Genomic DNA, 229,943 nt, shown 5'->3' on the forward strand with positions numbered 1-229,943 from the left:
TCCGGCCCCCAGCGCCGAAGTCCTGATGCGTTCGCGCTACAGCGCCTATGTGCTGGGGCTGGTCGATTATCTGGTAGCGACCACCCTGCCCGCGCAACAGGCCGGCCTGGATCGCCAGTCGATAAGCGACTGGAGCGCCCAGAGCACCTGGCTGGGCCTGGAAGTGGAAGGCGCCGAGGTCTTCGGCGGCCAGCCGGAGCACGCCTTCGTCACCTTCACCGCTCGCTGGCACGACGGCAGCGGCGAACACAGCCACCGCGAACGTTCGTCATTCGTGCAGAACGCCGGCCGCTGGTACTTCATCGACCCTACGGTGCCGCTCAAGGCCGGGCGCAACGATGCGTGCCCGTGCGCCAGCGGGCAGAAGTTCAAGAAGTGCTGCGCGAGTTATTTCGGCGCTTGAGGTGCCCCCTGTAGCAGCTGCCGAAAGCTGCGTTCGGCCGTAGCAGCTGCTACAGCGAGGCAGCTGCTACAAAGGGAGAAACACGACCATGATCACTGGACGATTCGCGCTCTATCTGTTCACTTTGCTGCTTCTGTTTTCAGGAGTCGGCGGCTGCGCCTCATGGTTCAGCAACGACTTGCCAGACCCGCAAGTGCATCTGGTCAAGGTCGAGGTGGTCCGGGCCAAGTTGCTGGAGCAGAAATTCCTGCTGCATTTTCGCGTCGACAACCCCAATGACGAAGACCTGACGGTGCGCGCCCTGGAATATCGCATTCATCTGGGGGACGTCCTGCTGACCGAAGGCGAGCACGAACATTGGTTCACCGTCGGCCCCAAGCACAGTGCCTACTTCAAGGTGCCGATCCGAACCAACCTGTGGCCCAGGGTTCGGGATGTGGTGAAACTGCTGAAAAAACCCGAGCAACCGATTCCCTATCGTCTGGAAGGCACACTTGAAACCGGTTTATTCATCGCGCACTACGTGCACCTGGCGCGCAATGGCGTGATAATCGCCGCCGATTTAATTCCGGAGTGACCCCGATGACCCAGCAACCCCACGTCCATGGCCCTGACTGCAACCACGATCATGACCATCACGACCACCATGATCACGACCATGGCCATGTCCACGGCCCAAACTGCGGCCACGCCCACCAGGAACCGGTGCGCAACGCCCTGAAAGACGTCGGTCGCAACGACCCTTGCCCCTGCGGCAACGGCAAGAAATTCAAGAAGTGCCACGGGGCTTGAGGCTTCGGGCGAATAACTTCTTCGCCTGTTGAATCGCCAATCCCTGTAGGAGCGAGGCTTGCCCGCGAAAAGGGCGCCACGATCAATCAGAAAAACCGCGTCATCGTTCTTCGCGGGCAAGCCTCGCTCCTACAAGTTGATCTGCACCCCAAAAGTTGGACACCAATCCTAATTTTGGGGTCAGTTCAAGGTTTCAGTCGTTCATGAGAATGCTCGCGGCGCTAACGACCGTCGCATATTCCCCATGCAGATTCCCCAGCGACATCGCATGCACTTCTTCAGCTGAATGGGCATTGCCGAAAAAGTCCGCCTTGTCGAAGGTAAAGCACGCATCCTCCACAACCCACGCCTCAAACCCCAGATTCCCAGCCGTTCGCGCCGTGGATTCCACCGAGTTGTGCGTCGCCACGCCAACGATGATCAACTGATCGATCCCCGCCTCGCGCAAACTCGCTTCCAGCCCGGTCGAGCAAAACGCATCCGGCACTTGTTCTGTATCAGCCACTCACCGATCGATGGCTGGAAGCGCTCCTGAAACTCCACCCCCGATTGCTGCGGCCAGAACACCGAATCCACAGAGCGGGACAGGTGCTGCACATGAATCACCGGCCGCCCGGTGCGACGCCAATGCCCCAATAACTCCAGGATGCGCTCTTCGGCCTGAGGGTTGTTTCGACGGCCCAACTTGGGATGCAGGATGCCTTTTTGTTGATCGATGATGATCAGCGCCGCGTTTGTCTTAAGTTCCATGCCGACTTTTCCCATGCGAGGCCATTGAATTTGCCGCACTTCAGCATCGCCTCTTGCTACCGGCAAGCCATCAAACGCAAACAGGACGACCTGATGCCGGCGATCACCGAAAAGAAATAACCCAGCCGCCGCTTGCGCGTCCACCTCCTGCTCACTAACGTAGCGCCTTTGTCGCGTCACTACCCCCGCAGGAGCTTTGCCATGGCCTCGCCAGCCCTTACACATTTTCTTCCCCGGTTCGGCGTTGCCGCAGCAGTGGCCGGTGTTTTGAGCCTGACCGGTTGTCAGACATGGAACGCCCAGGACACCCTCCCGCCCACCTCCGGCGTGCAAGCGCTGAAGGGCCTGGCGCAAAACGTTTCGGTTCGCCGCAATGCCATGGGCATGCCGCTGATCGAGAGCAACAGCTTCCACGATGCGCTGTTCACCCTCGGCTACGTGCACGCCAGCGACCGCATCAGCCAAATGGTCACTCTGCGCCTGTTGGCCCAGGGCCGTCTGGCGGAAATGTCCGGCGCGGACCTGCTCGATGCCGACCGCTACATGCGTGCGGTCAACCTGAAGAAAAGCGCGGATGAGCTGTATAAGGCCTCGTCGCCACGCCTCAAGCGTTTCTTCGAAGTCTATGCCCGCGGGGTCAACGCCTACCTGTTCCGCTACCGCGACAAACTGCCTGCGGACCTCGCGGCCACCGGCTACAAGCCTGAATACTGGAAACCGGAAGATTCGGCGCTGATGTTCTGCCTGCTGAACTTCAGCCAGTCGGCGAACCTGCCGGAAGAAATTTCCTCGCTGATGCTGGCCCAGACTGTCAGCACCGACAAACTGGCGTGGCTGACCCCGTCCGCTCCCGACGAAAAACTGCCGGTGGCTGAAGCTGAAAAACTTCAGGGCATCAAACTCACCGGACAAATCCCGGGGCTGAACGAAATCAGCAAAGCCACCGGTCAACTGTCGGATCTGAATCTGCTGGGCGCTACCTCCTCGAACAACTGGGCGATCGCCCCGCAACGCAGCCGCAGCGGTAAGAGCCTGCTGGCCAGCGACAGCCATGGACCGCTGGGCGTCCCGTCGCTGTTCAGTTACGTGCAGATTCGCGCGCCGAAATACCAGGCCTCCGGCGTAACCATTGCCGGGTTACCGATGGTGCTCGCTGGTTTCAACGGCAAAGTGGCGTGGAGCATGACCTCGGTCATGGGCGACAACCAGGACGTGTTCCTGGAAAAAATCAAACGCCAGGGCAATGGCCTTTCCTACGAAGTGGGCGGCAAATGGCAGCCGGCGATCGTGCGCAACGAAACCTATTTCGTCAAAGGCCAGCGGCCGATTCGCGAAGCGGTGTACGAAACCCGCCATGGGCCACTGCTCAACAGCGCTCAGGGCACGGCGCTGGCGAATGGTTTCGGCCTGGCCCTGCAGGCGCCGGACTTCACCGATGACAAAACCCTGGACGCCTTTTTCGACCTGTCCCGGGCGCAGAGTACCGAGAGAGCGTCGGACGCTAGCCGTGAAATCCGCGCCATCGCCCTGAATCTGGTGTTTGCCGATGCCAGCAATATCGGCTGGCAAGTCACCGGTCGCTACCCGAACCGTCGCGAAGGCGAAGGCTTGCTGCCGTCGCCGGGCTGGGAAGGTCGCTACGACTGGGACGGTTACGCCGACCCGATGCTCCATCCGTATGACCAGGACCCGGCGCAGGGCTGGCTCGGCACCGCCAACCAGCGGGTCATTCCCCATGGCTACGGTATGCAGCTGTCCAATTCCTGGGCGGCGCCGGAGCGTGGCGAACGCATGGCCGAACTGGCGGGCGTGGGCAAACACGACACCCGCAGCCTGATCGCCATGCAATACGACCAGACCACCACCTTCGCCGCCAAGCTGAAGAAGATGTTTGAAGCGCCGGGCATGGCCCAGCCACTCAAGCAGGCCATCGAAGCGTTGCCGGTGGCCGATCGCGGCAAGGCTCGCGAGGCGTATACCCGCTTGATGGCCTTCGACGGCAAACTCAGCCCGACCTCCGCCGACGCGGCGATTTACGAGCTGTTCCTGCAGGAAAGTACCAAACAGATTTTCCTCGACGAACTGGGCCCGGAAAGCAGCCCGGCGTGGAAAGCCTTTATCGCCAACGGCAAATTATCCTACGCGGCCCAGGCCGATCACCTGCTTGGGCGTGAGGACAGTCCGTTCTGGGATGACGTGCGCACCGCGCAGAAGGAAGACAAACCGGCGATCCTGGCCCGTAGCCTGGCGGCTGCGATCAGCGCGGGTGACAGCCAGTTGGGCGGCGATCACAAAGCCTGGCAGTGGGGCAAACTGCACCGCTACGAGTGGAAAAACGCCAGCGGCCAGACCGTGCGCGGTCCGCTGGCGGCCGGCGGCGATCACACTACGCTCAACACCGCCTCGTTCGCCTGGGGTCAGGACTTCAACACCACGCAGGCCCCGGCCATGCGCTTTATTGTCGACTTCGGCCAGGCCGAACCGCTGATGGGCCAGAACGCTACCGGCCAATCCGGCAACCCGGCCAGCCCGCACTATCTCGACAGCGTCGATCCATGGCTCAAGGGTCAATACATGAGCCTGCCGATGCAGCCGCAGAACTTTGACAAGGTGTATGGCAAGACGCGGTTGACGCTGACGCCTGGCAAGTAACATCAAAAGATCGCAGCCTGCGGCGGCGCCTACAGGGGATTCGCACCCATCTGTAAGCGCTGCCGCAGGCTGCGATCTTTTGTTATTAATCTCTGTGAAAATAAATAGAACTTCTCGTTTCGGGCAAACCTCCTAGCTAACAGGCCTCTCCATTCTGGTAACAATATGGACCTTGTTATCGCACGTCCTGAAGGTTTGTACTGCCCGCCCGGGGATTTCTATATCGACCCGTGGCGCCCCGTCGAGCGCTCAGTCATCACCCACGCTCATAGCGACCATGCTCGCCGTGGCAACCAACACTATCTGGCGGCGGCACCGGGTGCGGGCATTCTGCGCGCGCAGCTGGGCCAGGACATCAACCTGCAAACGCTGCCCTATGGCGAGCCATTGCTGCACCATGGCGTAAAACTGAGTTTTCACCCCGCAGGCCACATGCTCGGCTCAGCCCAGGTGCGGCTGGAATGCGGCGGTGAGGTTTGGGTCGCCTCCGGTGATTACAAAACAGAGCCCGACGGCACCTCTGCACCGTTCGAACCGGTGCGCTGTCACACCTTCATCACAGAATCGACGTACGGCCTGCCAATTTACCGTTGGCAACCCCAGGCGCAGATCCTTGCCGAGATCAATCAGTGGTGGCAGTCCAACGCCGCAGTCGATAAAACCAGCGTGCTGCTCTGTCATGCTTTCGGCAAGGCTCAGCGGATTCTTCATGGCCTCGATGCCAGCCTGGGCCCCATCCTGGTGCATGGCGCGGTTGAACCGATCAATCAGTTTTATCGTCAGAGCGGCATTCATTTACCGCCAACGATTTATGCCAGCGAAGTAAAAAAGCAGGACCCGATGAGGCGCAAAGCTCTGGTCCTCGCGCCGCCAGCAACGGGTACCAGCAATTGGGTACGGCGCTTCGGCGACTACAGCGATGCCCTCGCCAGCGGTTGGATGCGTTTGCGCGGCACGCAGCGGCGGCATGGCGTGGATCGTGGTTTCGTGTTGTCCGATCACGCCGATTGGCCCGGCCTGCTCTGGGCCATCGAACAGTCCGGGGCCGAGCGGGTGAAGGTCACCCATGGATCGATCGGAGTGCTGGTACGGCATCTGCGCGAACAGGGCCTCGATGCCATGGGGTTGCGCACCGAATACGGCGACGACGAGAACAATGCAACCTTCGAACCCGAGAGCGCCGAGGTGCAGGCATGAAAGCCTTCGCCGAGCTGTATGCCGAACTCGATGCCACCACCTCAAGCGACGCCAAACTGGCGGCGATGCAGCATTACTTCGCCCAGGCCACGCCTGAAGATGCCGCCTGGGCGGTGTATTTGCTGGCCGGCGGGCGGCTTCGGCAATGGGTGCCGGTACGGGTGCTGCGCGACATGGCAATCGCGTGTTCCGGGCTCTCGCCCTGGTTGTTCGAGGAAAGCTACCAGGCGGTGGGTGATCTGGCGGAAACCATTTCGCTGGTGCTGCCCGAAACGCCTCACACGTCTACCGACAGACTGACGGTGTGGATTGAGGACAAACTGTTGCCACTGCGCAGCGCGCCCCCGCGGGTCCTCGCTGAACGCCTGCCCGCGCTGTGGGCGCAACTGGATCGCCAGGGCCTGATGCTGTGCATCAAACTGATCACCGGCAGTTTCCGTGTCGGTGTCTCCAAATCGCTGGTCACCCGCGCCGTGGCAGCAATGGCCGGGCTCGACGGCAAACGCGTGGCCCAGCGACTGGTGGGTTACACCGACCCGTCGCACCGCCCGAATGCCGCCAGTTACCTGAAGCTGATTGCCCCCGAAGCACCCGATGAACACGACCAACGGGGTGGCCAACCCTACCCGTTCTTCCTTGCCCATGCGTTGTCGCAACCGGTTGAGCAGTTCGAAGCGCTGCTCGGCCCGGCCAGCCAATGGCAAGTGGAGTGGAAATGGGACGGCATCCGCGCCCAAGTGGTCAAGCGCGATGGGCGCTTGTGGGTCTGGTCGCGAGGCGAAGAACTGGTGACCGAACGGTTCCCCGAACTGGGCAGCCTGATTCACGACTTGCCCGACGGCACGGTGATCGACGGTGAAATCGTCGCCTGGAAAACCGCGCCCTCGGGCTCTGGGAACGCTTGCGAGCGGCAATCGCCTGCGTCGCTGGCGGTGCAGCCTTTCGCCCTGCTGCAAAAACGCAGCAGCCGTCACACGCTGGACAAGAAAATCCTCGATGAGGTGCCCGTGGTCATTCAGGCCTTTGACCTGCTCGAATGGCAGGGCCAGGATTTGCGCAACCAGACTCAGGCCATGCGCCGCACTCAGTTGGAACACCTCGTCACCACCTGCGCAAACCCGGTGTTACTTGCCTCGCCCATGTTGATCGGCGAAGACTGGTTCGACCTCGCCCGCCAACGGGAAGCCTCCCGCAAACTGAAGGTCGAAGGCATGATGCTCAAGGCCCGCGATGCGCAGTATGGCGTCGGGCGGAACAAAGACACGGGCGTGTGGTGGAAATGGAAAGTCGACCCGTTCAGTGTCGATGCGGTGCTGATCCATGCGCAGCAGGGTCATGGCCGCCAGGCCAGTCTCTACACTGATTACACTTTCGCCGTTTGGGACGGCCCACCCTGTGCCTGCGAGCGGACACTGGTGCCTTTCGCCAAGGCCTACTCCGGGTTGACCAACGAAGAAATCCGCCAGATCGACAGCCTCGTGCGCAAGACCACGGTGGAAAAGTCCGGATCTGTGATCCGTGTGAAACCAAGCCTGGTGTTTGAGCTGGGATTCGAGAGCATTGCCCCGTCGAAACGGCACCCGAGCGGGATTGCAGTGCGGTTTCCCCGGATATTGCGTTGGCGGCAGGACAAGTCGGTGGAAGAAGCTGACAGCCTGGCGACGTTGCGGGATTTACTGGCTTGACCCGACTCTTGTGGCCCTGCCTTTGTAGCAGCTGGCGAAGCCTGCGTTCGGCGGCGCAGCCGTCGTGCATCCAGCTGATGCGGTCCGCCTGACGCACCGCAAGTTCTGATTTTGCGACTGCTGCGCAGCCGAACGCAGCCTCGCAGGCTCGACAGCTGCTACACAAATAGCATCAAGATTTAATGGGTATCAGCTTCCCTGTGCACCATCCAGACGCAAGAATCTGGCAGCGCCCGTTTTCGTGCACAAATCGCGCTTTGCCATTTCCTGTGCCACCTTTTAAAACGCTTGTTCGGGACTCTGGTTCGGAAATTGCTACTTTTAATAGGTCTTACGCTTTTCAGTAACAGTACTTCTGCGCCACAAGCGCTCATATTGGTTCTTAGGGATTGAATAATGAAAAAAGCATTGCTGACCCTTTCTGCACTGGCGTTGTGCATGGCTGCCGGCTCCGCGCTGGCAAAGGAATACAAAGAATTGCGTTTTGGTGTTGACCCTTCCTATGCGCCGTTCGAATCCAAGGCAGCCGACGGCAGCCTGGTGGGCTTCGACATCGACCTGGGCAATGCAATCTGCGCCGAGCTGAAGGTCAAGTGCAAATGGGTCGAAAGCGATTTCGACGGCATGATTCCAGGCCTCAAGGCCAATAAATTCGACGGTGTGATCTCTTCGATGACCGTCACGCCGGCTCGCGAAAAAGTCATCGACTTCTCCAGTGAGCTGTTCTCCGGCCCTACCGCCTACGTGTTCAAGAAGGGCTCCGGCCTCACCACTGACGTCGCCACGCTGAAGGGTAAAACCGTCGGTTACGAGCAAGGCACCATTCAGGAGGCCTATGCCAAAGCCGTGCTGGACAAGGCCGGCGTGAAAACCCAGGCCTACGCCAACCAGGATCAGGTGTATTCCGACCTGACTTCCGGTCGTCTCGACGCCGCGATCCAGGACATGCTGCAAGCCGAACTGGGCTTCCTGAAGTCGCCAAAAGGCGCCGATTACGAAGTCAGCAAGCCTGTCGACAGCGAATTGCTGCCAGCCAAAACTGCTGTCGGTATCTCGAAAGGTAACAAAGACCTCAAGGCACTTCTGGACAAAGGTATCAAAGCGTTACACGACGATGGCACCTACGCCACCATTCAGAAGAAACACTTTGGCGATCTGAATCTGTACAGCGGCAAGTAATGCCCGGCGCCCATCTCGCGATGGGCGCTTTTTTCACCCGATCAGGTTGCTGATTTATGTTTGAAAACCTATTACAAAACCTGGGGCTCTCAGCCTTCAGCCTTCAGGGCTTCGGTCCGTTGCTGTTGGAAGGCACTTGGATGACCATCAAATTATCGGTGTTGTCGCTGTTGGTGGCCGTGTTGCTCGGCCTGCTGGGCGCCAGTGCCAAGCTGTCAAAAGTCAAACTGCTGCGCGTGCCGGCGCAGATCTACACCACGCTGATTCGCGGGGTACCAGACCTGGTGCTGATGCTGCTGATCTTCTACAGCCTGCAAACTTGGCTGACCTCGTTAACCGACCTCATGGAATGGGAATACATCGAGATCAACCCGTTCAGCGCCGGGGTCATCACCCTGGGCTTCATTTATGGCGCGTACTTCACCGAAACGTTCCGCGGGGCAATCCTCGCCGTGCCACGGGGCCAGGTCGAAGCCGCCACCGCCTATGGCCTCAAACGTGGCCAGCGTTTCCGTTTCGTGGTGTTCCCGCAAATGATGCGCTTCGCCCTGCCGGGCATCGGCAACAACTGGATGGTGATGCTCAAGGCCACCGCGCTGGTCTCGATCATCGGCTTGGCCGACCTGGTCAAGGCGGCGCAGGACGCCGGTAAAAGCACCTATCAACTGTTCTATTTCCTGGTGCTGGCCGCATTGATCTACTTGCTGATCACCAGTGCCTCCAACGTCGTCCTGCGCTGGCTCGAACGCCGCTACGCCGCCGGTGCCCGGGAGGCCGTACGATGATCGAACTCTTGCAGGAATACTGGAAACCCTTCCTTTATACCGACGGCTACAACATCACCGGCCTGGCCATGACCATGTGGCTGCTCAGTGCGTCGATCTTCATCGGCTTTCTGGTGTCGATCCCGCTGTCCATCGCTCGGGTTTCCCCCAAGCTCTACCTGCGCTGGCCGGTGCAGTTCTACACCTATCTGTTTCGGGGTACGCCGCTCTATATTCAGCTGCTGATCTGTTACACCGGCATCTACAGCCTGGCGGCCGTGCGCGCGCAGCCCGTCCTCGATGCGTTCTTTCGCGATGCGATGAACTGCACGATCCTGGCCTTTGCCCTGAACACCTGCGCCTACACCACGGAAATCTTCGCCGGGGCGATTCGCAGCATGAACCACGGTGAAGTCGAAGCGGCCAAAGCCTACGGGCTGACGGGCTGGAAGCTGTACACCTACGTGATCATGCCGTCGGCGCTGCGTCGCTCGTTGCCTTACTACAGCAACGAAGTGATCCTGATGCTGCACTCGACCACCGTGGCGTTCACCGCGACCATCCCGGATGTCCTGAAAGTCGCGCGCGACGCCAACTCGGCGACCTTCCTGACCTTCCAGTCGTTCGGCATCGCCGCGCTGATCTACCTGACCGTTACCTTTGCGCTGGTCGGCCTGTTCCGCCTCGCCGAACGCCGATGGCTGGCCTTCCTCGGGCCGACTCACTAGGACAATTCGTACATGCGCCACCAGATTCATGACCTGCTGGCCCCACTGCCGGGGACCGTGCGACAGATCCACAGCTTTCACTTCGGCCCCCAGGCGGCCAAAGGCAAGATCTACATCCAGTCCTCCCTGCATGCCGATGAATTGCCCGGCATGCTGGTGGCCTGGCACCTCAAACAGCGTCTGGCGGAGCTGGAAGCCGCCGGTCGGCTGCGCAGCGAAATCGTGCTGGTGCCCGTGGCCAACCCGGTCGGCCTGGAACAAGTGTTGATGGACGTTCCATTGGGCCGTTACGAGCTGGAAAGCGGGCAGAACTTCAATCGCTGGTTCGTCGACTTGAGTGAAGAAGTCGGCAACGAGATCGAAGGCTTGCTGGGCGACAATCCACAACGCAACCTCGAACTGATCCGCAGCAGCCTGCGCGACGTATTGGCGCGCCATACCGCCAGCACGCAACTGCAATCCCAACGCCTGACCCTGCAACGACTGGCTTGCGATGCGGACATGGTGCTGGACCTGCATTGCGATTTCGAAGCCGTGGCACACCTCTACACCACGCCCGAAGCCTGGCCTCAGGTCGAGCCGCTGGCGCGTTACATCGGTGCCGAAGCCAGCCTGTTGGCCACCGACTCTGGTGGCCAGTCATTCGATGAATGCTTCACCCTGCTCTGGTGGCAGTTGAAAGAACGCTTCGGCGAGCATTTCGATATTCCGCTGGGCAGCTTTTCGGTCACCGTCGAATTGCGCGGTCAGGGCGACGTTAATCACCCGTTGGCCAGCCTCGACTGCCAAGCGCTGATCGATTATCTGATTCACTTCGGCGCGATTGCCGGTGAGCCGGCGCCCTTACCGGAACTGCCCTACCCGGCCACGCCGCTGGCCGGCGTCGAACCGGTCGCGACACCCGTGGGCGGACTGCTGGTGTTTACAGTCCTGCCCGGGGAATACCTGGAGGCCGGGCAACTGATCGCCGAAGTCATCGACCCGATCAATGATCGCGTCACCCCTGTTCATTGCACCGTCGCCGGGCTGATGTACGCCCGTTCGCTGCGGCGCATGGCCACTGCCGGCATGGTAATCGCCCACGTCGCGGGCACCGAAGCCTATCGCAGCGGCTATCTACTTTCGCCTTGAGGATGCATGCCCCATGTACAAACTGACCATCGAAGGCCTGCATAAAAGCTATGGCGATCATCAGGTGCTCAAAGGCGTTTCGCTCAAGGCCAAAACCGGCGACGTTATCAGCCTGATCGGCGCCAGCGGCTCGGGCAAAAGCACCTTTTTGCGCTGCATCAACTTTCTAGAGCAACCCAACGACGGCACCATGAGCATGGACGGCCAGAACATCCGCATGGCCAAGGACCGTCACGGCATCCATGTGGCCGACCCCGATGAGCTGCAACGGATCCGCACCCGCCTGGCCATGGTGTTCCAGCACTTCAACCTGTGGAGCCACATGACGGTGCTGGAAAACATCACCATGGCCCCGCGGCGGGTGCTCGGTTGCACCAAGGCAGAAGCCGAGGACCGCGCCCGACGTTACCTCGACAAGGTTGGCCTGGCGCCGCGTGTGGCGGATCAGTACCCGGCGTTCCTGTCGGGCGGTCAGCAACAACGGGTGGCCATTGCCCGTGCGCTGGCCATGGAACCTGAAGTCATGCTGTTCGACGAACCAACCTCAGCACTCGACCCGGAACTGGTGGGCGAAGTGCTCAAGGTAATTCAGGGCCTGGCCGAGGAAGGCCGGACCATGATCATGGTCACCCATGAAATGAGCTTCGCCCGCAAAGTGTCGAGCCAGGTGCTGTTCCTGCATCAGGGGCTGGTGGAAGAAGAAGGCGCGCCGGAAGACGTGCTGGGCAATCCGAAGAGTGAGCGGTTGAAGCAGTTCTTGAGCGGCAACCTCAAGTAAAACGCCACCTTCCCGTGGGAGCGAGCGATGCTCGCGCCCACAAAAGCGGGTATCAGACCACAGGTGCGGGAGGTGGCTCATCCGGCAGGGTGGGCTCTCCGGGTTCTGTCGGATCTTCATTGGGGGTGTCGGGATCAGGCTGATGGGGGATGCCCCCTGCCATGCTGACTGGCGGATGCGCCAACAAGGACCAGGCCAGCACACCAACCTGATTGGGCTCGAGCCTTGCCAGTTCGGCACTTATTCGCGGATCGATCTTCATGAAGCACTCCTGAGCGATGGCCCGATCCGCCTTGCGCGAATCGGAGCGGTACACCCCATAGAGTGTACGCCCGCCCAGGAATTCCAACGGTTTGTCAGACGGTTGACTCAGGTACGCGGCAAGGTCACGCCACGCTGCCCCTGATACTTGCCGCCACGGTCCTTGTAGGACACTTCACATTCCTCGTCGGACTCGAGGAACAGCATCTGCGCCACGCCTTCGTTGGCGTAGATCTTCGCCGGCAGGTTGGTGGTGTTCGAGAACTCCAGGGTCACATGGCCTTCCCACTCGGGCTCGAGCGGAGTCACGTTGACGATGATGCCGCAGCGGGCGTAGGTGCTCTTGCCCAGACAGATGGTCAATACGTTGCGCGGAATGCGGAAGTATTCGACGGTACTGGCCAGGGCGAAAGAGTTTGGTGGGATGATGCACACGTCGCTGTGGATGTCGACGAAGCTGCCAGCGTCGAAGTTTTTCGGATCGACGATGGCCGAATTGATGTTGGTGAACACCTTGAAATGATTGGTGCAACGCACATCGTAGCCGTAGCTCGACACACCATAGGAGATCACACGACTGTCGTCACTGCCGCGCACCTGACGTTCCACGAAAGGCTCGATCATGCCGTGCTCTTGCGCCATGCGGCGAATCCACTTGTCCGATTTGATGCTCATGGCGGGTGTCCTGAATAGCGAGGCGGAAAAATTCTGTCCGGCATCTTACCGGGCAGGCGCTCCGGGTTCAAAGTCTGGGAGACAATTCTCGCCGTTCCCCCGTGAATTCCGGGGCCTCACCGCCATGTTATTAACCGTCAGTCATTAAAAAAGAGAAACCTTCGCAAGAACCATTGGCACGTTCCGGAAAAAGGGTTAAGGTGGCGCCACTGTGCTGCTTGTGTCACTGAGAATCTCTACACGATATGTTGAATTTCGATCCAACCATCTACAAGAATTTTTCCTGCTCTTTGCACTCAGTCTCGGCCAGGGTTCTTCCTGAGTCGCAGTTATCTTTGTTCAAGGAGTTACACCATGTCTAATCGCCAAACCGGTACCGTTAAGTGGTTCAACGATGAAAAAGGCTTCGGCTTCATCACTCCACAATCCGGTGACGACCTGTTCGTTCACTTCAAAGCTATCCAATCCGACGGCTTCAAAAGCCTGAAAGAAGGCCAACAGGTTTCTTTCATCGCTACCCGCGGTCAGAAAGGCATGCAAGCTGAAGAAGTTCAAGTTATCTAACTTGTACTTGCTTTAGTAAAAGGCCCCGCCCTTAAAAGCGGGGCTTTTTTGTGCCTGTGTGTTTTGTGAGGCAACAAAAAATCGCACCCTTCGGCGGCACCCACAAGTGTGGAGCTGCCGAAGACTGCGATCTTTTGATCTTCCAGCGTGTTACCAGGCCACGCCAAACCCTGCGGTATATCGGGTCTTGCTCAGGTCAGCCTCATCGCTGCCGCTGATAATGTCTCTCTCAGCCTTCAGATTCAGCGATGCCCAATCAGTGACTTTGTAGCGCAGACCGACCTCGGCATCGAGGGCGTAATCCGCGACACCCGACAAAGGCTTACCCACCTCACCCTTGGTGAAGAACTCAACCTTCTTGCCGACCAGATAACGGTTGTAGTCCCACTTCATCGCCAAGGAATAGAAATTTTCCTTGCGGCCATTGGAATACTCATAGTCGGTGTTATTCAAGAGCGACCCTAGGGAGAAGGCGCCCAGTTCGTCATCCCAGAACTGATAACCGGGGCCGGTACCGATGGTGCGCTGCCGGGACAGCTCTTCGACCTTGTCGCGCTTGTAATTCAAACGACCTTGCCAGAACCACTTATCGGTAAGGAATCGGTCCAGAGAATACTCGGCACGCCAGTTATCAGTGGTAACGACGCTATCCTGGAACTCGCGGTTGTACTCACCTTCCGCCGTATGACGCCACCGACCATGACGCGCGCTGGTTTTGAAGCCGACATCATAATCATCGGTATCTTTTTCGGCCCGCCGATAATCCAGGGCCATGTCGACATTACCCTTCCACACCAAATCCTCGACCACCGGCTTGGGCTTGAGCATCTGCTGAATGCTGGCCAACTCCACAGTCTTGGGGCCATCGCCGTTGGCCAGGATGACCTTGCCGTCCTCCGCCGCATGCAGCGACTTGGCCTTCTCGCCAGTGTAAGCATCCTGTTTGACCAACATTTGCTGATCGCTTTCCAGGGTTTTGACCTCTTTCCAGTCAATCGGAACCGCACCGGCATACGGGGTCTGGATCAACAGCTTGCCGCCATCGAAGAGCGTAATCTTGCCGCTCAGCTTGTCACCGTTCTTCAACCAGACCGTATCGGCGAGCAAGGGAGTGGATGCACTGACGACAGCGAGGCACAGTAAGGTTCTGGGCAACATAAGCGAATCAAAAGCTCAACTTTGCGAAAAAAAATCGGCATTATTCTTGGAAATAAGGCCCTGGCAAGGACTGACCCGGCTATTTCTATTGAGTTCATTTCTCAACTGACAATCCAGGATTTACCCTACAGACGGTCAATGCGTATTTTTTTCAGGAACCCGGACGTGACCGACTCAACCGCTGAAACCGAAAGCGCAGCGCAAATCCGACGCACGGCGCTCTACCTGACCCTGGCACAAGTGCCCGAGGGCAAAGTCGTGAGTTACGGTCAGCTCGCCGAACTGGCGGGACTGGGTCGCGCCGCCCGCTGGGTCGGGCGAACATTGAGCCAACTGCCCGGTGACACTAAATTGCCCTGGCATCGCGTGCTGGGTGCCGGCGGTCGGATCAGCCTGCCTGCAGGCAGCCCTTCAGGGGATGAACAGCGGGCCCGATTGCGCATGGAAGGCATCAGTGTTCTGAACAATCGTGTTGATATTCAGCGCCATGGCTGGCGCCCGGTAGAGCACAGCGGTTAGAGTGCGCGCTTTGTTTCCGTAATTCTTGAGGCAGACTCCAGCCCATGCCCCGTAAAACCTGGCGCGCCGCGCTCGCCGCCTATGCCAGCCCCTCGACGCTCGTGCTGTTGCTGCTTGGTTTCGCCGCCGGCCTGCCCTACATGCTGGTGTTTTCGACGCTTTCAGTCTGGCTGCGCGAGGCCGGTGTTGCCCGCGAAACCATCGGCTATGCAAGCCTGATCGGCCTGGCCTACGCCTTTAAATGGGTCTGGTCCCCGCTGCTCGACCAGTGGCGCCTACCCCTGCTCGGCAAGCTGGGCCGACGACGCTCCTGGCTGGTGCTGGCCCAGGCACTGGTGATCCTCGGCCTGATCGGCATGGGTTTCTGCGACCCGCAAAAACACCTGTCCTGGCTGATCGCCATCGCTGTGGTAGTCGCCTTTGCTTCGGCAACGCAAGACATTGCCATCGACGCCTATCGCCTGGAAATCGTCGACGATACCCGCCAGGCTGCACTGGCGGCCAGCTACATGGCCGGTTATCGGGTCGCGGCCCTGCTGGCAACGGCGGGCGCGCTGTTTTTTGCCGAAGGCTTCGGCTCCACCGGTTTCAACTACAAACATGCGGCGTGGACTGGCACCTATCTGCTGTTCGGCATCTTGATGATCCCGGCGCTGCTGACCTCCTTCTTCATGCGCGAACCGCCGGTGCCACTGCGCACTCAGCTTCAGGCCGGACGCTACAGCTTCGTGCACCAGCTGGCGTCGGTGTTCGTGCTGATCGTACTGCTGGTGTCCGTACCGGCCATGTTCACCCAGTTCTACAACACCGACTTCGCCAGCGTGCTATTCAACGGCGTCAGCCTGCTCGACCTGTTGCTCGAAGACCGCGCATTCCTGCGGGCAATCCTCTATACCACGCTCACCGCCCTGTGCTTGTCGGCCATGGGCCGCCGTGGCCTGGCGCCGGTGCTGACGCCGGTCAACGACTTCATTCTGCGTTACCGCTGGCAAGCCCTGCTGCTGCTTGGGCTGATCGCCACCTACCGGATGTCCGATACGGTCATGGGCGTGATGGCCAACGTGTTCTACATCGACCAAGGGTTCACCAAGGATCAGATTGCCAGTGTCAGCAAGATTTTCGGCCTGATCATGACATTGGTCGGCGCCGGCATGGGCGGCCTGCTCATCGTGCGCTTCGGCATTCTGCCCATTCTGTTCATCGGCGGTGCCGCATCGGCGGCCACTAACCTGCTGTTCCTGATGCTCACGGACATGGGCGCCAATCTGCGGATGCTGATCGTCACCATTTCCCTGGACAACTTCAGCTCGGGCCTGGCGACTTCGGCGTTCGTCGCTTACCTGTCGAGCCTGACCAACCTCAAATTCTCCGCGACCCAGTACGCCCTGCTCAGCTCGATCATGCTCTTGTTGCCTCGCCTGATCGGCGGCTATTCAGGGGTCATGGTGGAAAAATTCGGCTACCACAACTTCTTCCTGATCACTGCCCTGCTGGGCGTTCCGACGCTGCTGTTGATCGCCTTGCACTGGTTCCAGGAAAACCGCCGTGCCGGTCCGACCCCGACACCTGAACCGGCTCAGACCCCGGTCACGGAAGAATCGCAGCCTCTTTGATACAGGTCGCAGGGGGCGAGCAGATTCTCGCCCTCCAGCCACACAGCCGGCCGCACGCCTGTACGCCAGCAGATCTCGCCCGTACAATGCCCCATTACTTCTCGTTATCAGCAACCGACAACGGCCAACCATGCGCACCAGTCAATTTTTGCTCGCCACACAGAAAGAAACGCCTTCCGACGCGGTCGTCATCAGCCATCAGCTGATGCTGCGCGCCGGCATGATCCGCAAACTCGCCTCGGGCCTGTACACCTGGCTGCCGATGGGCTTGCGAGTGATGCGCAAGGTCGAAGCCATCGTGCGTGAAGAAATGAACGCCGCCGGTTCTCTCGAAGTGTTGATGCCGAGCACTCAACCGGCTGAGCTGTGGCAGGAATCGGGTCGCTGGGAAGAATACGGCCCTGAATTGCTGCGCTTCAAGGATCGCCACGGTCGCGACTTCTGCGCCGGCCCGACTCACGAAGAGGTCATCACCGACCTGATGCGCAACGAGTTGAGCAGCTACAAACAGCTGCCGATCAACCTGTATCAGATCCAGACCAAGTTCCGTGACGAAATCCGCCCACGCTTCGGTTTGATGCGTGGCCGCGAATTCATCATGAAGGACGCCTACTCGTTCCACGCCGACCAGGCATCGCTGCAGGTCACCTACGACCGCATGCACCAGGCGTACTGCAACGTGTTCACCCGCCTGGGCCTGAAATTCCGTCCGGTTGAAGCCGACAACGGCTCCATCGGTGGCGCCGGTTCCCACGAGTTCCACGTACTGGCCGAGTCCGGCGAAGACGACATCGTCTTCAGCAACGGTTCCGACTACGCCGCGAACATCGAGAAAGCCGAAGCCGTACCGCGGGAAACCTCTCGTCCACTGCCTGCCGAAGAGCTGCGTCTGGTCGACACGCCGAACGCCAAGACCATTGCGCAACTGGTCGAAGGCTTCAACCTGCCGATCGAAAAAACCATCAAGACCCTGGTGGTGCACGCTGAAGAGAAAGGCAAGCTGATTGCCCTGATCATCCGTGGCGACCACGAACTGAACGAAATCAAGGCCGCCAACCAGCCTGGCGTTGCCAGCCCACTGGTCATGGCTTCCGAAGCCGAACTGCGCGACGCCATTGGCGCCGGCGCCGGTTCCCTCGGCCCGCTGAACCTGCCGCTGCCGATCATCATCGACCGTTCCGTCGAACTGATGAGCGACTTCGGCATCGGTGCCAACATCGACGACAAGCACTACTTTGGCGTGAACTGGGAGCGCGATCTGCCGGTTCCGACCGTTGCCGACCTGCGCAACGTTGTCTCCGGCGACCCAAGCCCTGACGGCAAAGGCACGTTGGAAATCAAGCGCGGCATCGAAGTCGGGCACATCTTCCAGCTGGGCAACAAGTACAGCAAAGCGATGAAGTGCGAAGTGCTGGGCGAGAACGGCAAACCGGTCACCCTGGAAATGGGCTGCTACGGCATTGGTGTATCCCGCGTAGTAGCTGCCGCCATCGAACAGAACAACGACGAGAACGGGATCATCTGGAGCGACGCTCTGGCCCCGTTCCAGATTGCTCTGGTACCGCTGCGCTACGAAACCGAACAGGTTCGCGAAGCCACCGACAAGCTCTACGCAGAACTGACTGCCGCCGGCTTCGACGTGCTGCTGGACGACCGCGACAAGAAAACCAGCCCGGGCATCAAGTTCGCGGACATGGAGCTGATCGGCATTCCACACCGGATCGTGGTCAGTGACCGCGGCCTCGCCGACGGCAATCTGGAATACAAGAGCCGTACCGAAGCCGAGGCGCAAGCGCTGCCGGTTGCTGACGTGCTGTCTTTCCTCCAGGCCCGTATCCGCCGCTGACACCAGATAGAGACGTCATGTTCAAGCGAAACACCTTAGGCCTCGGTGGCGCCGCCCTGTGCGGCACCCTGCTGGTCAGCGGCTGTGCCAATCACATGTCACAACGCAGCGAGCACGAGGAGCGGGTCGAGCGTAAGTTGCTCGATCACAGCCTGCAGATCGATGTCGGCGAGCCCAAAGTGCTGGAGCTGCCGCAACGCCGGGTGAAAATCCACGAGCAGAAGACCTTCGAAGTCACCGAGTTCGAAGTCACACGCCACTATGACCGCTACACGCCTTACCAACCCTGGAGGGAGATCTATGAGATCCCGCTGGGGGCGGTGGCCGTAGTGGCCGGCATCGGTGCGAACGTGGTCAACGTGTTCGCCCTCGGTAATCTGCCGGACAGCGTGACGAAGGATTGGCTCAGCTATGGTTTTGCCGGGCTCAACCCGTTCATGAACGTGCAGTCTCACGGTCGCGCGCAGCAGAACCTGGCGGGCATCGACGAAGTCCAGCGTGACAAGCGCACGGAATACTCGAGTCTGCCCTGGAGCGAGCGTCCGGTGCAGGTCAAGGCCGGCAAGGACACGTTCGAGCTGAGCACCGACCGCAACGGTGTGTTGCGCCTGAACCTGCTGGACAGCCCGTTCGCCGAACATGACCTCAATCATCTGGGCAAGCTGCAGATCAGTGTCGAGGACAACAAGGACGATGTGCACACCAACTCGTCACTGGCGATCAGTAACAACTTGCGCGGCAAGCTGCTCGAAGCCCATGGGCTGATTTACGACGATCTCGAAGACGACGAGGTGAGCCAGTGGGTGCACCGGGTCAAGCGCCTGTCGGAACTGGGTCTGGAAGAAGAAGCCAGCGAATTGGAACAGAGCCTGATCGAACTGACCCGCAACGATCCCGAGTTGCAGGCTGAGTTCCTCAAGTCACTGACCAAGGATGCCGGGCGACTGGTGGCGGATCCGGGGCCGAATTAAGGCCTATTAAAAGATCGCAGCCTTCGACGGCTCCTACATTGGATGGAGTACACCCTGTAGGAGCTGCCGAAGGCTGCGATCTTTTGATTTTAAAATCTCACCGTTCAAACAACTCCAACTGTTCGAACCCGCCCCGCAAATCCTCCAGCCTCACCCCAATCCCCAACAACCGCACCGGTTTCCCGCCGCGATTGAAGGCCTGGGTCAACAACAGCTGATAACTCCCCAGATCCCGCCCTGCCCCGGCCTGCTCCAACGTAGTCTGGGTAAAATCGTGGAATTTCACTTTGACGAACGGTTTGCCCGGGCGATAGCTGCTGTCGATCCGCGCCATTCGGCCATTCAGGGACTCCAGCAGCTCCGGCAATTTATCCAGACAACTCACCAGATCCGGCAGGTCCACGTCATAGGTGTTTTCAACGCTGATCGACTGCCGACGACTGTCGTTGTGCACCAACCGCTCATCGATCCCACGGGCCAGGCTCCAGAGTCGCTCGCCGAAGCTGCCGAATTCACGCACCAGCGCCAATTTGTTCCACTCGCGTAATTGCGCGCAATCGATGATGCCGAGCTTGCCCAGTTTGTCAGCGGTCACTTTGCCAACACCATGCAGTTTGCTCACCGGCAAGCCGCTGACAAAGTCGTCCACCTGATCAGGCGTGATCACAAATAGGCCATTGGGCTTCTTCCAGTCGCTGGCGATCTTGGCAAGAAACTTGTTCGGCGCCACACCGGCCGACACGGTGATGTGCAACTGATTGGACACCCGGCGACGAATATCCTGGGCGATTCGCGTGGCGCTGCCACCAAAATGCGCACTCTCCGACACGTCGAGGTAAGCCTCGTCCAGGGAAAGCGGCTCGATCAGGTCGGTATAATCGCGAAAGATCGTATGTATTTCCTTCGACGCTTCTCTATAGGCCTCCATGCGCGGCTTGACGATGGTCAGGTCCGGACACAGTTTCAAGGCATGTCCGGAAGACATGGCCGAGCGCACGCCATACGCCCGAGCTTCATAGTTACAGGTAGCAATCACCCCACGCCGATCCGCCGAGCCGCCCACCGCCAAAGGCTTACCGGCCAGGCGCGGGTCGTCACGCATCTCGATGGCGGCATAGAAGCAATCACAATCGACGTGGATGATTTTTCGCTGCGTCATATAAAAGCGGTGTTCATGGCGAAGAAATGAAGTATCGGCGTGTCGTACCGGCAGTATCTCACTGACACCTGTATATAGCACCAGTAGTCTGAATCTTCTTTTCAAGCGGTAGGAAAAGTACCGGAGGAATTTATTTTCTCAATCGAAAGCCACCTACCGATAGAGCCAAAAGCCTTGCCCTGCCTGCGTTTCAGCCCGATCCACACCCTCTGTTTTCACCTAAGCGATTGAACAGGAACAGATTTTACCGAGATTGAAGGTTGACAGCCCGGCGATCCTCTGTAGAATGCCGACACACAGACGCGGGATGGAGCAGTCTGGTAGCTCGTCGGGCTCATAACCCGAAGGTCGTCGGTTCAAATCCGGCTCCCGCAACCAAACATCGAAAAAGGCCACTCGAAAGAGTGGCCTTTTTTGTGCGTGCCTGTTTTATAAAAAATCAGCGTTTCATGCTTTACCGAGCAGAAACGAGAAATCCTTCTGATTCCGAAACTTAGCGTTCCTCGGCGACCGTTCAGCGCTGATTCTGGTTTATTTGACCCATACTTGGATTAACGGTTGACACTACGGCGTTCGCCTGTAGAATGCCGCCACACAGACGCGGGATGGAGCAGTCTGGTAGCTCGTCGGGCTCATAACCCGAAGGTCGTCGGTTCAAATCCGGCTCCCGCAACCAAACATCAAAAAAGGCTACTCGAAAGAGTGGCCTTTTTTGTATCTGTTGAAAAAGTCCTTTCGCAACAATGATCTGTCACTGTGCAGTGAGCCGTTCAGGGTCGCCAGACTGTGAGTTCAGACCTAGGCTGAACCGCAAGGAAAACCCTCGACGACTGGTGATGCGCCATCGCCGATACCCGGTGAGACGCGTTAATATTTGTGATTATTTTTTTCTACAGGGATTGGTAACTTGGCTGGATACCCCCATCCTGTCGCGCACAATCCAAGAGGTGATTGATGCGCGCCAACTCGTCTGATCCACAAGACACCGCCACAGCGACACAACCGATCAAAGCTGAGCGTCTGCGCTTGCTGGATCGAATCAGCAAATACCGTCAACCCATCGGTCTGGCGGTCACTTTGCTGCTGTTCGCCATCGCGCTGATTGCCTGTCGTCACCTGCTGAGCGAACTCGATCTGTACGCGCTGCACGACTCGATCCTGGAAGTGCCGAGACCGGCCTTGCTGGGAGCGTTAGGCGCGACCGTCGTCGGCTTCATCATTCTGCTGGGTTACGAATGGTCGGCCAGCCGTTATGCCGGCGTGACACTGGCGCCGCGAGTCGTGGCGCTGGGGGGCTTCACCGCCTTCGCCATCGGCAATGCCATCGGTCTGTCGCTGCTGTCGGGGGGCTCGGTTCGCTACCGTCTATATGCACGGCATGGCGTGGGGGCTTCGGAAGTCGCGCACATGACGCTGTTTGCCAGCCTCTCGCTCGGCTGCGCCCTCCCGCCCCTGGCCGCCCTCGCCACCCTCAGCAACCTGCCCGCCGCCTCGCTGGCCCTGGGTTTCTCCGAGACGTTGCTGGGTGCGATTGCAGGGGCCGTGCTGCTGCTCGCCACGGTACTGGCGATCGGTATCTACCGCCGTCGCTTGCCGGAACAGCCTTACCCGGACAACCTGCTGGTCAAGGTCGGCCGCCGCACCTTGCGCCTGCCGGGCCGCCGCCTGACCTTCCTGCAACTGGTCATCACCGCCCTGGACGTGGCCGCCGCCGCGACAGTGCTCTATCTGTTGCTGCCCGAAGCGCCACCCTTCGGTGCGTTCCTGCTGGTCTATCTATTGGCCCTGGCCGCTGGCGTGCTCAGCCATGTACCCGGCGGTGTCGGGGTGTTCGAAGCGATTTTGCTGGCGGCCTTCGCCGACAAGCTCGGTGCCGCGCCACTGGCTGCCGCCCTGCTGCTCTACCGCCTGATCTACGTGATCTTGCCGCTGCTGGTGGCTTGCGTACTGCTGCTGATCAACGAAGGCCAGCGCCTGTTTCAGACACGCCAGACGCTACGCGCCGCCTCAGGCCTGGCCGCGCCGATTCTGGCGGTGCTGGTGTTCCTGTCCGGCGTGGTGTTGCTGTTCTCTGGCGTAACGCCGGAGATCGATACGCGCCTTGAACACATCGGCTTTCTGATCCCGCATCGACTGGTCGACGCCTCGCACTTCGGCGCCAGCCTGGTGGGCGTGCTCTGCCTGCTGCTGGCTCAGGGCTTGCGTCGCCGCCTGTCGGCCGCGTGGATGCTGACCACCATTCTGTTGTTGGTCGGCGCCGTGCTCTCTCTGCTCAAAGGCTTCGATTGGGAAGAAGCCAGCCTGATGACCCTGACAGCAAGTTTGCTGGGGGTTTTCCGGCGTTCGTTTTACCGTCCCAGCCGCCTGACCGAGCTGCCGTTTTCGCCGCTGTATCTGGTGTCGAGTCTTTGCGTACTCGGCGCATCGATCTGGTTGCTGCTGTTCGCCTATCAGGACGTTCCGTACAGCCATCAACTCTGGTGGCAGTTCACCCTCGATGCCGACGCCCCGCGAGGCTTGCGTTCGTTGCTGGGTGCCGCGGTGCTGCTGGTGGTGGTGTCCCTGACGTGGCTGCTGCGTACCGCGCGTCCGATAATCCACCTGCCAACCTCCGATGAACTGGAGCGCGCGGCTAATATCCTCATGGCCTCGTCCCAACCGGATGGCGGCCTGGCCCTGACCGGTGACAAGGCGCTGCTGTTTCACCCCAACGACGAGGCGTTCCTGATGTACGCCCGCCGTGGCCGCAGCCTGGTAGCGCTGTATGACCCGATCGGCCCGACCCAGCAACGGGCGGAAATGATCTGGCAGTTCCGTGACCTGTGCGATATCCACCACGCCCGCCCTGTGTTTTATCAAGTGCGTGCCGAGAACCTGCCGTACTACATGGACATCGGCCTGACTGCGATCAAGCTCGGCGAAGAAGCCCGGGTCGACCTCAAGCGTTTCGATCTCGAAGCCAAAGGCAAAGAGATGAAGGACCTGCGCTACACCTGGAACCGTGGCACCCGTGACGGCCTTTCGCTGGAGATCCATGAGCCGGGGCAAGCGCCGATGGACGAGCTCAAGGTGATTTCCGATGCCTGGCTGACCGGCAAGAATGTGCGCGAGAAAGGCTTCTCGCTTGGGCGTTTCAGCGATGACTACCTCAAGCACTTCCGTGTCGCGGTGATTCGTTTCGAAGGGCGCCCGGTGGCGTTCGCCAACCTGCTCGAGACCTACGGTCATGAACTGGCCAGCCTCGACCTGATGCGCGCACACCCCGACGCCCCTAAGCTGACCATGGAATTCATGATGGTCGGCCTGATTCAACATTATAAAAATCATGGATACGCGCGCTTCAGCCTGGGCATGGTGCCATTGTCGGGGTTGCAACCCCGGCGCGGCGCACCACTGACCCAGCGCTTGGGCTCGATGGTGTTCCGCCGTGGTGAGCAGCTGTATAACTTCCAAGGTTTGCGCCGCTTCAAAGACAAGTTCCAGCCTGACTGGGAACCCCGTTATATGGCCGTGCCCGCCGGACTCGATCCGCTGGTGGCCCTGGCCGACACTGCCGCCCTGATTGCGGGCGGCTTGACTGGATTGGTGAAACGCTGATGATTCAACGCTCCCTGCGGTACGTACTGGCCACACTGGTAGTGCTGGCCCTGATTGTCGGTAGCGGTTACTGGTACCTGAAACGCCCGGCACCCGAACCGACCCTCGAACTGCTGACGCCAGCCGATGGCGCCGCGATGACCCGCGTCATCCCCGGCACCACGCCGCGCGCGCAGGTGCTGGTGGCGGTCAATGAAGAGCAGAAGCTCAGCGATAAACAATTGATGACCCTGAGCCGCAGCGGCTCGGCGCAGATCGTCCAGGTGATCCTGCCCAAGGACTGCATCCAGCAAAGTCGCGCTCTGCAGGCAGGCCTCAGAGAGCTCAAAGGCCCGGCAACCCTGGTCAGCGGCATCGGCCCTGGCGCCGTGCTGGCGTGGCGCTGGCTGGCCGAGCAGAAGGACGACAAGGCCCAGGCCATTTCGGTTGACCTGGCCCTGGAGAAACCTGGCTGCACTCATCTGCTGCCAAAAAGTGCCGCCCACGGTCACTGGCTGGTGGCCTGGAACGACAACCCGGACGACACCAGCGCCGGCTTCGTGCGTGACCAGCCCAACGCCGAAACCAGCATCAGCGACTACGACATCAACCTGCCGCAAGTGCTGAACAACGAACTGCGCAAAACCCTCGTCGGTGGCGATAAAGCCGCTGGCGGCCTGCAGATTCCGGTGGTCGAAGTGCCAGCCGGCCAAGCCAAGGACACCGTGACCCTATTCCTCTCCGGCGACGGCGGCTGGCGCGACCTGGACCGCGACGTGGCCGGCGAGATGGCCAAGATCGGCTACCCGGTGGTCGGCATCGACACCCTGCGCTACTACTGGCAGCACAAGAGCCCGGAACAAAGCGCCCTGGACCTGACCGAACTGATGCAGCACTACCGGCAGAAATGGGGCACCAAGCGCTTCATCCTGACCGGCTACTCATTCGGCGCCGACGTTCTGCCAGCCATCTACAACCGTCTGCCGGAAGCCGAACAGCAGCGGGTCGACGCAATCATCCTGCTGGCCTTCGCCCGCACCGGCAGCTTCGAGATCGAAGTCGAAGGCTGGCTCGGCAACGCCGGCAAAGAAGCCGCCACCGGCCCGGAAATGGCCAAGCTGCCGCCGGCGAAAGTGGTGTGCATCTACGGCGAGGAAGAAGTCGACGAGAGCGGCTGCACCGACAAGACCGCCGTGGGCGAAGCGATGAAACTGCCTGGCGGCCATCACTTCGACGAGAACTACCCGGCGTTGGCACAGCGGTTGGTGGATGCCATCGTGAAGCGTCAAGCGAAGGAGACGGCGGCTCAGGAGTGATCTGAGTCCCCGGACACAAAAAAGCCCCCGACACCTTATGGTTGCGGGGGCTTTTTCATTAGCACGCAATTTAACCGCACCACAGGGGGCTGCGCTGAACTCAGATAAATGGGGACATGTTTAGTCTCGTTTACAGAAGGTGTCACAATATCGGATGACGCCCGCAGACCTTGTAGGCAAACTCCGAAACTCGCTTTTTGGGCACTTTGCCGCCTTGTTGCGTTTTTCTTCGACGGGATACTCTCCGGACGTCGCTGACCATTCAGCGATCGGGCTTGGAAACCCGTCGAGCGAATAGCAACAACGTGCCCAACATGACCGCGGACCTTTACGGCTGCAATCTTGTGTCATGGCGGTTGTGCGTGGGACGTCTTCGGACGTGCCGGTTTCCTAGGCTCCCGGTTTTCCAACCTGCGCACAGCTGCCACCCATTCGCTTGGAAACGAACGTGGCAGCTCCTCAGGCTTAGGAAATAGACATGACTAAAACAGATTCAAGCGCGATTTCAGAACTAAAAACCCTCGGCTTCACCCCTCTCATCTACTGCTCGGATCAGGCGCTATTCAACGTCCGCGCCGGCGTCCCCATCGTTGATGCCTTGTCACAAGCCTCCGACCTGCTGTTCCTCGTCAGATCATTTACCGAGGATGCAGCCTACGCAAAAGACACCGACCGCCACGCCTGGGCCGCGCATTACCTGACGGCGATGAGTAAGGCCGTGATTGATGATGTGGTGAAGGTGCTGACACCGCGACCCGCCCGAACAAAGACCGAATCTGAAGAAGAGTTGCCTGAAAGCAAGTAAAGGCACAGACACAAAAAAGCCCCCGCTACCTTCATGGCAACGGGGGCTTTTTCATGGGGGCTTACATCTCGACCTGGGTACCTAGTTCAATCACCCGGTTCAGCGGCAGATTGAAGAAACGCAGGTTGCCATTGGCGTTTTTCAGCATGAAGGCGAACAACGCCTCGCGCCAGCGGGCCATGCCTTCGAGCTTGGAGGCGATGACTGTCTCGCGGCTGAGGAAGTACGTGGTGCGCATCGGGCTGAAGTCCAAGTTATCGAGATGACACAGCTTCAGTGCTTGCGGCACGTCCGGCTCGTCGGTGAAACCGAAGTGCAGGATGACCCTGAAGAAGCCTTCGCCGTAAGAATCGACCTCGAAACGTCGTTGCGGCGGGACGCGCGGGATGTCTTCGTACACCACTGTCAGCAACACCACTTGCTCGTGCAGCACCTGGTTATGCAGCAGATTGTGCAACAGCGCGTGGGGCACGGCATCCGGGCGAGCGGTAAGGAACACAGCGGTGCCCTGGACCCGATGTGGCGGTTGCACACGGATACTGCTGATAAAGATCGGCAGCGGCAGCCCGCCTTCGTCCAGGCGATCCACCAGCAGTTGCTTGCCGCGTTTCCAGGTAGTCATCAGGACGAACAGTGCGATACCGGCGATCACCGGGAACGCGCCACCCTGAACGATTTTTGGCACGTTGGCGGCGAAGTACAGACCGTCCACCAACAGAAAGCCGAGCAACACCGGGACCGCAAGAACCGGTGGCCACTTCCACAGCAGCAGCATCACCGCCGACACCAGAATCGTGGTCATCAACATGGTCCCGGTCACCGCCACGCCGTAGGCCGAGGCCAGGGCGCCGGAGGACTCGAAGCCCAGTACCAGCAGGATCACGCCGACCATTAGCGCCCAGTTCACCGCGCCGATATAAATCTGCCCTTGTTCGGCACTGGAGGTGTGCTGAATGCGCATGCGCGGAATGTAGCCGAGCTGGATCGCCTGGCGGGTCAGGGAGAATGCACCGGAGATGACCGCTTGCGAGGCAATCACCGTGGCCATGGTCGACAACGCGACCAACGGGATCAGCGCCCAGCTTGGCGCCAGCAGATAGAACGGGTTGCGGGCCGCTTCCGGATCACCGAGCAGCAATGCGCCCTGACCGAAGTAGTTCAGCACCAGTGCGGGCAACACCAGGATGAACCAGGCCCGAGCGATCGGCTTGCGCCCGAAGTGGCCCATGTCCGCGTACAGCGCCTCGGCACCGGTCAACGCCAGCACCACGGCACCAAGAATCGTGATCCCCATGCCTGGATGGTCCATGAAGAAGCGTACGCCCCAGACCGGGTTTATCGCCTGCAACACTTCCGGGTGTTGGTTGATGCCGTATACGCCCAGCGCGCCGAGTACCAGAAACCAGGTGACCATGATCGGCCCGAACAGAATGCCGATCCGGGCCGTACCATGACGCTGGATCAGAAACAGCGCCACCAGCACGATCAACGACAGCGGCACCACCCAATGGTCAATGCCTTCGAAGGCCAGCCCCAGCCCTTCGATCGCCGAAAGAACGGAAATCGCCGGGGTGATCATGCTGTCGCCGTAGAACAGCGCCGTGCCGATCAGCCCGCAGACAACCAGCAGCGTGCGCAATTTTGCATGCCCCCCCGCCGCTCGTCGTGCCAGCGCGGTCAAGGCCATGATCCCGCCTTCGCCCTGGTTGTCGGCACGCAGCACGAACATCATGTATTTGATCGACACGACCCAGATCAGCGACCAGAAGATCAGCGCCAGAATGCCCAGCACGCCGTCATGGTTGACGGGCACGCCATAGCCACCGGAAAACACTTCTTTTAGGGTGTACAACGGGCTCGTGCCGATGTCGCCATAAACCACTCCGACCGCCGCAACCAGCATGCTGATCGGCTTCGCCGCCGAATGTCCGCCGGCTATCGCCTGACTACTTGCCTGCCCCATCCATCACTCCTACTACTCAGATCCGGGCTTCTTCAAAGAAGCACTATGATTTGTGGTGCAGCATGCACTGTTTTACTTGTTGTTACAGACGATTTATTGACTGTAAAAAATCGGTAAAGCGTAAAGGCGCGAAGCATAGCGCAGCACTCGTCGTATTTCCCTGCATAAAGCTGGTCAAGTGCGCCGCCCATCGTTAGAATTGCGCACTTTTTGACCAGAGGGTGCAACATAGCGCCCGTCTGTCGCCTTGCCGTCATCGGCTGGAGGCGTCACAAATACCGAGGTTAGACATGTCCACCACTCCTGCGCCGGCCAATCCAAAGGTTGGCTTCGTATCCCTGGGTTGCCCGAAAGCACTGGTCGACTCCGAGCGCATCCTTACCCAGCTGCGCATGGAAGGCTATGACGTTGTGTCCACTTATCAGGACGCCGACGTCGTGGTGGTCAATACCTGCGGCTTCATCGACTCGGCCAAGGCTGAGTCCCTGGAAGTGATCGGCGAAGCCATCAAGGAAAACGGCAAGGTCATCGTGACCGGCTGCATGGGCGTCGAAGAAGGCAATATCCGTAACGTGCACCCGAGTGTGCTGGCCGTGACCGGTCCGCAGCAGTACGAGCAAGTGGTCAACGCCGTGCACGACGTCGTGCCGCCGCGTCAGGATCACAACCCGCTGATCGACCTGGTGCCGCCGCAAGGGATCAAACTGACCCCGCGCCACTACGCCTACCTGAAGATTTCCGAAGGCTGCAACCACAGCTGCAGCTTCTGCATCATCCCGTCGATGCGCGGCAAACTGGTCAGCCGCCCGGTCGGTGACGTGCTCGACGAGGCCCAGCGCTTGGTCAAGTCCGGCGTCAAAGAGCTGCTGGTGATTTCCCAGGACACCAGCGCCTATGGCGTCGACGTGAAATACCGCACCGGTTTCTGGAACGGCGCGCCGGTGAAAACCCGCATGACCGAACTCTGCGAAGCCCTGAGCACCCTCGGCGTCTGGGTTCGCCTGCACTACGTTTATCCGTACCCGCACGTCGACGAGCTGATCCCGCTGATGGCCGCCGGGAAAATCCTGCCGTACCTGGACATCCCGTTCCAGCACGCCAGCCCGAAAGTCCTCAAAGCCATGAAACGCCCGGCTTTCGAAGACAAGACCCTGGCCCGCATCAAGAACTGGCGCGAAATCTGCCCGGACCTGATCATCCGTTCGACCTTCATCGTCGGCTTCCCCGGCGAAACCGAAGAAGACTTCCAGTACCTGCTGAACTGGCTGACCGAAGCCCAACTGGACCGCGTCGGCTGCTTCCAGTACTCGCCGGTCGAAGGCGCACCGGCCAACGATCTGGACCTGGAAATTGTTCCGGACGACGTCAAGCAAGACCGTTGGGATCGCTTCATGGCGCACCAGCAGGCCATCAGCTCGGCACGCCTGCAAATGCGCATCGGCCGTGAGATCGAAGTGCTGGTGGACGAAGTCGACGAGCAAGGCGCGGTTGGCCGCTGCTTCTTCGATGCCCCGGAAATCGACGGCAACGTGTTCATCGACAACGGCAGCAACCTGAAGCCGGGCGACAAGGTCTGGTGCAAAGTGACTGACGCCGACGAATACGACCTGTGGGCTGAACAGATCTAAACGCAAAAAATACGAAAAGCCCCGCTCTCTTGACGAGATGCGGGGCTTTTTTACGTCTATCGTTTTGTGGGAGAAAAAACTCGCAGCCTTACGGGAACGGCTCTTAACAGAAGGAGCAAGCGGCCATGCGCCAACATTCGGTCATTTACACACCGAAACAGAGCGACTACGAAGAACTCACCCACGTGTGGGAGGCCTCGGTGCGCGCTACCCATGACTTTCTGCCCGACAGCTACATCGAACTGCTGAAGAACCTGGTCCTGACCCGCTACCTCGACGCCGTCATGCTGATCTGCACCAAAGACTCGCGCCAGCGCATCACCGGGTTCGCTGGCGTGGCGGCGGGCAAGATCGAAATGCTGTTCATCGATCCGGAGCACCGTGGCCAAGGCCTGGGCAAGCAATTACTGCGCTACGCCCTGGAACACCTGAACGCCGATGAGCTGGACGTCAACGAGCAGAACCCACAGGCCCTGGGTTTTTACTTCAAGCAGGGCTTCGAGGTGATTGGTCGTTCGGAGCATGACGGTATGGGCCAGCCTTACCCGTTGCTGCACATGCGTTTGCGCCAGGGCCAGCAACTGGCGCGCAATGGCTGACCACCATGGCGCCATGTGGGAACGGGCTTGCTCGCTCCCACATTAAAAACACATGAGGCAAATGGACTCGCGATTAACCCGCGCCCAGCAGGTACAATGCCCACCCCTTTTTTGTTACGGCCCTGTCATGACTGACCCGATTCGTCTCTCCAAACGCCTCATCGAACTCGTCGGCTGCTCCCGTCGGGAGGCTGAGCTGTTCATCGAGGGCGGCTGGGTCACCGTCGATGGTGAAGTCATCGACGAGCCGCAGTTCAAGGTGGACACCCAGAAAGTCGAGCTCGACCCAGAGGCCAAGGCCACTGCGCCGGAGCCGGTGACCATCCTGATGAACGTCCCGGCGGGCATGGACGCGGACAGCGCCATGGCGACCCTCAGCGCCGCGACCCTGAGCGAAGAACACCGCTACGGCAAACGTCCGCTCAAGGGCCACTTCCTGCGCCTGACCGCCAGCGCCGACCTGCAGGCCAACGCCAGCGGTCTGCTGGTGTTCACCCAGGACTGGAAGATTCTGCGCAAACTCACCGCCGATGCCAGCAAGATCGAGCAGGAATATGTGGTCGAGGTCGAAGGCGACATGGTGGCTCACGGCCTCAACCGCCTGAACCACGGCCTGACGTACAAGGGCAAGGAACTGCCGCCGGTCAAGGCCAGCTGGCAGAACGAAAACCGTCTGCGCTTTGCCATGAAAAACCCACAACCGGGTGTGATCGCCCTGTTCTGCCAGGCCGTCGGCCTCAAGGTCGTCGCCATCCGCCGCATCCGCATCGGCGGTGTGTCCATCGGCAAAGTGCCGTTGGGGCAATGGCGCTACCTGTCCGGCAAAGAGAAGTTCTAAGGCTTTTCCCGCCGCCATACATTTCGGCGCCGCAGCTTCATGCGGCGCCCACAGCGAAATATCAGGACTGCACACATGATTCATAACGACGTACTGCGCAGCGTGCGCTACATGCTCGACATCAGCGACAAGAAAGTCATCGAGATCATCAAGCTCGGCGGCATGGACGTCACTCTGGAAGACCTGGTGACGTACCTCGACAAGAAAGAAGAAGACGAGGAAGGTTTCGTACGCTGCCCGGACGAAGTCATGGCGCATTTCCTCGATGGCCTGGTGATCTTCAAGCGTGGCAAGGACGAAAGCCGTCCGCCGCAGCCGATCGAAGTGCCGGTGACCAACAACATCATCCTGAAGAAGTTGCGCGTCGCCTTCGAACTGAAGGAAGACGACATGCACGCCATCCTCAAGGCCGCCGAGTTCCCGGTGTCCAAGCCTGAGCTGAGCGCGCTGTTCCGCAAGTTCGGCCACACTAACTACCGCCCGTGCGGCGATCAATTGCTGCGCAACTTCCTCAAGGGCCTGACCCTGCGCGTGCGCCCGCAGTAAATCGCGCCGCGCGCCCTGTAGGAGCCGGCTTGCTGGCGATGGCGATCTTGAGAACGCCATCGCCAGCAAGCCGGCTCCTACAAGCGCGGTCGCAGACCAATCTGTATAGATGTTCATTCCGCGCAAAAATAGTGGCTCCGCTTCCGGCGGCTGAAGACTAGGGTGTATTGACCCTCAGCTCTCAGGACTCGCCATGCATCCCTACTTCTCTCTGCAAGGCCGCACCGCTCTGGTGACCGGCGGCACCCGCGGTATCGGCAAAATGATCGCCAAGGCTTATGTCGAGGCCGGCGCCATCGTGTACGTGTGCGCCCGGGATGCCGAAGCCTGTCAGCAAACTGCCGATGAGCTGAGTGCCTTCGGGATTTGCCACGCCGTGGCCGCCAACCTGGCTAATGAAGAAGGCGTTCAACAACTGGCCGCGCAATTGAGCGAACAGATCGGTCAGCTGGATATTCTGGTGAACAATGCCGGTACCACCTGGGGTGCGCCGCTGGAGAGTTACCCGGTCAAGGGCTGGGAAAAAGTCATGCAGCTCAACGTCACCTCGGTGTTCAACTGCATCCAGCAATTTCTACCGCTGCTGCGCAAGGCCGGTTCGGCGGCGAATCCGGCACGGATCATCAACATTGGCTCGGTGGCCGGGATTTCTTCCTTCGGCGAACAGGCGTATGCCTACGGCCCGAGCAAAGCCGCCCTGCATCAACTGTCGCGGATTCTGGCGCGAGAGTTGGTGAGCCAGCACATCAACGTCAACGTAATCGCACCGGGACGTTTCCCGAGCAAGATGACTCAGCACATCGGCAACGATGAGCAGGCGCTGGCCGAGGACACGGCGTTGATTCCGATGAAGCGCTGGGGCCGGGAGGAAGAAATGGCGGCGCTGGCGATTAGCCTGGCGAGCACGGCCGGGGCGTATATGACCGGGAATGTCATTCCTTTGGATGGCGGGTTTAGTCTCTAGATCGGCGGCGCGGCTATCGCGGGCAAGCCACGCTCCCACAGGTTTTATGCCGTACACAACATTTGCGTTCACTCGAGAACCTTGTGGGAGCGTGGCTTGCCCGCGATGACGGAGTAATAGGCAGCACCGATCTCGAGGCCGCTCGGGTTATCATGCCGCCCTAATCCCGGCCTCGACCCCAGACCATGACCTACAGCGTTTCCCCCATCGGCTTCGTGCGCTCCTGCTTCAAGGAGAAGTTCGCCATTCCGCGTCAACCGCAACTGGCCCCGGCCGCTCGGGGCGTACTGGAGCTGGTGGCGCCGTTTGATCAGGGTGATGCGGTGCAGGGGCTGGAGCAGGTCAGCCATGTGTGGCTGCTGTTCCTGTTCCATCAAGCGCTGGAAGAAAAGCCACGCCTCAAAGTCCGCCCTCCGCGCCTGGGCGGTAACAAATCCATGGGCGTGTTCGCCACCCGCGCGACGCATCGTCCTAACGGCATCGGCCAGTCGGTGGTCAAACTGGACAAGGTCGAAGCCAATCGACTGTGGATCTCCGGCATCGACTTGCTGGACGGCACGCCAGTTCTCGACATCAAACCCTACGTGCCCTACGCCGACATCATCGACACGGCGTCCAACGACATCGCCAGCGCCCCGCCGCTGCTGATTCCCGTGCAGTGGACGGACTCGGCCCTGCAACAGGCCCACGGCCACGCTCAGCGGCTTGGCGAGCCTCTGGTCGAGTTGATCGAGCAATGCCTGGCACAAGACCCACGCCCGGCGTACCAGATTCCTACGCCTGAGCGCGAATACGGCGCGCAGTTCTGGGATCTGGATGTGCGCTGGCATTATCCTGAGACGGGCGTGATCCGCGTCCTGGAAGTCATTCCCGCAAAAGCCTGAACCCCGGAAACGAAAAAGCCCGCATGACCTTCTCAGGTCATGCGGGCTTTTCTGTGCACTACACCATTGAATGTAGGAGCCGGCTTGCTGGCGATAGCGCTTTGAAGTTTGCCATCGCCAGCAAGCCGGCTCCTACAAGTGACCTTCGGTCACTTCTCGACGAACGCACGCTCGATCAGGTAATCACCCGGCTCGCGCATCCGCGGCGAAACAGTCAGGCCGAAGCTGTTCAACACTTCGCTGGTCTCGTCGAGCATGCTCGGGCTGCCGCACAGCATGGCGCGGTCGTCCTGCGGGTTGATCGGCGGCAGGCCGATGTCGCTGAACAGCTTGCCGCTGCGCATCAGGTCGGTCAGGCGGCCTTCGTTTTCGAACGGCTCGCGGGTCACGGTCGGGTAGTAGATCAACTTGTCACGCAGGGCCTCACCGAAGAACTCGTTCTGCGGCAGGTGCTCGGTGATGAATTCGCGGTAAGCGACTTCGTTGACGTAACGCACGCCGTGGCACAGGATCACCTTTTCGAAACGCTCGTAGGTTTCGGGGTCCTGGATGACGCTCATGAACGGCGCCAGACCGGTACCGGTGCTGAGCAGGTACAAATGCTTGCCAGGCTTCAAGTCATCCAGCACCAGGGTGCCGGTAGGCTTCTTGCTGATGATGATCTCGTCGCCTTCCTTCAGATGCTGCAACTGGGAAGTCAGCGGGCCATCAGGCACTTTGATGCTGAAGAACTCGAGATGCTCTTCCCAGTTCGGGCTGGCAATCGAGTAAGCGCGCATGAGCGGCCGGCCGTTGGGCTGTTGCAGGCCGATCATCACGAACTGACCGTTCTCGAAGCGCAGGCCCGGATCGCGGGTGCACTTGAAGCTGAACAGAGTGTCGTTCCAGTGATGAACACTGAGGACACGCTCGTGGTTCATGTTGCTCATGTACGTGGGACTCCTGGAGATTTTGCCTGCGCCAATGATGTGCACAATTGCATCGCATTCTAATGGCAGCGACAATATCTGTTAAATGGATTATTAAGATAAGGGTTATCGGTTATATCGATATGCGATTTACTCTCCGTCAACTTCAAGTATTCGTCGCCGTCGCCCAGCAGGAAAGCGTATCCCGTGCCGCGGGCCTGCTCAACCTCTCGCAATCGGCGGCGAGCACCTCGATCACCGAGCTGGAGCGCCAGTGCAGCTGTCAGCTGTTCGATCGCGCCGGCAAACGGCTGAGCCTCAACGCCCTCGGCAAACAGCTATTGCCGCAAGCGGTGGCCCTGCTCGATCAGGCCAAGGAAATCGAAGACTTGCTCAACGGCAAGTCCGGTTTCGGCTCCCTGGCGGTCGGCGCGACCCTGACCATCGGCAATTACCTGGCCACCCTGCTGATCGGCAGCTTCATGCAGCGCCATCCGGAAAGCCAGGTGAAGCTGCATGTGCAGAACACCGCCAACATCGTGCAACAGGTGGCTCACTATGAAATTGATCTGGGTCTAATCGAAGGCGACTGCAGCCATCCGGACATCGAAGTGCAGAGCTGGGTCGAAGATGAACTGGTGGTGTTCTGCGCGCCCCAGCATCCGCTGGCTCAACGCGGTATTGCCACTATGGAGGAGCTGAGTCATGAGGCGTGGATTCTCCGAGAACAAGGCTCGGGCACGCGGCTGACCTTTGACCAGGCCATGCGTCACCACCGCAGCGCGCTGAACATTCGCCTGGAACTGGAACACACCGAAGCGATCAAGCGCGCGGTGGAATCGGGTTTGGGGATTGGCTGCATTTCGCGCCTGGCGCTGCGCGATGCGTTCCGCCGTGGCAGCCTGGTGCCGGTAGAAACACCGGATCTGGACCTGGCGCGGCAGTTCTATTTCATCTGGCACAAACAGAAATACCAGACCTCGGCGATGCGCGAGTTCCTCGAACTGTGCCGCGCCTTCACCGCCGGGGTTCAGCGCAGCGACGAGATCGTTCTGCCTGCCATCGCTTAAAGCAGGATCACCGCCCACACCAGTGCGATCATGCTCAATGCCACGAGTTGAGCGGCACTGCCCATGTCCTTGGCGTTCTTGGACAGTGGGTGCCGCTCCAGGGAAATGCGGTCGATGGCCGCTTCGACCGCCGAGTTGAGCAATTCGACGATCAGCGCCAACAGGCAGACGGCAATCAGCAGCGCCTGCTCGACACGGCTGACATTCAGGAAGAACGACAGCGGAATCAGGATGGCATTGAGCAACACCAGTTGCCGGAAGGCCGCCTCGCCAGTGAAGGCCGCGCGCAGGCCGTCAAAGGAATAGCCGGAGGCGTTGAGGATGCGTTTTAGGCCGGTCTGGCCTTTGAAAGGTGACATAGAGTAAGCAACTGACCAAAAAGGAGTGGGAAAGCTAGATTAAGCAAAGTCAAAAAAGCGTGAATACATAACACCTTAGTGGCTCGAAATTGACTCAAGTTGTTGCAAGAGCAGCGCCGCCTGAGTCCGGGTCCGTACATTCAGCTTACGGAAAATCGCGGTGACGTGGGCCTTGATCGTCGCTTCGGAAACGCTCAATTCGTAAGCAATCTGCTTGTTCAACAAACCTTCACAGACCATGGTCAACACCCGGAACTGCTGGGGCGTCAGGCTGGCCAGGCCTTCACTGGCAGCCTTGGCTTCGTCGGAAACGCTGACGGCTTCGAAGGCCTGGGGCGGCCAGAAAACATCACCATCGAGCACCGCGCGTACGGCTTTTTGAATGACACTCAAGTCACTGGACTTGGGAATGAAACCGCTGGCGCCGAATTCACGGGACTTCACCATGATCGACGCTTCTTCCTGCGCCGACACCATCACCACTGGAATCTGCGGGTACTGACCGCGCAACAGCACCAGCCCGGAAAAACCGTAGGCCCCTGGCATGTTCAGGTCCAGCAACACCAGGTCCCAATCGGCCTTTTCGGTCAGACGACTTTCCAGCTCGGCAATGCTCGCCACTTCCACCAGCCGGACATCCGGGCCCAGGCCCAGGGTCAATGCTTGATGCAAGGCACTACGAAAAAGAGGGTGGTCATCGGCAATCAGGATTTCGTATGTGGCCATTTTTCAAATGATCCTGTTTTTCAAACAACTCCAGGTGCAGCCACGCAGATGCACCAACAGGGCACGTTCAACGCCAATCACATGGCTATTCACGTAAAAATACGGCGTATCAAACGATGGCCGCGCCCCAATCGGCGCCAAGCATGCCCAGCGAAACCGGGGTGGTCAAGATACATAACCGGTACAGTTCTTTGCAGTATGGGCGACAATCAGAACATGGCGGGGACGTCGTTATGAACAAACCGCATCAGCTCGGCGTGGGCCGGTGTGGCGAGGTTCATGTCCAGCTGTTTTTTCGCATCCAGATAATGCTGACTGAACACGTCAAAATAAGCGTCCAGCGCTGACGCAGCCTCGGTATCACCGGCCAGATCGAGACACAGTGCAGCCACTTCAGCGGTGCATAAATGTTCGCTACGGGTGGAGCGGCGCAGTCGATAACGTGACAGTTTTTCGGGCAGCAGGCTCAAGATCGGCAAGCGATCAAAATACGGGCTCTTGCGAAAGATCTTACGGGCTTCGGTCCAGGTGGCGTCCAGCAGAATGAACAGCGGGCGCTTGGTGCTATCGACCGCGACACTGTGGGTAACTCGCTCGGGTTCGACGTATTCGCCCGGAAACACCAGGTACGGTTGCCATTGCGGATCGGCCAACAGCGCCAGCAGTTGCTCATCAGTCTCGGTACGCGACCAGATGAATGCATGATTGTCGCGCACCACATCAGCGATCAGCCAACCGGTGTTACTTGGCTTGAATACTTCTTTGTTGGTCATGATCAGGCAAACGCCCGAGCGGGCCTCGACCGACGGGCGCCAGGCACACAGGCAATGACTTTCAATCACGCGGCAATCACGGCATCGCGGCGCTCTCCAGCCACGGGCCTGAATCGGCTTGATGCCCTCCTCCTCTCGCTGATCGCGCAAGCGGGCGACGGCGTTTGCGGCAAAGCGCGGGGTGACAGGGTTCATCGCAGGCAGCACCGTAGTGGATGGAAAATCGACACGAAAAACACTCGCAAGGGCAAAAAGTCGCGGCAGTTTATCAGAGCAGCCGGTGCAAGCCTGTACCGCTCAGACCTCCTCCCCTATAATTCGCCGCCACTGAACGCACAGTCATGTGCCTGGTCGAACCACCAGTCACTGAACCAGGAGAGTTTCATGCTGCGCCTTATCGTTCCCACCGCTGCCATTTTGCTGGCGTCGTCCTTTAGCGCTCAGGCTGCATCCTTGAGTGAGCAGAATCTCAACAGAGAGCTGCGAAACGTCGCCGTACAAAGCAGCGTTGGCACTCCACGGGCGATCAACGAAGACATTCTTGATCAGGGCTACACTGCCGAAGGAAAAGTGCTGATCAACCACTTGAGCGTGCAAAGCAGCCACGCCGAAAAAATGCGCGCCGATCCCAAAGCGGTGTACTTCCAGCTCGGCGCCTCCGTATGCAGAAACCCAGGGTTCCGCAAGCTGATGGCCAAGGGCGCAATCATGCGTTACGACTTCACCGAGGTGAAGACCAACCGTCCGGTCGGCTCCGCCAGCTTCCAGGACTCGGACTGCCCGAAAGAGACTCCCGCGAAGAAGAAATAATTACCTGGCATTGGCGCGCCGCTGTTCATCCTCGGCGCGCAGCTCTGCCAACAGCGCCTGCAAGTAACGCGAACGTCGCTCCCCACCCTCCAGACGTCGACAGCACTCTTCTTCGAGACTCAAATGATGGGTCTCGGCCGATGCTTTCAGCAATCGATACAGTTGCGCATCGATCTCCAGAGTCACTCTGGGCATGGTTTCCCGCCTCCCTGCATGCATTGATCGCCGTTGATCACGCGATAAATCCCTGAATTGCTTGAACGTCGCGTCCTGCCGTTGACGCAAAGTTGTCGTGTCACGCCTGTAACTTAGTAAATCAGAGCGCGAGACATGCGGCTTGCGTTCAGACGAGCGGTGAAAGCACCTTGCAAATCGTCAATAAGCGGTTGCCAGGAAAGACTTTGCGGCGCAATGATCAAGCCAGCGAAAATCGTTGCGAGGGTCTAAATTCAAAGTGTTCATGTTGTTTTTTTAAGGGCAGAAAAGGGGCTGCCCATTACGGTGTCTTATTGTGCGAACGTTTCTTTCATTCAAGGGATAAGCAGAGCCCGTATGGATGGCTCGATTGCAACCGAGTCAAGTAGAGCGCCCAGGCATGGGCTTGGGCAGACAGCGACACAAGGGGTGTCGCGGCGCCGACAATTGTTTTGTCGGGGCCGAGGGTTCTGTGCAGAAGGAGAAGTTGAATGCCTTACCAACCGAATGACCTACTGAGCCGTCATTTTCAAGAAAGCGGCCACGACCTCACCAGCAAGGTCGAAGAACAACTCAACCTGGTTTCACCCAACAGCCCCAACATCCCGATTTACCGCGACATGATCCTGACCGTGCTGCGCATGGCTCAGGAAGATCACAACCGCTGGAATGCCAAGATCACCCTGCAAACCCTGCGTGAACTCGAGCACGCTTTCCGTGTGCTGGAGCAGTTCAAGGGACGGCGTAAAGTTACCGTTTTCGGCTCGGCCCGCACGCCGATAGAACACCCGCTATATGGCCTGGCCCGAGAACTGGGCGCCGCCCTGGCGCGCTCGGACCTGATGGTCATCACCGGTGCCGGTGGCGGCATCATGGCGGCGGCCCATGAAGGTGCCGGCCTGGAACACAGCCTGGGATTCAATATCACCCTGCCCTTCGAGCAACATGCCAACCCCACGGTCAATGGCACCGCCAACTTACTGCCCTTCCACTTTTTCTTTACCCGCAAGCTGTTCTTCGTCAAGGAAGCCGATGCGCTGGTCCTGTGCCCAGGCGGTTTCGGTACGCTGGATGAAGCACTGGAGGTGCTGACCCTGATCCAGACCGGCAAAAGCCCGCTGGTGCCCGTGGTGCTACTGGATGCGCCAGGCGGCACATTCTGGCAAGGCGCGCTGGACTTCATTCACCATCAACTGGAGGAAAATCGCTATATCCTGCCGACCGACATGAAGCTGTTGAGCCTGGTCTACAGCGTCGAAGAGGCCGTGGAGCAGATCAACCAGTTCTACAGCAACTTCCACTCCAGCCGCTGGCTCAAGCATCAGTTCGTGATTCGCATGAACCACACACTCAGCGACCGGGCGCTTGAACACATGCAGGAGGCATTCGCCGACCTGTGCCTGAGCGATCATTTCCATCAGCATGCCTACAGTGGCGAGGAGCACGACGAAGCGCAGTTCAGCCATCTGGCGCGCTTGTCCTTCACCTTCAACGCTCGTGATCATGGCCGTCTGCGGGAATTGGTGGATTACATCAACCTGCCGGAAAACTGGGCCCAGTCCAGACCCCAGGCGCAGCAACGCACACGGGAACCGTCCAAGGTAACGTGATGCAAAAAAACGGCCCGCTATCGAAATAGCGAGCCGTTTCAGTCAATCGTCCATCCCTCGGCCGCTGAACAAGCGGCTGATCATTTCCATGGAATATCCCCGATAACTCAGGAACCTGCCCTGTTTGGCACGTTCTCGGGCGTCTATCGGTAAATGCCCGGAAAACTTGCGCCGCCAGGTGTCTTCCAGTTGCTCCTGCCAATCGATACCACTCTCGCGCAAGGCGAGCTCAATGTCGGTACGTTGCAGGCCACGCTGGCTCAGCTCTTCGCGAATGCGCAAAGGGCCATAACCGGAACGGGCACGGTAGGAAACAAAGCTTTCGAGGTAACGGGATTCGGACAACAAGCCCTCTTCCGTCAAGCGGTCGAGTGCTGTGTCGATCATTTCAGGGGGGGCGCCGCGCTGACGCAGTTTACGCGTCAGCTCGACTCGACCGTGCTCGCGTCGCGCGAGCAGGTCCATTGCAGTTCGCCGCACCGCGACGAGTGTATCGAGTACGGCGGTCATCGGATCGATCAGATATCAGCGTCAGCCAGGTCGTCTTCGGTCTCTCTGACGGCCGAAGCCTTGACGTCCGGTGCCGGGGTCAGCAGCTTGTCGCGCAACTGCTTCTCGAGAGTCGCGGCGATTTCCGGATTGTCTGCCAGGAACTTGGCCGAGTTGGCCTTGCCCTGACCGATCTTGGTGCCGTTGTAGGCATACCAGGCACCGGACTTCTCGACGAAACCGTGCAGAACACCCAGGTCGATCATCTCACCGTTGAGGTAGATGCCCTTGCCGTAAAGAATCTGGAACTCGGCCTGACGGAACGGCGAAGCCACCTTGTTCTTAACGACTTTGACGCGGGTTTCACTACCGACGACTTCATCACCTTCTTTCACCGCGCCAGTACGACGGATGTCCAGACGAACCGAGGCGTAGAACTTCAGCGCGTTACCACCGGTGGTGGTTTCCGGGCTGCCGAACATCACGCCGATTTTCATGCGGATCTGGTTGATGAAGATCACCAGGCAGTTGGCGTTCTTGATGTTACCGGTGATTTTACGCAGCGCCTGGGACATCAGACGGGCTTGCAGGCCCACGTGCATGTCGCCCATTTCGCCTTCGATTTCAGCCTTTGGTACCAGAGCGGCCACGGAGTCGACGATGATCACGTCAACGGCGTTGGAACGCACCAGCATGTCGGTGATTTCCAGGGCCTGCTCGCCGGTGTCCGGCTGGGAAACCAGCAGGTCGTCGACATTGACGCCCAGTTTGCCGGCGTACTCAGGGTCGAGAGCGTGTTCGGCGTCGACGAATGCGCAGGTCGCGCCGGCTTTTTGAGCCTGGGCGATCACCGACAATGTCAGGGTGGTTTTACCGGAGGATTCAGGACCGTAGATTTCAACGATACGGCCTTTTGGCAGGCCGCCAATGCCGAGCGCGATGTCCAGACCCAGAGAGCCAGTGGAAATGGCCGGGATCGCCTGACGGTCCTGATCGCCCATACGCATTACGGCACCCTTGCCGAATTGACGTTCGATCTGACCCAGGGCCGCAGCCAAGGCTTTCTTCTTGTTGTCGTCCATTAAAGTCCTCACGTAATCAATAAGGCCTGACGGCCAACACCTGTATAAGTAGCCAGTATTATTCCACAGCGTTTCAGGATCGCCTACCCCTGATTTGAGATTTCTCCAGCGGTATGCCGCAGCAGCCCCTCTAGCGCGGCCTTCACCGTTTGTCGGCGGACCTCGTCGCGGTTACCGGCAAAGTGCTGGACCTCGCTGAATACCTGCTCACCGACGCCCCAGGCCAACCACACCGTGCCCACGGGCTTGTTCGGCGAGCCGCCATCCGGCCCCGCCACACCGCTGACCGCCACGGCAAAACGCGCCCGGCTTTTTTCCTGGGCGCCTCGGACCATGGCCTCGACCACCTCACGACTGACCGCCCCGACGGTTGAAAACAACTCGGCCGGGACATTCAATTGCTGGGTTTTCTGACGGTTTGAGTAGGTGACATAACCGGCCTCGAACCACGCCGAGCTCCCCGGAATGCGGGTGATCGCCTCGCTGATCCCACCGCCGGTGCAGGACTCGGCGGCAGTGACGTGGGCATTGAGAAGCTGCAAGCGTCTGCCGAGTAGATCGGCCAGATGAGTGATCTCTTTCACGGCTCTCTCCTGATCGAGCGGAATGAGGCCTACCGTACACGAGCGAATCGCACTTGCAAGGTTCAGGATCGATCAAAATGTTAGTGAGCCAGAGCCCTGACATAGGCCTGACAGGCCTGCAAGGCAATCAATCCGCTGTCACCGGCGTCGGTGATGGCGATAATTCGTTGAGCATGCGCCGGGTCAAGTCGGGCTCTCGCGGCGCCATGATCCACGCCGCCGGTGCCGGAGGCAGGCGGCACTGCACAGATTGAGGCAGCGTCATGGGCATCGAGGAGGACTGACAGGCGCACATCAGCAGTGGCAAGACGATCGCGCAGGCGACCTTGATCACGTTCGGCATCGCTAAGCGCTCGATAATGGGTTTGTTCACTGGCCGACAGTCGCTGCTCCAGGTCCAGACGCCTGTTTTGTTCGGCCTGTTGCTCGGTGGCGGCCGCCAGGGTCAGTTGATTAAGGCTCTCGGCGTGCACCCTGGCCTGTTCCGCCAGTTGCCGGCCGTAGCGCCAATCCTGAAACTGCCAGGCCAGCGCCGCCGAACAACCGGCCAGCACCAGCAGACCGATCAATCGCCAGCCGTTCAGACCGAGGACTGGCATAGCACCGCCCTCGCCCGCGCCCACAACAACAGACGATCTTGCAGGCCGTTAAGCCCACTGTTGATGCGACGAGTGATGCTGTTGAACTGGTCGCGGTCCGCCAGTTCATTCAAACCGTTCAGTTCCCAGAACCAGGCCGCAGACAGCGCGGCGTACTGCGGTTGTATCAGGAGATCTGGATTGCCGATAAGGTCGATACCGAGGTCATCACCGCACTCCTGATAGTTTGCTCGGCCGGTGATCTGGATCAGGCCGCGACCGCGATATGTCCACCCATCACTGCTCGCGGCATTACCATTGCCCATGCGCGAGGCATAGGCAATGTTCGCGATCTTCTCCGGCTGACGCGCGCGCGCAGCTGCCAAATCAGCCGGGAACCGGCTTGGCCACGTCGCCATCAGACCCGGCGCATCGTAGTTCAAGTTCTCAACGACGCGGGTGAGTTGTCCGGACTCATGTCCTATCTGCGCGATAAAGGCCGCAATACGCCTAGCCGTGATGATCTGAAACCGCACCATGGCTGTATTCAGGACAGGAACAAAAACGCCGGCAACTGGGCCGGCGTTCGGGAGGATCTGCAGCAACTGCTGCTGGGTGATGGGCATACTTTTCTCCGGGAAAAAATAATCCGGCACTTGGCGGGCATCGGAATTGCGCTCTCGGCTATGGAGAGGTCGGCCACGCAATAGTGGTTGGGTAACCTGGTTGCTGCTCAATCTTTTTCAGCGCTAACTGGTAGGCCGCGTAGGCCTCGAAGGTCGCCGTATCCGCAGCATCGAGCAACCCGGCAATGTAGGCGTTAACCATGCCGGCAGTGACTTGATTGGCCGCCGACATTAGCGCATTGCACTGAGCCTGAGCGACTGCAGCGGCATCAAGCAGCCACTCAGTACCGCTCCAGACGTAGTAAGCACCGGGACAAGGGAGCAACGTATATTCGCTGGGGAGCTCGCCAAGCTCGGACCACTCCTGCGCTGCGCCGGTGGTCACGCTGTACACCGTCCCGCGATGATCGGCGAGTTGAACCGGCGCAGCGTTGACGAGCACCCAAACATTGCCCGGATCAGGCGTCGGCAACAAGTCGGCCAGCTCGACGGCATTGCTCGGCAACTGACAGCCCAAGCCAGGAACTTCGGGAAGAGAAACCGGGCCAACCAAGACACCCAGTGCATCAAACACGTAAATGGACATAAAACACCTCAGATCAATTTAATTCGGCCCGGGTAGGCAATGTTTATCGGGCGAGTCTCAGAACCTCCGGCGTACCCCGAGGCCCCGGCAACCCACTGCGCGTAGTTGTTAGTACCACCCCCCATCATTGTCGTGCCAAATGTACCTGCACCAGGCAGGGAGTGGTTGTGAGATCCGAATTGGCTGGCCTGCGAGCTACCCGCCGCACGATTCAGGTCAATTCCGAGAGACTCATCAGCGGGGCGCTGGAATCGACCCCGGGCATCTGGACAACGGAACGTGGTGGCACCGTCGCCAGAAGTCCATCCACCCTCCATGCCGGCGCGAGCGGCTTCAGTGGTCAGCATTCCTGACTGTTGCGCGTGGTCCCACAACCAGGGGAAGGAGGCCCGCGTCAACAGCGCGCCGTTCATGGCGCCGTAACCACCGGGATTAAACGAGGACGTGGTTTCAAGTACCGACCGACCCAGCGGAGTACCGTCGTAACGACTTATCGGCCACCAGTTGCCCGCGCCATCACTGCGCAAATGCCAGTAATCGCACGCCCCCATCAGGACCAAGAATGAATATCCAGCCGCATTCAGGTGGGTGTGAAATTTGATTTTGTCGGTCCCTGACGCAGTGACAACAAGGGTATTGGTGGTGTTATCCAAGCGACGAACAATGAAGTCAGTCACGCCAAGTGCCGTGTTAGAGGTAGGCAGCGTGATCGTCCGGTTAGACGCCGTCGCGTCAATAATGACCAACCCCCTCTGCGCGGCGGTCAGCGTGGTATCCGCACTGATACTGGTGACATTGCCGGTTATCTGGCCCAGTTGGGCCGCGTGCTGGCTTTGCGTTGCTGGAGCGATTTGCTCAGCCGCGCCAGTGCAGAACAGCAGGATGTATGAGCCTCCGCCGATAGAGGTGTTCCACTGCACCCATGCGTCACCGTTGGCGACCAGCTCGCCACCTCGAAGGGCTGAATGGGCACCCCCAACCATAGCGACGGCCCCCAGGCCGTCGTTGATCGTGCAGGCACCAGTGTTCGCCGTTTTGACCTTGAAGCGCAGGGGCTGGCCTTCGACGCGGGCGGTGATCGCCGGCGTGAAGTTGCAGACGTAGTTATTGGCCGTGCCGGTGTCGATGGCAAAGCTGCTTGCAGCAGATTGGCCAAGGGTACCGATGGCTTTCAGTAACTGCGTCAGGTCAACTTCACTGGGTACCATTCCCGCCGCTGCAATCACATTCAACACCTCGCTCGTGATTGCGTTGCCCCATGTCGACGGAATCAAAGATCCCGGCGTCCCGGTGACCGGGCTCTCATCCACAAACTGTCCATTCACTAGCCCAACGCCGGGCACACTCTTTGGATAATCCACTTTTCTATCCTCTAGTCATAATTGATGTAAACCAGCGTATGCGCTGGTGCGCTGCGGTGTATCAAGCATTCCAAGGCATTGCCCGGGTTCATGCCAAAACGCTCGCCCCAGTAGCTGGCGCCGAAACGCCGCCCAAGCAGCAGGCGGCCGCCGGTGTTTAGGGTCCACATGAACTGCGCCTGCAAGGTACCGAAGTGCGCCGCACCGAAACGCGAGCGCCCCATACGCGGCGCCCTGAGTTCGGTGATGGTGGCGTTCGGGTAGCCTTGGGTGCGGGCAATCTCGACGAAATAGCCGATGGTCTGGCTGCCGACCGCGAGCAGTCGCCGGCGTACGGCGAGACGGCGATCGTCGAACAGAGGGGGTGCGCCCAGGCACGGGTCCGGCAGGTTCATTACCCGTTCCCAATCAGGCACCAGCTCGCTGACACCGGCCGGGTCCATTTCATTGAGCAGGTCGGCGGCGCGGGCGTCGAGGCGGGCCAGTTCCTGGGCGACGCCTGCAAGGACATCTTCGAGTTCCGGCACCCGCTCGGGGTCCCAGGCTGGGCCGCTGGGCAGCAGGCTGCGCAGTTGGGTGTGGTATTGCGCGGCGGTTCTTATGCCTGCCATACGCAACCTCCAAAGGTCAGCAACTGGTTGTTGGCTGCTGCTACATCGGCGATCGGCGACAAGAGTTTGTGGTCGTTTTCGCCGGTGGCGCTGCTGATGGCTTCGGCGATGTGGGTCAGCAGCAACGTGTCGCCGAGGCCCGCCTCGCGGTTATGCAGATCGCGTAGTTGCGCCTCGACAGTGGTGCGCACAGCGGTGGTGTCCGGGGTCAGGCTCAATCGGTAAGTGACAGGCACTTGCACTGGTGCCAGCACGTGCAACTCGGCAGTAACCGGGCGCAGCGGTTCGATGTAAGCCTGAACTTCGGCCAGTTGCGCGGCGGTCGGGACGGGTTCCGGGTCGTTATCGCGCATGATGAACAGCCCGACGGTGCCAGGACCAAGGTAGCTGCCGAGACACCACGCGCGAGTCACGCCGGGGCATTCCAGCGCCCAGGTTTCGTAGTCTTGCGCCGAGCCGCCATGGGGAATGATGCGATAGGAACTAATAACCCGGGAGCGCAGCGACTCCAGGCTTTCTCGCGCCACACCACCGTTGAGCCCCGGCGCCAGTACGGTAAAGCTATTGCCGACGATCCCCGCAATCGGCTGTACCGGAATCAGCGTCATGCCGGCCTCGGCATTGCCCAGGCTGCCGGCCTCGAGCGCGGCGATGGTGGTGCTGTTGAGGCCGTTGCTGGTGATGCCAGCGGCGGTCACTTTATAGGTGCGACCGTCGCTCGATTGCAGCAGGGTGTCGACGTCCAGCACGGCACCGGCGCTGGCGGTAAAGCTGACGCTGCCGCTGGCCGCTTGTGCGGATTTGCGCGGCTGGTTCAAACGCAGTGCGGCGATCCGTTCCAGGGTCGACTCATCCGCCTTGTCCGGAAGGATCTGCTCGGCGATCCAGTCCAGGTAGCCATACAGGCCGTAGGCGGCGCCACCGAGGGTGCGGGCCAGCACTTGCGCATCGGACTGGCGCAGCGAATCGCTGGCCAGGTCGCTTTGGGTGCGCTTGATCAGCACCGGCAGCGAAGGGGTTTCAAACGGCATAGATCACCTGCCAACTGTTATCAGGGTTGATGTCCAGGCGTTCGCCATCGGCCAGGGTCAGGACCGTGCGCAGGTTCAGGCGCTGGGCGTCGAGGCGTTCGCTGATGATGTCGATGGCGCTGCAGTGGCCGTCGTCGATCAGCCATTGCAGGGCTTCGCGGGCGTAGAACTCGGCGTCCATCTGGGTCTGGCGGGTCAGCTTGACCCGGCGCAACAGCCACAGCCGCGAACCGATGCGGTCGTCGGCCACCGTAGGAAAGCTGTCGCCCCACCAGCCGAAACGCTCTTCGTCGTCGAGGGCATCGTCATCGGCGGCACGGCGCCAGGTGAACAGGCTGATCAGCACTGAACGGGTCAGTGCGGCGTGGAGGTTTTGGCTGATCAACATCACTGCCCTCCCGCCGGTACACCGGTCTGGCCGTTGCCCGCTTGCACGCCGCCATGCACGTGTTTGATCTGGCTGATGCCACCGGCAATCTGATCGCCGGTGGAGACGATTTTTCCGGTCTGGTTGATCACCGGGCTGTCGATGTTCACCGCACTGCTGGCGCGGATATTCAGGGTGGCGGTTTCGATGTCGATGATCCGCCCGCGCTTGAAGTGGATCTTGTCGCCTTCGTCGGTGTAGATCGCCACTTCGCCAGGGGCCAGAGACTGGAGGCGATAACGACGGTCGGCGACCACTAGCACGATGGCGTGGGAGCGATCACCGCCCAGAAACGTGGCGACACCTTCGGCGCCGGCCAGCGGATTGCTGGTGAAACCGTAGGGTTCGAAGTGCTCCATGTCGTCGTTCACTTCGCCGGCGGTGAGGCGCATTTGCAGCGATTGAAGCTTGGTGGCCGAGTTGGCGAGCACGACAGTGCCGCGCGCCAGGAGGCGTGTCAGTAGGCTCATGTTGAATTCCTTGGAGGAGCGAGGCCGAAGGCTGCGACCTTTTAAGGGGCTACCTTTTAAGGGGCTATCAGGTTTTCTTCGGGGGCTCGGGATTGGCATCGAAGGTGTGCGGCGGTGCGACTTGCAGGGTGGTGATCGAACCTTGCGCCGACAGCGAGTAGGTCACCTTGGAAATCAGCATGTCGTCATCGAATCCCAGCACCGGATCCTTGACCCGCACCAGCGTGTTATGGCGCCACAGATCGCCGTTCGATTGCCGCCAACCCTGCACTTGGTAGGTGGTGGTTAAAGCCTTGCCGACGCGGGTGGCGCTTTCCCAGTTGGCCCGTTGCAAGGCGAGATCGGGATTGATCTGCATGCCTTCGTTGATCACCGTGACCCGCCGACGCTTGTAGCTCAGGTCGGCAGACACCGATTCAACCTCGCTGACCGCCGCCCCGCTCTTCTTGTCCGTGCCCTTTTGCTGACCGATGACCCGGTATTCGGAAAACACCTGGCTGTAATCCATCGGCGCGTTGGCCGACAGAATATTCTTGCCCAACTCCAGCGCATCGCTGGCTCGGCCACCACTGCCAGGCCGGGCCAACACCAACCGGCCCTGGGCATCATCGGTAGAAAACACCCGGAACAGCGTCAGCAAGCGGTCGATGGATTGAAACACCGTTTCCCCCGGCACGATGGTGTGACTGCTGAGCCGGGCGGTCTCGGGAATTTCACTGACCACAAAGACCTTGTAGGTGATCGCCAGCGCTTCGACGATGCTCAACAGCGATTGCTCATGCCATTGGTTCGGGCGGTTGGTCGCGGCGCAATCCACCAGGTCCTGAGTACAAGAACTGCCTTCGATGTTCAGGCTGATCTGTCGCCCGTCATAACTGATCGGCGCCTTGAACACATACCCGGTCAGCACCAGATCCTGGCCGATGCGCACTTCACAGGCGTCACCGGGCTGGATGCGCTTGTCCACGGTCTGTCCCGGCCATTGCCAGGTGATGTTGAGTTTAAAGGTGCGGAACTGACGCTCCAGATCCGCCGTGATTTCCACGCTTTTCCAGCCACCGTATTCCAGGCCGCCGACTGTCAACGTGACGCGGTTATCCATCTCGTTCATGGTTCACTTCCCGGAGACTTTCACATCGTTCGGCGCGTACCCTGGATGGGTAATCCCGTTGCGCTGAATCACTTCGGTGACCCGCGTTGCGTCGGCAAATTGCTTGTACGCCACGACCAGCGCCGGAAGGCTTTCCTGAAAAGACTTGCTGACCTGTCGTACACCCGACGAAGCCACTGCCTTGAGATGCGCAAGCAGCGCCTGCTTCACATCGTCGATGGCCAGATAGTGCGCGGGACTGGCCTTGTCCAGCATCGGGTTGATCGCCTCGACAAGCGCCTTTTGCAGCGCTTTCAAATCGTCGGTGACCGGCACTTCCTGCCGGGTGACCGGCAGGTTCGCCTGCTGCTCCAGCGATGGTGTCGACGACAGTTTCACCGGTGTCGACGCGACCGGCATCGAGGCGACCCATTGCGCCACTTTGACCAGCAGCGTGTCCTGTACCAGATCGGCCATGGCTTGCGCCGCGGCCGTGGTGTCCTTGCCGGTGGTGAGCTTTGGCGCATCGGCCTTGCGGATGGCTTCGAGCTGTTGGGACACGTCGGCAATCACGCCGCGATAACCCTCCTTCGCGAAGTCCTTGAGCGATTTGATATCGCCGAGCAAGCCCTTGAATTCCGCCGCCACTTCCTTGGGCAGCTCCTTGACCGCTTTGACCAGCTCGGTGATCTGCCGGTACTCCTCGATCAACGGTTTGAGCTGTTCCTTGATCACGTCATACACCCCGGTCAGGCTATTGCGCAGATTGTTGATACCGATCCGCGCAGCCTGGATCCGGATCATGACCTCTTCGAACCGCGCCACCGCCGAACCCAGCAAAGTGTCGGCCTTGGCCAGCAGCACCTTCTGCGTGCTGACCGTGGCCGTCGGAAACGGCAGCGGTTCATCGGGGTAAAACTTCAGCGCAAAGGTCACCAACCCGCCGTCCTGGCGGGTGTGGGTCATGTCGCATTCGCCGACCTTGACTTGTAGCCGTCCCAGCCACGGGTGGACCAGTTCACCACTGCCCTGTTCCAACGCCTTGAGCAGCTTGTCGCGTTGCTCCAGGCAATCGGGGCCGACGATGAACGCCGTCAGATCGTGGATCTTCGCCTGCTGGCCAAGGCCCTCGAAAAACGGCAGGTCCCGCTGCGGATACTCGTGCAACTGGCCCTTTTTACCGACCGGGGTTTTCGCCTGATCGACCCAGAAACCGACACCGCGAAAGGACGCCGGCAACAAACGGTCACGCCAACTCATTGGAGCCTCCCAGGGAAAGTGAGCGGTAGCCGATGCGCGAGTTGAGCGACAGCCCCGGTTGATTGGTTTGCGGTTGATCGGTACGCAGCCCGGCCGGCGCGTTTTCGAAGCGAACCGTCAGGCCGCCTTCGAGTTGCGTGCGATTGTTGGCGGCGCTTTGTTGGATCAAGGCGTTGGAGTTTTGAGTCAGAGAACCGGGCTGCAACAACGACGACTTGAGCGGCAAACTGCCGGGAGTCGCCAGCGCGTTTGAGGGCTGCTCGGAAGCGGCATTGATGAACGCCGCCGCCGGCGCAAACTCCCCCTTGCCTTCAGCATTGGTTTTCTTTTGCACCTCGGTGAAGCTTTCGACCTTGCCGGTAATTTGGGCGATAAAACCACCAAAGCTACCGCCAAGCATCTCCTGGATGGGCGCCAGAATGGCCCGGAGCTTTTCCGCTTTTTCACTGAAAAACTGAACCACGGATGCCCATGTTTCGCTCAGTGCATCCAAGGGCGACCAAGTGAACAGCCCGCTGAGGTAGGAAAAGAACGCCTGCGCTCCAAGCTTGATCGACTCCCAGTAGCCCGAGAACATGGCAGGGACCTGATCCCAAGCGGCGGCAATGGCGTCCAGCGGCACCCAGTCGAACAGGCTGCGCAGTTTCTCCTTCACCGGCACAGTCAGTGCCACGAGCAGATCCCAGATCGCCGCAAACAAACCGACAACGGCCCCCCAGTTGTTCAGGATCATTCCGTAGGGCGTCCAGGCAAACCACGCCTTGAGGAAGTCGAATCCTGCACTCACGACTGCTTTGACTTGATCAAAAATTGCCGAGAAAACGCCGCTGATCGGAGCCCAATAACCGACAACCTTTTGCCAGAGCCCGGCGAAAAACGTCGAAATCGGCTCCCAGTTGGTAATGATCACACCGGCCGCCATGGCAATGCCCATGGCTATCAGCATGATGGGATTGGTCTTGAGCACCATGCTCATCAGATCGAACACTTGCGTCGCGCCGGTCACGGCCGTTTGCATTGCCGAAAATGCGATGGCACCTGCCGCCAACCCTTCGACCAGTTTCGGGTTGTCATCAAGCAGGCTGCCAAATCCTACCAACAACGGTTGAAGACCTGCCGTTATGGTCGCGACAGCAGGCTGCAAGGCCGTGTTGGCCGCGATCGACACCTGCTCCATCGAGCGACTGAACACATTCATGTTTTGCGTAGCGCTCACCGGCGCTTTCGGCAAATCAACGCCTTCGGCTGCTTCATTGACTTCGGTCAATTTGCCCTTGAACGCGTCGGACACCTTGATCGCATCCATGAACGGCGTGATCACGCTACCGCCCTTGAACAAGCCGCTGATGTCCAGTTTGCCGAGGCCTGTCTGCTCCAGATTTTTCTTGAAGCTCTCGACTTTTTCCCGAAGGGCGCCGAGTTTGGGTGACAGTTCATCGATGCCCGTGAGCAGCACCGATGTTTTCCCTTTCGTTTGTGTGTCTGCCATCACTGCACCTGCTGCATCGCATTGATCCGTTGCGCGTGCTCCAGCGATTCGCGGAGCACATCCAGTGGCCTGGCCATCATCTGTTCGGGGTCAACCTTCCAGAACCAGGCCAGGTCATAGGCGACTGCGATCAGGTCGGTGATGGCTCCGACGCCGCACTCATGAAAAAACTCGCGACCGCCCAACTCAGCGTATTGAGGTCAGCCAGATCCAGCTGGTTGACCGACGACGGCGGGATGCCGGCGCACACGGCGATGTATTTGGCCGCGACGTCCATGTCGAGGCTGACCTCTTCGCTCTTGTCGATCTTGTACGGCAGCGCCTTGATCGCTCGCACTTCCTGCACCGTCGGGCGGCGCAGGTTGAGCTCGGTCAAGGGCTCGCCGTGGGCTTCGATCGCAACTTGAAGCTTCACGGCGTTGCTCATTGCCAGGTCCCCTTGATGCCTTCGAATTTCAGTTCGATGGTGGCGTCGTCGCCTTTGGATACCGGCTCTTCCACCAGGTAGGCGCCGGCCAGTACGTAGACTTTGCCGTTGCTGAATTCGCAGGTGACGGTCATGTCGGAGCCTGCGATCAGTTGCTTGAGCGGGAAGTCCGCGGTGTGCAGCGCCGTCACTTTGAACGACGGCGCGATGTCGGTTTCCTTGTAGAAGCCCGGCACGACGGTTTCCCGTTTTACGGCCATCAATGGTGCTTCGCAGCCGCCGTTGATGGTCAATTGAGCGCCGTCCACTTTGACGTAGCAGGTGCCCGCAATCAGTTGACCCATGGTGTTTCTCCCTTCAAATAAAAAGCCCACGCGCGGTGGGCCGAATTCACACAGTCAAAGGCAGCGATCAGGCTGCGTCGTCGTACTGCAGACGGAACTGGTTGAGCAGCGCGAACACGCGCAGGCCGTTGATGTAGTCCGGCGGGAACAGCACATTGACCCGACTCGGGTCCTGGGTGTCGCGCTCGACGATCAGGTGTTCGGCGAACAGCTCGGCGTTTTCCACATGGCCTTCCAGTTCGAGCTTGGCGTACTGGGCGATCAGCTCACCGCGAATGGTGCTCGGGGTAACTATTGGCTGGCCGGCGCCGAAACGGGTGCCGTCGGAGGCCAGTTTGTGGCGACCGTATTTGCTGGTGATCACGCTTTGCAGACGACGCACGATGAACGCCGACTGGTGCATGGTTTCGCTGTCCAGGTAGGAGTTGTCTGCCTGGCCGTAGGCGTTCTTCTGATAGGTGGTGATCGAACGCTGAATGCGCACGTAGCCGCCTTCGTAATACGCGGTGGCGATGCCGTAGTTGAGCAGCGACTGACGCTCGGTCAGGGTGAACCGCTCGCTCGCCGGAGCCGGGTCGAGACCTGGCAGGCTGCCGCTTTGGGTCGGACGGCTGGCGTCGGCCGAGATGAACACCGAGGTGCGCGCAGCCAGTGCGGCCGCCTGCACCCAGAACGGTTGCGGTACACCCGGTTCCAGCGCCTGGATGGTCATGTGCTGGTCGTTACGCGCTTGCCCTGCCGCCACCAGAGTGCCGACGGTGCCGCGCTTGGCGCTATAGACGTGACCGAACAATTGCTTGGCCCAGGACCAACGACCGGTGCTGTCATCCATGACCGCTTGCCAGGTGTTGAGCGTCGACAGATCCGACCACGGCATGCAGATGAACTCGAACGGTTCATCGCCCAGCGCCGCCACGGCAGCCACTTGATCCGGCACACCGGCACCGCCGGTCATGGCGGTGATGGCCGAGGTCAGGCCCGCCGGGGTTTCTTCGCCGTTGCTCTTGCCCAGGCGATTGAATTGCAGGCTGATGTCGTTGCCGCTGTCACCAGTCCATTTGGCACTCAGGGTGACCACGCCTCCGACCGCCGCCGCAGTGACTGGCAGATCAGCGCTGGCATTGATTTTCAGGGCCAGGGCGGTGGCCGCTTGCGCCGCGGTGGCGCCGTTGACGATGGCTGCCTGAACGCGAACTCCGCCGACGTACAGGTTGAGCACGCCGCTTTGGGTCGCCGCACCGGTCAGAGTCAGCACGCCTTTGGCAATGCTGCCTTCGGTGCTGTGCAGCGGCAGGCACCAGATCTCGCCGATCGGGTCGGTCTTGCGCCAGGTTTCGTACATCGAGGCGAGCATCGAGCCCTGGCCGCCAATGCTTTTGGCCAGCGCCACGCTGGACACCAGCACCAGTTTGCCGGCATCGGCTGGCGCGATGTTGTCGTTGACCTGAGCGACAATCAGACGGCGCATGGCCGACGACGCGCTATTGGCGGCCGAGTTGTCCATTTCGGCATAGAACAGCGGAACACGAATGTCCGCGGGGATGTTGCTGAATCCGATCGCCATTATTTGGCTCCCTGTGGTTTCGCCGCTTTCACGGCTTTGGTAGTGATATCGCCATCGGCCAGACGTCGACGCCACCAGGCGTTGTCCGGCACTTCACGGCCCTCGAGGGGCAACAGATCGCCCGCTTCCGGGTCCGGCACGACACGGCCCGGGGCCGGCAGCACGGTGATGCGTTTGCTCATGGGGTTACGTCTCCAGAGAAAGTCAGTTCCAGGCGCCCGTCGGGGCCTGGGCGTTGCAGATTGGGGTCCGCCGGGTCGATCGCATCGACCCGCACGGTGACCCCGGTAAAGGACGACAAGCCGTCCAGTTCACGCTCGTGCCAGCTCTGTGCCGGTTGCCCCGGCAAATTGCGGCCGAGCTGGAATTCGGCGAAAAAGCGCAGGCGATAGAGCACACGGCTGCTGTTGATGGAAACCAGCTCACCGCCGTCGTAAGCGATGGCGTTGTAGTCGTTGCCAGGCTTGAAACCCACCAGTGCGCGCCACAGTTCGGCGCGCAGGTCGTGCAACAGATCCAGCGCTTTTGTAGCGTCCGTGGTGTCGAGCACCAGGGTGACTTCGAAGCGGTCGCGGATCGGTTGCAGCATCAGGTTTTGCGCCACGCTTTTGCTCGCCACATCGGCGATGGGGACGACGTAGGCGCAAGGCGTGGCGAGCGGGTTGTTGGCTTGCAGGGTGGTGAGGTCAATGCCCGCCGCCACACGATTGGCCAGGCTCGGGCATTGCTCACGCAGCTGCGTGAGGATCGGCGTGATCTTCATGAGGGCGCTCCAGAATCGAATGAAATGAGTGAGCAGCGACGCAAATTTTTGTAGCAGCTGCCGAAGGCTGCTACGGGGCGGGGGTGATTTTGGGTGTGGGCTATGCCTTGGCGTCCAGGCAGGTCGCGTCAATCTTGCAGCGATAGCTTTTTTCTCGGTCGCCGGTGGCGGTGACCTTGTCGATCGACCAACGCCCGCGCATGAAATCCGGCCAGGTGGGGTCCAGCAGCACGACCCCTTCAGCGGACAACCCCGGATTGCCAGGGCATTCGATCGTCACCTTGAGTGCTTCGCGCATCATCCGACGGGTCTCGCCTTCGGCGGCGGCCCGGGCATCGTCTGCGCTCTGAAACCGCTGGCGAAGGGTCTTGAACGGCGCGATGCCGCTCTCCTCGACCCGCACTTTACCGGCCGCCGCGTCCCACCAACTGGTCTTGCAGCCCTGGTATTTCGCCCGGGCGGTTTCATCCAGGACGGCGGAGATAAAGGCGTGATCGCCTGGGCGATTGTTGGTCGTCACCGACAGCTTTATGGTCGGCAGAACTTTGCCCGATAACGATTTCGCCTGACCGCGCCGTGCCAGCACATACAGCTCGTTGACCGGTTTGGCGACGGCATCATGCAGGTAGGCCAGTCGCGTCAGAAAACCCATGTCGGTTTCGTTGGACTGGTCGATGTGCGCGATTTTTATCAGCGACAGGTCCGGGGCCACACGAGGGGAAAACCCGTGCCTGGATGTCAACTGGCGGAACAAGGCACCCAAGGTCGTCGGACCATGGCTGACCGATCGGCGCTGTTTGAACCCGGTCTGATCCGTCGCACTGAACGGCGCCGCCGTGGCCACCAGCGTCAGACGCAGGGGAAACAGAGTCGGCGTGCGCCGGGTAATGACGAACTCGCCTTTATCCACCAGCCCCGATTCCAGATAACCGACCCGCAGGCCGATTTTTCCGCCCAGGCTGGGCAACCCTTCAAGCCCATCCAGACTGATCACGAGCGTCAGTTGATCGGATTCAATTCCCGCTGCGTCGATGTGTGTCCAACTGATTAATCGTTCGTTGAGCAGCGCAGCATTCGCGCCGTAAATTTCCACAGCAGGCGTGAAACCCAGTGACATGCTGCCTCCTTAATCCCAGGCCGAAACCGGTGTGGGTGCGACGGGTTTCGAATCCACTTCCGGCAGCACAACCCACAACCCCGCCGGCAATATTGCCCCCCATTCGGCAAGCTCCGGATTAAGACGCCAAAGCGCTTCTTCGGTGGCATCGTCACCACGCTCAAGCTCGCGGTACAGCAACAGATTCACCGAATCACCGGCGATACTTCGAACCCTACGCATTGGCGAACTCCGTCAACTCGATAGTCCAATCGACCACCATCGCGGTGCCGTCATCAAGGATGTTGTTTTGGGTTTCCGACACCTTGTTGATCTGCCACAGACCCCAGTTGCGGCCGATGCCGTCAACCAAGGGCAAAGGGATGCGCAGCGCCTGCAAGGCACGCAGCTCATCGAGCCGATCCATGGCGGTCGCGTACATCGACTTGCCTGTTATCGTCAGCCCTTGCAGGCCTTGGCCGACCTGACTGGATTTGGGTTTGCTGGTGAGGATGTCGATGCTCTTCCAGCCGCCGTCCGAGGTGCGCACCAGGCTGTGGTAAGCGAAGCTTCTGGACAGGCCGAAAATGAAACTGCCGAGTGCCATTTGCTGACGCATCACGTACCTCCATCAGTCAGGGCCGCATCACTTCGCATGGCGAGTGAGTTGGGCATGGTCATGAGTCCGAATTGACCCGTGATCTGTTGCACAACCAGGTTCGCCAATTGACTGGCGCTGGCCTGATCCTGGCCGTTGATGTAGATGTTCGCGTTAACCGTGTTCTGTTGATTACTCGTCTGGGCGTTGGTCAGGTCTTTGCTGACCTGATCTGGAGCGGCGAGCTTGTCGGCGGGTGTAGCGAGTTTCTCACCCAGCCATTCCCCTCCCCAACTGCCCGCCATTCCCCCCAACAAACCACCGATTACGCCACCGACCGCCGTGCCCAGAACAGGCACCACGCTGCCGATCAGGGCGCCGGCAGCAGCGCCAGCATAAGTACCGGCGAGTCCGCCACCGGCCGAGCCCAGCGCCCCGCCGACCGCTTTGGTATCACCCGCCTGCAAGCCTTTGACGGCATCGTAACCAGCACTGAGCAGCATCAGCGGCGCGACCCGCTTGGTGACTGCCGAGCCCATTCTGGCGGCACCCAGCAAGCGACTCCCCGTCGACATACGTGGCAGTTTGGCTGCGCTTTTTGGGATGGGCTTGATCGCGGCTTTTCCAGGAGCTGCGCTTTTTCCGGCCCTTGCGCCTCGGGATTGCTTTTTGCCCTTACGACCGCGCTCCTTGGCATCGGCTGTCAGATCCCCCGTTTCGGGAATCGGTCGCGCACCTGCCAGGACCAGAAGTTTTGTTGCTGCGGCGGTGATGGCCGAGGCCATCGCGACCTTGATTTCAGCACCACGCGCCAACGCAATGGCTCCCGCGAGCACCAGCAATCCTGCAGTAGCTTTCGGTTGTGCTTCAGCGACCCCGCTCAAGCCATCGGCCAATGCGCCGAGCGACACCATCAAACCATCAGTCAACGGCGCCAGGGCATTGCCGCCCGCCGCGAACATCCGGTTCTTACTCGCATCCAGCGCATTCCAGCGCCCTTGCGAGGTTTCCCCAAGCGCCTCGGCGGATTTCGCTACGGAACCGTTGAACTTCGGCAACGTCCCGTCGGATGTCCGCTCGGACACCAGTAAAAAAGCCTTTTGGACGTCTTCCGGTTTTTTCAACAGTTCAAGAATCGCCGCGTTATCACCAAACAATGTCTTGGTCAGTGACTGCTGTTCTTCTGCAGGTTTTTTCTTCAGTGCTTCAAGCACCAGGTTGATCGTTCCCGGCGCGTCCTTGCGCAGGCCATCAGCCAACATCCCTGGATTGAATTTGCCGTCCAGGTCAGACCAAGCCTTGCGCTGTTCCGGTGAAGCCGCGTCCCCCTTGGCCAAAACCGTGGTGAAACCTTTCAAAGCTTCACCGGCACCGGCCTTGTCCGCGCCGCTGTTCAAGAACGCCGCCGCGAGCGCCGCCATCTGTTCCGGCGTCATGCCCGCGGCGATGCCCGCCTCGCCACTGCGTTGCACCACAGAACCGATGTCTGCCGCTTTGACATTCAGACCGCTGTTGCCGAGATGGTTGGTTGCATCCGCCAGACTCAGGCTTTGTCCGCGATCCAGCTTCATCGAATTACGCCAACCCAACAGCATCTCGCTGGCGGCCTTGACGTCGAGATTGAACGCCGACGCCGTCACCGCGCTATCTCGGGTGAAGTTCAGCAGTTCGTCCTGCTTTTTAGCCGGGTCGAGCCCGTCCCCGATACCCGCCTTCGCCGCCGCCAACTCGACCTGAGCCAGTTGAACCGCCGTTGCCCCGCTCGGAGCAACCTGCTTGTCAGTGGCCATTTTCAGGTTGGCCTCCGACAGTTTCTGCAACTGGACGTTGTCCAGTTTCAGCACTTGGTTGAGCTCAACCATCGCCAATTCGGTCGCCATCGCCGACTTGAGCAAATCCGGCGGCGTGCGCTGATCAACCTCAGCCTTTAACTTGGACTTTGGTTCACTGCTTGCCGCGGGCATCGAAGCACTCGCCTTGAGCAGCGACTGCTGCGACGACAGGGCAATGTTCAGCAACGCCAGCGCTTCGCGAAGCTTGACCTGTTCCGACACCAGCAGACGGATGTCGAGGCTGGCCGTGGTCAGTGCCAGGTTCAGGCCCGACGTTTCAGAGGCGCTGCCCAGTTGCGGCAATTCGATGCTTGCCGCACCGGACAGTGAATACTTACTGCCTGCCATCCTGCTCTACTCCTGTTTCACGCCAAGGCGAGTGATCGCGATGTCGTAGCGGCGCAAGGCCTTGCCGGCGTCCCACTCCAGAATCTCCGCCTCACTTACCGAGTAAATGAGCGGCACCACATCGAGGATTACTTCGATGTCGCGCTCCGAAAGAAGTCCGCCGGTTTGTTTAAAAAATCGTCGATGCGTACCTGAAGCTGTGTCCAGTCGGGCACGGTCAGCAGGTCCAGATCGGGCAACATCAGCCCGGTGCAATGAGCGGTGATGAACTCGGCGCGTTCCTTGGCCGTCTTCAGTTTTTTCATTGCTTTGGTGGCGCGCAGCACCGGCATTTCCAGGGTCAGCGAGGTCATGCTGCGGCCTGCCACGTTGAGCGGTTGCAGCAGTGACACTTGATCGGGGTCTACCGATTGTTCGCCCTGCGCTTGCTGTTCCAGAAAGTACGAAGCCGGGCGAGTCGACATCTCATGCACGTACTGCGCGATGCTCACGTAGTCCGGGCGTTTGAGCTGGTCCAGTTCCTTGACCGACAACCCCGTGGCCAATCTGGCCAGCTCGAAGAACTGATCGTCCTCATCATCGCCGGCACGGGCCAGGGCCTCTTTTTGCGCGGCGTAGTACAACGGTTTGAGTTGGATCTGCTCGATCTCGGATCCGTCATCACCGGTAATTGGTGACAACAGGACATGCTTGGGAGGTATCCAGGACATGTAAGAAATTCCTTGGTGATTCATGAAAGGCTGCTGCGCAGGGATCTGTTTGCCACAATCCTTGTGGGAGCGAGCCTGCCCGCTCCCACAGGTTGTGCGCCTTGGTTGGCCTTCGTGTTACGGCAGCAACACGGCGCGGCGGGCATCACCGAGAATGTCGACGCCGTTGAGCACGAACTTCTGGGTGCGCACGTCGACATCGATCACTGGAACGCCGTTTTCCAGGCGGTTGTAGGTGCGGCAGGAGAGCTCCAGGGTGGTCTTGGGTTTTTCACCCATTTTCACGATGGCTTCCTCGAGGACCTTCAGCTTGCCGCCGACGGTGTGGTAGGTGAACCAGGTGTTACCGTCCTGATCCTGACCGGCTTCACGCACGTTCAGCAGGATGTCGTCGCCCAGCTTCACGCCCAGCGCCAGCATCACTTCGGGACCGGCGCCCTGCAGGATCAACTTGGCGCCCAGGGCCTTGGCGCTCTTGGCCATCTCCTCGACGATGAAGCGGCCGCCGACCATGTTTTCCATGTCGAACTCGATCTTCGGCGGTGTGAACTCTTCCACGGTCGCCGACAACGGCAGGCCTTGCAGGGTGGCCGCGATGGCCTGTCTTACGCGGTTGGTAAACATTAGAGAACGTCCTCCAGGAACTGCTCGATGATTTCATCGCGGGCGTTGAGTTGATAAATCATGTGTTCGTTCGGTGCGTAGCGGCCGTAGTCGATGACCACATACCAGGTACCGTTTTTGTACTTCTCGACGCTGTTCAATTCCGGGTGCAGGTACACGCTGCCGCCGGGGATGGTTTCGTCGGCGACCAGGGTTTGCAGCCAGTCGTTGATGCGCTTGACCTCCTGATCCATGAACGACTTGGTCAGGTTCTTGGCCATGGCTTTCTGACCGGCCTTTACCAGCTTGCGGCTGATCGCATCTTCAAGGCCTACATAGCTGATGAACTTGCCGGTGACGGAGCGGTTACCCAGCAGCGAGAAGCCGCCGAGGATGGTCCGGGCGTAGTAGCTGATGCCGTAACGGTTGAGCAGATCGCCTTCGGTGGAGGTGTCGAGGATGTTGTATTCCACGACTCGCGAAACGTCTTCGGCGTAGGTCACCTGGTTGCCCGGGCTCTCCCATTGCTTGACCTTGGCGAGCGCGGCGATGGCCAGGCTCGATGGCGCCAGGAACACGTTTTTCTTCGCAGCCTTGGAGTACACCGACGGCATGTTGTGCACCAGCAGGCAGCGGTCGAAACCGAGGTCCGCGCCGCCCAGCTCCTTGCTGTAAGTCACTTGATCGGCGACTGCGGCATCCTTGCCGTCGAGTACCACGCGAGCCTTGATGCGTTTGCCGAACGAGGCGAACTCACTGGCCACTGCTTTGGTGCCGGTGAAACCCGGCGCACCGATGATCGTCAGGTCTTCCGGCACACCACCAAGTGCGGCCAGACCCAGTTTGCGACCGGTCACTGGCTCGATGCCGCCGATCACGTTATTCAGGGTGTCGGCGGGGGTTGCGCCCTCTTCGACGATGACCACGTAGACCGGCACCTTGACCACTTTGAGGATCTGGAACACCGCGTGGAACAACGTGCCCGACTCGGTGCCGGTCGGGTCCAGCAGCGCCTGGGTGGTGAAGCTGTTGATGCGGAACGGGGCGTTACGCGGAATCAGCAGATCCGCTTTCGGCGCAGTGCCGACCAGACCGATGACGTTGTCACCCAGGCCACCCATGGCCTCGGGGGATTCAGTGGCATTGACGGTAATGCCGTTGTGCTCGAAGTTCAAAACCTCAGCCATGGTTATTCAGCCTTCTTGGCAGCGGCCTTCAAGGCCTTGTTGGTTGTAGAGGCCGACTCGGCAGCCTCGGTTTTTTTCAGCTCCAGACGACCAGCGCTGCGCAACGCACTGGCCTCCACATCAAGCAGGTCGAGTTCTTGACCGACGCTCGACCAGTGGCCACCCCCGGTGGGGAATGGGACGAGCACGGTGTAGGTTTGGCGTAGTGCCATTTGGGTTTCTCCAGAAATGAAAAAGCCCCTTTGGAGGAAGGGGCTGTCGGGTGTTGTTGGGTGTTTGGCGGAAAAGAAAACGCCCCGGGGGTGCGGGGCGTTTATTGGGGCTCTAAAGGCTCTGGCTCAGGCGGTGTCAGTGAATCCGGCCAACCCTCGGTCAGCATGTCGCTGCTGTAACTCCCTGTCTCGATCGCGCGCAACAACGCTAGCTCTCGATCAAAGCAGGCCTGGACATGCTCCCGCACCGCCGTCGCGATTGCGATCAGTTGCGGCGCGTTCAGCTCGATAAAACCGGCGGCGGTTTTCCAGTTGCACCTGTAGGCCGGATCAAGAATCGCCGACACAGCAGCACCGGCAATCAAGGCCTGCCCGTCTCGGGTGGTGTCGATTACAGAACCATCGACGGTAATGCCCACGCCTTCGCGCTTGTAGCGCTCGCTGGCAATCATTGCCGGGTAGTCTGGTGCAACCTCGGGAAACGGTTGTTTGGTGATTTCGCCGTTTGCGCCGAGCCCCCACACCCCATCCGTTTCTTGGGTGATCTTAAGAAATAGATCCGCATCGAGTGCGACGGCGGAGCTTGGGATCTCATGAATCCCCTCGACCAGACAGGTCATCAAGGTGAAGTCTTCGTTAAATACTGCGTATTTCATAGACATAACCTCAGTGGCCTACGGCCAACCAGCGGTAGTTAGCAGCACCACCACCAGCGGAATAATGATAAATACTGATGGCTGTTTTGCTAGTCGCATTCACGCCCCCGCAAAATGCCGTCCCGATACCCGAGACGGCATTTGCTGAGACGAATGCATTCAGAATTGCATTTGGAAATGCGATTGGAAGCGAAACAGAAACCCCGGCGCCGCTAGCGATTGAAGCCGATGTTCCCCACTGAAAAATAAAACTGCCTAGCCAACTCGGCAGCGCGATATAGCCATTGGTGCCAAGACTGATCGAAAAGCCGAACCGTAGCTTCTTGGGGGTAACAATCGTTGCATCGTCCACGCCAGCATCGACAAACGGCTGCATTGCAATTTTCGCCGTGCCTTGGTTTATTTCCGTGGCCTGCTGTGCCAAAGCGGCCAGCGCGGCGATATCAATGTTTCCCTGATTGATCGGCGCGTTCCAAGCCTTGATGCACCACATGACGGCGAGGTTACGGGGACGCGTTTCCGCGGAGGTGCGCGCCACTTTCGAAGCATCAAAATACACGCCATGGTAGGCGCCTTTCTGGTTGAGCGGAGTTGAGGACGTGCTCATGTTGCTTAACGTGAACGCGCCGCCTGCCGTGGTGATATCGAGATAGCCGTCAAACGTACCAGTGATGTTCTGTAAGGTATCAACCTGATAACTGCCGATTGTCCGGCCGCCATCAACACCGCGTCCATGATCCCAACCGCGCAGGAATTCGCCGCGTCCATCCGGCAAACGAAAATTTCCAGCGCCCTCGTCGCCCTTGTTGTACTTGCCGGCGAGATAAGCACTCAGATCCGGATAAAGCGCAGCACTCTTGACGCTGTTATCCAGCTCAAGAAAGCCCATCGGTGGCGTATCACCGGGAAACGCGACAATCGCCCCCACCGGCAACATCGAGGCGCTGGCAATCATCCCCTCGATTTCAGTTTTGGTGTAGCTGTCCTTGATCCCGAACCCAGCCAGCGTTTCGGGGTTCGCGCCCGCCGTCGCTCGACCGTATTTGTCCACGGTCAGGCTTTTGTAAGTCCCCGGTGCAATGCCGGTACGACCGGCCAGCATCTCAAAAGTCAGCGCGGTGGTGCCGAGAGTGATCGGCCCGTTAGTAGTCAGGTGCCACAGCGAATCACCATTCTGCGTGCCCTCTTCTACCATCACGGTCAGGCCCGGCGTGACCTTGGCGCTGACGTTGGCATCGTTCGCCCGAACCCAGTCACCGTTGGCCACGATCCACAGACCGTTATCCTTGGCCAACGTCTGATTCGGCAGCAGAACCCGGTCACCGGCAATCACTGCAACTCCGTCGACCTGCTTTGCACCGTTCAACACCACGTTGCCGGTTGCCGCGACACGCACGGACTGCTTGCCATCAAGTTTGCCGAGCTCTTCAGCGAGGTAACTCATCACCCACGCACGCGTCGCTTTCACAACCGTGTCATCAATCAACAACGTCACCAGCGCCGCATTACTGGTCTCGAAAATCGAACGAATGTAGAACTCTTTCCCCGAGCCCGAAGTCGCCAGCACCGGCTTGAACGACTCCGGATATTTGACGATGGCGTAAAGAATCCCGGTATCAGTCCAGATCCCAGCCTCACGTACATACCAACCACCCACTTCAGGCGGGATAGTCACTTCGGCCAGCAACCAGCTCGGATTCTTCTCATCCTGGAACAGCGCATTGAGCGGCCCGCGCCACACTTCGCGTTTCAGTGCCGTGGCAGTGGCAGCCGGGTTGTAAACCGCGCCGCCGCCGTCGCCGACGGAAATCTGCGACAGTTTGATCGGTGTGCCCGCTGCCTTGCAGGCGGTTTCGTAGGCGATCCCCGCATTGGTGAGCAGGGTGTAATAGTCGGCCATTTAGGACCCCTGAGGATAAATAGTGGAGGTTTCGACGGTGTAGAGCCCGGCGGCCATGAAGGCCTGACCCGAGGCTTCAAGCCCTTCGATGACGATCGGATACACCGTGGTCAGCTCGCCGCAGACGGTGGCGGCGCCGATGACGTGACTGCCGAATGCGCTCAAGCCGACGGAAACCTTCAAGGTGTCGCGTTCGCTTTTGGCATCGGCCAGGCGTCGGTCGAGACGGGTGTCGATTTCTTCGCTGTAGGGCTGTTCGGTGAAGGCCCTGACGGAAAAGCTGTAAGGCGGGCCGGGTGGTGTTTGTTCGTACCAGGCGCGCACCTCAGGCATCAATTGCAATCCCTTGGCCGCGTTTTCCAGTGCTTTTCGCGTCCCGGCCTGCCGTGCGGTGGGCCAGGCCAGTTCCACCGTCAGGCGTTTTTCCGCCTCGGTCGCCTCGGTGCTCCATTCGCTGACCCCGCGATCCGCGCCCAGGTACGGCAGGAATGCCAGGGGTGTTTTGGCGGGGTTCATCAGTTCGGGGAACGGCGGGTCAATGCGCTCAAGCAACCGGGCGAAACCGAGATCAAGCGCCCTTTCCAGTGGTGAGCTGTTGGCCGGCAACAGGCTCGGGCGAGGTGTGTCGTCACTCATAACGTATCCACCTCGACCTCGACGCCCGTGCAATACGGCGCTTGAAAAGCGCTCGTCACAATCGGCGCTACCGGCTCAAGGATTTGCAGTTGAACCGCCCCGGCGCTGTGCAGCGTGTAGTCGATCCAGCTCGGGTCCACCCGCCCTTCCAGGCGATGACAGGCATCGGCATACGCCTGCAGCTGCTGTTGCGCGGCAACCTTGGTCAGCCCGGAATCGGGGCCCGGGTTGATCTTCGCGATCACCCGGATTTTGTAGTTCTTGATTTGCGCGCCCTGCACGGTAACCAGGTCCGTTTCGGGCCGGACATCAGGCCGGGCGAAATGCTGGCGAACACCGTCAAGCAGCGCTTCGGACGGCGTGCCATCGCCCTCTCGGGAAAGCACCGTAACCGTGACTTCGCCTGGCGCGGTCCGGCGCCCGTTGCCGTCCTTGACCTGCGCGACATAGCCGTCCGGATCGAAGGTGTAAGTGACCGTCACCACACCCGCCGCTGTGGTTTCCACCTTCACGACAGGCCGTTCGCCAAGGGTGAAGATCTCGCGCCGATACTGCATCCGCGAGCCCGCCGCCGGTGCATGGGGCGCCAGGTAATAACGCAACCGGGCGTCGTCATCGCTCTCGTAGACCGGATCGATCGGCGGGAATGCCGCCGGATCGCCCGGGTCCAGCAACTGGCGCTCAAGCCCCATGTCCGCGAGGCGCGCGTCGAGGTTGGTGCCGGTGGCCCACCACGCCAGCATCTGCTTGATGCGAGCGTTGTATTTACGTTCGTGGGTTTGCAGCCGCACACAAAACGCCTCAAGGGCCAGGGTCAGCAACTCGCTTTCGTTTTCCAGGCTGACTGCAAGCTTGGCCGCGCTCTCGGGGGAACGGGCGCCGACGTACTCGACAACGAAGGTCTTGAACTCCGCGAGCAGATCCTCGAACGCTTCGACCGTGACGATTGCCGGTTCGGCCAACTGGTTCTGGCCAGGTATCAACATACTCATGCCACCACCTCGAAGGTCTGTTGGCGGTTTTTCCAGGTGCCGGCGAAACGCAACAACAACCCGGCACCGTAGCGGCTGGCCACAATGACCTGCGGCTCGAAATCGTCGATGCCGTTGTATTTGTTGTAAAACGCTTGGGCGGCATGGCTCTGGGCGAGAATCAGCAGGTCGTCGCCAAGGTTCTGCCCCAGCAACTCGGTGAGTGCGCAACCATACAAAGGGCGCTTCTGACGCGTGCCCAACGGCGTGGTCAGCGCCCGAGTGGCGCGCTGCACAAACTGCAGCCAGTCGTCGACCGTTGCGCCGGTGTTTCTATCGATTCCGATCATGGGAAGCTCTTTATGCGGTACTGATGACGCGACCCTGGTGATCCACCAACGGGCCGCTCAGATGCACACCGGAAGCGTCGAGCCGCAGGCTGACGGCGCCCAGTTGCAATTCGATGGCCTCAGGCCTCATCGCCAGCCTCGCCGGGCCGATGTTCAACTCGAGGGATTCACGGGAACCGGTGAACGCCGCCGGGCCGTTCTTCCAGTGCAGGACATGACTGGCGTGGTCGTAACCGTTTTCCGTGCCGTCTTGATAGAGGCGACGCGTCAGCGATGCATGTGTCGAGACGGGCGGGAACTGACCGCCGTTGAGACCGAACAACGCCACCGACTGCCCGCCGCCCTCGCCACCGCCGTGGTTCAGCAGCAAACACTGCTCACCCACGGAAGGAATCCGCGACTCGCTCTGTGCCCCGGCGCTTGGGTTGAAAAACCGGATCGCCGGGGTGAGCAGTTCCCCATGACGGACCTTGCAGGTATTGCTGGCCGCATCGACTTCCTGACACACGCCGATACGACAGAAACTGTCGGCACGCCGGTGCAAGTCTTCGAGCTCGGTTTCCATCTCGGCCAAACGCTCGATGATCGGCCCCAGTTGCATACGTAACAGCGCATCAAACATGGATCAGCCCTCGAGTGCGGTGTATTGATCCGGGTCGTCGATGTTCGACACCTCCCAGGTACGGGCAAATTTCGGGATGCCCAACGGGTCTTCGAGCAGCGTCGGGCCGAGGTACAGGGTTTGGGTAAATGAAACGGTCCAGGCGGTGTACTCCCGTGCATCGCTGATAAACGTGGACGGGATGCCATCAATGTTCATCGGCAGATCGCATTGCTCGCCCGGCAGTTTCCAGCGGTTATCGACGACCAGGCTTTTCAACTCACTGGCCAGATCGCACGCCGCCAACCCTGCACCGGGCAACACGGCTTGCAAGGAAACCGTCAGGACATGAGCGATACGTCCGTCGTTGGCACGGATGCCCGGCGCATCGCGTTCGATGGCGATCAGCACCCAGGGCAGATCGACAGTGCCGTCGAAGTCTTGATGACTCCCGACCTTCAAGCCGGGAATGGCGGTACGCAACGTCTCGGCAATGGCAGAAAACAGCTGCGACGGTTTTTCGATGACAGCAGGCATCAATGGCCTCCTATTCCTATGGCAATACGAAGATCAGCGACGCCGGTTCACTGTTGATCGGGACGAGAATCGCGCGGTGGCACTTCACAAACGCCAATCCGCTTGGCGGCCCAACGTTCGTAAAGTCCGATGGCCACGTCCGCCCCGGCCATCGCCGTCAGGCAGCCAAAGGCGCCGGCGGCCCAGATCGACAGGCCCGCGGCGTACAACAGCATGATCGCCGAGACGCCGCAGATCATGCAGGCCCCGGACCGCAGGGCCAGGCGCCGCAGCAGTGACCAGCCACGGGCGCCCTCCTTGTCGGCGCGCCACATTTCGCCGGACACCCCGCCCGCCACGGCGAGGAGGATGACCAGCCAGATCGGCATGTCCAGCAACGCTTGTTGCTCGTTTGTCATGTCACGCCTCCTGGGGTGATTGATGAGTGATGTGTGTTGGATTCAATCGATGTCTCTTGAGGTAGGCATTCCAAAAAGCCCGGAGCATTCCGGGCTTTTCAGTAATGCGCTCCGTTTTTACGGCAGCTCAGGCCAAACGATGGTCAGCGGAAAACCTGGCTGTTTGTTGACCTGAGTAAAGGCAACGCAATACTCCTTGAAGGCAGTCAGGTAAGCCTGCTCGGCAGCAGTGGCCACGCCCAGATCAACTTTGAATTGCAATCCCGACGACGCCACGCTGGTCATGACACTGTCGAGCCGCTTGGTTTTTTCATTGCGCATTTGTTCACCTAGCGCAGATTGCGGCCAAGGGAACCCGGAATTGAACGACCAGAGGCCATCGCTGTTGACTGCGTTGTAGCCGTAGTCAACCTGATTGCTCGAACTGCCGGTGACGTCGACCCAGAGTTGATCGACTGGGAACTCGTCAGTGATCGGATTGACCGTCTCGTAGATGTTGTCGACTTTTCCGTTTACTACACGTGCGTATTTCTTCATTTTCATATCCTTATTGATCGCCGGGCATCCCGGCACACGTTGATCTGCCTGCATCAGGTAGGCATTCCAAAAAGCCCAGTGTGAAACCGGGCTTTTCAGTAATGCGCTCCTTCGCCTTCCTTTAATCCCGTGTCAAAAAGGAAGCTGACTTTTCGGCGCTACTGGCGCGGTACGAGTCCATTCAAATTGTTTTTCCGACCGCGGTCCCTGCCCGCCGGATAACTGCTTCTGGTGCTTTACGCTGCACACCCGGGTCAGTTGCCAACCCTCTGAACCGTTGAGGCCGATTCATCGCTGCCTTTGTGGTGGAACTAAAGAGCTTCGTTTCGAGCCGCTTTGTTGAGCGGCTTGAGACAAAGAATATGCATGGATGCATATACAGTCAATGCATGAATGCATTTATTTATGCGCAATAAATGCACAGGCGCATGAAAGTCCCACAGACAAAGGCGTTGGCGGTTTTTGGCAGGCGAAAAAAACCCGTCGGGCGACGGGTTTAATCTGACAGTGGTGAGGTTAGCGGGCGTACATGCCCCACCAGAAGACGTGACCAAGGATGACGATTTGCTCTTCCTGGATTTCTTGGAAGCTGTAGTCCTCGTCCGGATGCTCATCGCGATTGAAGCTGCGCAGGCGAATCCCGGTCGGCAGGCGATAAAGCTGTTTCACCCGCAACTGGCCATTGTGGTTGATGGCGTACAGGTCGCCGTCGATGATGTCGCCAATCCCGCATTTACCGGCATTCACCCCCACCGTGGCGCCGTCGCGCAGTACCGGCAACATGCTGTTGCCACGCACGGTCACGCATTTGGCCTGGTCGAACTGCACACCGTTGTGGCGCAAGCTGCGCTTGCCGAAGCGCAGGCTAGAGCGCTCACTCTCTTCGATGACGAATCTTCCTGATCCAGCAGCCAATTCAACCTCGCGAAGAAAGGGGACCGACACCTCGTCGTCATCGACAGGCGTGTCGTCGTCCCACAGGCTTATGTCCTTGAGTTCCGAATGCAATTCATCACGCCCGGCGCCGGCAGCCGGCGCGACATCCGCGCGGCCCCGCAACTGATCGGTGCTCACAGCAAAGTATTCGGCAATCTTCGAGATATGTTTATCCGAAGGATCGACGATCTTCCCGCTGAGGATGCGCGAGAGAGTGGATTGAGGCACGCCAGTGCGACGGTGAAGCTCCGTGGGGGAGATCCCGTGCTGATCGAGCAGCGCTCTTAAGACGGTAGAAACATTGCGTTTTTGCATAACGCGAATAGTGCTTGATCTTTTTTCGGAAGACAAATGCCAAATTGCATAATTTGTGCATAGACCCACGAAAAATAGCCTTAAGGCTTTCATGCCTGCGTCGGGCGGACCGCCCATGGTAACCTTGCGCCCATCGCGGAAAAGCCGGGCCGATGCCCCTCCTTTGCCCCACACCTTTCAACGAATTTGCCTATATCCGATGAATAAAGCCGTCTCCGATCTGTCCTCCCACACGCCAATGATGCAGCAATACTGGCGCCTGAAGAACCAGCACCCCGACCAGCTGATGTTCTATCGCATGGGCGACTTCTACGAGATCTTCTATGAAGACGCGAAGAAGGCCGCCAAGTTGCTGGACATCACCCTGACGGCTCGTGGGCAATCGGCGGGTCAGGCGATTCCGATGTGTGGGATTCCTTACCACGCTGCGGAAGGTTACCTGGCGAAACTGGTGAAGCTTGGCGAATCGGTGGTGATCTGCGAGCAGGTCGGCGACCCGGCCACCAGCAAAGGGCCGGTGGATCGTCAGGTGGTGCGGATCATCACGCCCGGCACGGTCAGCGATGAAGCGCTGCTGGATGAGCGCCGGGACAACCTGATCGCGGCGGTGCTGGGTGACGAGCGTCTGTTCGGTTTGGCGGTGCTGGACATCACCAGCGGCAACTTCACGGTGCTGGAGATCAAGGGCTGGGAAAACCTGCTGGCGGAACTGGAGCGGGTCAATCCGGTGGAGCTGATGATCCCTGACGACTGGCCGAAAGACTTGCCAGCGGAGAAACGTCGTGGGGTTCGTCGCCGTGCGCCGTGGGATTTCGAGCGCGACTCGGCGTTGAAAAGTCTTTGCCAGCAGTTTTCCACTCAAGACCTGAAAGGCTTCGGCTGCGAGAACCTGACCCTGGCCATCGGCGCTGCTGGCTGCCTGCTCAGCTACGCCAAGGAAACCCAGCGCACCGCCCTGCCGCATTTGCGCAGCCTGCGTCATGAGCGTCTGGACGACACCGTGGTGCTGGACGGCGCCAGCCGTCGCAACCTGGAACTGGACACCAACCTGGCTGGCGGTCGTGACAACACGTTGCAATCAGTGGTCGACCGCTGCCAGACCGCCATGGGCAGCCGTTTGCTGACCCGCTGGCTGAACCGTCCGCTGCGGGATTTGACGGTACTACTGGCACGCCAGACGTCGATCACCTGCCTGCTGGACCGTTATCGTTTCGAGAAACTGCAACCGCAGCTCAAGGAAATCGGTGACATCGAGCGGATTCTGGCGCGGATCGGCCTGCGCAATGCCCGTCCTCGTGACCTGGCGCGCCTGCGCGATGCCCTCGGCGCACTGCCAGAGTTGCAGGTGGCGATGGCCGAGCTTGAAGCTCCGCACATCATGCAATTGGCGACGACCACCAGCACCTATCCGGAACTCGCGGCGCTGCTGGAAAAAGCCATCATCGACAACCCGCCAGCGGTGATCCGTGACGGCGGCGTGTTGAAAACCGGTTACGACAGCGAACTCGACGAGCTGCAATCGCTCAGCGAAAACGCCGGGCAGTTCCTGATCGATCTGGAAGCCCGGGAGAAGGCCCGCACCGGCCTGGCCAACCTGAAAGTCGGTTACAACCGCATTCACGGCTACTTCATTGAGTTGCCGAGCAAGCAGGCCGAGTCGGCACCGGCGGACTATATCCGTCGCCAGACCCTCAAGGGTGCCGAGCGCTTCATCACCCCGGAACTGAAAGCGTTCGAAGACAAGGCGCTGTCGGCCAAGAGCCGTGCCCTGGCGCGCGAGAAGATGCTCTACGAAGCACTGCTCGAAGACCTGATCGCTCAATTGCCGCCCTTGCAGGACACCGCTGCCGCACTGGCCGAGCTGGACGTGCTGAGCAACCTCGCCGAGCGTGCACTGAATCTGGACCTGAACTGCCCGCGCTTCGTCAACGAGCCATGCATGCGCATCAGCCAGGGTCGTCACCCGGTGGTCGAGCAAGTACTCACCACACCGTTCGTGGCCAACGACCTGAGCCTCGATGACAGCACCCGCATGCTGGTGATCACCGGTCCGAACATGGGCGGTAAATCCACCTACATGCGCCAGACCGCGTTGATCGTGCTGCTGGCGCACATCGGTAGCTTCGTGCCGGCGGCCAGTTGCGAATTGTCCCTGGTCGACCGGATCTTCACCCGGATCGGTTCCAGCGACGACCTGGCGGGTGGGCGTTCGACGTTCATGGTCGAAATGAGCGAAACCGCAAACATCCTGCACAACGCCACCGAGCGCAGCCTGGTGCTGATGGACGAAGTCGGTCGCGGCACCAGCACCTTCGACGGCCTGTCCCTGGCGTGGGCCGCGGCCGAGCGTCTGGCACAACTGCGGGCCTATACACTGTTCGCCACTCACTATTTCGAGCTGACGGTGCTGCCGGAAGCCCAGCCGCTAGTAGCCAACGTGCACCTCAATGCCACCGAGCACAACGAACGCATCGTGTTCCTGCACCACGTGCTGCCTGGGCCTGCCAGCCAGAGCTATGGCCTGGCGGTTGCACAGTTGGCCGGGGTGCCGAGCGAAGTGATCGTGCGTGCCCGTGAACACTTGAGCCGGCTGGAATCCACGGCGCTGCCCCATGAAGTGCCGACGCCGGCCAAAGGCAAATCCGTTGCGCCGCAGCAGAGCGACATGTTCGCCAGCCTGCCGCATCCGGTGCTGGATGAACTGGCCAAACTTGATCTGGATGACCTGACACCACGCAGGGCTTTGGAAATGCTCTATACATTAAAGACACGGATCTAACGCACTTGCCTGCAAGCTGTTAGAATCTCGCGCGGTTTGGGATGCTGCAGGCTCATAGCCTGGCCTGCAGACTATCGCTCCCGAACCTGGCGACCCCGTCCTGAAGGGGCTCCGCTGCCGCCGCCTGAGGAGAAAATTAGAAATGACCTTCGTCGTCACCGACAACTGCATCAAGTGCAAGTACACCGACTGCGTAGAAGTCTGTCCGGTGGACTGCTTTTACGAAGGCCCGAACTTCCTGGTGATTCACCCGGATGAGTGCATCGACTGCGCACTGTGCGAACCAGAATGCCCTGCCGTGGCCATCTTCTCTGAAGATGAAGTTCCCGCCGGTATGGAAAACTTCATTCAGCTGAACATGGAATTGGCCGAGGTATGGCCAAACATCACTGAACGGAAAGATCCATTGCCCGATTCCGCTGAATGGGATGGCAAGCCAGGCAAGATCGAACACCTCGAACGCTGATTTCCCTCGCGTTCCAGAAAAGGCCCCTTGCGGGCCTTTTTGCTTTTCTGCAGGCAAAAAAAAAGGGGCGGTTTGACCCGCCCACATTTTTTCCCTATTCCATGTGTTCCTTTTCATCGTCCTGATGAATCGCATCCTGCGATGTCCGTTCCCCTCTTCCTTGAAGGGCGTGTCTATCCGTCGACACAGTTCAAATACTAGAGGATTCCCCACCAAGAGCAATCGGCCTCCATGACTGAAATCATCTGTAATATGCTGTTAACTCAATAAAATAATCATATAAATCAATAACTTATAAATACAGCATCCTTCGAATAGACAACTACCAGGGTGTAAAAATAATGAACACTTACGAAAGAGTAAGCAAAGACTTACACCACGAGACTACAAACCTGAGGTGGCGCTAATACCAACGCGCCTCTCTCATCTTGCCGACAACAAAAAGCCCCGAACCAGTCGGGGCTTTTGGTTGACGGTTGAGCGAATGGCTTATTGGAACAGCGACTCACTCGACAGGCCGTTTTTCTCGAGAATCTCCCGAAGACGCTTGAGGCCTTCAACCTGGATTTGCCTGACCCGCTCCCGGGTAAGGCCGATTTCCAGGCCGACATCTTCAAGCGTACTGCTCTCGTGACCTCGCAAGCCGAAGCGGCGTACGACCACCTCGCGTTGCTTGTCGGTCAGCTCCGAAAGCCATTGATCGATGCTCTGCGACAGATCGTCATCCTGCAACAGTTCACATGGATCGGTCGGGCGGTCGTCGGTCAGGGTGTCCAGCAGGGTTTTATCCGAATCCGGACCCAGCGAGACGTCGACCGAAGAAACCCGCTCGTTCAGGCCAAGCATGCGCTTGACCTCGCCTACCGGTTTCTCCAGCAGGTTGGCAATTTCTTCGGGTGAGGGTTCATGGTCGAGCTTTTGAGTCAGCTCCCGTGCAGCCCGCAAGTACACGTTGAGCTCTTTGACCACATGAATAGGTAGCCGGATGGTCCGGGTCTGATTCATGATCGCGCGTTCGATGGTCTGACGAATCCACCAGGTGGCGTAGGTCGAAAAGCGGAAGCCGCGTTCTGGATCGAACTTTTCCACTGCCCGGATCAGGCCGAGGTTACCCTCTTCGATCAGGTCCAGCAGCGACAGCCCACGATTGACGTAACGCCGGGCGATTTTCACCACCAGCCGCAGGTTGCTTTCAATCATGCGCTTGCGTCCGGCCGGATCACCACTTTGCGACAGGCGTGCAAAATGAACTTCTTCTTCCGGGGAGAGCAATGGGGAAAAGCCGATTTCATTGAGGTACAGCTGCGTGGCATCGAGTGCCCGGGTGTAGTCGATGTACTTGTGTTGCTTTAACGAAGCGGAGTGTCTGGATTTGGCACGAACGGAAGGTGGTGCATCCCCTTCATCATTCGACATCGAATCCATAGCGATGCCGGTCTCCATAAGGAGAACCTCATCGTCGATGTCAAACTCCGGCACTTCTTTACTGAGAGCCATTGTTATAGTCCTTTGGTGAGTTCGACCTCAAGCTCAAGCGGCGCCTTGATCCCTGGCAACGCTGGAGCCTGTTCCCTCTACGTGACGGAACAGGCTTGGCTAACAAATCAACGACGTGGCAGGAACTGCAGCGGATCTACAGGTTTACCTTGTCGGCGAATCTCAAAATGCAGTTTCACCCGGTCTGTACCCGTTGACCCCATTTCGGCAATTGTCTGTCCGACTTTGACCTGCTGCCCCTCCCGAACCAACAGCCTGCGGTTGTGACCGTAGGCACTGACGTAGGTATCGCTGTGTTTGATGATGACTAATTCGCCGTAGCCCCTTAAGCCACTCCCGGCGTATACCACCGTCCCATCAGACGCAGCTAAAACAGGCTGTCCCAAATCTCCGGCGATATCAATTCCTTTATTCAAACTACCGTTTGAAGAGAATTTTCCAATCAGAATGCCATTAGAAGGCCACCCCCAGCCCGTCGGGGCCGGACCGGCAGGAGGCAGTGGAGCGGGTGCCGGTTTGCTGGCGACGGACGGTGCGAGCACCGTTGTACTGGTCGTTGTGCCATTTGCCTGACGCCGAATTACCGTGGTTTTGCTCGACGACGAAGGCGAGGAACTGGACGAACTCACCACCGCTGCCGGCGTTGAATCGTTGCGACCGTCGAAGCGAATCGTCTGACCCGGATGGATCGTGTAAGGCGTAGGAATGTTGTTCCTTGCCGCGAGGGCTTTGTAGTCCCAGCCGTAGCGAAAGGCGATGGAAAACAACGTGTCCTTGGGTCGAACAATGTACTGGCCGGTGGTTACGGCCGGACGCTGGGCGACCGCGTTGTTGCGATCGACAACTCCCGCGCTACTCGATTTGGTGCTGGAGCAACCGACCAGCAAGGTACTCAAGACAAGACCAGTCACCAGACGCTGAAAGCTCGTTATACCCATTCGCTGCGCAACGACTGTGAGACTCACCCGCCGCTCCCTTTGTGGTGGCTGAAAATATGAATTGCCGTGTTTCGGCACGAAATGTCGCAAGTATAACGGGCCGAACAGGCTTTACCTTTAATGAAGCGGATTCGCTTCACGCACACGTTTGCTGCCTGATGATGAATTCTGTTTAACCCATCGATGCCGCTGTAAGACCCGGGCAATCGAAGAGAATTCAGCACGTTGAAACAAATGCTCAGGCCAGCGGCCCGTTGAGTAGTGGCACAAAGCGCACTGCCCCCAGAACACGCCTGGAAAAGCCTTGTTCTTCACGGATGATCAGCATCAATTGTTGAACTTCACCAGAGCCGACCGGAATCACCAATCGCCCGCCCGGTGCCAATTGATCGAGCAGCGCCTGAGGCACGTCGGTGGCCACGGCGGTCACAATGATGCCGTTGTAAGGCGCCAGCGCCGGCCAGCCTTCCCAGCCATCGCCCCAGCGAAATACCACATTGCGCAGGTTCAGCTCCACCAGGCGCTCCTTGGCTCGATCTTGCAGAACCTTGATGCGCTCGACGGAAAAAACCCGCTCGACCAGTTGCGACAGCACCGCTGTCTGGTAACCCGAACCAGTACCGATTTCCAGCACCTTGTCCAACGGGCCGGCTTCCAGCAGCAGCTCGCTCATGCGCGCCACCATATAAGGCTGGGAGATCGTCTGGTTATGGCCAATCGGTAGCGCCGTATCTTCATAAGCGCGGTGGGCCAGCGCCTCATCGACGAACAGGTGACGCGGTGTGCGGCGGATGACTTCCAGCACCTTGGCGTTGGACACCCCTTCTTCATAGAGGCGCTGAATCAGACGCTCACGGGTCCGCTGGGAGGTCATCCCGATGCCGCGGTGCAGAATATCGTCTTGTTCACGAGCCATTAGCGCAGCCCCTCCAGCCAGCCATCGAGACTTCTGAAGGCATCATTAAAGGTGCGATCCAGTTGCAGTGGCGTGATTGAAACATAGCCTTGCATCACCGCATGGAAATCAGTGCCCGGGCCGCCATCTTCGGCGTCACCCGCCGCAGCGATCCAGTAACCGGATTTACCACGCGGATCGACCACTTTTATCGGCGCAGCGGCGCGGGCGCGATGGCCCAGGCGGGTCAGCTGGATACCGCGGATATGCTCCAGCGGCAAGTTGGGAATGTTCACGTTCAGTACCGTGCGCGGTGGCAGATCGAGGTCCGCGTGGGCCTCTACCAGTTTGCGCGCAAAATAAGCCGCCGTGGGAAGGTTCTCCACTTGCCGTGAGACAAACGAAAAGGCAAACGAAGGACGCTCCAGGAAACGTCCCTCAAGGGCCGCCGCCACAGTACCGGAATACAGCACGTCGTCCCCCAGGTTCGCACCCAGGTTAATACCGGAAACCACCATGTCCGGTTCAAACTCCAGCAAGCCGTTAAGGCCCAGGTGCACGCAATCGGTAGGCGTTCCGTTGAGGCTGATAAAGCCATTGGCCAAGGTATGCGGGTGCAACGGACGGTCGAGCGTCAGCGAGCTGCTGGCGCCGCTTTTGTCCTGGTCCGGGGCGATAACCACGCATTCGGTGTAATCCGCCAGCGCAGCATAAAGCGCGGCGAGACCGGGTGCGGTTACCCCATCGTCGTTAGAAATCAGAATACGCATGGGCTGTCCGTCTGCCCCACCGGCACCAGATCGACGAGTTCACGCACCAATACGGTGGCGAAGCATCCGGCCGGGAGGACGAATTCCAGTTGCAGAATGTCAGGCTCGGGATAATGCCACGTCAACCCGCCAATGGGCAGCCGCAGGATGCGACGTTCGTGGCTCATACCGGCGTTAATCAACCAATCACGCAGATCCGCTTCGCGCGCGGCGATTGCCTGCTCCAGTTCATGGACAGCCCCCGACGCCGGCGAGTCACCTTCGCCCCACTGTGGGCCGGTCGGGTGCAAGTCGAGAATCGCCAGACGCGGGTCACTGCACTCGGCTTCACCTGCCGGGAAGAAACTGCGGCTGTCAGTGAACGCCAGCAGATCGCCGACCTGAGCACGCTGCCAGGTACCATCGGCGACGCGTGCCGCCAGCACCTGATTAAACAGAAAGCTACGCGCAGTGGAGAGCAGGCGCGAACGCACATTGCGTTGTTCCGGCAGGGCTTTGCGCGCAGCCCAGGCACGGGCGTCGACGACGTTGCCGCCGTCATGCCCGAAACGCTGGGCGCCGAAATAATTGGGAATACCTTGCCTGGCGATCAGTTGCAGACGCTCTTCGATCGCGGCCTTGTCGCCAGCGAATTGAGTCAGGCGCAACGTGAAGCCGTTGGCCGAATGGGCACCGCGTTGCAGCTTGCGTCTGTGCCGACCGGTCTTGAGAATCTTCAGCGTGTCGTTTTCCGCTGCCGACAGATCTGGATCAGCCTTGCCGGGCAGTTGCACGCTGAACCACTGGCGAGTCAACGCCTGACGGTCCTTGAGGCCCGCGTAGCTGACGGTACGCAATGGCACGCCCGCAGCCTTGGCAATCCGCCGTGCCGCTTCTTCGGTATTCAGACCGCGCTTTTCCACCCAGATCCATAGGTGTTCGCCGTCGCCGCTCAGGGGAATATCGAGGACTTCATCAACCTGGAAATCTTCCGCCGTGGCTTTCAGCACCGCGCTGCCGAGAGCGTCACCGTAGGCCCGTGGGCCGAGCAATTGCGCCTCGTTCATGCGCGCAGCAACAAGGCAACGGAGTGCACGGCAATACCTTCTTCGCGACCGACAAAGCCAAGCTTTTCGGTGGTGGTAGCTTTCACGTTCACTTGATCCAACTCAACTTGAAGATCCGCGGCAATCAGCGCGCGCATCGATTCGATATGCGGGGCCATTTTCGGGGCCTGGGCGACGATGGTGTTATCGACGTTGCCGACTTTCCAGCCCTTGGCGTGGATCAGTGCGACGACATGACGCAACAGCGCGCGGCTGTCGGCGCCCTTGAATTGCGGATCGGTGTCCGGAAAATGCTTGCCGATATCACCCAGCGCGGCAGCGCCGAGCAACGCATCGCTCAAGGCGTGCAGCAGGACATCACCGTCGGAATGGGCAAGCAGCCCGAAGCTGTGTGCAATCCGCACACCGCCCAGCGTGATGAAATCGCCTTCACCGAAACGGTGCACATCATAGCCGTGGCCAATACGCATAAAAAAACGCCCCGATTTTTGTCAGGGCGTGATTCTACCTGCTTTGTCAGACATTAGGCGCTTAGAGCGCGCGCGTGATGCTGCAAGTGGTCGTCGATGAAACTGGCGATGAAGAAATAACTGTGGTCGTAGCCGGGTTGCAAACGCAACGTCAGCGGATGACCGGCAAGTTTCGCTGCCTGTTGCAGGGCTTCAGGCTTAAGCTGGGTGGCGAGGAAATCGTCGCGATCACCCTGATCCACCAGCAGCGGCAGTTTCTCGTCGGCTTCGGCGATCAATGCACAGGCATCCCACTCGCGCCATTTCGACCGGTCTTCCCCCAAGTAGCGGGAAAAGGCTTTCTGCCCCCATGGGCAATCGATCGGATTGTTGATCGGCGAGAACGCCGACACCGACTGGTAACGCCCCGGATTGCGCAAGGCGCAGACCAGCGCACCGTGACCACCCATGGAGTGGCCGCTGATGCCACGCTTTTCCGATGCCGGGAAATGCGCCTCAACCAATGCCGGCAATTCCTGCACGACATAGTCATGCATCCGATAGTGCCGCGACCACGGTTCCTGCGTGGCATTCAGATAAAAACCGGCACCGAGACCGAAGTCCCAGGCACCATCCGGATCGCCCGGCACTTCGGGACCGCGTGGGCTGGTGTCCGGTGCGACGATAATCAGCCCCAGCTCGGCAGCCATGCGCATGGCACCGGCCTTCTGCATGAAGTTCTCGTCGGTACAGGTCAGGCCAGACAACCAGTACAACACTGGCAGTTTACCGCCCTGCTCCGCTTGCGGCGGCAGGTACACGGCAAACACCATGTCGCAACCGAGCACGTCGGAGCGGTGCCGGTAGCGCTTGTGCCAGCCGCCGAAGCTTTTCTGGCAGGAGATATTTTCCAGGCTCATAAGCGACCTCAGAAATGAATGACGCTACGGATGCTTTTGCCTTCATGCATCAAGTCAAACGCCTTGTTGATATCTTCCAGGCCCATGGTGTGGGTGATGAAGGTATCCAACGGGATCTCGCCGGTCTGGGCCATTTCGACATAGCTTGGCAACTCGGTACGGCCACGCACGCCACCGAACGCCGAACCGCGCCAGACGCGACCGGTGACCAACTGGAATGGACGGGTGGAGATTTCCTGGCCTGCGCCGGCCACACCGATGATGACCGACTCGCCCCAACCTTTGTGGCAGCACTCAAGTGCGGCACGCATCAACTGCACGTTGCCGATGCATTCGAACGAGAAGTCGACGCCGCCATCGGTCATGTCGACGATCACTTCCTGAATCGGACGATCGAAGTCTTTCGGGTTCACGCAGTCCGTGGCGCCCAATTGCTTGGCGATTTCGAACTTGGCCGGGTTGATGTCAATGGCGATGATCCGGCCAGCCTTGGCTTTGACCGCGCCGATCACGGCAGACAGTCCGATGCCACCCAGGCCGAAGATGGCAACGGTGTCACCCGGTTTGACCTTGGCAGTGTTGATCACAGCACCGATGCCGGTGGTGACGCCACAGCCCAGCAGGCAGACTTTTTCCAGCGGTGCTTCTTTAGGAATTTTGGCGACAGAGATTTCCGGCAGCACGGTGTACTCGGAAAACGTCGAGGTGCCCATGTAGTGGAAAATCGTTTCGCCCTTGTAGGAGAAGCGCGAAGTGCCGTCCGGCATCAGGCCTTTACCCTGGGTTGCACGAATCGCCTGGCAGAGGTTGGTTTTGCCCGACAGACAGAATTTGCACTTGCCACATTCCGGGGTGTACAGCGGGATCACATGATCGCCCACCGCAACCGAGGTCACGCCCTCGCCGATCGCTTCGACCACCGCGCCACCTTCGTGGCCCAGGATCGACGGGAAGATACCTTCCGGGTCCGCGCCCGAGAGGGTGTAGGCATCGGTATGGCAGACACCGGAAGCGACGACGCGCAGCAGGACTTCGCCCGCCTTGGGCATGGCGACATCGACTTCAACGATCTCGAGGGGCTTCTTGGCCTCGAAGGCAACGGCGGCGCGCGACTTGATCATGCTGACTCTCCAGTGAATAAAAACGAGACAGGGAGTGTAATACAGCGGCATACGATGAATAATCGGGACAAAAGCAAAACATTATTGCCATGCAGGGATAATCCTGATGTCCGAAAACCGCTGGGAAGGCATCGACGAGTTCGTCGCCGTCGCAGAGTGCAACCAATTCACCGCCGCGGCTGAACGCCTTGGGGTGTCTTCCTCCCACATCAGTCGCCAAATCGTACGACTGGAAGAGCGACTGCAAACCCGCTTGCTCTATCGCAGCACCCGCCGGGTCACGCTGACCGAAGCCGGGCAAACCTTTCTGCAACATTGCCAACGGTTGCAGGACGGCCGCGAAGAAGCGTTGCGCGCTGTCGGCGACCTGACCAGCGAACCCAAGGGCATGCTGCGCATGACCTGTGCCGTGGCCTACGGCGAACGATTCATTGTGCCGCTGGTGACTCGTTTCATGGGGCTGTATCCGCAACTGCGTGTCGACATCGAACTGAGCAACCGCCCGCTCGATCTGGTGCACGAAGGGCTGGACCTGGCCATCCGCCTCGGCCGCCTGCAGGATTCAAGATTGGTCGCGACTCGTTTGGCACCACGGCGCATGTACCTGTGCGCCTCGCCGTCCTACCTGGAACGGTATGGTCGCCCACACAGTTTGTCGGAACTGAGTCGCCACAACTGCCTCATCGGCAGCTCGGATATCTGGCAACTGGAACAGAACGGGCGGGAATTTTCCCAGCGAGTACAGGGAAACTGGCGTTGCAACAGTGGGCAGGCAGTGCTGGATGCCGCGCTACAAGGGGTTGGATTGTGTCAGCTGCCGGATTACTACGTGCTGGAGCACCTGAAAAACGGCGAATTGATCTCGCTGCTGGAAGCCCACCAACCGCCGAACACAGCGGTTTGGGCGCTTTATCCACAGCAGCGGCATCTGTCACCGAAAGTACGCAAGTTAGTGGATTATTTGAAGGAAGGGTTGGCCGAACGGCCGGAATATCGGGTTTAAGAGCAAAAGATCACAGCCTGCATAGGCGGCGATCTTTTAACGGCGGTTCGCCCAGCGCTGGCGCAACCACTCAAGGTCTTCGGGGCGAGTGACTTTGATGTTGTCGGATCGACCTTCGATCAAACGGGGTGCCATACCTGCCCACTCCATCGCCGAGGCTTCATCGGTGATGACAGCATCCGCCACCAGGCTATCCGCCAACGCCCGATGCAATGCTCCAAGGCGAAACATCTGCGGTGTATAAGCCTGCCAGATCACACTGCGATCCACTGTTTCCAGCACACGCCCGTGCTTGTCGACCCGTTTGAGGGTGTCGCGCGCAGGCACCGCCAATAGGCCGCCCACCGGGTCGTCAGCCAGTTCACTGAGCAATTTATCAAGATCATCGCGCGCCAGATTCGGTCGCGCGGCATCGTGAACCAACACCCAATCCTCATCGTCAGCGCCCTGGGCATGCAGATGCAGCAAGGCGTTGAGCACTGATCCGGAACGCTCGGCGCCGCCTTCAACCCGCTGAATACGCGGATCGGCAGCACAGGCCAGATTCGGCCAGTAAGGATCGTCGATGGCAAGACTGACCACCAACCCCTTCAGGGCAGGATGATCGAGGAAACAGCCAAGGCTGTGTTCGAGAATAGTGCGCCCGCCCAGTTGCAAGTATTGCTTGGGACGGTCCGCGGCCATACGGGCACCGACGCCCGCGGCAGGAATCACGGCCCAGAAGGCCGGTAACGACTCAATCATTGGGCCAACTGGTAAAGGGTTTCACCATCCTTGACCATGCCCAACTCATGGCGAGCCCGTTCTTCAACGGTCTCCATGCCCTTTTTCAACTCACTGACTTCGGCGTCCATCACCCGATTGCGCTCCAGCAACGCCTCGTTCTCGGCGTGTTGATCCGCAATCTGCTGCTTCAGCTCGGCCACTTGCGCCAGACTGCCATTACCCACCCACAGGCGATACTGCAGGCCGGCCAGCAGCAAGAGCAAGACGAGGAACAACCAATTGGGACTGCGCATCGAATATCAGGTATCCAGTGAAAAAAGACAGCCATGCCAAACTTTGAAGCTTCTGATAGCACGAAGCCTGGAAGAACCAGGCTTGTGCTCTTAAGGCATCAGATTAGTGGCAAATCCGTCGCTGTCGCGATTTTTCCGACACAATCCGGTGTCTTTTTATCGTTTACCACTCAGCCGCGGAATTCGCTACGGCCGTTGTACTTGGCTTTGCCATTCAACTGCTCTTCGATACGCAGCAGTTGGTTGTACTTGGAAACGCGGTCGGAACGGCACAGCGAACCGGTCTTGATCTGGCCAGCCGAGGTGCCCACGGCCAGGTCGGCAATGGTCGAATCTTCGGTTTCGCCGGAGCGGTGCGAGATCACGGCAGTGTAACCAGCGGCCTTGGCCATCTGGATGGCTTCCAGGGTTTCGGTCAGGGTGCCGATCTGGTTGAACTTGATCAGGATCGAGTTGGCGATCTTTTTATCGATGCCTTCTTTCAGGATCTTGGTGTTGGTCACGAACAGGTCGTCGCCTACCAGCTGAGTCTTCTCGCCGATCTTGTCGGTGAGGATTTTCCAGCCAGCCCAGTCGGACTCGTCCAGACCGTCTTCGATGGAGATGATCGGGTAACGCTCGGTCAAACCTTTCAGGTAGTCGGCGAAACCTTCAGCAGTGAACACCTGGCCTTCGCCGGACAGGTTGTACTTGCCATCTTCGTAGAATTCACTGGCCGCGCAGTCCAGGGCCAGGGTCACGTCGGTGCCCAGCTTGTAACCGGCGTTGGCCACGGCTTCGGAGATCACTTTCAAAGCGTCTTCGTTGGAAGACAGGTTCGGCGCGAAACCACCTTCGTCACCGACGGCAGTGCTCAGGCCACGAGCCTTCAGAACGGCTTTGAGATGATGGAAAATCTCGGTGCCCATGCGCAGACCTTCCGAGAAAGACTTGGCGCCAACCGGCTGAACCATGAATTCCTGGATGTCGACGTTGTTATCGGCGTGCTCGCCACCGTTGATGATGTTCATCATCGGAACCGGCATCGAGTAAACACCCGGGGTACCGTTCAGGTTGGCAATGTGAGCGTACAGCGGCAGGTCCTGGTCCTGTGCTGCTGCCTTGGCCGCGGCCAGGGAAACGGCGAGGATCGCGTTGGCGCCCAGGGTCGCTTTGTTCTCAGTGCCATCGAGCTTGATCATCGCGTGATCCAGCGCTTTCTGGTCGCTTGGGTCTTTGCCCAGCAACAGGTCGCGGATCGGACCGTTGATGTTGGCTACGGCCTTAAGCACGCCTTTACCCAGATAACGGCTCTTGTCGCCATCACGCAGCTCGAGCGCTTCACGCGAGCCAGTGGAAGCACCGGATGGCGCGCATGCGCTGCCGATGATGCCGTTATCGAGAAGCACGTCTGCTTCCACAGTGGGATTGCCACGGGAGTCGAGAACTTCACGACCTTTGATGTCGACGATTTTTGCCATTGTTGTAAACACTCCAAAGTTGACGAAAACGACGCAGCTGAAGGAAATCTTTTATCGTCGGCAAGTGACAGACAGCGGGCAGACTTGCGGACGATAAGGCTCAAGCCCGAGGGCCTGAGCATTTAAACCGTGCGGTACTTTACCGGAGAATTGAGGTTTACGCGGTTTCTACCGTCGGAAAACTCTTCACCAGTTCGTCCAGTGCTTTGAGCTGGGCCAGGAATGGCTCCAGTTTGTCCAGACGCAGGGCGCAAGGGCCGTCGCATTTGGCGTTGTCCGGGTCCGGGTGGGCTTCGAGGAACAGCCCGGCCAGCGACTGGCTCATGCCGGCCTTGGCCAGGTCAGTGACCTGGGCACGACGACCACCGGCGGAATCGGAGCGACCGCCGGGCATTTGCAGCGCGTGGGTCACGTCGAAGAACACCGGGTATTCGAACTGCTTCATGATGCCGAAGCCGAGCATGTCGACCACGAGATTGTTGTAGCCGAAGCTCGAACCACGCTCGCAGAGAATCAACTGATCGTTACCGGCTTCCACGCATTTGTTCAGGATGTGTTTCATTTCCTGGGGCGCGAGGAACTGGGCTTTCTTGATGTTGATCACCGCGCCGGTCTTGGCCATCGCGACCACGAGATCGGTCTGGCGGGACAGGAAGGCCGGCAACTGGATAATGTCGCAGACTTCAGCGACGACCGCAGCCTGATCAGGCTCGTGGACGTCGGTGATGATCGGTACGCCAAAGGCTTGCTTGATGTCCTGGAAAATCCGCATGCCCTCTTCCAGCCCGGGGCCACGATAAGAGGTCACAGAAGAACGGTTCGCCTTGTCGAAACTGGCCTTGAACACGTAAGGGATACCGAGTTTTTCGGTGACCTTTACGTACTCTTCGCAGACCTGCATCGCCATGTCACGGCTTTCCAGCACGTTCATGCCACCGAACAGCACCATTGGCTTGTCGTTGGCAATCTCGATATCGCCTACGCGGATGATCTTCTGCGCCATCAGGATTACGCCTTCTTCTGGTGTTGAGCCAAAGCGGCTTTAACGAAACCGCTGAACAACGGGTGACCGTCGCGTGGCGTCGAGGTGAACTCTGGGTGGAACTGGCAAGCGACGAACCATGGGTGATCCGGTGCTTCAACCACTTCAACCAGCGCGCCATCACCGGAACGACCAGAGATTTTCAGGCCGGCCTCGATGATTTGCGGCAGCAGGTTGTTGTTCACTTCGTAGCGATGACGGTGACGCTCGACGATCACATCCTTGGCGTAGCAATCGTGCACCAGGGAACCTGGCTCAAGCAGGCAGTCCTGAGCGCCAAGGCGCATGGTGCCACCCAGATCGGACGATTCGGTACGGATTTCGACGGCGCCGGTGGCATCTTCCCACTCGGTGATCAGACCCACCACCGGGTGACCGCTGGTACGATCGAACTCAGTGGAGTTGGCATCTTTCCAGCCCATTACGTTACGAGCGAACTCGATAACGGCCACTTGCATGCCCAGGCAGATACCCAGGTATGGAACCTTGTTTTCGCGAGCGTATTGAACGGCAGTGATCTTGCCTTCAACACCACGCAGACCGAAGCCGCCCGGTACCAGAATCGCGTCGACGCCTTCCAGCAGCGCGGTGCCCTGGTTTTCGATGTCTTCGGAATCGATGTAGCGCAGGTTGACCTTGGTGCGGTTGCTGATGCCAGCGTGACTCATCGCCTCGATCAGCGACTTGTAGGCGTCCAGCAGTTCCATGTACTTGCCGACCATGGCGATGGTGACTTCGTGCTCCGGGTTCAGCTTGGCATCAACCACCGCTTCCCACTCGGACAGATCGGCGCTGTCGCATTGCAGGCCGAAACGCTCGACGACGAAATCATCCAGGCCCTGGGAGTGCAGAATGCCCGGGATCTTGTAGATGGTGTCGGCGTCTTCCAGCGCAATCACCGCACGCTCTTCAACGTTGGTGAACTGCGCGATCTTGCGACGCGAAGAAATGTCGATCGGGTGATCGGAGCGGCACACCAGCACGTCAGGCTGCAGGCCAATGGAACGCAGTTCCTTGACCGAGTGCTGGGTTGGCTTGGTTTTGGTTTCGCCGGCAGTGGCGATGTACGGCACCAGTGTCAGGTGCATCAGCATCGCGCGCTTGGCGCCGACTTCGAAACGCAATTGACGGATCGCCTCGAGGAACGGTTGCGACTCGATGTCACCCACGGTGCCACCGATCTCGACCATGGCCACGTCGGCATCGCCAGCGCCCTTGATGATCCGGCGCTTGATTTCGTCGGTGATGTGCGGGATCACCTGAATGGTTGCGCCCAGGTAATCACCACGGCGCTCTTTGCGCAGGACGTGTTCGTAGACACGGCCAGTGGTGAAGTTGTTGTTCTGGGTCATGGTCGTGCGGATGAACCGCTCGTAGTGGCCCAGGTCCAGGTCGGTCTCGGCGCCGTCGTGGGTGACGAACACTTCACCGTGCTGGAACGGGCTCATGGTGCCCGGGTCAACGTTGATGTACGGGTCCAGCTTCAGCATGGTGACCTTAAGTCCCCGCGCCTCCAGGATGGCCGCCAATGAAGCCGAGGCAATGCCTTTCCCCAATGAAGAAACAACACCGCCCGTGACGAATATGTAGCGCGTCATGAAAAACCCTAGAAGTCTGCGTTAAAGCGGTCCGAGCCGCCGGGGAAAGCGAAGGAAGGCCGAAGCCCCCGATCACCTGCATTAATCACAGTGCACCTTTCAAAAAAACCGCCGCGTTGGGACAGACCGGAAGATGAAACACCGGTAGGTTGCTCGCTACACATTTTTTGGAATCGCCCAGCAAAGACTGCTTGGTAATCGGCAACTCCTGCGATTCAGGCGAATCCACAGAAGTTGTATCAAGAAGGGAGCGTAGTCTACCGGAAAGCCCCTTTCAGCTCAAACCTTGATCTTCGATCGGCGGCCGCCAATGCAAATACCAGCCACTGCGCTCACTGCCATTCAGCCCCCGCAGGTTCGCCACCGCCAGCAATTGCTGGCCCCTGTAGACCAGCGGCAATCTGCCACGGGCGAAGCCCGGCACACCGCTTTCGTTGAGCAAACGCTTCAAGTCACGGTGACCGCGATCGGGCAAACTCATGACTTCGCCGCCCTCACGATAGCGGATCTGCAACGGGCCATCGGGGATCTGGCCGGTGAGTGTGAGCACGCCATTATCCGGTAACGCCAGCAATACCGCGGGGTCAGCCCAGGACACCGGGGATGGCGGAGTGCGCAACCATCCACCTGACAACCACCAGAGACGCCCACCAGCGCGATGCAGTTCGCCCGCCGCCAATCGCCAGACCGGACGTGCGTCGCCAGTCGCATCGCGCAAATCCTGCCAACCCGACCAATGGTCACTGTCCGGCAAAGACGTCAGCGGTTTGAGCCAATGACTCAGCGCATTGCGCTGGCGTGCATCAGAGAGCTTTTCCAGGGGCGCCAGCTCCAGCGACGGCAACCCCAGCCAATCGAAATCACTGTCGGTGCCGGCCTGGGCCAGATCAATTTGCGCCAGATCGTCGAGCAACCCCTGCGCCTCACTCAGATGCGCAGCGCTGCGAGCCATGGTCGCCACTGCTTGCGGCCAGCGCGCGGTCAACACGGGGAACACCTGATGACGCAGGTAATTGCGCGAGAACTGCCGGTCCTGATTCGACGGATCTTCGATCCAGTTCAGCTGATATTCAGTGGCGTAGGCCTCAAGCTCGGCGCGAGTGACATCAAGCAGTGGTCGCAGCAGATGCCCACGCCCCAAAGGACGCTCACTCGGCATCCCCGACAAACCTCTCACCCCTGCCCCGCGCATCAGCCGAAACAACAGGGTTTCCGCTTGATCGTCACGGTGCTGACCTGTGAGCAGTACTTCACCGGCGTGAGTCGCCGCGATGAAGGCGCCGTAACGCGCATCCCGCGCCGCACGCTCGAGGCTAGCGCCGCGTTCAACCTGAACACGCACAACCTCCAGCGGCACACCCAACGCATCACAGACCGACTGACAATGTTCCGGCCACTCATCAGCCGCAGCCTGCAGGCCGTGGTGGACGTGAATGGCGGTCAATGCCGGCAAGGATTCGGTTTTTGCGAGGTGTGCGAGAAGGTGCAGCAGGACGGTGGAATCGAGACCACCGGAGAAGGCTATGCGCCAGGTTGTGGCGTTACGCCACGGAACCAGCCCATGGAGAAGCCTGGCTGGCAGATCAATCGTCTTAGGGCTCATAGACGTCAGTCGCTTCACATAGACCCATTGTGGGAGCGAGCCTGCTCGCGAAGGCTGCTTAACATTCAACATATTTGTTGATTGTTATACCGCAATCGCGAGCAGACGAACGTCGCCCGGCTCTTCCCACAAGGCTATAGCGCGATCAGATCAGAGACCGTAGCTCATCAGACGCTCGTAACGACGGGCCAGCAGCGCGTCGTTGTCGAACTTCTTCAACATCGCCAGTTGCGAGCTCAGCTCGGCGCGGATCGAGGCAGCGGCAGCCGCCGGATCACGATGAGCGCCGCCCAACGGCTCGCCGATCACTTTATCGACGATGCCCAGGCCCTTCAGACGCTCGGCAGTGATGCCCATCGCTTCAGCGGCATCCGGGGCTTTCTCGGAAGTTTTCCACAGAATCGAGGCGCAACCTTCCGGCGAAATCACTGCGTAAGTCGAATATTGCAGCATGTTCAGCTGATCGCAGACGCCAATGGCCAGCGCACCACCGGAACCACCCTCACCGATCACGGTGGCGATGATTGGGGTTTTCAGGCGAGCCATGACGCGCAGGTTCCAGGCAATCGCTTCGCTCTGGTTGCGCTCTTCGGCGTCGATGCCAGGGTAAGCGCCCGGGGTGTCGATGAAGGTCAGGATCGGCATTTTGAAACGCTCGGCCATTTCCATCAGGCGACACGCCTTGCGGTAGCCCTCAGGGCGCGGCATGCCGAAGTTGCGGCGAACCTTCTCGCGCACTTCGCGACCTTTCTGGTGACCGATAACCATCACCGGCTGGTCGTCCAGACGGGCAACACCGCCAACGATGGCAGCGTCGTCGGAGAAGTGACGGTCGCCGTGCAACTCATCGAACTCGGTGAAGATGTGTTCGATGTAGTCCAGGGTGTACGGACGTTTCGGGTGACGCGCCAGACGCGCGATCTGCCAGCTGGTCAGCTTGCCGAAGATGTCTTCGGTCAGCGTGCTGCTCTTGTCCTGTAGGCGGGAGATCTCATCGCCGATATTCAGCGAATTGTCATTACCGACCAAGCGCAACTCTTCGATCTTGGCTTGCAGGTCGGCGATCGGCTGTTCGAAATCTAGAAAATTCGGGTTCATAGGCGTCCGTCTAGGGTCGCGTCCAAGAGAGCTTGGGCCGGCCGGTTGTCTATTCGCGCCCTACCTTAAGGGACAGGCGCGTTCAGGTCGAGATTAAAAATTCGGGTCGGGATCAGGCGCGTTCCCATGGTAAGGAATGGCGCCTGACCGTCAACGGTATTGGAGGAAGACGTTGTCTCGCCCGAACTGGTCACGCAGGGCTTGAATCAAGGCATCCGCCGGGTCGATCCGCCAGGTCTCGCCAAACTGCAACAAGGCCTTCGCATCGGGGCTGGTGTAGTCCATGGTGATCGGGCACGCACCGCGATGACGCTTCAACAACTCGCCCAACCAGCGTAGCTGATCGCCCTTGAGATCCTTTGCATGCAACTTCAGGCGCAGGCTTTCGGCCAGGTTGGTGCGCGCATCTTCCATGCTCATCACCCGCTTGACCCGCAACCGCAGGCCACCGGAGAAGTCGTCGTTGCTGACTTCGCCTTCGACCACCACCATCGCATCGGTCTGCAACAACGACTGTGCGGAATGGAACGCATCGGCGAACAACGAGGCTTCGATCCGCCCGGAGCGGTCGTCGAGGGTGATGAAGCCCATCTTGTCGCCCTTTTTGTTCTTCATCACTCGCAGGGCGATGATCATGCCCGCGACCGTTTGCGTGTCGCGAGCCGGCTTCAGGTCGATGATGCGCTGACGGGCGAAGCGACGGATCTCGCCCTCGTATTCGTCGATCGGGTGGCCGGTGAGGTACAGGCCCAAGGTATCTTTCTCGCCTTTCAGGCGTTCCTTGAGGGTCAGCTCCTTGGCCTTGCGGTGATTGGCGTAGACGTCGGCGTCTTCTTCAACGAACAGACCGCCAAACAGATCGGCATGCCCACTGTCGTGGGTACGAGCGGTTTGTTCGGCCGCCTTGATCGCCTCTTCCATGGCCGTCAACAACACCGCGCGGTTGCGGTCGATGTTGGCCTGATAGGCTTTCTGCTCATCGTGGAAATACGGGCCAAGGCGGTCCAGGGCACCACTGCGGATCAAGCCGTCGAGGGTGCGTTTGTTGATACGCTTGAGGTCGACCCGCGCGCAAAAATCGAACAGGTCCTTGAACGGCCCGTCTTGCCGCGCCTCGGTAATCGCTTCGACCGGGCCTTCGCCCACGCCCTTGATCGCGCCCAAACCGTAAATGATGCGGCCTTCGTCGTTCACCGTGAACTTGAACTCCGAGGTGTTCACGTCTGGCGCGTCGAGGCGCAGCTTCATGGTCCGCACTTCTTCGATCAAGGTCACGACCTTGTCGGTGTTGTGCATATCCGCCGACAGTACCGCGGCCATGAACGGCGCCGGATAGTGGGCTTTCAGCCACGCGGTCTGGTACGACACCAGGCCGTAGGCAGCGGAGTGGGATTTGTTGAAACCGTAACCGGCGAATTTTTCTACCAGGTCGAAAATGTTACCGGCAAGGTCAGCGTCGATATTGTTGGTGGCGCAACCTTCAATGAAACCGCCGCGCTGCTTGGCCATTTCTTCGGGTTTTTTCTTACCCATGGCTCGACGCAGCATGTCCGCGCCGCCGAGGGTGTAACCGGCCATGACCTGGGCAATCTGCATCACCTGTTCCTGATACAGGATGATGCCGTAAGTCGGCGCCAATACCGGCTTGAGGCCGTCGTACTGGTAGTCCGAGTGCGGGTACGCGAGTTCGGCGCGACCGTGCTTACGGTTGATGAAGTCGTCCACCATGCCCGATTGCAGCGGGCCCGGACGGAACAGGGCCACCAGTGCGATCAAGTCTTCCAGGCAGTCGGGCTTGAGCTTTTTGATCAGCTCTTTCATGCCGCGCGACTCGAGCTGGAACACCGCGGTGGTTTCGGCTTTTTGCAGTAGCGTGTAAGTCGGTTTGTCATCCAGCGGGATGAACGCGATGTCCAGCGGCGGTTCGTTGACCTTGGCGCGGTCGCGGTTGATGGTTTTCAGCGCCCAGTCGATGATCGTCAGGGTCCGAAGCCCCAGGAAGTCGAACTTCACCAGACCGGCAGCCTCAACGTCATCCTTGTCGAACTGGGTTACCAGACCGTCGCCCGCTTCGTCGCAATAGATCGGCGAGAAGTCGGTCAGCTTGGTCGGCGCAATCACCACACCACCGGCGTGTTTACCGACGTTACGCACAACGCCTTCGAGCTTGCGCGCCATTTCCCAGATTTCCGCGGCTTCTTCATCGACCTTGATGAAGTCGCGCAGGATTTCTTCCTGTTCGTAGGCTTTTTCCAGGGTCATGCCGACTTCGAACGGAATCATCTTCGACAGACGATCCGCCAGTCCGTAGGACTTGCCCTGCACCCGCGCCACGTCACGGACCACAGCCTTGGCCGCCATGGAACCGAAGGTGATGATCTGGCTTACCGCGTTACGGCCGTATTTCTCGGCCACGTAATCGATCACGCGGTCGCGACCGTCCATGCAGAAGTCGACGTCGAAGTCGGGCATGGAAACCCGTTCCGGGTTAAGGAAACGTTCGAACAGCAGGTCATATTCCAGCGGGTCGAGGTCGGTGATCTTCTGCACATAGGCCACCAGCGACCCGGCACCCGACCCACGGCCAGGCCCCACCGGTACGCCGTTGTTCTTGGCCCACTGGATAAAGTCCATCACGATCAGGAAGTAACCGGGGAAGCCCATCTGGATGATGATATCCAGCTCGAAATTCAGCCGGTCGACATAGACTTGGCGCTTGGCTTCGTAGTCTTCGGTGGTGTCCTTGGGCAGCAGAACGCTGAGGCGTTCTTCCAGACCGTCGAAGGAAACCTTGCGGAAATATTCGTCGATGGTCATGCCATCGGGAATCGGGAAGTTGGGCAGGAAGTGCTTGCCCAGCTTCACTTCGATGTTGCAGCGCTTGGCGATCTCGACTGTGTTCTCCAGCGCCTCAGGCAGGTCGCTGAACAGCTCGGCCATTTCCTCGGCGCTTTTGAGGTATTGCTGATCGCTGTAATTCTTCGAACGCCGCGGATCGTCGAGGGCGCGGCCTTCACCGATGCAAACGCGGGTTTCGTGGGCTTCGAAGTCTTCCTGCTTGATGAAGCGCACGTCGTTGGTCGCCACCAGCGGCGCGCCGATTTTCTCGGCCAGGGCCACGGCGCCGTGCAGTTGCTCTTCGTCGTTGGGGCGGTTGGTGCGCTGGACTTCCAGATAGAAACGATCCGGGAACACCGCCATCCACTCGCGAGCCAGGGTTTCGGCTTCGTCCGGGTTGCCGCCGAGCATCGCCAGACCGATTTCGCCCTCTTTCGCCGCCGACAGCATGATCAAGCCTTCGCTGGCTTCGGCCACCCACTCGCGCTCGATGATGATCGAACCATTGCGCTGGCCGTCGATGAAACCACGGGAGATCAGTTCGGTGAGGTTGCGATAACCTGTGGCGTTCATCGCCAGCAGGCTGATCCGGCTCAAGGGGTTGTCCGGATCCTTGTTCGACAGCCACAGGTCGGCGCCACAAATCGGCTTGATCCCGGCGCCCATGGCGGCTTTATAGAATTTGACCAGGGAACACATGTTGTTCTGGTCAGTGACCGCCACGGCAGGCATGTTCATGCCGACCAGGGTCTTGACCAGCGGTTTGATCCGCACCAGACCGTCGACCAGGGAATATTCAGTGTGCAGGCGTAGATGAACGAATGAAGCCGGCATAGTGATCCTGTCTAGAAACTAGAAACGTGAAGACAACAAGGCCCGGATTGTACCGGGCCTTGAGTAAAACATCAGCCTGCGACTAACCCTCGATCAGGTTTTCCCGCGCTTCATACGCCAGGCGTACCGGGGCGAACGAGCGGCGGTGAATCGGTGTCGGCCCCAGACGCGTCAGCGCCTCCAGATGAACGGGCGTCGGGTAGCCTTTGTGGCCACCGATGCCGTAACCTGGGTAAATCAGTTCGAACGCCGCCATTTCACGATCACGGCTGACCTTGGCCAGAATTGACGCCGCAGCGATGGCCGGCACTTTGCTGTCGCCTTGCACCACCGCTTCGGCGCGCATCGAGAGTTTCGGGCAACGGTTGCCGTCGATCATCGCCAGCTTCGGCTGAATGTGCAGGCCCTCGACCGCGCGCTGCATGGCCAGCATGGTGGCATGAAGGATGTTCAACTCGTCAATTTCTTCGACTTCGGCGCGAGCAATGCACCAGCTCAGGGCTTTTTCGCAGATTTCGTCGTAGAGTTTTTCGCGGCGGGCTTCGGTGAGTTTCTTCGAATCGTTGAGGCCGAGAATCGGCCGGCTCGGATCAAGGATCACCGCGGCGGTCACCACGGCACCGCACAGCGGGCCGCGACCGACTTCATCAACACCTGCCACCAGATCTTCAACTTCATCGACCAGCATAAAATCCAGGCCCAGTTGCTTGCTTGCTTTGCTCATTATGCTCTGCCAATCAGGTTCAGTACCGCGTCCGCTGCCTGATTGGAGGCGTCCAGTCGCAGGGTTCGGTGGATTTCGTCAAAGCCTCGGGTCTGCTCCTCGCCACCTTCGATCAGCGGCGACAGAGTCTGGGCCAGGGCTTCGACTGTCGCATCGTCCTGCAACAACTCTGGCACCAGCAGGCGCTGGGCCAGCAAATTCGGCAACGAGACGTAGGGACTCTTCACCATCCGTTTGAGAATCCAGAACGTCAGCGGTGCCAGGCGATAAGCGACCACCATCGGCCGCTTGTACAGCAATGCTTCCAGGGTCGCGGTGCCCGAAGCGATCAACACCGCGTCGCACGCCGCCAGCGCCAGATGGGATTTGCCGTCGAGCAAGGTCAGCGGCAGATCGCGACCAGCCAGCAACTCTTCCAACTGGGCCCGGCGCTCCGGACTGGCGCACGGCATGACGAATCGCACGCCCGGACGCATGGCCCGCAGGCGCTGGGCGGTGTCGAGGAACAACGCACCGAGGCGCCCGACTTCACCGCCACGACTACCCGGCATCAGGGCAACCAACGGCCCTTCCGGCAAACCGAGTTCGGCCCGCGCGGCGGTGCGATCGGCCTCAAGCGGGATCGCATCGGCCAGGGAATGCCCGACAAACCGTACCGGCACGCCCTTCTCTTCATAAAATTTAGCTTCGAACGGGAACAGCGTCAGCATCAGGTCGCAACCTTCGCGAATCTTCAGCACCCGCTTCTGTCGCCAGGCCCAGACCGACGGGCTGACGTAATGCACGGTCTTGATCCCGGCCTGACGCAGCTTGAGTTCGATATTGAGGTTGAAGTCCGGGGCATCGATACCGATGAACACGTCCGGCTTCGCGGCGATCAGGTCCGCAACCAGTTTCTTGCGACGGGCCAACAGCTCGCGCAAACGGCCCAGCACTTCCACCAGCCCCATGACAGAAAGGCGTTCCATCGGGAAATACGAGGTCAGGCCTTCGGCCTGCATCAGCGGACCGCCGACACCAATGAACTCGACCGCCGGATGCTGTGCCTTGAGCGCACGCATGAGACCCGCACCCAGAATGTCACCGGAAACCTCACCCGCCACCAGCGCAATACGCAGATTGGCCATGATTAGCGGGTGATGCCGCGGGTCGAAGACTGGATGGAATCACGGAACACCGCGACTTCCGGGAACTGCAGCGAGGGTTCGGCCAGCTCGGCGAGCGCTTGCTCGACTGTCAGGCCCTGGCGGTAAACCACCTTGTAGGCACGACGCAGCGCGTGGATCGCCTCTTCGCTGAAGCCCCGACGGCGCATGCCTTCGAAGTTCATGCTGCGAGCTTCAGCGGGGTTGCCGAATACCGTGACGTACGCTGGAACGTCTTTGCCAATGGCTGTGCCCATGCCGGAAAAGCTGTGGGCGCCAATGTGGCAATACTGGTGAACCAGGGTGAAGCCGGACAGGATCGCCCAGTCTTCAACGTGCACATGCCCTGCCAACGCGGTGTTGTTGACCAGGATGCAATGATTGCCGATAACGCTGTCGTGACCGATGTGGGCATAGGCCATGATCAGGTTGTGATCGCCCAGGGTCGTTTCCGAACGGTCCTGAATGGTCCCGCGGTGAATCGTCACGCCTTCACGGATGACGTTGTGGTCACCGATGACCAGACGGGTTTCCTCGCCCTTGTATTTCAGATCGGGCGTGTCCTCACCTACCGAAGAAAACTGGTAGATGCGGTTGTGCTTACCGATTCGGGTCGGGCCCTTGAGAATCACATGCGGCCCGATCACTGTCCCCTCGCCGATTTCCACACCTGCGCCGACAATCGACCAAGGGCCGACTTCGACGTCGTCGGCCAGGATGGCCGTCGGATCGATGATTGCGCGAGGGTCAATCAAACTCATAGTTTGCGTTCCGCACAGATGATTTCAGCGGAGCAGACTGGCTTGCCATCGACCGAAGCCTGGCATTCGAACTTCCAGATCTGACGCTTGCAGCTGATGAACTTGGCTTCAAGGATCAATTGATCGCCCGGCAGCACCGGCTGACGGAAGCGCAGTTTGTCGGAGCCGACGAAGTAGTAAAGCGTGCCATCGGCCGGTTTCACGTCGAGCATTTTGAAACCAAGGATCCCGGCAGCCTGAGCCATCGCTTCGATGATCAGTACGCCCGGCATGATTGGATGCGCAGGGAAGTGACCATTGAAGAACGGTTCGTTGATGCTGACATTCTTGTAGGCGCGAATGCGCTTGCCTTCCACATCCAGATCCACGACCCGGTCCACCAGCAGGAACGGGTAACGGTGAGGCAGGTATTCGCGAATCTCGTTGATGTCCATCATTTCGGGGGGAAGCCTATGTAAAGATTGGGAGCGCGCGACTGACGCGCACTCCTCTAGCAAATCAAGGGAGGCAGTCTAGCGGCTGTGCACACTTGATATGGAAATGGTATCAGCCATCTGATGAAGCATTACCGTCAGGGGTCACGTCCCCTACACGCTTTTCCAGCTGTCGCAGACGTCGCGCGATGTCATCGAGCTGACGGATACGTGCCGCGCTTTTGCGCCATTCGGCTGCCGGTTGCATCGCCGTACCGGAAGAATAGGAGCCCGGCTCGGTAATCGAGTGGGTCACCATGGTCATCCCGGTCAGGAAAACGTTGTCGCAAATGTCGATATGCCCCACCAGCCCTACGCCACCGGCAAGCATGCAATGCTTGCCGATTTTGGTGCTGCCGGAAATTCCCACGCACGCGGCCATGGCCGTGTGGTCACCAACCTGGACGTTGTGGGCAATCTGAATCTGATTGTCGAGCTTCACACCATTACCAATGACGGTATCGGCCAGCGCGCCACGATCGATAGCGGTATTTACGCCTATTTCCACGTCGTCTCCGATCGAGACGCCGCCGATCTGGGCAATTTTCTGCCAGATACCTTTCTCGTTGGCAAAACCGAAGCCTTCACCACCGAGCACGGCACCGGATTGAATCACCACCCGTTTGCCGATGCGCACGTCGTGATACAGCGTGACGCGCGGGGCCAACCAGCCGCCCTCGCCAATTTCGCAGCGTGCACCGATGAAGCAATGCGCACCAACGGTCACACCGGCGTCAATGCGCGCTGCACTTTCGATGACCGCAAAGGCACCGATGCTCGCCGCCGGATCGACCACCGCATCCGCTGCCACTACCGCTGTCGGATGAATACCGGCCGGCGCCTTGGGCTTGGGATCGAACAGGTGGGAAATGCGCGCATAAGACAGATATGGATCAGCCACCACCAGCGCATCACCGACAAAACCTTCAGCGTCAGCGGCCTTCAGCAGCACGGCTGCGGCCTGACTGTCAGCCAGGTATTTACGGTATTGAGGATTTGCCAGAAAGCTCAACTGAGCTGGGCCAGCCTCTTGCAAAGTGGCCAGCCCAGTAATTTCTTTCTCCGGGTCGCCACGTAAGGTGGCGCCGAGGAACTCGGCCAACTGGCCGAGCTTTATAGTCGCTGTCATGGGTTACTTCAGCTGATTCATGCGCTCGATAACCTGGCGAGTGATGTCGTACTGAGGCTTGACATCAATCACTGCGCCACGCTCGAAGACCAGGTCATAAGCACCTTTCTTGATGACTTCTTCCACAGCGCTGTCCAGTTTCGGCTTGAGCTGCTTCAGCATTTCACGGTCGGCAACGGCTTTGGCTTCGTTCAGCTCCTTGGACTGGAACTGGAAATCACGGGCCTTTTGCTTGAACTCGAGCTCCAGACGTTCACGCTCGCCTTGCTGCATCTTGTCGCCACCGGCCATCAGACGGTCCTGGATACCCTTGGCGCTGCTTTCCAGGCTCTTGAGCTTGGTCAGTTGCGGGCCGAATTTTTTCTCGGCATCCACGGCGTATTTCTTCGCCGCATCGGATTCCAGCAGTGCCATCTGATAGTTCAGAACGGCGATTTTCATGTCGGCAAAAGCCGGACCTGCAACCAGCACGGTCGCCAGGAGAACCAATTGAGTCAACTTACGCACGATGCACTCCTACAAAATCCATTGTCATTATCTTGGGTCAGACGCTTAGAACGTCTGGCCGAGGGAGAATTGGAACACTTGAGTCTCGGCATTGCTGTCCGGTTTTTTGACTGGCATCGCCAAGGCGAAGCTCAACGGACCAAGGGCGGTAACCCATGTCACACCGACACCCACCGAACTGGCCATGTTGCTCAGGCTGACGTCGTTACACTGAGTGTTGGACTTGGAACCATCGGCGTTGGTGCTCTGCTTGCAAGTCGAATCGAACACGTTACCCACGTCCCAGAATACCGAAGTGCGCAAGGAACGCTGATCTTTCACGAACGGCATAGGGAATAGAACTTCTACACCACCCTGAATCAGGACGTTACCACCAAACGGCAGTGGATCCTGGTCCGGGTCGGTTGCGGTGCCCGGGTTCACGCCCCGGCTCGGCGTACTACGAGGCCCCAGGGTGCTGTCCTTGAAGCCACGAACCGAGTTGAAACCACCGGCGTAATAGTTTTCATAGAACGGCAAGCCGTCGGTCGAACCATAACCATCGCCATAGCCCAACTCGGTGTGGAGGCGCATGGTGTAGTTTTCAGACAACGGCTGGAACAATTGACCGCGATAATCGAGCTTGAAGAACGACAAGTCGCTGCCCGGTGTCGTGGCTTCCGCAGTCAAGCTCTGGGAGTGACCACGGGTCGCCAGTACCCCTTTGTTCAAGGTGGATTCAGACCAACCGGCCGATGCCTTGAAGTTGAGGTACTGATCACCTTCCTTGTTAACGAAGTCGAAGATTTCGTCGACGGTGTAAAGACCCGTCTTGATCTTGTCTTGTTGTGCAGACAAACCAAACGTCAGACGCGAAGTCTCGCTGATCGGATAACCAACGTTGACACCTGCGCCCAGGCTGTCTACGGCGTAGCTGGCTACGTTGACATCGAGGTCTTTGTAGTCGGTCGTACGATAGAAAGCGTTGTAACCCAGGCTCACACCGTCAGCTGTCCAGTAGGGGTCGACATAACCGAAGTTATAACGGCTTTGATACTGACTGCGAGTCAAGCCGATGCTGACCTTGTTACCGGTACCCAGGAAGTTGTTCTGAGTGATCGAACCACCAAGGATCAGACCGGCGCTCTGGGCGAAACCAACGCTGGCGGTAATCGAACCGGAAGCCTGCTCTTCAACGCTGTAGTTCACGTCAACCTGATCATCGACACCCGGCACGGCCGGCGTCTCGACGTTGACTTCCTTGAAGAAGCCCAGACGTTCCAGGCGAGTCTTGGATTGGTCGATCAGGTAGGTCGAAGCCCAGCCGCCTTCCATCTGACGCATTTCACGGCGCAGCACTTCGTCTTCGGACTTGGTGTTGCCACGGAAGTTGATGCGGTTCACGTAAGCACGCTTGCCCGGATCGACAGCGAACGTGATATCGACCGTGTGGTCTTCATCGTGAGGCTGAGGCACGCCGTTGACGTTAGCGAAGGTGTAACCCTCGTTACCCAGGCGGCGGGTAATCAGTTCGGAGGTGGTGGTCATCAGCTTGCGCGAGAACACCTGGCCTTTCTGAACCAGCAGCAGGGACTTGACCTGGTCTTCAGGCACTTTCAGGTCGCCGCTGAGTTTCACGTCACGAACGGTGTACTTCTCGCCTTCGTTGACGTTGACGGTGATATAGACGTGTTTCTTGTCCGGGGTGATGGACACCTGGGTCGAAGCGATATCCATATTGATATAGCCACGGTCCAGGTAATAGGAACGCAGACGCTCCAGGTCACCGGAGAGTTTTTCACGAGCGTACTTGTCATCGTTCTTGAAGAACGACAGCCAGTTGCTGGTCTTGAGTTCGAACAGGTCGATCAGGTCTTCATCAGGAAAGACAGTGTTGCCCACCACGTTGATGTGCTGGATCGCCGCTACGGTACCTTCGTTGATGTTGACCTTCAGGGCAACGCGGTTACGCGGCTGCGGCACCACTTCGGTGTCGACGGTAGCCGAGTAGCGGCCCTGAGCGACGTATTGACGCTGCAGCTCGTTACGCACACCTTCGAGGGTCGCGCGCTGGAAGATCTCGCCTTCGGCCAGACCGGACTGTTTGAGGCCCTTCATCAGGTCTTCAGTGGAGATCGCCTTGTTGCCTTCGATCTCGATACTGGCGACCGACGGACGCTCGACTACAGTAATGACCAGGACGTTGCCTTCACGGCCCAGCTGGATATCTTGAAAGAACCCGGTTTTGAACAGCGCACGAGTGGATTCCACCAGGCGACGATCATCCGCCTGCTCGCCGACGTTCAACGGCAAGGCACCAAAGACACTACCCGCGGAGACCCGCTGGAGGCCATTGACGCGAATATCAGAGATAGTGAAGGACTCGGCGTGAACTTCGGCGATCATCAATACGGTGAGAACCGCAGTTAGCAGCAGACGTTTCATGAAGTCCTTTCTTATTCCAACTGGCAATAAAAACTGCCGCAAAATGCGGCAGATTCGCAATTCAGCGAAGCGTTACAGTCGACCCAGATCATTGACCAGAGCAAGCAACATCACCCCGACCACCAAACTGATACCGATCTGTATCCCCCAACCTTGCACCCGATCCGACAAGGGACGACCACGCGCCCACTCGATCAGATAAAACAACAAATGCCCCCCATCCAGTACAGGAATGGGCAGCAAATTCAGAACACCCAGGCTAATACTCAGATAAGCAAGGAAATTCAGGAAATCAGCGATGCCCGACTGGGCAGAAGCGCCCGCCACTTTAGCAATGGTTATCGGTCCACTCAAGTTTTTTACCGAGAGCTCGCCGAACAACATTTTCTTGAGCGAGTCGAGGGTCAGTACGCTCATGGTCCAGGTGCGTCGGGCACCCTCCCCAATCGCGGCCACCGGACCGTAACTGACTTCGCGAATCATCTCTGGTGGCCAATCGACCGCTTTCACCCCTGCGCCCAGATAGCCAGTGGGTGCCTTGCTCTCGCCGCGCGCGGCCAGCGTCACAGGGACGTCGATTTGAGCACCGTCGCGCTCAACGCGCAGCATGATTTTGGTATCCGGATGCAAACGGACGATGTCGACTACTTGCTGCCAGTCATCCAGTGCCTTGCCATCAAAGGTCAACAGGCGGTCTCCAGCCTTCAAACCCGCAGCCTTCGCCGGCCCTTTCGGATCAATTTCGGCCAGCACCGGCGGCAATGCCGGACGCCAGGGGCGAATACCCAGCGAGTGAATAGGATCCGGCTCGTTAGCCCCCTTGAGCCACTTGTCCAGCACCAGCTCACGAGGCGAATCCACGGTGGAGCCCTGGTCGCGGACCAGCACTTGCAGGGAACCGCTCTCGCCCAGGCGGCGGACCAGTTGCAGGTTCACCGCAGCCCAGCCGGAAGTGGGCTCGCCATCGATGGCAATAATTTCCTGCCCCGGACTCAAACCTGCCCTGGAGGCGATACTGCCGGATTCGACCGCGCCGATAACCGGACGCACCTGCTCGCTGCCCAGCATTGCCAATGCCCAGAAAAACACCATCGCCAATAGAAAGTTGGCAATCGGACCGGCTGCCACGATAGCAACGCGCTGACGGACGGACTTGCGATTGAAGGCGTGATCGAGCTGATCGGCCGGCACCTCACCTTCGCGCTCGTCGAGCATTTTCACGTAGCCACCCAGCGGGATGGCGGCAACCACGAATTCAGTGCCTTTGCTGTCGTGCCAGCGCAGCAGCGGCATGCCGAAGCCCACGGAGAAACGCAGCACTTTGACCCCACAGCGACGTGCGACCCAGAAATGGCCGAATTCGTGGAAGGTGACCAGCACGCCCAGCGCTACCAGGGTGCCGACAATCATATAGAGCGCGCTCATCTACTTTCTCCGCAATCCTATCGGTGCTGCATGGGCCAACGTATTGCAGCACTTATCGGCCGTGACGACTCAACCATTGCCCGGCCAGTACCCGTGCTTTCGCATCGGCCGTAAACACTGCCTCGAGATCATCAACCGCAACCACAGGCTCGAGGTTCAATACTTCCTCGATAATACTCGCGATTTCCAGATAGCGAACCCGTCCGTCGAGAAAGGCCGCCACAGCCACTTCATTCGCGGCATTGAGCATGGCCGGCGCGCTGTTACCTGCCTCGGCGGCTTGACGCGCAAGGCGCAGGCAAGGGAAGCGCTCTTCATCGGGCGCCTGGAAATCCAGGCGAGCGATGGCGAACAGATCCAACGGCGCAACGCCCGAGTCGATCCGCTCCGGCCACGCCAGGGCATTGGCAATTGGTGTGCGCATATCCGGATTACCCAGCTGCGCCAACACCGAACCATCGACATAGTCGACCAGCGAATGAATCACGCTTTGCGGGTGAATCACCACTTCGACCTGAGAGGGCGTAGCGTCGAACAGCCAGCAGGCCTCGATCAGCTCGAGCCCTTTGTTCATCATGCTGGCCGAATCCACCGAAATCTTGCGCCCCATGGACCAATTCGGGTGAGCACACGCTTGCTCGGGGGTAACATGCGCCAGTTCGGCCAGGGGCGTCTGCCGGAACGGGCCACCAGAGGCTGTCAGTAGAATCCGGCGTACACCGACCGCGCCCAAACCACGAGAGAAGTCCTGCGGCATGCACTGGAAAATCGCGTTGTGTTCGCTGTCGATAGGCAGCAGTACCGAACCGCTTTTACGCACGGCCTGCATGAACAGCGCACCGGACATCACCAGCGCTTCTTTATTGGCCAAAAGAATCTTTTTGCCGGCCTCGACCGCCGCCAGGGTCGGACGCAAACCCGCCGCCCCGACGATCGCCGCCATTACCGCATCGACTTCCGGATCCGAGGCGATCTGACACAAGCCCTCCTCTCCCACCAGAACACGGGTCGACAGGCCAGCCGCATGCAATTCGTCCTGCAAGCCTCGGGCAGCGCCAGATTCCGGCACGACCGCGAAACGCGGCGTATGACGCACGCACAGCGCCAGCAGCTCACTCAAACGAGTGAAACCGCTCAAGGCGAATACCTGATAGCGTTCGGGGTGACGGGCGATGACGTCCAGAGTGCTCAGACCAATCGAGCCGGTCGCCCCCAACACGGTAATCTGTTGTGGGCGACTCACGATGCCGCCATCCACAGCAGCACGGCGAACACCGGAATCGCCGCTGTCAGACTGTCGATGCGGTCCAGCACACCGCCGTGCCCCGGCAGCAGATTACTGCTGTCCTTGATCCCCGACTGGCGCTTGAACATACTTTCGGTGAGGTCGCCCACCACCGAAATGAACACGATGATCGCGGCACCGAACAGGCCCATCAGCATCTGAGCGAAACTCCAGTCCCGCGCAAAACCGACGATTGCCGTGATCACCAGGCTCAGCAGCAAGCCGCCGTACACGCCTTCCCAGCTCTTGCCAGGGCTGACTTGTGGTGCAAGCTTGCGCTTGCCGAAGGCTCGGCCGGAAAAGTACGCACCGATATCGGCGCCCCAGACCAGCACCATCACGGCCATGATCAGCCAGTTGCCCAAGGGTTCCTGCTTGATCAGGATCAGACCTTGCCAGGCCGGCAACAGAATCAACAAACCGATCGCCAGCTTGCAGGCAGCGCTGGCCCAGTGTTCGCTGGACCGTGGATAAGTCAGCACCAGATAGGTGGCCACGCCCCACCAGAGCACCGAGGCGCCCAGCACCCAAGGCGCGAGCCCCGGCAGGATATGCATGACAAACAGCATCAACGCGACCACAGCTGCAAAAGCAACACGGATCGCCTGGCCAGCAAAACCTGCCAGGCGCGCCCATTCCCATGCCCCCAGCGTCACCACCAGCCCGATAAACAGCGCAAAACCGGACCCTTCAAGCAGGAAAAACCCGCACAGGGCAATCGGCAGCAGAATCAGTGCCGTGATGATTCGTTGTTTAAGCATTAAACCCGGGCTCCAGACTCGACCTGCTCGCTCGTTTTACCGAAGCGACGCTGGCGAGAAGCGAAATCAGCCAGCGCATTGCGCATGGCGTCGTGTTTGAAGTCCGGCCAGAACAGGTCGGAGAAGTACAACTCGGCGTAAGCCAGTTGCCACAGCAGGAAGTTACTGATGCGATGCTCGCCACCGGTACGGATGCACAAGTCCGGCAACGGCAGATCGCCGGTCGCCAGACAGGTTTGCAACAGCTCGGGAGTGATGTCTTCAGGGCGCAGATGCCCGGCCTGAACTTCGCGCGCCAGACGTTGCGCAGCTTGCGCGATGTCCCACTGTCCACCGTAGTTGGCGGCGATCTGCAGGATAAAGCGATTGACGCCGGCAGTCATAGCCTCGGCTTCACGCATGGCAGCTTGAAGCTCCGGATGAAAACGCGAACGGTCGCCGATGATGCGCAAACTGATGTTGTTGTCGTTCAGGCGCTTGGCCTCGCGACGCAGCGCCCTGAAGAACAGATCCATCAAGGCACTGACCTCATCGGCCGGGCGTTGCCAGTTCTCACTGGAGAACGCAAACAGGGTCAATACCTCAACCCCGGACTCCGCACACACCTCGATGACCGCACGAACAGCATCCACACCCGCTTTATGCCCGGCGACACCCGGCATAAAGCGTTTTTTCGCCCAACGATTATTACCATCCATGATGATCGCGACATGGCGCGGCACCGCGGACGGCGCAGTCTGCTTGGTCTTGTCCATTTGAAACTCGACCCTTATACGGCCATCAGGTCTTTTTCTTTCTCCGCCAACTTAGCGTCGATTTCAGCCACGAATTTCTTGGTCAGATCGTCGATCTCGCCAGTGGCACGACGCTCTTCGTCTTCGCTGATTTCCTTTTCCTTGACCAGGTCCTTCAGCGAGCTGTTTGCATCGCGACGGATGTTGCGCACGGCAACACGGGCATCCTCAGCGACATCACGAGCCTGCTTGGTGAAGCCCCGGCGGGTTTCTTCGGTCAGGGCCGGCATGGAGATCAGCAGCAACTCACCCAGGTTGGTCGGGTTGAGATTCAGGCCAGCGCTACCGATAGCCTTGTCGACCGCGCCCAGCATGTTGCGCTCAAAGGCAACGACTTGCAGGGTACGGGCGTCTTTAACGGTAATGTTCGCCACTTGCTTGATCGGAGTGTCGGCGCCGTAGTACGGAACCATCACACCTTCCAGAATGCTTGGGTGCGCCTGGCCGGTACGGATACGCCCGAAGTTGTGCGCCAGCGATTCTACGGATTTCTGCATGCGCTCTTTAGCGTCTTTCTTGATTTCGTTGATCATTGTTGAACTTCCTCGATCAGGGTTCCTTCAGCACCGCCATGTACGATATTCAACAGGGCACCGGGTTTGTTCATATTAAACACGCGCAGCGGCATCTTGTGGTCGCGGCACAGGCAAATGGCCGTCAGATCCATCACACCCAGCTTGCGATCCAGCACTTCATCGTAGGTCAGATGATCGAACTTCTCGGCATGCGGGTCTTTGAACGGGTCAGCGGTGTAGACGCCATCAACCTTCGTTGCCTTGAGCACCACATCGGCATCGATTTCGATTGCGCGCAGGCAGGCAGCCGAGTCCGTTGTAAAGAACGGATTGCCAGTACCGGCCGCGAAAATCACGACTTCCTTGGAGTTCAGGTGGCGCATGGCTTTGCGGCGATCATAGTGATCGGTCACGCCAACCATGGAAATGGCCGACATCACGATGGCCGAGATATTGGCACGTTCCAGCGCATCGCGCATCGCCAGGGCGTTCATCACAGTGGCCAGCATGCCCATGTGGTCGCCAGTGACCCGATCCATGCCGGCGGCGCTGAGCGCTGCGCCACGGAACAGGTTACCCCCGCCGATCACCAGACCGACCTGAACACCGATGCCAACCAGTTGGCCAACTTCCAGTGCCATGCGATCCAGAACTTTCGGATCGATCCCGAACTCTTCCGAGCCCATCAGGGCCTCGCCGCTAAGCTTGAGTAGAATGCGTTTATAGCGAGCCTGATAACCACTGCCCTGCTGAGCCATTGCGAATCTCTCCTGCGGCGTATTTTAAAAATTCTTTGCGAGCTGTTTACAGCTGGCGTTCACTCTAGCTTGGCGCTGCTTCAGCGCCATCGGAACATGGCTTTGTAAGCCAGTTCCAAAAGGAAACCAAATAAAATTGGCAACCCCATCTGAAAAGAGGCTGCGCGCGTAAGCGGGCAGCCTCTTCAGGGCGACAGTTAAAAAACCGTCTTATTGCTTGCTGGCAGCCAGCTGGGCAGCAACTTCTTCTGCGAAGTTGTCTACTGGCTTCTCGATGCCTTCGCCTACTTTGAAGTAGGTGAAAGAAACGATTTCAGCACCGGCTTTCTTGGCCAGGTCGCCGACCTTGATTTCAGGGTTCTTGACGAACGCCTGCTCAACCAGGCTCGCTTCAGCCAGGAACTTGCTGATACGGCCTTTGACCATGTTTTCAACGATGTTTTCTGGCTTGCCGGCAATCTTGTCAGCGTTGAGGGTCAGGAACACGCCTTTCTCGCGCTCGATCGCTTCAGCGGAAACTTCCGACGGCAGCAGGAATTCAGGGTTGGTAGCCGCTACGTGCATAGCGATGTCTTTGGCCAGCTCAACGTCGCCGCCCTTGAGAACAACCGCAACACCAATCTTGTTGCCGTGCAGGTAGCCACCAACAACATCGCCTTCAACGCGAGCCAGGCGACGAATGTTGACGTTTTCGCCAACCTTGCCAACCAGAACCAGACGATCAGCTTCACGCGCTTCGATCAGCGGAGCAGCATCGGTCAGTTTGTCAGCGAACGCTTTTTCAATGCTGGCAGCAACAAATGCCTTGAAGTCGTCCTGCAGAGCCAGGAAGTCGGTCTGCGAGTTCACTTCCAGCAGAACGGCGGATTTACCGTCTTCCTTGAGAGCGATTGCGCCTTCAGCGGCAACGTTGCCGGCTTTCTTGGCAGCCTTGATGGCGCCCGAAGCGCGCATGTCATCAATGGCTTTTTCGATGTCGCCGCCAGCCTTGGTCAAGGCTTTTTTGCAGTCCATCATGCCTTCGCCGGTACGCTCGCGCAGTTCTTTGACCAACGCTGCAGTAATCTCTGCCATTTTCAAATTCCTCTTGGATAGGTTTTCAACCATTCCACCCGATCGAACGGGCGATCAATTCTTCCCGAACCACCCTTGTTAGCTGCCGCACGTTACAGATAAAGCAGTGGGCGCCGACAAATGGTTTTCGAGGTGGCAAAAAGGGGGCCAAGCCCCCTTTTTGCTTACTGAGTCAACGCCAGGGCGTCAATTACTCAGCTGCAGCCTGAGTTTCTTCAGCTACGAATTCTACAGTGCCGCCAGCAACATTGTTGCGACCACGGATAACAGCGTCAGCCATCGAACCCATGTACAGCTGGATAGCGCGGATTGCGTCATCGTTGCCTGGGATGATGTAGTCAACGCCTTCCGGGCTGCTGTTGGTATCGACTACGCCGATAACCGGGATGCCCAGCTTGTTGGCTTCGGTGATCGCGATGCGCTCGTGATCAACGTCGATAACGAACAGAGCGTCTGGCAGACCGCCCATGTCCTTGATACCACCCAGGGAACGATCCAGCTTCTCAAGATCGCGAGTGCGCATCAGCGCTTCTTTCTTGGTCAGCTTGGCGAAAGTACCGTCTTCAGCTTGCACTTCAAGGTCACGCAGACGCTTGATGGAAGCACGGATGGTTTTGAAGTTGGTCAGCATGCCGCCCAACCAGCGGTGATCGACGTACGGCGAACCGCAACGTGCTGCTTCTTCAGCAACGATCTTGCCAGCGGAACGCTTGGTGCCGACGAACAGAATCTTGTTTTTGCCCTGGGCCAGACGCTCTACGAAAGTCAGAGCTTCGTTGAACATTGGCAGGGTTTTTTCAAGGTTGATGATGTGAATCTTGTTACGCGCGCCGAAAATGTACTTACCCATTTTCGGATTCCAGTAACGGGTTTGGTGACCGAAGTGCACACCGGCCTTCAGCATATCGCGCATGTTGACTTGGGACATGATAGTTCCTTAATAAGTCGGGTTTGGCCTCCACGTATCCCAATGACCAACCAGCAGCATCAGCTGAAGGCACCCAGGTCATCGTGTCGACACGTGTGTGGATTTAAGCTTTTCAGGGTACCCCGGAAAGCGGCGCATTTTATATCACAAGGCCGGAAAAAACGGAACCCGCATTCTGAAAACCTGGCGAATGCTTTTGATCCCGCCCTTGGAATCCCCCAAGAATGCGCCATCCTATAGAGAGAAGCGATGCACAGAAGCTCAGATTTGCCCTGATCGTCTGGTAGAATTGCGTTTTTCAGGGCCGCGACGATCGTTCGCGCAATGCCCATTTCGTTTTAGAAGGCGCCATTGAGCGCAGAGAGAGCCTGTATGACCGTCACCCTCAAAACCCCAGAGGACATCGCAAAAATGCGGATCGCCGGCAAATTGGCCGCCGATGTGCTGGAAATGATTGCCGATTATGTCAAGCCGGGCGTTACCACCGAAGAGCTGGACCGCATCTGCCACGACTACATCGTCAACGAGCAGAAAGCCATTCCTGCCCCGCTCAACTACAAGGGCTTTCCGAAGTCGATCTGCACCTCGATCAACCACGTGGTCTGCCACGGCATCCCGAACGAGAAGCCGTTGAAGGATGGCGACACGCTGAACATCGACGTCACAGTGATCAAGGACGGCTACCACGGCGATACCAGCCGCATGTTCCACGTCGGCACCGTGCCAGTCTGGGCCGAGCGTCTGTCCCAAGTGACACAGGAATGCATGTACAAGGCCATCGAACTGGTCAAACCCGGCTGCCGCCTGGGCGATATCGGTGAAGTGATCCAGAAGCACGCGGAAAAGAACGGTTTCTCGGTGGTTCGCGAGTTCTGCGGCCACGGCATCGGCAAGGTGTTCCACGAAGAACCGCAGATCCTGCACTACGGCCGCGCCGGCACCGGCATGGAACTGAAAGCCGGCATGACCTTCACCATCGAGCCGATGATCAACCAGGGCAAGGCCGACACCAAGGTGCTGGGCGATGGCTGGACCGCGATCACCAAGGACCGCAAGCTGTCGGCGCAATGGGAACACACTCTGCTGGTGACCGATACCGGCTACGAGATCTTCACCCTGCGCAGCGACGATACCATCCCGCGCGTTTCGGCCTGATCCCGCCCGCGCCGTTCCCAGCCTTATAGAAAGGAAAGCCAATCGATGCCGCAGGTGGATCCCGAACTCTTCGACCGCGGCCAGTTCCAGGCTGAACTGGCCCTGAAGGCAAGCCCTATCGCTGCTTTCAAGAAGGCGATCCGTCAGGCCCGCGAAGTGCTCGACGAGCGGTTTCGCAGCGGCCGGGAGATTCGCCGGCTGATCGAGGATCGTGCCTGGTTCGTCGATAACATCCTGCAAAAGGCCTGGGAGCAATTCAACTGGAACTTCGAAGCCGACATCGCGCTGGTCGCGGTCGGCGGCTACGGTCGTGGCGAGTTGCACCCCTACTCTGACATCGACCTGCTGATCCTGCTGGGCGGCGCCGACCACGAAATTTTCCGTGATTCAATCGAGCGTTTTCTGACGTTGCTGTGGGACATCGGCCTGGAAGTCGGCCAGAGCGTTCGCTCGGTTGACGAATGCGCCGAGGAAGCCCGCGCCGACCTGACGGTGATCACCAACCTGATGGAAAGCCGCACCATTGCCGGTCCCGAGCGCCTGCGCCAGCGCATGCTGGACGTGACCAGCACAGAACACATGTGGCCCAGCAAGGAGTTCTTCCTGGCCAAGCGCGCCGAACAGAAAGCCCGTCACCACAAGTACAACGACACCGAGTACAACCTGGAACCCAACGTCAAGGGCTCGCCCGGTGGCCTGCGGGATATCCAGACGATTCTGTGGGTTGCCCGTCGTGAGTACGGCACCCTCAATCTGCGGGCCCTGGCCGGCGAAGGTTTCCTGGTGGAGAGCGAGAACGCCCTGCTGGCTTCGTCCCAGGAATTCCTGTGGAAAGTGCGTTATGCGCTGCACATGCTCGCCGGCCGCGCCGAAGACCGCCTGCTGTTCGATCACCAGCGCACGATTGCCGGGTTGCTGGGTTTCGTCGGCAATGACGCCAAGCACGCCATCGAAAACTTCATGCAGCAGTACTACCGGGTGGTCATGAGCATTGCCCAGCTCAGCGACTTGATCATCCAGCACTTCGAAGAAGTGATCCTGGCCCCCGAAGACGAAGCACCGCCCCAGCCGATCAACTCGCGATTCCAGCTGCACGACGGCTACATCGAGGCGCGCAACAACAATGTGTTCCGCCGCACGCCGTTCGCCATGCTCGAAATCTTCGTGCTGATGGCCCAGCAGCCGGAGATCAAAGGCGTACGCGCCGACACCATCCGCCTGCTGCGCGAGAACCGTCATTTGATCGACGACGACTTCCGCAACGATATTCGCAATACCAGCCTGTTCATCGAATTGTTCAAGTGCAAGATCGGTATCCACCGCAACCTGCGGCGGATGAACCGTTACGGGATCCTTGGGCGTTATCTGCCAGAGTTCGGCTTTATTGTCGGGCAGATGCAGCACGACCTGTTCCACATCTATACGGTCGACGCGCACACCCTGAACCTGATCAAGCACCTGCGTAAGTTGCAGTACACCCAGGTGTCGGAAAAATTCCCGCTGGCCAGCAAGCTCATGGCCAAACTGCCCAAGCCGGAGTTGATTTACCTGGCCGGCCTGTACCACGACATCGGCAAGGGCCGGCATGGCGACCACTCGGAAATCGGCGCAGTGGACGCCGAAGCCTTTTGTCAGCGCCATCAGTTGCCGATCTGGGACAGCCGCCTGATCGTCTGGCTGGTGCAAAACCACCTGGTGATGTCGACCACCGCCCAGCGCAAGGACTTGTCCGACCCGCATGTGATCCACGATTTCGCGCAGATTGTCGGCGATGAAACCCGCCTCGATTATCTGTATGTGCTGACCGTGGCCGACATCAACGCGACCAACCCGACGCTATGGAACTCCTGGCGCGCGAGCCTGTTGCGCCAGCTCTACACCGAGACCAAGCGCGCCTTGCGTCGCGGCCTGGAAAACCCGGTGGATCGCGAAGAACAGATCCGCCAGACCCAAAGCGCAGCGCTGGACATTCTGGTACGCGGCGGCACCGACCCGGACGACGTCGAGCAGTTGTGGGCACAACTGGGCGATGACTACTTCCTGCGTCACACCGCCGGCGACGTGGCCTGGCACACTGATGCAATCTTGCAGCAGCCGGCCGACGGCGGCCCGCTGGTGCTGATCAAGGAAACCACCCAGCGCGAGTTCGAGGGCGGTACGCAGATCTTCATTTATGCGCCGGACCAGCACGACTTCTTCGCCGTGACCGTAGCGGCGATGGACCAGCTCAACCTGAACATTCACGACGCCCGGGTCATCACCTCCAGCAGCCAGTTCACCCTCGACACCTATATCGTGCTCGACACCGATGGCGACTCGATCGGCGACAACCCGGCGCGGGTCAAGCAGATCCGCGAAGGCCTGACCGAAGCCCTGCGCAATCCGGACAACTACCCAACGATTATCCAGCGTCGGGTGCCGCGTCAGCTCAAACATTTTACCTTTGCGCCACAGGTGACAATCCACAACGATGCCCAGCGTCCGGTGACCGTGCTGGAACTCAGCGCACCCGACCGTCCTGGGTTACTGGCGCGGATCGGCACGATCTTCCTCGAGTTCGACCTGTCGCTGCAGAACGCCAAGATCGCCACCTTGGGCGAGCGCGTGGAAGACGTGTTCTTCATCACCGACGCCAACAATCAGCCGCTGTCCGACCCCTTGCTGTGCAGCCGCTTGCAGGATGCAATCGTCAAACAGCTGAGCGTCAACCAGGAACCCGATATCAAACATTCGCGCATCAGCATCTGAATCAACCCAATCCCCCTGTGGGAGCGGGCTTGTGTGGCGAGGGAGCTTGCTCCCGCTGGGTCGCGAAGCGACCCCAAAAGCTTGCGACTGCTGCGCAGTCCAACGGGAGCAAGCTCCCTCGCCACACAGGCCCGCTCCCATATTGAACGAGGCCCCCATGAACAACGCTCTGAACCAGTTGCAGCCCTACCCGTTCGAAAAGCTCCGCGCCCTGCTCGGCAGCGTCACGCCAAACCCGGACAAACGCGCCATCGCGTTGTCCATCGGCGAACCGAAGCATCGCTCGCCAAGCTTTGTCGCCGAAGCCTTGGCAAGCAATCTGGATCAGATGGCCGTATACCCGACCACCCTCGGCATCCCGGCCCTGCGTGAAGCGATCGCCGCATGGTGCGAACGCCGTTTCAGCGTTCCAAATGGTTGGCTCGACCCCGCGCGCAACGTGCTGCCGGTCAACGGCACCCGCGAAGCGTTGTTCGCATTCACCCAGACCGTGGTCAACCGTGGTGAAGACGCGCTGGTGGTCAGCCCGAACCCGTTCTATCAGATCTACGAAGGCGCGGCGTTCCTGGCCGGAGCCAAGCCGCATTACCTGCCATGCCTTGACGAAAACGGCTTCAACCCGGATTTCGACGCTGTTTCGCCAGACATCTGGAAGCGTTGCCAGATCCTGTTCCTGTGCTCGCCGGGCAACCCGACCGGCGCGTTGATCCCGGTTGAAACCCTGAAAAAACTGATCGCCTTGGCCGACGAATACGATTTCGTGATCGCCGCTGACGAGTGCTACAGCGAACTGTACTTCGATGAACAGACCCCACCACCCGGCCTGCTCAGCGCCTGCGTTGAACTAGGCCGCAAAGATTTCAAGCGTTGCGTGGTGTTTCATAGCCTGTCCAAGCGTTCCAACCTGCCAGGCCTGCGTTCGGGCTTTGTGGCCGGCGATGCAGACATCCTCAAGGGGTTCCTGCTGTATCGCACTTACCACGGCTGTGCGATGCCGGTTCAAACGCAACTGGCCAGCGTTGCCGCGTGGAACGACGAAGTGCATGTGCGGGCCAACCGTGCGCTGTACCGTGAGAAATACGATGCGGTATTGGAAATCCTCAGCCCGGTGATGGATGTGCAGCGCCCGGATGGCGGTTTCTATCTGTGGCCAAACGTAAATGGCGACGACGCGGCGTTCTGCCGGGATCTGTTTGCCGAGGAACACGTGACCGTAGTACCAGGCTCCTACCTGTCCCGTGAAGTAGATGGCGTCAACCCGGGAGCCGGGCGTGTGCGGATGGCGCTGGTCGCGCCACTGGCGGAGTGCGTTGAGGCGGCTGAACGGATTCGCGCCTTCATTACCCGCCACAAGTAACCCCTGAATGCCCGTGCCAGGCAATCTGGCGCGGGCACTTCGCATATCAAGTTGCCTGCAATCTTTTCAGCCCCCCCTCACCAAAAAACATCGCCAAAAACCATCACCGAGCAGATGCCAACTCAGGCTGTAGAGCTCCAACAACCCCATCCGAAACGCCACCGCCTGCGCTTCTCGCCAAATCGTTGAACACTTCAAACAGACAAACCCGACCACAGCCGACGCGAAACCGTCCGGTCATGGCATAATCCGTCACCTTTTATTTTCAGCACCTGCAAAGGGGGCAATTCCTTGACCGTTTCAAGCAAAACGTTGCACCTTTTCGGCATCAAAGCCTGCGACACCATGAAAAAGGCGCGCACCTGGCTCGATGAACACGCTGTCGGCTATGACTTCCATGATTACAAAGCGGTCGGAATCGACCGTGAACACCTGACCCAATGGTGCGAGGAGCACGGCTGGCAAGTGGTGTTGAACCGTGCAGGCACGACCTTTCGCAAGCTCGACGACGAACGCAAAGCCGATCTCGACCAGCCGAAAGCCATCGAACTGATGCTCGCACAACCCTCGATGATCAAGCGCCCGGTGCTCGATCTCGGTGACAGAACCCTGATTGGCTTCAAGCCAGATATCTACGCGGCCGCACTCAAGTAAGGCAGCCCGTTCCATTTTGTTAGAGGTATCAACATGTCCACTACCCTGTTCAGCCTGGCCTTTGGTGTCGGCACTCAAAACCGTCAAGGCGCATGGCTGGAAGTGTTTTACGCGCAGCCACTGCTCAACCCTTCAGCCGAACTGGTCGCGGCCATTGCCCCGATCCTGGACTACACCGACGGCAATCAGGCCATCGCCTTCAGCACGACGCAGGCTTCGCAACTGGCTGAAGCGCTCAAAGGCGTCGACGCAGCTCAGGCTGCCTTGCTGACTCGTCTGGCCGAGAGCCACAAGCCGCTGGTTGCCACATTGCTGGCCGAAGACGCTCAACTGAGCTCCACGCCTGAGGCTTACCTCAAGTTGCACCTGCTGTCCCACCGTCTGGTCAAGCCGCACGGCCTGAACCTGGCCGGAATCTTCCCGCTGCTGCCAAACGTGGCCTGGACCAGCCAGGGTGCGATCGACCTGTCCGAACTGGCTGAGCATCAACTGGAAGCCCGCCTGCGCGGCGAGCTGCTGGAAGTGTTCTCGGTGGACAAGTTCCCGAAAATGACCGACTACGTGGTACCGGCCGGCGTGCGTATCGCTGACGCGGCACGTATTCGTCTGGGCGCCTACGTGGGCGAAGGCACCACCGTGATGCACGAAGGTTTCGTTAACTTCAACGCTGGCACCGAAGGCCCGGGCATGATCGAAGGCCGCGTGTCGGCTGGCGTGTTCGTCGGCAAGGGTTCGGACCTGGGCGGCGGCTGCTCGACCATGGGCACCCTGTCGGGTGGCGGCAACATCGTGATCAAGGTGGGCGAAGGCTGCCTGATCGGCGCCAACGCCGGTATCGGCATCCCGTTGGGCGATCGCAACACCGTTGAGTCGGGCCTGTACGTGACAGCCGGTACCAAGGTGGCGCTGCTCGACGAAAAGAATCAGCTGGTCAAAGTGGTCAAGGCCCGTGAATTGGCCGGTCAACCTGACCTGTTGTTCCGTCGCAATTCGGAAACCGGTGCCGTGGAGTGCAAAACCCACAAGTCGGCCATCGAACTGAACGAAGCGCTGCACGCTCACAACTAAGCAGAGCGTCAAACGATCACCTTGTAGGAGCGCCGCATCGCTCGCTCCTGCAAGGTCAGGCGTACACCCGCCCATGTCACCAGGGCCGAACAACATGATGATTCCTTCTCCCTGGCGCGCCGATTTTCCGGCCATCGCCGCACTGCAACGGCAAGACCAGACCTATCTGGACAACGCCGCCACCACGCAAAAACCTCAAGCCCTGCTGGATGCCCTGGCGCATTACTACGCCAACGGCGCGGCCAACGTGCATCGGGCGCAACACTTGCCCGGCGCCCATGCCACCCAGGCGTTCGAGGACAGCCGCCGCAAAGTTGCACAATGGCTCAATGCCGGCGATTGCGGACAGATTATCTTTACCCACGGTGCGACTTCCGCGCTGAACCTCCTGGCCTATGGCCTGGAACACCTTTTCAATCCAGGCGATGAAATTGTCATCAGCGCTCTGGAGCATCACGCCAACCTGTTGCCGTGGCAGCAACTGGCCCACCGTCGCGACCTGAAGCTGGTGATCCTGCCGCTGAATGTCGACGGTTTGATCGACCTGGATGTCGCCGCGCAGTTGATCGGTCCGCGAACCCGTTTGCTGGCGGTCAGCCAGCTGTCCAACGTGCTGGGCGCCTGGCAACCGTTGCCCGCGCTGTTGGCGATGGCCAAGGCACACAACGCGCTGACCGTGGTCGATGGCGCTCAAGGCGTGGTTCATGGTCGGCACGATGTGCAGGCACTGGGCTGCGACTTCTACGTGTTTTCCAGCCACAAACTCTATGGCCCCGATGGCCTGGGCGTGCTGTTCGGACGCAACGAAGCGCTGCAACAGCTGCGCCCCTGGCAGTTCGGCGGCGAAATGGTGCTGGACGCCAACTACCACGATGCTCGCTTTCGGTCCGCACCGCTGGGGTTCGAGGCCGGTACGCCGCCGATCGCCAGTGTGATCGGTCTGGGCGCAACGCTGGACTACTTGACCGGGCTGGATCAAGACGCCGTGTCCGCCCACGAAGCGGCGCTGCATGACTATCTGCTCAAAGGCCTGGAAGCGCGCAACGGCATTCGCCTGCTGGGCAAACCGCAGCTGGCGCTGGCCAGTTTTGTCGTCGAGGGTGTGCATAACTCTGATTTGGCGCATTTGCTGACCGAACAGGGCATCGCCGTGCGCGCCGGTCATCATTGCGCCATGCCGTTGCTCAAAAGCTTTGAACTGGCCGGGGCGATTCGGGTGTCGTTGGCGCTGTACAACAATTCCGAAGACCTTGAGCGCTTTTTCGAAGCACTGGATCAGGCCCTGGAGTTGTTGCGATGACCTTGCCCGTCGATGCCATTACAGCGCTGGACACGTTTCAGCAGGCGGCGAGCTGGGAACAGCGGGCGCGGCTGTTGATGCAGTGGGGCGACCGTCTGCCTGCGCTGAGCGATGTGGATAAAGTCGACGCCAACCGCGTGCATGGCTGTGAAAGCCAGGTCTGGCTGGTCGGCACGTTGCAGGACGGGCACTGGCAATTCAGCGCCAGCAGCGATGCGCGATTGATTCGCGGGTTGGTGGCGTTGCTGCTGGCGCGGGTCAACGGGTTGTCCGCAGTTGAGTTGCAACAGGTGGATTTGGCGGATTGGTTCAGTCAGCTGGGGCTGGGTCGCCAGTTGTCCCAGTCCCGTAGCAATGGCTTGAATGCGGTGTTGCAGCGGATGCGTGAGCTAGCGCACTGATCGTTCCCACGCTCTGCGTGGGAACGATCGAACCACAACCATTAAACCTGAGGTTTGATCCGATCCGCCGGACGCCGCACGCCCGCCACAATCTTATCCACAGCCTTGGTCGCCGCGACCATGCCAAACGTCGCCGTCACCATCATCACCGCGCCAAAGCCCCCGGCGCAGTCGAGCTTCACGCCGTCCCCGACAAAACTCTTCTGCAGGCAAATGCTGCCATCGGGTTTCGGGTAGCGCAGTTGCTCGGTGGAAAACACGCACGGCACGCTGTAGTGGCGGGTCACGGTACGGGAGAAGCCATAGTCGCGGCGCAATGTAGAGCGCACTTTCGACGCCAGCGGATCGTTGAACGTGCGATTCAGATCGCAGACCTGGATCAGCGTCGGGTCGATCTGCCCTCCCGCGCCGCCGGTGGTGATGATCTGGATCTTGCGCCGCTTGCACCAGGCAATCAGCGCCGCCTTGGCGTTGACACTGTCGATGCAGTCGATCACGCAGTCGATGTTCGGCGTGATGTATTCGGCCATGGTTTCGCGGGTGACGAAGTCCGCCACCGCATGCACCGTGCAGTCCGGGTTGATCCCGCGCAGGCGCTCGGCCATCACCTCGACCTTGGGCTTGCCGACGGTGCTGTCCAGCGCATGCAGCTGACGGTTGACGTTGCTGACGCAGACGTCGTCCAGGTCGAACAGCGATATCTCGCCCACGCCACACCGGGCAACCGCTTCCGCCGCCCAGGAACCGACACCACCGACGCCGACGATCGCCACATGGGCCGCGCGCAAGCGCGCCATGCCTTCAATGCCATACAAGCGGGCGATACCAGCAAACCGCGGATCTTCTGTACTCATGACCATTACCCCAAAAACCGGCGCGCATTATAGGGCTGTCGGCGGCCAAGAGCATCTTTGCACTATGAACGGCGGTGTCGACTGCTTTAATTGACAAAAAATTGATCGGAATTGGACTGCGACGCTCTGGTCAAAGAACTTAAGTCGACCTGGATTGCCCAATGTCGGGCGTTTCCCTGTTCGCTGTACGGTCAGAGAACCTCCAGTGTAGGATGCGCGCCCCTGCCACCTGGCAGCCGGCCGCCAACCGTTCCTTCGTTCCACAGCCTTTGGAACCCGAAAAAGCTATGTCATCGCGTAAATTTGGACTCAACCTGGTAGTGGTTCTAGCAATCGCCGCCTTGTTCACCGGTTTCTGGGCGTTGGTCAATCGCCCGGTCTCCGCCCCCAACTGGCCTGAACAGATCTCCGGCTTCTCGTACTCGCCGTTTCAACAAGGCCAGTACCCGCAGAAAGACCAGTATCCGACCGACGATGAAATGCGTCGCGACCTGGAGATCATGAGCAAGCTGACGGACAACATCCGGACCTACTCGGTCGACGGCACGCTGGAGGACATTCCCAAACTGGCGGAAGAGTTCGGCCTGCGGGTGACCCTGGGGATCTGGATCAGCCCGGATCAGGAGCGCAACGAGCGCGAGATTCAGCGCGCCATCCAACTGGCCAACACCTCCCGCAGCGTGGTTCGCGTCGTGGTCGGTAACGAGGCGATCTTCCGCAAGGAAATCACTGCTGCCGAGCTGAGCGTGATCCTGGATCGCGTGCGCGCAGCCGTTAAGGTTCCAGTCACCACCTCCGAACAGTGGCACGTCTGGGAAGAACACCCGGAACTGGCCAAGCACGTCGACCTGATCGCAGCTCACGTTCTGCCCTACTGGGAGTTCATCCCTGTGGACAAGGCCGGCCAGTTCGTTCTCGACCGCGCCCGTGACCTGAAAAAGATGTTCCCGAAAAAACCGTTGCTGCTCTCCGAAGTCGGCTGGCCGAGCAACGGCCGTATGCGCGGTGGCGCCGATGCGTCGCCGGCGGACCAGGCCATTTACTTGCGCACACTGGTCAACAAGCTTAACCGCCAGGGTTTCAACTACTTCGTGATCGAAGCGTTTGACCAACCGTGGAAGGCCACTGACGAAGGCTCGGTAGGCGCGTACTGGGGCGTGTTCAACGCCGCACGCCAGCAGAAATTCAACTTCGAAGGCCCGGTGGTCGCGATCCCGCAATGGCGTGTGCTGGCGATCGGCTCTGCCGTGTTGGCCCTGCTATCCCTGACCTTGCTGATGATCGACGGCTCGGCCCTGCGCCAACGTGGTCGTACCTTCCTGACCTTTATCGCGTTCCTCTGCGGTTCGGTGCTGGTATGGATCGGTTACGACTACAGCCAGCAATACAGCACCTGGTTCAGCTTGACGGTGGGTTTCCTGCTCGCCCTCGGTGCACTTGGGGTGTTTATCGTTCTGCTGACGGAAGCCCATGAACTGGCCGAAGCGGTCTGGACCCACAAACGCCGGCGTGAATTCCTGCCCGTGGTGGGCGAATCAGACTACCGACCGAAGGTGTCGATTCACGTGCCCTGCTACAACGAGCCGCCGGAGATGGTCAAACAGACCCTCAACGCGCTGGCCAACCTCGACTATCCGGACTTCGAAGTCCTGATCATCGACAACAACACCAAGGACCCGGCGGTCTGGGAACCGGTGCGTGATTATTGCGAAACTCTTGGCCCACGCTTCAAGTTCTTCCACGTCGCACCGTTGGCCGGCTTCAAGGGTGGCGCACTGAATTACCTGATTCCCCATACCGCCAAAGATGCCGAAGTGATTGCGGTGATCGACTCGGACTACTGCGTCGACCCGAACTGGCTCAAGCACATGGTGCCGCACTTCGCCGACCCGAAAATCGCCGTGGTGCAATCGCCACAGGATTACCGCGACCAGAACGAAAGCACCTTCAAGAAGCTCTGCTACGCGGAATACAAAGGCTTCTTCCACATCGGCATGGTCACCCGCAACGACCGTGACGCGATCATCCAGCACGGCACCATGACCATGACCCGGCGCTCGGTGCTCGAGGAACTGGGCTGGGCCGACTGGTGTATCTGTGAAGACGCCGAACTGGGCCTGCGTGTGTTCGAAAAAGGTCTGTCGGCGGCGTACTACCACACCAGCTACGGCAAAGGCCTGATGCCCGATACCTTTATCGACTTCAAGAAACAGCGTTTCCGCTGGGCCTATGGCGCGATTCAGATCATCAAGCGTCACACCGCCAGCCTGCTGCGCGGCAAGGACACCGAGCTGACCCGTGGCCAGCGTTACCACTTCCTCGCGGGCTGGCTGCCGTGGGTGGCGGACGGCATGAACATCTTCTTCACCGTCGGCGCGCTGTTGTGGTCGGCGGCGATGATCATCGTGCCGCAACGGGTCGATCCACCGCTGCTGATTTTCGCGATCCCGCCATTGGCGCTGTTCGTGTTCAAGGTGGGCAAGATCATCTTCCTGTACCGCCGCGCGGTCGGGGTCAACCTGAAAGACGCCTTCTGCGCCGCGCTGGCCGGGCTGGCGTTATCGCACACCATCGCCAAAGCGGTGCTGTACGGTTTCTTCACCAGCAGCATTCCGTTCTTCCGCACACCGAAGAATGCCGATAACCACGGCTTCTGGGTGGCGATTTCGGAGGCTCGCGAAGAGCTGTTCATCATGCTGCTGCTGTGGGGCGCGGCGCTGGGGATCTTCCTGGTGCAGGGTATACCCAGCAACGACATGCGCTTCTGGGTGACCATGTTGCTGGTGCAGTCGCTGCCGTACCTGGCGGCGCTGATCATGGCGTTCCTGTCGTCGCTGCCCAAACCTTCGGTAGAAGCTGCGCCGGTACCGGCGTAATCCGTTATTAGATAACGTCAAACGGCGGCCTTCGGGCCGCCGTTTTGCTTTAGAATGATCGCCTTTTTCAATGCCAACAAACTCGGTAGGAGCTGCTTCGGCAGCTCCTACATGTTTACCGTGCGCACCTCGGAGTTCTTACATGACGGCCCACGCCGACCTTTCGCCGACACTTCAACTCGCCATCGACCTGATCCGCCGTCCATCCGTGACGCCGGTCGACGCCGATTGCCAGAAGCAGATGATGCAGCGCCTGGGCGATGCCGGTTTTATGCTGGAGCCGATGCGCATCGAAGATGTGGATAACTTCTGGGCGACCCACGGCAAACATGACGGTCCGGTGCTGTGCTTCGCCGGTCACACCGACGTGGTGCCGACCGGTCCGGTGGCGGCCTGGCAGATCGATCCGTTCAACGCGGTGATCGACGAACACGGCATGCTCTGCGGCCGTGGCGCGGCAGACATGAAAGGCAGCCTTGCGTCCATGACCGTGGCGGCCGAGCGTTTCGTCGCCGACTATCCGGATCACAAGGGCAAGGTCGCGTTCCTGATCACCAGCGACGAAGAAGGCCCGGCCCATCACGGCACCAAGGCTGTGGTCGAGCGCCTTGCCGCCCGCAAGGAACGTCTGGACTGGTGCATCGTCGGCGAGCCGTCGAGCACGACCCTGGTGGGTGACGTGGTCAAGAACGGCCGTCGCGGCTCCCTCGGCGCCAAATTGACCGTGCGCGGTGTGCAGGGCCACGTGGCGTATCCGCACCTGGCGAAGAACCCGATCCACCTCGCCGCCCCGGCGCTCGCCGAACTTGCCGCCGAGCACTGGGACCACGGCAACGATTTCTTCCCGCCGACCAGTTTCCAGATATCCAACGTCAATTCCGGCACCGGTGCGACCAACGTGATTCCGGGTGATCTGGTGGCGGTATTCAACTTCCGCTTCTCCACCGAGTCCACCGTCGAAGGCCTGCAAAAGCGCGTCGCCGACATTCTCGACAAGCATGGCCTGGACTGGCACATCGACTGGGCGCTGTCCGGCCTGCCGTTCCTCACCGAGCCGGGCGCGCTGCTCGACGCGGTGTCGGCGAGCATCAAGGACATCACTGGTCGTGACACTAAAGCCTCCACCAGCGGCGGCACTTCAGATGGGCGCTTCATCGCGACCATGGGCACCCAAGTGGTTGAACTGGGCCCGGTCAACGCGACGATCCACCAGGTCAACGAGCGTGTACTGGCGGCCGACCTCGACGTGCTGACCGAAATCTACTACCAGACCCTGATCAAGTTGCTCGCCTGATGCTCGCCTGTCCGATCTGCAGCGAACCGCTGAACGCGGTGGACAACGGCGTGGCCTGCCCCGCCGGGCACCGTTTCGACCGCGCACGACAGGGTTACCTGAACCTGCTGCCGGTGCAGCACAAGAACAGCCGTGACCCTGGGGATAACCAGGCGATGGTCGAAGCCCGTCGCGACTTTCTGAACGCCGGCCATTACGCGCCGGTGGCCAAGCGTCTGGCGGAACTGGCGGCCGGTTATGCGCCGCAGCGCTGGCTGGACATCGGTTGTGGCGAGGGGTATTACACCGCGCAAATCGCCGAAGCCTTGCCCAACGCCGATGGCTATGCCCTGGACATTTCACGGGAAGCGGTCAAACGCGCCTGCAAACGCAACCCTGCGCTGACCTGGTTGATCGCCAGCATGGCGCGGGTGCCATTGGCCTCGGGCAGCTGCCAGTTTCTGGCCAGCGTGTTCAGCCCGCTGGACTGGGAAGAAGCCAAACGTCTGCTCAGCCCCGGTGGCGGCTTGATGAAAGTCGGGCCGACCAGCGGCCATCTGATGGAATTGCGTGAGCGGCTGTACGACGAAGTGCGCGAGTACACCGACGACAAGCACCTGGCGCTGGTACCGGAAGGCATGGCGTTGCAACACAGCGAAACCCTGGAATTCAAACTGACACTGGTCAATGGTCAGGATCGCGCGAACCTCTTGGCGATGACACCCCACGGCTGGCGCGCCAGTGCCGAACGCCGGACAGCAGTCATTGAACAAGTGGAACCGTTCGAGGTCACCGTTTCAATGCGCTACGATTATTTCGTTCTGCAGTAGTAGTTAGAGAACAACTTTAATTTTTGGTCTTGAGTAAAGGCTCAAGGCCGGCTAAATCCGCGAATGGATTTTTCAGACCCGCAGTGAGGACATCCATGCGCCAACCGGACATCGAGATTTACCTGAAAGACGCCGACGTCGATCACAAAGCCATCGCGGCCTGGCTCGGCGCGGCTTTAGGCCCCTGCACCGACTGGGTCCAGAAAGGTCAGACCTACAAGTGCAAGGCCGCCAACGTGCCGGTCACCTGGCTGCCCAAAGCCGTCGGCAAATGGAACAGCCTGTACCTGGAAAGCGACCAGACCCCGTGGGAAGACGACATTGCCTGCGCCCGCGCCGCATTTGCCGCGCTCAACGTCGAAGTGCGTTGTGCGCCGGGTAGCTGGGTCGAGGAAGAGGGTGAAGAGTCAGCGGATCGCTGGATTCGCATCAGCGTCGATGGTGAAGAAGAGATCACCTGGAAAACCGCGTAAAACGAAAAAGATCGCAGCCTTCGGCAGCTCCTACAGAGTTTTGTGCCCCCCTGTAGGAGCTGCCGAAGGCTGCGATCTTTTGATCTTAGGCTTTACAGACCTACAACATCCTCAGCCTGCAACCCCTTCTGCCCTTCCACCACCGCATATTCAACCTGCTGACCTTCAGTCAGCGAGCGATGCCCTTCGCCACGGATCGCGCGGTAATGCACGAACACGTCCACCCCGTCCTGGCGCTGAATGAAGCCATAACCCTTGGCGTCGTTGAACCACTTCACGTTGCCGGTTTCGCGTGTTGCCATCTGTTCATACTCCCTTTTTATTATTGAATGGGCTTTTCGCAGGAAAGCCTTGAGGAACGCCAGCCTGCATCCGACGTCCATTGAAGGGCCCCGGCGACAGACCGCCGAGTATATGACAGGTGCAAAAACTCTCAACAGGAGTTTACTTCGCTGCTTTTTTGCCGATTTTCGATGAATCCGGCACACTAGGGGGCTTTCTCAATTGGTTTCCACACCGCGCCGGGTCTGCTGTTGTGCAGGGCAAGGCGCGAGAAGCGTGGTTTGGTCATTCCAAATAAGCTTCGAGCAACGCAGCCCTGCACAACAGCAGGCCCGGCCCTTCGGGTTGTGCCTTAAAGCGGGCCAGCCTGCGTTGCAGGCCTTGGAAAGGGAACAACCATTCCCAGCGGCCTGCGCCTTGCCTGGCTCGCTTTAAGGCGACAACGCGGCGTGGAAACCAATTGAGAAAGCCCCCTACGCCCGCCCGAGCAAACGCTCGGTTTTATTCACTCACGCAGAAGCCGTATGACCCGTTCCCCGTTCCGCCGTCTTGTGTTTGGCACCCTGCGCCGACTGCTGTACCTCTGGGTTCGCTCAGAGACGATCAACCAGTCGTCGTTCACCCTTAACCTCGACCGCAGCCGGCCGGTGTTCTACGTCCTGCAAAATCCTTCGCTGACCGACCTTGCCGTGGTCGATACCGAATGCAGCAAGGCCGGCCTGCCCCGTCCGGTATTGCCGGTATCAGTGGGCGCGCTGGTGGAGCCCGCCGCGTTCTTTTACCTGACACCGGATCCCGACTGGCTCGGCCGTCAGGACAAACGCGGTGCGCCGCCGACCCTGACCCGTCTGGTCAGCGCCCTGAGCCAGAACGCCGCCGAAGACGCGCAGATCATTCCGGTCAGCGTGTTCTGGGGCCAGTCGCCAGACAGCGAGTCGAGCCCATGGAAGCTGCTGTTCGCCGACAGCTGGGCGGTCACCGGGCGGTTGCGCCGGTTGCTGAGCATCATCGTGCTGGGGCGCAAGACCCGGGTGCAGTTCTCGGCGCCGATCCATCTGCGCGAACTGATCGAACACAACAAGGGCCACGAGCGCACGGTGCGAATGGCCCAGCGGATTCTGCGGGTGCACTTCCGCAATCTGAAAGCCGCGGTGATCGGCCCGGACATTTCCCACCGGCGTAACCTGGTCAAAGGCCTGCTCAACCAGCCGCTGGTCAAGCAAGCGATCCTCGACGAAGCCGAGCGCGAAAACATCTCCCCGGAAAAAGCCAAGGCCCAGGCCTTGCGCTACGGTAACGAAATCGCCTCCGACTACACCTACACCGCGATCCGCTTCATGGAAGTGGTGCTGAGCTGGTTCTGGAACAAGATTTACGACGGGATCAAGGTCAACAACATCGAAGGCGTGCAAAAGGTCGCCCCGGGTTACGAAGTGATCTACGTCCCCTGCCACCGCAGCCACATCGACTACCTGCTGCTGTCCTATCTGCTGTTCCGCAACGGCCTGACCCCGCCGCACATCGCCGCAGGGATCAACCTCAACATGCCGGGGATCGGCGGTCTGTTGCGTCGCGGCGGTGCGTTCTTCATGCGCCGCACCTTCAAGGGCAATCCGCTCTATACCTCGGTGTTCAACGAATACCTGCACACTCTGTTCACCAAAGGTTTCCCGGTCGAGTACTTCGTCGAAGGCGGCCGTTCGCGTACCGGGCGCATGCTGCAACCGAAAACCGGGATGCTCGCGATCACGCTGCGCAGCTTCCTGCGTTCGTCGCGCATGCCGATCGTGTTCGTGCCGGTGTACATCGGTTACGAGCGCGTGCTGGAAGGCCGCACCTACCTCGGCGAATTGCGTGGCGCGAGCAAGAAGAAAGAATCGATCTTCGACATCTTCAAAGTCATCGGCGCGCTCAAACAGCGTTTCGGTCAGGTCGCGGTGAACTTCGGTGAGCCGATCAAACTGGCGGAGTTCCTCGACAGCGAACAGCCAGACTGGCGCCAACAGGCACACGGCCCGCAATTCAAACCGGCCTGGCTCAACGAAACCACCAACCGCCTTGGCGAGAAAGTCGCGCAGCATCTGAACGAAGCGGCGGCGATCAACCCGGTGAATCTGGTAGCCCTGGCGCTGCTGTCCACCAGCCGCCTGGCCCTGGACGATCGCGCCATGGCGCGGGTGCTCGATTTGTATCTGGCGCTGTTGCGCAAGGTTCCCTACTCGCCGCACACCACCCTGCCGGACGGTGACGGCCGCGCGCTGATCGAGCATGTGAAGGACATGAACCTGCTGTCTGAGCAGAACGATGCGCTGGGCAAGATTCTGTACCTGGACGAACAAAACGCCGTCCTGATGACCTACTACCGCAACAACGTGTTGCACATATTCGCGTTGCCGTCGCTGCTGGCGAGTTTCTTCCAGAGCGCGTCGCGCATGAGCCGCGAGCAGATCCTGCGCTACACCCGTGCGCTGTACCCGTACTTGCAATCGGAGCTGTTCATTCGCTGGACACTGGACGAACTCGATGGCGTGATCGATCAGTGGCTCGAAGCCTTCGTCGAGCAAGGCCTGCTGCGTTTCGAGAAGGACGTGTACCTGCGCCCGGCACCAAGTTCGCGGCATTTCGTATTGCTGACGCTGCTGTCGAAAAGCATTGCCCAGACCTTGCAGCGCTTCTACATGACCGTTTCCCTGCTGCTCAACAGCGGCCAGAACAGCATCAGCGCCGAAGAACTGGAAGACCTGTGCACCGTCATGGCCCAGCGCCTGTCGATCCTCCACGGCCTGAACGCCCCGGAGTTCTTCGACAAGAGCCTGTTCCGTCATTTCATCCAGACAATGCTGGACCTCGACGTGCTGCGCCGCGACGAAGCCGGCAAGCTGAGCTACCACGAACTGCTGGGTGAACTGGCCGAAGGCGCCGCCAAGCGGGTGCTGCCAGCGGAGATTCGCTTGTCGATCCGTCAGGTGGCACTGCATCGCAGTGAAGATGCGGCGGACCAAGTCGCGACGGCGGCGCAAACCGACTAAATTTCAACATCGTTCCCAACCTTATTTACGAACAAGGAAGCCACCATGCTCCGCCCTACCCTTCGCTTCGCCGGCCTGTGCGCAGGCTTGATGATCTGCGCCAACGCCCTGGCACTGTCACTCAGTGACCTGTCGCAACAAGACGCCACCGGCGGGCTCAAGGACGCCCTGACCCAAGGCGCGCAGCTGGCCGTCAAACAACTGGGCACACCCGGCGGCTTCAGCAACAACCCGGACGTGAAAATCGAACTGCCGGGAAAACTGGGCAAGGTCGCCAAGAAAATGAAACAGTTCGGCATGGGCGATCAGGTCGATCAACTGGAAACCAGCATGAACAAGGCAGCTGAAGCGGCGGTAACGCAGGCTCAGCCGATTCTGGTGGATGCGGTGAAGAAGATGACCGTGGAAGATGCCAAGGGGATTCTCAGCGGCGGCCAGGATTCGGCCACTCAGTACCTGAGCAAAACCAGCCGCGAACAGATCCGTACCAAGTTCTTGCCGATCGTCAAGCAAGCCACCGACCAGGTGGGTTTGGCTCAGCAATACAACGCGTTCGCCGGGCAAGCCGCGACGCTGGGTGTGCTGGATGCGAAAAATGCCAACATCGAAAGCTACGTCACCGAGCAGGCGTTGAACGGGTTGTTCGAGATGATTGGCAAACAGGAAGAAACCATTCGCAAGAACCCTGCGGCAGCGGCGACCAGTTTGGCGAAGAAAGTTTTCGGCACACTCTAAACCCACTGGCAGCGGGCCTGTGGCGAGGGGGCTTGTCGGAATGCCGCACCGCCACAGGCCCGCTCCCACATGGACTGCACTTGACTGACGGGCATTACCCACCTCCCGCGCCCGATCATCCCTAATGGGCGGCCGTCACAATTTGTCTCATCTTCAGTTATGCTCGCCGTTCGTCGTGAACGCCGGAGCCGCTGATCTTATGTCCCCCACTCGCCTGTTTGTCCCCCTCGCCCTTGCTCTGCTGAGTGCTTGCGCCTCGCAACCGAAACAGAACCTGACCGTGGAAAAACAAAGCGAATGCCCGGCGAAACTGCACAACGGGCAAACCCTGATCCTGACGCTGCCGAGCAACCCGACCACGGGTTACCGCTGGGCGATCCAGGATTCAGCCGGTGGTGTGTTGCGCGCGCTCAGCCCCGAGGTTTACAGCAACCCGGAAGACGCCGGGATCGTCGGCAGTGCCGGCGTCTCGACCTGGCGTTTCCAGGCCTTCGCCACCGGCACTGGCCGCCTGCGGCTGACTTACTCACAACCGTGGGCACCGGAAGTACCGGCGGTGCAAACCTTCGACTGCGCCATCGCGGTTAACTGATCGTGGGCTGGCTGATTCTGGCGCTGATGGGCGCGGTGACCTTTATGTATGGCCTGAGCGTGCATGCCGCGCTGCTCTGCCTGCTGGTCAAACCGATGCCTGTGCTGGCCCTGCTCGGCTGGTTGCACGATGCACCGCCCACCGAGTATCGACGCTGGATCAGCCTGGGTTTGATTTTCTCCTTGGTCGGCGATGTGTTGCTGGCATGGCCACAAGACTTGTTCGTGTTTGGACTTGGAGCATTTTTGCTCGCGCATCTGGCGTATCTGAAGGCTTACTTGAGCGATTGCCGGCGTCTGGCTGTGTTGCCGCTGATCCTCGCCTTCGGCGTGGGTGCCGTGCTGCTGGGGATTCTGATTTCCAATGGCTTGGGGCCGCTGCTGGTCCCAGTGATCGTCTACGGCCTGGCCATCAGCGCCATGCTCTGGCGCGCCCTGGCCCGACTCGGCACCGATGTACCCAAACGCTCGGCACTGCTGGCAGCGGCGGGCGCGGTGGCGTTTGTGTGTTCTGACAGCGTGATTGGCATTAACCGGTTTGTGATGCCATTTCATGCCGCGCCTTACGTAATCATCCTGAGTTACTGGCTGGGGCAATGGGGGATTGCGGCGTCGGCGTTCACCCAGGAACCGCGCTGAATCCTGTGGCGAGGGAGCTTGCTCCCGCTGGGCTGCGAAGCAGCCCCAACCCAGGCGACACCAACTTCCCAGACAAAACCCACTTACCGGATGACGACTGCTGCGCAGCCGAGCGCGAGCAAGCTCCCTCGCCACAACAGCATGTCTCTGCATTAACCGAGGTTAGTCCGGCGGTTTATCAGCAAACCCGCGCATCCCCGCGCCAAGTTGGCTAAAATGCCGGCCTTTTCCACCTACACCGCTGGAACCGCCGTGAGCAAAGAATCCGATCGCCTTTTCGCCCAGCCTTTGGCCCAGGTGCCTGACTTCGCCTTTAACGAGGACGTGGTGCGGGTGTTCCCGGACATGATCAAGCGCTCGGTGCCGGGTTATCCGACCATCGTTGAAAACCTCGGCGTGCTCGCCGCGCAATTCGCTCAGCCAAACAGCGTGCTCTACGATTTGGGCTCGTCGCTGGGTGCCGTGACCCAGGCCTTGCGCCGCCACGTGCGCACCGACGGCTGCCGCGTCATCGCTGTGGATAACTCCGCGGCCATGGTCGAGCGTTGCCGCGAATACCTCAACGGCCAGGACTCGATGTTCCAGGAGTTGCTGCCGGTGGAAGTGATCGAAGGCGACATCCTTGCCCTGGAATTTCAGCCGGCCTCGGTGGTGGCGCTGAACTTCACCCTGCAATTCATCGCCCCGGACCAGCGCACCGCGCTGCTCGCGCGCATCCGCCAATCGCTGTTGCCCGGTGGCGCGCTGATTCTCTCGGAGAAGCTGCGCTTCAATGACCCCGAAGAACACGCGCTGCTCACTGACCTGCACGTGGCCTTCAAACGCGCCAACGGCTACAGCGAACTGGAAATCGCCCAGAAGCGCAGCGCCATCGAAAATGTCATGAAGCCCGACAGCCTCGAAGAACATCGCGAACGCCTGTTGGCCGCCGGTTTCTCGAAAGTCGTGCCGTGGTTCCAGTGTCTTAACTTTGCCTCGTTGATTGCCTTGCCATGATTGATTTGTCCCCCCTCGCCCGCCGTCTGGCCGGTACTCCGCTGGCCGAATGGGCCAACACCCTGCAAGTGCAACTCGACAAGAAAATGGAAAAAGGTCACGGCGACCTGGAGCGCTGGCAGAGCGCACTGGATGCATTGCCGAAGATCCAGCCGAGCGAAGTCGACTTGTTGAACGGCCTTAAGCTGGACACCGATTGCGACGATGAAACCCGCGCGCAAATGCGCACCGCGCTGATGGGTTTGTCACCTTGGCGCAAAGGGCCGTTTGACCTGTTCGGCGTGCATGTCGACACCGAATGGCGCTCGGACTGGAAGTGGTCCCGGGTGTCTCCACATTTGGACCTGAAGGGCAAACGCATCCTCGATGTCGGCTGCGGCAACGGCTATTACATGTGGCGTATGCTCGGCGCCGGGGCCGACAGCGTAATTGGTGTCGATCCGAACTGGCTGTTCTTCTGCCAGTTCCAGGCCGTACAGCGTTACCTGTCCGAGCCCAATGCCTGGCACCTGCCCTTCCCTTTCGAAGACCTGCCGCCGAATCTGGAAGGGTTCGACACCGTGTTTTCCATGGGCGTGTTTTACCACCGCCGCTCGCCGATCGAGCATTTGCTGGCGCTGAAGGATTGCCTGGTCAAGGGCGGTGAACTGGTGCTGGAGACGCTGGTGATCGAAGGCGATCAACAACAGGTACTGGTGCCGGAAGACCGTTACGCACAGATGCGCAATGTCTGGTTCCTGCCGTCGGTGCCGGCGCTGGAGCTGTGGCTGCGTCGCGCCGGGTTCAGCGATGTGCGTTGCGTGGACGTGAGCATGACCACGGTCGAGGAACAACGCGGGACGGAATGGATGAAGTATCAGTCGTTGAGCGATTTCCTTGATCCGGATGATCACAGCAAAACGATCGAAGGGCTGCCGGCGCCGATGCGTGCGGTGATTGTTGCCCGCAAGTAAAAGCATCGCGGGCAAGGCGGCCTACCTGTCGCCGCCTAATCCGCTGGCTTGGCCCTACGGGCCTTGAAGAACTCGCTCAACACCGCCCCGCACTCCTCGGCCAACACCCCGCCTTCGTACAGCACCCGGTGATTCAAAAAGCCCTGGGTAAAAAACTGCCCCTGGCTCTGCACAATTCCGGCCTTGGGCTCCAGCGCGCCATACACCACCCGCGCAATCCGCGAATGCACGATCAGCCCGGCGCACATGCTGCACGGCTCCAGCGTCACGTATAGCGTACTGCCCGGCAGGCGATAGTTGCTGGCGGCCTGGGCGGCGGCGCGGATCGCGACCATCTCGGCGTGGGCGCTGGGGTCATTGCCGCTGATCGGGCAATTGAAACCGCGCCCGATGATTTCACCGTCCTGCACTAGCACAGCACCCACCGGCACTTCACCCAGCGCCGCGCCTTCGGCGGCGAGGGCCAGGGCTTCGCGCATGAAATCACGATCACGGCTGCGGTCGATAATTGCCGCGGGGCGTATCTGACGCATCACGCCACCTCGATGGCGGCCATCAGGCCGGTTTCCATGTGGTCGATCACATGGCAGTGGAACATCCAGACGCCCGGGTTATCCGCCACCAGCGCCACTTGCGCGCGCTCGTTCTTGCCCAACAGGTAAGTGTCGGTGAAGTACGGGATAACCTTGTGCCGGTTCGAAGAAATAACCTTGAAGCTCATGCCGTGCAAATGGACCGGGTGCTGATACTGAGTCATGTTTTTCAATTCGAAAATATAGCTTTTGCCCTTTTCGAGCTTGGCAATCGGTCGGTCGGCGCAGGTCTTGTCGGTGATATCCCAGGCATTGCCGTTGATCTGCCACAGGCTGGGCGGCTTGCCATTGTCGACGTTGACCGACACCGAGCCCACCCATTCAAAATTGAAGTTGAGTTTCTCGGCATTGGCCAGGTCTGGCTCGGCCACCGGGTTGGCGGGCAGTGCCGGCGGCCACTCGGTCGGCGCGTCGGTATTGGCCACTGAGCGCAAGGTGCCCAGGCGTACCGGACCGTTGCGCAGGGACAGTTCTTCGCCGGCCGGCGGAGCCTTGATTGCCAGGCAAATGCGCATGCCCGGGCCGAGCCAGTATTCCTTGCCCAGTGGGCGCGGTTCAATCGGGTTGCCGTCCAGCGCATAGATCTGCGCTTCGACGCCGGGGATGTTGAGGCGATAAGTCAGGGTGTTGTCGAGGTTGAGCAGGCGTACGCGGGTGATCTGCCCGGCAGGCAAGTCGATCACTGCTTGCGAGATGCCATTGATGGTCGACAGGCGCCCAGCCGTACCGCCACGGGCTGCTTCACGAGGAATGCTGAACGGCACGAAAGCGCCTTCTTCATCGACATGCCAGCTCTTGAGGCTCAAGGTCTTTTCGTACTTGAAACCGGTGGGCTCGCGCTCTTCGATGATCAGCGGACCGACCAGCCCGCGACCGAGTTCTTCGCTGCTGTTCACGTGCGGGTGATACCAATAGCTGCCGGCGTCGGGCACACGGAACTTGTAGTCGAAGTATTCGCCCGGCAGTACCGGCAATTGCGACACGTAGGGCACGCCGTCCATTTCCAGCGGCAGACGGATGCCGTGCCAGTGAATGGTGGTCGCCACTGGCAAGTGGTTGATGAAGCGCACCCGCAGCCATTCGCCCTGACGCACGCGCAACTCAGTGCCCGGCGCCGAGGGGCCGAACGCCCAGGCCTCGGTCTTGTGCCCGGCCACCAGTTCGACGTCCAGCGGGGCGGCGATCAGCTCATAGTCGTGGCCGGCCTCAGCGTCGGCCATCTTGCCCAGCCAGTAACGCGACGCGCCACCGGCCCCCACGCCAACCACCACAAGACCGGCCAGACCACCGAGTATTTGTCGACGGGTAAAGGACATGAACTCAACTACCTCACGTATCAGCCACAGGCGCGGTGCCTGCAAAAGGCGAATACGATACACCTGCGGATGAGAAACAGTAAGGGCAACGCGTGGGAACGATCACTGCAAACCGGTGAGCAGATGCACCACTCCACCGTCCAGCATCATCACGCTTGGCACTCCAGCCGCCGTCAACGCCTGCCGATCCATCCGCGCCACATCCCGTAACTCCACCCGCATCCGGGTCAGCGCCACGGGCTGATGTGACTTGAGGTTATCCGCACCGCCCAGTGCGGCCACGACATTCGGTGCCAGCCCGGAAACGGCTTGAGCTACCGATTTCGACTCATCCACCACCAGATCCGGGGTCAACGCTTTCCAGAACGCCCGCTGCATTTTCTCGAACATGCTCAGTTCTCCAGAACCAGTGAAGTATCGACCGTCGCCTCGTGGTGCAGCCGCAATGCCTCGCGCACCTGCCCGGCACTTTCCAGCCCCAGCACTTGCTGGGCGATGGCCTGACAGTCCAGCAGGTCGACTTCGCGAACCGCCGCCTTGATCGCCGGAATCAGCGGCACGCTCACCGACAACTCATCCACGCCAAGCCCCAGCAACAACGGCACCGCCAGATGTTCCGAAGCCAGGGCGCCGCACACACCGACCCATTTGCCATGGGCATGGGCGGCTTTCACAGTACCGGCGATCAAGCGCAGCACCGATGGATGAAAGCTATCCGCCTGGCTGGCCAGCCGCGGGTGATCGCGGTCCATGGCCAGGGTGTATTGGGTCAGGTCGTTGGTGCCAATGGAGAAGAAATCCACCTCGGGCGCAAACAGATCCGCCATCAGCGCCGCTGCCGGCACTTCGATCATGATCCCCAGTTTCGGCAGTTCCGTGAGCCCTGCTGCCAGCGCTTCCTCTTCAAGCAGCTGACGGGCCAACCGCAACTCCGACAATTGCGTGACCATCGGCAACATGATGTGCAGCCGAGCCAACCCGGCGCTGCTCAGGATCGCCTTGAACTGATCGCGCAACAGCTGCGGACGCTCCAGGCACAAACGAATGCCGCGCATGCCCAGGAACGGGTTGGTTTCGCGGTCCATCGGCACGTAGGCCAATGGTTTATCGCCGCCGACATCCAGGGTCCGCACCACCAGACTGCGCGCTGGCCCCAATGCTCGGGCGATAGCGCTGTAGGTGGACGCTTGCTCGTCATGGCTCGGTGCATGGTTGCGATCCAGATAAAGAAACTCCGAACGCAACAGACCGACGCCTTCGCCGCCCAGTGTCATGGCCTGTTCCGCTTCGGCCAGCGAAGCGATGTTGGCGGTGATTTCAACGTGATGACCATCGCGGGTACAGGCAGCCAGCGCGGCATTTTCCAATTCATATTGCCGGCGTTTCTTTTGTCGCTGACGATTGGCTTGCAACTGCTCGATGGCGGCCAGCTCGGGATCCAGCTGCAACTCGCCCTGGTCGGCATCGAGCAAAACCCGGGTGCCATTGGCCAGTGCCAGCACCTGAACCGGCAAACCGCAGATCGCCGGCAAGCCGAAGGCCCGGGCGAGAATCGCCACGTGACTGGTGGCGCCACCGCCGACCGTCGCGAACCCCAGCACCTTGCGCGTGTCCAGGCCAGCGGTCTGGGAGGGCGTCAGTTGCTCGGCAATCAGAATCGCCCCTTCCGGCAACTCCATCGCTTGATCCTCTACGCCGAGAATCAACTTGAGCACCCGTTGACCAACGTCGGCCAAATCCGCTGCCCGTTCGGCCAGCAAGGCATTGCCCAGTTTTTTGAACAAGGTAGCCGTCGACTCTGTGGCCGCCCGCCAGGCGAAACCGGCGCTTTTGCCGGCGTCGATCAGTGCCAGGGCCTGATCCAGCAGGCTTGGGTCTTCGAGCAGTTCCTGATGCGCCTTGAAGATATCTGCCTGGGCGTCCCCCGTGGCCTGGTCACGCAACTGCTGCAGGTCCAGGACCGCCGTCGCCAACGCCTGGGACAGGTGCTCGCGCTCAACTTGCGCGCCCCGACCGGATTCAATGACTTCAAGGGTCTGCTGCGCGATCTGCACCACCTGACCAAACGCCGACCCCGCCGATGCACAGACGCCGTGCAGCACCTTCAGCGATGAAGCATCAGCCGCAACCGTTTCAACCTCTGCCATCACCGTCACGGCTTCTCCGCACCCGGCAGCCAGCAACTCGACCAGGGTCTTGATCGCCACTTCGGCATCCGCGCCCGCCGCGCTGACTTGCACGATGTCGCCGTGAGCGGTCTGCAACGCCATGATCGCCACCAGGGATTTGGCGTTCGCGCTGTCCTGCTGTTTATGCAGACAAATACTCGCCGAAAAACCTTTCGCCGCCTGGGCAAACACCGCCGCAGGGCGGGCGTGCAAGCCATTGAGATTGGGCAGCGTCAGCGGTTTTGAGAACAGTGCCTCGCCTTCCTCCAGCTCATCGGCCGCTACTTCAGACGGACTCAAACTCAGCAGCAACTGACCACTTTCCACTACGCCCGTTTCAGGCGTCAGCCAAGTGAACGGCTCACCGCTGACCACCAACATCAAGGTCAACAAACTGCGGGCGTTCAAGGCAATGTAATCGGCATCGAACTCGATCAGCGCCTGCCCCACCTCAACCCGCTGACCTTCCTCCACCAATCGGGTGAAGCCCTTGCCGGCCAGGTTCACGGTGTCGAGGCCAATGTGCATCAACACCTGCACGCCGTTGTCGTCGGTGATGCTGACGGCATGCCCGCTGGCCTGCACATTGCTGATCACTCCAGCCAGCGGTGCGCACAAGGTGGACGAGGTCGGGTCGATGCACAGACCGTCACCGATCACGCGACTGGAAAACACCTGATCAGGCACCTGGTCCAGCGGCATCAGCACGCCGGACAAGGGTGCCAGCAGTTGCAATTGTTGGGGTGTGGCCATGACGTCACCTGCTGTTTTGTTCTTTGAAGTGCCGATGGAGCGCGAGGCCCCGACAGCATCGCTTATTTCCACCAGTACTCGACCTGCAATCCGACGTTCGAACCATGCCGCGCCGTGCCGAAGGCACCGGTGTCGGATAACGCCGAACCTGCCGCCAGTTCATTGGCCGCCCGTTTGGCCGCCTCGTTCCAGCTGGCATAGGTGTAATACAGACGCACCTCGGGGCGCGCCCAGAATTCCGGGCCCTTGGGTGACCAGGTCGGAGCGATGGTGAACTTGCTCAGTTTGCGCGTGCCGCCTGTGGCCTCGACCTGATCGTGGCCCAGTTCGGTCACCAGTTTGATTTGCTCGGTGATCGCATAGGCCGGGCGAATCCCGAGGGAAATCCAGTTCTGGTCAGCGCCGTCGGGGCGAATGTCCTTCTGATAAACCGCCTCGACCTGCCCGCCGAAGCGCGGCGTCACTTGCCAGTCGAAGAACTCCACCACGCGATAACTTTTACTGCTGTCGTCCAGCTTCACGTTACCGGTATAGCCCAACCCCGTGCCGGGGCCTTCGCCGTACTGAAAGGCCAGTTTGTTCTTGCCGCCCAGGAAACCTTTCTGCACATGCTGGGTGGTGATCGCCCAGCCACGGTGAGCGTCGCGGCTGTCGGGCTTGTCGATGTAGCTCAAGCCGAACTCCAACTCACCGCCGGGGTTGGTGTTGAAGCCGGCGACGTTGAAATCGTGACGGTTGATGTAGTCTTTCTGGTACAGGTTGTCCTTGCGCGAGAAGGCGTAGCTGTACTTCAGATCACCGATCAGCACGTCTTCGATACCGCCGCCGGTGGCGCTCTGGTTCCAGTAGTAGAAGTCGGAAATATGAATGTCGTTACGTTTGTAGTAACGCCGACCGGCCCACAGCGAACCACCATTGAGGCTGGGCATGTTCGACCATTGCGCGTACATCTGCGGCATGCGCACCGAGCCGTTGTCACCGTTGAACGTCAGGTCCTTGTCGTACTGGTTATACAGCGATGCCATGCCGTCGACGCTGAGCACCGAACCATCGTCCAGGGTGTACAGATCCTGGCGCAATTCAAGTTCAGCGTACTGTTCACACTCGTTACCCAAGCGGTATTTGGTCTGCGCTCCCGGTAGCTGGAAACACTGCTGTTTACCGCTGTTAACCGAGGTCCCGACGCCGCTGCGCAAGTAACCGGCGAATTCCAGCGCCTGGGCTGACAGTGGTAACGCCAGGCACATGCCCGCCGCTACAAGACTGCGATTTATTGTTGTTTTCAAGAACCACCTCATTATTTTTATTGTGTGAAGCAGCAAAACCGGCGCGCAAAACTCCCCCGCGCAGTGTTCTGCGTGTTGTTCGAAACAGTGTTTTTAAATGTTGGTCAGGTGCAGAACGAACGACTCATAGGGCCGTAAAAAGACCTGCCGATGTTGTGGCGGACAGTCCGGGTAATTGCTGATCACCAGACGTTGTGCCATCGCTTCGCTGATCACCTCCGGCGGCAGTTCAACTTCGCACGGTGTGCCATAAAAGTTATTCAGCACCAGCAAACGCTCACCATTGCCTTCACGCACGTACGCCCAGATTTGCGTGTGTTCAGGCAACAACTGCCGGTACACGCCATCGGACATCAGCGCTTCACTGCGGCGCAGGGCAATCAGCTGACGGTAGTGATGCAGCACCGAGTCCGGGTCGTCGAGTTGGTGGGCGACGTTGATTTGCGCGGCATTGGCCGGCACCCCGATCCACGGTTCGACAGCGCTGAAACCGGCGTTCGGCTCGGCGCTCCAGTGCATCGGCGTGCGACTGTTGTCCCGGGACTTCTGCATGATCGCCGCCATGTTGTCGGCGTCGCTGGCACCGGCCTCGCGCTTGAGCCGGAAGATGTTCAGAGTCTCGACATCGCGGTACTGATCGATGTGATCGAACCCCGGATTGGTCATGCCCAGCTCTTCGCCTTGATACACAAACGGCGTGCCCTGGAGGAAATGCAGCGCGGTGCCGAGCATCTTCGCCGACACCACCCGATGCTCGCCGTCATCACCAAACCGCGAAACCACCCGTGGCTGGTCGTGGTTACACCAGAACAGCGCGTTCCAGCCACCGCCGGCCTGCATGCCGGTCTGCCAGTCGGAGAGGATGCGCTTGAGTTCGAGGAAATCGAAATCGGCGCGAATCCACTTTTGCAGGTTCGGGTAATCAACCTTCAAGTGATGAAAGTTGAAGGTCATCGACAGCTCTTTCGACTCCGGCCGCGAGTAGCGAATGCAGTGTTCCAGACTGGTGGACGACATCTCGCCGACGTTGATCAGGTCATGACCTTCGAACACTTCGCGGTGCATCTGCTGCAAGTACTCGTGGACGTTCGGGCCATCGGTGTAAAAGCGTCGACCGTCAGTGTTGTCCTCAGGGAAATCCGCCGGTTTGGAAATCAGGTTGATCACATCCAGACGGAAACCGCCCACGCCTTTGTCGCGCCAGAATCGCATCATCTTGAAGACTTCAGCGCGCACCCTGGGGTTGTCCCAGTTCAGGTCGGCCTGCGTGTGGTCGAACAAGTGCAGGTAATACTGGCCGGTCTGGGCTTCGTACTCCCAGGCCGAACCGCCGAACTTGGATTCCCAGTTGTTCGGCTGGTCGCGCCAGATATAGAAGTCGCGGTAAGGGCTATCGAGGCTGCTGCGGGCCTGCTGGAACCAGGTGTGTTCGATCGAGGTGTGGTTGACCACGATGTCGAGCATCAGCTTGATCCCGCGCTTGCCGGCCTCGGCAATCAGCAATTCGCAGTCGGCCATGGTTCCGTAGCTCGGGTCGATGGCGTAGTAATCGCTGATGTCGTAACCGTTGTCGCGCTGGGGCGAACGCAGGAATGGCGTGATCCACAGGCAATCGACACCCAGCCAGTGCAGGTAATCGAGCTTGGCCACGACGCCGAGCAAATCCCCCGTGGGGTTGCCGGCGTGGCTGTGAAAACTCTTCGGGTAGATCTGGTAGATCACCGAACGTTGCCAGTCTTGCATGGCGGATTCCTTTTTGAATAGGTACTGGCGAATGCGATCTATCAGGCGACCCGATACCCGGGCCGGACAATCTTCATGCTCAACCCGCAGGTCAAAACAAACGGCACGACCATGGCAATCACCATCCCGACCACGAACATCGGAATGAACTGCGGAATGATCGAGATGAAGCCGGGCAAGCCACCGACGCCGATTGCCGAAGCCTGGACCTTGTTCAGCGACAGGAAGATGCAGCCCAGGGCCGAGCCGATCAGGGCGGCATAGAACGGAAACTTGTAGCGCAGGTTGACCCCGAACATGGCCGGCTCGGTGATGCCGAAGTAGGCAGAAATCGCCGAGGTCGAGGCCATGCTTTTGTCCCGCACACTGCGGGTCATGTAGAACACCCCCAATGCCGCGCTGCCTTGTGCGAGGTTGGACATGACGATCATCGGCCAGATGAACGTGCCACCCTGGGTGGAGATCAGTTGCAGGTCGACCGCCAGAAACATGTGGTGCATGCCAGTGATCACCAGCGGTGCGTAGAGCAGGCCGAAAATCGCCCCGCCAACCATCGGCGCCAGGTCGAACAGGGTGACCACGCCTTCAGTGATGAGAATCCCCAGATGGCGGGTCACCGGACCAATTACCGCCAGCGCCAGCACACCGGTGACGACGATGGTGGTGATCGGCACCACCAGCAGTTGAATGGCGTTCGGCACCCGTGCCCGCAACCACTTTTCGATGACGCTCATCACATAGGCCGCCAGCAGGATCGGCAGGATCTGGCCCTGATAACCGACTTTCTCGATCTGGAACACACCGAGGATGTCGAAGTACGGCAAGCTCTGCCCCTCAAGCCCGGCCACCGCTTTGCCGTAGTTCCAGGCGTTGAGCAGATCCGGGTGCACCAACATCAGGCCGAGCACAATGCCGAGGATTTCGCTGCCGCCAAAGCGCTTGGCCGCCGACCAGCCCACCAGCGCCGGGAGGAACACGAAGGACGTGTTGGCCATCAGGTTGATCAGGCTCCAGAGCCCGTCCAGCGTCGGATAGGCGTCCAGCAGGGTCTTGCCCTCGATGAACATGCCCTTGGCGCCGATCAGGTTGTTGATGCCCATCAGCAGGCCGGCAATGATCAGCGCCGGGAGAATCGGCATGAATACGTCGGAAAACACCCGCACCAGTCGCTGCATGGCGTTGATCTTGTCGGCGCTTTTCTGTTTGACGTCGGCGATGGTCGAGACGGCGAGACCGGTCTGTCGGCGCAGCTCGGCGTAGACCTTTTCCACTTCGCCAGGGCCGATCACCACCTGGAACAGGCCGCCGGTATAGAACGAACCCTTGACCAGATCGATCCGGTTCAGCGTGGCGCTGTTGACCAGGCTCGGGTCCTTGAGGGCCAGGCGCAGCCGTGTGACACAGTGCGCGGCCTGCTCGAGGTTGTCGCTGCCACCGAGGCTGTGCAGCAGCTCGGTGACGATGTTCGGATAGTCATGGCTCATGCTTGTTCTTCCGCTGTAGTTTTTTGTTATTGGCAGCACGCCGAAGCGAAAAATACTCGTCTGTACGAGTTAAAGCAACAACTCGTACAGACGAGTTTGATTTTGTTTATCCTGAACCCGACAGGCGGCGATATTTCCTACCCCCTAAGTCAAAGAAACCCAAAGCCGCATGGACAAACCCCTACCCTGCCCTTAAGGTTCAAAACCTTGAGCACAACGCGGCACAGAGCCATCCCCATGAGTAAATACAACCAGATCTACAGCGATCTGCTTGCCAGCATTACCACCGAACGTCTGGAACGCGGCGCCCGATTGCCTTCCGAAACCGAACTGATGGACAGCTATCAAGCCAGTCGCGGCACCGTGCGCAAGGCCATCGAGCAATTGCAGGAGCGCGGTTTCGCCCAGAAAGTCCACGGCAAAGGCACCTTCGTGCTGTCCACCAACCCGATCGAGTTTCAGCTGGGCGGCATCGTCAGCTTCCAGGAGACTTACCCGCGCCTGGGCAACGACGTCAGCACCGAGGTAGTCGAGTTCACACAAATCCCCCTCGAAGGCCCACTGCTCGACCACATCAAGGCAGAAGAAGGTAGCCTGATCACGCGGATCAAGCGTGTACGGCGGATCGACGGCAAACGGGTGATCCTCGACATCAACCATTTCGTCAGCGACGTGATTCCCGGCCTGACCCGCGACATTGCCGAGCAGTCGATCTACGCCTTCATCGAACAGACCCTGCAACTGCAAATCGCTTACGCCCAACGCACCATCGAAGCGGTGCCCCGGAGCAAGGATGACCAGCAACACCTGGACCTCGACGGCCAGAGCCATGTGATTGTGGTCAGCAACCAGACCTTCCTGCAGGACGGCCGCCAGTTCGAGTACACCGAATCGCGGCATACCCTCGACAAGTTCTACTTTTCGGATGTGGCACGGCGCTGACCCTACACGTTCCAGAATCGTGTTTGTACATAACTATGTAGTGCACCTCCCTCGAGCAAATGGGCAATCCTCTCAGCCCATTTCTCAAGGAGCGAGAACATGCCTACCGATCAAACAAGTGAAACGCTGCCCGATACCGCAGACAAACAGCACCTGCTGACCATCGCCCCCGTCATCGTGACTGCCTGTCCCGATTTGCACGAAGAAGCCCATGTGATGGCCACTGAAATCCTGAAAAAACACGGCATTACCGGCCTGGACCCGGATCAGGTCTGGTGGCATCGCTTTGGCAATGTCACGGCCAGCAGCACCCAGACCTTCCTGGGTTGGGAGCACTACCCTAAACCCAGTCAGTCAATGACCCTGACGCAGCTGGTGATTCATCGGTACTACGTCACTGATCAGGACTATTTCGATCAGCTGGACTGTTACGGCGGGTTTTACACCGCCGACGCAACCGCCAGCATTTACAACGAAACCAACGAAGTCCGGATGTACCCCAGCGCAGTGCTCAAGGATTTCTGGCACGAGACCTTCAGTGACCGTTACCGGGACAAGCTGAACGCCTACTGGAGCGCGCATTTCGATGACTACCGGACCTTGGCGAAATGCAACTATCTGAGTAAAGCCATTGAGGCGCGGGAAAACGGTACGCTGCAGGAGGAAGAGTTCCAAACCGTCATCCGGGCCGTCGCCGCTGACAAATGCTGGCCGATCTCCCTGGAGACCTTGCGTGCGCAAACCTCTGCACCAACCGATCTGCGGGTGTGCGCCCTGGACGTCGCCGGGCATGTCGCCACGGATATTCTGCGTATCGATGATGGTAGCGGACGGCAAATCACCTATGTCCCGGGGGCCACAGTAGCGTTCCACGTGCACCCGACGTTGACGGACATGCATTGGTGGATCCTGCTGCAAATGAATGATGACGCGCGTTATACCGAATTCATGACCCACTTCCCGCTGTCGGTGCGTCAGGAGATCCACGACAACATTACGCCCCTGATGAACCAATTGGTGGGTACGTGGGGCAAATACGATCACCATCTGATCAATCAAAAAAACATCACCATCAGCGGTGACGCGTTTTCCTGGTTGAGCCGTAATGTGCAGAGCGCAATGTCGCAAGAGGCCGATCTGTCTCTGGTGACCAACGGACAACTGCGTAAAGGCATGTGGCTGGGTTACCTGAGCGCCGGCCTGCACGTCTTCGGGCCGCTGGCGCTGCTCGGCTGGCCGATTGCACTGCCGGTGATTGGCGCCAGCATCGCTTCAATGGGCTTGAACATCGACAAGGCCGTGAACGGCAAAACGGTGGCGGAGCGCAAGGCCGGCGTAAAAGGCGCCGTACTGGCTGGCATCAACCTTCTGTTCAACCTTCCGCTGCTCAAGGAGGTCGATGTTCTGGAGGAGGTCGGCGCTTCGGCCGAGGCCGCCGAAGCCACCGAAATGGCCAGGCTGCGGGAGGCCAACAATCCTGCCGAACCGATCGGTACGCAAGAACAGGAGTTGTCCGACGGTTCAGGGCGCGCAACCACTCAACTTCCAGAGTTCATCCCCCTGAAACCGGCGCCGGCACAGAACCTTGAAGTACCGGAGCACTGGCAAAGTAACGAGATTCTGGAAAGTGAGGCGCCACTTGCCACCAGCGGCAAGTTCCAGGGCATCTACTCGCTCAACTCCAACCCCTCGACTGCCATCATGATGAACGACGCAGCCTATTACGTGCGTTACGAAACCGACATCAACGGCGGTGGCACCTGGGCCATCATCGACCCGGCAAACCCTCACGCGTCCTCAGGATCGATCCCCGTGCGTTTGAACGCCGATGGCGAGTGGGAGTTGACGCCCAAATCCGGTTTGAAGGGTGGTGGCAACGACGACCTCGCCGCTGTTCCGGGTCCTTCGCGGTTTCCCGACCATGTCCGACCACCGGAATCATTTAGCGTGCCCTCGACGAAGTACGACACCTCCAATGGGCGGTCGCTCAACTTCCTGGGGCTAGGTAAGAAAGAAACGCACATAAAAATAATCAACCTTCCCAACGGACGCATACAAGGGGTGACACCCTATGAAGAGTTCGTCGCGGGACATCGCACAGCTCTATTGAGAGATGCTCGTGCTTTCTTCTCCAAAGAAAACTTTTTTGCCTCATTGCCGACACGCCCGGTACAACCCGTCATCACGCCGTCGATGACTGTCCCGGAACTCATTCAGGAAATATTCGATGCTTCGCCGGGATTAGTGATTGGAGAAAGCCAGGATCGTATTGCCAGCATGCGGTTCCTCATCGAGAACATGCAGACGTTGGCCAGGCAAGGCGTCAAGACGATCTATATGCATCGCTTGCTCAATGACTTCAATCAAATGGACCTGAATATTTTCGGCAGAGGCGCAAAGATGGACGGCATGCTCGAAAAGTATTTGAAACAGTTACAAAGCGATCCTGCCGGGCAGTTCACCCCTCTTGAGGTCGTCAAGGTGGCTCGCGAGAACGGTATCAGGATCCAGTCGACCGATTGCCTGGCAAGTTACCGATATCCAGAATCGTCCCTCATTGATGTTCAGGAACAATCCATTAAAAACTACCTCACCACCACGATCATGCGTGCCAATGAAGCGCTTGGCAGATCAGGTAAATGGGTCGTGCTGACGGGCCAGGAAAACACCAATACCTTTAGAGGCATTGCCGGCCTCAGTGAAATGAATGGCGGTATCGGCTTGCGTATCGAGGAAGTACTTCCCGAGCGCAGCCTGCATATGGAGATAGACCACGGCATAGAGGTGGGCCGCAATGCCAGCCCGCCCCCCGTTAACTTTCATGGAGATTTCGACACCTTGTATGCCGATATCAACCTGCAAGTACCGATGCCCATGCTGCAACGAACCCCGGACGAAATCGCTCAACTGCTGTTCCGCCAGGGAATGTTCACTTTCAAGGAATCTGACGGAACCTGGACATTGGTCCATCGCAGCAGAACCGGCCTGATCACAGAGACTCTGGTTGAACGAACGGCCGATGGGCAATACCTGGTCAATCGCCCCGCCTGGACTGACATCCATCAAAAACCTTACCCCAACCTGATCAGCCTTTCCCATGCGCTCACCGGCATGGGCATGAAACTCGAAGGACGCTTGCCAGTGTAGAAAAATACCGCACCGTGAAACGCGAAAGGCCCCGTGAACTCACATTCACGGGGCCTTTCGGTTGTTACCGACAATCAGTCAGAGCGGGATCACTCCCACTCAATCGTCGCTGGCGGCTTGCTCGACACGTCATAGGTGACGCGGGAGATGCCTTCGATTTCATTGATGATGCGGCCGCTGACGGTTTCCAGCAGTTCGTAAGGCAGGTGTGCCCAACGCGCGGTCATGAAGTCGATGGTTTCCACGGCACGCAGGGCAACGACCCAGGCGTAACGACGGCCATCGCCGACAACGCCAACCGACTTCACCGGCTGGAACACCACGAACGCCTGGCTGACCTTGTGGTACCAGTCGGCCTTGCGCAGTTCTTCGATGAAGATGTGGTCGGCACGACGCAGCAGGTCGGCGTATTCCTTCTTCACTTCACCGAGGATCCGCACGCCCAGGCCCGGACCCGGGAACGGGTGACGGTAGACCATGTCGTACGGCAGGCCGAGTTCCAGGCCCAGACGACGGACTTCGTCCTTGAACAGTTCGCGCAGCGGCTCAACCAGCTTGAGGTTCATTTCTTCCGGCAGGCCACCCACGTTGTGGTGCGACTTGATCACGTGCGCCTTGCCGCTTTTCGCGCCAGCCGACTCGATCACGTCCGGGTAGATGGTGCCCTGGGCCAGGTACTTGATGTTGTCCAGCTTGCAGGATTCGGCATCGAACACATCGATGAAGGTACGGCCGATGATCTTGCGCTTCTTCTCTGGATCGGACTCGCCAGCCAAGTTGTTGAGGAACTGGTCCTCGGCGTTGGCGCGGATCACTTTGACGCCCATGTTCTCGGCGAACATGGCCATCACTTGCTCGCCTTCGTGCAGACGCAGCAGGCCGTTGTCGACGAATACGCAGGTCAGCTGATCGCCAATGGCCTTGTGCAGCAGCGCGGCAACCACCGAGGAGTCCACGCCGCCGGACAGACCGAGCAGAACGTTGTCGGTGCCAACCTGGGCACGGACCTGGGCGATGGCGTCTTCGGCAATCTTCGACGGCGTCCACAGGGCTTCACAGCCACAGATGTCGAGGATGAAGCGCGACAGGATGCGACCGCCCTGCTTGGTGTGGGTCACTTCCGGGTGGAACTGCACGCCGTAGTAGGCACGGTCATCGTTGAACATACCGGCAATCGGGCAGCTCGGGGTGCTGGCCAGGATGTGGAAGTCTTCCGGCATCTTGGTGACCTTGTCACCGTGGCTCATCCATACGTCGAGGCCGAACAGGCCATCAGCGTCGATATGGTCTTCGATGCCGTCGAGCAGGCGGCTCTTGCCGACCACGTCGACACGGGCGTAACCGAACTCACGCAGGTCGGAACCTTCAACCTTGCCGCCCAGTTGCTCGGCCATGGTCTGCATGCCATAGCAGATACCGAAGACTGGCACGCCCAGGTCAAACACCGCTTGCGGGCAGCGAGGGCTGTCAGCTTCGTGCACGGACTCGGGGCCGCCGGCGAGGATCACACCTTTTGGAGCGAATTCGCGAATGGCTTCCTCGTCCATGTCGAACGGATGCAGTTCGCAGTAAACGCCGATTTCACGCACGCGGCGGGCGATCAGTTGGGTGTACTGGGAACCGAAGTCGAGGATCAGGATGCGGTGAGCGTGAATGTCGAGGGCCATGATTCAGTCTCGTCTAAGTAATTCAGAAACAGTCGTGATTCAGAAACAACTCGGGGCTGAATAGAACAGCCCCGGTTGCTTAACGATTTGCTTGAAGCCTCAACCTACGCGGTAGTTTGGCGCTTCTTTGGTGATCTGTACGTCGTGGACGTGGGACTCGGCCATGCCAGCACCGGTGATCCGCACGAACTCAGGCTTGGTGCGCATTTCTTCGATGTCGGCGCTGCCGGTGTAACCCATCGAGGAACGCAGGCCGCCCATCAGTTGATGGATGATGGCGCTCAGGGTGCCCTTGTAAGGAACACGCCCTTCGATACCTTCCGGAACCAGCTTCTCGGCACCCGCGGAGGAGTCCTGGAAGTAACGGTCGGAGGAACCTTGAGCCTGGGACATGGCGCCCAGCGAACCCATGCCGCGATAAGCCTTGTACGAACGGCCCTGGAACAGTTCGATCTCGCCTGGCGCTTCTTCAGTACCGGCGAACATCGAGCCCATCATCACGCAGGAGGCACCGGCCACGATGGCCTTGGACAGGTCACCGGAGAAACGGATGCCGCCGTCGGCGATCAACGGAACACCGGTGCCTTCAAGGGCAGCGGCAACGTTGGCGATGGCACTGATTTGCGGAACGCCGACACCGGCGACGATACGGGTGGTGCAGATCGAGCCTGGGCCGATACCGACCTTGACTGCGTCAGCGCCGGCTTCGGCCAGGGCCTTGGCGGCAGCGCCGGTGGCGATGTTGCCGCCGATGACCTGCACTTCAGGGAAGTTCTGCTTGACCCAGCGAACGCGGTCGATCACACCTTTGGAGTGACCGTGGGCAGTGTCGACCACCACCACGTCAACACCGGCATGGACCAGGGCAGCTACACGGTCACCGGTGTCTTTACCGGTGCCGACCGCGGCGCCAACGCGCAGACGACCTTGATCGTCCTTGCTGGCCAGCGGATAAGCCTTGGCTTTTTCGATGTCGTTGACGGTCATCATGCCTTTGAGGGCAAATTTGTCGTCGACGATCAGCACGCGCTCGATGCGGTGCTTGTGCAGCAATTCACGCACATCGTTCTTGTTGGCGCCTTCCTTGACCGTGACCAGACGCTCTTTAGGCGTCATCACTTCACGGACACTGACGTCCATGCGGTTTTCGAAACGCACGTCACGGGAAGTGACGATGCCGACCAGGTCGCCATCGTGCAGTACCGGAACGCCGGAGATGTTGTGCAGGCGGGTCAGTTCGAACAGTTCACGCACCGTGGCATCGGCCTCGATGGTGATCGGGTCCTTGACCACACCGGCTTCGTAACGCTTGACCTTGCGCACTTCGGCAGCTTGCTGCTCGATGGTCATGTTCTTGTGGATGATGCCGATGCCACCTTCCTGAGCCATGGCGATTGCCAGACGGGCTTCAGTAACGGTGTCCATAGCGGCGGAAACCAGTGGAATATTCAGCTCGATGCCACGGGTAAGGCGGGTCTTGAGACTGACTTCGTTAGGAAGCACCTCGGAATAACCGGGCACTAGGAGAATGTCGTCGAATGTCAGAGCTTCTTGGCTGATACGCAGCATCGCGGGGGCTCCCGAGCGGGAAAATGGAAGCGCGCCATTATAGTCAGACACCCCCTCGGGTTCAATGTAAAACTCTGTCTATTATTGGCATTACTGACATACGGAGAAACATTGTCCCCCGTAGGGGACCAACGCCGGCATTTAGAGTTCGACTTTGACCCAACTCACGGGCTGATCCAGCCAATCGGCAAACTCATCGATAAAGTCCTGCTTGAACCCGGCCTCGAGCCAATTGTTGAAGATGAACCCCAGGTTGGAAAAGCCGCATTCCTGCAAAAACAGAAAGCCGTTGATGTCGTCTTCATGCCCGCACTCAGGGCAAGTGAAGTTATCGGTGCGCCCCGGCATCCAGTCTTCCAGGCTTTCGAACAGCGCTTCGCCGATCTCCTTGCGGCACTCGGCACAACCGGCTTCTTCGAGGAACCCCTTGGCCGGTGTATAGATGCAACGCTTGGTGATGATCTCCAGGCCATTGATCGGCTCGCCGAACGGCAGCGCTTCAGGGTGCAGGACCACGGCGCGGGCGCCGTCGGCGATGGCGTGAGCCATGTGATTGCCGGTGCGGCCACAGGTGGTCAGCTCTTCTTTAATGATGTTCTTGCGCACCAGCCACCGCACGACCGCCCGGGCCCGGGGTTCGTGTACCGGCAGTGTGGAGATTTTCGGGACAATGATGCTTTGCGAATTCATGGTGCAAGCCTACTGCGTCAAATGGATGTTGCTGCGGTGCGCCGATTGTCAGGGCGGCCGGCAGCTTAATCCCTGACGAAATCCGGTCAAGTACTCAAATAACGCCCGATCAAGGCAATCCCGCTGGCCAGCACCAGCCAGGTCACCAGCCGCACGAAGGCCTCGCGGGACAATTTCATGGTCAATCGCCGACCGATCCACAGCCCCAGCGCCATCGCCGGCAACAAACACAGCGCCAATACCAACAAGGGTAGCTCGGCATACACACCGGCGACGGCAAACAGGCTCAAACGCACCACGGTGCTGCAACTGATCAGCGCACTCTGGGTGGCTCGGGCCTCATCCTTGGGTAAGCGACTGTTCAAATAGATCGCATATAGAAAGCCGCCGCTGCCAAACAGCGCCCCGAACATCCCGCCCACCGTGCCCATCGGCACCGCCCACCCGGCGGATAATTGTGTCGGACGGGTTTTGATCCACAGGCTGTAAATCGCATAGGCGCTGATAAACAGCCCCATCAATAGCAGCAATACATCGGATTTCAGGTTCAGCAGAAAAATCACCCCCAATGTGCAACCCACCGCCATGCACGGCAGCAGTCGCAGCAACTCGGACCGCTCCACATCTCGGCGCGAGGGCAGCAGATTGCCGAACGCGGCGACGAAATCCAGCAGCACCAGCAGCGGCACGATTTTCGACAGTGGCATGAACAGAATCAGAATCGGCCCCGCCACCAGCGCGGTGCCAAAACCGGCAATGCCGAACACGATGTAGGCCAGGGCAACACCCAATCCGATCACCAACCAATCCACCGCACCCCACGGCCATTGGCTCAACAACTCCAGCACATTCATCGACACGGCTTCCTTTTATTCCTGTGATGACTTTAGCCAGCGCCGGGCGTTGCGACTAATATCTTCAAAATCGATCACCCATCTCAAAAAGGCATATCTGGTGCTTTCAACCCGCCAATTGCGTTACTTCGTGGAAATCGCCGAGAGCGGCAGCTTCAGCGCGGCGGCCGAACGACTGTTTATTGCTCAGTCAGCCTTGAGCCGACAGATCAAGGACATGGAAACCCGCCTGCAAACGCCGCTGTTCGAACGAACCGCCCGCCAGCCCCGCCTGACGGCAGCGGGTGAAGCCTTTTTGCCTCGGGCCAGAAACCTGCTGAACGAACTGACCAAGGCCAGCGAAATGGCCACTCAAGTGGGCACCGGTCAACTGGGCGTCGTGCGCCTGAGCCACTCAAGCACCGTGCCCATGAGTGGTCGACTGCTGCGCGGCATCAGCGTTTATCTGGATCTGCATGCCGGGGTGTCGATGGATATCGTCAAGCTGTCCTCGGAGGCACAACTGGAAGAATTGGCCGAAGGTCGCCTCGATGTGGGTCTGTTGCGCCTGCCGGTGCTGCGCCAGCGTGAAGGGGTGCAGATTGTTCCGCTGTACAGCGAGCGTCTGTTGTTGGCAGTGCCGCCGAATCATCGGCTGGCTGTGGAAAAGTCCGCACACGGCATCGATCTGGCACAGTTGAAGGATGAAGCGTTTATTTCCATCCCTCATCCACAGCGTGGCGGCCTGAGCTATCTATCTGCCGAGTTGTGCATGCGCCAAGGGTTCTTTCCCCGGGCGGCTCGGGTGGTGTCACGCAAAACCACGCAACTGCAATTGATCCAGGCCGGGTTCGGCATCGCGCTATTACCGGAATCAATGCAGGACATTGCGCCGCCGGATATCCATTTTCTCCCCTTGGCCGATCCGGATTGCCACAGCACCGTCGCCCTCGCCTGCCGGCAAGATCCCGCCGCGCTGGTTCAGCAATTCGTTGAACACTTCACCCGGCTGCCGTAGCAAACCTGTGGGGAGCGACCTGTGGCGAGGGGGCTCCCACAGGGGATTTTCGCCGGATCATGGAGATTGATCGCCGAATGCCTTTAAACTGCGCCCCATGATTAAAGATCCCTTTGCAAGACTCGGCCTGGACCGGGAAGTCCTGACTGTCAGCCAGCTCAACGGCCGCGCGCGGGTGTTGCTCGAAGACGTTTTCAGCAACATCTGGGTCGAAGGCGAAATCTCCAACCTCGCCCGCCCGGCGTCCGGCCATGTGTATTTCACCCTCAAGGACAGCGGCGCCCAGGTGCGTTGTGCACTGTTCCGGCAGAACGCCGCGCGGGTTCGCCAGGCGCTGAAGGACGGCCTGGCGGTCAAGGTTCGTGGCAAGGTTTCGCTGTTTGAAGGCCGTGGTGACTACCAACTGATTCTCGACACCGTGGAGCCGGCTGGTGACGGCGCCCTGCGTCTGGCCTTCGATGCTTTGAAGGAAAAACTCAGCGCCGAAGGCCTGTTCAGTGCCGAGCGCAAAGTGCCGCTGCCGGCGCACCCGCAACGCATCGGCATCATCAGTTCACCCACCGGCGCGGTGATCCGCGACATCATCAGTGTGTTCCGCCGCCGTGCGCCGCAGGTGCAACTGACGCTGATCCCTACCGCCGTACAAGGTCGCGAAGCCACTGCGCAAATTGTCCGCGCGCTGAAACTGGCGGACGCCCGTGGTTTCGATGCGTTGATCCTGGCCCGTGGCGGCGGCTCGCTGGAAGACCTCTGGTGTTTCAACGAAGAAGCCGTGGCCCGCGCCGTGGACGCCTGTGTGACGCCAATCGTCAGCGCCGTCGGCCATGAAACCGACGTATCGATCAGTGACTTCGTCGCCGACGTTCGTGCCCCGACTCCGTCCGCCGCCGCCGAACTGCTGGCGCCTGACTCCAGCGATCTGGTGCGTCGGGTCGAAAGCCTGCACCGACGACTGGTGATGCGCATGCGTGACCGCTTGATGCGCGATCGGCTGCGTCTGGAAGGCATCTCTCGGCGCTTGCGCCATCCCGGCGAACGCCTGCGTCAGCAAGCGCAACGCCTGGATGATCTGGACATGCGCCTGCGCCGCGCTTTCGAACGTAGCCTCAACACCCGTCGCGAGCGCTTGATCCGCCTGGAAACCCGCCTCGCCGGGCAACATCCCGGGCGACAACTGGCGATGCTTCGCCAGCGCCTCGACAGCCTCGCCGAGCGCCTGCCCCGGGCCATGCGCGAAGGGCTTAAATCCCGTCGCCTGCAACTGCAAAGTCAGATGCAGACGCTGCATGTGGTCAGCCCGTTGGCGACCCTCGCTCGTGGCTACAGCATTCTGCTGGACGAGCGCGGCAACGCGATCCGCAGCGCCGCGCAAACCCACACCGGCCAGCGCCTGAAAGCCAAACTCGGCGATGGCGAACTGCAAGTGCGGGTCGAAGACAATCACCTGACGCCTGTCACCCTTTCTTTACTGGATTGATCCATGCCGCGCTTTTTTGCTCCATTGCTGTTGCTGTGCCTGACCTTCAACGCCCACGCCGACAGTTACATCACCCGCCTGTTGAACAAACCGGTGCCGGGCGGTGTGGCAGTGGTTGATCTGGGCAGCTCCGCCCAGGCGCCGAAAGCCAGTTATCAAGGCAAACCCGTATTGGTGGTCAGAGAGCAGAACAACTGGCTGGCCATCGTCGGCGTGCCGCTGACGGTCAAACCGGGCAGCCAGTCGCTGAGCAGCGGTGGTCGCAACCTGAGCTTCACCGTCGGCAACAAGAAATACCCGGAACAGCACATCACCCTGAAGAATACGCAGCAGGTCAATCCGAACCCGGCGAATCTCAAGCGCATCGAGGGCGAGTTGGCCGAGCAGATCCAGGCTTACCGCAGCTTCAGCCCGAATACCCCGAGCAACCTGTTGCTGGACAAACCAGTCGATGGGCCGCTGTCGAGCAAGTTCGGCGTGCGCCGCTTTTTCAATGGCGAAGAGCGCAATCCCCATGCGGGCCTCGACTTTGCCGTACCCGCTGGCACGCCGATCAAAACCCCGGCCGCCGGCAAGGTAATCCTGATCGGGAATTACTTCTTCAACGGCAATACGGTGTTCGTCGACCACGGCCAGGGCTTTATCAGCATGTTCTGCCACATGTCGAAGATCGACGTGAAAGTCGGCCAGCAACTGGCGCGTGGTGAGGTGGTCGGGAAAGTCGGCTCAACTGGCCGCGCGACCGGGCCGCATATGCACTGGAACGTCAGCTTGAACGATGCGCGGGTGGACCCGGCGATTTTCATTGGTGCGTTTCAGCCATAAGCAGTGGTTGAGACTGATGGCCTCTTCGCGGGCAGGCCCGCGAAGACGGCCTGAGCATCACCGAAACCCGCAGGCAAACCGAACACTCTCAACCCACTCAACCCCTCTTCTATCGATTGCGCATGGCTGAGACACTGCGCAAGCGACAAAACGATCCTGCTTCTTACGAGCAATAAAATCTCGCAAAAACCCGCTTTTCGAGTATTCCTCTCAAAGTTTTTTCGACTGCTTGCCATCCTTTCCCCCCGCGGTTAGGGTTGAAGGCATGAAAACCTCTCACACCCTCATTCAGCTCCGCCAGCACCGCAGCCTGTGCCTCGTCAGTGCACGACTGCCAGGCTGAATCGCGGTGCCTCGTCTGATGCTTTACCAGAACATTTGATCCACCGGCAGGCCGCCTTTTTTCGGCCCACACAATAAGGATTTTCCAATGAGCATGCTCAAAGACCCGTCTTCGAAATACCGCGCGTTCCCGACCATCAACCTGCCGGATCGCACCTGGCCATCGAAGACCATCACTGCAGCGCCGATCTGGTGCAGCTCGGACCTTCGTGACGGCAACCAGTCGTTGATCGAGCCAATGGACGCGGTCAAGAAGCTGCGTTTCTGGAAGACCCTGGTGCAAGTCGGTGTGAAAGAAATCGAAGCCTCGTTCCCGGCTGCTTCGCAAACCGACTTCGACTTCGTGCGTACCCTGATCGAAGGCGGCCACATCCCGGACGACACCACCATTCAGGTGCTGACCCAGGGCCGTGAAGACTTGATCGCGCGCACGTTTGAATCCCTGCGCGGTGCCAAGAAGGCCATCGTTCACCTGTACAACGCGACCTCCCCTTCCTTCCGCCGCATTGTCTTCAACCAGGACAAGGACGGGATCAAGGCCATCGCCGTAAACGCCGCCAAGCTGTTCGTCAAATATGCCGCCCAGCAGCCGGACACCGAGTGGACCTTCGAATACTCGCCAGAAACCTTCAGCGCCACCGAACTGGAATTCGCCAAGGAAGTCTGCGACGCGGTGATCGAGGTGTGGAACCCGACGCCTGAGCACAAGGTGATCCTCAACCTGCCCGCCACCGTCGAATGCGCGACCCCGAACATCTATGCCGACCAGATCGAATGGTTCGGTCGTCACATCAACCGTCGTGACAGCGTGATCATCAGCCTGCACACCCACAACGACCGTGGCACCGGCGTGGCCGCCACCGAGCTGGGCCTGATGGCCGGCGCCGACCGTGTCGAAGGCTGCCTGTTCGGCAACGGCGAGCGTACCGGTAACGTCGATCTCGTCACCGTGGCATTGAACCTCTACACCCAGGGCGTAGACCCTGAGCTGGACTTCTCCGACATCGACGGCGTGCGCAAAGTCGTCGAAGAGTGCAACCAGATTGCGGTGCACCCACGTCACCCGTACGTCGGCGACCTGGTTCACACCGCGTTCTCCGGCTCGCACCAGGATGCAATCCGCAAGGGCTTCGCCCAGCAGCAACCGGACGCCCTGTGGGAAGTGCCGTACCTGCCGATCGACCCGGCCGACATCGGCCGCAGCTACGAGGCGGTGATTCGCGTCAACAGCCAGTCGGGCAAGGGCGGTATCGCTTATCTGCTGGAACAGGAATACGGCATCAGCTTGCCGCGCCGTATGCAAATCGAGTTCAGCCAGGTCGTGCAGCGTGAAACCGATCGCCTGGGCCTGGAGATGACCGCCCAGCAGATCCACGCGCTGCTGCACAGCGAGTACTTGCAGGCCAACACCCCGTACGCGCTGGTCAGCCATCGCCTGCAGGAAGAAAACGGTCACAGCGCCGTGGAAGTCGAAGTTTCCAGCAAAGGTCAGGGCGAAACCAACCTGCACTGGCGCGGCAAGGGCAACGGTGCCCTGGAAGCACTGGTGGCCGGCCTGCCGATCCCGGTGGAAATCATGGACTACAACGAACACGCCATCGGCGCGGGCACCAATGCCAAGGCCGCGGCCTACATTGAATTGCGGGTGAATGGTGAGCGTGCGGTACATGGCGTCGGCATCGATGAAAACATCACCACTGCCAGCTTCAAGGCCCTGTTCAGCGCACTGAACCGCTCCCTGAGCCAGCCGGAAGCGAAAGCGGCGTAAGCTTCGCTGCAAATGCAAAAGGCCCCGGGGTGAAAACCTCGGGGCCTTTTTTGTTGCTCAACGATCGGTCAGGTGAACTCGAAGGTATCCGCATCCAGATTCGCCGGGAACCGTTTGCGATATGCCGCCAGTTCCGCCGCGTCGAGCACGACCTTGAATACGCCATCGGCATCGCCTGCACCGAGCAACGTCTCGCCCTGAAAATCCAGGACCTGACTGTCACCGGTATACGCAAAGCCTTTGCCATCGGTACCGATACGGTTCACCGCCGCCACATAGCAGAGGTTTTCGATCGCCCGTGCCGGCAGCAATCGGTTCCAGTGCTGACGCCGTGTGCCCGGCCAGTTGGCGGTGTACAGCAGCAAGTCAGTGTCTTGCGGATCGCGACTCCAGACCGGGAAGCGCAGGTCGTAGCAAATCAGCGGCCGCACTCGCCAACCCTTCAATTCGAACTGCACCTGACGCTCGCCCGGGGTGTAGTGATTGTTCTCCCCGGCCATGCGGAACAGGTGACGCTTGTCGTAGTGCCACACCTCCCCGTCCGGCCGTACCCACAACAGACGATTGCGATGGCTACCGTCAGCCGCCTGGACGATGATGCTGCCGGTCACCACCGCGCCCAGCTTCGCTGCCTGAGCCCGCATCCATTTACTGGTGGGGCCATTTTCCGGCTCGGCGAGGGTTTCCGATTCCATGGAGAAACCGGTGGTGAACATCTCCGGCAGGATGATCAGGTCCGCACCGCGAGCCTGTTCCAGCAACGGCTCGAAATGCTCCAGATTGGCCTGACGATCGTGCCAGGCCAAGGTGGTCTGGATCAGCGCAAGATTCAGATTGGGCAGAGTACTCAGATCAGGCATAGTTTTGCCGCTGCTTCACGCAGGGTCTCCTCGCGCTTGGCAAAGCACAGACGCACCAGGCGCTGACCTTCAGGTGGAGTCTGGTAGAACACCGAGATCGGAATGCTCGCGACGCCATGCTCGCGGGTCATCCACAGCGCCATCTCGACGTCATTGAGGTCCGGGCGAATCTGCGAGTAATCGACCAACTGGAAATAAGTACCGGCCACGCGGGTAAAACTGAAGCGCGACGGCGTCAGCAGATCGCAGAACAGATCGCGCTTGGCCTGATAGAAGCCCGGCAGCTCTTCGACGTGTTCCGGGTGCTCGGCCATGTAATCGGCCAACGCGTACTGCAACGGCGTCACGCCGCAGAAACTGACGTACTGGTGCACCTTGCGCAGCTCCGCGCTAAGGGCCGGCGGCGCCACGACATAACCGGTTTTCCAACCAGTGACGTGGTACGTCTTGCCGAACGAACTGACCACGAAAGCGCGCTGATACAGCTCTTCATGGGCCAATACGCTGGCGTGAGACACACCGTCGAACACCAGGTGTTCATAGACTTCGTCGCTGATCACATAGATGTCGCGGTCGCGGATCAACGCCGCCAGCTGATCCAGCTCGGCACGGCTGATCAGCGCACCGCTTGGGTTGTGCGGGGTATTGAGGATGATCATCCGCGTGCGCGGGCTCAGGGCTTCGGCGAGCTTCTGGAAGTCGATGGCGAAGTCCTTCAGGCCGAGTTGCACATGCACACAGCGACCACCGGCCAGCTCGACCGAGGGCTCGTAGCTGTCGTAGCACGGATCGAACACGATCACTTCATCGCCGCTGTGGATCACCGCCTGAATCGCGCAGAAGATCGCCTGGGTCGCGCCGGGGGTGACCGTCACTTCGCTGTCGGCATCAACATGCGCGCCGTAGCTGCGAGCGATCTTCGCCGCGATCTGCTGACGCAACGCCGGTAAGCCGGTCATCGGCGAATACTGGTTGTGGCCACTGGCGATATGCCGACCGACCGCATCGCGCAGGGCCTGCGGGCCGTCGAAATCGGGAAAACCCTGGGACAGGTTGATCGCCCCGGTTTGCGTCGCGAGCTGAGACATCTGCGTGAAGATAGTGATGCCGACATTCGGCAGCTTACTGGTGATCATCGGTGATTCCCTGGGCTACACCCGGCTCTAACGGCGGCACGGGAGAGCCCGAGGATAGCCCAAACGACGCCCACAAAAAAAGGGCGCCAACCGGCACCCTTCTTCTAATGTACACCGCATAACTTGTGGCGAGGGAGCTTGTCGGAACGCCGCACCGTCCCGCTCGGCTGCGCAGCAGTCGCAAAACAGCCGATGCGTTCCAACTGAACGATCTCGGTTGCAGATACTGGGGCCGCTTCGCAGTCCAGCGGGAGCAAGCTCCCTCGCCACAACAAGCCCTCACAAAAAGAGTGAGGCCTTGAATCAGCGCTTGTCGCGGCGCTTCTTGTCGGCCTTTTTGTGGTGCGACATCAAACGACGCTTCTTGTTGACCTGACGGTCGGTGAGCGAGTTCTTGTTGCCTTCGTACGGGTTCTCGCCGCCCTTGAACTCGATGCGGATCGGCGTACCGACCAGCTTGAGCACACGACGGTAAGTGTTTTCCAGGTAACGGACGTAAGACTTCGGCACCTTCTCGATCTGGTTACCGTGGATCACGATGATCGGCGGGTTCGCACCACCCAAGTGGGCATAACGCAGCTTGATCCGGCGGTTGTTGACCATCGGAGGCGCGTGCTCGCCGACCGCATCTTCCAGAATCTGGGTCAGGCGGTTGGTCGGCCAGCGGGTGACCGCGGACTTGAACGAGTTCTGTACCGACGCGTAGAGATTACCTACGCCAGTGCCGTGCAGGGCCGAGATGAAGTGGATGTCGGCGAAGTCGACGAAGAACAGTCGACGTTGCAGCTCGACCTTCACGAAGTCGCGCTCGCTCGGCGTCATGCCGTCCCACTTGTTGATCGCGATCACCAGCGCACGACCGGCTTCAAGGGCAAAGCCCAGCAGGTTGAGGTCGTGGTCCACCACGCCTTCGCGGGCGTCCATCACGAAGATCACCACGTTGGCGTCTTTGATCGCCTGCAGGGTTTTGACCACGGAGAACTTTTCGACTTCTTCGTGAATCTTGCCGCGCTTGCGCACACCCGCGGTGTCGATCAGCGTGTACTTCTCATCGTTACGCTCAAACGGGATGTAGATACTGTCGCGGGTAGTACCGGGCTGGTCATACACGATCACCCGGTCTTCACCGAGCATGCGGTTGACCAGGGTCGACTTGCCGACGTTCGGACGACCGATGATGGCGATCTTGATACCGTCTTTTTCGCTTGGGCCAGGAATGCGCTTGGCTTCCTCACCTTCGGCAACGATCTCTTCCTCTTCGCCTTCTTGCGGTTCTTCTTCGTCTTTCGGGAAGTCGCTCAGGGCGATTTCCAGCATCTGGGTGATGCCACGACCATGGGCACCGGCGATCGGGATCGCGTGGCCCATGCCCAACGGGGCGAATTCGGCGCGGGCCATTTCAGGGTCGATGTTGTCGACCTTGTTGGCGACCACGTAGGAACGCTTGTTACGCTTGCGCAAGTGCTCGGCGATCATCTGGTCAGCGGCGGTAAAACCGGCCTTGGCATCTACCAGGAACAGAACGACATCCGCTTCTTCAATGGCCAGCAGCGACTGCTCGGCCATTTTTTCGTCCATACCGTGCTCGTCACCGGAGATACCGCCAGTGTCGACCAGAATGTAGGAACGCCCTTGCCACTTGGCCTCACCGTATTGGCGATCACGGGTCAGACCGGACAAGTCGCCGACGATGGCGTCGCGAGTCCTGGTCAGGCGGTTGAACAAGGTGGACTTGCCGACGTTCGGTCGGCCCACCAGGGCGATTACGGGAACCATGCGGCTCTCCACTTCGTTATTTCAGAAAATACAAAAGCCGCTGCGAGGCAGCGGCTGGTGCTCGGGGCAGCGCTTGAAAGCGCTGCGAGCCTTGCAGAACAAGGCCGCTTGGGGGTTAAACCCCAAGCATAGTCTTTACTTGATGGTCAGGGCTTCCAGTTTGCCGCTGTTGCCATACACATAAATCGTGTCACCCACCACCAGCGGACGGGCACGCAGGCCGTCGCTGTCGATGCGCTCGCGGCCGACGAAACGACCGTCCACCTGACTCAGCAGGTGCAGGTAACCTTCCAGGTCACCGACTGCAACGTAGCTGGAGAACACTTCCGGAGCCGACAGTTGGCGGCGGGCCAGCGAATCGTTGCTCCACAATGCAGTGGTGGAACGCTCGTCGACGCCTTCAACAGTGCCCGAAGACAGGCTCACATAGACGCTGCCAAAACCCTGGGCGACGCCGGCATAGCTGGAAGCATCACGCTGCCAGAGCTGACGACCGCTTTCCAGGTCCAGTGCCGCGACGCGACCCTGGTAGCTGGCGACATACAGTGTACCGCCGGACAGCAGCAAGCCACCGTCGATATCGACCACACGCTCCAGCTCCGAACGACCTTGTGGAATCGCTACACGCTGTTCCCAAACCGGCACGCCGTTGGACACATCAAGAGCAACCACTTTACCGGTCGACAGGCCAGCCACCGCGAGGCGGTTGGTGACGATCGGTGCGCTGGTGCCGCGCAGGGTCAGGACCGCTGGCGTGCTGTCATACAACCAGCGCTGGTTGCCGGTAGAGGCATCCAGACCGATCAGACGGTCATCCTGGGTCTGAACCACAACAACGTCACCGTTGGTGGCCGGTGGTGCGAGAACTTCGCTGGTCACGCGAGCGCGCCATTTCTCTTCACCGCTGCTGGCATCCAGGGCAACGATTTCACCCTTGAGCGTGCCGATCATGACCAGACCGTAACCCACGCCAACGGCGCCGGAGACAGGAAGTTTGAGATCTTTCTTCCACTTGACGTCGCCATTGCTGCGATCCATCGCCATCACCACACCGGTGACGTCGGCGGCATAGATGGTATCGCCATCGATCGCCGGAACCAGCATGTTGTAGGTTTCGCCCTGACCGTTACCGATCGAACGACTCCACTGCTTGTGCAGAACCACTTCTTCCTTGAAGTCGGTCAGCTCGGCCGGTGGCAACTCTTTTTTGCTGTTGCTGCTGCAACCCGCGGCCAGAATGGCCAGAGCCAGCAATGCTGCATGTTTCCAACGGATCACGTCACGCATCCCCTTTGGCCAGGTCGTCCAGCTTGATTTGTAGGCCACCGACCGCCGCTTCATCCGACAGTGCCGCCTTGGCTTTTTGATACGCTGCGTTCGCTTCGTCGGTACGACCCAGTTGCACCAGCAAGTCGCCCTTGAGTTCTTCGCGAGTGGCCAGGAAGGCCTTGTCGGCATCGCCTTCGAGCAGTTTCAGGGCTTCATCGACCTTGTTCTGCGCGGCCAGCACCTGCGCCAGGCGCTGACGGGCGATTTCACCCAGAGCCGGGTTGGCCGGTTTGTCGACAATGGCTTTCAGCTCGCTGGCTGCGTCGTCCAGCTTGCCGCTGTCGACCGCGACTTTCGCCACGAACAGGCTGCCGTATTGCGCGTAGGCAGTGCCGCCGAACTCGCTGTTGAGCTTGCCGGCCAGATCCGAAACACGTGCAGCATCAGGCTTGCCGTCAGGCGTCAGCGTGGTTTCCAGCAATTGCTGGTAGAGAATCGAGGCGCCTTGCGACTGATTGCTCTGATACTTCTGAAAGGCCTGCCAGCCGAACACGATGACCAGCGCCAACAGGCCGCCAGTAACCAGGGGCTTGCCGTTGCGTGTCCACCACTCCTTCAACTCCGCCACATGTTCGTCTTCGGTACTCGACACCCCAATACTCCTTAATCGCTAAATCGGCTGTTTGACAGCTTCAACCCTGCACGACGCAGGTGGCCAGGTGTGCAGCAAGCGCATCCCAGGCAATGCTTTGTTGTTCGCCCTGGCCACGCAGGGGTTTGAAACCTACCACTTGCTGGGCCATTTCGTCGTCACCGAGGATCAATGCGTACAGCGCACCGCTCTTGTCGGCTTTCTTGAACTGGCTTTTGAAGCTGCCGCCCCCGGCATTGATTTGCAGGCGCAGGTTGGGCAGTTGATCACGAACACGCTCGCTCAGGGTCAGACCGGCCAGCTCGGCGGCTTCACCGAAGGCGCAGAGGTAGACGTCAACCTGACGGGAGATCTCTTCGGGGATCTGCTCCAGAGTTTCAAGCAGCAGCACCAGACGCTCGATGCCCATGGCGAAACCGACGCCCGGGGTCGGCTTGCCGCCCATCTGCTCCACCAGACCGTCGTAACGACCACCGGCACATACCGTGCCCTGGGCGCCCAATTGGTCGGTGACCCATTCGAATACGGTCTTGCTGTAGTAATCCAGCCCGCGAACCAGCTTCGGGTTGATCACATAAGGAATGCCGGCGGCGTCCAGGCGAGCCTTGAGGCCCTCGAAGTGCACGCGGGATTCTTCGTCGAGGTAGTCGGCCATTTTCGGCGCGTCGGCCAGCACCGCTTGAGTGTCGGCGTTCTTGGTATCCAGGACCCGCAGCGGGTTGGTCTTCAGACGGCGCTGGCTGTCTTCGTCCAGTTGATCCAGGCGAGCGGTCAGGTACTCGACCAGTGCTTCGCGATAACGACCACGGGATTCGGCAGTGCCCAGGCTGTTGAGTTCGAGCTTGACCGCATCGCGGATACCCAACTCGCCCCACAGGCGCCAGGTCAGCACGATCAGCTCGGCGTCGATGTCCGGACCGTCGAGGTTGAAGACTTCACAACCAATCTGGTGGAACTGGCGATAACGGCCTTTCTGCGGACGTTCGTGGCGGAACATCGGGCCGATGTACCAGAGTTTCTGCACCTGGCCGCCGCCGGTAATGCCGTGTTCGAGCACCGCACGCACGCAGGCCGCTGTGCCTTCAGGGCGCAGGGTCAGGGAATCGCCGTTGCGGTCTTCGAAGGTGTACATCTCTTTTTCGACGATGTCGGTCACTTCACCGATGGAGCGCTTGAACAGCTCGGTGAACTCGACGATCGGCATGCGGATCTGCTTGTAACCGTAGTTATCCAGCAAACGCGAAACGGTGCCCTCGAAATGACGCCACAGGGGAGTCTGTTCGGGCAGGATGTCGTTCATGCCACGAATGGCTTGCAGAGACTTGCTCACTTTAAATCCTTAAATTCGTTCGGCTCTTCAGTCAGGCTCAGCCGCGAGCGATTACAGCCGCGTCGGCTTCGACCTTTTCGGCCGCTTTCTGGCGGATCAAGCGTTCAAGCTCATCCACCAGATTGTCATTCGTCAGTTTCTGCGACGGCTTGCCGTCGATGTAAATCAGGTTTGGTGTGCCGCCGGTCAAGCCAATATGGGCTTCCTTGGCTTCACCCGGCCCGTTGACCACGCAACCGATTACCGCGACATCCAGCGGCACCAGCAAGTCTTCGAGGCGCCCTTCCAGCTCGTTCATGGTTTTGACCACATCGAAGTTCTGCCGCGAGCAGCTCGGGCAGGCGATGAAGTTGATGCCACGGGAACGCAGGTGCAGGGATTTGAGAATGTCGTAGCCGACTTTCACTTCCTCGACCGGGTCGGCCGCCAACGAGATGCGAATAGTATCGCCAATCCCTTCGGCGAGCAGCATACCGAGGCCCACGGCGGATTTCACTGTGCCTGAACGCAAACCACCGGCTTCGGTGATGCCCAGGTGCAACGGCTGGACGATTTCCTTGGCCAGCAAGCGGTAGGCTTCAACGGCCATGAACACGTCGGAAGCTTTTACGCTGACCTTGAAGTCCTGGAAATTGAGGCGTTCGAGGTGTTCGACGTGACGCAGGGCGGACTCGACCAGCGCGGCCGGAGTCGGCTCACCATATTTCTTTTGCAGGTCTTTTTCCAGGGAACCGGCGTTCACGCCGATACGGATTGGAATCCCGCGATCACGGGCGGCATCGACCACCGCACGTACGCGGTCTTCACGACCGATGTTGCCTGGGTTGATGCGCAGGCAATCGACGCCCAGTTCGGCTACGCGCAGAGCGATCCTGTAGTCGAAGTGGATGTCAGCCACCAACGGCACCTTGACCAGTTGCTTGATCTTGCCGAAGGCTTCGGCGGCGTCCATGTCCGGCACCGAAACCCGAACGATATCGACGCCGGCGGCTTCCAGACGATTGATCTGGGCCACGGTGGCGGCCACGTCATTGGTGTCGCTGTTGGTCATGCTCTGCACAGCGATGGGCGCATCGCCGCCAACAGGCACGTTACCGACCCAGATTTTCCGGGATTCGCGACGCTTGATTGGAGATTCGCCGTGCATGACTTATTGACCTAACTTCAGGCGAGCAGTCTCGCCACTGGTGAACGGAGCGACATCAACCACCTGCCCGTTGTAGCTGACCTGCGCGCCACGGGCAAAGCCCAGACGCACGGCAAAGGGCGGCTTGCCGCTGACGGAAACACTTTCGCCTTTACGCTTGAGACCACTCAACAACACTTTACCCGTGCCGTCGGTCACTTGAGTCCAGCAATCGGCGCTGAATTGCAGTTGAACCTGGCCCTGGCCCGCAACCGGAGCTGCTGGAGCAGCAGCTGCAACGGCCGGCGCAATCGGAGCCGTCGCAACCGCTGCCGGTACAGCGGCAACAACTGGCGCTGCCGGTGTCGCGACAACCGGAGCAGTATTGTGGGCCGGAGCCGCAGGTGTTGCTACCGGGGCTGCTGGAGCGGGTGTTGGCGCCGGCGCGCTTGCTTCGGCGTTGGCAGGCTCCTCCGCCTGCGGCAACGCCAGAGGCGTTTCACCTTCAGACTCACCCTGCGCAACCGCCTGGTCTTCCGGCTCGTCCAGCGGATGGATCTGGGTGGTGCCATCGGCGCCTTCGACTTCAACGTGTTCCGGAGCCAGGCTGACCAGGTCCTTGGTGCGCGATGAGGTTTGATCCTGCCACCAGACAAAACCACCACCAATCACCGCGATCAGCAACAGCAGGCTGACAATTCGCAAAATGGTGTGGGAAACCCGAACCGGCTCTTCGATACGCCCCAGGCTGTGGACGTTGCTGCCCTGGGAGTCGGTGCCGGTGGATTGGTCGAACTGCTGAACCAGAACAGCCTGGTCCATGCCCAGCAATTTGGCGTACGCGCGAATATAGCCACGAGCAAAGGTGTGGCCAGGCAGCTTGTCAAAAGCGCCGGCTTCCAGATTACTCAGGGAATTGACGGTGAGGTTGAGCTTGAGGGCCACTTCGGCCAGCGACCAGCCATTGCTTTCGCGGGCCTGGCGCAAAGTCTCACCGGGGTTAACGCGATTCGCTGCTACAACTTCGGGATGCGCCGCTTTCATCATTGCTCCGACAGGTATTGCTGATATTCCGGCGTACCGGGATAGAGTCGTTTTAATTGCAGGCCATAACTGGCGGCCTTGTCGCGATCTTCAAACACTTTTGCCAGCCGAACGCCGAGCAATAGACTACGTGCATTTTGCTCGGTGAGCAGGCTAAAACGATCGTAATAGTCACGCGCGGGCACATAATGCCTGTCTTCGAATGACAACTCAGCCATTTCCAGCAAGGCACGTGGCTGTTGGCGGTTCAAACGCAGGGCTTTTTCCAGTTGCTGGCGAGCCAGGTCACGCTGGCCCAGCTTTGAAGCGGTCATGCCGAGGTTCTCGAAAACCCGCGAACGCTCAGGATACAGAGTATCGGCGGCCGCCTGTTCAAAGCGCTCGTACGCCTCTTTGTAACGTTTTTCTTCGAACAGAAAACTGCCGTAGTTGTTCAGGATTCGCGCATCGGCGGGACGGGAAGACAGCGCCTTGCGAAAATGCTGATCGGCCAGTTCCGGCTCCATCTCGGCCTGGAACACCAGCCCCAAGGCCGCGTTGGCGTCAGCATCCGAGTCATCCAGTTCCAACGCCTTCTTCAGCGGGACCTTGGCGCGCTCGGTCATGCCCTGCTGCAAGTACCCCAGGCCCAGCTGCACGTAGGCGGCACGCGCTTCATCACGGCCCTTGCTGGTCTTCATCGGGTTGAAATCGCCCGACAGGACACAACCAGCACACAGGCTGGCCAACAGCACAAGCAGCGCGAAGCGCAGGGACATAGAGATCCTCTCTTAATTATTGTTCGCAGCGTTTTGCGGCATATCGTTGTCGGCGCTCAACTCACGCACGGCGATATAACGTTCGCTGCGACGGGTGCGATCCAGCACCTGCCCTACCAATTGGCCACACGCGGCATCGATGTCTTCACCGCGAGTGGTACGCACGGTGACGTTGAAGCCTGCATGGTGAAGCTGATCCTGGAAACGGCGAATCGCATTGTTGCTCGGACGCTCGTAACCGGAGTGCGGGAACGGGTTGAACGGAATCAGGTTGATCTTGCACGGAACATTCTTGAGCAACTCGATCATTTCGACCGCGTGTTCGACCTTGTCATTGATGTCCTTGAGCAAGGTGTACTCGATGGTCAGTACGCGCTTTTCGCCCAGGGACGACATGTAGCGCTGACACGATTCCAGCAGCATCTTAAGCGGATACTTCTTGTTGATCGGCACCAATTGGTTACGCAATGCGTCATTTGGTGCGTGCAGGGACAACGCCAGGGAAACATCGATGTGCTTGGACAGCTCATCGATCATCGGCACCACACCCGAAGTCGACAGGGTTACGCGGCGCTTGGAGATGCCATAGCCCAGGTCATCCATCATCAGATGCATGGCGGCCACGACGTTGTCGAAGTTCAGCAGCGGCTCACCCATGCCCATCATCACCACGTTGGTGATGGCACGGTCGACGGTTGCCGGGACGCTGCCAAAGGATTTGTTGGCAATCCACACCTGGCCGATGACTTCCGCGGCGGTGAGGTTGCTATTGAAACCTTGCTTGCCGGTGGAGCAGAAACTGCAGTCCAGGGCACAGCCTGCCTGGGACGAAACGCACAAGGTGCCGCGTTTGCCCTGGGGAATGTAAACGGTCTCGACGCAGCTGCCGGACGCCACGCGCACCACCCACTTACGGGTACCGTCGCTGGAGATGTCCTCGCTGACCACTTCCGGACCACGAATTTCAGCAACAGCCTTGAGCTTTTCGCGCAGGGCCTTGCTGACGTTCGTCATGGCGTCGAAATCATCGACGCCAAAGTGGTGAATCCATTTCATTACCTGACCGGCACGGAAACGCTTCTCCCCGATCGAGTCGAAGAATTTTTCCATTTCCTGTTGAGTCAGACCCAGCAGGTTGGTTTTTACAGTCGATGTAGTCATGGATTCACCTTCACTCTTAAGCCAATGCTTAGCGAGTGGTTACTTCAGTAGCTGCGAAGAAGTACGAGATTTCGCGAGCAGCAGCGGCTTCGGAGTCCGAACCGTGTACGGCGTTGGCGTCGATGGAATCAGCGAAGTCAGCGCGGATGGTGCCAGGAGCAGCTTCTTTAGGGTTGGTAGCGCCCATCAGCTCACGGTTCAGAGCGATAGCGTTTTCGCCTTCCAGAACCTGAACGACAACCGGACCGGAAATCATGAAAGCAACCAGGTCGTTGAAGAAACCACGAGCGCTGTGCTCAGCGTAGAAGCCTTCAGCTTCGGCTTTGGACAGTTGCTTCAGTTTCGAAGCTACAACGCGCAGGCCTGCTTTTTCGAAACGAGTGGTGATCTCGCCGATGACATTTTTAGCAACAGCGTCAGGCTTGATGATGGAGAAAGTACGTTGAACAGCCATGGTGTAACTCCAGAAACGGTAATTTGCGAAAAATTAAACCCGCGAATTATACGCGGGTTCTTTGGTATTGCCTAACTGCGTACGGTGCAGACTCAGTCTGCTTCTTCGATCCAGGCGGCCTGAATGGCTTCAAGCACCTTCTCGCCACCGCGTGTCGGATCATCACTGAACTCCGGCAATGCCAGCACCCACTGGTGCAGATCGACGAAGTTCACGTAACGCGGGTCCACATCCGGCTTTGACTCAGCCAGCTGGATCGCGATTTCCAGCACATCAACCCATTTCAGGCTCATGAAAGTTCCTTGAATCAGTGCGGCGCTTCGGCGGCATGGTTGAGCGAGTATTTCGGAATTTCGACGGTCAGGTCTTCAGTCCCGACTTTTGCCTGACAGGCCAGACGCGACTGGGCTTCCAGCCCCCAAGCCTTATCAAGATAGTCTTCCTCCAGCTCATCAGCCTCTTCCAGCGAGTCGAAACCCTCACGAATGATGCAGTGACAAGTGGTGCACGCGCAGACGCCGCCACAGGCGCTTTCCATCTCGATATGGTGTTCATGGGCCAGCTCGAGAATGGATATGCCGGGCTCAGCCTCCACAACCATGCCTTCCGGGCAAAACTTCTCGTGTGGCAGAAAAATGACCTGCGGCATCAATTATTCCTCGATTTCATTCAGATTGCGCCCCGCCAGAGCGGCTTTCACCGTCGAGTCCAGGCGGCGGGCAGCAAAGGCATCGGTCACTTGCGACAGACGTTTGGTCTGCTGCTCAATGGCGTAACCATCGGTGCCTTTCATCAATTCGGTCAGTTCCTGCATCTGCAATTCGATGACCATGCGCTCTTCGGCGTCGAGCAAGCGTTCGCCGTCGACATCCAGAGCGCCCTGCACTGCTTCGATCAGGCGCTGGGCATCGACCTGCTGCTCACGCAATACGCGGGCGACCTTGTCGTCATTGGCGTGCTGGAACGAATCCTTGAGCATTTTGGCGATTTCGCCGTCGGTCAGGCCGTAGGACGGTTTGACCTGAATGCTGGCTTCGACACCCGAACCCAATTCGCGGGCCGAGACACTGAGCAGACCGTCGGCATCGACCTGGAAGGTCACGCGAATTTTCGCCGCACCAGCAACCATCGCTGGAATACCGCGCAATTCGAAGCGTGCCAGGGAGCGGCAGTCGCTGATCAACTCACGCTCGCCCTGCAATACGTGGATCGCCATGGCCGACTGGCCGTCTTTATAAGTGGTGAAGTCCTGGGCCCGGGCGACAGGGATGGTGGTGTTGCGCGGAATCACCTTCTCCATCAGGCCGCCCATGGTTTCCAGCCCCAGGGACAACGGAATCACGTCGAGCAACAGCAGTTCGCCGCCGTCACGCTTATTGCCAGCCAGGGTATCGGCCTGGATCGCGGCACCGATGGCCACGACTTGGTCCGGGTCGATTTCGGTCAGCGGTTCGCGACCGAAGGCTTGCGCAACGGCTTCGCGAACGCGCGGTACGCGAGTCGAGCCGCCGACCATGACCACCGCATGAACGTCTTCCAGCTCAATGCCGGAATCACGCACCGCGCGACGACAGGCTTTCAGGCTGCGGGCAACCATCGGCTCGATCAGCGCATTGAACGCTTCACGGGTCAGCCCGGCCTTCCAGTCGCCATACGCGACTTCGACGGACGAGGCACTGGTCAGGGATTCTTTGGCCGCACACGCGGTTTGCAACAGATTGCGTTGCTCGCCCGGATCGAGGTCGGCCGACAGACCAGCACTCTCGATGATCCAGCCAGCAATGGCGTGATCGAAGTCATCACCACCCAAAGCGCTGTCGCCGCCGGTAGCCAGCACTTCGAACACACCGCCGGTCAGACGCAGAATCGAAATATCAAAGGTGCCGCCGCCCAGGTCATAAATGGCAACCAGGCCTTCAGCCTGCTGATCCAGACCGTAAGCCACCGCAGCAGCGGTCGGTTCATTGAGCAAGCGCAGCACGTTCAGGCCGGCCAGCTTGGCCGCATCCTTGGTGGCTTGACGCTGAGCATCATCGAAATAGGCCGGAACGGTGATCACTGCGCCGACCAGTTCGCCACCCAAGGTCGCTTCGGCACGCTGACGCAGCACCTTGAGGATATCGGCAGAGACTTCGACCGGGCTTTTCGGGCCTTGCACCGTGTCGATGAACGGCATGTGCGACTCGCCGTCGACAAAACGGTATGGCAGCTGATCGCCCAACTGCTTGACGTCGGACAAACCACGCCCCATCAAGCGCTTGACCGACAGCACAGTGTTCAGAGGATCGGTAGCGGCAGCCAGTTTGGCCGATTCGCCGACCTCGACGCGATCGGCGTGATAGCGCACGGCAGACGGCAGGATAACCCGCCCTTGCGCATCGGCCAGAGGCTCGGAAAGACCACTGCGCAATGCAGCGACCAGCGAATTGGTAGTGCCCAAGTCGATCCCCACAGCCAGACGACGCTGGTGCGGTTGAGGACTTTGGCCGGGTTCGGCGATCTGCAGTAGGGCCATCGTGATCAGGACTTATCTGTATATCAGGCGTGCGACCGGAGCGGCACTGGGTTAATCGTCGAGGCGCTCTTCTAACTGGCGCACTTCGTAGGTGAGCTTGTCGAGGAACTGCATGCGCCGCATCAGGCGTTCGGCCCGCTCGCGTTGCGCCGCATCATTCCAGCAAGCTGCGAAGCTATGGTTCAGTTCATCCTGAGCTGCCTTGAGGCGGCGCTTGAACGTGGCGATACCCGCCATGTCGGCGCTGTCCTGCAGATCCTCGAGCTCTTCACGCAACTCCATCTGCTGCAGAAGAAACTCCGGATCATGCACCGTGACCTCCAGCGGCAACTCGCCACCACTCAATGCGAGCAAGTATCGCGCGCGCTTGGGGGGGCTTTTGAGCGTCTGGTAGGCCTCGTTGAGGCTCGCGGATTGCTCGAGCGCCAGCCGCTGCTCACGCTCGGAAGCGTCGGCAAAGCGGTCCGGATGAACGCCGCGCGCCAACTCACGGTAGCGCGTAGCCAGCTGATCGAGGTCCAGATTGAAACTCGGTTGCAGCTCAAATAAAGCGAAATGACAAGGAGTACCCACGAGTAGCCTCAGATATTGAAGCTTTCGCCGCAGCCACACTCACCGCGCACGTTGGGGTTGTTGAACTTGAAGCCTTCGTTCAACCCTTCCTTGACGAAATCAAGCTCGGTGCCGTCCAGGTAGGCCAGGCTTTTCGGGTCGATGATCACTTTCTCGCCGTGACTTTCGAACACCTGATCGTCCGCGCCCACCTCGTCGACAAACTCCAGCACATAGGCAAGGCCGGAACAGCCCGTGGTGCGAACACCCAGACGAATCCCATCACCCTTGCCGCGCCCGTTGAGGGAGCGTCGCACGTGTTGAGCAGCCGCTTCTGTCATGCTGATAGCCATCGGTGACTCCTTACTCGTCGCCAAATCTTGAAAGTCAGATCAAGCCTTTCTTCTGCTTGTAGTCGCGAACGGCCGCCTTGATAGCGTCTTCAGCGAGTACAGAGCAGTGAATTTTCACTGGCGGCAGGGCCAGTTCTTCGGCCAGTTGAGTGTTCTTGATGGTCTCTGCTTCATCCAGAGTCTTGCCTTTCATCCACTCGGTCGCCAGGGAGCTGGAGGCGATTGCCGAACCGCAACCGTAAGTCTTGAACTTGGCGTCTTCGATGATGCCTTGTTCGTTGACCTTGATCTGCAGACGCATCACGTCACCGCACGCCGGAGCGCCGACCATGCCGGTGCCGACATCAGGATCTTCTGCATCCATCTTGCCGACGTTGCGCGGGTTCTCGTAGTGGTCGATGACCTTTTCGCTGTAAGCCATGATTCTTAATCCTCACTCATCAGGAGTCGCTCTTGAAGCCCTGCCAATCGTGGATTCGCAGGGCCCGGTTGCGGCGACTTGAATATCAGTGTGCCGCCCACTCGATTTTCGAAATGTCGACGCCGTCTTTGTACATGTCCCACAGCGGCGACAGAGTGCGCAGCTTGGTGACGGCCTCGCAGACTTTCTGCGCGGCGTAGTCGATTTCTTCTTCGGTGGTGAAACGGCCGAAGGTGAAGCGAATCGAGCTGTGTGCCAGTTCGTCGTTGCGGCCCAGGGCGCGCAGCACGTACGAAGGCTCAAGCGATGCCGAGGTGCAGGCCGAACCCGACGAAACCGCCAGATCCTTGAGCGCCATGATCAGCGACTCGCCTTCGACGTAGTTGAAGCTCAGGTTCAGGTTGTGCGGTACGCGAGCGGTCATGCTGCCGTTGACGTACAACTCTTCCAGGCCTTCAACCTGCTTGAAGAAACGGTCGCTCAGCGCTTTGATGCGTGCATTCTCGGCAGCCATGTCTTCCTTGGCCACACGGAACGCTTCGCCCATGCCGACGATCTGGTGAGTCGCCAGGGTGCCGGAGCGCATGCCACGCTCATGACCGCCGCCGTGCATGGTCGCTTCGATGCGCACACGCGGCTTGCGGCTGACGTACAGCGCGCCGATGCCTTTAGGGCCATAGGTTTTGTGGGCAGAGAACGACATCAGGTCAACTTTCAGTTTCGACAGGTCGATCTCGACCTTGCCGGTGGACTGAGCGGCGTCGACGTGGAACAGAATACCCCGGGAGCGGGTCAGCTCACCGATGGCGGCGATGTCGTTAATGGTGCCGATTTCGTTGTTCACGTGCATGACCGATACCAGAATGGTGTCGTCACGCAGGGCAGCTTCGACCATTTCCGGAGTGACCAGGCCATCTTCACGAGGATCGAGGTAGGTCACTTCGAAACCTTCACGCTCCAGTTGGCGCATGGTGTCGAGGACAGCCTTGTGCTCAATCTTGGTGGTGATCAGGTGTTTGCCTTTGGTGGAGTAGAAATGCGCCGCACCCTTGATTGCCAGGTTGTCGGACTCGGTGGCACCGGAGGTCCAGACGATTTCACGCGGGTCGGCGTTAACCAGGTCAGCGACCTGACGACGAGCGTTCTCGACGGACTCTTCGGCTTTCCAGCCGAACACGTGGGAACGGGACGCCGGGTTACCGAAGTTTCCGTCGACCAGCAGGCATTCACTCATCTTTTGCGCGACACGCGGATCAACCGGGGTGGTCGCAGAGTAATCAAGGTAAATCGGCAATTTCATGGACTATCTCCTAAATCAGGCTGGCTGGCGTGCCGCTAGCTCTTTGGCTGTCATTCGACGGCGGACGCTTCAATCTTGTCCAGGCGTGGCGCCTTGCTGTTGCAACGACGCTGGTCCTGACGCTGGGCTACTTCTTGCACCTCACGGCGAGTTACAAGGTCAGCCAAGCTGATACCGCTCAGAAATTCGTGAATCTGCAGGCTAAGATCGCACCACAAATGGTGAGTCAGACAGGTGTCGCCGGAATGGCAATCGCCCTGGCCCTGGCACTTGGTTGCATCGACCGATTCGTTGACCGCATCGATTACCTGGGCGACCTGGATGCCCTGCATGTCGCGGGACAATTGGTAGCCACCGCCCGGACCGCGAACACTGGACACCAGATTGCTACGGCGCAATTTGGCGAAAAGCTGCTCGAGGTAGGACAGGGAGATGCCTTGGCGCTCGGAGATATCGGCCAGGGACACCGGCCCGTGCTGCGCGTGTAACGCCAGGTCAAGCATGGCGGTCACGGCGTATCGGCCTTTTGTAGTCAGTCGCATGGACAATTACCACGGAGTTCGGAATGGGGCGAGTATGCAATTCCCGAGTATTTAAGTCAACTATAAGACCTAGCGTATTACTCAGGTTTACCCGCAAAAGAGCGCGCGCATCATAGCAGGGTCTGCGGCGCAATGGCACACCAACCAGCGCGGTGCAAATGCCTGAATGCGACCCTGCCGTGAATCAGCTGGCCCTGCTTTCGTCCTTGCCCTTCACACAGGCAAAGTCTTCTTCACGCAGTTCAGGCAGATCCTTGGCACAGTAATTACTGCCCAGATCCTTCAGCGCTCCACACATACCCTCCAGACGCCCATCGACCGCCTGCAAGTGATCGAGCAACTGACCAATCGCCCGGGCCACCGGGTCCGGCATGTCTTCGCCGACACCGTAGGCATCGAAGCCGATCTTCTCGGCCATGGCCTTGCGCTTGGCATCCTGCTCATCGTCGGACTTGACGATAATCCGCCCCGGAATCCCCACCACCGTCGCACCCGGCGGAACTGCCTTGGTGACCACGGCATTGGAACCCACCTTGGCCCCGGCACCGACAGTGAATGGGCCGAGCACCTTGGCGCCCGCGCCAACCACCACGCCGTCTTCCAGGGTCGGGTGACGCTTGCCCTTGTTCCAGCTGGTGCCACCAAGGGTCACGCCCTGATAAAGGGTGACATCGTTGCCGATCTCGGCAGTCTCACCAATAACGATGCCCATGCCATGGTCGATAAAGAAGCGACGACCGACCTTGGCCCCCGGATGAATCTCGATCCCGGTCAACCAGCGACCGAAGTTCGACACCAGCCGCGCCAGCCATTTCAGCTCTGTGCGCCACAGGAGCGACGACAGGCGATGGATCCAGATGGCATGCATGCCCGGATAGCAGGTCAGGACCTCAAAAGCATTACGCGCCGCCGGGTCACGATGAAAAACACTTTGGATATCTTCACGCAAACGCTCGAACATCATTAATCCTTCCGCTTTAGAAGCTCGCCACGGGCCGCCTTCTGGGTTTCCGTGAGGATGCCACGCAATATATTCATTTCCGCCCGGCTGACCGAGCTGCGTCCGTACAACCGACGCAGGCGCGCCATCAAGTGCCGTGGCTTTTCCGGATCGAGGAATTCGATGGTCACCAGGGTTTGCTCCAGGTGCTCATAGAATCGCTCCAGCTCATCCATGGTCGCCAGCTCACCACTCTTGATGGACGCCACTTCTTCCTTCTCGACCTTACTCGGCTGACCTTGGGCCGCCAGCCAGGACATGCGCACCTCATAGCTCAACACCTGCACCGCCGCCCCGAGGTTCAGCGAACTGAACTCGGGGTCTGATGGAATGTGCACGTGATAATGACATCGCTGCAGCTCTTCGTTGGTCAGGCCGGAATCTTCACGACCGAACACCAATGCGATCTCGGCACCCTGCCCCGCCTCCTCGACCACCCTTGCACCGCACTCACGGGGATCGAGCAACGGCCAGGGAATGCGACGGTCACGAGCACTGGTACCCAGCACCAGATTGCAGCCGACCAAGGCATCTTCCAAGGTGGCGACGACTTGCGCGTTTTCAAGGATGTCCCCGGCGCCGGACGCACGCGCATCGGCCTCGTGGTGCGGGAACAACCGCGGCTCGACCAGCACCAGTCGCGACAGGCCCATGTTCTTCATGGCACGCGCAGCACCGCCGATATTTCCGGGATGACTGGTATTGACCAGGACGACACGAATGTTTTGCAGCAAGGGAGGCGCTCTCGAACATTGAATGGGGGAGCCGAATCTTACAGCTCCTCCTACCGTTAAGCCATGAAAGCGAACGTCGACCTTCTCCTGTAGAAACTTTCTGATAGAATGCCCGGCTTTCTTTAACAACCTTAGGTGACACATCCATGCAGCCCATGCTGAATATCGCGCTGCGCGCCGCCCGCAGCGCCAGTGAATTGATCTTCCGCTCCATCGAGCGCCTGGATACCATCAAGGTCGACGAAAAAGACGCCAAGGATTATGTATCCGAGGTGGATCGCGCCGCCGAACAGAAAATCATCGACGCACTGCGCAAGGCCTACCCGAACCACTCGATCATGGGTGAAGAAACCGGCCTGCACGCCGGCACCGGCATCGAAGGCGAAGAATACCTGTGGATCATCGACCCACTGGACGGCACCACCAACTTCCTGCGCGGCATTCCTCACTTCGCTGTCAGCATCGCCTGCAAATACCGCGGCCGCCTGGAACACGCTGTTGTTCTGGACCCGGTTCGCCAGGAAGAATTCACCGCCAGCCGTGGTCGCGGCGCTCAACTGAACGGTCGTCGCCTGCGCGTCAGCGGCCGTACCAGCCTGGACGGCGCCCTGCTGGGTACCGGCTTCCCGTTCCGTGACGACCAGATGGACAACCTCGACAACTACTTGGGCATGTTCCGCGCCCTGGTTGGCCAGACCGCCGGCATCCGCCGCGCCGGCTCGGCAAGCCTCGACCTGGCCTACGTGGCTGCCGGCCGTTTCGACGCCTTCTGGGAGTCAGGCCTGTCCGAGTGGGATATGGCTGCAGGCGCCCTGTTGATCCAGGAAGCCGGTGGCTTGGTGAGCGACTTCACCGGCGGTCACGACTTCCTGGAGAAAGGTCACGTCGTTGCCGGCAACACCAAGTGCTTCAAGGCAGTACTGACAGCGATCCAGCCACACCTGCCAGCTTCGCTGAAGCGCTAAGCACCCAAGCCCAAAAAGCCGCAACACTTAAAGCAAACGCCCCGACTGGTTCGGGGCGTTTTCTTTTGTGCGACTAATACGACCAAGAGCAGCTTGCGAAGCCTGCGCTCGGACGCAGCAGTCGCATAATCAGAGATTACGGCACGCCAGACAGACCGCATTAGCCGGATTCACGACTGCTTCGCAGCCGGACGCAGCCTCGCTGGAGCTCGACAGCTACTACAGCCAGACGCAGCCTTCGGCAGCAGCTACAGAAAGAGCGCCGCAGTTTTTTATATATGCAGCCATAACGAAAAATGCCCCGCATCTTTCGATACGAGGCATTTTCTTGAAAAGCCAACCTGAGTAGGCCGGCCTTTCGGCATCGGAAGCTGGACTTAAGCCAGTTTTTCCTTGATGCGAGCTGCTTTACCGGACAGGTCACGCAGGTAGTACAGCTTGGCCTTACGTACATCACCGCGACGCTTGACAGCCATGCTGTCGATTTGCGGGCTGTAGGTCTGGAAAGTACGCTCTACACCAACACCGTTGGAGATTTTACGAACGGTGAAAGCACTGTTTACGCCGCGGTTACGCTTGGCGATAACTACGCCTTCGAACGCTTGCAGACGCGAACGATCGCCTTCCTTCACTTTCACCTGAACGACAATGGTGTCGCCCGGGGCAAAGGTAGGGATCTCTTTAGTCATCTGCTCTGCTTCGAGTGCAAGGATGATTTTGTTAGTCATGCTGTGCTCCTAAGGTAAATCGTCGGATCTACCATCGATACGTTGTTAACTATCGTCCCGCTCGCGGATGTATTCCTCGAGCAGCTTCTTCTCTTCTCCAGAAAGCGAGCGGCTTTCCAGAAGATCGGCGCGTCGTTCATAGGTCCGACCAAGGGACTGCTGTAAACGCCAACGCCGGATGTGCGCGTGATTGCCACTTAGCAATACGTCGGGAACACGCTGATCCGCATACACCTCCGGTCGGGTGTAGTGCGGGCAATCCAGCAAACCATCCGTAAAGGAATCTTCCTCAGCGGAGTCCGCATGCCCTAAAGCTCCAGGCAGCAGTCGTGTAACCGCATCGATCAGGACCATCGCCGGCAGCTCGCCGCCAGACAGTACATAGTCGCCAATCGACCACTCTTCATCGACATGAGCATCAATAAAACGCTCGTCAATGCCTTCATAGCGGCCGGCAATCAGGATCAATGCATCCAGATTCGCCAACTCGCGCACCGCCGACTGTGTCAGTTGACGGCCTTGGGGGGACAGGTAAATTACCTTCGCCGCCTCCCCGGCTGCTGCCTTGGCCTGAACCAGAGCATCTTCCAGGGGCTTGATCTTCATCACCATGCCCGGACCACCGCCAAATGGGCGATCATCCACAGTGTGATGTCGATCCGTCGTGTAGTCTCGCGGATTCCAACAGGTAAGCTGCAACAGCCCCTGTTTCACCGCCCGACTGGTGATGCCGTACTCGCTGATGGCGGAGAACATCTCGGGAAACAAACTGATCACTTCTACGCGCAGGTTAGCCACGTTTAGAAGTCCGCATCCCATTCCACCTTCATCTCGCCCGCTGCCAGATCGACGGCCAACACGCATTGCTCGGTATACGGCAACAGGCGTTCGCGATCATCCAGGCTGCCAGCGCAAGGCTTGACCACCATTACATCATTGGCGCCGGTTTCCAGAAGATGATCGATTTTCCCGAACAATTGCCCGTGAGTATCGATGACCTTCAGACCTTCCAGCTGGTACCAGTAGTACTCGCCATCGGTCAATTCAGGGAACAGGTTGCGCGGCACGCAGATCTCATAACCAGCCAGAAGACGAGCTTCTTCACGATCATCAAGACCCTTGAGCTTTGCGACCAGGAACTTGTCGTTCCCGCGTCCGCTGACCAGCTCGACCTGTTTTACGTTGCCTTCGCGCCTGAGCGTCCAGGTTTTGTAGTCCAACAGGTTTTTAATCGGATCAGTAAAGGAATACACCTTCACTTCGCCGCGAACGCCGTGAACAGAATAAATCTTGCCGATAACGATCAAATCATCAGCAACAGCTGGCGTCGCGTTCATATTGCTCAGGCCGCAGCCTTAGCAGATTCCTTCAACAACTGAGCAACGCGCTCAGAAGGCTGTGCACCAACGCTCAGCCAGTAGGCTACGCGCTCTTGGTTCACGGACAGACGAACTTCTTGACCACGAGCAACAGGGTTGAAGAAACCAACCTGTTCCTTGTGCGAACCGTCACGCGGGTTGCGGCTGTCGGTTACGGTCAAGTGGTAAAACGGGCGCTTTTTGGAGCCGCCAAGGGCAAGACGGATTGTTAGCATGTGAACATCGTTCCTGTAGTCGGTGCTGCAAATCTAAATGCACAGCGGGCATAGGTGCCCGAAAGGCCGCATATTCTAAGGAATATCCGGACTTTTGCAAATGTCTTTTTCCGGCGCCTATCGGCGTGCCATCCAGATTTGCTATAGAGCCATCGCTGAAGATGGCCAGTCAGCTCCCGCCAAGTGCGGGTTTGCTGGAGATCCCACGTCCGTGTGGGTCGGCGCAGGAGCAAGCTCCTGCGCGAATTCTTTACATCTTGGGCATGCCGCCGCCGGGCAACATACCGCCCATGCCGCGCATCATTTTGGCCATTCCGCCTTTCGCGGAGAATTTCTTCATCATCTTCTGCATCTGCTTGTGCTGCTTGATCAAGCGACCGATGTCCTGCACCTGGGTGCCGGAACCCATGGCGATCCGGCGCTTGCGCGAACCACTGATCAGCTCAGGGTCGCGGCGCTCGGCCGGGGTCATGGAATTGATGATGGCTTCCATCTGCTTGAATTGCTTCTCTGCCGCACCCTGGGCATTGCCCATCTGCGCCAGGTTCACACCACCGATATTCGGCAGTTTGTCCATGAGGCCGCCGAGACCGCCCATGTTCTTCATCTGTTGCAGCTGATCGCGGAAGTCTTCGAGGTCGAAGCCCTTGCCCTTCTTCAGCTTCTTGGCCAGCTTGTCGGCCTTGTCCTTGTCGAGGGTCGCTTCGGCCTGTTCGATCAGGCTGAGCACGTCGCCCATGCCGAGGATGCGCGATGCGATACGCTCAGGGTGGAACGGCTCGAGCGCTTCGCTCTTCTCGCCCATACCGATGAACTTGATCGGCTTGCCGGTAATGGCACGTACCGACAGTGCGGCACCGCCACGGGCATCACCGTCGACCTTGGTCAGGATCACACCGGTCAGCGGCAATGCATCACCGAAGGCCTTGGCCGTGTTGGCGGCGTCCTGGCCGGTCATGGCATCGACCACGAACAGGGTTTCGACCGGATTGATCGCGGCGTGCAGCGCCTTGATCTCGCCCATCATCTCTTCGTCGATGTGCAAACGACCGGCGGTGTCGACGATGACCACGTCGATGAATTTCAGCTTGGCTTCTTTAATAGCCGCTTGAGCGATGTCAACCGGCTTCTGGCTCAGGTCGGACGGGAAGAACGTCACGCCGATGTCGTTGGCCAGGGTTTCCAGCTGCTTGATCGCCGCCGGACGGTAAACGTCCGCGGACACGACCATGACCGACTTCTTCTTGCGCTCTTTAAGGAAGCGCGCCAGTTTGCCGGCGGTGGTGGTTTTACCCGCACCCTGCAAACCGGCCATCAGAACCACGGCCGGTGGAACGGCGCTCAGGTTCAAATCTTCGTTGGCCGCGCCCATCAGGCTTTCGAGTTCGGCCTGGACGATCTTCACGAAGGCCTGGCCCGGCGTCAGGCTGCGCGACACCTCGGTGCCGACAGCGCGTTCCTTGACCGAATTGACGAAGTCTTTGACCACCGGCAAGGCGACGTCGGCTTCGAGCAACGCCATGCGCACTTCACGCAGGGTGTCTTTGATGTTGTCTTCGGTCAGCTTGGCCTTGCCGGTGACATGGCGCAGCGTCTGTGAGAGACGGTCGGTTAAGTTTTCAAACATTGCGCGATCCTTTCAGGCCCTGTGTAGACCGGGATAATGGCGGCCCAGACCGGAATCAACATGTGCTCGGCGAGCCTGCGGCGTGGGCAGGTCGCGGATTATAGCGAAGACTGCGTCTGGCGGACACCTCGCCGTCAGCTTGTATGGTCTTTCGTGCCGTATGGGTTCTATGCCAAACTCAACGCCTTTCGGGCCTGCCTAACAGGATTTATGCTCCCCTTGTCACCCAGCTTGCTTACCACCCTCGCCGCCGCCTGCTTATATGCCGCTGCGACCTTCTATCAAGGCACTCGCCTGGCCACCGGTGCCAAGGCGAACAAACGCCTGCTGGTCACGCTCGGCGTACTGGCCGTGCTGGCCCACAGCGCCAGCCTGATCAGCTATCTGCTGACTCCGGTCGGCCTGGCCCTGGACTTTTTCAGCGCCGCCAGCCTGATTGCCGCAGCGGTCATCGCCCTGACCCTGCTGGCCTGCTCACGGATTCCAGTGGAAAACCTGCTTGTATTGCTGTTCCCGCTGGGCGCCGCAACAGTGTTGCTGGCACAGTTCGCCCCCGCCGGCACGGTGCAAGTCATCGACGAAGAGCCAGGCATTCTCGCCCACATTCTCTTGTCGATCCTCGCTTATGGCATGTTCACCATCGCGGTGTTCCAGGCCTTGCTGCTGCTGGTTCAGGACCATCAGCTCAAGCACAAGCATCCGTCCGGGCTGATCAAGAACTTCCCGCCGCTGCAAACCATGGAAAGCCTGCTGTTCGGTTTCCTCTGGGCCGGCTGGAGCCTGCTGTCGTTGTCGCTGATTTCCGGCTGGCTGTTCGTCGAGAACCTGTTCGCCCAGCACCTGGTGCATAAAACCCTGCTGGCGTGCCTGGCCTGGATCGTGTTCAGCGTGCTGCTCTGGGGGCGCAACCGTCTCGGCTGGCGCGGACACAAAGCCATCCGCTGGACCCTTGCCGGTTTCTGCCTGCTGATGCTGGCGTATTTCGGCAGCAAACTGGTCCGCGAATACATTCTGCACATCTGACGGGCGGCATTAATGGACGACTTGCCCATAGGACCGATGCTCGCGGTGCTGGCCCTGCTGATTTTATGGTCGGGGCTGTTTACCGCCATCGAAGTTGCGCAACAGCAATTACTGGCCCAGCGCACGGCCTCGCGTTCCAGCGACAAACCCGTGGCCAAGCTGAGCTTCCCGCTCAACAGCCTGATCCTCTGCAACACCTTATGCCGCGCGCTGGTGGTGGTCATCAGCACCTTGCTGGCGATTTTCACCTGGGCGCAAAACGCCCCCTGGATTGCCTGCCTCGGTGCCGGCGCAGTGTTGCTGGTGTTCGCCGACTACCTGCCACGCGCCCTCGCCGCACGCTATCCGGATGCCGTCCTGGCCTTGGGCAACACACTGCTCGGCATACCGCTGAAAATCGTCTATCCCGCCGCATGGCTACTCAATGGCATCAGCCAACTGCTGATGCGGCCATTCGCCCGCAAAATCAACGTGGTGCAGCAAAGCGAAGACGAGACACCGGCAGATCGGCACGACGATCACGAACACGCGGCCTATCGCCCACTGTCAGGTATACACGCACTGGATAACATCACGGTCAACGATATTCTGGTGCCACGCAGCGACGTCGACGGGATCAATCTGGACGACCCCCTCGAAGAAATCATCGAGCAACTGCGCCACAACAGGCGCACCCGCCTGCCGGTATTCCACAGCGACATCAACCAGGTCGAAGCGGTGCTCAACACCCGGCAGATCCGTCATTTGTTGCCGGATTCAAGCCTGACTGTGGAAGCGCTGCTGGCGGCCAGTCACGAACCGTACTTCGTGCCGGAAAGCACACCGTTGCAACTGCAATTGCTGAATTTCCACAAGCAGCAGCGGCGCTTGGGCATGGTGGTCGACGAGTACGGGGAAGTACTGGGTATCGTGACCCTGGAAGATATTCTCGAAGAAATCGTCGGAGAGTTCGAAAGCCAGCACAGCCTGGATAACCCGCACATTCACCCGCAGGCCGATGGCCGACTGGTGATTGATGGCGCAGCGTCCATCCGCGAGCTGAACAAGAGCCTCGGCTGGCATTTGCCCAGCGATGGTCCGAAAACCCTAAACGGCTTGGTGACCGAGGCGTTGGAGACGATTCCGGACAGTGCGGTGTGCCTGAAGATCGGACGATACCGGCTGGAGATTCTGGAGACAGAAGAAAATCGCGTCACGCGCGTGCTGATCTGGCATACCAGCTCAGCGCCTGCGTTTATCCGTTAACGGGTTAAAACAACCGCCCCTCTTGTTCGATAGTTAGCCACCTTCCTATAATCGAGCCGGCTTACCCAAGCCTCCCACCGAACCACATGCTTACCCCGCATGCAGCAGGTTCCGGCCAGATCTTCGACACCATCCGTACCACTGCGGCGACTGTTCCTACCTTGAACAGCGACCGATCCTCAACCCACATCCCTGGGTATTCGACCATAATAATTCGCTCCACTGGGGCACATGACTGTCAGGGATAACGACATGACGACCAGCACAACGTTCAGCGACACCGCGCCTGCCCAACCGACGAACTCCGCCACCCGCGTGGCTACCGCGAGTTTCATCGGCACGGCCATCGAGTTCTACGACTTCTACGTCTATGCCACCGCCGCAGCATTGGTGATCGGCCCGGTGTTCTTTCCACAAACCTCCGGCACCGCGCAGATGCTGTCGGCATTCCTCACCTTCGGCATCGCTTTCCTTGCGCGGCCGCTGGGTTCGGCGTTGTTCGGCCATTTTGGTGACCGCATCGGACGCAAATCGACACTGGTTGCGTCCTTGCTGCTGATGGGCGTGTGCACCACGCTGATCGGCGTACTGCCGGGTTACGACAGCATTGGCGCCTGGGCGCCGATCCTGCTTTGCGTGCTGCGCTTCGGCCAAGGCCTGGGACTGGGCGGCGAATGGGGCGGCGCCGCATTGCTGGCCACGGAGAACGCACCCAAAGGCAAGCGCGCCTGGTTCGGCATGTTTCCGCAACTCGGCCCATCGATCGGATTTCTGGCGGCCAACGGCCTGTTCCTGACCCTGGCCATGAGCCTGAACGACGAGCAATTCCGTTCGTGGGGCTGGCGGATTCCGTTCCTGCTCAGTGCCGCGCTGGTGATGGTCGGCTTGTACGTACGCCTCAAGCTCCACGAAACCCCGGTGTTCGCCAACGCCGTGGCTCGCCAGGAGCGGGTGAAGATTCCGCTGGTCGAGCTGTTCAGCCAATACTGGGCACCGATGCTGCTGGGCGCCGGGTCGATGGTGGTGTGCTATGCACTGTTTTACATCTCGACAGTGTTTTCGCTGAGTTACGGTGTGTCGACGCTTGGCTACACCCGGGAAACCTTTCTCGCCCTGCTGTGTTTCGCGGTGCTGTTCATGGCGGCCGCAACACCGCTGTCGGCCTGGGCCAGCGACCGTTTCGGGCGTAAGCCGGTGCTGATCATCGGCGGCGTGCTGGCGATTCTGTCCGGATTCTTGATGGAACCGCTGCTGACCCATGGCTCGACCTGGGGTGTGGCGCTGTTCCTGTGCATAGAACTGTTTCTGATGGGCGTGACGTTTGCGCCGATGGGCGCGCTGCTGCCGGAGCTGTTTCCGACCCACGTGCGCTATACCGGCGCATCGGCTGCTTACAACCTGGGCGGTATTGTCGGCGCCTCGGCGGCACCGTTCTTTGCGCAGAAACTGGTGGCGATGGGTGGCTTGAGTTATGTCGGCGGGTATGTGTCGGGGGCGGCAGTACTAAGCTTAATCGCAGTGCTGTGCCTGAAGGAGACACGCAATAACGATTTGAATCGGGTTGCCTGAAGCCAAAAGCTTCGCGGGCAAGCCTCGCTCCTACGGGTCATTTGTCGAACGCACTTGCGTCTTGACGTGATCCCTGTAGGAGCGAGGCTTGCCCGCGAATGCCGCGCCTCGGTTTACAGCTCGACTACAACAGCCTGAGCAGCACGGGTCGCTTTTGCACGAGCAGCTTCGATAGACTCGTCGCGAGCCAACGCAACCCCCATCCGCCGCTGGCCATTGACTTCAGGCTTGCCGAACAGACGCAACGCAGTATCCGGCTCGCTCAACGCTGCACCCAGGTTGGCGAAAGCGGTCTGAGTCGACTGCCCTTCCACCAGAATCACCGCCGACGCCGATGGGCCGAACTGACGGATCAGTGGAATCGGCAGGCCCAGGATCGCCCGTGCGTGCAGTGCGAACTGCGACAGGTCCTGGGAAATCAGGGTCACCAGACCGGTGTCATGCGGGCGCGGCGAGACTTCGCTGAACCACACCTGATCACCCTTGATGAACAACTCGACGCCAAACAGGCCACGACCGCCCAAGGCTTCGGTGACCGCTTTGGCGACGCGCTCGGATTCGGCCAAAGCAACCGGGCTCATGGCTTGTGGCTGCCAGGATTCCTGGTAGTCGCCCTTCTCCTGACGGTGACCGACAGGCGCACAGAACGTAGTGCCGCCGACGTGACGCACAGTCAGCAGAGTGATTTCGTAGTCGAAGTCGATGAAGCCTTCGATGATCACGCGACCTTTACCGGCGCGGCCGCCTTCTTGAGCGTAATCCCAGGCTTTCTGCACGTCATCGACGCTGCGCAGCAGGCTCTGGCCCTTGCCCGAGGAACTCATGACCGGTTTGACCACGCACGGGAAGCCCAGGTCTTCGACTGCCTTGCGGTAGTCCTCGAAGGTGTCGGCGAAGTGGTACGGCGATGTCGGCAGGTCCAGCTCTTCAGCGGCCAGGCGACGGATGCCTTCGCGGTTCATGGTCAACTGTGCGGCGCGGGCAGTCGGGATCACGGTGAAGCCTTCGGACTCCAGCTCCACCAGGGTCGCGGTGGCGATGGCTTCGATTTCCGGCACGATGAAGTGCGGTTTCTCGGCTTCGATCACCGCACGCAGGGCGGCACCGTCGAGCATATTGATCACATGGCTGCGATGGGCGACTTGCATGGCCGGCGCATTGGCGTAGCGATCCACGGCAATCACTTCAACGCCCAGGCGTTGCAGCTCGATCACCACTTCCTTGCCCAACTCACCACAGCCACACATCAATACGCGGGTCGCGGTTGGCGACAATGGAGTTCCGATACGGGTCATCTCAGGTCCTCAAAGGAGCGGATCATCGAGGGAAGCGCGCTTCCCATGGGGAGAAAGCGCGGCATTTTACATGAACCTGAGGGTTTGGCTTCAGCTGACGACAGCCTGTTTGCGCAGGCGCCATGCCATGGCCAACCAGACCACGGTGACGCCCGCGAACTTCGAACCCAGCGCAGTGAAGATCACGCCCGGTGTGAGCGCATCGATCATGCCGAAGAAGATGAAGGTGTCCAGCGGGATGCTCAGGGCCGAACTTATCCACAGGCGATCGTGCAACGGGCGCTTGGTGAGGCTGAACACCAGCCAGTCGATGCACTCGGACACGGCGAACGCCGTGGCACTGGCGAGAGCAATTGAGGGATCGGAGGTAACGTAAGACAGCCCCAGCGCCACCAGCATCGCCGCGATCGCGCCATGGCCGAAGCGGGTTTGCACCATGTCGCGCAGCACGAACACCAGGCCACCCCAGGCCGACCAGATGATGTCCAGGTGCGGGGCGGTGGAAAAGGCGTAATTGATCAGCACGACGCTGCTGATGTAGGCGATCAGGAAGAGCATGGACGGGAGATACCTGTCAATTTTGTGCACAGGGTACTTCATCTTCAGCGCACAGATAACCTGTGGCGAGGGGGCTTGCCCCCGTTCGGCTGCGCAGCAGTCGTGAAATCAGCAAACGCCGTACGCCTGAAAGAATGAAGTCGCAGGTTTAGCGCCGCTTCGCAACGCAACGGGGGCAAGCCCCCTCGCCACAAAAGCCGCGCTACCACAAAAAATCAGGAATCGGATTTGGAAGGCAACATCCAGATCAGCCCACTCGACTTCGCCCGCTCATGACACAACCCCAGCACCTTGCGCCGCTCCTCGTTGTCCATCCGGCTCCAGCGGGTGATCTCTTCCACCGTGCGTTGACACCCGGTGCAAATGTCATCCTCATCCAGCGCACAAATGTTCACGCACGGCGACGGGACCGGTCGCTCACGTTCAGGTGTGCTCATTGTTCCTGCTCGACCAGATCGCGGGCATAACGCTGCGAGTTGTGCACATAGTGCGCGGCGCTGGCTTCGAGCATCTTCTTCTGCGGCTCGGTCAGTTCGCGTACCACCTTGCCCGGCGAGCCCATTACCAGCGAGCCGTCCGGAATTTCCTTGCCTTCACCGATCAGCGAGTTGGCGCCGATGATGCAGTTCTTGCCGATTTTCGCGCCGTTGAGGATCACTGCGTTGATGCCGATCAGACTGTAATCGCCCACCGTGCAGCCGTGGAGCATGGCATTGTGACCGATGGTCACGCCGGTACCGATGGTCAGTGGATAGCCCATGTCGGTGTGCATCACGGTGCCGTCCTGCACGTTGCTGTTCTTGCCGATCAGGATCAATTCGTTGTCGCCACGCAACACGGCGTTGAACCAGACGTTGGCGCCCTCTTCCAGTTTGACCTTGCCCACCAGCACGGCATTGGGTGCGACCCAGCTCTGCGGGTGGGTCTCGACGCGGGCGTCGCCCAGGCGGTATTTCATCTTGTTGTCCTCACGACCAGGCTGGCTCACTAGCGAAAAGCAGGATTCACGCCATACGAGCGATGGCTTCAGGTGTTGATAAAACTCTTGGGCGGTTGATGCAGGCTGATTTTCGCGTCATAGAGCAGGTTGATCAACTCGACGATCATGATCGCCGTCAACCCCCAGATCTTGTACTCGCCATAACGATAGCTCGGCACATACCAACTGTGGCCCTGATAGTCGATGCGGTGGGTGTGCTCGCGCGGGTCCTTGCGGAAGAATTCCAGAGGCACGCTGAACACTGCGGCGATCTCGGCATCGTTGGCCAGGTATTCGACGAAATCCGGAATCACGCCGACATAGGGCGTGACCTTGATGCCGTGCAGGGAGATCAGCGGGCTCAGTGGGCCGATCACTTCGACCAGCCCCGGCGGCAGGCCGATTTCTTCTTCGGCCTCGCGCAGAGCGGTAAAGATCAGATCAGGGTCTTCAGGGTCGCGTCGACCGCCGGGAAAAGCGACTTCACCGCCATGGGTCGAGAGCCCGCTGGCGCGAAGGGTCAGGACCAGTTCAGGTTCGTCACTGCGCGTGATGGGCACCAATACCGCGGCTTCGGGGAAACGTCGGTCGGTTTCCAGCGTACGCGGTGTGTGATTGCTTACCCGGTGCAGTAGCTCGTCCAGCATGAGTCTTCTCGATCTGTGCCTTACCCTGCATCATGCACCAATCGCACCGGCCGCCCAACCCCCGAAAAGCCTCATGTCGCGAAACGACAACTTGCCGACCGACACCGCTGCACGCCAAGATAGGCGCAGCATTCAGGAACCCAAGCATGAAATATTGCAGTCAATGCGGCAACCCGGTAACCCAGCGCATTCCCGAAGGCGATTCGCGCCTGCGTTTTGTCTGCGACAGCTGTCATACCATTCATTACCAGAACCCCAATATCGTCGCCGGTTGCGTGCCGACCTGGGGTTCGAAGGTATTGTTGTGCCGTCGCGCCATCGAGCCACGGCTCGGTTATTGGACCCTGCCCGCCGGTTTCATGGAAAACGGTGAGACCATCGAACAGGCCGCCATTCGCGAGACCGCCGAAGAAGCTTGCGCCCGGGTACGCAACCTGAGCATCTATACGCTGATCGATGTGCCGCACATCAGTCAGGTGCATGTGTTCTTTCGCGCCGAGCTTGTGGATCTGGATTTTCGCGCAGGCCCCGAGAGCCTGGAAGTGCAGCTGTTCGAAGAGGCCGATATTCCTTGGGGCGAACTGGCTTTCCGCACGGTGGGCCGTACATTAGAATGCTTCTTCGCTGACCGGCGGGCCGAGGTCTACCCCGTGCGGTCCGAATCGATCCCGCCACTCGCTCAGCCTGCCATCATCTAAGCACTTGTTAGTAAAAAACCATCTATAAATAAAATAGTCGCGACACCTCTTAGGGATATCGTTTCAATGCGCTGGTTGCTTGCCCTGTTTTGCTTATCGTTCGTCGCAGTCTCCCAGGCTTCCGTCGCGGCCGCCCCGGACGGCAAAGTCATCGAAAAAGTTCTGGTCCTCAAATCTGCCCATCAGTTGCAGTTGATCAACGACGGCAAGCCGTTCAAGACCTATCGCATTTCATTGGGCAAACGCCCCATTGGCCCAAAACTGATGGAAGGTGATAAACGCACCCCCGAAGGCCTTTACTGGCTGGACTGGCGCAAGACCAGCGACCGTTTCAACCTGGCGATGCACATCTCCTACCCCAACATCAGCGACTCCGCCCGCGCCCGACGCGAAGGCGTCGAGCCTGGCGGCATGATCATGATCCACGGTACCCCGGACACCGAAGACAATCCGGAAGACTTGTTCCACACGCTGGACTGGACCGATGGCTGCATCGCCATGCGCAACATGGACATGCGCGAAGTCTGGGGTCTGGTACCGGACGGCACGATGATCGAAATCCGCCCGTAACTTCCCCCCATAATGATCACTCCCACGCAGAGCGTGGGAATGATCAAGTGTGTTCTGGCTGCTACCTTCGGTCGGCTTCGAAAAAATAGATCAGAAGATCACGGATCAGGTCAGAGGTTAAATCCCGAGCAATAAAAAACCCGCTGAAGAATCAGCGGGTTTCTCATTGCAGCGGCCAGAGAATCAAAAATCCTCTAACCGCCATACCTCGTAAGCCGGCGTCTCATAGGGATGGCTCTCTTTCAGAGCCACCACCACCGCCCGGATCAACTCATCGCTGACCACAAGCTCAACCTTCCATTCCTCAACCTGCTCGACCTGCCCAGCCTCGCCAATGAACGGCTGACTGCCCTCCAGCGGACGAAACTGACCCAAGCCAAACACCTGCCACGCACAGTGGTCATAAGCCCCGATCCGCCCGCCACCGGCGGCGAATACAGCGCTTTTGACCACTTCAACATGACTGGCCGGAACAAAAAAGCAGAGCTTGTACACGGCAATCAGCTCCCCGCTCTTAGTTCACCCAGACGCGAGCGTTACGGAACATACGCATCCAAGGTGCGTCTTCGTTCCAGTCTTCCGAACGCCACGAGTTCTGCACCGCGCGGAACACACGCTCCGGGTGCGGCATCATGATGGTCACGCGACCGTCGCGGCTGGTCAAACCGGTGATCCCGCGCGGCGAGCCGTTCGGGTTGGCCGGGTATTTCTCGGTGACCTTGCCGTGGTTGTCGACGAAACGCATCGCCACGCAACCCGACAGATCGGCTTGCAGCAACGCTTCTTCGCTGGCGAATTCGGCATGGCCTTCACCGTGGGCGATGGCGATCGGCATGCGCGAACCGGCCATGCCCTGCAGGAAGATCGAGTTCGACTCCTGGATCTGAACCATGGCCACGCGGGCTTCGAACTGCTCGGAACGGTTGCGCACGAAGTGCGGCCAGAACTCGCTGCCCGGGATCAGCTCGTGCAGGTTGGACATCATCTGGCAACCGTTGCACACGCCGAGGGTGAAGCTGTCGGTACGTTCGAAGAAGCCCTGGAAAGCATCGCGAGCGCGGCTGTTGAACAGCGCGGACTTGGCCCAGCCTTCGCCGGCACCCAGTACGTCGCCGTAGGAGAAACCGCCGCAAGCGACCATGCCCTTGAAGTCGTTCAGGTCGACACGGCCAGCCAGGATGTCGCTCATGTGCACGTCGATCGCGTTGAAACCGGCACGGTCGAACGCGGCCGCCATTTCCACCTGACCGTTGACGCCCTGCTCACGCAGCACGGCAACCTGTGGGCGAATGCCTTTCTTGATGTAAGGCGCGGCGACGTCCTGGTTGACGTCATAGCTGAGCTTGACGCTCAGGCCCGGGTTGTCTTCTTCCAGCAGCACGTCGAACTCTTGTTCGGCGCAGTCGGCGTTATCACGCAGACGCTGGATCTGGTAGCTGGTTTCAGCCCACTGACGTTGCAGCAGACGACGCTGACCTTCGAATACGGTATCGCCGTTAAACGTGATGCTGATCTCGCCGTTGTTCATCGGCTGACCGATCACCGATACGCAGTCGCCCAGGCCAGCAGCGCTGAACTGCGCGAGGATATCCGCGGTGGCGTCCTGGCGAACCTGAATCACGGCGCCCAGTTCTTCGTTGAACAGGATCGCGGCGATATCGGCGGAAGTCTCTGCCAGACCGTCGAGGTTCAGGCTCAGACCGCAGTGGCCGGCAAACGCCATTTCCACCACACTGGTCAGCAGACCACCGTCGGAACGGTCGTGGTAAGCCAGCAGGTGACCGTCGGCGTTGAGGCCCTGGATCACCGCGAAGAAGGCTTTCAGGTCTTCGGCGTCATCGACGTCCGGGGCTTGTTTGCCGAGCTTGCCGTGAACCTGCGCGAGGATCGAGGCACCCATGCGGTTCTGGCCGCGACCGAGGTCGATCAGGATCAGGTCGGTGGTGCCCTTGTCCATGCGCAGTTGCGGAGTCAGGGTCTGACGGATGTCAGCCACTGGCGCGAAACCGGTCACGATCAGCGACATCGGCGAAGTGACAGCCTTATCGACACCTTCGTCGTTCCAGCGAGTGGCCATGGACATGGAGTCCTTGCCCACCGGAATGGTGATGCCCAGCTCAGGGCACAGTTCCATGCCGACCGCTTTCACGGTGTCATACAGACGTGCGTCTTCACCTGGGTGACCGGCAGCGGACATCCAGTTCGCCGACAGTTTGATGTCGGAGATCTTGGCGATGCGCGAGGCGGCGATGTTGGTCAGGGTTTCGCCGATGGCCATGCGGCCCGACGCCGGAGCGTCCAGCAGGGCCAGCGGAGTGCGCTCGCCCATGGCCATGGCTTCACCGGTATAAACGTCGAAGCTGGTGGCGGTAACGGCAACGTCGGCCACCGGAACCTGCCACGGGCCAACCATCTGGTCACGGGCCACGAGGCCGGTGATGGTGCGGTCGCCGATGGTGATCAGGAAGCTCTTGCTGGCCACGGCCGGGTGATGCAGGACGCGCTCGACGCAGTTGGCGATGTCGAGGGTCGACGGATCGAAATCGTCGCCCAGCTCGTTTTCACGAACCACCGAACGGTGCATGCGCGGGGCTTTGCCCAGCAGCACTTCGAGCGGCATGTCCACCGGGCTGTTGCCGAAGTGGCTGTCGGTCACGGTCAGTTGCGGCTCGGCAGTGGCTTCGCCGACTACCGCGAATGGGCAACGCTCACGCTCGCAGATCGCCTTGAAGCGTTCGAAGTCCGCCGGGCCGACTGCCAGAACGTAGCGTTCCTGGGATTCGTTACTCCAGATTTCGTGCGGGGCCATGCCCGGCTCGTCGTTTGGAATGTTGCGCAGTTCGAAACGGCCACCACGGTCGCCATCGTTGACCAGTTCCGGGAAGGCGTTGGACAGACCGCCCGCGCCGACGTCGTGGATGAAGCTGATCGGGTTTTTGTCGCCCAGTTGCCAGCAACGGTCGATGACTTCCTGGCAACGACGCTCCATCTCGGGGTTTTCACGTTGTACGGAAGCGAAGTCCAGGTCTGCCGAGCTGGTGCCGGTGGCCATGGAGGAAGCCGCGCCGCCACCCAGACCGATCAGCATCGCCGGGCCGCCAAGCACGATCAGCTTGGAGCCAACGACGATTTCGCCTTTCTTGACGTGTTCTTCACGGATGTTGCCCATGCCGCCAGCCAGCATGATCGGCTTGTGGTAACCGCGAACTTCATCGCCATGGGGCGTGGTGATCGACTGTTCGAAGGTACGGAAGTAGCCGGTCAGCGCCGGACGGCCGAATTCGTTGTTGAACGCAGCGCCGCCCAACGGGCCTTCGATCATGATGTCCAGCGCGGTAACGATGCGCTCGGGCTTGCCGTATGGCACTTCCCACGGCTGTTCGAAGCCCGGGATCTGCAGGTTCGACACGGTGAAACCGGTCAGGCCAGCCTTTGGCTTGGCGCCACGACCGGTGGCGCCTTCGTCGCGAATCTCGCCGCCGCTACCGGTGGATGCGCCCGGGAACGGGGCAATCGCAGTCGGGTGGTTGTGCGTTTCGACTTTCATCAGGATGTGCACCGGTTCCTGCACCGCGCCGTACTGGCGGGTTTCAGGGTCCGGGAAGAAACGACCGGCCACGGAACCGACGATCACCGATGCGTTGTCCTTATAAGCCGACAGAACACCTTCGCTATGCATCTGGTAGGTGTTCTTGATCATGCCGAACAGGCTTTTTTCCTGGCTCTGACCGTCGATGTCCCAACTGGCGTTGAAGATCTTGTGACGGCAGTGCTCGGAGTTCGCCTGGGCGAACATCATCAGTTCGATGTCGTGCGGGTTGCGCTTCAAACCAAGGAAGGCGTTGACCAGGTAGTCGATTTCGTCTTCGGCCAGGGCCAGGCCCAGCTCGGTGTTGGCTTTTTCCAGCGCGGCGCGGCCGCCACCCAGCACGTCGATCGCGGTCAGGGGCTTGGGTTCGGCGTGGCTGAACAGGCCGGAGGCTTGTTCGAGGTTGCCCAGCACAATCTGGGTCATGCGGTCGTGCAGCGCGTCTGCAATCAGCTGCGCTTCGGCGTCGCTGAACTGGCCGGCGACATAGAACGCGATGCCGCGCTCCAGGCGCTGGATCTTGGTCAGGCCGCAGTTGCGAGCGATATCGCTGGCTTTACTGGACCACGGCGAAATGGTGCCGAAACGCGGCAATACCAGGAACAGACGACCAGTGGGCTCTTGTACCGGAACGCTAGGGCCGTACTTCAGAAGGCGCGCGAGCACCTGCTGTTCGTCGCCGGTCAGGACGCCGGTAACTTCGGCGAAGTGAGCGAATTCAGCATACAAGCCGCTGACAGCTGGAACCTTCTGGCTCAGTTGCTCAAGGAGTTTGCTGTGGCGAAAGGCAGAAAGGGCAGGAGCGCCGCGCAGGATCAACATCTTCGGGACAGCCTCGGGAAGGGGTGTGCTTTGAGGCCGTGCATTCTAGCCTAAACCGCCCGCGACATCACCCGAAACGGTGCACGCGGTTGCACCCGAACGTCGGGCCGGGTATTCGGGCCCTGAACAGGTGCGCGCCGGGGGTTATTTTTTCTGTCACAAAATGCTGTTCGGGCCCATTCCTGCGGGCTCCAAGCGGGTTTTTGAAGCCCTAGCAGACAAGCCCTTCTCTGTCGAGATATGGCGCTCGTGGTCCTTTGCGTATACTGCGCAGATGTTTTTCCCAACGGCTTTGCGTCCGCGGTACGCCAAATGGCTGATCGCAACCGGACTCTTCCTGATGCTCAGTGGCTGTGTTGATAAACCCAACACGCTGGAGCGCGTAAAGGAGGATGGCGTGCTGCGGGTGGTTACCCGGAACAGCCCCGCCACCTACTTTCAGGATCGCAATGGTGAAACCGGCTTCGAATACGAGCTGGTGAAGCGCTTCGCCGACGATCTGGGGGTCGAACTCAAGATCGAAACCGCCGACAATCTCGACGACCTGTTCAATCAGGTGGGCAAGCCAAATGGCCCGGTGCTGGCCGCTGCCGGCCTGGTCAGCAGCGAGGACCGCAAAAAGCAGGTGCGGTTTTCCCATTCCTACCTCGAAGTCACCCCGCAGATCATCTATCGCAACGGCCAGTCGCGGCCGACCGACGCAGGCGATCTGGTCGGCAAGAAGATCATCGTGCTCAAGGGCAGCACCCACGCCGAGCAATTGGCAGAGCTGAAAAAGAAATATCCCGGCATTGAATACGAAGAGTCCGACGCGGTTGAAGTCGTCGACCTGCTGCGCATGGTCGACGAAGGTCAGATCGACCTGACCCTGGTCGACTCCAACGAAGTGGCGATGAACCAGGTCTACTTCCCCAACGTGCGGGTCGCCTTCGACCTCGGTGATGCCAGCAACCAGAGCTGGGCCGTGGCCGCCGGCGATGACAACAGCCTGCTCAACGAAATCAACACCTACCTCGACAAAGTAAAGCAAAACGGCACCCTGCAACGCCTCAAAGACCGCTACTACGGGCATGTCGACGTACTCGGCTATATGGGCGCCACCACCTTCGCCCAGCACTTGCAGCAACGACTGCCCAAATACGAACAGCACTTCAAGGCGTCCGCCAAGAAAGAAAAAGTCGACTGGCGCCTGCTGGCGGCGATCGGTTATCAGGAATCGCTGTGGCAAGCGGCGGTCACGTCCAAGACCGGCGTGCGCGGATTGATGATGCTGACCCAGAACACGGCGCAAGCCATGGGCGTTTCCAATCGCCTAGACCCCAAGCAGAGCATCATGGGCGGCGCGAAATACCTGGTCTACATGAAGGATCAACTGGACGAGTCGATCCAGGAGCCGGATCGTACGTGGTTCGCGCTGGCCGCCTACAACGTGGGCAGCGGTCACTTGGATGACGCGCGAAAACTGGCGGCCAAGGAAGGGTTGAATCCGGACAAATGGCTGGACGTGAAGAAAATACTGCCCCGCCTTTCGCAGAAGCAGTGGTACAGCAAGACTCGTTATGGCTACGCCCGTGGCGGCGAACCGGTGCATTTCGTGGCGAACATCCGTCGCTACTACGACATCCTGACGTGGGTCACGCAGCCGCAGCTCGAAGGCACCCAGGTCGCCGAGGGCAACCTGCATGTGCCGGGGGTCGACAAGACCAAGCCGAGCCAGGAAACCCCACCGCTTTAAATTATTGTTGTCTCCGATGACGCCTTCGCGGGCAAGCCTCGCTCCTACAGGTTTGCGTCGAACACACAATTGCGTATCGACACGAAACTGTAGGAGCGAGGCTTGCCCGCGAAGGCAGCACCGCCGATCTCAACCCTTTAGTGCAGCAGCCAGAATCAGCGCCTTCATCTCCGACACTGCCGACTTGAACCCGACGAACAACGCATGGGCCACCAGCGCATGGCCGATGTTCAGTTCGTTGATGCCCTTGATTGCCGCAACAGCCTCGACGTTGTGATAGTGCAAACCATGGCCGGCGTTGACGATCAGGCCTTGGGCCAGACCGAATGCCACGCCATCGGCCACACGCTTGAGCTCTTCAGCAACTTCGGTTGGCGTCTCGGCGTCCGCGTAACGCCCGGTGTGCAATTCAATGGCCGGCGCGCCGACACGACGGGACGCCTCAATCTGCCGCTCGTCAGCGTCGATGAACAGCGACACGTCGCAGCCAATCTTCGCCAGGCGATCCACCGCCGCCTTGATCCGCGCTTCCTGCCCCGCTACGTCCAGACCGCCTTCAGTGGTCAGTTCCTGACGGGTTTCCGGCACCAGGCAAACGTGCGCCGGGCGGATACGCTCGGCGAACGCCATCATTTCTTCGGTGACGCCCATTTCGAAATTCATGCGGGTTTGCAGCACGTCCTTGAGCAGCAGGACATCGCGCTCCTGAATGTGCCGGCGGTCTTCACGCAGGTGCACGGTGATGCCGTCAGCGCCCGCCTCTTCCGCGTCCAGCGCTGCCTTGACCGGATCCGGGTAACGAGTACCCCGGGCCTGACGCAGGGTGGCAACGTGGTCGATGTTCACGCCAAGAAGAATGCGATTGCTGGTGGTCACGGAAGCGCTCCTGAAGAAGGGGGAAGTTCGGTGCACAGCATACGGGGAGACTACGGCTTTCGAAACAACTCACGACTAACCAATGGACGCCCACCCAAGTGAACGGCCAACGCCTGACGCATCAAGCGCTTGGCGGCGGACAGCGCACCGGGCGCGGACCAGTCGGCATCGGCCATGGCCAGCAGTTCGGTACCGTTGAACAGGCCTGGTTGCAACAAGTAAACCCGCTCAAGACCCGCATCCACCTGCAAGCGGTAGAGACCGTCCGGCGCAATGGGGTCGCCATGGATGTCGGTATTCAGCGCGAAGCCATAACCGAGATCATCGAGCAGTCGCCATTCGAAGGAGCGCAGCAATGGTTCCAGTGGTCGACCTTCGGCCAGGGCAAGCAAGGTCGCGGCGTAGTGATCGAAAACCGCGGGATGAGGATCTTCGGCGGGCAGCAAGCGGATCAGCAATTCGTTGAGGTAGAGACCACTGAACAGCGCTTCGCCATTGAGCCAGGTGGAAACGCCGGCGCTTTCCATGCGGCCGACATTCTTCAGTTCGCCCCGGCCACGGAACTCGACTTCCAGCGGCACGAACGGCCGCGCCAACGTCCCGGCCTTGCCCCGCGCACTGCGCAACACCGCCCGCAGCCGACCTTGCGGCGTGAGGAAATCCACCAGCGCACTGCTTTCGCGGTAGGCGCGGGAATGGAGCACGTAGGCGGGTTGGCCGATGGGCGGGCTGGATGACATCAGTTTCCGAATCTCTGGAGATCCACTGTGGCGAGGGAACTTGCTCCCTCGCCACAAAAGCTCGCTCTTGCAATTGAATCGATGTGCTGCTGGACGATTTACAGGTCGCCGTAACCCAGCGAACGCAAGGCGCGCTCGTCGTCAGACCAGCCACCTTTCACCTTGACCCACAGATTGAGCATGATCTTGGAGTCGAACAGCAGCTCCATGTCCTTGCGCGCTTCGGTGCCGATGCGCTTGATGCGCTCGCCCTTGTCGCCAATGATGATTTTCTTCTGACCGTCACGTTCAACGAGGATCAAAGCGTGAATGTGCAGGGTTTTGCCCTGCTGCTTGAACTCTTCGATTTCCACGGTGATCTGGTACGGCAGCTCGGCGCCCATCTGACGCATGATTTTTTCGCGTACCAGTTCAGCCGCAAGGAAGCGGCTGCTGCGGTCGGTGATCTGATCTTCCGGGAAGAAGTGATCGTTTTCCGGCAGGTGCTCGGCGATCACTCGCTCCAGCGTGTCAAGGTTGTGCCCGTGCTGGGCCGAGATCGGCATGATCTGCGCGTTCGGCAGCTGTTCCTGCAACCAGGTCAGGTGCGGCATCAGCTCGGATTTGTCTTCGATGCGGTCGGTCTTGTTCAGCGCCACAATCAGCGGACCGGTCACGTACTGAACGCGCTCGAGGACCATCTGGTCTTCGTCGGTCCACTTGGTACGGTCAACCACGAAGATCACCACGTCGACGTCTTTCAACGCCGCCGAAGCGGTCTTGTTCATGTAACGGTTCAGGGCCTTTTCGCCGCCCTTGTGCATACCCGGGGTGTCGACGTAGATCGCCTGAACGTCGCCCTCGGTCTTGATGCCGAGCATGTTGTGGCGGGTGGTCTGCGGCTTGCGTGAGGTGATCGCCAGTTTCTGACCCAGAATGTGGTTCAGCAGCGTGGACTTGCCCACGTTGGGACGACCGACGATGGCAACATAGCCACAGCGAGTTGCGGTTGAATCAGTCATTGCCATTCTCCACACCCAGGGCAATCAGTGCTGCGGCGGCCGCTACCTGTTCGGCAATACGACGACTCACACCCTGACCTCGGCTTTTTTCATTCAGTAAGATGATTTCACATTCGACGAAGAACGTCCGGCAATGCGGCTCACCCTGGATATCCACCACTTCGTAACGCGGCAGCTCACAACCACGGGACTGCAGGAATTCCTGCAGGCGGGTTTTCGGATCTTTGTTGGTGTCGACCAGCGTCAGGCCTTCGAACTCTCCGGCCAGCCAGGCCAGCACGCGTTCGCGCGCCACCTCCATGCCGGCGTCCAGGTAGATCGCACCGATCAGCGCTTCGAGGGCATCGGCCAGAATCGACTCGCGACGGAAACCGCCGCTTTTCAATTCGCCGGAGCCCAGGCGCAGGTATTCACCCAGGTCGAAACCACGAGCCAGTACGGCCAGGGTCTCACCTTTCACCAGGCGTGCGCGCAAACGCGACAACTGGCCTTCACGGGCCAGCGGGAAGCGATCGAACAGCGCCTCGCCGGCGACGAAATTGAGGATGGCATCGCCGAGGAATTCCAGGCGTTCGTTGTTGCGCCCGGCAAAACTGCGGTGAGTCAGGGCCAGGACCATCAGTTCCTGATCCTTGAAGGTGTAACCGAGCTGACGCTCGAGACGGCTTAAGGAGACGCTCACGGTTTACCCACGCTGAGTTCGTGGTTGGATTCCACCGCCAGGGCCTTGATGCGGCGCAGGCTTGGGACAATTAACGCTGTGTTCAAAAATAACGTCCTGAATATCGTTGTTTTCATGCTCCTGTCGCCGATTGTGCCGACTCCAGAAATGCATTCGGCGCTGTGTTCAACAGCGCCGTGTGTGATTACTTGATCAGACCAACCCGCGAGAAATTCGGCAGGTGACCGAGTTTGGGTTCCGGCCAGCTCATCCAGACTGCGAAGGCCTTGCCGACGATATTCTTGTCGGGAACCATGCCCAGCAGATCCTTGGGAATGCTCGGATCATCCCAGTAGCGACTGTCGTTCGAGTTGTCGCGGTTGTCGCCCATCATGAAGTAGTGCCCGGCCGGCACGGTCCACGAATGGTCCGGCGTTGCGCGGTAGCGGCTCATTTCCTTGCGGATCAGGTGCTCGGCGGCGCCAAGTTTTTCCTTGTAGAGCTCGGCGCTACCCAACGTGCCCGGCTCGGAGCCGACCAGTTGTTCGGCAATCGACTCACCGTTGACGAACAGGCGCTTGTCGGCGGTGTAGCGAATCTGATCGCCCGGCAGGCCCACTACACGCTTGATGTAGTTGACGTTCGGGTCGCTCGGGTAGCGGAACACCATCACATCGCCGCGCTGCGGATCACCGACTTCGATGACTTTCTTGTCGATCACCGGCAAGCGGATCCCGTAAGAAAACTTGTTCACCAGAATGAAGTCACCGACATCCAGGGTTGGCTTCATCGAGCCGGAAGGAATCTGGAACGGTTCCACCAGGAACGAACGCAGCACCAGCACGATGAACAACACCGGGAAGAACGACTTGCCGTATTCGACCAGCAGCGGCTCTTTGTTCAGTTTCTCGATCACTACCATGTCAGCCTGGCTGACGCTCCCCTGATAGGAGTTGATGGCAGCCCGGCGCCGTGGCGCCAGGAACAGCAGATCGAGCAACGCCAACAGGCCGCAGACGAACACGGCGATGACCAGCAACAGCGGGAAATTTAGTGACATAGGACCTAACTATCCAACCTGAGCACGGCAAGGAAGGCTTCTTGTGGAATTTCCACGTTACCGACCTGCTTCATGCGTTTTTTACCGGCCTTTTGCTTTTCCAGCAGCTTTTTCTTACGGCTGACGTCACCACCGTAGCATTTGGCCAATACGTTCTTTCTGAGTGCCTTGACGGTTGTACGCGCCACAATCTGACCGCCAATGGCGGCCTGGATTGCCACGTCGAACATCTGCCGCGGAATCAGGTCTTTCATCTTCTCGGTCAACTGGCGACCTTTGTAGTGCGAGTTGTCACGGTGCACGATCAGCGCCAGAGCGTCGACCTTGTCGCCATTGATCAGCACGTCCAGTTTCACCAGGCTGGCCGATTGGTAACGATCGAAATGGTAGTCCAGAGAAGCATAGCCGCGACTGGTGGATTTCAAACGATCAAAGAAGTCCAGCACCACTTCGTTCATCGGCAGGTCGTAGGTCACTTGTACCTGGGAGCCGAGGAACAGCATATCGACCTGTACGCCACGTTTTTCGATACACAGGGTAATGACGTTACCCAAGTGCTCTTGCGGCACAAGAATATTGGCGCGCACGATTGGCTCGCGCATGTCTTCGATGGCAGACAGGTCTGGCAGCTTGGACGGGTTATCGACGTAGATCGTCTCGCCGGTCTTGAGCAGCAGCTCGAAGATTACCGTCGGCGCCGTGGTAATCAGGTCCAGGTTGTATTCGCGCTCCAGGCGCTCCTGGATGATTTCCATGTGCAGCATGCCGAGGAAGCCGCAACGGAAGCCGAAACCCAGTGCGTCTGAGCTTTCCGGAGTGTATTGCAGCGACGAATCGTTGAGGGTGAGCTTTTGCAGCGCCTCGCGGAAGTCTTCGAAGTCGTCGGAGCTGACCGGGAACAGGCCGGCGTACACCTGCGGCTGAATGCGTTTGAAGCCTGGCAGCACATCGACGTCCGGCGTCGAGCTCAAGGTCAGGGTATCGCCCACTGGCGCACCGTGAATGTCCTTGATGCTGGCGATGATGAAGCCTACTTCACCGGCCTTCAGGTCGACGGTAGGGGTGTGCTTCGGGTTGAATACACCGACGCTGTCCACCAGGTGGATCTTGCCGGTGGACTTGACCAGAATCTTGTCGCCCTTCTTCACCCGACCGTGGCGCACACGAACCAGGGAAACAACGCCAAGGTAGTTGTCGAACCAGGAGTCGATGATCAACGCTTGCAACGGATCTTCGATGTTGCCGGTCGGCGCGGGAATGGTGTGAACCAGACGCTCGAGCACTTCATCGACGCCCAGGCCGGTCTTGGCACTGCACTCGACCGCGTCGGTGGCATCGATGCCGATGATTTTTTCGATTTCTTCCTTGACGCGCTCCGGATCGGCCTGTGGCAGGTCGATCTTGTTCAGCACCGGCATGACTTCCAGGCCCTGTTCGATCGCCGTGTAGCAGTTGGCAACCGACTGCGCCTCGACGCCCTGACCGGCATCGACCACCAGCAACGCACCTTCACAAGCCGCCAGCGACCGGCTGACTTCATAGGTGAAGTCGACGTGGCCCGGGGTATCAATGAAGTTCAGCTGGTAGTTAATGCCATCGCGGGCTTTGTAATACAGGGTGACGCTGTGGGCCTTGATGGTGATCCCGCGTTCACGTTCCAGGTCCATGGAATCCAGCACCTGGGCTTCCATTTCGCGCTCGGCAAGGCCGCCGCACATCTGGATGAAGCGATCGGCCAGCGTCGACTTGCCATGGTCAATGTGGGCGATGATGGAGAAATTGCGGATATGACTCAAATCACTCACGGATCAACACTCAAAAAGGCTGCAGGCATAGCCCGCCGAAAAATAGCCGGGAATTGTACCTGATCCACGGCGCAAGCGTCACGTTTGCAGGTCAGACGGCGCCTACAAAAACGCCCCGGTCTTGCGACAGGGGCGTTTTTGGCGACTTTTGTAGGAGCCGGCTTGCTGGCGATGGGGACGCCGCGGTGGGTCTGGATGACCGCAGCGATGCAATCGCCAGCAAGCCGGCTCCTACAATCAACCGGCCCGGCGCAGCAACCAGACCCCGGCCAGGGCGCAGACACCGGCCGGCACCAGCACCGCAAACAGCGGCGAGAAGCCGAACACCAGGCTCGAAGGCCCGAGCAAATCCTGGACGATACGGAAGGTGAAGCCCACCAGTACGCCAGTGAAGACCCGCTGACCGAGGGTCACCGAACGCAGCGGACCGAAGATGAAGGAAATCGCCATCAACACCAATGCAGCGGTCACCAGCGGCTGCAACACCTTTACCCAAAACGCCAGCCAGTAACGACCGTTGCTCAGGCCCTGGTCAGCCAGGTAGTGGATGTAATTCCACAGACCGCTGATCGACAACGACTCGGGCGCCATCACCACGGTACTCAGCAGTTGCGGGCTCAGGGCTATTTCCCAGCGCTCCACAGGGGCAGTCACCACTTCGGTACTTTTGTCATGGAACAGCGTGGTCGTGACATCGGTCAGTTGCCAGTGATCGGTATCGAATTCCGCACGTTTGGCGAAGCTCGAAGACAGCATGTGGCGTTGATCGTCAAAACGATAACGGGTCACGCCGTACAACAGACCGTTGGGCTGCACGGAGTTGACGTGAATGAACTCATCACCCTGACGGTGCCACAAACCGTGCTTGGCGCTTTGCGCATCGCCACTGCCCTGGGCCAGCGAGCGGTTGGCTTGAGCGGTGATTTCCGTGGCCGGCGCGACGTACTCGCCAATCACCAGCCCTACCACCATCAGGATCAGCATCGGCTTCATCACGGCCCAGACGATCCGACCAATGGACACACCGGCGGCACGCATGATGGTCAGCTCGCTGTGACTGGCCAGACTGCCGAGACCAATCAGGCAACCGATCAGCGCTGCCATCGGTAACATGTCGTACAGGCGGCGCGGCGCGGTCAGCAACACGTAACTCAGGACATCCATCAGCGTGTAGGTATCGCTGACTTCGCTCATCTCATCGATGAAGGCGAACAGCGTTGCCAAGCCCAGAATGATCCCCAGCACCGCCAGGATCGCGATGAACACGCTGCTACCAATATAGCGATCGAGCTTATCCACGGGCCACCTCCAGCGCGCTGCGGCGACTCGCCATCTTCAAGTTCAGCGACTCCCAGTACAGCAAGCCCAGACCGATGGCCAGGAAGATTGCATGCACCCACCACAAACCCAATGCCGGCGGGATCTTGCCCTTTTCAAGGGCGCCGCGAGCGGCAATCAGGATGGTCAGGTAAGCCATATAAAGAAGAATCGCCGGCAGCAGCTTGAGGAAACGGCCCTGGCGCGGATTGACCCGCGACAGCGGCACCGCCATCAGGGTCACGATGAAGACCAGCAACGGCAAGGACAGGCGCCATTGCAGTTCGGTACGCGAACGGATGTCGTCGCTGGCCAGCAAGGAACTGGTGGTCATCGCATCACGGTCAGTCACTTCGTCGCTGACGTCCGGTTTTGGCAGCAATACACCGTACTCGTCGTACTTGATGGCGCGGTAGTCGGCCAGACCCGGATTACCGTCGTAGCGGTAGCCGTTGTCGAGAATCAGGTAGCGGTTGCCATCAGGCCTGATTTCCTGACGGCCCTTCTCGGCCACCAGTACGGAAATCCCCCGATCCTTGTTGTCGGAACTGACATTCTTTTGCGAAATGAACACGCCGCCCAGATTGATGCGGTCATCCGACAGTTGCTCGGTGTAGGTCACCCGAGTGCCGTCGCGCAAGGCCTGGAAGCGACCCGGCTCGAGGGTGTCGAACTCGGTCAGTGCATCCTGTTTGTTCAGCAGCAGCTGGAACTGGTTGGCACCTTGTGGCGCCAGGCTCAGGCTCAGCCATGCCACGATCAGGGCAACCAGGGTCGCCGGAAAAAGAGTCATGGCAAACAGACGCTGCTGGCTCATGCCAGTGGCAGACAACACGGTCATTTCGCTTTCAAGGTACAGACGACCATAGGCCAGCAGGATCCCGAGAAACAGCCCCAAAGGCAGAATCAGCTGCAGGAAACCTGGCAGACGAAAGCCCATGATCAGGAACAGCGAGCCCGGGTCCAGGAGCCCAGAGGCCGCCTGGGCGAGGTATTTGATGAAGCGTCCGCTCATGATGATGACCAGCAGCACGGCGCTGACGGCACTCAAGGTCAACAGGACTTCGCGGGATAGATAACGGAAGACAATCAAACCAGACACTCCAGGGTTGTCAGGCTAAGCGGCCAAACAAACAAACGTATCAGCCGGCCCGCAGGGCAGAGCCGCCGAAAAAGATGGCGCATTATCCTGTGATTGAGTGCGCCTGTCACTGCGCATGCTCAAGCAGGTACCTGAACCGCTGAAGTTCGCATAACCGAGGGTTGTCAGGCGCAGGCAGCGAGGTTCAAACTGCGGCCTTTGTCGCTGGCAACACACCGGCGCCTTTCTACTTATAGGCAAGCCTCTGCGCGTCGCGCAGTTTGACCATTAATTCAGGGACCCGGACATGGAACTGGTTGTAAAAAGCGTTAGCCCGGAAACGTTGAAGACCGCCACGTTGGTAGTCTCCGTCCGCGAAGGCCGCAAGCTCGGCACCGTTGCCAAACAACTCGACGAACTGAGCGGTGGCGCTATCAGCGCAGTGCTCAAGCGCGGCGACCTGGCCGGCAAAGTCGGCCAAAGCCTGTTGCTGCACAGCCTGCCCAACCTCAAGGCCGAACGCGTGCTGCTGGTGGGCGTGGGCAAGGATGAAGAACTGGGCGATCGCCCGTTCCGCAAAATCATCGCCGGCATCCTCAATACCCTGAAAGGCCTGGGCGGCAGCGATGCAGTGCTGGCCCTGGACGAAGTGGTGGTCAAGGGCCGTGACAGCTATGGCAAGACCCGCCTGCTGGCCGAAACACTGGTGGACGGCGAGTACATCTTCGAACAGTTCAAGAGCCAGAAAGCCGACCCGCGCTCCCTGAAGAAAGTCACTCTGGTGACCATCAAGGCGGCACAGGCTGAAGTCGAACGCGCCGTGGCCCACGCCACCGCGATCGCCAACGGCATGGCCTTCACCCGTGACCTGGGCAACCTGCCGCCGAACATCTGCCACCCGACGTTCCTTGGTGAACAAGCCAAGAACCTGGGCAAAGAGTTCAAAAGCCTGAAGGTCGAAGTCCTCGATGAGAAGAAGATCAAGGACCTGGGCATGGGTTCGTTCTACGCCGTTGGCCAGGGCAGCGCCCAGCCACCGCGCCTGATCGTCATGCAATACAACGGCGGCAAGAAATCCGAGAAGCCGTACGCCCTCGTCGGCAAAGGCATCACCTTCGACACCGGCGGCATCAGCCTCAAGCCAGGCGCCGGCATGGATGAGATGAAGTACGACATGGGCGGCGCCGCCAGCGTGTTCGGCACCCTGCGTGCCGTGCTTGAGCTGAAACTGCCGATCAACCTGGTGTGCATCCTGGCCTGCGCCGAGAACATGCCGAGCGGCAACGCTTCGCGTCCGGGCGACATCGTCACCACCATGAGCGGCCAGACAGTTGAAATCCTCAATACCGACGCCGAAGGCCGTCTGGTGCTGTGCGATGCCCTGACCTACTCCGAACGCTTCAAGCCGCAAGCGGTGATCGACATCGCCACCCTGACCGGTGCTTGTGTCGTGGCACTGGGCGCCCACACCTCGGGCCTGCTGGGCAACAACGACGAACTGATCGGCCAGCTGCTGAGCGCCGGCCAAGCCGCCGACGACCGCGCCTGGCAACTGCCGCTGTTCGATGAGTATCAAGAGCAGCTGGACAGCCCGTTCGCCGACATCGCCAACATCGGCGGCCCGAAAGCCGGCACCATCACCGCCGCCTGCTTCCTGTCGCGCTTCACCAAGAACCTGAACTGGGCACACCTGGACATCGCCGGCACAGCCTGGACCAGCGGCGGCAAGGACAAGGGCGCCACTGGCCGTCCGGTTCCCCTGCTGACCCAATACCTGCTGGACCGCGCCAAAGCCTGAAACCGATGACTTGCAGCGGCGTCACTCTCGGGTGACGCCGCTTGCAACTCAGGAACCGCAATGACCAAAGTCGACTTCTATATCCTGCCCAGCGCCGATCCTTCGGCGCGGCTGGATTTCGCCTGCAAGCTCACCGAAAAAGCCTGGCGCATGGGCCACCGCATTTACCTGCATTGCAGCGATGCCGCCCAGCGTGATGCGCTCGATGCGCGGTTGTGGGCGTTCAAGGGCGAAAGCTTCGTGCCCCACGGCCCTGCCGAAAGCGAGCCGGACGGTTTGATTGTGTTGGGTCTTGGCGATGACTGCGGTCAGCATCAGGATCTGCTGGTCAATCTCGACCTGAAAGTCCCGGCCTTTGCCAGACAATTCGCCCGCGTGGCGGAAGTGGTGGTGGAAGACCCGGCGATTCGTGCGGCTGCGCGGGAGAGTTTTCGTTTCTACCGCGAACAGGGCTATCCTCTGCAAGATCACCGTTTACAGCGACTCTGAGCATTCCGATGGACACTCCAAAACCACCGCAAAAGTCCGTGCACCTGCTGGAAGACCTTGAGTCGATCCGCCAACTGCTCGGCGATGACAACCTGCAACCGCCGTTGCTGACCGACGCCGTCATTGAAGGCGACCAGGAACAGATTCCCATGCTGTTCGACACCGTCGGCCATGCGCCCCAGGTCGAACCGCCACCACCCGCCCCGGCCGCCCAGCCAGCTCCTGCCGCCAACAAGGGCCCCGATGCCCTGTTGCACCTGGATAGCGAGCTGCGCGCCGCCGCGCAATTGATCATGCAAGACGTGATCGACGACTTCGCCCCGCACATCGAAACCGAAATCAAACGCCGCCTTGATGCACGGATGGAACGGTTGCTTAGCCAGTACGAGTAACCTTGAGCCAAGCGGGCTTCTGTGGCGAGGGAGCTTGCTCCCGCTCGGCTGCGAAGCAGCCGCAAAGTCCGAACACTCGATGTACCTGATACACCTGACTTGATGGTGCCGGGGCCGCTTCGCGCCCCAACGGGAGCAAGCTCCCTCGCCACGGGTCCCTTTCACAATTTGATCAGCGCCCTGTCCGCCCCTGCTCGCCCTACGCCCCGTGCCCCGCTATACTTCCCGGCTTTTCCTGAATAAATGCCAATAGGGTCCCGCCGCGCATGGATAAGACCTACCAGCCGCACGCCATTGAAACTTCCTGGTACAACACCTGGGAGTCCGAGAACTACTTCGCCCCTCAAGGCGAGGGCGAGTCCTACACCATCATGATCCCGCCGCCGAACGTCACCGGCAGCCTGCACATGGGTCACGGCTTCAACAACGCGATCATGGACGCCCTGATCCGTTTCCGCCGTATGCAGGGTCGCAACACCCTGTGGCAGCCAGGCACCGACCACGCCGGTATCGCCACGCAAATGCTGGTGGAGCGTCAACTCGAAGCTCAGGGCCAGAATCGCCACGATCTGGGCCGTGAGAAATTCCTCGAGAAAGTCTGGGAATGGAAGGATCAGTCCGGCGGCAACATCAGCCGTCAGATCCGCCGCCTCGGCTCGTCCGTGGATTGGAGCCGTGAGCGCTTCACCATGGACGACGGCCTCTCGGAGGCGGTGAAAGAAGCCTTCGTGCGCCTGCACGAAGACGGTCTGATCTATCGCGGCAAGCGTCTGGTCAACTGGGACACCAAGCTGCACACGGCGATTTCCGACCTTGAAGTGGAAAACCACGACGAGAAAGGTTTCCTGTGGAACCTGAAGTACCCGCTGGCCGATGGCGCCAAAACCGCTGAAGGCAACGACTACCTGATCGTCGCGACCACGCGTCCGGAAACCATGCTCGGCGACGCCGCCGTGGCCGTTAACCCGAACGATGAACGCTACAAAGCCCTGATCGGCAAATTTGTCGAGCTGCCGCTGGTTGGCCGCCGCATCCCGATCATCGCCGACGATTACTGCGACCCTGAATTCGGCACCGGCTGCGTGAAAATCACCCCGGCCCACGATTTCAACGACTACGAAGTCGGCAAGCGCCACAACCTGCCGCTGCTGAACATCTTCGACAAAAACGCCCATGTGCTGCCTGCGGCCCAGGTGTTCAATCTCGACGGCACACTGAACGAGAGCATCGACGGCAAGATCCCGGCCGAATACGCCGGCCTCGACCGCTTCGAAGCGCGCAAGCAGATCGTGGCAGCGTTCGAAGCCGCCGGCCTGCTGGTCAGCGTCGACGACCACGCCCTGAAAGTGCCTAAAGGCGACCGCTCCGGCACCATCATCGAGCCGTGGCTGACCGACCAGTGGTACGTGTCCACCAAGCCATTGGCCGAGCCGGCCATCGCCGCGGTTGAAGACGGCCGCATTCAGTTCGTGCCAAAGCAGTACGAAAACATGTACTTCTCGTGGATGCGCGATATCCAGGACTGGTGCATCAGCCGTCAGCTGTGGTGGGGCCACCGGATTCCGGCCTGGTACGACGAGTCGGGCAAGGTCTACGTCGGTCGCGACGAAGCCGAAGTGCGTGCCAAGCACAACCTGGGCGCCGACATAGCGCTGCAACAAGACAACGACGTTCTGGATACCTGGTTCAGTTCGGGCCTGTGGACCTTCTCCACCCTCGGCTGGCCGGAGCAGACCGAATTCCTGAAGAAGTTCCACTCCACCGACGTGCTGGTGACCGGTTTCGACATCATTTTCTTCTGGGTTGCCCGGATGATCATGCTCACCATGCACCTGGTGAAAAACGAAGACGGCACGCCGCAGGTTCCATTCAAGACTGTTTATGTGCACGGCCTGGTGCGTGATGGCCAGGGCCAGAAGATGTCCAAGTCCAAGGGCAACGTCCTGGACCCGCTGGATATCATCGACGGTATCGAGCTGGAAGATCTGGTGCAGAAACGCACCTCCGGCATGATGCAGCCGAAACTGGCGAAGAAGATCGAGAAGCAGACCCGCGACGAGTTCGCCGAAGGCATCGCCAGCTATGGCACCGACGCCCTGCGCTTCACCTTCTGCTCGCTAGCGTCCACCGGTCGTGACATCAAGTTCGACATGGGCCGCGTCGAAGGCTACCGCAACTTCTGCAACAAGATCTGGAACGCCGCGCGCTACGTGTTGGACAAAGGCGAAGACTGCGGCCAGAACGGCGAAGCCTATGAGCTCTCGCTGGCGGATCGCTGGATCATCTCGCAGTTGCAACGCACTGAAGCCGAAGTGACCCGTCAGCTCGATCAGTTCCGTTTCGACCTGGCAGCACAAGCCTTGTACGAGTTCATCTGGAACCAGTATTGCGACTGGTACCTGGAACTGTCCAAGCCTGTGCTGTGGGACGAAAACGCGCCGGTCGAGCGTCAGCGCGGCACCCGTCGCACTCTGGTTCGAGTGCTGGAAGTCGCTTTGCGCCTGGCTCACCCGTTCATGCCATTCATCACCGAAGAAATCTGGCAGCGCGTCGCACCGCTCGCCGGTATTCAAGGCAAGACGATCATGCTGCAACCTTGGCCAGTGGCCGTTGAGGCACGCATCGACCAGGCTGCCGAAGACGATATCGAATGGCTCAAGGGTCTGATGCTCGGCACGCGTAACATCCGCGGTGAAATGAACATCGGTCCAGGCAAGCCGCTGAACCTGTTCCTGAAAAACGTCAGCGCCGAAGATCAGCGTCGACTCACCGAGAACGAAGCCCTGCTGAAGAAGCTGGCGCGCCTGGAATCGATCACTGTTCTGAAGGCTGGCGAAGAAGCACCACTGTCCGCCACCGCACTGGTTGGCGAGATGGAAGTGCTGGTGCCGATGGCCGGCCTGATCGACAAGGACGCCGAACTGGCGCGCCTGGACAAGGAAATCCTGCGTTTGCAGGGCGAAGTTCAGCGCGTCGGCGGCAAGCTGTCCAACGCCGGTTTCGTCGACAAGGCCCCGGCCGAAGTCATCGAGAAGGAACGCGCCAAACTGGCTGAAGCTGAACAGGCTTTGGGCAAGCTGGCGGAGCAACATGCGCGGATTGCCAGTTTGTAACGGCACATCGCAATAAAACAGGGAGGCCCCAGCGGCCTCCCTTTTTTATGCCCGCCACATACTCCCAAACACCCGCTGCCACAGGGACATACAGCGATCTTCACAATTGGGTGACCAGCAGCTGGATGTGGGACAATACCCACCACTTTTAGCCATACCCGAATCGACCTCGCCCATGACCGCCCCCAGCACACCCAAACCTGCGCGCAAAAAGCCTAAACCCGCGACCCCGGCCAAAGCCGTGGAGCCACGCGAGAAGGCCAGCTTGCACCCGCGCAATCGCCATCAGGGTCGTTACGACTTCCCGGCGCTGATCAAGAGCACGCCGGAACTGGCGAAGTTCGTGATCATCAATCCGTACGGCAAGGAGAGCATCGACTTCGCCAGCCCGGACGCGGTGCGAGTGTTCAACCGGGCGCTGCTCAAGGCGTTCTATGGCATCGCCCATTGGGACATCCCGGCCGACTACCTGTGCCCGCCGGTTCCGGGCCGTGCCGACTACGTGCACTTCCTGGCCGACCTGCTGGCCAGCGTCAACGACGGCGAGATCCCTCGCGGCGCGCCGGTCAAGGTGCTCGATATCGGCATGGGCGCCAACTGCGTCTATCCGCTGATCGGCTACAGCGACTACCGTTGGCACTTCCTCGGCTCGGAAATCGACCCGATAGCCGTAGCCTCAGCCAAAGCCATCGTGCAGTCCAACGGGCTGAACAAAGCCATCCAGCTTCGCCAGCAAACTAATCCCAAGCACATTCTGTTGGGCTTGCTCGAACCCGGCGAACGCTTTGACCTGACGATGTGCAACCCGCCGTTCCACGCCTCGATGGACGAGGCGACCAAGGGTAGCGTGCGTAAATGGCGCGCGCTGGGCCGCGCCGACCCAAAACGCAAACTGCCGGTGCTGAACTTTGGCGGGCAATCGGCCGAACTGTGGTGTGAAGGTGGCGAGGCACGGTTTGTGACGCAACTAATCGCCGAGAGCGCGCACTTTCAACACAAAGTGCTTTGGTTCAGCACCCTGGTCTCGAAAGCCTCGAACCTGCCGGCGATCCAGACGGCGCTGAAAAAGGCCGGCGTATTGGAAAGCCAGGTCGTGGAAATGTCCCAAGGGCAGAAGCAAAGTCGCTTCGTCGCCTGGACCTTCCAGACCAAATCCGAGCAACAGGTCTGGCGCGAGCGCTGGGCCCGCAAAAGCTGAGTAACAACCGAGACAGCGATTGAGCCTGATCAATCGCTGAATCGCAGACACAAAAAAACCGTGCCCGGATTGCTCCGGAGCACGGTTTTTTTAACAAGTCTTACTTGTTGACAGCGTCGGTCAGGCCTTTGGCCACAACCAGCTTGATCACTTTCTTGGCAGCGATTTCGATGGCAGCGCCAGTCGAAGGGTTGCGGCCGGTACGGGCAGGACGCTCAGTCACTTTCAGCTTGCCGATACCTGGCAGAGTGATTTCGCCGCCGTTTTCCAGCTGATCGGCAACGATTTGGCCCAGTTGGTCCAGAGCGTTACGCGCGGTGGTTTTTGGCGCGTCGATAGCTTCAGCGATGTCGGCGATCAGTTGGTCTTTAGTAAGAGCCATTGTAGTGTTCCTTCCCTATCAAATTCATATGGATTGCAGAGTGCAGTGTCAGCCATCGAGCCCGATCTTCTGGATCTGGCACCCTCGGCCATAACCACGACGAGTCGGGGTTATAGATACCGAAATCAGGGTTTGGTTCGACCTGACAAATGCTGAATGCACGCTTAACGCAGTGACTTCGCGTAAGACCGGGCAAAACTAGCACAGAGACGGGGAAATATCCGCCTCTAGCTACCCATTTGGTCAGCTTTATTGCTCTAAATCGGGAAAAAATCACATCAGGGTCGCCGGAGAGCTTCGAATTGCCCTTCGGACCACGCCAAAACCAGTGGTTGCGGTACACTGGGCGCTTTTTCGGGGGAGCACGCCCTCCTCTCTCCAATCAGCCGAGAAGCCCATGCCGATCCGTCATTGCATCGTCCACCTGATCGACAAAAAACCCGACGGCACACCCGCAGTTCTTCACGCCCGCGACTCTGAACTGGCTGAGTCCGCGGCCATCGAGAACATGCTCGCCGACTTGAACGAAAGCTATAACGCCAAACAGGGCAAAGCCTGGGGGCTGTTCCATCCGGAGTCCGGTGCATTTCCATTCAGCGGCTGGCTGAAGGAATACCTCGACGGTGGTCGTGATTTCACGGCCTTCAGCCGGGTGGCGGTCGAACATCTGCAAAAGCTGATGGAAGAATCCAACCTCTCGGTCGGTGGCCATGTGCTGTTCGCGCATTACCAGCAAGGCATGACCGATTACCTGGCCATCGCCCTGCTGCACCACAGCGAAGGCGTGGCGGTGACCGATCAGCTGGACGTGACCCCTTCGCGACATCTGGACCTTGGCCAGTTGCACCTCGCAGCGCGGATAAACGTCTCCGAGTGGCAGAACAACAAACAGTCCAAGCAGTACATCTCGTTCATCAAAGGCAAGAATGGCAAAAAGGTTTCGGAGTACTTCCGCGACTTCATCGGCTGCCAGGAAGGCGTCGACGGCCCCGGTGAAACCCGCACTTTGCTCAAGGCGTTCAGTGACTTCGTCGAAAGCGAAGACTTGCCGGAAGAGTCCGCGCGCGAGAAGACCAAGACCCTGGTGGATTACGCCAGCAGCCAGGCCAAAATGGGCGAGCCCATGGGCCTGGAAGAGTTGTCCGGACTGATCGACGAAGATCGCCCGAAAGCCTTCTACGATCACATCCGCAACAAGGACTACGGCCTGTCCCCGGAGATCCCGGCGGACAAGCGTACCCTGAACCAGTTCCGCCGCTTCACCGGTCGCGCCGAAGGCCTGTCGATCAGCTTCGAAGCGCACCTGCTGGGCTCGAAGATCGAATACGACGAAGAAGCCGGCACGTTGATCATCAAAGGCCTGCCGACCCAACTGACCGACCAGCTCAAGCGACGCAACTGATGCTCGGCGGCGTGTTGAAAAAATTCCTGCTGATCCTGCTGGTGGTCGTGGTTTACCAGAACTGGGGCAAGATCGAACGGGTACTTCACCCCTCGCAGGTGGTGTCCGAGCAGACCCAGGCCAAGGCCAACGTCGTGCTCTACGCCACTGACTGGTGCGGCTACTGCAAGCTGACCCGGCGCTTCCTCGATCAGAAAGGTATTCCGTACAAGGAATTCGATATCGAGAAGGATGCCGTGGCGCGCAAAGCCTATGAGGCACTCGGCGGACGCGGGATTCCGATCATCGATGTGAATGGAACGTTGATTCGCGGGTATGACCCGGACCAGGTGCTTGCGGCGCTGAAATAACCATCAGCTTCAAACAATCCTGTGGCGAGGGGGCTTGCCCCCGTTCGGCTGCGCAGCAGTCGCAATTTCCCGTGGATACGGTTTTCTCATCGAAATGCTGGGGCCGCTTCGCGACCCAACGGGGGCAAGCCCCCTCGCCACAGGTGCGTACGTCAGCAAGCCTCTATGCGAAACCCGAACCGCGGAAAGTGCACATGCACCACACCGGCCCGCTCGTCTTCACGGCGCAGAATCAACTCTTCGCTGCCGGCAAACATCAACTCACCCGCCACCGGATCAACCCCGTAATCGGTCGCTGCAATCACCACCTGCTGGCCAACCTCGAACCCGTTCGGCTCATCGAACTGCTCATCCGGCAACGGGGCCGGTGTGGCATTGCGGGCAATCTCTAGCGCTTGCTCGGCCGTCATCTCGCTGAATGCGCCATGACCAAAACCCATCACGCGGCCAAACCACGCCGAAACGGCCGGATAAGCATCCACTAACGGTGACGTCACGTGCGTCGCCTTGAGGAACCACAGCGAGTGAGCCAGGGCAAAGTCGGCAATCGACGGTTCGCCGAACAGGAAGTCCCCCTGCTCGCGTTGAAGCTGCTGCTCCAGACGCGCCATGATCGTTGGCCACTGATGCTTTGCCTGCTCGGCCGACAACCGAGTGGCACTGCCACCGCTGAACAAGCCGGAGCGATCGGCCAGAAATGCCTTGATCGCTTCCGGCGACAATTTGCCGAAGCGCACCGCTACCGATTCTGGCTGGAACACCAGGCTGACCGCATGCTGGAACACCACTGAATCGGCCCACGCCGCAAAGGTCGCCGTGACCATTTCCTGGCCTTCCGGGAAAAACGCCGGTGAAGCTTTTTCCTGCTCCAGACGACGAGCGATCAACGCGGTGTCGCAATAGACATCAGCACCGATCTGCAACACCGGCGTCTTGCGGTAGCCGCCGGTCAGGGCCGTCAGGTCGGGTTTTGGCATCACCGGCGAGATCATCACAGAGCGCCAGGACAACCCCTTGAAGCCCAGCAGCAAGCGGGCCTTTTCGGCGAAAGGGGACGTCGGGTAATGATGCAGAATCAACTCGGACATGCTCGGCTCCGCCGCTCGGATAAGGAGCCCGCAGCTTAACGCGCAATCGGCAGGCAGCCTACCCATCTGCCTGATGGGCGCCTATCAGTCAGATTGATAAGCCCGCAGCCGCACTCGCCACCAGACATTCCTTGGCGCTTTTCTTGAGTTTCTTGATCAAACGCTCCTGGCGCAGCGCTTCGCCTTTATCGCGGCAGCGCTCGGTATAAACCAGCGCCACGGCCGGGCTCGACAGGAAGAAGCGCGCGCCCTTGCCACTCTGATGGGTGGCGAAGCGACGTACGGGATCGTCGCTGATCCCGCAGTAGAGCGAACCATTGGCCGCGCGAACGAGGTAGACGAACCAGGGTTTGCTGACAGGCACCGACGGTTCGGCGGCAATGACGGAAGATTCGCTCGAGGTGCTCACGTGACGATCAAGGCTTGAAAGAAAACAAGCCGCGATCTTATCAGCGACTGGCCTGGAATGCCTTCAGGCCCTTCAAGGCCTGAGCACGCACGGCGTTTCTCACCACCGGCGTCCAGCCCAGCAACAGCCCTTTGAAACCCAGCGCCTGACGCGACCAGCGCCACAGATCAAAACTGTCGTGGTGCTCGCAGATCTTGCCGTCGCGAAATACGAAACGCGCCTGAATGTCGTTGACCACGATATTGCCGGTCTGGCTGAACAGGTACGTCGCCACCCAATGGGCGCCGCCAGTGCGCTCATCGCTGCGCACGTTATCGAAGGTCAGGGAGAAGTCCTTGGCGCGGGTGGTGAGCATGCGCCACATATCGCCGGCATCGCGCCCGCGCAGCTCGCCGAACGCCGGATCACTGAACACCACGTCGTCGGTGTAGCAGGCGCTCATGGCCTCGGCATCCAGCCGCTGAAAGGCTTGGTAGAACCGGGTGATCAAGGCGTTGTGGGCATCACTCATGGGCAGGCTCCGGAAAATAGGCAGATTGCCAGCACGATAATCTGCAAACAGACGAAACACCATCAGCATTCGTACCCCGAATACCGACAGAGTGTGCGAATCAGATCTTTTCGCTTTCGACCTGCACGTACAGCGAACGCCCGGCACCTAGGCCGGCGATGATCGCGCCGAGACCAATGACACCGAAGATCCAGCCCAGAGCGCTCCAGCCGCCAGTCCAGTCATGCACCACACCGACTGCGAACGGCCCCATGGATGCCAGGGTGTAGCCGAAACCCTGGGCCATGCTCGACAGATTGGCCGCGACATGAGCATCCCTCGAGCGCAACACGATCAGGGTCAATGCCAGGCTGAACGTAGCGCCCTGCCCCAGTCCCAGCAGGATTGCCCAGCCCCAAAGGCCGTCGATCGGCGCATACAGGCAACCGAACAAGCCGCCGAGGGTCATTGCCATGACGATCACGATCGCCAGCCGCTGATCCTTGCCACGGGTCGCCAGCCACGGTGCGGCCAGCGAGCTGATCAACTGGACAATCACCGAACCCGACAGCACCAGACCGGCCTGGGTTGGCGTCAGACCGCGACCGATCAGAATCGACGGCAGCCAACCGAATACGATGTAAGCCAGAGACGATTGCAGGCCCATGTACAAGGTCACTTGCCAGGCCAGCGGATCGCGCAACAGGCCTCGGACCCGATAGGCAACGTTATGTGCGCCGTGTTTCTGACCGACTTGCGGCAGCCAGAACATCGCCGCGACCAAGGCCGGAACCACCCAGAAGCCAAGGCCCAGCGCCCAACTCTTGTCGAAATGTTCGCTCAACGGCACGGTCGCGCCGGCCGCCATGGCCGCGCCCAGGCACAGGGCCATGGTGTAGACGCCGGTCATGGTGCCGGCCTGTTTCGGGAAGTCGCGCTTGACGATGCCGGGCAGCAGCACGCCGATCACCCCGATGCTGGCGCCGGCCAGCACGCTGCCGGCGAAAAGGCCGATCTCGCCGAACGAGCTGCGCAGAATAATCCCGCCGGCCAACATCAGGAGAATCCCCAGCACCACCCGCTCGGCACCAAAACGTCGCGCAAGCACCGGCGCCAACGGCGCGAACAGACCAAGGCAAAGCACCGGCAAGGTGGTCAGCAAACCGGCCTGGGCAGCCGATAGCCCCAGTGTTTTCGAGACCTCGCTGAGCATCGGCGCCATGCTCGACAGCGCCGGACGCAAGTTCAGCGCCACCAGAATCAGCCCCAGCAGCAACAGCCACGGGCGCCGCAGGAGCGGGTGACTTCGCTGAACCTCTGCATCATCGGCCTCGGCATCGATCAACAGCTCTTCGAGCTCCGCCGTCCGCTTGAGCTCAGTGGTGCGGCTGTGGCTCGCCTGCTGACTGGACATCGGATTCTCGGTTTCAAGGTTCATTGATCAATTGCCTCATCAGGGCTTTGGCCCGTTCCGGGTCGCGTTGTTCGACGGCATAGAGCAGCTCGATATGCAGGTCGAACACCGCTTGGCGTCGGGGGGTGACGTTCAGGGTCTGACGCAACTGCGCGCCCACGACGCTGGAGAAGTAGCGATACAGCTCGCTGAGGGTCGGGTTGTGCGCCGCGTCCACCAGACGACGATGAAACACCAGGTCACAGGCGATGTAGGTGTCGAGATCGCCGTGGTAGTGACTGCCGCTGACGCCCAGCGCCTCGCGCAACGCCACCAGGTCTTCATCGGTGCGGCGTAATGCAGCCAGACCGATGGCTTCGACTTCCAGAATGTGCCGGGTTTCCCGAGCCTGTTCCTGAGAGCAGCGGGACAGCGCCTTCATCGTATCCAAAGGATCGACTACCGCCCGCACGTAGCTGCCGTCGCCCTGGCGGATCTCGATCAACCCGGAAAACGCCAACACGCGCATGGCTTCGCGCACGGTGTTGCGACTGATGCCCAGCTCCGTCGCCAATTCCGGCTCGGTGGGCAAGCGCTGGCCGACCGTCCAGACACCTTGATTAATGCGCAGGCGCAACTGGTCCAGGGCCTGATCGACCAAGGACCGTTTAATTAATGGAGAAATATCTGACATAGAATTCGCCCTTTCATCCAATCATAGGATGAATTTTCTGACATGTTAGTCAGCTTCGTCCGACAAGGCAACGGGCTCACGCAAACCCTGTAGGAGCCGGCTTGCTGGCGATGGCGATCGTACCGACACATTCAGAACTGAACTTTGGCAATGCCCCTCACTATTGCGTACTAGCCTTCTGTTTCTCTCAAAACACAGGAGGGCAATGGAATGCCCGATCTTCCCCATGCCAATCGCTTACGCGCCGGACGTTATTCCCAAACCGGCCAAATCTACCTGCTGACAGCTGTCACCTGGAATCGCACCCCGTTTTTTACTGACTGGCGGGCAGGACGTCTGGTGGTAGACCACTTTCGTCAGGCGCAGACAGAAGAATGGGTCGATTCCCTCGCCTGGGTGGTGATGCCCGGCCATTTTCATTGGCTGGTCGAACTGAAGAACAACTCGTTGTCGGCGTTGGTGCTGGCAACCAAATCGCGCAGCGCGCGGGCGGTAAACGCGCGACTGGAGCGCAGAGGGATGGTATGGCAGAGAGGTTTCCATGATCGCGCGATTCGCCGTGAAGCGGATCTGCAAGCGGTCGCCCGATACATCGTTGCCAATCCATTGCGTGCGGGGCTTGTCACACGTGTGCACGATTACCCATTGTGGGATGCCAAATGGCTATAGCCGGGATACTCGGTGGCGTCTGGTATGCCGCCATCGCCAGCAAGCCGGCTCCTACAGGGTTCGCGGTCAGCAGGTGGAGCGTTTCATTGGAGCAAAAAAAACCCGGAACAGAGTCCGGGTTTATTTCACTGCCAAGCGCCTATCAATGCAGGATCTGGCTCAGGAACAACTTCGTCCGCTCGTTCTGCGGGTTGTCGAAAAAGTCGTTCGGCGCGGCCTGCTCGACGATTTCACCCTTGTCCATGAAGATCACGCGGTTGGCCACGGTACGGGCGAAGCCCATTTCGTGGGTCACGCAGAGCATGGTCATGCCGTCTTCGGCCAGGCCGATCATGGTGTCCAACACCTCTTTCACCATCTCCGGGTCGAGTGCCGACGTCGGTTCGTCGAACAGCATGATTTTCGGTTTCATGCACAGGGCACGGGCAATCGCCACACGCTGTTGCTGACCACCGGACAGTTGCCCCGGGTATTTATGCGCCTGCTCTGGAATGCGTACGCGCTCCAGGTAATGCATGGCGATTTCTTCGGCCTTGCGCTTGGGCATCTTGCGTACCCACATCGGCGCCAAGGTGCAGTTCTGCAGAATGGTCAGGTGCGGGAACAGGTTGAAGTGCTGGAACACCATGCCGACTTCACGACGGATCGCTTCGATCTGCTTGAGGTCGTTGGTCAGTTCCACGCCATCGACCACGATACGGCCCTGCTGGTGTTCTTCCAGGCGATTGAGGCAACGGATGGTGGTGGATTTGCCGGAACCCGACGGGCCGCACAGCACGATACGCTCGCCCTGCTTGACGTTCAGGTTGATGTCTTTCAACACGTGGAACTGGCCGTACCACTTGTTTACGCCCTGCATCTGAATAATGCCTTGAGGACTCACAGGCTGTTTGATCGCTTCACTCATAAACTACGCTCCTAACGCTTGTGGCCAGTGTCCAGCTTGCGTTCCAAATGCATGGAATAGCGGGACATACCAAAACAGAAAATCCAGAACACCAGGGCCGCGAACACATAGCCTTCAGTGGCCATGCCCAACCATTTCGGGTCGGCGGCGGCTTGCTTGACGCTGTTGAGCAAGTCGAACAGGCCGATGATGATCACCAGGCTCGTGTCCTTGAACAGCGCAATGAAGGTGTTGACGATGCCAGGGATTACCAGCTTCAGGGCTTGCGGCAAAATCACCAGGCCCATACTGCGCCAGTAACCGAGGCCCATTGCCGCAGCCGCTTCGTACTGACCTTTAGGGATCGCTTGCAGACCGCCACGCACCACCTCGGCGATGTACGCCGACTGGAACAGGATCACGCCGATCAACGCCCGCAGCAATTTGTCGAAGTTCATGCCTTCGGGCAGGAACAACGGCAACATCACCGACGACATGAACAGCACCGTGATCAACGGCACACCGCGCCAGAACTCGATGAAGGTCACGCAGACCACCCGAATCGCCGGCATGTTCGAACGACGGCCCAGGGCCAGCACGATACCCAGCGGCAGTGCGCCGACGATACCGACGGTAGCGATCACCAGGGTCAGCATCAGGCCGCCCCACTGGCTGGTCGCCACCTGGCTCAGACCGAATACACCACCGTGCAGCAGGAGGTAGGCAATGATCGGATAGAGCACCAGAAAGCTCAGGCCGTAGATTGCCTTGTGCGGAACACGTGCGATGAACAACGGCGCCACGCCGATAACTGCCAGCCACACGGTCAGGTCCACGCGCCAGCGCAAGTCCACCGGGTAGTAGCCATACATGAACTGGCCGAAGCGCTGCTCAATGAACACCCAGCAAGCGCCGGCCTTGGTGCAATCGGCACGGGTGGTGCCGACCCAATTGGCGTCGAGAATCGCCCAGCTCACGAGAGGCGGAACTATCAGGTAAATCAGATAGAACGCGAACAACGTCAGCAGGGTGTTGATCCAGCTGGAAAACATGTGCGCCCGCATCCACGCCACGACACCGATGCTGCTGCTCGGTGGAGGCATGTCGGGTTTGAAAGTATGAGTCGTCATGCGCTCTTCCTTACCGCTCGATCAGCGCAATGCGCTTGTTGTACCAGTTCATCAGCAGGGAAATGCTGATACTGATCGCCAGGTACACGCTCATGGTGATGGCAATGACTTCGATCGCCTGTCCGGTCTGGTTCAGCACCGTACCGGCAAACAACGACACCATCTCCGGATAACCGATACCGGCCGCCAGCGAGGAGTTTTTCGCCAGGTTCAGGTATTGGCTGGTCAGCGGCGGAATGATCACACGCAGGGCTTGCGGGATGATCACCTTGCGCAGGGTCGGACCGTTGCGCAGCCCCAGCGAGTGAGCCGCTTCGGTCTGGCCGTGGCTGACCGACTTGATGCCCGAACGCACGATTTCGGCGATGAACGCCGCGGTGTACACCGTCAGGGCCAGGGTCAGTGCCAGCAGTTCAGGGATCAGCACCCAGCCGCCTACAAAGTTGAAACCTTGCAGCTGTGGCATTTCCCAATGCAGCGGCGCGCCGAAGATCAATGCGCACAACGCAGGGATCACCAGGAACATTGCCAGGCCTACCCAGAATTTGTGGAACGGTACGCCGGTCTCTTCGAAACGCTTGTTGGCCCAGCGGCACATCAGCACGATCGCGACAATGGCCACGACGATGCTCACCACAAACGGCCAGAAACCGTTCGCTGTCAACGCTGCCGGCATGTTCAGGCCGCGGCTGCTGACGAAGAAGGTGTCGCCGAAGTTATGGCTATTGCGCGGCCCTGGCATGGTGAGAAACACCGCGAAGTACCAGAACAGGATTTGCAGCAGCGGCGGAATGTTACGGAAGACCTCGACATAAACCGTCGCCATCTTGGCAATGATCCAGTTCTTCGAGAGTCGTGCCACACCGACGATGAAACCGAGGATCGTCGCCAGGATCACGCCGATGAACGTCACCAGCAAGGTGTTGAGCAGGCCGATGACAAACACCCGGGCATAACTGTCCGATTCGGTGTAGTCGATCAGGTGCTGAGCGATGCCGAAACCGGCGCTGCGCTCAAGAAAGCTAAAACCGGAGGTAATGCCCCGGTGTTGCAGGTTGGTTTGAGTGTTGTCGAACAGGTACCAACCCATCCCGACCACGGCGATAACCGTAATGATCTGAAACAGCCACGCACGCACTCGCGGATCGCTGAGGCTGAACCTCTGCTTTGGTGCGCCGATTGAATTTTGCATGAAGTGCCCCGGAAATAATGGAACAGAACATCACCCGGTGGTTGGCCCACCGGGTGATAGAACCATCAGCGCACTGGTGGTGCGTATTGAATGCCGCCGTTGGTCCACAGGGCGTTCAAGCCACGGTCGATTTCCAGCGGAGTGCCCTTGCCGAGGTTTCTCTCGAAGACTTCGCCGTAGTTACCGACCTGCTTGACGATTTTCACCACCCAGTCTTTCGGCAGCTTCAGATCCTTGCCGTACTCACCGTCGGCGCCCAGCAGACGAGCAACATCCGGGTTCTTGGTCGACTTGGCTTCTGCCTCGACGTTCTTCGAAGAGATACCGGCTTCTTCGGCGTTGAGCATCGCGTAGCCAACCCAACGAACGATTGCCAGCCACTCATCGTCGCCGTTACGCACGACCGGCCCCAAAGGCTCTTTGGAGATGGTTTCAGGCAGAACGATGTAATCTTTCGGCGAGGCCAGTTTGCTGCGCTGTGCATACAACTGGGACTTGTCGGAGGTCAGCACGTCGCAACGACCGGATTCCAGCGACTTGGCGCTTTCATCGGAAGTGTCGAAGGTGATCGGGGTGTACTTCAGGCCGTTGGCGCGGAAGTAGTCGGACACGTTCAGCTCGGTGGTGGTACCGGCTTGAATACAGATGGTCGCGCCATCCAGTTCCTTGGCACTTTTCACGCCCAGCTTGCTGTTGGCCAGGAAGCCTACGCCGTCGTAATAGGTGATGAAGCCAGGAAACTTCAGGCCCATGCCCGCGTCACGGGAACTGGTCATGGTGGAGTTGCGCGACAGCATGTCGATTTCGCCGGATTGCAGAGCAGTGAAACGCTCCTTGGCATTCAACTGGCTGAATTTGACCTTGGTCGCATCACCAAACACTGCAGCAGCTACAGCGCGGCAGAAGTCAGCATCGATGCCAACGATCTTGCCGGTAGAGTCCGGAACCGAGAAACCCGGCAAACCGTCACTCACACCGCACTGTACAAAACCTTTCTTCTGCACTGCATCCAGGGTTGCACCCGCCTGAGCGAACCCACTGACACCGAGCACTGCAGCTGCAGTCACGACGGCCAGGGTGGATTTCAACATCTTCATTCAAACCTCCAGTTTTGCTCTTGTTGTGTCGGAGCTTGAGCCCTGTCGCACCCTTTTGAGGCGTTGCTGACCCTTGTTGGCTTTTTTTAGGGTCAACCGACGTAAGGACCGTCGCTATGAGTCTAGTAGGAGAAAATCCACATCATGGATAACTCACTTCTCACCAATCGGCCGAACGGGCTGTAGCCCTTTCACGTTCGCGAAGCCCGTAGCGGCCACTGGCGAACATCCATCACCGGATTCTTTGCTATCCCACGACTAGCCATACACTGATAGTGTTACCGCCAGGCACGAGATTGGTTGCACAGGGTTCCCCATAGCAAAGCCCGTACCAGACCGCTCGCTAAAGCGATTCAGCGACAGGTCAATAGCAAAACTTTCAACCTTGCGACATCTTCTTAACTGATCAACCGATTGCGCACTCGAACCTCGCACACAATGAGAGCGCACGCACAACAATGGAGCAGACATGACCGAGCCCCTGATTCTTCAACCCGTCAAGCCCGCAGATGCCTGCGTAATCTGGCTGCATGGGCTGGGTGCCGACCGCTACGATTTTTTGCCGGTAGCTGAAGCGCTACAGGAAAACCTGCTCACTACCCGTTTCGTTTTGCCCCAGGCTCCGACCCGCGCCGTCACCATTAATGGTGGCTACGAGATGCCAAGCTGGTACGACATATTGGCCATGAGCCCGGCACGCGCCATCAGCCGCGAGCAGTTGGAGGAGTCCGCGCAACGGGTCGTGAATTTGATTGAAGTGCAGAAGGCCGGCGGAATAGACGCCTCGCGGATCTTTCTCGCCGGCTTTTCCCAGGGCGGCGCCGTGGTTTTGCACACAGCCTTCCTGAAATGGCAGGGACCGTTGGGCGGTGTACTTGCGCTCTCGACTTATGCCCCGACATTCAGCGATGAACTGGAGCTTTCCGCCAGCCAGCAGCGCATTCCCGTGTTGTCGTTGCATGGTCAGTATGATGACGTCGTGCAAAACTCCATGGGCCGGACCGCCTACGAGTATTTAAAGCAGCATGGTGTCACCGTGACATGGCAGGAATACCCAATGGGCCACGAAGTGTTACCCGAAGAAATTCGCGACATCGGCGTCTGGCTCGCCGAGCGTTTGCGCTAAAAGCTACCCTTTGATCCATCGCACTACGCCGCGCCCGATTCTTGCATTACACTGGCCGGCGTACATTCCTTAACCAATTGATGAGATGACCGTGCTCAAAGCACTCAAGAAAATGTTCGGTAAAAGCGAGGCTGAGCAGCTCGCGCCAGGCTCCAGCGCTCCTTCTCATACCCCCAGCCACCGTACCGACGGTAATCAGCCTGGCCGGACCGCAACCGTAGCGGCACCGAAACACGAGCCGGTGACCACACCGACCGCCCCCTCTGCTCCGGCCATTGCCTCTGAACAGCCGCGCAGCGAAGCCCCGAAACCGGCAAAACCACGCCGCGAACCGAAGCCAAAGGCGCCGGTCATCCCCTGGAAACTCGAAGACTTCGTCGTCGAACCCCAGGAAGGCAAAACCCGCTTCCACGATTTCAAACTCGCCCCCGAACTGATGCACGCCATTCAGGACCTGGGCTTTCCTTATTGCACGCCGATCCAGGCACAGGTGCTTGGCTTCACCCTCGCGGGCAAAGACGCCATCGGTCGCGCCCAGACCGGTACCGGCAAAACCGCCGCGTTCCTGATTTCGATCATCACGCAGCTGCTGCAAACCCCGCCACCCAAAGAACGCTACATGGGTGAACCGCGAGCATTGATCATCGCCCCGACCCGGGAACTGGTGGTGCAAATCGCCAAGGACGCGGCCGACCTGACCAAGTACACCGGCCTCAACGTCATGACGTTTGTCGGCGGCATGGACTTCGACAAGCAGCTCAAGCACCTCGAAGCCCGTCACTGCGACATCCTCGTGGCCACTCCGGGCCGCTTGCTCGACTTCAACCAGCGCGGCGACGTGCACCTGGACATGGTCGAAGTCATGGTGCTGGACGAAGCCGACCGGATGCTCGACATGGGTTTCATCCCGCAGGTGCGTCAGATCATTCGCCAGACTCCACCGAAGAACGAGCGTCAGACGCTGCTGTTCTCCGCGACCTTCACCGACGACGTGATGAACCTGGCCAAGCAATGGACCACCGACCCGTCGATCGTCGAGATCGAAGCGCAGAACGTGGCCAGCGAAAACGTCGAGCAACACATCTACGCAGTGGCCGGCGCCGACAAGTACAAACTGCTCTATAACCTGGTCAACGATAACGGCTGGGAACGGGTGATGGTCTTCGCCAACCGCAAGGACGAAGTGCGGCGCATCGAAGAACGCCTGGTGCGCGATGGCGTCAACGCCGCGCAACTGTCCGGCGATGTGCCGCAGCACAAGCGTATCAAGACCCTGGAAGGTTTCCGCGAAGGCAAGATCCGGGTTTTGGTCGCCACCGACGTGGCCGGTCGCGGCATTCACATCGACGGCATCAGCCACGTGATCAACTTCACCCTGCCGGAAGTCCCGGACGACTACGTGCACCGCATCGGTCGTACTGGCCGTGCCGGCGCCGATGGTGTGTCCATCAGCTTTGCCGGTGAAGACGACTCCTACCAGCTACCGTCCATCGAGGCGCTGCTGGGTCGCAAGATCAGTTGTGAAACGCCACCGACGCATCTGCTGCGGGCGGTTGAGCGCAAGCGCCCATAACAAAGGTCGCAGAATAAAAGGCGCAGCCGGAGACGGACTGCGCTTTTTTTTCGTCCGGTTTTTTCAACAGGAGCTTGCTCGAGACAACTAAAAGTCCATAATGGACAAATTAGTTTACTTTCAGCACCCGGAGTCGACCATGCCCAGCACGCCTTACGTGATCACCCAACCCCAGGCCCGCGAACTGTTGGCGCAAGTCGACGTGCCGCAGATCCTGCGCAAGCTGTTCCGCGACCTGGCCGCCGGGCAAGCCGTGCAACCGGCCCAGCAGTTGGTGGAATTCCCGAAAGGTGCCGGGGACTTCATCAACTACCTGGGCGTGCTGGCCGAAGACGGCGTGTATGGCGTCAAGACATCGCCCTACATCGTGCGTGAGCAAGGCCCATTGGTGACCGCCTGGACGCTGTTGATGTCGATGCAGACCGGCCAGCCGCTGCTGCTCTGCGATGCCGGTGAACTGACCACCGCACGCACCGCGGCGACGACGGCGGTGGCGGTCGATGCCCTCGCACCGCTGAAGGCCCAACGCCTGGCGATCATCGGCAGCGGCAAAGTGGCCCAGGCGCACCTGCACTATGTGAAGAACCTGCGAGACTGGCAAAGCATCAGCCTGTATTCACCGAGCTTGCGCGGCAAGAACGCCGAAACGCTGGCGCAACTCGAAAGCCTCGATCCACGGCTGACCCTCGCCGACAGTTGCGACAACGCGATACAAGACGCTGACGTAATCATGCTTTGCACTTCGTCCGCCGGACCGGTGATCGACCCGTCTATTCTGAGCAAACCGGCGCTGATCACGTCCATCAGCACCAATGCTCCGCGTGCCCATGAAGTACCGCCGCAGAGCCTCAATGACATGCAGGTATTCTGCGACTATCGCCAGACCACCCCGGGCTCGGCCGGCGAAATGCTGATCGCCGGTGAACAGCATGGCTGGGACAAGCGCTCGATAGTCGGCGACCTGCCCGACTTGCTCAGCGAAAAAGTGCAGCGCCCGGACTACGACCGACCTGTGTTTTTCCGCTCCATCGGCCTGGGCCTGGAAGACATCGCACTGGCCAATGCCATTTACCGCCTACTGGGCTAACACCCGCTCCCACAGGGATCCCCAACAATTTCGGCATTTACGCCCCATCAGGAGACGTTCATGAGCCAGGCAGATTTCATCATTATCGGCGGCGGGATTGCCGGTGCTTCCACCGGTTTCTGGCTGTCGCAGCACGGACGGGTGATTGTGCTCGAGCGCGAATCCCATCCGGCCTATCACTCCACCGGACGCTCGGCGGCGCTCTACACCGCCGCCTACGGCACGCCCCAGGTTCGGGCATTGACCCTGGCCAGCCGCGATTTCTTCGATGCACCACCGCCCGGTTTCTGCGAACACCCGCTGCTGACCCCGCGCGGTGAGATGACCGTCGACTTCACGGGCGATCCGGCCGAGCTGAACAATCAATACCTGAGCGCCAAAGCCACCGTGCCGCAGATGCAACTGCTCAGCGCCGACGAAGCCTGTGCGCGTCTGCCGATCCTGCGTCGGGAAAAAGTCCATGGCGCGATCTACGACCCAACCGCCAGCGACATCGATACCGATGCCCTGCACCAAGGCTATCTGCGCGGTATCCGGCGCAATAAAGGCGAGGTGCATACCGACAGTGAAGTGCTGAGCCTGGCCCGGGATACCGAAGGGCTATGGCAGGTTCAAACCGCCACTCAGACCTTCAGCGCCCCGATCATCATCAACGCCGCCGGCGCCTGGGCCGACAAGGTTGGCGAGCTGGCCGGCGCACAGCCTCTGGGCCTGCAACCCAAGCGCCGGGCAGCCTTTATCTTCGCCGGCCCCGAGGGCCTGGATAGCCATGACTGGCCAATGCTGGTCAGTCTCGATGAATCGTTCTACATGAAACCCGACGCCGGCATGTTCCTCGGCTCACCGGCCAACGCCGACCCGGTGGAGCCACACGACGTGCAGCCCGAAGAACTGGACATCGCCATGGGCATCTACCAGATCGAAGAGGCCACCACCCTGACCATCCGCCGCCCGACCCGCACCTGGGCCGGCTTGCGCAGTTTCGTGCACGACGGGGATTTGCTGTCCGGCTTCGATCAACACGTATCGGGCCTGTTCTGGGTGGCGGGACAAGGCGGCTACGGCATCCAGACGTCACCGGCCATGGGCCAGGCCAGTGCTGCACTGGTACGCGGCGAAGCCTTGCCCGAACAGCTCACCCGTTTCGGTCTGGACGCCGCGATGCTCTCCCCCGCCCGCCTGGGTTGATCCTGATCCTCAGGTGACGTGCCCACACGATTGCGGCAAACTTCCAGTGCCCCTTTTTAAAGGGGCACTGACGCTGGCCTGGAGCTCCACTGTATGAACGCACCTGAAAAAAACTCGGCCCTGGACAATGTGTCCATGGACAACTTCCGCGCGATTGCCGATGCCATCGCCACGTTGTTCTTCCCTCACGCCGAGGTGGTGCTGCACGACCTGCGCACACAAAAGGTCGACTACATCGCCAACAACCTGTCCAAACGGGAAATTGGAGACGACTCGTCGCTGGAGGACATGCTCAGCGAAGAGGTCAGTGAACGAAACATCGGGCCGTACGAAAAGCTCAACTGGGACGGCCAGAAGATTCGCAGCCTCAGCAGCGTGCTGCGCGACAGCGAAGGGCAACCGCTGGCAGTGCTGTGCATCAATCTGAATATCTCGTTGTTCGAGAACGCGAAGGCGGCGCTGGATTTGTTCCTGTCGCCGACCAAGCTGATTCCGCAACCGGACTCACTGTTTCGCGATGACTGGCAGGAACGGATCAACACTTTTCTGCATGCCTGGCTGCGCGAGCGCCAGTTGAGCCTTAATGTGCTGACCCGCGACCACAAACGCGAACTGGTGCTGGCGCTGCACGCCGAAGGCGCCTTCAAAGGCAAAAGCGCCTCCAACTACGTGGCCAATGTGCTGAACATGGGCCGGGCGACGGTGTACAAGCATTTGAAGGAATTGAAGGGCTGAAAATCAAAAGATCGCAGGCTGCGCCAGCTCCTACAGAGAAATGTGGTCCTCTTTAGGAGCTGCCGAAGGCTGCGATCTTTTTCCGATCAATCGCCGTAGATGTCGGACTTGAAGTACTTCTCCGAAATCTTCTGGTATTCGCCACTGGCGCGAATGCCGTCGATGGCCGCGTTCAGTTCACTGACCAACTCGGTGTTGCCCTTGCGCACGGCAATCCCGGCGCCCTCACCCACGTATTTCGGATCCTTGAGTTCCGGCCCGACAAAGGCGTAACCCTTGCCACGCGGCATCGACAGGAAGTCATTCAATGGAATGGTGTCGGCAAAAATGGCATCGAGGCGACCTGCCGCCAGGTCCATGTAGATTTCTTCGTTGTTGCCGTAACGCTTGACGTTGATGCCCTTCGGTTCGAAAACCTCGGTGGCGTAACGGTCGGTAGTGGTTGCGCGTTGAACGCCGACTGTCTTGCCCTTGAGGCTGGCGTACTGGTCATCGACCGCCGCGCCTTCCTTCATCACCAGTCGCGATGAGGTGAAGTAGTACTTGTGGGTGAAATCCACCGACTTCTTACGGTCTTCATTGATGGTCATGGACGACAGCGCCATGTCGATTTTCTTCACTTTGAGGGAAGGAATCAGACCGTCGAATTCGCCTTCGACCCATACACACTTGACCTTCATCTGCGCGCACAGGGCGTTGCCGATGTCGTAGTCGAAACCGACAATTTCACCTTTGTCGGTTTTCGATGCGAACGGCGGATAGGCCGCTTCAATACCGATGCGCAGGCTTTTCTCGGCAGCGAACACGCTACTGCACGCCAACAGGCTCAGGGCCAGACCGGTGATGAGGGGGAATTTCTTCATGTTCGTTCTCTCGCGGGTTGTTGTTGGTTTGGCAAGACAGAAGAAAAAGCTGAAACAGGGAACGCCTTTTTTGTACTTATAAATCCATACTGGACTTTTATGTATTACCCGTCAATCGGGCGCATACAGATCTTCCAGCCTCTGGTCGGGAGGGGAATCAGTGGATTTTTGGGTGATGCAGAAGGCCTCTTCGCGGACAAGTCGGACCGCGAAGGCGTATTCGAAAGCACTGGAGGAATTACTGCTTCCAGCGATCCGCCGCCGCATGATCGCTGTCGCGCCCTTCAACCCAGCGCGCGCCATCACTGGTGTTTTCTTTCTTCCAGAATGGCGCGCGGGTTTTCAGGTAGTCCATGACAAAGGCGCAGGCATCGAACGCTGCCTGACGGTGGGCGCTGGCGGCACCGACGAAGACGATCGGCTCGCCCGGCTCCAGTGCGCCGATGCGATGCAGCACTTCCAGCTTCAACAGCGGCCAGCGCTGCTCGGCCTCCGCGGCAATCTTGCCCAGGGCTTTTTCGGTCATGCCCGGGTAGTGCTCCAGAAACATCCCGGCGACGTCGAGGCCGTCATTGAAGTCGCGTACATAGCCGACAAAACTCACCACCGCACCGACGCCCACATTGGCCGCGTGCATGGCGTTGACCTCAGCGCCCGGGTCGAACGGCGTGGGCTGCACACGAATCGCCATGGCTCAGCCCCCGGTCACGGTTGGAAAGAAAGCCACTTCATCGCCATCGCCGACCGGTTCATCGAGCTGGCAGAGGTCTTCATTGCGGGCGCACATCAGGTTCTGCTCGCTCAACACTTCGGCGCCTTCACGTTGGGCCAGCAGTGCACGCACATCGTCAACCGTGGCGAAATCACCTTCAACCTTCACTGAATCCACGCCGAGCGCCTCACGGTAACGGGCAAAAAACTTCACGGTCACGTTCATGGCTGCTCCGCCTGAAAATGGCCGCTCTTGCCGCCGAGTTTTTCCAGCAGCCGCACGCTCTCGATGGTCATGCCGCGGTCCACGGCCTTGCACATGTCATAGATGGTCAACGCCGCGACACTGGCGGCGGTCAGCGCTTCCATCTCGACACCGGTCTGCCCGGACAACTTGCAGCGCGCCACGATGCGCACGGTGTCGTCGCCTTCGGCACTGAGTTCGACCTTGACACCGGTGAGCATCAACGGATGGCACAGAGGAATCAGATCGCTGGTTTTCTTCGCCGCCTGGATGCCGGCGATCCGCGCCACGGCGAACACATCACCCTTGGGATGACCGCCGCTGACGATCAACTGCAGGGTTTCGGGCAGCATGCGCACCAGCGCTTGGGCCGTCGCTTCGCGGAACGTCACGGCTTTTTCGGTGACGTCGACCATATGGGCGCGACCTTGGGAATCGAGATGAGTCAGCACAGCGTTACTCCTGATCAGGAGCATCGATTGTAAACCTGCGGGTCAATTTTCCGCACGCACGATTATCCGATCGACATGCCTCGCTCCTACAGAGGAAATGCGGGACACAAAAAACGGGGCGACCCGTGAGGTCGCCCCGTTTTTGTGGTTCAAGGTTACAGATGCGATTCGGCGTATTCGGCCAGAATCGAACGTGGCACCCCTTGCAGGGTGATGTGTACACCGTTGGGGAAGTCTTTGAAGCGTTCGGTCAGGTACGTCAGCCCGGAGCTGGTCGCGGACAGGTAAGGGGTGTCGATTTGCGCCAGGTTGCCCAGGCACACCACTTTGGAACCGGCGCCAGCACGGGTGATGATGGTTTTCATCTGGTGCGGCGTGAGGTTCTGGCATTCATCGATCAGGATCAGACTCTGCTGGAAGCTACGGCCTCGAATGTAGTTGAGGGATTTGAACTGCAACGGCACTTTGCTGAGGATGTAGTCGACGCTGCCATGGGTGTTTTCGTCATCCATGTGCAAGGCTTCGAGGTTGTCGGTGATGGCGCCCAGCCAAGGCTCCATCTTTTCCGCTTCGGTGCCGGGCAGGAAACCGATTTCCTGGTCGAGCCCCTGCACGCTGCGGGTGGCAATGATGCGCCGGTAGCGTTTGCTGACCATGGTCTGCTCGATGGCCGCCGCCAGGGCCAGGATGGTTTTACCGGAACCGGCCGCGCCGGACAGGTTCACCAGATGAATGTCCGGATCGAGCAAGGCGTACAGCGCCAGGCTTTGATAGATGTCACGCGGTTTCAGGCCCCAGGCTTCCTGGTGCAACAGAGGCTCCTGATGCAGGTCGAGGATCAACAATTTGTCGACCTGGATTTCCTTGATCCAGCCGACAAAGCCCTGTTCGTCGATGATGAACTCGTTAACGTGCACGGCAGGCAGGTTGTCGATCAGCTGCACCTGATGCCAGGTGCGACCATGATCCTGCCGGGTTTCGACTTTACTCACCCGGTCCCAGAAGGAGCCGGTCATGTTGTGGTAACCGTTGGGCAGCAACGAAACGTCGTCGACCAGTTGGTCGGTACTGTAGTCCTCGGCCGCGATCCCACAAGCCCGGGCCTTGAGGCGCATGTTGATGTCTTTTGTGACCAGCACCACGGGCAGTTTTGCATCACGCGCGCGCAGGTCGATCAGCTGGTTGATGATGATGTTGTCGTTCAGGTGCTCGGGCAGAATGATGTTCGGCTCGGCACGCTTGCTCATCAGAATTGACAGCAAGCCCTTGGGCCCGCCCTTGCCACGCTGGATCGGAACGCCGAGTTCGACGTCTTCGGGGCTGGCATCGCCCAGGGTCTTGTCGATCAGCCGAATGGCCTGGCGGCATTCCGCTGCAACGCTGTGAGGCCCGCTCTTGAGCTTGTCCAGCTCTTCAAGCACGGTCATCGGGATCGCGACGTGGTGTTCTTCGAAGTTAAGCAGGGCGTTTGGATCGTGAATCAATACGTTGGTATCGAGTACATAAAGGATTGGCTGGTTGGAAGGGCTACGTCCGTGATCATCCATACTCGGTCACCTTTGTGGGAGCCAGTCGACGCAATACCATGACAGTGCTGCGCCTCGAAGTGGCCACCGAAATCACCTGCTCAGACTCAAGTGATTGCAACCCAAACGGAGTCTTGGAAGACGCCACCTGTGTTGCAGGTTTCGGCGGTCTGTCTTCGTAATACTCCAAAACACATGACAGAAAAAAGCACTTTGACGTTTTTTTGAAGTTTATTTTTCAGAATGACCAATAGCACTTGGCGGACTGCCAGCACCCCGCTAAAGTCGGAAGTCCGCCTGCATCGAAATCTCCTCCAAAAACGTCCCTGCCCCAATGTTTACGGGCTTTCCCCGTTTCAGCGAAACGCGTCCTGACAGTTTTCCCAACCGATCCCGCTTGGCGCCGTTTGCGTGATGAGCCAGGGCATCGCGGTTTTCAGCGCGTCCTGCTTCACATTGAAGTTGATCACCCCGTGCCGCCACAGCAGCATCAGGGTCAGCACCCGTTGCGCACTCTGGCTGCCCTTGAGCTTGCCGGCGCCGTCCTGGGCATCGATGTCCCACAGTGCCACCTGCAAACCCTGAGACCTGAAGAAGCCTTCAGCATCGGACCGACGCTGGCCATCGGGCGGACGAAACAGCGGCACGTAATTCTCCGGCAGCTTGCCCTTGACCAGCTCGGCGCTGCGCCGCACCGAGTCCTGCCAGTCTTGCCAGTGGCTGTGGGAACGGAACTCCCAACCCTGCACACCAACGCATTGCTGCGAATAGGTCCCTTGCAGGCTGGTCGCCGAACCTTCAGCCAGACGGGCCTGGATGTCCTTACCGAGGACGAAGAACGTCGCGCTCATGTTCGATTTGCGCAGGTACTCGGTGACCCAGGCAGTGTTATCCGGCACGGCATTGGCAGCGCTGTCGAAAGTCAGCAGGAACAGGCGATCATTCATGGCATCGCCATTGTGCTCATAGTCGCCAAAACGATCGACTTCGCTGCTGGTCTGCGGGAACAGCGCGGCCTTGCGCAATTGCTCGTCCAGATACTGAGCGTGGAACAACCGGCTCGGCTCGGCCCACTTGATGTAGTAGCTGTCGTTGCTGATCTGAAACTTGGCCGCTTGCTCACGCAAGGTATCCATGTCCTCGACGAGGAAACAGAAAGAGGCATCCTGATCGCAACTCTGCTGGGCGAAGTTGTAGTTGCTCAGCAACCGCTGCCACATGCGCTGGCGCAGCTGGTTGACCGACTCCAGATTGACGGTGCGCAGGCCCAGGCGTTGAGCCAGGCTTGCTTCATCGAGCGATTCGCTGGCGAGCAGGACGCGGGCGAACATGAGGATTTCGGCCCGGGAGGCAACGTCGAACAGGGTCGGGTTGCTGAGCCGCTCAGGCCAGGTGCTGCGATCCAGCGTCGCCACATCGCCCGGCGCCGCCTGGGCGACGAAACTCAACAGCGAGGCGAAGAATAGAAAAACGATACGCAATGGGATGTCTCCATAACAAAACCCGCGCGGCACTATAGCCGATAGCGTTCAAATTCCCGCATCTGCGCCGAACTCATTGTGGCGAGGGAGCTTGCTCCCGCTG

At 59.5% G+C, this 229,943-nt stretch carries 222 protein-coding genes, 2 tRNA genes and 1 pseudogene (1 of these 225 only partly in view); 76 read left to right on the top strand and 149 right to left on the bottom strand.

What is annotated here, in order from left to right; all coding sequences use genetic code 11:
- The 3 genes from LOY28_RS23430 to LOY28_RS23440 all read left to right on the top strand — a co-directional run.
- Window positions 1-403, top strand: the 3' portion of a protein-coding gene (locus LOY28_RS23430) for a YchJ family protein (RefSeq protein WP_018926923.1). Its footprint begins 74 nt before the window's first position; the window shows 403 of its 477 coding nt (coding positions 75-477); its start codon lies beyond the left edge, outside the window; its stop codon occupies window positions 401-403.
- A gap of 88 nt (window positions 404-491) precedes the next feature.
- Window positions 492-980 carry an LEA type 2 family protein gene (locus LOY28_RS23435; RefSeq protein WP_064619955.1) on the top strand — a complete coding sequence of 163 codons (489 nt, stop codon included), beginning with the start codon at window positions 492-494 and terminating at the stop codon, window positions 978-980.
- A gap of 5 nt (window positions 981-985) precedes the next feature.
- Entirely contained in the window at window positions 986-1,195 is a 210-nt protein-coding gene (locus LOY28_RS23440) for an SEC-C metal-binding domain-containing protein (protein ID WP_007906737.1), read from the top strand.
- 193 nt (window positions 1,196-1,388) lie between these two features.
- Here the strand turns inward: LOY28_RS23440 and LOY28_RS23445 are convergent.
- Window positions 1,389-1,945 (bottom strand): annotated as a pseudogene (locus LOY28_RS23445) (cysteine hydrolase family protein).
- Window positions 1,946-2,146: 201 nt separating this feature from the next.
- Here LOY28_RS23445 and LOY28_RS23450 point away from each other — a divergent pair.
- The 8 genes from LOY28_RS23450 to LOY28_RS23485 all read left to right on the top strand — a co-directional run bounded on the left by LOY28_RS23450 (window position 2,147) and on the right by LOY28_RS23485 (window position 12,059).
- Window positions 2,147-4,597, top strand: coding sequence for a penicillin acylase family protein (locus LOY28_RS23450; RefSeq protein WP_258612617.1), 2,451 nt, complete (start codon window positions 2,147-2,149; stop codon window positions 4,595-4,597).
- A gap of 165 nt (window positions 4,598-4,762) precedes the next feature.
- A complete protein-coding gene (locus tag LOY28_RS23455; RefSeq protein ID WP_258612618.1) occupies window positions 4,763-5,794 on the top strand; it encodes a ligase-associated DNA damage response exonuclease in 1,032 nt (343 codons plus the stop codon).
- Window positions 5,791-7,479: an ATP-dependent DNA ligase gene (locus tag LOY28_RS23460; protein WP_064619963.1), complete on the top strand. Its 1,689-nt coding sequence runs from the start codon at window positions 5,791-5,793 to the stop codon at window positions 7,477-7,479. Before LOY28_RS23455 ends, LOY28_RS23460 begins: the two co-directional genes overlap by 4 nt.
- Before the next feature lie 396 nt (window positions 7,480-7,875).
- Window positions 7,876-8,658: a transporter substrate-binding domain-containing protein gene (locus tag LOY28_RS23465; protein WP_018926930.1), complete on the top strand. Its 783-nt coding sequence runs from the start codon at window positions 7,876-7,878 to the stop codon at window positions 8,656-8,658.
- 56 nt (window positions 8,659-8,714) lie between these two features.
- Entirely contained in the window at window positions 8,715-9,443 is a 729-nt protein-coding gene (locus LOY28_RS23470; protein WP_018926931.1) for an ABC transporter permease, read from the top strand.
- Window positions 9,440-10,150, top strand: coding sequence for an ABC transporter permease (locus LOY28_RS23475; RefSeq protein ID WP_018926932.1), 711 nt, complete (start codon window positions 9,440-9,442; stop codon window positions 10,148-10,150). Before LOY28_RS23470 ends, LOY28_RS23475 begins: the two co-directional genes overlap by 4 nt.
- A 12-nt stretch (window positions 10,151-10,162) precedes the next feature.
- Window positions 10,163-11,281, top strand: coding sequence for a succinylglutamate desuccinylase/aspartoacylase family protein (locus LOY28_RS23480; protein WP_064619966.1), 1,119 nt, complete (start codon window positions 10,163-10,165; stop codon window positions 11,279-11,281).
- A gap of 13 nt (window positions 11,282-11,294) precedes the next feature.
- On the top strand, window positions 11,295-12,059 hold the full coding sequence (locus LOY28_RS23485) for an ABC transporter ATP-binding protein (RefSeq protein ID WP_018926934.1): 765 nt from the start codon (window positions 11,295-11,297) through the stop codon (window positions 12,057-12,059).
- Between the two features lie 52 nt (window positions 12,060-12,111).
- Here LOY28_RS23485 and LOY28_RS23490 read toward each other — a convergent pair whose 3' ends face one another.
- On the bottom strand, window positions 12,112-12,321 hold the full coding sequence (locus tag LOY28_RS23490; RefSeq protein WP_019580966.1) for a hypothetical protein: 210 nt from the start codon (window positions 12,319-12,321) through the stop codon (window positions 12,112-12,114).
- A 107-nt stretch (window positions 12,322-12,428) separates the two neighbouring features.
- Window positions 12,429-12,995 carry a dCTP deaminase gene (dcd, locus tag LOY28_RS23495; RefSeq protein ID WP_007904652.1) on the bottom strand — a complete coding sequence of 189 codons (567 nt, stop codon included), beginning with the start codon at window positions 12,993-12,995 and terminating at the stop codon, window positions 12,429-12,431.
- 354 nt (window positions 12,996-13,349) lie between these two features.
- Between dcd and LOY28_RS23500 the strand changes: the two genes are divergently transcribed.
- Entirely contained in the window at window positions 13,350-13,559 is a 210-nt protein-coding gene (locus tag LOY28_RS23500; protein WP_002554837.1) for a cold-shock protein, read from the top strand.
- Between the two features lie 150 nt (window positions 13,560-13,709).
- On the opposite strand, the gene LOY28_RS23505 is transcribed toward LOY28_RS23500, so the two are convergent.
- Window positions 13,710-14,717: a DUF481 domain-containing protein gene (locus tag LOY28_RS23505; RefSeq protein WP_018926937.1), complete on the bottom strand. Its 1,008-nt coding sequence runs from the start codon at window positions 14,715-14,717 to the stop codon at window positions 13,710-13,712.
- Between the two features lie 138 nt (window positions 14,718-14,855).
- Here LOY28_RS23505 and LOY28_RS23510 point away from each other — a divergent pair, with 138 nt between their 5' ends.
- The 4 genes from LOY28_RS23510 to LOY28_RS23525 all read left to right on the top strand — a co-directional run bounded on the left by LOY28_RS23510 (window position 14,856) and on the right by LOY28_RS23525 (window position 19,666).
- A complete protein-coding gene (locus LOY28_RS23510) occupies window positions 14,856-15,236 on the top strand; it encodes an MGMT family protein (RefSeq protein ID WP_219731186.1) in 381 nt (126 codons plus the stop codon).
- Window positions 15,237-15,280: 44 nt separating this feature from the next.
- Entirely contained in the window at window positions 15,281-16,849 is a 1,569-nt protein-coding gene (locus tag LOY28_RS23515) for an AmpG family muropeptide MFS transporter (RefSeq protein WP_018926939.1), read from the top strand.
- Between the two features lie 130 nt (window positions 16,850-16,979).
- On the top strand, window positions 16,980-18,695 hold the full coding sequence (locus tag LOY28_RS23520; protein WP_018926940.1) for a proline--tRNA ligase: 1,716 nt from the start codon (window positions 16,980-16,982) through the stop codon (window positions 18,693-18,695).
- Window positions 18,696-18,712: 17 nt separating this feature from the next.
- A complete protein-coding gene (locus LOY28_RS23525; protein ID WP_258612619.1) occupies window positions 18,713-19,666 on the top strand; it encodes a hypothetical protein in 954 nt (317 codons plus the stop codon).
- A gap of 97 nt (window positions 19,667-19,763) precedes the next feature.
- Here LOY28_RS23525 and dinB read toward each other — a convergent pair whose 3' ends face one another.
- Complete coding sequence (gene dinB, locus LOY28_RS23530) at window positions 19,764-20,825, bottom strand: DNA polymerase IV (RefSeq protein ID WP_018926942.1); 1,062 nt, start codon at window positions 20,823-20,825, stop codon at window positions 19,764-19,766.
- Window positions 20,826-21,126: 301 nt separating this feature from the next.
- Here dinB and LOY28_RS23535 point away from each other — a divergent pair.
- The 5 genes from LOY28_RS23535 to LOY28_RS23555 all read left to right on the top strand — a co-directional run bounded on the left by LOY28_RS23535 (window position 21,127) and on the right by LOY28_RS23555 (window position 26,522).
- Window positions 21,127-21,203 (top strand) — tRNA-Met (locus LOY28_RS23535).
- 221 nt (window positions 21,204-21,424) lie between these two features.
- Window positions 21,425-21,501 (top strand) — tRNA-Met (locus LOY28_RS23540).
- A 278-nt stretch (window positions 21,502-21,779) separates the two neighbouring features.
- A complete protein-coding gene (mprF, locus tag LOY28_RS23545; RefSeq protein ID WP_258612620.1) occupies window positions 21,780-24,422 on the top strand; it encodes a bifunctional lysylphosphatidylglycerol flippase/synthetase MprF in 2,643 nt (880 codons plus the stop codon).
- Window positions 24,422-25,717, top strand: a complete 1,296-nt coding sequence (locus LOY28_RS23550) for a virulence factor family protein (RefSeq protein ID WP_064619969.1) — start codon at window positions 24,422-24,424, stop codon at window positions 25,715-25,717. The genes mprF and LOY28_RS23550 overlap by 1 nt, the downstream gene beginning before the upstream one ends.
- Before the next feature lie 478 nt (window positions 25,718-26,195).
- Window positions 26,196-26,522, top strand: coding sequence for a DUF3077 domain-containing protein (locus LOY28_RS23555; RefSeq protein WP_019647854.1), 327 nt, complete (start codon window positions 26,196-26,198; stop codon window positions 26,520-26,522).
- Between the two features lie 61 nt (window positions 26,523-26,583).
- Here the strand turns inward: LOY28_RS23555 and LOY28_RS23560 are convergent, their stop codons facing one another.
- Window positions 26,584-28,485, bottom strand: coding sequence for a potassium transporter Kup (locus LOY28_RS23560; RefSeq protein WP_018926945.1), 1,902 nt, complete (start codon window positions 28,483-28,485; stop codon window positions 26,584-26,586).
- 290 nt (window positions 28,486-28,775) lie between these two features.
- Here LOY28_RS23560 and rimO point away from each other — a divergent pair, with 290 nt between their 5' ends.
- From rimO to tsaA, 6 genes are all read left to right on the top strand, one after another.
- The gene (rimO, locus tag LOY28_RS23565) at window positions 28,776-30,113 is read left to right on the top strand and encodes a 30S ribosomal protein S12 methylthiotransferase RimO (RefSeq protein ID WP_018926946.1); all 1,338 of its coding nucleotides are present in this window, start codon (window positions 28,776-28,778) and stop codon (window positions 30,111-30,113) included.
- A gap of 125 nt (window positions 30,114-30,238) precedes the next feature.
- Window positions 30,239-30,712, top strand: a complete 474-nt coding sequence (locus LOY28_RS23570) for a GNAT family N-acetyltransferase (protein WP_019580977.1) — start codon at window positions 30,239-30,241, stop codon at window positions 30,710-30,712.
- A 127-nt stretch (window positions 30,713-30,839) separates the two neighbouring features.
- A complete protein-coding gene (locus LOY28_RS23575; protein WP_019580978.1) occupies window positions 30,840-31,550 on the top strand; it encodes an rRNA pseudouridine synthase in 711 nt (236 codons plus the stop codon).
- A gap of 75 nt (window positions 31,551-31,625) precedes the next feature.
- Window positions 31,626-32,096 carry a DUF1456 family protein gene (locus LOY28_RS23580; protein ID WP_018926949.1) on the top strand — a complete coding sequence of 157 codons (471 nt, stop codon included), beginning with the start codon at window positions 31,626-31,628 and terminating at the stop codon, window positions 32,094-32,096.
- 193 nt (window positions 32,097-32,289) lie between these two features.
- Window positions 32,290-33,060 (top strand): SDR family oxidoreductase, encoded by a 771-nt coding sequence (locus LOY28_RS23585; RefSeq protein ID WP_258612621.1) that lies wholly within the window; start codon window positions 32,290-32,292, stop codon window positions 33,058-33,060.
- 185 nt (window positions 33,061-33,245) lie between these two features.
- A complete protein-coding gene (gene tsaA, locus LOY28_RS23590; protein ID WP_018926951.1) occupies window positions 33,246-33,944 on the top strand; it encodes a tRNA (N6-threonylcarbamoyladenosine(37)-N6)-methyltransferase TrmO in 699 nt (232 codons plus the stop codon).
- Window positions 33,945-34,093: 149 nt separating this feature from the next.
- Here tsaA and fpr read toward each other — a convergent pair whose 3' ends face one another.
- Complete coding sequence (gene fpr, locus LOY28_RS23595; protein WP_002554680.1) at window positions 34,094-34,873, bottom strand: ferredoxin-NADP reductase; 780 nt, start codon at window positions 34,871-34,873, stop codon at window positions 34,094-34,096.
- A 122-nt stretch (window positions 34,874-34,995) separates the two neighbouring features.
- Here fpr and LOY28_RS23600 point away from each other — a divergent pair, with 122 nt between their 5' ends.
- A complete protein-coding gene (locus tag LOY28_RS23600) occupies window positions 34,996-35,922 on the top strand; it encodes a LysR family transcriptional regulator (protein ID WP_018926952.1) in 927 nt (308 codons plus the stop codon).
- Here LOY28_RS23600 and LOY28_RS23605 read toward each other — a convergent pair.
- The 3 genes from LOY28_RS23605 to LOY28_RS23615 all read right to left on the bottom strand — a co-directional run bounded on the left by LOY28_RS23605 (window position 35,919) and on the right by LOY28_RS23615 (window position 37,975).
- Window positions 35,919-36,281: a diacylglycerol kinase gene (locus LOY28_RS23605; protein ID WP_018926953.1), complete on the bottom strand. Its 363-nt coding sequence runs from the start codon at window positions 36,279-36,281 to the stop codon at window positions 35,919-35,921. The two genes, LOY28_RS23600 and LOY28_RS23605, sit on opposite strands and share 4 nt — an antisense overlap.
- A 75-nt stretch (window positions 36,282-36,356) precedes the next feature.
- Window positions 36,357-37,007, bottom strand: coding sequence for a response regulator transcription factor ErdR (gene erdR / locus LOY28_RS23610; RefSeq protein WP_018926954.1), 651 nt, complete (start codon window positions 37,005-37,007; stop codon window positions 36,357-36,359).
- Between the two features lie 209 nt (window positions 37,008-37,216).
- A complete protein-coding gene (locus LOY28_RS23615; RefSeq protein ID WP_018926955.1) occupies window positions 37,217-37,975 on the bottom strand; it encodes a tRNA-uridine aminocarboxypropyltransferase in 759 nt (252 codons plus the stop codon).
- A gap of 189 nt (window positions 37,976-38,164) precedes the next feature.
- Here LOY28_RS23615 and LOY28_RS23620 point away from each other — a divergent pair, with 189 nt between their 5' ends.
- Window positions 38,165-38,590 carry a PA3611 family quorum-sensing-regulated virulence factor gene (locus LOY28_RS23620; protein ID WP_018926956.1) on the top strand — a complete coding sequence of 142 codons (426 nt, stop codon included), beginning with the start codon at window positions 38,165-38,167 and terminating at the stop codon, window positions 38,588-38,590.
- Here the strand turns inward: LOY28_RS23620 and LOY28_RS23625 are convergent, their stop codons facing one another.
- Complete coding sequence (locus tag LOY28_RS23625) at window positions 38,591-38,785, bottom strand: hypothetical protein (protein WP_018926957.1); 195 nt, start codon at window positions 38,783-38,785, stop codon at window positions 38,591-38,593. It lies immediately after the preceding gene.
- Between the two features lie 491 nt (window positions 38,786-39,276).
- Here LOY28_RS23625 and LOY28_RS23630 point away from each other — a divergent pair, with 491 nt between their 5' ends.
- Window positions 39,277-40,395 (top strand): TIGR00730 family Rossman fold protein, encoded by a 1,119-nt coding sequence (locus LOY28_RS23630; protein ID WP_018926958.1) that lies wholly within the window; start codon window positions 39,277-39,279, stop codon window positions 40,393-40,395.
- Window positions 40,396-40,437: 42 nt separating this feature from the next.
- Here the strand turns inward: LOY28_RS23630 and recX are convergent, their stop codons facing one another.
- From recX to LOY28_RS23815, 37 genes are all read right to left on the bottom strand, one after another.
- Complete coding sequence (gene recX, locus LOY28_RS23635; RefSeq protein WP_026286484.1) at window positions 40,438-40,905, bottom strand: recombination regulator RecX; 468 nt, start codon at window positions 40,903-40,905, stop codon at window positions 40,438-40,440.
- 8 nt (window positions 40,906-40,913) lie between these two features.
- Window positions 40,914-41,966 (bottom strand): recombinase RecA, encoded by a 1,053-nt coding sequence (recA, locus tag LOY28_RS23640; protein WP_007940559.1) that lies wholly within the window; start codon window positions 41,964-41,966, stop codon window positions 40,914-40,916.
- A gap of 83 nt (window positions 41,967-42,049) precedes the next feature.
- Window positions 42,050-42,550: a CinA family protein gene (locus LOY28_RS23645; RefSeq protein WP_019647843.1), complete on the bottom strand. Its 501-nt coding sequence runs from the start codon at window positions 42,548-42,550 to the stop codon at window positions 42,050-42,052.
- A gap of 80 nt (window positions 42,551-42,630) precedes the next feature.
- Complete coding sequence (locus LOY28_RS23650; protein ID WP_258612622.1) at window positions 42,631-43,149, bottom strand: lysis protein; 519 nt, start codon at window positions 43,147-43,149, stop codon at window positions 42,631-42,633.
- Window positions 43,131-43,754, bottom strand: coding sequence for a glycoside hydrolase family 19 protein (locus LOY28_RS23655; RefSeq protein ID WP_018926962.1), 624 nt, complete (start codon window positions 43,752-43,754; stop codon window positions 43,131-43,133). The genes LOY28_RS23650 and LOY28_RS23655 overlap by 19 nt, the downstream gene beginning before the upstream one ends.
- A 58-nt stretch (window positions 43,755-43,812) precedes the next feature.
- The gene (locus LOY28_RS23660; RefSeq protein ID WP_018926963.1) at window positions 43,813-44,340 is read right to left on the bottom strand and encodes a tail fiber assembly protein; all 528 of its coding nucleotides are present in this window, start codon (window positions 44,338-44,340) and stop codon (window positions 43,813-43,815) included.
- 8 nt (window positions 44,341-44,348) lie between these two features.
- Window positions 44,349-45,701: a phage tail protein gene (locus LOY28_RS23665; protein ID WP_258612623.1), complete on the bottom strand. Its 1,353-nt coding sequence runs from the start codon at window positions 45,699-45,701 to the stop codon at window positions 44,349-44,351.
- An 11-nt stretch (window positions 45,702-45,712) separates the two neighbouring features.
- The gene (locus LOY28_RS23670) at window positions 45,713-46,312 is read right to left on the bottom strand and encodes a YmfQ family protein (protein ID WP_258612624.1); all 600 of its coding nucleotides are present in this window, start codon (window positions 46,310-46,312) and stop codon (window positions 45,713-45,715) included.
- Window positions 46,300-47,343 (bottom strand): baseplate J/gp47 family protein, encoded by a 1,044-nt coding sequence (locus LOY28_RS23675; protein WP_258612625.1) that lies wholly within the window; start codon window positions 47,341-47,343, stop codon window positions 46,300-46,302. Before LOY28_RS23675 ends, LOY28_RS23670 begins: the two co-directional genes overlap by 13 nt.
- Window positions 47,333-47,731, bottom strand: a complete 399-nt coding sequence (locus tag LOY28_RS23680) for a phage GP46 family protein (RefSeq protein WP_018926967.1) — start codon at window positions 47,729-47,731, stop codon at window positions 47,333-47,335. The genes LOY28_RS23675 and LOY28_RS23680 overlap by 11 nt, the downstream gene beginning before the upstream one ends.
- Window positions 47,731-48,240 carry a phage baseplate assembly protein V gene (locus LOY28_RS23685; RefSeq protein ID WP_258612626.1) on the bottom strand — a complete coding sequence of 170 codons (510 nt, stop codon included), beginning with the start codon at window positions 48,238-48,240 and terminating at the stop codon, window positions 47,731-47,733. Before LOY28_RS23685 ends, LOY28_RS23680 begins: the two co-directional genes overlap by 1 nt.
- Window positions 48,241-48,307: 67 nt before the next feature.
- Entirely contained in the window at window positions 48,308-49,351 is a 1,044-nt protein-coding gene (locus LOY28_RS23690; RefSeq protein ID WP_018926969.1) for a phage baseplate assembly protein, read from the bottom strand.
- A 3-nt stretch (window positions 49,352-49,354) separates the two neighbouring features.
- Window positions 49,355-50,590, bottom strand: a complete 1,236-nt coding sequence (locus LOY28_RS23695; protein ID WP_258612627.1) for a DNA circularization protein — start codon at window positions 50,588-50,590, stop codon at window positions 49,355-49,357.
- Window positions 50,577-52,079, bottom strand: coding sequence for a phage tail protein (locus LOY28_RS23700; RefSeq protein WP_258612628.1), 1,503 nt, complete (start codon window positions 52,077-52,079; stop codon window positions 50,577-50,579). Before LOY28_RS23700 ends, LOY28_RS23695 begins: the two co-directional genes overlap by 14 nt.
- Window positions 52,080-52,209: 130 nt before the next feature.
- Window positions 52,210-52,506, bottom strand: a complete 297-nt coding sequence (locus LOY28_RS23705) for a phage tail assembly protein (protein ID WP_018926972.1) — start codon at window positions 52,504-52,506, stop codon at window positions 52,210-52,212.
- Entirely contained in the window at window positions 52,503-52,850 is a 348-nt protein-coding gene (locus tag LOY28_RS23710; RefSeq protein ID WP_018926973.1) for a phage tail tube protein, read from the bottom strand. The genes LOY28_RS23705 and LOY28_RS23710 overlap by 4 nt, the downstream gene beginning before the upstream one ends.
- A 67-nt stretch (window positions 52,851-52,917) precedes the next feature.
- Window positions 52,918-54,414: a phage tail sheath subtilisin-like domain-containing protein gene (locus LOY28_RS23715; RefSeq protein WP_064620025.1), complete on the bottom strand. Its 1,497-nt coding sequence runs from the start codon at window positions 54,412-54,414 to the stop codon at window positions 52,918-52,920.
- Entirely contained in the window at window positions 54,414-54,596 is a 183-nt protein-coding gene (locus LOY28_RS23720; RefSeq protein WP_007907211.1) for a DUF2635 domain-containing protein, read from the bottom strand. The genes LOY28_RS23715 and LOY28_RS23720 overlap by 1 nt, the downstream gene beginning before the upstream one ends.
- On the bottom strand, window positions 54,593-55,177 hold the full coding sequence (locus tag LOY28_RS23725; protein WP_258612629.1) for a hypothetical protein: 585 nt from the start codon (window positions 55,175-55,177) through the stop codon (window positions 54,593-54,595). The genes LOY28_RS23720 and LOY28_RS23725 overlap by 4 nt, the downstream gene beginning before the upstream one ends.
- 100 nt (window positions 55,178-55,277) lie before the next feature.
- Window positions 55,278-56,294, bottom strand: a complete 1,017-nt coding sequence (locus tag LOY28_RS23730) for a contractile injection system protein, VgrG/Pvc8 family (RefSeq protein WP_018926976.1) — start codon at window positions 56,292-56,294, stop codon at window positions 55,278-55,280.
- 9 nt (window positions 56,295-56,303) lie between these two features.
- On the bottom strand, window positions 56,304-56,516 hold the full coding sequence (locus LOY28_RS23735) for a tail protein X (protein WP_018926977.1): 213 nt from the start codon (window positions 56,514-56,516) through the stop codon (window positions 56,304-56,306).
- Entirely contained in the window at window positions 56,509-56,892 is a 384-nt protein-coding gene (locus LOY28_RS23740) for a phage tail protein (RefSeq protein ID WP_258612630.1), read from the bottom strand. The genes LOY28_RS23735 and LOY28_RS23740 overlap by 8 nt, the downstream gene beginning before the upstream one ends.
- Complete coding sequence (locus LOY28_RS23745) at window positions 56,892-59,051, bottom strand: phage tail tape measure protein (protein WP_258612631.1); 2,160 nt, start codon at window positions 59,049-59,051, stop codon at window positions 56,892-56,894. Before LOY28_RS23745 ends, LOY28_RS23740 begins: the two co-directional genes overlap by 1 nt.
- Before the next feature lie 128 nt (window positions 59,052-59,179).
- The gene (locus LOY28_RS23750; RefSeq protein WP_018926981.1) at window positions 59,180-59,761 is read right to left on the bottom strand and encodes a phage tail assembly protein; all 582 of its coding nucleotides are present in this window, start codon (window positions 59,759-59,761) and stop codon (window positions 59,180-59,182) included.
- Window positions 59,762-59,878: 117 nt separating this feature from the next.
- Window positions 59,879-60,385 carry a phage major tail tube protein gene (locus LOY28_RS23755; RefSeq protein WP_018926982.1) on the bottom strand — a complete coding sequence of 169 codons (507 nt, stop codon included), beginning with the start codon at window positions 60,383-60,385 and terminating at the stop codon, window positions 59,879-59,881.
- Window positions 60,385-61,551, bottom strand: a complete 1,167-nt coding sequence (locus LOY28_RS23760; RefSeq protein ID WP_019647825.1) for a tail protein — start codon at window positions 61,549-61,551, stop codon at window positions 60,385-60,387. Before LOY28_RS23760 ends, LOY28_RS23755 begins: the two co-directional genes overlap by 1 nt.
- Before the next feature lie 2 nt (window positions 61,552-61,553).
- Window positions 61,554-61,763: a hypothetical protein gene (locus LOY28_RS23765; RefSeq protein WP_258612632.1), complete on the bottom strand. Its 210-nt coding sequence runs from the start codon at window positions 61,761-61,763 to the stop codon at window positions 61,554-61,556.
- A 101-nt stretch (window positions 61,764-61,864) separates the two neighbouring features.
- Complete coding sequence (locus LOY28_RS23770; RefSeq protein ID WP_018926985.1) at window positions 61,865-62,419, bottom strand: DUF4376 domain-containing protein; 555 nt, start codon at window positions 62,417-62,419, stop codon at window positions 61,865-61,867.
- A 10-nt stretch (window positions 62,420-62,429) separates the two neighbouring features.
- On the bottom strand, window positions 62,430-64,319 hold the full coding sequence (locus LOY28_RS23775) for a phage tail protein (protein ID WP_018926986.1): 1,890 nt from the start codon (window positions 64,317-64,319) through the stop codon (window positions 62,430-62,432).
- A complete protein-coding gene (locus LOY28_RS23780; protein ID WP_105340294.1) occupies window positions 64,320-64,955 on the bottom strand; it encodes a phage tail protein I in 636 nt (211 codons plus the stop codon). It abuts the gene before it with no gap.
- On the bottom strand, window positions 64,952-65,947 hold the full coding sequence (locus tag LOY28_RS23785) for a baseplate J/gp47 family protein (RefSeq protein ID WP_258612633.1): 996 nt from the start codon (window positions 65,945-65,947) through the stop codon (window positions 64,952-64,954). The genes LOY28_RS23780 and LOY28_RS23785 overlap by 4 nt, the downstream gene beginning before the upstream one ends.
- Window positions 65,944-66,276 (bottom strand): phage baseplate protein, encoded by a 333-nt coding sequence (locus tag LOY28_RS23790; RefSeq protein ID WP_018926989.1) that lies wholly within the window; start codon window positions 66,274-66,276, stop codon window positions 65,944-65,946. The genes LOY28_RS23785 and LOY28_RS23790 overlap by 4 nt, the downstream gene beginning before the upstream one ends.
- 10 nt (window positions 66,277-66,286) lie before the next feature.
- Window positions 66,287-66,898: a phage baseplate assembly protein V gene (locus LOY28_RS23795; protein ID WP_258612634.1), complete on the bottom strand. Its 612-nt coding sequence runs from the start codon at window positions 66,896-66,898 to the stop codon at window positions 66,287-66,289.
- 3 nt (window positions 66,899-66,901) lie between these two features.
- Complete coding sequence (locus tag LOY28_RS23800) at window positions 66,902-67,414, bottom strand: hypothetical protein (RefSeq protein ID WP_018926991.1); 513 nt, start codon at window positions 67,412-67,414, stop codon at window positions 66,902-66,904.
- A gap of 47 nt (window positions 67,415-67,461) precedes the next feature.
- Complete coding sequence (locus tag LOY28_RS23805) at window positions 67,462-67,812, bottom strand: phage holin family protein (RefSeq protein ID WP_018926992.1); 351 nt, start codon at window positions 67,810-67,812, stop codon at window positions 67,462-67,464.
- A 117-nt stretch (window positions 67,813-67,929) separates the two neighbouring features.
- A complete protein-coding gene (locus tag LOY28_RS23810; RefSeq protein ID WP_018926993.1) occupies window positions 67,930-68,349 on the bottom strand; it encodes a tail fiber assembly protein in 420 nt (139 codons plus the stop codon).
- A gap of 516 nt (window positions 68,350-68,865) precedes the next feature.
- Window positions 68,866-69,600, bottom strand: coding sequence for an XRE family transcriptional regulator (locus tag LOY28_RS23815; RefSeq protein WP_026286486.1), 735 nt, complete (start codon window positions 69,598-69,600; stop codon window positions 68,866-68,868).
- Window positions 69,601-69,799: 199 nt separating this feature from the next.
- Between LOY28_RS23815 and mutS the strand changes: the two genes are divergently transcribed.
- Together mutS and fdxA are read left to right on the top strand one after the other, a co-directional pair.
- Complete coding sequence (gene mutS / locus LOY28_RS23820; RefSeq protein ID WP_258612635.1) at window positions 69,800-72,379, top strand: DNA mismatch repair protein MutS; 2,580 nt, start codon at window positions 69,800-69,802, stop codon at window positions 72,377-72,379.
- A gap of 142 nt (window positions 72,380-72,521) precedes the next feature.
- Window positions 72,522-72,845 (top strand): ferredoxin FdxA, encoded by a 324-nt coding sequence (fdxA, locus tag LOY28_RS23825; protein ID WP_007940535.1) that lies wholly within the window; start codon window positions 72,522-72,524, stop codon window positions 72,843-72,845.
- Between the two features lie 489 nt (window positions 72,846-73,334).
- On the opposite strand, the gene rpoS is transcribed toward fdxA, so the two are convergent.
- The 8 genes from rpoS to LOY28_RS23865 form a co-directional block, all read right to left on the bottom strand.
- Window positions 73,335-74,342, bottom strand: a complete 1,008-nt coding sequence (rpoS, locus tag LOY28_RS23830) for an RNA polymerase sigma factor RpoS (protein ID WP_007940534.1) — start codon at window positions 74,340-74,342, stop codon at window positions 73,335-73,337.
- Between the two features lie 107 nt (window positions 74,343-74,449).
- Entirely contained in the window at window positions 74,450-75,307 is an 858-nt protein-coding gene (locus LOY28_RS23835; protein ID WP_026286488.1) for a peptidoglycan DD-metalloendopeptidase family protein, read from the bottom strand.
- Window positions 75,308-75,518: 211 nt separating this feature from the next.
- The gene (locus LOY28_RS23840) at window positions 75,519-76,154 is read right to left on the bottom strand and encodes a protein-L-isoaspartate(D-aspartate) O-methyltransferase (RefSeq protein WP_173861137.1); all 636 of its coding nucleotides are present in this window, start codon (window positions 76,152-76,154) and stop codon (window positions 75,519-75,521) included.
- Between the two features lie 41 nt (window positions 76,155-76,195).
- Complete coding sequence (surE, locus tag LOY28_RS23845; protein ID WP_018926998.1) at window positions 76,196-76,945, bottom strand: 5'/3'-nucleotidase SurE; 750 nt, start codon at window positions 76,943-76,945, stop codon at window positions 76,196-76,198.
- Window positions 76,933-77,991: a tRNA pseudouridine(13) synthase TruD gene (gene truD, locus LOY28_RS23850; protein ID WP_018926999.1), complete on the bottom strand. Its 1,059-nt coding sequence runs from the start codon at window positions 77,989-77,991 to the stop codon at window positions 76,933-76,935. Before truD ends, surE begins: the two co-directional genes overlap by 13 nt.
- Window positions 77,988-78,461 (bottom strand): 2-C-methyl-D-erythritol 2,4-cyclodiphosphate synthase, encoded by a 474-nt coding sequence (gene ispF / locus LOY28_RS23855; protein ID WP_018927000.1) that lies wholly within the window; start codon window positions 78,459-78,461, stop codon window positions 77,988-77,990. The genes truD and ispF overlap by 4 nt, the downstream gene beginning before the upstream one ends.
- Window positions 78,462-78,514: 53 nt before the next feature.
- Complete coding sequence (fghA, locus tag LOY28_RS23860; RefSeq protein WP_064620040.1) at window positions 78,515-79,360, bottom strand: S-formylglutathione hydrolase; 846 nt, start codon at window positions 79,358-79,360, stop codon at window positions 78,515-78,517.
- Window positions 79,361-79,368: 8 nt separating this feature from the next.
- Window positions 79,369-80,481, bottom strand: coding sequence for an S-(hydroxymethyl)glutathione dehydrogenase/class III alcohol dehydrogenase (locus LOY28_RS23865; protein ID WP_007907184.1), 1,113 nt, complete (start codon window positions 80,479-80,481; stop codon window positions 79,369-79,371).
- A 106-nt stretch (window positions 80,482-80,587) separates the two neighbouring features.
- Between LOY28_RS23865 and LOY28_RS23870 the strand changes: the two genes are divergently transcribed.
- On the top strand, window positions 80,588-81,484 hold the full coding sequence (locus tag LOY28_RS23870; protein ID WP_018927003.1) for a LysR substrate-binding domain-containing protein: 897 nt from the start codon (window positions 80,588-80,590) through the stop codon (window positions 81,482-81,484).
- A 36-nt stretch (window positions 81,485-81,520) separates the two neighbouring features.
- Here the strand turns inward: LOY28_RS23870 and ispD are convergent, their stop codons facing one another.
- The 23 genes from ispD to rpsB all read right to left on the bottom strand — a co-directional run bounded on the left by ispD (window position 81,521) and on the right by rpsB (window position 107,679).
- A complete protein-coding gene (ispD, locus tag LOY28_RS23875) occupies window positions 81,521-82,228 on the bottom strand; it encodes a 2-C-methyl-D-erythritol 4-phosphate cytidylyltransferase (protein WP_019581012.1) in 708 nt (235 codons plus the stop codon).
- Window positions 82,225-82,503, bottom strand: a complete 279-nt coding sequence (gene ftsB / locus LOY28_RS23880) for a cell division protein FtsB (RefSeq protein WP_007907178.1) — start codon at window positions 82,501-82,503, stop codon at window positions 82,225-82,227. Before ftsB ends, ispD begins: the two co-directional genes overlap by 4 nt.
- A 170-nt stretch (window positions 82,504-82,673) precedes the next feature.
- Window positions 82,674-83,963 (bottom strand): phosphopyruvate hydratase, encoded by a 1,290-nt coding sequence (gene eno, locus LOY28_RS23885; protein ID WP_019581013.1) that lies wholly within the window; start codon window positions 83,961-83,963, stop codon window positions 82,674-82,676.
- A 157-nt stretch (window positions 83,964-84,120) separates the two neighbouring features.
- On the bottom strand, window positions 84,121-84,966 hold the full coding sequence (gene kdsA / locus LOY28_RS23890; protein WP_015093773.1) for a 3-deoxy-8-phosphooctulonate synthase: 846 nt from the start codon (window positions 84,964-84,966) through the stop codon (window positions 84,121-84,123).
- Window positions 84,967-84,971: 5 nt separating this feature from the next.
- On the bottom strand, window positions 84,972-86,603 hold the full coding sequence (locus LOY28_RS23895) for a CTP synthase (RefSeq protein WP_026286489.1): 1,632 nt from the start codon (window positions 86,601-86,603) through the stop codon (window positions 84,972-84,974).
- A gap of 274 nt (window positions 86,604-86,877) precedes the next feature.
- The gene (gene tilS / locus LOY28_RS23900; RefSeq protein WP_258612636.1) at window positions 86,878-88,206 is read right to left on the bottom strand and encodes a tRNA lysidine(34) synthetase TilS; all 1,329 of its coding nucleotides are present in this window, start codon (window positions 88,204-88,206) and stop codon (window positions 86,878-86,880) included.
- 150 nt (window positions 88,207-88,356) lie between these two features.
- Complete coding sequence (locus LOY28_RS23905; RefSeq protein ID WP_018927007.1) at window positions 88,357-89,304, bottom strand: acetyl-CoA carboxylase carboxyltransferase subunit alpha; 948 nt, start codon at window positions 89,302-89,304, stop codon at window positions 88,357-88,359.
- A 150-nt stretch (window positions 89,305-89,454) separates the two neighbouring features.
- A complete protein-coding gene (gene dnaE / locus LOY28_RS23910) occupies window positions 89,455-92,976 on the bottom strand; it encodes a DNA polymerase III subunit alpha (protein ID WP_018927008.1) in 3,522 nt (1,173 codons plus the stop codon).
- 82 nt (window positions 92,977-93,058) lie between these two features.
- Window positions 93,059-93,700 carry a ribonuclease HII gene (gene rnhB / locus LOY28_RS23915; protein ID WP_018927009.1) on the bottom strand — a complete coding sequence of 214 codons (642 nt, stop codon included), beginning with the start codon at window positions 93,698-93,700 and terminating at the stop codon, window positions 93,059-93,061.
- A complete protein-coding gene (lpxB, locus tag LOY28_RS23920; protein WP_258612637.1) occupies window positions 93,700-94,827 on the bottom strand; it encodes a lipid-A-disaccharide synthase in 1,128 nt (375 codons plus the stop codon). Before lpxB ends, rnhB begins: the two co-directional genes overlap by 1 nt.
- A 2-nt stretch (window positions 94,828-94,829) precedes the next feature.
- Entirely contained in the window at window positions 94,830-95,606 is a 777-nt protein-coding gene (gene lpxA, locus LOY28_RS23925; protein ID WP_018927011.1) for an acyl-ACP--UDP-N-acetylglucosamine O-acyltransferase, read from the bottom strand.
- Window positions 95,603-96,043, bottom strand: coding sequence for a 3-hydroxyacyl-ACP dehydratase FabZ (gene fabZ / locus LOY28_RS23930; RefSeq protein ID WP_007940511.1), 441 nt, complete (start codon window positions 96,041-96,043; stop codon window positions 95,603-95,605). Before fabZ ends, lpxA begins: the two co-directional genes overlap by 4 nt.
- Window positions 96,044-96,152: 109 nt before the next feature.
- Window positions 96,153-97,208, bottom strand: coding sequence for a UDP-3-O-(3-hydroxymyristoyl)glucosamine N-acyltransferase (gene lpxD / locus LOY28_RS23935; RefSeq protein WP_258612638.1), 1,056 nt, complete (start codon window positions 97,206-97,208; stop codon window positions 96,153-96,155).
- A gap of 3 nt (window positions 97,209-97,211) precedes the next feature.
- On the bottom strand, window positions 97,212-97,715 hold the full coding sequence (locus LOY28_RS23940; protein ID WP_007940508.1) for an OmpH family outer membrane protein: 504 nt from the start codon (window positions 97,713-97,715) through the stop codon (window positions 97,212-97,214).
- A gap of 45 nt (window positions 97,716-97,760) precedes the next feature.
- Complete coding sequence (bamA, locus tag LOY28_RS23945; protein ID WP_018927013.1) at window positions 97,761-100,139, bottom strand: outer membrane protein assembly factor BamA; 2,379 nt, start codon at window positions 100,137-100,139, stop codon at window positions 97,761-97,763.
- A 72-nt stretch (window positions 100,140-100,211) separates the two neighbouring features.
- Complete coding sequence (gene rseP / locus LOY28_RS23950) at window positions 100,212-101,564, bottom strand: sigma E protease regulator RseP (protein WP_018927014.1); 1,353 nt, start codon at window positions 101,562-101,564, stop codon at window positions 100,212-100,214.
- 52 nt (window positions 101,565-101,616) lie between these two features.
- Window positions 101,617-102,807: a 1-deoxy-D-xylulose-5-phosphate reductoisomerase gene (gene ispC, locus LOY28_RS23955; RefSeq protein ID WP_018927015.1), complete on the bottom strand. Its 1,191-nt coding sequence runs from the start codon at window positions 102,805-102,807 to the stop codon at window positions 101,617-101,619.
- On the bottom strand, window positions 102,804-103,610 hold the full coding sequence (locus tag LOY28_RS23960) for a phosphatidate cytidylyltransferase (RefSeq protein WP_018927016.1): 807 nt from the start codon (window positions 103,608-103,610) through the stop codon (window positions 102,804-102,806). The genes ispC and LOY28_RS23960 overlap by 4 nt, the downstream gene beginning before the upstream one ends.
- Window positions 103,610-104,365 carry a polyprenyl diphosphate synthase gene (gene uppS, locus LOY28_RS23965; protein WP_018927017.1) on the bottom strand — a complete coding sequence of 252 codons (756 nt, stop codon included), beginning with the start codon at window positions 104,363-104,365 and terminating at the stop codon, window positions 103,610-103,612. Before uppS ends, LOY28_RS23960 begins: the two co-directional genes overlap by 1 nt.
- Window positions 104,366-104,379: 14 nt before the next feature.
- Entirely contained in the window at window positions 104,380-104,937 is a 558-nt protein-coding gene (gene frr / locus LOY28_RS23970) for a ribosome recycling factor (protein WP_007940501.1), read from the bottom strand.
- Window positions 104,934-105,677, bottom strand: coding sequence for a UMP kinase (gene pyrH, locus LOY28_RS23975; protein WP_003198235.1), 744 nt, complete (start codon window positions 105,675-105,677; stop codon window positions 104,934-104,936). Before pyrH ends, frr begins: the two co-directional genes overlap by 4 nt.
- 210 nt (window positions 105,678-105,887) lie before the next feature.
- A complete protein-coding gene (tsf, locus tag LOY28_RS23980) occupies window positions 105,888-106,751 on the bottom strand; it encodes a translation elongation factor Ts (protein WP_018927018.1) in 864 nt (287 codons plus the stop codon).
- Between the two features lie 190 nt (window positions 106,752-106,941).
- Window positions 106,942-107,679 carry a 30S ribosomal protein S2 gene (gene rpsB / locus LOY28_RS23985; RefSeq protein ID WP_018927019.1) on the bottom strand — a complete coding sequence of 246 codons (738 nt, stop codon included), beginning with the start codon at window positions 107,677-107,679 and terminating at the stop codon, window positions 106,942-106,944.
- Window positions 107,680-108,051: 372 nt separating this feature from the next.
- Between rpsB and map the strand changes: the two genes are divergently transcribed.
- From map to LOY28_RS24020, 7 genes are all read left to right on the top strand, one after another.
- On the top strand, window positions 108,052-108,834 hold the full coding sequence (map, locus tag LOY28_RS23990; RefSeq protein WP_018927020.1) for a type I methionyl aminopeptidase: 783 nt from the start codon (window positions 108,052-108,054) through the stop codon (window positions 108,832-108,834).
- 45 nt (window positions 108,835-108,879) lie between these two features.
- Window positions 108,880-111,582 carry a [protein-PII] uridylyltransferase gene (locus LOY28_RS23995; RefSeq protein ID WP_018927021.1) on the top strand — a complete coding sequence of 901 codons (2,703 nt, stop codon included), beginning with the start codon at window positions 108,880-108,882 and terminating at the stop codon, window positions 111,580-111,582.
- Window positions 111,583-111,739: 157 nt separating this feature from the next.
- Entirely contained in the window at window positions 111,740-112,939 is a 1,200-nt protein-coding gene (gene dapC / locus LOY28_RS24000; RefSeq protein ID WP_258612639.1) for a succinyldiaminopimelate transaminase, read from the top strand.
- 291 nt (window positions 112,940-113,230) lie between these two features.
- Window positions 113,231-113,593 carry an ArsC family reductase gene (locus LOY28_RS24005; protein ID WP_064620065.1) on the top strand — a complete coding sequence of 121 codons (363 nt, stop codon included), beginning with the start codon at window positions 113,231-113,233 and terminating at the stop codon, window positions 113,591-113,593.
- 33 nt (window positions 113,594-113,626) lie between these two features.
- Window positions 113,627-114,661 carry a 2,3,4,5-tetrahydropyridine-2,6-dicarboxylate N-succinyltransferase gene (gene dapD / locus LOY28_RS24010; RefSeq protein WP_258612640.1) on the top strand — a complete coding sequence of 345 codons (1,035 nt, stop codon included), beginning with the start codon at window positions 113,627-113,629 and terminating at the stop codon, window positions 114,659-114,661.
- Between the two features lie 94 nt (window positions 114,662-114,755).
- Window positions 114,756-115,961 carry an aminotransferase class V-fold PLP-dependent enzyme gene (locus LOY28_RS24015; RefSeq protein WP_064621347.1) on the top strand — a complete coding sequence of 402 codons (1,206 nt, stop codon included), beginning with the start codon at window positions 114,756-114,758 and terminating at the stop codon, window positions 115,959-115,961.
- A complete protein-coding gene (locus LOY28_RS24020) occupies window positions 115,958-116,362 on the top strand; it encodes a SufE family protein (RefSeq protein WP_064620073.1) in 405 nt (134 codons plus the stop codon). Before LOY28_RS24015 ends, LOY28_RS24020 begins: the two co-directional genes overlap by 4 nt.
- 41 nt (window positions 116,363-116,403) lie before the next feature.
- On the opposite strand, the gene tcdA is transcribed toward LOY28_RS24020, so the two are convergent.
- Window positions 116,404-117,216 carry a tRNA cyclic N6-threonylcarbamoyladenosine(37) synthase TcdA gene (tcdA, locus tag LOY28_RS24025; protein WP_408981025.1) on the bottom strand — a complete coding sequence of 271 codons (813 nt, stop codon included), beginning with the start codon at window positions 117,214-117,216 and terminating at the stop codon, window positions 116,404-116,406.
- A gap of 287 nt (window positions 117,217-117,503) precedes the next feature.
- Between tcdA and LOY28_RS24030 the strand changes: the two genes are divergently transcribed.
- The 4 genes from LOY28_RS24030 (at window position 117,504) to LOY28_RS24045 (ending at window position 122,668) form a co-directional block, all read left to right on the top strand.
- Window positions 117,504-120,092: a glycosyltransferase gene (locus LOY28_RS24030; RefSeq protein WP_064621348.1), complete on the top strand. Its 2,589-nt coding sequence runs from the start codon at window positions 117,504-117,506 to the stop codon at window positions 120,090-120,092.
- Between the two features lie 142 nt (window positions 120,093-120,234).
- On the top strand, window positions 120,235-121,386 hold the full coding sequence (gene dapE / locus LOY28_RS24035) for a succinyl-diaminopimelate desuccinylase (protein ID WP_028939204.1): 1,152 nt from the start codon (window positions 120,235-120,237) through the stop codon (window positions 121,384-121,386).
- The gene (locus LOY28_RS24040) at window positions 121,386-122,195 is read left to right on the top strand and encodes a putative RNA methyltransferase (protein ID WP_018927030.1); all 810 of its coding nucleotides are present in this window, start codon (window positions 121,386-121,388) and stop codon (window positions 122,193-122,195) included. Before dapE ends, LOY28_RS24040 begins: the two co-directional genes overlap by 1 nt.
- A 95-nt stretch (window positions 122,196-122,290) precedes the next feature.
- Window positions 122,291-122,668 (top strand): hypothetical protein, encoded by a 378-nt coding sequence (locus LOY28_RS24045; RefSeq protein WP_258612642.1) that lies wholly within the window; start codon window positions 122,291-122,293, stop codon window positions 122,666-122,668.
- Between the two features lie 92 nt (window positions 122,669-122,760).
- On the opposite strand, the gene LOY28_RS24050 is transcribed toward LOY28_RS24045, so the two are convergent.
- On the bottom strand, window positions 122,761-122,970 hold the full coding sequence (locus LOY28_RS24050) for a cold shock domain-containing protein (RefSeq protein ID WP_007940478.1): 210 nt from the start codon (window positions 122,968-122,970) through the stop codon (window positions 122,761-122,763).
- Between the two features lie 504 nt (window positions 122,971-123,474).
- On the opposite strand from LOY28_RS24050, the gene plsB reads away from it, so the two are divergent.
- From plsB to cmoB, 6 genes are all read left to right on the top strand, one after another.
- Window positions 123,475-125,979, top strand: a complete 2,505-nt coding sequence (plsB, locus tag LOY28_RS24055) for a glycerol-3-phosphate 1-O-acyltransferase PlsB (RefSeq protein WP_258612643.1) — start codon at window positions 123,475-123,477, stop codon at window positions 125,977-125,979.
- A gap of 45 nt (window positions 125,980-126,024) precedes the next feature.
- Window positions 126,025-126,714 (top strand): DUF4197 domain-containing protein, encoded by a 690-nt coding sequence (locus LOY28_RS24060; protein ID WP_007940472.1) that lies wholly within the window; start codon window positions 126,025-126,027, stop codon window positions 126,712-126,714.
- A gap of 199 nt (window positions 126,715-126,913) precedes the next feature.
- Window positions 126,914-127,306 carry a protease inhibitor I42 family protein gene (locus tag LOY28_RS24065; RefSeq protein ID WP_018927036.1) on the top strand — a complete coding sequence of 131 codons (393 nt, stop codon included), beginning with the start codon at window positions 126,914-126,916 and terminating at the stop codon, window positions 127,304-127,306.
- A gap of 2 nt (window positions 127,307-127,308) precedes the next feature.
- Window positions 127,309-127,944 carry a lysoplasmalogenase gene (locus LOY28_RS24070; RefSeq protein WP_258612644.1) on the top strand — a complete coding sequence of 212 codons (636 nt, stop codon included), beginning with the start codon at window positions 127,309-127,311 and terminating at the stop codon, window positions 127,942-127,944.
- Between the two features lie 216 nt (window positions 127,945-128,160).
- Complete coding sequence (gene cmoA / locus LOY28_RS24075) at window positions 128,161-128,940, top strand: carboxy-S-adenosyl-L-methionine synthase CmoA (RefSeq protein ID WP_018927038.1); 780 nt, start codon at window positions 128,161-128,163, stop codon at window positions 128,938-128,940.
- Complete coding sequence (gene cmoB, locus LOY28_RS24080) at window positions 128,937-129,893, top strand: tRNA 5-methoxyuridine(34)/uridine 5-oxyacetic acid(34) synthase CmoB (RefSeq protein WP_018927039.1); 957 nt, start codon at window positions 128,937-128,939, stop codon at window positions 129,891-129,893. The genes cmoA and cmoB overlap by 4 nt, the downstream gene beginning before the upstream one ends.
- 35 nt (window positions 129,894-129,928) lie before the next feature.
- Here cmoB and tadA read toward each other — a convergent pair whose 3' ends face one another.
- From tadA to treP, 7 genes are all read right to left on the bottom strand, one after another.
- Complete coding sequence (gene tadA / locus LOY28_RS24085) at window positions 129,929-130,426, bottom strand: tRNA adenosine(34) deaminase TadA (protein WP_018927040.1); 498 nt, start codon at window positions 130,424-130,426, stop codon at window positions 129,929-129,931.
- A complete protein-coding gene (locus LOY28_RS24090; RefSeq protein WP_258612645.1) occupies window positions 130,426-131,802 on the bottom strand; it encodes a multicopper oxidase family protein in 1,377 nt (458 codons plus the stop codon). Before LOY28_RS24090 ends, tadA begins: the two co-directional genes overlap by 1 nt.
- A 102-nt stretch (window positions 131,803-131,904) precedes the next feature.
- Window positions 131,905-132,192, bottom strand: coding sequence for a PTS transporter subunit EIIB (locus LOY28_RS24095; protein WP_258612646.1), 288 nt, complete (start codon window positions 132,190-132,192; stop codon window positions 131,905-131,907).
- A 2-nt stretch (window positions 132,193-132,194) separates the two neighbouring features.
- A complete protein-coding gene (gene ptsP / locus LOY28_RS24100; protein WP_258612647.1) occupies window positions 132,195-134,723 on the bottom strand; it encodes a phosphoenolpyruvate--protein phosphotransferase in 2,529 nt (842 codons plus the stop codon).
- Between the two features lie 62 nt (window positions 134,724-134,785).
- Window positions 134,786-136,009 carry a carbohydrate porin gene (locus tag LOY28_RS24105; RefSeq protein WP_111454290.1) on the bottom strand — a complete coding sequence of 408 codons (1,224 nt, stop codon included), beginning with the start codon at window positions 136,007-136,009 and terminating at the stop codon, window positions 134,786-134,788.
- Window positions 136,010-136,102: 93 nt separating this feature from the next.
- A complete protein-coding gene (treC, locus tag LOY28_RS24110; RefSeq protein WP_258612648.1) occupies window positions 136,103-137,752 on the bottom strand; it encodes an alpha,alpha-phosphotrehalase in 1,650 nt (549 codons plus the stop codon).
- Window positions 137,753-137,793: 41 nt separating this feature from the next.
- Window positions 137,794-139,236 (bottom strand): PTS system trehalose-specific EIIBC component, encoded by a 1,443-nt coding sequence (gene treP / locus LOY28_RS24115; protein ID WP_258612649.1) that lies wholly within the window; start codon window positions 139,234-139,236, stop codon window positions 137,794-137,796.
- A gap of 237 nt (window positions 139,237-139,473) precedes the next feature.
- Between treP and treR the strand changes: the two genes are divergently transcribed.
- Window positions 139,474-140,178, top strand: coding sequence for a trehalose operon repressor (gene treR / locus LOY28_RS24120; RefSeq protein WP_064620099.1), 705 nt, complete (start codon window positions 139,474-139,476; stop codon window positions 140,176-140,178).
- Window positions 140,179-140,277: 99 nt separating this feature from the next.
- Window positions 140,278-143,325, top strand: a complete 3,048-nt coding sequence (locus tag LOY28_RS24125; RefSeq protein ID WP_258612650.1) for a membrane-targeted effector domain-containing toxin — start codon at window positions 140,278-140,280, stop codon at window positions 143,323-143,325.
- An 89-nt stretch (window positions 143,326-143,414) separates the two neighbouring features.
- On the opposite strand, the gene guaA is transcribed toward LOY28_RS24125, so the two are convergent.
- The 4 genes from guaA to LOY28_RS24145 form a co-directional block, all read right to left on the bottom strand.
- Window positions 143,415-144,992, bottom strand: coding sequence for a glutamine-hydrolyzing GMP synthase (gene guaA, locus LOY28_RS24130; RefSeq protein ID WP_018927049.1), 1,578 nt, complete (start codon window positions 144,990-144,992; stop codon window positions 143,415-143,417).
- A 99-nt stretch (window positions 144,993-145,091) separates the two neighbouring features.
- Window positions 145,092-146,561 carry an IMP dehydrogenase gene (gene guaB / locus LOY28_RS24135; RefSeq protein WP_018927050.1) on the bottom strand — a complete coding sequence of 490 codons (1,470 nt, stop codon included), beginning with the start codon at window positions 146,559-146,561 and terminating at the stop codon, window positions 145,092-145,094.
- A 141-nt stretch (window positions 146,562-146,702) separates the two neighbouring features.
- Entirely contained in the window at window positions 146,703-147,251 is a 549-nt protein-coding gene (locus LOY28_RS24140) for a hypothetical protein (RefSeq protein WP_018927051.1), read from the bottom strand.
- An 86-nt stretch (window positions 147,252-147,337) separates the two neighbouring features.
- Entirely contained in the window at window positions 147,338-148,105 is a 768-nt protein-coding gene (locus LOY28_RS24145; protein WP_258612651.1) for a sulfite exporter TauE/SafE family protein, read from the bottom strand.
- A 100-nt stretch (window positions 148,106-148,205) separates the two neighbouring features.
- Here LOY28_RS24145 and LOY28_RS24150 point away from each other — a divergent pair, with 100 nt between their 5' ends.
- The 4 genes from LOY28_RS24150 to leuA all read left to right on the top strand — a co-directional run bounded on the left by LOY28_RS24150 (window position 148,206) and on the right by leuA (window position 153,514).
- The gene (locus LOY28_RS24150; protein WP_018927053.1) at window positions 148,206-149,102 is read left to right on the top strand and encodes a LysR family transcriptional regulator; all 897 of its coding nucleotides are present in this window, start codon (window positions 148,206-148,208) and stop codon (window positions 149,100-149,102) included.
- Window positions 149,103-149,199: 97 nt separating this feature from the next.
- On the top strand, window positions 149,200-150,579 hold the full coding sequence (gene xseA, locus LOY28_RS24155; RefSeq protein WP_018927054.1) for an exodeoxyribonuclease VII large subunit: 1,380 nt from the start codon (window positions 149,200-149,202) through the stop codon (window positions 150,577-150,579).
- Between the two features lie 3 nt (window positions 150,580-150,582).
- Window positions 150,583-151,404: a peptidoglycan DD-metalloendopeptidase family protein gene (locus LOY28_RS24160; protein ID WP_018927055.1), complete on the top strand. Its 822-nt coding sequence runs from the start codon at window positions 150,583-150,585 to the stop codon at window positions 151,402-151,404.
- Between the two features lie 430 nt (window positions 151,405-151,834).
- Window positions 151,835-153,514 carry a 2-isopropylmalate synthase gene (gene leuA / locus LOY28_RS24165; RefSeq protein WP_064620129.1) on the top strand — a complete coding sequence of 560 codons (1,680 nt, stop codon included), beginning with the start codon at window positions 151,835-151,837 and terminating at the stop codon, window positions 153,512-153,514.
- A gap of 68 nt (window positions 153,515-153,582) precedes the next feature.
- Here the strand turns inward: leuA and LOY28_RS24170 are convergent, their stop codons facing one another.
- From LOY28_RS24170 to trmJ, 21 genes are all read right to left on the bottom strand, one after another.
- Window positions 153,583-154,374: an amidohydrolase gene (locus LOY28_RS24170; RefSeq protein WP_258612652.1), complete on the bottom strand. Its 792-nt coding sequence runs from the start codon at window positions 154,372-154,374 to the stop codon at window positions 153,583-153,585.
- Window positions 154,362-155,510 (bottom strand): pyridoxal phosphate-dependent aminotransferase, encoded by a 1,149-nt coding sequence (locus LOY28_RS24175; RefSeq protein WP_018927058.1) that lies wholly within the window; start codon window positions 155,508-155,510, stop codon window positions 154,362-154,364. The genes LOY28_RS24170 and LOY28_RS24175 overlap by 13 nt, the downstream gene beginning before the upstream one ends.
- A gap of 303 nt (window positions 155,511-155,813) precedes the next feature.
- Window positions 155,814-157,286: a ribosome biogenesis GTPase Der gene (gene der, locus LOY28_RS24180; protein ID WP_018927059.1), complete on the bottom strand. Its 1,473-nt coding sequence runs from the start codon at window positions 157,284-157,286 to the stop codon at window positions 155,814-155,816.
- A gap of 135 nt (window positions 157,287-157,421) precedes the next feature.
- Entirely contained in the window at window positions 157,422-158,573 is a 1,152-nt protein-coding gene (bamB, locus tag LOY28_RS24185; protein ID WP_064620135.1) for an outer membrane protein assembly factor BamB, read from the bottom strand.
- Entirely contained in the window at window positions 158,566-159,207 is a 642-nt protein-coding gene (locus LOY28_RS24190; RefSeq protein ID WP_018927061.1) for a tetratricopeptide repeat protein, read from the bottom strand. Before LOY28_RS24190 ends, bamB begins: the two co-directional genes overlap by 8 nt.
- A 40-nt stretch (window positions 159,208-159,247) precedes the next feature.
- The gene (hisS, locus tag LOY28_RS24195; RefSeq protein ID WP_018927062.1) at window positions 159,248-160,537 is read right to left on the bottom strand and encodes a histidine--tRNA ligase; all 1,290 of its coding nucleotides are present in this window, start codon (window positions 160,535-160,537) and stop codon (window positions 159,248-159,250) included.
- Window positions 160,538-160,574: 37 nt separating this feature from the next.
- The gene (gene ispG / locus LOY28_RS24200) at window positions 160,575-161,684 is read right to left on the bottom strand and encodes a flavodoxin-dependent (E)-4-hydroxy-3-methylbut-2-enyl-diphosphate synthase (RefSeq protein ID WP_003185136.1); all 1,110 of its coding nucleotides are present in this window, start codon (window positions 161,682-161,684) and stop codon (window positions 160,575-160,577) included.
- 3 nt (window positions 161,685-161,687) lie between these two features.
- On the bottom strand, window positions 161,688-162,707 hold the full coding sequence (locus tag LOY28_RS24205) for a RodZ family helix-turn-helix domain-containing protein (RefSeq protein ID WP_111454300.1): 1,020 nt from the start codon (window positions 162,705-162,707) through the stop codon (window positions 161,688-161,690).
- The gene (gene pilW, locus LOY28_RS24210) at window positions 162,707-163,465 is read right to left on the bottom strand and encodes a type IV pilus biogenesis/stability protein PilW (protein ID WP_018927064.1); all 759 of its coding nucleotides are present in this window, start codon (window positions 163,463-163,465) and stop codon (window positions 162,707-162,709) included. Before pilW ends, LOY28_RS24205 begins: the two co-directional genes overlap by 1 nt.
- A 12-nt stretch (window positions 163,466-163,477) precedes the next feature.
- Window positions 163,478-164,626, bottom strand: a complete 1,149-nt coding sequence (gene rlmN, locus LOY28_RS24215) for a 23S rRNA (adenine(2503)-C(2))-methyltransferase RlmN (protein ID WP_007941385.1) — start codon at window positions 164,624-164,626, stop codon at window positions 163,478-163,480.
- A 28-nt stretch (window positions 164,627-164,654) separates the two neighbouring features.
- Complete coding sequence (gene ndk, locus LOY28_RS24220) at window positions 164,655-165,080, bottom strand: nucleoside-diphosphate kinase (protein ID WP_018927065.1); 426 nt, start codon at window positions 165,078-165,080, stop codon at window positions 164,655-164,657.
- 92 nt (window positions 165,081-165,172) lie between these two features.
- The gene (gene iscX / locus LOY28_RS24225) at window positions 165,173-165,373 is read right to left on the bottom strand and encodes a Fe-S cluster assembly protein IscX (protein WP_007941386.1); all 201 of its coding nucleotides are present in this window, start codon (window positions 165,371-165,373) and stop codon (window positions 165,173-165,175) included.
- Between the two features lie 14 nt (window positions 165,374-165,387).
- Window positions 165,388-165,729, bottom strand: coding sequence for an ISC system 2Fe-2S type ferredoxin (gene fdx / locus LOY28_RS24230; protein WP_018927066.1), 342 nt, complete (start codon window positions 165,727-165,729; stop codon window positions 165,388-165,390).
- A 3-nt stretch (window positions 165,730-165,732) separates the two neighbouring features.
- A complete protein-coding gene (gene hscA, locus LOY28_RS24235; RefSeq protein ID WP_111454301.1) occupies window positions 165,733-167,595 on the bottom strand; it encodes a Fe-S protein assembly chaperone HscA in 1,863 nt (620 codons plus the stop codon).
- A 51-nt stretch (window positions 167,596-167,646) separates the two neighbouring features.
- A complete protein-coding gene (gene hscB / locus LOY28_RS24240; protein WP_258612653.1) occupies window positions 167,647-168,168 on the bottom strand; it encodes a co-chaperone HscB in 522 nt (173 codons plus the stop codon).
- An 8-nt stretch (window positions 168,169-168,176) separates the two neighbouring features.
- Window positions 168,177-168,500, bottom strand: a complete 324-nt coding sequence (gene iscA / locus LOY28_RS24245) for an iron-sulfur cluster assembly protein IscA (protein ID WP_007941391.1) — start codon at window positions 168,498-168,500, stop codon at window positions 168,177-168,179.
- A 34-nt stretch (window positions 168,501-168,534) separates the two neighbouring features.
- The gene (gene iscU / locus LOY28_RS24250) at window positions 168,535-168,921 is read right to left on the bottom strand and encodes a Fe-S cluster assembly scaffold IscU (RefSeq protein WP_003443374.1); all 387 of its coding nucleotides are present in this window, start codon (window positions 168,919-168,921) and stop codon (window positions 168,535-168,537) included.
- Window positions 168,922-169,006: 85 nt separating this feature from the next.
- Complete coding sequence (locus LOY28_RS24255; RefSeq protein ID WP_007941393.1) at window positions 169,007-170,221, bottom strand: IscS subfamily cysteine desulfurase; 1,215 nt, start codon at window positions 170,219-170,221, stop codon at window positions 169,007-169,009.
- 50 nt (window positions 170,222-170,271) lie between these two features.
- Window positions 170,272-170,763, bottom strand: a complete 492-nt coding sequence (gene iscR / locus LOY28_RS24260) for a Fe-S cluster assembly transcriptional regulator IscR (protein ID WP_003227911.1) — start codon at window positions 170,761-170,763, stop codon at window positions 170,272-170,274.
- Window positions 170,764-170,947: 184 nt separating this feature from the next.
- A complete protein-coding gene (gene cysE, locus LOY28_RS24265; RefSeq protein ID WP_026286494.1) occupies window positions 170,948-171,724 on the bottom strand; it encodes a serine O-acetyltransferase in 777 nt (258 codons plus the stop codon).
- Window positions 171,725-171,726: 2 nt separating this feature from the next.
- Window positions 171,727-172,497, bottom strand: a complete 771-nt coding sequence (gene trmJ / locus LOY28_RS24270; protein ID WP_258612654.1) for a tRNA (cytosine(32)/uridine(32)-2'-O)-methyltransferase TrmJ — start codon at window positions 172,495-172,497, stop codon at window positions 171,727-171,729.
- Window positions 172,498-172,643: 146 nt separating this feature from the next.
- On the opposite strand from trmJ, the gene suhB reads away from it, so the two are divergent.
- A complete protein-coding gene (suhB, locus tag LOY28_RS24275; RefSeq protein WP_007941397.1) occupies window positions 172,644-173,462 on the top strand; it encodes an inositol-phosphate phosphatase in 819 nt (272 codons plus the stop codon).
- A 377-nt stretch (window positions 173,463-173,839) separates the two neighbouring features.
- Here suhB and rplS read toward each other — a convergent pair whose 3' ends face one another.
- The 5 genes from rplS to ffh form a co-directional block, all read right to left on the bottom strand.
- The gene (gene rplS / locus LOY28_RS24280) at window positions 173,840-174,190 is read right to left on the bottom strand and encodes a 50S ribosomal protein L19 (RefSeq protein WP_003175895.1); all 351 of its coding nucleotides are present in this window, start codon (window positions 174,188-174,190) and stop codon (window positions 173,840-173,842) included.
- Window positions 174,191-174,235: 45 nt separating this feature from the next.
- The gene (gene trmD / locus LOY28_RS24285; protein ID WP_172901170.1) at window positions 174,236-175,009 is read right to left on the bottom strand and encodes a tRNA (guanosine(37)-N1)-methyltransferase TrmD; all 774 of its coding nucleotides are present in this window, start codon (window positions 175,007-175,009) and stop codon (window positions 174,236-174,238) included.
- Window positions 174,991-175,527 (bottom strand): ribosome maturation factor RimM, encoded by a 537-nt coding sequence (gene rimM / locus LOY28_RS24290; RefSeq protein WP_019581061.1) that lies wholly within the window; start codon window positions 175,525-175,527, stop codon window positions 174,991-174,993. Before rimM ends, trmD begins: the two co-directional genes overlap by 19 nt.
- A 5-nt stretch (window positions 175,528-175,532) precedes the next feature.
- The gene (gene rpsP, locus LOY28_RS24295) at window positions 175,533-175,784 is read right to left on the bottom strand and encodes a 30S ribosomal protein S16 (RefSeq protein WP_003198088.1); all 252 of its coding nucleotides are present in this window, start codon (window positions 175,782-175,784) and stop codon (window positions 175,533-175,535) included.
- Between the two features lie 250 nt (window positions 175,785-176,034).
- A complete protein-coding gene (ffh, locus tag LOY28_RS24300; protein WP_007941401.1) occupies window positions 176,035-177,411 on the bottom strand; it encodes a signal recognition particle protein in 1,377 nt (458 codons plus the stop codon).
- Between the two features lie 210 nt (window positions 177,412-177,621).
- Between ffh and LOY28_RS24305 the strand changes: the two genes are divergently transcribed.
- From LOY28_RS24305 to LOY28_RS24315, 3 genes are all read left to right on the top strand, one after another.
- Entirely contained in the window at window positions 177,622-178,434 is an 813-nt protein-coding gene (locus LOY28_RS24305) for an inner membrane protein YpjD (protein ID WP_018927074.1), read from the top strand.
- A gap of 12 nt (window positions 178,435-178,446) precedes the next feature.
- Window positions 178,447-179,679 carry a transporter associated domain-containing protein gene (locus tag LOY28_RS24310; RefSeq protein WP_258612655.1) on the top strand — a complete coding sequence of 411 codons (1,233 nt, stop codon included), beginning with the start codon at window positions 178,447-178,449 and terminating at the stop codon, window positions 179,677-179,679.
- Window positions 179,680-179,931: 252 nt separating this feature from the next.
- A complete protein-coding gene (locus LOY28_RS24315; protein ID WP_019581065.1) occupies window positions 179,932-181,248 on the top strand; it encodes an MFS transporter in 1,317 nt (438 codons plus the stop codon).
- A gap of 113 nt (window positions 181,249-181,361) precedes the next feature.
- Here the strand turns inward: LOY28_RS24315 and purT are convergent, their stop codons facing one another.
- From purT to LOY28_RS24340, 5 genes are all read right to left on the bottom strand, one after another.
- Entirely contained in the window at window positions 181,362-182,543 is a 1,182-nt protein-coding gene (gene purT, locus LOY28_RS24320; protein ID WP_018927078.1) for a formate-dependent phosphoribosylglycinamide formyltransferase, read from the bottom strand.
- 90 nt (window positions 182,544-182,633) lie between these two features.
- Entirely contained in the window at window positions 182,634-183,101 is a 468-nt protein-coding gene (locus LOY28_RS24325; RefSeq protein WP_018927079.1) for a VUT family protein, read from the bottom strand.
- Between the two features lie 215 nt (window positions 183,102-183,316).
- Window positions 183,317-183,538 carry a DUF1289 domain-containing protein gene (locus LOY28_RS24330; protein ID WP_018927080.1) on the bottom strand — a complete coding sequence of 74 codons (222 nt, stop codon included), beginning with the start codon at window positions 183,536-183,538 and terminating at the stop codon, window positions 183,317-183,319.
- A complete protein-coding gene (locus LOY28_RS24335) occupies window positions 183,535-184,059 on the bottom strand; it encodes a gamma carbonic anhydrase family protein (protein ID WP_007936184.1) in 525 nt (174 codons plus the stop codon). Before LOY28_RS24335 ends, LOY28_RS24330 begins: the two co-directional genes overlap by 4 nt.
- 68 nt (window positions 184,060-184,127) lie before the next feature.
- Window positions 184,128-184,727 (bottom strand): CoA pyrophosphatase, encoded by a 600-nt coding sequence (locus LOY28_RS24340; RefSeq protein WP_018927081.1) that lies wholly within the window; start codon window positions 184,725-184,727, stop codon window positions 184,128-184,130.
- A 146-nt stretch (window positions 184,728-184,873) separates the two neighbouring features.
- Between LOY28_RS24340 and LOY28_RS24345 the strand changes: the two genes are divergently transcribed.
- On the top strand, window positions 184,874-185,425 hold the full coding sequence (locus LOY28_RS24345; RefSeq protein ID WP_018927082.1) for an NUDIX hydrolase: 552 nt from the start codon (window positions 184,874-184,876) through the stop codon (window positions 185,423-185,425).
- Between the two features lie 66 nt (window positions 185,426-185,491).
- A complete protein-coding gene (locus LOY28_RS24350; protein ID WP_018927083.1) occupies window positions 185,492-185,995 on the top strand; it encodes a murein L,D-transpeptidase family protein in 504 nt (167 codons plus the stop codon).
- Between the two features lie 183 nt (window positions 185,996-186,178).
- On the opposite strand, the gene LOY28_RS24355 is transcribed toward LOY28_RS24350, so the two are convergent.
- Both LOY28_RS24355 and purL read right to left on the bottom strand, forming a co-directional pair.
- Window positions 186,179-186,490: a YqfO family protein gene (locus LOY28_RS24355; RefSeq protein WP_018927084.1), complete on the bottom strand. Its 312-nt coding sequence runs from the start codon at window positions 186,488-186,490 to the stop codon at window positions 186,179-186,181.
- 19 nt (window positions 186,491-186,509) lie between these two features.
- A complete protein-coding gene (purL, locus tag LOY28_RS24360) occupies window positions 186,510-190,406 on the bottom strand; it encodes a phosphoribosylformylglycinamidine synthase (RefSeq protein ID WP_018927085.1) in 3,897 nt (1,298 codons plus the stop codon).
- A 274-nt stretch (window positions 190,407-190,680) separates the two neighbouring features.
- Between purL and mltF the strand changes: the two genes are divergently transcribed.
- Window positions 190,681-192,141: a membrane-bound lytic murein transglycosylase MltF gene (gene mltF / locus LOY28_RS24365; protein WP_018927086.1), complete on the top strand. Its 1,461-nt coding sequence runs from the start codon at window positions 190,681-190,683 to the stop codon at window positions 192,139-192,141.
- A 129-nt stretch (window positions 192,142-192,270) separates the two neighbouring features.
- On the opposite strand, the gene pdxJ is transcribed toward mltF, so the two are convergent.
- From pdxJ to lptF, 8 genes are all read right to left on the bottom strand, one after another.
- Window positions 192,271-193,017 carry a pyridoxine 5'-phosphate synthase gene (gene pdxJ, locus LOY28_RS24370; protein ID WP_258612656.1) on the bottom strand — a complete coding sequence of 249 codons (747 nt, stop codon included), beginning with the start codon at window positions 193,015-193,017 and terminating at the stop codon, window positions 192,271-192,273.
- Between the two features lie 50 nt (window positions 193,018-193,067).
- Entirely contained in the window at window positions 193,068-193,757 is a 690-nt protein-coding gene (gene recO, locus LOY28_RS24375) for a DNA repair protein RecO (protein ID WP_018927087.1), read from the bottom strand.
- 98 nt (window positions 193,758-193,855) lie between these two features.
- Window positions 193,856-194,758, bottom strand: a complete 903-nt coding sequence (gene era / locus LOY28_RS24380) for a GTPase Era (RefSeq protein ID WP_018927088.1) — start codon at window positions 194,756-194,758, stop codon at window positions 193,856-193,858.
- Entirely contained in the window at window positions 194,751-195,440 is a 690-nt protein-coding gene (gene rnc, locus LOY28_RS24385) for a ribonuclease III (protein WP_018927089.1), read from the bottom strand. Before rnc ends, era begins: the two co-directional genes overlap by 8 nt.
- Before the next feature lie 184 nt (window positions 195,441-195,624).
- On the bottom strand, window positions 195,625-196,479 hold the full coding sequence (gene lepB, locus LOY28_RS24390; RefSeq protein ID WP_018927091.1) for a signal peptidase I: 855 nt from the start codon (window positions 196,477-196,479) through the stop codon (window positions 195,625-195,627).
- A 5-nt stretch (window positions 196,480-196,484) separates the two neighbouring features.
- The gene (lepA, locus tag LOY28_RS24395) at window positions 196,485-198,284 is read right to left on the bottom strand and encodes a translation elongation factor 4 (protein ID WP_018927092.1); all 1,800 of its coding nucleotides are present in this window, start codon (window positions 198,282-198,284) and stop codon (window positions 196,485-196,487) included.
- Between the two features lie 237 nt (window positions 198,285-198,521).
- Window positions 198,522-199,583 carry an LPS export ABC transporter permease LptG gene (gene lptG / locus LOY28_RS24400; protein WP_018927093.1) on the bottom strand — a complete coding sequence of 354 codons (1,062 nt, stop codon included), beginning with the start codon at window positions 199,581-199,583 and terminating at the stop codon, window positions 198,522-198,524.
- Window positions 199,576-200,694 (bottom strand): LPS export ABC transporter permease LptF, encoded by a 1,119-nt coding sequence (gene lptF / locus LOY28_RS24405; RefSeq protein ID WP_258612657.1) that lies wholly within the window; start codon window positions 200,692-200,694, stop codon window positions 199,576-199,578. Before lptF ends, lptG begins: the two co-directional genes overlap by 8 nt.
- A 295-nt stretch (window positions 200,695-200,989) precedes the next feature.
- On the opposite strand from lptF, the gene LOY28_RS24410 reads away from it, so the two are divergent.
- The 5 genes from LOY28_RS24410 to rlmF all read left to right on the top strand — a co-directional run bounded on the left by LOY28_RS24410 (window position 200,990) and on the right by rlmF (window position 207,672).
- Window positions 200,990-202,480, top strand: a complete 1,491-nt coding sequence (locus LOY28_RS24410) for a leucyl aminopeptidase (protein WP_018927095.1) — start codon at window positions 200,990-200,992, stop codon at window positions 202,478-202,480.
- Window positions 202,481-202,540: 60 nt separating this feature from the next.
- Window positions 202,541-202,969, top strand: coding sequence for a DNA polymerase III subunit chi (locus LOY28_RS24415; RefSeq protein ID WP_018927096.1), 429 nt, complete (start codon window positions 202,541-202,543; stop codon window positions 202,967-202,969).
- A gap of 8 nt (window positions 202,970-202,977) precedes the next feature.
- A complete protein-coding gene (locus LOY28_RS24420) occupies window positions 202,978-203,361 on the top strand; it encodes a hypothetical protein (RefSeq protein ID WP_018927097.1) in 384 nt (127 codons plus the stop codon).
- A 266-nt stretch (window positions 203,362-203,627) separates the two neighbouring features.
- Window positions 203,628-206,474, top strand: coding sequence for a valine--tRNA ligase (locus LOY28_RS24425; protein ID WP_258612658.1), 2,847 nt, complete (start codon window positions 203,628-203,630; stop codon window positions 206,472-206,474).
- 175 nt (window positions 206,475-206,649) lie between these two features.
- A complete protein-coding gene (rlmF, locus tag LOY28_RS24430) occupies window positions 206,650-207,672 on the top strand; it encodes a 23S rRNA (adenine(1618)-N(6))-methyltransferase RlmF (RefSeq protein WP_018927099.1) in 1,023 nt (340 codons plus the stop codon).
- A 100-nt stretch (window positions 207,673-207,772) separates the two neighbouring features.
- Here the strand turns inward: rlmF and LOY28_RS24435 are convergent, their stop codons facing one another.
- Window positions 207,773-208,054, bottom strand: coding sequence for an HU family DNA-binding protein (locus tag LOY28_RS24435; protein ID WP_007905514.1), 282 nt, complete (start codon window positions 208,052-208,054; stop codon window positions 207,773-207,775).
- Between the two features lie 397 nt (window positions 208,055-208,451).
- On the opposite strand from LOY28_RS24435, the gene yejK reads away from it, so the two are divergent.
- Both yejK and LOY28_RS24445 read left to right on the top strand, forming a co-directional pair.
- Complete coding sequence (gene yejK, locus LOY28_RS24440; RefSeq protein WP_019581084.1) at window positions 208,452-209,456, top strand: nucleoid-associated protein YejK; 1,005 nt, start codon at window positions 208,452-208,454, stop codon at window positions 209,454-209,456.
- The gene (locus tag LOY28_RS24445) at window positions 209,456-209,806 is read left to right on the top strand and encodes a glutaredoxin family protein (protein ID WP_018927101.1); all 351 of its coding nucleotides are present in this window, start codon (window positions 209,456-209,458) and stop codon (window positions 209,804-209,806) included. The genes yejK and LOY28_RS24445 overlap by 1 nt, the downstream gene beginning before the upstream one ends.
- A gap of 152 nt (window positions 209,807-209,958) precedes the next feature.
- Here LOY28_RS24445 and LOY28_RS24450 read toward each other — a convergent pair whose 3' ends face one another.
- The 5 genes from LOY28_RS24450 to LOY28_RS24470 all read right to left on the bottom strand — a co-directional run bounded on the left by LOY28_RS24450 (window position 209,959) and on the right by LOY28_RS24470 (window position 213,880).
- Complete coding sequence (locus LOY28_RS24450) at window positions 209,959-210,894, bottom strand: glutathione S-transferase family protein (protein WP_258612659.1); 936 nt, start codon at window positions 210,892-210,894, stop codon at window positions 209,959-209,961.
- A gap of 88 nt (window positions 210,895-210,982) precedes the next feature.
- Window positions 210,983-211,303 (bottom strand): GIY-YIG nuclease family protein, encoded by a 321-nt coding sequence (locus tag LOY28_RS24455; protein ID WP_018927103.1) that lies wholly within the window; start codon window positions 211,301-211,303, stop codon window positions 210,983-210,985.
- Window positions 211,304-211,343: 40 nt separating this feature from the next.
- The gene (locus LOY28_RS24460) at window positions 211,344-211,814 is read right to left on the bottom strand and encodes a nuclear transport factor 2 family protein (protein WP_019581088.1); all 471 of its coding nucleotides are present in this window, start codon (window positions 211,812-211,814) and stop codon (window positions 211,344-211,346) included.
- Window positions 211,815-211,914: 100 nt separating this feature from the next.
- Window positions 211,915-213,231, bottom strand: a complete 1,317-nt coding sequence (locus LOY28_RS24465; protein WP_258612660.1) for a CynX/NimT family MFS transporter — start codon at window positions 213,229-213,231, stop codon at window positions 211,915-211,917.
- Window positions 213,221-213,880, bottom strand: coding sequence for a FadR/GntR family transcriptional regulator (locus LOY28_RS24470; protein WP_258612661.1), 660 nt, complete (start codon window positions 213,878-213,880; stop codon window positions 213,221-213,223). Before LOY28_RS24470 ends, LOY28_RS24465 begins: the two co-directional genes overlap by 11 nt.
- A gap of 210 nt (window positions 213,881-214,090) precedes the next feature.
- Between LOY28_RS24470 and LOY28_RS24475 the strand changes: the two genes are divergently transcribed.
- A complete protein-coding gene (locus LOY28_RS24475) occupies window positions 214,091-214,549 on the top strand; it encodes an REP-associated tyrosine transposase (protein ID WP_258612662.1) in 459 nt (152 codons plus the stop codon).
- A 142-nt stretch (window positions 214,550-214,691) separates the two neighbouring features.
- Here the strand turns inward: LOY28_RS24475 and LOY28_RS24480 are convergent, their stop codons facing one another.
- From LOY28_RS24480 to LOY28_RS24495, 4 genes are all read right to left on the bottom strand, one after another.
- Window positions 214,692-215,456 (bottom strand): amino acid ABC transporter ATP-binding protein, encoded by a 765-nt coding sequence (locus LOY28_RS24480; protein WP_007936266.1) that lies wholly within the window; start codon window positions 215,454-215,456, stop codon window positions 214,692-214,694.
- An 11-nt stretch (window positions 215,457-215,467) separates the two neighbouring features.
- Window positions 215,468-216,565: an amino acid ABC transporter permease gene (locus tag LOY28_RS24485; RefSeq protein ID WP_018927108.1), complete on the bottom strand. Its 1,098-nt coding sequence runs from the start codon at window positions 216,563-216,565 to the stop codon at window positions 215,468-215,470.
- Window positions 216,566-216,575: 10 nt separating this feature from the next.
- A complete protein-coding gene (locus LOY28_RS24490; protein WP_258612663.1) occupies window positions 216,576-217,757 on the bottom strand; it encodes an amino acid ABC transporter permease in 1,182 nt (393 codons plus the stop codon).
- Between the two features lie 65 nt (window positions 217,758-217,822).
- Window positions 217,823-218,854: an amino acid ABC transporter substrate-binding protein gene (locus tag LOY28_RS24495; RefSeq protein ID WP_018927110.1), complete on the bottom strand. Its 1,032-nt coding sequence runs from the start codon at window positions 218,852-218,854 to the stop codon at window positions 217,823-217,825.
- Window positions 218,855-219,323: 469 nt separating this feature from the next.
- On the opposite strand from LOY28_RS24495, the gene LOY28_RS24500 reads away from it, so the two are divergent.
- From LOY28_RS24500 to LOY28_RS24520, 5 genes are all read left to right on the top strand, one after another.
- On the top strand, window positions 219,324-219,980 hold the full coding sequence (locus LOY28_RS24500) for an alpha/beta hydrolase (RefSeq protein WP_018927111.1): 657 nt from the start codon (window positions 219,324-219,326) through the stop codon (window positions 219,978-219,980).
- Between the two features lie 85 nt (window positions 219,981-220,065).
- On the top strand, window positions 220,066-221,553 hold the full coding sequence (gene rhlB / locus LOY28_RS24505) for an ATP-dependent RNA helicase RhlB (protein ID WP_018927112.1): 1,488 nt from the start codon (window positions 220,066-220,068) through the stop codon (window positions 221,551-221,553).
- Window positions 221,554-221,692: 139 nt separating this feature from the next.
- Window positions 221,693-222,640, top strand: coding sequence for an ornithine cyclodeaminase family protein (locus LOY28_RS24510; RefSeq protein WP_026286496.1), 948 nt, complete (start codon window positions 221,693-221,695; stop codon window positions 222,638-222,640).
- A gap of 60 nt (window positions 222,641-222,700) precedes the next feature.
- On the top strand, window positions 222,701-223,828 hold the full coding sequence (locus tag LOY28_RS24515; protein ID WP_018927114.1) for an FAD-binding oxidoreductase: 1,128 nt from the start codon (window positions 222,701-222,703) through the stop codon (window positions 223,826-223,828).
- A 93-nt stretch (window positions 223,829-223,921) separates the two neighbouring features.
- On the top strand, window positions 223,922-224,563 hold the full coding sequence (locus tag LOY28_RS24520; RefSeq protein WP_018927115.1) for a transcriptional regulator: 642 nt from the start codon (window positions 223,922-223,924) through the stop codon (window positions 224,561-224,563).
- Between the two features lie 86 nt (window positions 224,564-224,649).
- On the opposite strand, the gene LOY28_RS24525 is transcribed toward LOY28_RS24520, so the two are convergent.
- The 6 genes from LOY28_RS24525 to LOY28_RS24550 form a co-directional block, all read right to left on the bottom strand.
- A complete protein-coding gene (locus tag LOY28_RS24525) occupies window positions 224,650-225,426 on the bottom strand; it encodes an ABC transporter substrate-binding protein (protein ID WP_018927116.1) in 777 nt (258 codons plus the stop codon).
- Window positions 225,427-225,664: 238 nt separating this feature from the next.
- Window positions 225,665-226,117, bottom strand: coding sequence for a molybdopterin synthase catalytic subunit MoaE (moaE, locus tag LOY28_RS24530; protein WP_018927117.1), 453 nt, complete (start codon window positions 226,115-226,117; stop codon window positions 225,665-225,667).
- 3 nt (window positions 226,118-226,120) lie between these two features.
- A complete protein-coding gene (gene moaD, locus LOY28_RS24535) occupies window positions 226,121-226,363 on the bottom strand; it encodes a molybdopterin converting factor subunit 1 (RefSeq protein ID WP_018927118.1) in 243 nt (80 codons plus the stop codon).
- Window positions 226,360-226,833: a cyclic pyranopterin monophosphate synthase MoaC gene (gene moaC / locus LOY28_RS24540; protein WP_018927119.1), complete on the bottom strand. Its 474-nt coding sequence runs from the start codon at window positions 226,831-226,833 to the stop codon at window positions 226,360-226,362. Before moaC ends, moaD begins: the two co-directional genes overlap by 4 nt.
- A 155-nt stretch (window positions 226,834-226,988) precedes the next feature.
- Window positions 226,989-228,380 (bottom strand): PhoH family protein, encoded by a 1,392-nt coding sequence (locus tag LOY28_RS24545; protein ID WP_018927120.1) that lies wholly within the window; start codon window positions 228,378-228,380, stop codon window positions 226,989-226,991.
- A 335-nt stretch (window positions 228,381-228,715) separates the two neighbouring features.
- A complete protein-coding gene (locus LOY28_RS24550; protein WP_258612664.1) occupies window positions 228,716-229,840 on the bottom strand; it encodes a polysaccharide deacetylase family protein in 1,125 nt (374 codons plus the stop codon).
- Between the last annotated feature and the right edge of the window lie 103 nt (window positions 229,841-229,943).

The sequence above is a fragment of the Pseudomonas sp. B21-017 genome, from assembly GCF_024749245.1.
Classification (GTDB): Bacteria; Pseudomonadota; Gammaproteobacteria; order Pseudomonadales; family Pseudomonadaceae; genus Aquipseudomonas.

Coding starts and splice junctions, on each gene's coding strand:
- LOY28_RS23440 (WP_007906737.1), top strand. CDS start 986: ATGACCCAGCAACCCCACGTCCATGGCCCTGACTGCAACCACGATCAT.
- fdxA (WP_007940535.1), top strand. CDS start 72,522: ATGACCTTCGTCGTCACCGACAACTGCATCAAGTGCAAGTACACCGAC.
- fpr (WP_002554680.1), bottom strand. CDS start 34,873: ATGAGCAACATGAACCACGAGCGTGTCCTCAGTGTTCATCACTGGAAC.
- LOY28_RS24485 (WP_018927108.1), bottom strand. CDS start 216,565: ATGACGACTCATACTTTCAAACCCGACATGCCTCCACCGAGCAGCAGC.
- lpxD (WP_258612638.1), bottom strand. CDS start 97,208: ATGACAGCGACTATAAAGCTCGGCCAGTTGGCCGAGTTCCTCGGCGCC.
- LOY28_RS23680 (WP_018926967.1), bottom strand. CDS start 47,731: ATGTTGATCAGCCAAAACCTCCACGCCGCACTGACCCGTTCAGTGCTG.
- tilS (WP_258612636.1), bottom strand. CDS start 88,206: ATGAGCCCTAAGACGATTGATCTGCCAGCCAGGCTTCTCCATGGGCTG.
- bamA (WP_018927013.1), bottom strand. CDS start 100,139: ATGAAACGTCTGCTGCTAACTGCGGTTCTCACCGTATTGATGATCGCC.
- cysE (WP_026286494.1), bottom strand. CDS start 171,724: ATGTTCGAGCGTTTGCGTGAAGATATCCAAAGTGTTTTTCATCGTGAC.
- treP (WP_258612649.1), bottom strand. CDS start 139,236: ATGAGCCATGACTATCCGAACATCGTCACCGAGCTGCTGCACAGCCTC.
- LOY28_RS24160 (WP_018927055.1), top strand. CDS start 150,583: ATGCCGCGCTTTTTTGCTCCATTGCTGTTGCTGTGCCTGACCTTCAAC.
- LOY28_RS24065 (WP_018927036.1), top strand. CDS start 126,914: ATGTCCCCCACTCGCCTGTTTGTCCCCCTCGCCCTTGCTCTGCTGAGT.
- LOY28_RS23700 (WP_258612628.1), bottom strand. CDS start 52,079: ATGGCAGACACACAAACGAAAGGGAAAACATCGGTGCTGCTCACGGGC.
- rpsB (WP_018927019.1), bottom strand. CDS start 107,679: ATGTCCCAAGTCAACATGCGCGATATGCTGAAGGCCGGTGTGCACTTC.
- LOY28_RS23525 (WP_258612619.1), top strand. CDS start 18,713: ATGTTCAAGCGAAACACCTTAGGCCTCGGTGGCGCCGCCCTGTGCGGC.
- LOY28_RS24315 (WP_019581065.1), top strand. CDS start 179,932: ATGACGACCAGCACAACGTTCAGCGACACCGCGCCTGCCCAACCGACG.
- lepB (WP_018927091.1), bottom strand. CDS start 196,479: ATGTCACTAAATTTCCCGCTGTTGCTGGTCATCGCCGTGTTCGTCTGC.
- LOY28_RS24205 (WP_111454300.1), bottom strand. CDS start 162,707: ATGAAAGCGGCGCATCCCGAAGTTGTAGCAGCGAATCGCGTTAACCCC.
- recA (WP_007940559.1), bottom strand. CDS start 41,966: ATGGACGACAACAAGAAGAAAGCCTTGGCTGCGGCCCTGGGTCAGATC.
- rnhB (WP_018927009.1), bottom strand. CDS start 93,700: ATGAGCAAAGCAAGCAAGCAACTGGGCCTGGATTTTATGCTGGTCGAT.
- LOY28_RS23520 (WP_018926940.1), top strand. CDS start 16,980: ATGCGCACCAGTCAATTTTTGCTCGCCACACAGAAAGAAACGCCTTCC.
- treC (WP_258612648.1), bottom strand. CDS start 137,752: ATGCAAGACTGGCAACGTTCGGTGATCTACCAGATCTACCCGAAGAGT.
- LOY28_RS23510 (WP_219731186.1), top strand. CDS start 14,856: ATGCGTATTTTTTTCAGGAACCCGGACGTGACCGACTCAACCGCTGAA.
- ftsB (WP_007907178.1), bottom strand. CDS start 82,503: ATGCGCAGTCCCAATTGGTTGTTCCTCGTCTTGCTCTTGCTGCTGGCC.
- LOY28_RS23490 (WP_019580966.1), bottom strand. CDS start 12,321: ATGAAGATCGATCCGCGAATAAGTGCCGAACTGGCAAGGCTCGAGCCC.
- leuA (WP_064620129.1), top strand. CDS start 151,835: ATGAGCATGCTCAAAGACCCGTCTTCGAAATACCGCGCGTTCCCGACC.
- LOY28_RS24060 (WP_007940472.1), top strand. CDS start 126,025: ATGCTCCGCCCTACCCTTCGCTTCGCCGGCCTGTGCGCAGGCTTGATG.
- LOY28_RS24515 (WP_018927114.1), top strand. CDS start 222,701: ATGAGCCAGGCAGATTTCATCATTATCGGCGGCGGGATTGCCGGTGCT.
- LOY28_RS24145 (WP_258612651.1), bottom strand. CDS start 148,105: ATGAATGTGCTGGAGTTGTTGAGCCAATGGCCGTGGGGTGCGGTGGAT.
- LOY28_RS23690 (WP_018926969.1), bottom strand. CDS start 49,351: ATGAACGAGATGGATAACCGCGTCACGTTGACAGTCGGCGGCCTGGAA.
- LOY28_RS24545 (WP_018927120.1), bottom strand. CDS start 228,380: ATGGATGATCACGGACGTAGCCCTTCCAACCAGCCAATCCTTTATGTA.
- era (WP_018927088.1), bottom strand. CDS start 194,758: ATGACTGATTCAACCGCAACTCGCTGTGGCTATGTTGCCATCGTCGGT.
- LOY28_RS23770 (WP_018926985.1), bottom strand. CDS start 62,419: ATGAAATACGCAGTATTTAACGAAGACTTCACCTTGATGACCTGTCTG.
- LOY28_RS23760 (WP_019647825.1), bottom strand. CDS start 61,551: ATGGCTGAGGTTTTGAACTTCGAGCACAACGGCATTACCGTCAATGCC.
- LOY28_RS24340 (WP_018927081.1), bottom strand. CDS start 184,727: ATGCTGGACGAGCTACTGCACCGGGTAAGCAATCACACACCGCGTACG.
- guaB (WP_018927050.1), bottom strand. CDS start 146,561: ATGCTGCGTATCAGCCAAGAAGCTCTGACATTCGACGACATTCTCCTA.
- rimM (WP_019581061.1), bottom strand. CDS start 175,527: ATGAACGCGACGCCAGCTGTTGCTGATGATTTGATCGTTATCGGCAAG.
- trmD (WP_172901170.1), bottom strand. CDS start 175,009: ATGGGATGCGGACTTCTAAACGTGGCTAACCTGCGCGTAGAAGTGATC.
- xseA (WP_018927054.1), top strand. CDS start 149,200: ATGATTAAAGATCCCTTTGCAAGACTCGGCCTGGACCGGGAAGTCCTG.
- mprF (WP_258612620.1), top strand. CDS start 21,780: ATGCGCGCCAACTCGTCTGATCCACAAGACACCGCCACAGCGACACAA.
- fghA (WP_064620040.1), bottom strand. CDS start 79,360: ATGAGCCTGGAAAATATCTCCTGCCAGAAAAGCTTCGGCGGCTGGCAC.
- lpxA (WP_018927011.1), bottom strand. CDS start 95,606: ATGAGTTTGATTGACCCTCGCGCAATCATCGATCCGACGGCCATCCTG.
- LOY28_RS23450 (WP_258612617.1), top strand. CDS start 2,147: ATGGCCTCGCCAGCCCTTACACATTTTCTTCCCCGGTTCGGCGTTGCC.
- LOY28_RS24040 (WP_018927030.1), top strand. CDS start 121,386: ATGCTCGCCTGTCCGATCTGCAGCGAACCGCTGAACGCGGTGGACAAC.
- LOY28_RS23800 (WP_018926991.1), bottom strand. CDS start 67,414: ATGCCTGCTGTCATCGAAAAACCGTCGCAGCTGTTTTCTGCCATTGCC.
- LOY28_RS24410 (WP_018927095.1), top strand. CDS start 200,990: ATGGAACTGGTTGTAAAAAGCGTTAGCCCGGAAACGTTGAAGACCGCC.
- moaE (WP_018927117.1), bottom strand. CDS start 226,117: ATGGCGATTCGTGTGCAGCCCACGCCGTTCGACCCGGGCGCTGAGGTC.
- LOY28_RS23895 (WP_026286489.1), bottom strand. CDS start 86,603: ATGACGCGCTACATATTCGTCACGGGCGGTGTTGTTTCTTCATTGGGG.
- LOY28_RS23500 (WP_002554837.1), top strand. CDS start 13,350: ATGTCTAATCGCCAAACCGGTACCGTTAAGTGGTTCAACGATGAAAAA.
- LOY28_RS24445 (WP_018927101.1), top strand. CDS start 209,456: ATGCTCGGCGGCGTGTTGAAAAAATTCCTGCTGATCCTGCTGGTGGTC.
- hscA (WP_111454301.1), bottom strand. CDS start 167,595: ATGGCCCTACTGCAGATCGCCGAACCCGGCCAAAGTCCTCAACCGCAC.
- LOY28_RS24330 (WP_018927080.1), bottom strand. CDS start 183,538: ATGAGCACACCTGAACGTGAGCGACCGGTCCCGTCGCCGTGCGTGAAC.
- ispD (WP_019581012.1), bottom strand. CDS start 82,228: ATGATTGAGTCGTTACCGGCCTTCTGGGCCGTGATTCCTGCCGCGGGC.
- LOY28_RS24305 (WP_018927074.1), top strand. CDS start 177,622: ATGCTCCCCTTGTCACCCAGCTTGCTTACCACCCTCGCCGCCGCCTGC.
- LOY28_RS24090 (WP_258612645.1), bottom strand. CDS start 131,802: ATGTCCTTTACCCGTCGACAAATACTCGGTGGTCTGGCCGGTCTTGTG.
- yejK (WP_019581084.1), top strand. CDS start 208,452: ATGCCGATCCGTCATTGCATCGTCCACCTGATCGACAAAAAACCCGAC.
- LOY28_RS23580 (WP_018926949.1), top strand. CDS start 31,626: ATGATTCATAACGACGTACTGCGCAGCGTGCGCTACATGCTCGACATC.
- LOY28_RS24495 (WP_018927110.1), bottom strand. CDS start 218,854: ATGAAGATGTTGAAATCCACCCTGGCCGTCGTGACTGCAGCTGCAGTG.
- LOY28_RS24045 (WP_258612642.1), top strand. CDS start 122,291: ATGCGCCAACCGGACATCGAGATTTACCTGAAAGACGCCGACGTCGAT.
- LOY28_RS23480 (WP_064619966.1), top strand. CDS start 10,163: ATGCGCCACCAGATTCATGACCTGCTGGCCCCACTGCCGGGGACCGTG.
- LOY28_RS24125 (WP_258612650.1), top strand. CDS start 140,278: ATGCCTACCGATCAAACAAGTGAAACGCTGCCCGATACCGCAGACAAA.
- recO (WP_018927087.1), bottom strand. CDS start 193,757: ATGTCATCCAGCCCGCCCATCGGCCAACCCGCCTACGTGCTCCATTCC.
- LOY28_RS24415 (WP_018927096.1), top strand. CDS start 202,541: ATGACCAAAGTCGACTTCTATATCCTGCCCAGCGCCGATCCTTCGGCG.
- LOY28_RS24350 (WP_018927083.1), top strand. CDS start 185,492: ATGCGCTGGTTGCTTGCCCTGTTTTGCTTATCGTTCGTCGCAGTCTCC.
- dapD (WP_258612640.1), top strand. CDS start 113,627: ATGTCCACTACCCTGTTCAGCCTGGCCTTTGGTGTCGGCACTCAAAAC.
- LOY28_RS23805 (WP_018926992.1), bottom strand. CDS start 67,812: ATGACAAACGAGCAACAAGCGTTGCTGGACATGCCGATCTGGCTGGTC.
- purT (WP_018927078.1), bottom strand. CDS start 182,543: ATGACCCGTATCGGAACTCCATTGTCGCCAACCGCGACCCGCGTATTG.
- dapC (WP_258612639.1), top strand. CDS start 111,740: ATGAACAACGCTCTGAACCAGTTGCAGCCCTACCCGTTCGAAAAGCTC.
- plsB (WP_258612643.1), top strand. CDS start 123,475: ATGACCCGTTCCCCGTTCCGCCGTCTTGTGTTTGGCACCCTGCGCCGA.
- frr (WP_007940501.1), bottom strand. CDS start 104,937: ATGATCAACGAAATCAAGAAAGACGCTAAAGAGCGCATGCAGAAATCC.
- fabZ (WP_007940511.1), bottom strand. CDS start 96,043: ATGATGGACATCAACGAGATTCGCGAATACCTGCCTCACCGTTACCCG.
- ptsP (WP_258612647.1), bottom strand. CDS start 134,723: ATGGCCACACCCCAACAATTGCAACTGCTGGCACCCTTGTCCGGCGTG.
- LOY28_RS23765 (WP_258612632.1), bottom strand. CDS start 61,763: ATGGCACTACGCCAAACCTACACCGTGCTCGTCCCATTCCCCACCGGG.
- rlmN (WP_007941385.1), bottom strand. CDS start 164,626: ATGACTACATCGACTGTAAAAACCAACCTGCTGGGTCTGACTCAACAG.
- bamB (WP_064620135.1), bottom strand. CDS start 158,573: ATGCGTGACGTGATCCGTTGGAAACATGCAGCATTGCTGGCTCTGGCC.
- LOY28_RS23630 (WP_018926958.1), top strand. CDS start 39,277: ATGCCTTACCAACCGAATGACCTACTGAGCCGTCATTTTCAAGAAAGC.
- tcdA (WP_408981025.1), bottom strand. CDS start 117,216: ATGAGTACAGAAGATCCGCGGTTTGCTGGTATCGCCCGCTTGTATGGC.
- dcd (WP_007904652.1), bottom strand. CDS start 12,995: ATGAGCATCAAATCGGACAAGTGGATTCGCCGCATGGCGCAAGAGCAC.
- LOY28_RS23505 (WP_018926937.1), bottom strand. CDS start 14,717: ATGTTGCCCAGAACCTTACTGTGCCTCGCTGTCGTCAGTGCATCCACT.
- dnaE (WP_018927008.1), bottom strand. CDS start 92,976: ATGCCGGCTTCATTCGTTCATCTACGCCTGCACACTGAATATTCCCTG.
- rlmF (WP_018927099.1), top strand. CDS start 206,650: ATGACCGCCCCCAGCACACCCAAACCTGCGCGCAAAAAGCCTAAACCC.
- LOY28_RS23865 (WP_007907184.1), bottom strand. CDS start 80,481: ATGATCAAGTCGCGCGCCGCCGTTGCCTTCGAGGCCAAGAAGCCCCTC.
- iscU (WP_003443374.1), bottom strand. CDS start 168,921: ATGGCTTACAGCGAAAAGGTCATCGACCACTACGAGAACCCGCGCAAC.
- dinB (WP_018926942.1), bottom strand. CDS start 20,825: ATGACGCAGCGAAAAATCATCCACGTCGATTGTGATTGCTTCTATGCC.
- LOY28_RS24425 (WP_258612658.1), top strand. CDS start 203,628: ATGGATAAGACCTACCAGCCGCACGCCATTGAAACTTCCTGGTACAAC.
- guaA (WP_018927049.1), bottom strand. CDS start 144,992: ATGGCCCTCGACATTCACGCTCACCGCATCCTGATCCTCGACTTCGGT.
- LOY28_RS23795 (WP_258612634.1), bottom strand. CDS start 66,898: ATGTTTGATGCGCTGTTACGTATGCAACTGGGGCCGATCATCGAGCGT.
- iscX (WP_007941386.1), bottom strand. CDS start 165,373: ATGAGCCTGAAATGGGTTGATGTGCTGGAAATCGCGATCCAGCTGGCT.
- LOY28_RS23815 (WP_026286486.1), bottom strand. CDS start 69,600: ATGCAAAAACGCAATGTTTCTACCGTCTTAAGAGCGCTGCTCGATCAG.
- LOY28_RS23455 (WP_258612618.1), top strand. CDS start 4,763: ATGGACCTTGTTATCGCACGTCCTGAAGGTTTGTACTGCCCGCCCGGG.
- mutS (WP_258612635.1), top strand. CDS start 69,800: ATGAATAAAGCCGTCTCCGATCTGTCCTCCCACACGCCAATGATGCAG.
- LOY28_RS24345 (WP_018927082.1), top strand. CDS start 184,874: ATGAAATATTGCAGTCAATGCGGCAACCCGGTAACCCAGCGCATTCCC.
- LOY28_RS23715 (WP_064620025.1), bottom strand. CDS start 54,414: ATGGCGATCGGATTCAGCAACATCCCCGCGGACATTCGTGTTCCGCTG.
- LOY28_RS23575 (WP_019580978.1), top strand. CDS start 30,840: ATGACTGACCCGATTCGTCTCTCCAAACGCCTCATCGAACTCGTCGGC.
- LOY28_RS23550 (WP_064619969.1), top strand. CDS start 24,422: ATGATTCAACGCTCCCTGCGGTACGTACTGGCCACACTGGTAGTGCTG.
- LOY28_RS23675 (WP_258612625.1), bottom strand. CDS start 47,343: ATGCCGTTTGAAACCCCTTCGCTGCCGGTGCTGATCAAGCGCACCCAA.
- LOY28_RS23600 (WP_018926952.1), top strand. CDS start 34,996: ATGCGATTTACTCTCCGTCAACTTCAAGTATTCGTCGCCGTCGCCCAG.
- LOY28_RS23840 (WP_173861137.1), bottom strand. CDS start 76,154: ATGACCTCCCAGCGGACCCGTGAGCGTCTGATTCAGCGCCTCTATGAA.
- ispF (WP_018927000.1), bottom strand. CDS start 78,461: ATGCGTATTGGCCACGGCTATGATGTGCACCGTTTCGGTGAAGGCGAT.
- rpsP (WP_003198088.1), bottom strand. CDS start 175,784: ATGCTAACAATCCGTCTTGCCCTTGGCGGCTCCAAAAAGCGCCCGTTT.
- LOY28_RS24435 (WP_007905514.1), bottom strand. CDS start 208,054: ATGGCTCTTACTAAAGACCAACTGATCGCCGACATCGCTGAAGCTATC.
- mltF (WP_018927086.1), top strand. CDS start 190,681: ATGTTTTTCCCAACGGCTTTGCGTCCGCGGTACGCCAAATGGCTGATC.
- LOY28_RS24140 (WP_018927051.1), bottom strand. CDS start 147,251: ATGAATTCGCAAAGCATCATTGTCCCGAAAATCTCCACACTGCCGGTA.
- LOY28_RS24020 (WP_064620073.1), top strand. CDS start 115,958: ATGACCTTGCCCGTCGATGCCATTACAGCGCTGGACACGTTTCAGCAG.
- LOY28_RS23620 (WP_018926956.1), top strand. CDS start 38,165: ATGCTGCGCCTTATCGTTCCCACCGCTGCCATTTTGCTGGCGTCGTCC.
- LOY28_RS23720 (WP_007907211.1), bottom strand. CDS start 54,596: ATGAGCAAACGCATCACCGTGCTGCCGGCCCCGGGCCGTGTCGTGCCG.
- LOY28_RS23655 (WP_018926962.1), bottom strand. CDS start 43,754: ATGCCCATCACCCAGCAGCAGTTGCTGCAGATCCTCCCGAACGCCGGC.
- LOY28_RS23750 (WP_018926981.1), bottom strand. CDS start 59,761: ATGTCCTGGATACCTCCCAAGCATGTCCTGTTGTCACCAATTACCGGT.
- ispG (WP_003185136.1), bottom strand. CDS start 161,684: ATGCACGGCGAATCTCCAATCAAGCGTCGCGAATCCCGGAAAATCTGG.
- truD (WP_018926999.1), bottom strand. CDS start 77,991: ATGAACGAGGCGCAATTGCTCGGCCCACGGGCCTACGGTGACGCTCTC.
- dapE (WP_028939204.1), top strand. CDS start 120,235: ATGACGGCCCACGCCGACCTTTCGCCGACACTTCAACTCGCCATCGAC.
- LOY28_RS23585 (WP_258612621.1), top strand. CDS start 32,290: ATGCATCCCTACTTCTCTCTGCAAGGCCGCACCGCTCTGGTGACCGGC.
- LOY28_RS23485 (WP_018926934.1), top strand. CDS start 11,295: ATGTACAAACTGACCATCGAAGGCCTGCATAAAAGCTATGGCGATCAT.
- LOY28_RS23695 (WP_258612627.1), bottom strand. CDS start 50,590: ATGAGTTGGCGTGACCGTTTGTTGCCGGCGTCCTTTCGCGGTGTCGGT.
- LOY28_RS23515 (WP_018926939.1), top strand. CDS start 15,281: ATGCCCCGTAAAACCTGGCGCGCCGCGCTCGCCGCCTATGCCAGCCCC.
- cmoA (WP_018927038.1), top strand. CDS start 128,161: ATGCCGGCCTTTTCCACCTACACCGCTGGAACCGCCGTGAGCAAAGAA.
- LOY28_RS23775 (WP_018926986.1), bottom strand. CDS start 64,319: ATGGCCGACTATTACACCCTGCTCACCAATGCGGGGATCGCCTACGAA.
- fdx (WP_018927066.1), bottom strand. CDS start 165,729: ATGCCGCAGGTCATTTTTCTGCCACACGAGAAGTTTTGCCCGGAAGGC.
- iscR (WP_003227911.1), bottom strand. CDS start 170,763: ATGCGACTGACTACAAAAGGCCGATACGCCGTGACCGCCATGCTTGAC.
- pyrH (WP_003198235.1), bottom strand. CDS start 105,677: ATGGCTCAGCAGGGCAGTGGTTATCAGGCTCGCTATAAACGCATTCTA.
- LOY28_RS24015 (WP_064621347.1), top strand. CDS start 114,756: ATGATGATTCCTTCTCCCTGGCGCGCCGATTTTCCGGCCATCGCCGCA.
- LOY28_RS23745 (WP_258612631.1), bottom strand. CDS start 59,051: ATGGCAGGCAGTAAGTATTCACTGTCCGGTGCGGCAAGCATCGAATTG.
- LOY28_RS23685 (WP_258612626.1), bottom strand. CDS start 48,240: ATGAGCCTACTGACACGCCTCCTGGCGCGCGGCACTGTCGTGCTCGCC.
- LOY28_RS24175 (WP_018927058.1), bottom strand. CDS start 155,510: ATGATCACCAGTAAGCTGCCGAATGTCGGCATCACTATCTTCACGCAG.
- LOY28_RS23470 (WP_018926931.1), top strand. CDS start 8,715: ATGTTTGAAAACCTATTACAAAACCTGGGGCTCTCAGCCTTCAGCCTT.
- erdR (WP_018926954.1), bottom strand. CDS start 37,007: ATGGCCACATACGAAATCCTGATTGCCGATGACCACCCTCTTTTTCGT.
- LOY28_RS24460 (WP_019581088.1), bottom strand. CDS start 211,814: ATGAGTGATGCCCACAACGCCTTGATCACCCGGTTCTACCAAGCCTTT.
- LOY28_RS24490 (WP_258612663.1), bottom strand. CDS start 217,757: ATGCAAAATTCAATCGGCGCACCAAAGCAGAGGTTCAGCCTCAGCGAT.
- LOY28_RS23780 (WP_105340294.1), bottom strand. CDS start 64,955: ATGAGTGACGACACACCTCGCCCGAGCCTGTTGCCGGCCAACAGCTCA.
- LOY28_RS24520 (WP_018927115.1), top strand. CDS start 223,922: ATGAACGCACCTGAAAAAAACTCGGCCCTGGACAATGTGTCCATGGAC.
- lpxB (WP_258612637.1), bottom strand. CDS start 94,827: ATGGCCAATCTGCGTATTGCGCTGGTGGCGGGTGAGGTTTCCGGTGAC.
- rpoS (WP_007940534.1), bottom strand. CDS start 74,342: ATGGCTCTCAGTAAAGAAGTGCCGGAGTTTGACATCGACGATGAGGTT.
- LOY28_RS23790 (WP_018926989.1), bottom strand. CDS start 66,276: ATGATCGGAATCGATAGAAACACCGGCGCAACGGTCGACGACTGGCTG.
- LOY28_RS24325 (WP_018927079.1), bottom strand. CDS start 183,101: ATGCTCTTCCTGATCGCCTACATCAGCAGCGTCGTGCTGATCAATTAC.
- map (WP_018927020.1), top strand. CDS start 108,052: ATGACCGTCACCCTCAAAACCCCAGAGGACATCGCAAAAATGCGGATC.
- LOY28_RS23435 (WP_064619955.1), top strand. CDS start 492: ATGATCACTGGACGATTCGCGCTCTATCTGTTCACTTTGCTGCTTCTG.
- LOY28_RS24480 (WP_007936266.1), bottom strand. CDS start 215,456: ATGAGTGAAGCGATCAAACAGCCTGTGAGTCCTCAAGGCATTATTCAG.
- eno (WP_019581013.1), bottom strand. CDS start 83,963: ATGGCAAAAATCGTCGACATCAAAGGTCGTGAAGTTCTCGACTCCCGT.
- LOY28_RS23625 (WP_018926957.1), bottom strand. CDS start 38,785: ATGCCCAGAGTGACTCTGGAGATCGATGCGCAACTGTATCGATTGCTG.
- rhlB (WP_018927112.1), top strand. CDS start 220,066: ATGACCGTGCTCAAAGCACTCAAGAAAATGTTCGGTAAAAGCGAGGCT.
- LOY28_RS23650 (WP_258612622.1), bottom strand. CDS start 43,149: ATGCCAGTCCTCGGTCTGAACGGCTGGCGATTGATCGGTCTGCTGGTG.
- LOY28_RS23725 (WP_258612629.1), bottom strand. CDS start 55,177: ATGAAGATCACGCCGATCCTCACGCAGCTGCGTGAGCAATGCCCGAGC.
- LOY28_RS24510 (WP_026286496.1), top strand. CDS start 221,693: ATGCCCAGCACGCCTTACGTGATCACCCAACCCCAGGCCCGCGAACTG.
- der (WP_018927059.1), bottom strand. CDS start 157,286: ATGGTTCCCGTAATCGCCCTGGTGGGCCGACCGAACGTCGGCAAGTCC.
- LOY28_RS24255 (WP_007941393.1), bottom strand. CDS start 170,221: ATGAAATTGCCGATTTACCTTGATTACTCTGCGACCACCCCGGTTGAT.
- LOY28_RS23810 (WP_018926993.1), bottom strand. CDS start 68,349: ATGAAGAAATACGCACGTGTAGTAAACGGAAAAGTCGACAACATCTAC.
- treR (WP_064620099.1), top strand. CDS start 139,474: ATGAGTAAATACAACCAGATCTACAGCGATCTGCTTGCCAGCATTACC.
- moaD (WP_018927118.1), bottom strand. CDS start 226,363: ATGAACGTGACCGTGAAGTTTTTTGCCCGTTACCGTGAGGCGCTCGGC.
- LOY28_RS23995 (WP_018927021.1), top strand. CDS start 108,880: ATGCCGCAGGTGGATCCCGAACTCTTCGACCGCGGCCAGTTCCAGGCT.
- tsf (WP_018927018.1), bottom strand. CDS start 106,751: ATGGCAGAGATTACTGCAGCGTTGGTCAAAGAACTGCGCGAGCGTACC.
- LOY28_RS24170 (WP_258612652.1), bottom strand. CDS start 154,374: ATGCCTGATCTGAGTACTCTGCCCAATCTGAATCTTGCGCTGATCCAG.
- LOY28_RS24335 (WP_007936184.1), bottom strand. CDS start 184,059: ATGAAATACCGCCTGGGCGACGCCCGCGTCGAGACCCACCCGCAGAGC.
- LOY28_RS24470 (WP_258612661.1), bottom strand. CDS start 213,880: ATGTCAGATATTTCTCCATTAATTAAACGGTCCTTGGTCGATCAGGCC.
- LOY28_RS23735 (WP_018926977.1), bottom strand. CDS start 56,516: ATGCGTAGGGTTCGAAGTATCGCCGGTGATTCGGTGAATCTGTTGCTG.
- LOY28_RS23570 (WP_019580977.1), top strand. CDS start 30,239: ATGCGCCAACATTCGGTCATTTACACACCGAAACAGAGCGACTACGAA.
- rimO (WP_018926946.1), top strand. CDS start 28,776: ATGTCCACCACTCCTGCGCCGGCCAATCCAAAGGTTGGCTTCGTATCC.
- surE (WP_018926998.1), bottom strand. CDS start 76,945: ATGCGTATTCTGATTTCTAACGACGATGGGGTAACCGCACCCGGTCTC.
- LOY28_RS23960 (WP_018927016.1), bottom strand. CDS start 103,610: ATGCTTAAACAACGAATCATCACGGCACTGATTCTGCTGCCGATTGCC.
- iscA (WP_007941391.1), bottom strand. CDS start 168,500: ATGGCTATCAGCATGACAGAAGCGGCTGCTCAACACGTGCGACGCTCC.
- LOY28_RS23660 (WP_018926963.1), bottom strand. CDS start 44,340: ATGTCCATTTACGTGTTTGATGCACTGGGTGTCTTGGTTGGCCCGGTT.
- ndk (WP_018927065.1), bottom strand. CDS start 165,080: ATGGCTGTTCAACGTACTTTCTCCATCATCAAGCCTGACGCTGTTGCT.
- LOY28_RS24030 (WP_064621348.1), top strand. CDS start 117,504: ATGTCATCGCGTAAATTTGGACTCAACCTGGTAGTGGTTCTAGCAATC.
- LOY28_RS24465 (WP_258612660.1), bottom strand. CDS start 213,231: ATGAACCTTGAAACCGAGAATCCGATGTCCAGTCAGCAGGCGAGCCAC.
- LOY28_RS23905 (WP_018927007.1), bottom strand. CDS start 89,304: ATGAACCCGAATTTTCTAGATTTCGAACAGCCGATCGCCGACCTGCAA.
- LOY28_RS23555 (WP_019647854.1), top strand. CDS start 26,196: ATGACTAAAACAGATTCAAGCGCGATTTCAGAACTAAAAACCCTCGGC.
- LOY28_RS23705 (WP_018926972.1), bottom strand. CDS start 52,506: ATGAGCAACGCCGTGAAGCTTCAAGTTGCGATCGAAGCCCACGGCGAG.
- LOY28_RS24475 (WP_258612662.1), top strand. CDS start 214,091: ATGCCCGATCTTCCCCATGCCAATCGCTTACGCGCCGGACGTTATTCC.
- pilW (WP_018927064.1), bottom strand. CDS start 163,465: ATGTCCCTGCGCTTCGCGCTGCTTGTGCTGTTGGCCAGCCTGTGTGCT.
- LOY28_RS23615 (WP_018926955.1), bottom strand. CDS start 37,975: ATGAACCCTGTCACCCCGCGCTTTGCCGCAAACGCCGTCGCCCGCTTG.
- ffh (WP_007941401.1), bottom strand. CDS start 177,411: ATGTTTGAAAACTTAACCGACCGTCTCTCACAGACGCTGCGCCATGTC.
- LOY28_RS23605 (WP_018926953.1), bottom strand. CDS start 36,281: ATGTCACCTTTCAAAGGCCAGACCGGCCTAAAACGCATCCTCAACGCC.
- LOY28_RS23560 (WP_018926945.1), bottom strand. CDS start 28,485: ATGGGGCAGGCAAGTAGTCAGGCGATAGCCGGCGGACATTCGGCGGCG.
- recX (WP_026286484.1), bottom strand. CDS start 40,905: ATGACCGCCGTACTCGATACACTCGTCGCGGTGCGGCGAACTGCAATG.
- LOY28_RS23710 (WP_018926973.1), bottom strand. CDS start 52,850: ATGGGTCAACTGATTGCGGGCACCTGCTACGTCAAAGTGGACGGCGCT.
- LOY28_RS23730 (WP_018926976.1), bottom strand. CDS start 56,294: ATGTCACTGGGTTTCACGCCTGCTGTGGAAATTTACGGCGCGAATGCT.
- LOY28_RS23755 (WP_018926982.1), bottom strand. CDS start 60,385: ATGTTTACCAACCGCGTAAGACAGGCCATCGCGGCCACCCTGCAAGGC.
- LOY28_RS24050 (WP_007940478.1), bottom strand. CDS start 122,970: ATGGCAACACGCGAAACCGGCAACGTGAAGTGGTTCAACGACGCCAAG.
- LOY28_RS23465 (WP_018926930.1), top strand. CDS start 7,876: ATGAAAAAAGCATTGCTGACCCTTTCTGCACTGGCGTTGTGCATGGCT.
- rseP (WP_018927014.1), bottom strand. CDS start 101,564: ATGAGCGCGCTCTATATGATTGTCGGCACCCTGGTAGCGCTGGGCGTG.
- LOY28_RS24310 (WP_258612655.1), top strand. CDS start 178,447: ATGGACGACTTGCCCATAGGACCGATGCTCGCGGTGCTGGCCCTGCTG.
- LOY28_RS24500 (WP_018927111.1), top strand. CDS start 219,324: ATGACCGAGCCCCTGATTCTTCAACCCGTCAAGCCCGCAGATGCCTGC.
- tsaA (WP_018926951.1), top strand. CDS start 33,246: ATGACCTACAGCGTTTCCCCCATCGGCTTCGTGCGCTCCTGCTTCAAG.
- suhB (WP_007941397.1), top strand. CDS start 172,644: ATGCAGCCCATGCTGAATATCGCGCTGCGCGCCGCCCGCAGCGCCAGT.
- LOY28_RS24525 (WP_018927116.1), bottom strand. CDS start 225,426: ATGAAGAAATTCCCCCTCATCACCGGTCTGGCCCTGAGCCTGTTGGCG.
- purL (WP_018927085.1), bottom strand. CDS start 190,406: ATGTTGATCCTGCGCGGCGCTCCTGCCCTTTCTGCCTTTCGCCACAGC.
- kdsA (WP_015093773.1), bottom strand. CDS start 84,966: ATGGCGCAGAAGATCATCCGCGTAGGCGATATCGAGATTGCCAACGAC.
- LOY28_RS23475 (WP_018926932.1), top strand. CDS start 9,440: ATGATCGAACTCTTGCAGGAATACTGGAAACCCTTCCTTTATACCGAC.
- LOY28_RS23460 (WP_064619963.1), top strand. CDS start 5,791: ATGAAAGCCTTCGCCGAGCTGTATGCCGAACTCGATGCCACCACCTCA.
- LOY28_RS23785 (WP_258612633.1), bottom strand. CDS start 65,947: ATGAGTATGTTGATACCTGGCCAGAACCAGTTGGCCGAACCGGCAATC.
- LOY28_RS23870 (WP_018927003.1), top strand. CDS start 80,588: ATGTCCGAAAACCGCTGGGAAGGCATCGACGAGTTCGTCGCCGTCGCA.
- LOY28_RS23670 (WP_258612624.1), bottom strand. CDS start 46,312: ATGGCAGGCATAAGAACCGCCGCGCAATACCACACCCAACTGCGCAGC.
- LOY28_RS24095 (WP_258612646.1), bottom strand. CDS start 132,192: ATGTTCGAGAAAATGCAGCGGGCGTTCTGGAAAGCGTTGACCCCGGAT.
- cmoB (WP_018927039.1), top strand. CDS start 128,937: ATGATTGATTTGTCCCCCCTCGCCCGCCGTCTGGCCGGTACTCCGCTG.
- LOY28_RS23740 (WP_258612630.1), bottom strand. CDS start 56,892: ATGCGTCAGCAAATGGCACTCGGCAGTTTCATTTTCGGCCTGTCCAGA.
- uppS (WP_018927017.1), bottom strand. CDS start 104,365: ATGGACAAGACCAAGCAGACTGCGCCGTCCGCGGTGCCGCGCCATGTC.
- LOY28_RS24420 (WP_018927097.1), top strand. CDS start 202,978: ATGGACACTCCAAAACCACCGCAAAAGTCCGTGCACCTGCTGGAAGAC.
- rplS (WP_003175895.1), bottom strand. CDS start 174,190: ATGACTAACAAAATCATCCTTGCACTCGAAGCAGAGCAGATGACTAAA.
- LOY28_RS24450 (WP_258612659.1), bottom strand. CDS start 210,894: ATGTCCGAGTTGATTCTGCATCATTACCCGACGTCCCCTTTCGCCGAA.
- tadA (WP_018927040.1), bottom strand. CDS start 130,426: ATGCGTCAGATACGCCCCGCGGCAATTATCGACCGCAGCCGTGATCGT.